Source organism: Flavobacterium sp. P3_A6 (assembly GCF_056403035.1).
This window is the reverse complement of sequence record NZ_JBFUGG010000001.1, coordinates 230,685-461,370: the sequence shown is the minus strand read 5'-3', so window position 1 is coordinate 461,370 and position 230,686 is coordinate 230,685. Positions and strand designations below refer to the sequence as shown.

Annotated in this window: 163 protein-coding genes, 1 tRNA gene and 3 pseudogenes (1 of these 167 running past the window's edge); 98 read left to right on the top strand and 69 right to left on the bottom strand. The window is 33.9% G+C overall.

Going from position 1 to position 230,686, the window contains the following annotated elements; genetic code table 11:
- The 8 genes from AC1DVP_RS01865 to AC1DVP_RS01830 all read left to right on the top strand — a co-directional run.
- A protein-coding gene (locus AC1DVP_RS01865; protein ID WP_477181857.1) for an alpha/beta fold hydrolase crosses the window boundary here: on the top strand, positions 1 to 711 show its 3' portion. Its footprint begins 123 nt before the window's first position; 711 of the gene's 834 nt are visible here — the last part of the coding sequence; its start codon lies beyond the left edge, outside the window; its stop codon occupies positions 709 to 711.
- A 1-nt stretch (position 712) separates the two neighbouring features.
- Positions 713 to 1,153 carry a PaaI family thioesterase gene (locus AC1DVP_RS01860; RefSeq protein WP_477181856.1) on the top strand — a complete coding sequence of 147 codons (441 nt, stop codon included), beginning with the start codon at positions 713 to 715 and terminating at the stop codon, positions 1,151 to 1,153.
- 107 nt (positions 1,154 to 1,260) lie between these two features.
- Positions 1,261 to 2,664, top strand: coding sequence for a dihydrolipoyl dehydrogenase (gene lpdA, locus AC1DVP_RS01855; RefSeq protein ID WP_477181855.1), 1,404 nt, complete (start codon positions 1,261 to 1,263; stop codon positions 2,662 to 2,664).
- Positions 2,665 to 3,292: 628 nt separating this feature from the next.
- Positions 3,293 to 4,111: an SDR family NAD(P)-dependent oxidoreductase gene (locus tag AC1DVP_RS01850; protein WP_477181854.1), complete on the top strand. Its 819-nt coding sequence runs from the start codon at positions 3,293 to 3,295 to the stop codon at positions 4,109 to 4,111.
- A gap of 58 nt (positions 4,112 to 4,169) precedes the next feature.
- Positions 4,170 to 5,066: a helix-turn-helix domain-containing protein gene (locus tag AC1DVP_RS01845; RefSeq protein ID WP_477181853.1), complete on the top strand. Its 897-nt coding sequence runs from the start codon at positions 4,170 to 4,172 to the stop codon at positions 5,064 to 5,066.
- A 1,310-nt stretch (positions 5,067 to 6,376) separates the two neighbouring features.
- On the top strand, positions 6,377 to 9,244 hold the full coding sequence (locus AC1DVP_RS01840; protein WP_477181852.1) for a TIM-barrel domain-containing protein: 2,868 nt from the start codon (positions 6,377 to 6,379) through the stop codon (positions 9,242 to 9,244).
- A 35-nt stretch (positions 9,245 to 9,279) separates the two neighbouring features.
- On the top strand, positions 9,280 to 9,795 hold the full coding sequence (locus tag AC1DVP_RS01835; RefSeq protein WP_477181851.1) for a hypothetical protein: 516 nt from the start codon (positions 9,280 to 9,282) through the stop codon (positions 9,793 to 9,795).
- Positions 9,777 to 9,962 carry a winged helix-turn-helix transcriptional regulator gene (locus AC1DVP_RS01830; protein ID WP_477181850.1) on the top strand — a complete coding sequence of 62 codons (186 nt, stop codon included), beginning with the start codon at positions 9,777 to 9,779 and terminating at the stop codon, positions 9,960 to 9,962. Before AC1DVP_RS01835 ends, AC1DVP_RS01830 begins: the two co-directional genes overlap by 19 nt.
- 57 nt (positions 9,963 to 10,019) lie before the next feature.
- On the opposite strand, the gene AC1DVP_RS01825 is transcribed toward AC1DVP_RS01830, so the two are convergent.
- The 7 genes and pseudogenes from AC1DVP_RS01825 to AC1DVP_RS01795 all read right to left on the bottom strand — a co-directional run.
- A complete protein-coding gene (locus AC1DVP_RS01825) occupies positions 10,020 to 11,843 on the bottom strand; it encodes an alkaline phosphatase (protein WP_477181849.1) in 1,824 nt (607 codons plus the stop codon).
- Between the two features lie 312 nt (positions 11,844 to 12,155).
- Entirely contained in the window at positions 12,156 to 13,898 is a 1,743-nt protein-coding gene (locus tag AC1DVP_RS01820; protein WP_477181848.1) for a RagB/SusD family nutrient uptake outer membrane protein, read from the bottom strand.
- Between the two features lie 15 nt (positions 13,899 to 13,913).
- Positions 13,914 to 16,883: a SusC/RagA family TonB-linked outer membrane protein gene (locus AC1DVP_RS01815; protein ID WP_477181847.1), complete on the bottom strand. Its 2,970-nt coding sequence runs from the start codon at positions 16,881 to 16,883 to the stop codon at positions 13,914 to 13,916.
- A gap of 176 nt (positions 16,884 to 17,059) precedes the next feature.
- The gene (locus AC1DVP_RS01810) at positions 17,060 to 20,752 is read right to left on the bottom strand and encodes a two-component regulator propeller domain-containing protein (protein ID WP_477181846.1); all 3,693 of its coding nucleotides are present in this window, start codon (positions 20,750 to 20,752) and stop codon (positions 17,060 to 17,062) included.
- Positions 20,753 to 20,955: 203 nt separating this feature from the next.
- Positions 20,956 to 22,362, bottom strand: coding sequence for a family 43 glycosylhydrolase (locus tag AC1DVP_RS01805; protein ID WP_477181845.1), 1,407 nt, complete (start codon positions 22,360 to 22,362; stop codon positions 20,956 to 20,958).
- A gap of 689 nt (positions 22,363 to 23,051) precedes the next feature.
- A complete protein-coding gene (locus tag AC1DVP_RS01800; protein WP_477181844.1) occupies positions 23,052 to 25,943 on the bottom strand; it encodes a DUF6055 domain-containing protein in 2,892 nt (963 codons plus the stop codon).
- Positions 25,944 to 26,706: 763 nt separating this feature from the next.
- Positions 26,707 to 26,799: pseudogene (locus AC1DVP_RS01795) on the bottom strand (histone H1); the annotation flags it as partial.
- Between the two features lie 152 nt (positions 26,800 to 26,951).
- Here AC1DVP_RS01795 and AC1DVP_RS01790 point away from each other — a divergent pair.
- Positions 26,952 to 27,527, top strand: coding sequence for a Crp/Fnr family transcriptional regulator (locus tag AC1DVP_RS01790; protein ID WP_477181843.1), 576 nt, complete (start codon positions 26,952 to 26,954; stop codon positions 27,525 to 27,527).
- Positions 27,528 to 27,589: 62 nt separating this feature from the next.
- Positions 27,590 to 28,612, top strand: a complete 1,023-nt coding sequence (locus AC1DVP_RS01785; protein ID WP_477181842.1) for an NAD-dependent epimerase/dehydratase family protein — start codon at positions 27,590 to 27,592, stop codon at positions 28,610 to 28,612.
- A gap of 123 nt (positions 28,613 to 28,735) precedes the next feature.
- On the opposite strand, the gene AC1DVP_RS01780 is transcribed toward AC1DVP_RS01785, so the two are convergent.
- The 7 genes from AC1DVP_RS01780 to AC1DVP_RS01750 all read right to left on the bottom strand — a co-directional run bounded on the left by AC1DVP_RS01780 (position 28,736) and on the right by AC1DVP_RS01750 (position 32,140).
- The gene (locus tag AC1DVP_RS01780; RefSeq protein WP_477181841.1) at positions 28,736 to 28,912 is read right to left on the bottom strand and encodes a histone H1; all 177 of its coding nucleotides are present in this window, start codon (positions 28,910 to 28,912) and stop codon (positions 28,736 to 28,738) included.
- A 344-nt stretch (positions 28,913 to 29,256) separates the two neighbouring features.
- Positions 29,257 to 29,499 carry a SulP family inorganic anion transporter gene (locus tag AC1DVP_RS01775; protein ID WP_477181840.1) on the bottom strand — a complete coding sequence of 81 codons (243 nt, stop codon included), beginning with the start codon at positions 29,497 to 29,499 and terminating at the stop codon, positions 29,257 to 29,259.
- A gap of 144 nt (positions 29,500 to 29,643) precedes the next feature.
- On the bottom strand, positions 29,644 to 30,072 hold the full coding sequence (locus AC1DVP_RS01770; RefSeq protein WP_477181839.1) for an META domain-containing protein: 429 nt from the start codon (positions 30,070 to 30,072) through the stop codon (positions 29,644 to 29,646).
- A 2-nt stretch (positions 30,073 to 30,074) separates the two neighbouring features.
- The gene (locus AC1DVP_RS01765) at positions 30,075 to 30,698 is read right to left on the bottom strand and encodes a Pr6Pr family membrane protein (RefSeq protein ID WP_477181838.1); all 624 of its coding nucleotides are present in this window, start codon (positions 30,696 to 30,698) and stop codon (positions 30,075 to 30,077) included.
- A 143-nt stretch (positions 30,699 to 30,841) separates the two neighbouring features.
- Entirely contained in the window at positions 30,842 to 31,285 is a 444-nt protein-coding gene (locus AC1DVP_RS01760; RefSeq protein ID WP_477181837.1) for an SRPBCC domain-containing protein, read from the bottom strand.
- 7 nt (positions 31,286 to 31,292) lie between these two features.
- Positions 31,293 to 31,772 (bottom strand): DinB family protein, encoded by a 480-nt coding sequence (locus tag AC1DVP_RS01755; protein ID WP_477181836.1) that lies wholly within the window; start codon positions 31,770 to 31,772, stop codon positions 31,293 to 31,295.
- A 56-nt stretch (positions 31,773 to 31,828) separates the two neighbouring features.
- The gene (locus tag AC1DVP_RS01750; protein ID WP_477181835.1) at positions 31,829 to 32,140 is read right to left on the bottom strand and encodes an EthD family reductase; all 312 of its coding nucleotides are present in this window, start codon (positions 32,138 to 32,140) and stop codon (positions 31,829 to 31,831) included.
- A 148-nt stretch (positions 32,141 to 32,288) separates the two neighbouring features.
- Between AC1DVP_RS01750 and AC1DVP_RS01745 the strand changes: the two genes are divergently transcribed.
- Positions 32,289 to 33,287, top strand: a complete 999-nt coding sequence (locus AC1DVP_RS01745; RefSeq protein WP_477181834.1) for a GlxA family transcriptional regulator — start codon at positions 32,289 to 32,291, stop codon at positions 33,285 to 33,287.
- Positions 33,288 to 33,934: 647 nt separating this feature from the next.
- Here the strand turns inward: AC1DVP_RS01745 and AC1DVP_RS01740 are convergent.
- From AC1DVP_RS01740 to AC1DVP_RS01690, 11 genes are all read right to left on the bottom strand, one after another.
- The gene (locus AC1DVP_RS01740; RefSeq protein ID WP_477181833.1) at positions 33,935 to 35,404 is read right to left on the bottom strand and encodes a M28 family peptidase; all 1,470 of its coding nucleotides are present in this window, start codon (positions 35,402 to 35,404) and stop codon (positions 33,935 to 33,937) included.
- A 320-nt stretch (positions 35,405 to 35,724) separates the two neighbouring features.
- Positions 35,725 to 37,650: an alpha/beta hydrolase-fold protein gene (locus tag AC1DVP_RS01735; protein ID WP_477181832.1), complete on the bottom strand. Its 1,926-nt coding sequence runs from the start codon at positions 37,648 to 37,650 to the stop codon at positions 35,725 to 35,727.
- Positions 37,651 to 37,683: 33 nt separating this feature from the next.
- Positions 37,684 to 38,853 carry an alpha/beta hydrolase-fold protein gene (locus AC1DVP_RS01730; RefSeq protein WP_477181831.1) on the bottom strand — a complete coding sequence of 390 codons (1,170 nt, stop codon included), beginning with the start codon at positions 38,851 to 38,853 and terminating at the stop codon, positions 37,684 to 37,686.
- Positions 38,854 to 38,877: 24 nt separating this feature from the next.
- Positions 38,878 to 41,463, bottom strand: a complete 2,586-nt coding sequence (locus AC1DVP_RS01725; protein WP_477181830.1) for a glycoside hydrolase family 9 protein — start codon at positions 41,461 to 41,463, stop codon at positions 38,878 to 38,880.
- A gap of 149 nt (positions 41,464 to 41,612) precedes the next feature.
- On the bottom strand, positions 41,613 to 42,737 hold the full coding sequence (locus AC1DVP_RS01720; protein WP_477181829.1) for an alpha/beta hydrolase-fold protein: 1,125 nt from the start codon (positions 42,735 to 42,737) through the stop codon (positions 41,613 to 41,615).
- A gap of 89 nt (positions 42,738 to 42,826) precedes the next feature.
- Complete coding sequence (locus AC1DVP_RS01715) at positions 42,827 to 44,380, bottom strand: carboxylesterase/lipase family protein (protein ID WP_477181828.1); 1,554 nt, start codon at positions 44,378 to 44,380, stop codon at positions 42,827 to 42,829.
- Positions 44,381 to 44,703: 323 nt separating this feature from the next.
- A complete protein-coding gene (locus AC1DVP_RS01710) occupies positions 44,704 to 46,437 on the bottom strand; it encodes a glycoside hydrolase family 43 protein (RefSeq protein ID WP_477181827.1) in 1,734 nt (577 codons plus the stop codon).
- A 382-nt stretch (positions 46,438 to 46,819) separates the two neighbouring features.
- Positions 46,820 to 47,779, bottom strand: a complete 960-nt coding sequence (locus AC1DVP_RS01705; RefSeq protein ID WP_477181826.1) for a glycoside hydrolase family 43 protein — start codon at positions 47,777 to 47,779, stop codon at positions 46,820 to 46,822.
- A gap of 59 nt (positions 47,780 to 47,838) precedes the next feature.
- Positions 47,839 to 50,451 carry a glycoside hydrolase family 31 protein gene (locus AC1DVP_RS01700; RefSeq protein ID WP_477181825.1) on the bottom strand — a complete coding sequence of 871 codons (2,613 nt, stop codon included), beginning with the start codon at positions 50,449 to 50,451 and terminating at the stop codon, positions 47,839 to 47,841.
- 25 nt (positions 50,452 to 50,476) lie between these two features.
- Positions 50,477 to 52,411, bottom strand: coding sequence for a glycoside hydrolase family 97 protein (locus tag AC1DVP_RS01695; RefSeq protein ID WP_477181824.1), 1,935 nt, complete (start codon positions 52,409 to 52,411; stop codon positions 50,477 to 50,479).
- A 611-nt stretch (positions 52,412 to 53,022) separates the two neighbouring features.
- Positions 53,023 to 55,479, bottom strand: a complete 2,457-nt coding sequence (locus tag AC1DVP_RS01690; RefSeq protein ID WP_477181823.1) for a glycoside hydrolase family 95 protein — start codon at positions 55,477 to 55,479, stop codon at positions 53,023 to 53,025.
- A gap of 557 nt (positions 55,480 to 56,036) precedes the next feature.
- Here AC1DVP_RS01690 and AC1DVP_RS01685 point away from each other — a divergent pair.
- The 3 genes and pseudogenes from AC1DVP_RS01685 to AC1DVP_RS01675 form a co-directional block, all read left to right on the top strand.
- Positions 56,037 to 56,702: an NUDIX hydrolase gene (locus AC1DVP_RS01685; protein ID WP_477181867.1), complete on the top strand. Its 666-nt coding sequence runs from the start codon at positions 56,037 to 56,039 to the stop codon at positions 56,700 to 56,702.
- A 698-nt stretch (positions 56,703 to 57,400) separates the two neighbouring features.
- A complete protein-coding gene (locus tag AC1DVP_RS01680) occupies positions 57,401 to 61,480 on the top strand; it encodes a hybrid sensor histidine kinase/response regulator transcription factor (protein ID WP_477181822.1) in 4,080 nt (1,359 codons plus the stop codon).
- A gap of 227 nt (positions 61,481 to 61,707) precedes the next feature.
- A pseudogene (locus AC1DVP_RS01675) lies at positions 61,708 to 62,049 on the top strand (transposase); the annotation flags it as partial.
- Between the two features lie 345 nt (positions 62,050 to 62,394).
- Here the strand turns inward: AC1DVP_RS01675 and AC1DVP_RS01670 are convergent.
- The 8 genes from AC1DVP_RS01670 to AC1DVP_RS01635 form a co-directional block, all read right to left on the bottom strand.
- Positions 62,395 to 62,955, bottom strand: coding sequence for an IS1595 family transposase (locus AC1DVP_RS01670; RefSeq protein WP_477181821.1), 561 nt, complete (start codon positions 62,953 to 62,955; stop codon positions 62,395 to 62,397).
- Positions 62,956 to 63,410: 455 nt separating this feature from the next.
- Positions 63,411 to 64,649, bottom strand: coding sequence for a cellulase family glycosylhydrolase (locus AC1DVP_RS01665; RefSeq protein ID WP_477181820.1), 1,239 nt, complete (start codon positions 64,647 to 64,649; stop codon positions 63,411 to 63,413).
- A gap of 5 nt (positions 64,650 to 64,654) precedes the next feature.
- Positions 64,655 to 66,328, bottom strand: coding sequence for an endo-1,4-beta-xylanase (locus tag AC1DVP_RS01660; RefSeq protein WP_477181819.1), 1,674 nt, complete (start codon positions 66,326 to 66,328; stop codon positions 64,655 to 64,657).
- Positions 66,329 to 66,371: 43 nt separating this feature from the next.
- Positions 66,372 to 67,403 (bottom strand): DUF5627 domain-containing protein, encoded by a 1,032-nt coding sequence (locus AC1DVP_RS01655; protein ID WP_477181818.1) that lies wholly within the window; start codon positions 67,401 to 67,403, stop codon positions 66,372 to 66,374.
- Positions 67,404 to 67,455: 52 nt separating this feature from the next.
- Positions 67,456 to 69,192 carry a RagB/SusD family nutrient uptake outer membrane protein gene (locus tag AC1DVP_RS01650; RefSeq protein WP_477181817.1) on the bottom strand — a complete coding sequence of 579 codons (1,737 nt, stop codon included), beginning with the start codon at positions 69,190 to 69,192 and terminating at the stop codon, positions 67,456 to 67,458.
- Positions 69,193 to 69,219: 27 nt separating this feature from the next.
- Positions 69,220 to 72,243, bottom strand: a complete 3,024-nt coding sequence (locus tag AC1DVP_RS01645) for a SusC/RagA family TonB-linked outer membrane protein (protein ID WP_477181816.1) — start codon at positions 72,241 to 72,243, stop codon at positions 69,220 to 69,222.
- A gap of 45 nt (positions 72,244 to 72,288) precedes the next feature.
- Positions 72,289 to 74,178: a RagB/SusD family nutrient uptake outer membrane protein gene (locus AC1DVP_RS01640; RefSeq protein ID WP_477181815.1), complete on the bottom strand. Its 1,890-nt coding sequence runs from the start codon at positions 74,176 to 74,178 to the stop codon at positions 72,289 to 72,291.
- 10 nt (positions 74,179 to 74,188) lie between these two features.
- Positions 74,189 to 77,392, bottom strand: coding sequence for a SusC/RagA family TonB-linked outer membrane protein (locus AC1DVP_RS01635; RefSeq protein WP_477181814.1), 3,204 nt, complete (start codon positions 77,390 to 77,392; stop codon positions 74,189 to 74,191).
- A 1,092-nt stretch (positions 77,393 to 78,484) separates the two neighbouring features.
- On the opposite strand from AC1DVP_RS01635, the gene AC1DVP_RS01630 reads away from it, so the two are divergent.
- The 7 genes from AC1DVP_RS01630 to AC1DVP_RS01600 all read left to right on the top strand — a co-directional run bounded on the left by AC1DVP_RS01630 (position 78,485) and on the right by AC1DVP_RS01600 (position 87,658).
- Complete coding sequence (locus tag AC1DVP_RS01630; protein WP_477181866.1) at positions 78,485 to 78,940, top strand: transposase; 456 nt, start codon at positions 78,485 to 78,487, stop codon at positions 78,938 to 78,940.
- Positions 78,941 to 79,033: 93 nt separating this feature from the next.
- Positions 79,034 to 80,392 carry a sigma-54-dependent transcriptional regulator gene (locus tag AC1DVP_RS01625; RefSeq protein ID WP_477181813.1) on the top strand — a complete coding sequence of 453 codons (1,359 nt, stop codon included), beginning with the start codon at positions 79,034 to 79,036 and terminating at the stop codon, positions 80,390 to 80,392.
- Entirely contained in the window at positions 80,389 to 81,531 is a 1,143-nt protein-coding gene (locus AC1DVP_RS01620; protein WP_477181812.1) for an FIST signal transduction protein, read from the top strand. The genes AC1DVP_RS01625 and AC1DVP_RS01620 overlap by 4 nt, the downstream gene beginning before the upstream one ends.
- A 2-nt stretch (positions 81,532 to 81,533) precedes the next feature.
- Positions 81,534 to 84,578, top strand: a complete 3,045-nt coding sequence (locus AC1DVP_RS01615) for a PAS domain S-box protein (protein WP_477181811.1) — start codon at positions 81,534 to 81,536, stop codon at positions 84,576 to 84,578.
- Between the two features lie 144 nt (positions 84,579 to 84,722).
- Complete coding sequence (locus AC1DVP_RS01610) at positions 84,723 to 85,157, top strand: response regulator (protein ID WP_477181810.1); 435 nt, start codon at positions 84,723 to 84,725, stop codon at positions 85,155 to 85,157.
- 945 nt (positions 85,158 to 86,102) lie between these two features.
- A complete protein-coding gene (locus AC1DVP_RS01605; protein ID WP_477181809.1) occupies positions 86,103 to 87,173 on the top strand; it encodes a glycosyltransferase family 4 protein in 1,071 nt (356 codons plus the stop codon).
- 119 nt (positions 87,174 to 87,292) lie between these two features.
- Positions 87,293 to 87,658: a DUF1972 domain-containing protein gene (locus AC1DVP_RS01600; protein ID WP_477181808.1), complete on the top strand. Its 366-nt coding sequence runs from the start codon at positions 87,293 to 87,295 to the stop codon at positions 87,656 to 87,658.
- Positions 87,659 to 88,025: 367 nt separating this feature from the next.
- Here the strand turns inward: AC1DVP_RS01600 and AC1DVP_RS01595 are convergent, their stop codons facing one another.
- The 3 genes from AC1DVP_RS01595 to AC1DVP_RS01585 form a co-directional block, all read right to left on the bottom strand.
- Positions 88,026 to 88,607 (bottom strand): TetR/AcrR family transcriptional regulator, encoded by a 582-nt coding sequence (locus AC1DVP_RS01595; RefSeq protein ID WP_477181807.1) that lies wholly within the window; start codon positions 88,605 to 88,607, stop codon positions 88,026 to 88,028.
- 68 nt (positions 88,608 to 88,675) lie between these two features.
- Entirely contained in the window at positions 88,676 to 89,428 is a 753-nt protein-coding gene (locus AC1DVP_RS01590) for an SDR family oxidoreductase (RefSeq protein WP_477181806.1), read from the bottom strand.
- A 396-nt stretch (positions 89,429 to 89,824) separates the two neighbouring features.
- Entirely contained in the window at positions 89,825 to 90,505 is a 681-nt protein-coding gene (locus AC1DVP_RS01585) for a S24 family peptidase (RefSeq protein ID WP_477181805.1), read from the bottom strand.
- Positions 90,506 to 90,800: 295 nt separating this feature from the next.
- Between AC1DVP_RS01585 and AC1DVP_RS01580 the strand changes: the two genes are divergently transcribed.
- The 24 genes from AC1DVP_RS01580 (at position 90,801) to AC1DVP_RS01465 (ending at position 127,208) form a co-directional block, all read left to right on the top strand.
- A complete protein-coding gene (locus tag AC1DVP_RS01580) occupies positions 90,801 to 90,938 on the top strand; it encodes a hypothetical protein (protein ID WP_477181804.1) in 138 nt (45 codons plus the stop codon).
- The gene (locus AC1DVP_RS01575) at positions 90,931 to 91,215 is read left to right on the top strand and encodes a hypothetical protein (protein ID WP_477181803.1); all 285 of its coding nucleotides are present in this window, start codon (positions 90,931 to 90,933) and stop codon (positions 91,213 to 91,215) included. Before AC1DVP_RS01580 ends, AC1DVP_RS01575 begins: the two co-directional genes overlap by 8 nt.
- 13 nt (positions 91,216 to 91,228) lie before the next feature.
- The gene (locus AC1DVP_RS01570) at positions 91,229 to 91,945 is read left to right on the top strand and encodes a DUF3164 family protein (RefSeq protein ID WP_477181802.1); all 717 of its coding nucleotides are present in this window, start codon (positions 91,229 to 91,231) and stop codon (positions 91,943 to 91,945) included.
- A gap of 387 nt (positions 91,946 to 92,332) precedes the next feature.
- Positions 92,333 to 92,578, top strand: coding sequence for a hypothetical protein (locus tag AC1DVP_RS01565; protein WP_477181801.1), 246 nt, complete (start codon positions 92,333 to 92,335; stop codon positions 92,576 to 92,578).
- Positions 92,579 to 92,872: 294 nt separating this feature from the next.
- Positions 92,873 to 93,160 (top strand): hypothetical protein, encoded by a 288-nt coding sequence (locus AC1DVP_RS01560; RefSeq protein WP_477181800.1) that lies wholly within the window; start codon positions 92,873 to 92,875, stop codon positions 93,158 to 93,160.
- Positions 93,157 to 93,615, top strand: coding sequence for a CHAP domain-containing protein (locus AC1DVP_RS01555; protein WP_477181799.1), 459 nt, complete (start codon positions 93,157 to 93,159; stop codon positions 93,613 to 93,615). Before AC1DVP_RS01560 ends, AC1DVP_RS01555 begins: the two co-directional genes overlap by 4 nt.
- 547 nt (positions 93,616 to 94,162) lie before the next feature.
- A complete protein-coding gene (locus tag AC1DVP_RS01550) occupies positions 94,163 to 94,405 on the top strand; it encodes a hypothetical protein (RefSeq protein ID WP_477181798.1) in 243 nt (80 codons plus the stop codon).
- Between the two features lie 225 nt (positions 94,406 to 94,630).
- Positions 94,631 to 95,122 (top strand): hypothetical protein, encoded by a 492-nt coding sequence (locus AC1DVP_RS01545; RefSeq protein ID WP_477181797.1) that lies wholly within the window; start codon positions 94,631 to 94,633, stop codon positions 95,120 to 95,122.
- Between the two features lie 44 nt (positions 95,123 to 95,166).
- Positions 95,167 to 97,347, top strand: a complete 2,181-nt coding sequence (locus AC1DVP_RS01540; RefSeq protein ID WP_477181796.1) for a hypothetical protein — start codon at positions 95,167 to 95,169, stop codon at positions 97,345 to 97,347.
- Positions 97,348 to 98,262, top strand: a complete 915-nt coding sequence (locus AC1DVP_RS01535; protein WP_477181795.1) for a hypothetical protein — start codon at positions 97,348 to 97,350, stop codon at positions 98,260 to 98,262. It abuts the gene before it with no gap.
- Positions 98,231 to 100,684 carry a hypothetical protein gene (locus AC1DVP_RS01530; RefSeq protein WP_477181794.1) on the top strand — a complete coding sequence of 818 codons (2,454 nt, stop codon included), beginning with the start codon at positions 98,231 to 98,233 and terminating at the stop codon, positions 100,682 to 100,684. Before AC1DVP_RS01535 ends, AC1DVP_RS01530 begins: the two co-directional genes overlap by 32 nt.
- A 3-nt stretch (positions 100,685 to 100,687) precedes the next feature.
- A complete protein-coding gene (locus AC1DVP_RS01525; protein ID WP_477181793.1) occupies positions 100,688 to 101,149 on the top strand; it encodes an SMI1/KNR4 family protein in 462 nt (153 codons plus the stop codon).
- A gap of 571 nt (positions 101,150 to 101,720) precedes the next feature.
- Complete coding sequence (locus AC1DVP_RS01520; protein ID WP_477181792.1) at positions 101,721 to 109,226, top strand: hypothetical protein; 7,506 nt, start codon at positions 101,721 to 101,723, stop codon at positions 109,224 to 109,226.
- A 13-nt stretch (positions 109,227 to 109,239) separates the two neighbouring features.
- Positions 109,240 to 115,068, top strand: a complete 5,829-nt coding sequence (locus tag AC1DVP_RS01515; RefSeq protein WP_477181791.1) for a hypothetical protein — start codon at positions 109,240 to 109,242, stop codon at positions 115,066 to 115,068.
- A 90-nt stretch (positions 115,069 to 115,158) separates the two neighbouring features.
- On the top strand, positions 115,159 to 116,307 hold the full coding sequence (locus AC1DVP_RS01510) for a hypothetical protein (protein WP_477181790.1): 1,149 nt from the start codon (positions 115,159 to 115,161) through the stop codon (positions 116,305 to 116,307).
- A 73-nt stretch (positions 116,308 to 116,380) separates the two neighbouring features.
- On the top strand, positions 116,381 to 116,644 hold the full coding sequence (locus tag AC1DVP_RS01505; RefSeq protein ID WP_477181789.1) for a hypothetical protein: 264 nt from the start codon (positions 116,381 to 116,383) through the stop codon (positions 116,642 to 116,644).
- Between the two features lie 336 nt (positions 116,645 to 116,980).
- The gene (locus AC1DVP_RS01500; RefSeq protein WP_477181788.1) at positions 116,981 to 118,066 is read left to right on the top strand and encodes a DUF5977 domain-containing protein; all 1,086 of its coding nucleotides are present in this window, start codon (positions 116,981 to 116,983) and stop codon (positions 118,064 to 118,066) included.
- A 537-nt stretch (positions 118,067 to 118,603) separates the two neighbouring features.
- The gene (locus AC1DVP_RS01495) at positions 118,604 to 120,529 is read left to right on the top strand and encodes a hypothetical protein (protein ID WP_477181787.1); all 1,926 of its coding nucleotides are present in this window, start codon (positions 118,604 to 118,606) and stop codon (positions 120,527 to 120,529) included.
- 19 nt (positions 120,530 to 120,548) lie between these two features.
- Positions 120,549 to 123,128, top strand: coding sequence for a BspA family leucine-rich repeat surface protein (locus tag AC1DVP_RS01490; protein ID WP_477181786.1), 2,580 nt, complete (start codon positions 120,549 to 120,551; stop codon positions 123,126 to 123,128).
- Positions 123,129 to 123,654: 526 nt separating this feature from the next.
- A complete protein-coding gene (locus AC1DVP_RS01485) occupies positions 123,655 to 125,364 on the top strand; it encodes an NHL repeat-containing protein (protein WP_477181785.1) in 1,710 nt (569 codons plus the stop codon).
- A 126-nt stretch (positions 125,365 to 125,490) separates the two neighbouring features.
- Positions 125,491 to 125,649, top strand: coding sequence for a hypothetical protein (locus tag AC1DVP_RS01480; protein WP_477181784.1), 159 nt, complete (start codon positions 125,491 to 125,493; stop codon positions 125,647 to 125,649).
- Positions 125,650 to 125,672: 23 nt separating this feature from the next.
- A complete protein-coding gene (locus tag AC1DVP_RS01475) occupies positions 125,673 to 125,798 on the top strand; it encodes a hypothetical protein (RefSeq protein ID WP_477181783.1) in 126 nt (41 codons plus the stop codon).
- Positions 125,799 to 126,036: 238 nt separating this feature from the next.
- Positions 126,037 to 126,225 (top strand): hypothetical protein, encoded by a 189-nt coding sequence (locus AC1DVP_RS01470; RefSeq protein WP_477181782.1) that lies wholly within the window; start codon positions 126,037 to 126,039, stop codon positions 126,223 to 126,225.
- A 596-nt stretch (positions 126,226 to 126,821) separates the two neighbouring features.
- Complete coding sequence (locus AC1DVP_RS01465; RefSeq protein ID WP_477181781.1) at positions 126,822 to 127,208, top strand: thymidylate synthase; 387 nt, start codon at positions 126,822 to 126,824, stop codon at positions 127,206 to 127,208.
- 147 nt (positions 127,209 to 127,355) lie between these two features.
- Here AC1DVP_RS01465 and AC1DVP_RS01460 read toward each other — a convergent pair whose 3' ends face one another.
- A complete protein-coding gene (locus tag AC1DVP_RS01460) occupies positions 127,356 to 128,363 on the bottom strand; it encodes a substrate-binding domain-containing protein (protein WP_477181865.1) in 1,008 nt (335 codons plus the stop codon).
- Between the two features lie 271 nt (positions 128,364 to 128,634).
- Between AC1DVP_RS01460 and AC1DVP_RS01455 the strand changes: the two genes are divergently transcribed.
- The 7 genes from AC1DVP_RS01455 to AC1DVP_RS01425 all read left to right on the top strand — a co-directional run bounded on the left by AC1DVP_RS01455 (position 128,635) and on the right by AC1DVP_RS01425 (position 138,088).
- Complete coding sequence (locus AC1DVP_RS01455) at positions 128,635 to 129,642, top strand: PfkB family carbohydrate kinase (RefSeq protein ID WP_477181780.1); 1,008 nt, start codon at positions 128,635 to 128,637, stop codon at positions 129,640 to 129,642.
- Positions 129,643 to 129,666: 24 nt separating this feature from the next.
- Positions 129,667 to 130,332 (top strand): beta/alpha barrel domain-containing protein, encoded by a 666-nt coding sequence (locus AC1DVP_RS01450; protein ID WP_477181779.1) that lies wholly within the window; start codon positions 129,667 to 129,669, stop codon positions 130,330 to 130,332.
- Positions 130,333 to 130,361: 29 nt separating this feature from the next.
- The gene (locus tag AC1DVP_RS01445; RefSeq protein ID WP_477181778.1) at positions 130,362 to 131,186 is read left to right on the top strand and encodes an SDR family oxidoreductase; all 825 of its coding nucleotides are present in this window, start codon (positions 130,362 to 130,364) and stop codon (positions 131,184 to 131,186) included.
- 37 nt (positions 131,187 to 131,223) lie between these two features.
- Complete coding sequence (gene uxuA, locus AC1DVP_RS01440) at positions 131,224 to 132,381, top strand: mannonate dehydratase (protein WP_477181777.1); 1,158 nt, start codon at positions 131,224 to 131,226, stop codon at positions 132,379 to 132,381.
- A 63-nt stretch (positions 132,382 to 132,444) separates the two neighbouring features.
- On the top strand, positions 132,445 to 133,857 hold the full coding sequence (gene uxaC / locus AC1DVP_RS01435; RefSeq protein WP_477181776.1) for a glucuronate isomerase: 1,413 nt from the start codon (positions 132,445 to 132,447) through the stop codon (positions 133,855 to 133,857).
- Between the two features lie 46 nt (positions 133,858 to 133,903).
- Positions 133,904 to 135,277, top strand: a complete 1,374-nt coding sequence (locus AC1DVP_RS01430; protein WP_477181775.1) for an MFS transporter — start codon at positions 133,904 to 133,906, stop codon at positions 135,275 to 135,277.
- 450 nt (positions 135,278 to 135,727) lie between these two features.
- Entirely contained in the window at positions 135,728 to 138,088 is a 2,361-nt protein-coding gene (locus AC1DVP_RS01425) for a GAF domain-containing protein (RefSeq protein WP_477181774.1), read from the top strand.
- Between the two features lie 102 nt (positions 138,089 to 138,190).
- Here the strand turns inward: AC1DVP_RS01425 and AC1DVP_RS01420 are convergent, their stop codons facing one another.
- Positions 138,191 to 139,357, bottom strand: coding sequence for a Pycsar system effector family protein (locus AC1DVP_RS01420; RefSeq protein WP_477181773.1), 1,167 nt, complete (start codon positions 139,355 to 139,357; stop codon positions 138,191 to 138,193).
- A gap of 308 nt (positions 139,358 to 139,665) precedes the next feature.
- On the opposite strand from AC1DVP_RS01420, the gene AC1DVP_RS01415 reads away from it, so the two are divergent.
- Positions 139,666 to 143,400, top strand: coding sequence for a metallophosphoesterase (locus tag AC1DVP_RS01415; protein WP_477181772.1), 3,735 nt, complete (start codon positions 139,666 to 139,668; stop codon positions 143,398 to 143,400).
- On the opposite strand, the gene AC1DVP_RS01410 is transcribed toward AC1DVP_RS01415, so the two are convergent.
- The 3 genes from AC1DVP_RS01410 to AC1DVP_RS01400 all read right to left on the bottom strand — a co-directional run bounded on the left by AC1DVP_RS01410 (position 143,383) and on the right by AC1DVP_RS01400 (position 146,966).
- Positions 143,383 to 144,261 (bottom strand): hypothetical protein, encoded by an 879-nt coding sequence (locus tag AC1DVP_RS01410; protein ID WP_477181771.1) that lies wholly within the window; start codon positions 144,259 to 144,261, stop codon positions 143,383 to 143,385. The two genes, AC1DVP_RS01415 and AC1DVP_RS01410, sit on opposite strands and share 18 nt — an antisense overlap.
- A gap of 174 nt (positions 144,262 to 144,435) precedes the next feature.
- Positions 144,436 to 146,607 carry a M56 family metallopeptidase gene (locus AC1DVP_RS01405; protein ID WP_477181770.1) on the bottom strand — a complete coding sequence of 724 codons (2,172 nt, stop codon included), beginning with the start codon at positions 146,605 to 146,607 and terminating at the stop codon, positions 144,436 to 144,438.
- Positions 146,604 to 146,966 (bottom strand): BlaI/MecI/CopY family transcriptional regulator, encoded by a 363-nt coding sequence (locus tag AC1DVP_RS01400; RefSeq protein WP_348811333.1) that lies wholly within the window; start codon positions 146,964 to 146,966, stop codon positions 146,604 to 146,606. Before AC1DVP_RS01400 ends, AC1DVP_RS01405 begins: the two co-directional genes overlap by 4 nt.
- A gap of 446 nt (positions 146,967 to 147,412) precedes the next feature.
- Here AC1DVP_RS01400 and AC1DVP_RS01395 point away from each other — a divergent pair, with 446 nt between their 5' ends.
- From AC1DVP_RS01395 to AC1DVP_RS01370, 6 genes are all read left to right on the top strand, one after another.
- Entirely contained in the window at positions 147,413 to 148,105 is a 693-nt protein-coding gene (locus AC1DVP_RS01395; protein ID WP_477181769.1) for a hypothetical protein, read from the top strand.
- Between the two features lie 319 nt (positions 148,106 to 148,424).
- Positions 148,425 to 148,676, top strand: a complete 252-nt coding sequence (locus AC1DVP_RS01390; RefSeq protein WP_477181768.1) for an ArsR/SmtB family transcription factor — start codon at positions 148,425 to 148,427, stop codon at positions 148,674 to 148,676.
- Between the two features lie 108 nt (positions 148,677 to 148,784).
- Positions 148,785 to 149,726: a proline dehydrogenase family protein gene (locus AC1DVP_RS01385; protein ID WP_477181767.1), complete on the top strand. Its 942-nt coding sequence runs from the start codon at positions 148,785 to 148,787 to the stop codon at positions 149,724 to 149,726.
- Positions 149,727 to 150,677: 951 nt separating this feature from the next.
- Entirely contained in the window at positions 150,678 to 151,121 is a 444-nt protein-coding gene (locus AC1DVP_RS01380) for an SRPBCC family protein (protein WP_477181766.1), read from the top strand.
- Between the two features lie 151 nt (positions 151,122 to 151,272).
- Positions 151,273 to 152,025 carry an SDR family NAD(P)-dependent oxidoreductase gene (locus AC1DVP_RS01375; protein ID WP_477181765.1) on the top strand — a complete coding sequence of 251 codons (753 nt, stop codon included), beginning with the start codon at positions 151,273 to 151,275 and terminating at the stop codon, positions 152,023 to 152,025.
- Between the two features lie 117 nt (positions 152,026 to 152,142).
- Positions 152,143 to 152,997: a L,D-transpeptidase gene (locus AC1DVP_RS01370; RefSeq protein ID WP_477181764.1), complete on the top strand. Its 855-nt coding sequence runs from the start codon at positions 152,143 to 152,145 to the stop codon at positions 152,995 to 152,997.
- 226 nt (positions 152,998 to 153,223) lie between these two features.
- Here the strand turns inward: AC1DVP_RS01370 and AC1DVP_RS01365 are convergent, their stop codons facing one another.
- From AC1DVP_RS01365 to rocD, 4 genes are all read right to left on the bottom strand, one after another.
- The gene (locus tag AC1DVP_RS01365) at positions 153,224 to 154,528 is read right to left on the bottom strand and encodes a M28 family metallopeptidase (RefSeq protein ID WP_477181763.1); all 1,305 of its coding nucleotides are present in this window, start codon (positions 154,526 to 154,528) and stop codon (positions 153,224 to 153,226) included.
- A gap of 143 nt (positions 154,529 to 154,671) precedes the next feature.
- Positions 154,672 to 154,908 carry a MoaD/ThiS family protein gene (locus AC1DVP_RS01360; RefSeq protein ID WP_477181762.1) on the bottom strand — a complete coding sequence of 79 codons (237 nt, stop codon included), beginning with the start codon at positions 154,906 to 154,908 and terminating at the stop codon, positions 154,672 to 154,674.
- Positions 154,905 to 155,717: a uroporphyrinogen-III C-methyltransferase gene (gene cobA, locus AC1DVP_RS01355; RefSeq protein ID WP_477181761.1), complete on the bottom strand. Its 813-nt coding sequence runs from the start codon at positions 155,715 to 155,717 to the stop codon at positions 154,905 to 154,907. Before cobA ends, AC1DVP_RS01360 begins: the two co-directional genes overlap by 4 nt.
- Before the next feature lie 284 nt (positions 155,718 to 156,001).
- Complete coding sequence (gene rocD / locus AC1DVP_RS01350) at positions 156,002 to 157,252, bottom strand: ornithine--oxo-acid transaminase (protein ID WP_477181760.1); 1,251 nt, start codon at positions 157,250 to 157,252, stop codon at positions 156,002 to 156,004.
- Between the two features lie 235 nt (positions 157,253 to 157,487).
- Here rocD and AC1DVP_RS01345 point away from each other — a divergent pair, with 235 nt between their 5' ends.
- From AC1DVP_RS01345 to AC1DVP_RS01330, 4 genes are all read left to right on the top strand, one after another.
- Positions 157,488 to 157,940 carry an Lrp/AsnC family transcriptional regulator gene (locus AC1DVP_RS01345; RefSeq protein WP_477181759.1) on the top strand — a complete coding sequence of 151 codons (453 nt, stop codon included), beginning with the start codon at positions 157,488 to 157,490 and terminating at the stop codon, positions 157,938 to 157,940.
- 117 nt (positions 157,941 to 158,057) lie between these two features.
- A complete protein-coding gene (locus AC1DVP_RS01340; protein WP_477181758.1) occupies positions 158,058 to 158,831 on the top strand; it encodes a dienelactone hydrolase family protein in 774 nt (257 codons plus the stop codon).
- 124 nt (positions 158,832 to 158,955) lie between these two features.
- Complete coding sequence (locus tag AC1DVP_RS01335; RefSeq protein ID WP_477181757.1) at positions 158,956 to 159,879, top strand: M28 family peptidase; 924 nt, start codon at positions 158,956 to 158,958, stop codon at positions 159,877 to 159,879.
- Positions 159,880 to 160,102: 223 nt separating this feature from the next.
- Complete coding sequence (locus tag AC1DVP_RS01330) at positions 160,103 to 161,212, top strand: PAS domain-containing sensor histidine kinase (RefSeq protein ID WP_477181756.1); 1,110 nt, start codon at positions 160,103 to 160,105, stop codon at positions 161,210 to 161,212.
- Between the two features lie 73 nt (positions 161,213 to 161,285).
- Here the strand turns inward: AC1DVP_RS01330 and AC1DVP_RS01325 are convergent, their stop codons facing one another.
- From AC1DVP_RS01325 to AC1DVP_RS01305, 5 genes are all read right to left on the bottom strand, one after another.
- Positions 161,286 to 161,615 (bottom strand): YegP family protein, encoded by a 330-nt coding sequence (locus AC1DVP_RS01325; RefSeq protein ID WP_477181755.1) that lies wholly within the window; start codon positions 161,613 to 161,615, stop codon positions 161,286 to 161,288.
- A 178-nt stretch (positions 161,616 to 161,793) separates the two neighbouring features.
- Positions 161,794 to 161,867 (bottom strand) — tRNA-His (locus AC1DVP_RS01320).
- A gap of 77 nt (positions 161,868 to 161,944) precedes the next feature.
- The gene (bshB1, locus tag AC1DVP_RS01315) at positions 161,945 to 162,661 is read right to left on the bottom strand and encodes a bacillithiol biosynthesis deacetylase BshB1 (protein WP_477181754.1); all 717 of its coding nucleotides are present in this window, start codon (positions 162,659 to 162,661) and stop codon (positions 161,945 to 161,947) included.
- 127 nt (positions 162,662 to 162,788) lie between these two features.
- Positions 162,789 to 163,850 carry a chorismate-binding protein gene (locus tag AC1DVP_RS01310; RefSeq protein WP_477181753.1) on the bottom strand — a complete coding sequence of 354 codons (1,062 nt, stop codon included), beginning with the start codon at positions 163,848 to 163,850 and terminating at the stop codon, positions 162,789 to 162,791.
- A 1-nt stretch (position 163,851) separates the two neighbouring features.
- Complete coding sequence (locus tag AC1DVP_RS01305) at positions 163,852 to 164,280, bottom strand: hotdog fold thioesterase (protein WP_477181752.1); 429 nt, start codon at positions 164,278 to 164,280, stop codon at positions 163,852 to 163,854.
- Between the two features lie 145 nt (positions 164,281 to 164,425).
- Here AC1DVP_RS01305 and AC1DVP_RS01300 point away from each other — a divergent pair, with 145 nt between their 5' ends.
- The 11 genes from AC1DVP_RS01300 (at position 164,426) to AC1DVP_RS01250 (ending at position 181,747) form a co-directional block, all read left to right on the top strand.
- Positions 164,426 to 165,943 (top strand): hypothetical protein, encoded by a 1,518-nt coding sequence (locus tag AC1DVP_RS01300; protein WP_477181751.1) that lies wholly within the window; start codon positions 164,426 to 164,428, stop codon positions 165,941 to 165,943.
- A gap of 189 nt (positions 165,944 to 166,132) precedes the next feature.
- Positions 166,133 to 167,974 (top strand): endonuclease, encoded by a 1,842-nt coding sequence (locus AC1DVP_RS01295; RefSeq protein WP_477181750.1) that lies wholly within the window; start codon positions 166,133 to 166,135, stop codon positions 167,972 to 167,974.
- A gap of 455 nt (positions 167,975 to 168,429) precedes the next feature.
- Positions 168,430 to 169,506, top strand: coding sequence for a DNA cytosine methyltransferase (locus AC1DVP_RS01290; protein ID WP_477181749.1), 1,077 nt, complete (start codon positions 168,430 to 168,432; stop codon positions 169,504 to 169,506).
- Positions 169,503 to 170,537, top strand: a complete 1,035-nt coding sequence (locus tag AC1DVP_RS01285; protein WP_477181748.1) for a DUF262 domain-containing protein — start codon at positions 169,503 to 169,505, stop codon at positions 170,535 to 170,537. Before AC1DVP_RS01290 ends, AC1DVP_RS01285 begins: the two co-directional genes overlap by 4 nt.
- Entirely contained in the window at positions 170,537 to 171,178 is a 642-nt protein-coding gene (locus AC1DVP_RS01280) for an MAE_28990/MAE_18760 family HEPN-like nuclease (protein WP_477181747.1), read from the top strand. The genes AC1DVP_RS01285 and AC1DVP_RS01280 overlap by 1 nt, the downstream gene beginning before the upstream one ends.
- 128 nt (positions 171,179 to 171,306) lie before the next feature.
- Entirely contained in the window at positions 171,307 to 174,966 is a 3,660-nt protein-coding gene (gene purL / locus AC1DVP_RS01275; RefSeq protein WP_477181746.1) for a phosphoribosylformylglycinamidine synthase, read from the top strand.
- Positions 174,967 to 175,071: 105 nt separating this feature from the next.
- On the top strand, positions 175,072 to 175,956 hold the full coding sequence (locus AC1DVP_RS01270; protein WP_477181745.1) for a hypothetical protein: 885 nt from the start codon (positions 175,072 to 175,074) through the stop codon (positions 175,954 to 175,956).
- Between the two features lie 117 nt (positions 175,957 to 176,073).
- Positions 176,074 to 176,517 (top strand): hypothetical protein, encoded by a 444-nt coding sequence (locus AC1DVP_RS01265; RefSeq protein WP_477181744.1) that lies wholly within the window; start codon positions 176,074 to 176,076, stop codon positions 176,515 to 176,517.
- Positions 176,518 to 176,763: 246 nt separating this feature from the next.
- On the top strand, positions 176,764 to 178,524 hold the full coding sequence (locus tag AC1DVP_RS01260) for a patatin-like phospholipase family protein (RefSeq protein WP_477181743.1): 1,761 nt from the start codon (positions 176,764 to 176,766) through the stop codon (positions 178,522 to 178,524).
- 152 nt (positions 178,525 to 178,676) lie between these two features.
- Positions 178,677 to 180,458, top strand: coding sequence for an AMP-dependent synthetase/ligase (locus tag AC1DVP_RS01255; protein ID WP_477181742.1), 1,782 nt, complete (start codon positions 178,677 to 178,679; stop codon positions 180,456 to 180,458).
- Between the two features lie 239 nt (positions 180,459 to 180,697).
- Positions 180,698 to 181,747: a proline iminopeptidase-family hydrolase gene (locus AC1DVP_RS01250; protein ID WP_477181741.1), complete on the top strand. Its 1,050-nt coding sequence runs from the start codon at positions 180,698 to 180,700 to the stop codon at positions 181,745 to 181,747.
- A 92-nt stretch (positions 181,748 to 181,839) separates the two neighbouring features.
- Here the strand turns inward: AC1DVP_RS01250 and AC1DVP_RS01245 are convergent.
- The 5 genes and pseudogenes from AC1DVP_RS01245 to AC1DVP_RS01225 all read right to left on the bottom strand — a co-directional run bounded on the left by AC1DVP_RS01245 (position 181,840) and on the right by AC1DVP_RS01225 (position 191,215).
- A pseudogene (locus AC1DVP_RS01245) lies at positions 181,840 to 185,708 on the bottom strand (YobI family P-loop NTPase).
- Positions 185,709 to 185,951: 243 nt separating this feature from the next.
- On the bottom strand, positions 185,952 to 186,764 hold the full coding sequence (locus tag AC1DVP_RS01240) for a hypothetical protein (RefSeq protein ID WP_477181740.1): 813 nt from the start codon (positions 186,762 to 186,764) through the stop codon (positions 185,952 to 185,954).
- A 188-nt stretch (positions 186,765 to 186,952) separates the two neighbouring features.
- Complete coding sequence (locus tag AC1DVP_RS01235; protein WP_477181739.1) at positions 186,953 to 188,374, bottom strand: RtcB family protein; 1,422 nt, start codon at positions 188,372 to 188,374, stop codon at positions 186,953 to 186,955.
- Positions 188,375 to 188,437: 63 nt separating this feature from the next.
- The gene (locus AC1DVP_RS01230; RefSeq protein WP_477181738.1) at positions 188,438 to 189,007 is read right to left on the bottom strand and encodes a hypothetical protein; all 570 of its coding nucleotides are present in this window, start codon (positions 189,005 to 189,007) and stop codon (positions 188,438 to 188,440) included.
- Positions 189,008 to 189,697: 690 nt separating this feature from the next.
- Positions 189,698 to 191,215 (bottom strand): TROVE domain-containing protein, encoded by a 1,518-nt coding sequence (locus AC1DVP_RS01225; RefSeq protein WP_477181737.1) that lies wholly within the window; start codon positions 191,213 to 191,215, stop codon positions 189,698 to 189,700.
- Between the two features lie 123 nt (positions 191,216 to 191,338).
- On the opposite strand from AC1DVP_RS01225, the gene AC1DVP_RS01220 reads away from it, so the two are divergent.
- Positions 191,339 to 191,956 (top strand): HD domain-containing protein, encoded by a 618-nt coding sequence (locus AC1DVP_RS01220; protein ID WP_477181736.1) that lies wholly within the window; start codon positions 191,339 to 191,341, stop codon positions 191,954 to 191,956.
- Positions 191,957 to 192,057: 101 nt separating this feature from the next.
- On the top strand, positions 192,058 to 193,095 hold the full coding sequence (locus AC1DVP_RS01215) for a helix-turn-helix transcriptional regulator (protein ID WP_477181735.1): 1,038 nt from the start codon (positions 192,058 to 192,060) through the stop codon (positions 193,093 to 193,095).
- A 109-nt stretch (positions 193,096 to 193,204) separates the two neighbouring features.
- Here AC1DVP_RS01215 and AC1DVP_RS01210 read toward each other — a convergent pair whose 3' ends face one another.
- Positions 193,205 to 193,666 carry a VapA/VapB family virulence-associated protein gene (locus tag AC1DVP_RS01210; protein ID WP_477181734.1) on the bottom strand — a complete coding sequence of 154 codons (462 nt, stop codon included), beginning with the start codon at positions 193,664 to 193,666 and terminating at the stop codon, positions 193,205 to 193,207.
- A 459-nt stretch (positions 193,667 to 194,125) separates the two neighbouring features.
- On the opposite strand from AC1DVP_RS01210, the gene AC1DVP_RS01205 reads away from it, so the two are divergent.
- The 5 genes from AC1DVP_RS01205 (at position 194,126) to AC1DVP_RS01185 (ending at position 200,620) form a co-directional block, all read left to right on the top strand.
- Positions 194,126 to 194,587: a MarR family winged helix-turn-helix transcriptional regulator gene (locus AC1DVP_RS01205; RefSeq protein WP_477181733.1), complete on the top strand. Its 462-nt coding sequence runs from the start codon at positions 194,126 to 194,128 to the stop codon at positions 194,585 to 194,587.
- Entirely contained in the window at positions 194,571 to 196,961 is a 2,391-nt protein-coding gene (locus tag AC1DVP_RS01200) for a 3-hydroxyacyl-CoA dehydrogenase NAD-binding domain-containing protein (protein WP_477181732.1), read from the top strand. The genes AC1DVP_RS01205 and AC1DVP_RS01200 overlap by 17 nt, the downstream gene beginning before the upstream one ends.
- A gap of 69 nt (positions 196,962 to 197,030) precedes the next feature.
- Positions 197,031 to 198,212, top strand: coding sequence for a thiolase family protein (locus tag AC1DVP_RS01195; RefSeq protein ID WP_477181731.1), 1,182 nt, complete (start codon positions 197,031 to 197,033; stop codon positions 198,210 to 198,212).
- Positions 198,213 to 198,389: 177 nt separating this feature from the next.
- Positions 198,390 to 198,755, top strand: a complete 366-nt coding sequence (locus AC1DVP_RS01190) for a four helix bundle protein (protein ID WP_477181730.1) — start codon at positions 198,390 to 198,392, stop codon at positions 198,753 to 198,755.
- A 74-nt stretch (positions 198,756 to 198,829) separates the two neighbouring features.
- Positions 198,830 to 200,620, top strand: coding sequence for an acyl-CoA dehydrogenase family protein (locus tag AC1DVP_RS01185; RefSeq protein WP_477181729.1), 1,791 nt, complete (start codon positions 198,830 to 198,832; stop codon positions 200,618 to 200,620).
- Positions 200,621 to 200,864: 244 nt separating this feature from the next.
- Here AC1DVP_RS01185 and AC1DVP_RS01180 read toward each other — a convergent pair whose 3' ends face one another.
- The 3 genes from AC1DVP_RS01180 to AC1DVP_RS01170 all read right to left on the bottom strand — a co-directional run bounded on the left by AC1DVP_RS01180 (position 200,865) and on the right by AC1DVP_RS01170 (position 202,121).
- Positions 200,865 to 201,062, bottom strand: coding sequence for a hypothetical protein (locus AC1DVP_RS01180; protein ID WP_477181728.1), 198 nt, complete (start codon positions 201,060 to 201,062; stop codon positions 200,865 to 200,867).
- A gap of 75 nt (positions 201,063 to 201,137) precedes the next feature.
- Positions 201,138 to 201,644 carry a DUF4251 domain-containing protein gene (locus AC1DVP_RS01175; RefSeq protein WP_477181727.1) on the bottom strand — a complete coding sequence of 169 codons (507 nt, stop codon included), beginning with the start codon at positions 201,642 to 201,644 and terminating at the stop codon, positions 201,138 to 201,140.
- A gap of 45 nt (positions 201,645 to 201,689) precedes the next feature.
- Entirely contained in the window at positions 201,690 to 202,121 is a 432-nt protein-coding gene (locus tag AC1DVP_RS01170; RefSeq protein WP_477181726.1) for an META domain-containing protein, read from the bottom strand.
- A gap of 122 nt (positions 202,122 to 202,243) precedes the next feature.
- Between AC1DVP_RS01170 and AC1DVP_RS01165 the strand changes: the two genes are divergently transcribed.
- The 4 genes from AC1DVP_RS01165 to AC1DVP_RS01150 all read left to right on the top strand — a co-directional run bounded on the left by AC1DVP_RS01165 (position 202,244) and on the right by AC1DVP_RS01150 (position 205,488).
- Complete coding sequence (locus AC1DVP_RS01165) at positions 202,244 to 202,768, top strand: hypothetical protein (protein WP_477181725.1); 525 nt, start codon at positions 202,244 to 202,246, stop codon at positions 202,766 to 202,768.
- A gap of 71 nt (positions 202,769 to 202,839) precedes the next feature.
- Complete coding sequence (locus AC1DVP_RS01160) at positions 202,840 to 203,367, top strand: superoxide dismutase family protein (RefSeq protein ID WP_477181724.1); 528 nt, start codon at positions 202,840 to 202,842, stop codon at positions 203,365 to 203,367.
- 12 nt (positions 203,368 to 203,379) lie between these two features.
- A complete protein-coding gene (locus AC1DVP_RS01155) occupies positions 203,380 to 203,949 on the top strand; it encodes a YdeI/OmpD-associated family protein (RefSeq protein ID WP_477181723.1) in 570 nt (189 codons plus the stop codon).
- Positions 203,950 to 204,282: 333 nt separating this feature from the next.
- Complete coding sequence (locus AC1DVP_RS01150) at positions 204,283 to 205,488, top strand: LETM1-related biofilm-associated protein (protein ID WP_477181722.1); 1,206 nt, start codon at positions 204,283 to 204,285, stop codon at positions 205,486 to 205,488.
- A 78-nt stretch (positions 205,489 to 205,566) separates the two neighbouring features.
- On the opposite strand, the gene can is transcribed toward AC1DVP_RS01150, so the two are convergent.
- The 3 genes from can to AC1DVP_RS01135 all read right to left on the bottom strand — a co-directional run bounded on the left by can (position 205,567) and on the right by AC1DVP_RS01135 (position 209,145).
- Positions 205,567 to 206,205, bottom strand: a complete 639-nt coding sequence (gene can / locus AC1DVP_RS01145; RefSeq protein WP_477181721.1) for a carbonate dehydratase — start codon at positions 206,203 to 206,205, stop codon at positions 205,567 to 205,569.
- A 75-nt stretch (positions 206,206 to 206,280) separates the two neighbouring features.
- A complete protein-coding gene (locus tag AC1DVP_RS01140; protein WP_477181720.1) occupies positions 206,281 to 207,936 on the bottom strand; it encodes a SulP family inorganic anion transporter in 1,656 nt (551 codons plus the stop codon).
- Between the two features lie 729 nt (positions 207,937 to 208,665).
- Positions 208,666 to 209,145: a Dps family protein gene (locus AC1DVP_RS01135; RefSeq protein ID WP_477181719.1), complete on the bottom strand. Its 480-nt coding sequence runs from the start codon at positions 209,143 to 209,145 to the stop codon at positions 208,666 to 208,668.
- Between the two features lie 158 nt (positions 209,146 to 209,303).
- Here AC1DVP_RS01135 and AC1DVP_RS01130 point away from each other — a divergent pair, with 158 nt between their 5' ends.
- A complete protein-coding gene (locus AC1DVP_RS01130; protein WP_477181718.1) occupies positions 209,304 to 210,245 on the top strand; it encodes a LysR substrate-binding domain-containing protein in 942 nt (313 codons plus the stop codon).
- Positions 210,246 to 210,637: 392 nt separating this feature from the next.
- Here AC1DVP_RS01130 and AC1DVP_RS01125 read toward each other — a convergent pair whose 3' ends face one another.
- Together AC1DVP_RS01125 and mnmC2 are read right to left on the bottom strand one after the other, a co-directional pair.
- Complete coding sequence (locus AC1DVP_RS01125; RefSeq protein ID WP_477181717.1) at positions 210,638 to 210,835, bottom strand: hypothetical protein; 198 nt, start codon at positions 210,833 to 210,835, stop codon at positions 210,638 to 210,640.
- A 150-nt stretch (positions 210,836 to 210,985) separates the two neighbouring features.
- A complete protein-coding gene (mnmC2, locus tag AC1DVP_RS01120; protein WP_477181716.1) occupies positions 210,986 to 211,645 on the bottom strand; it encodes a tRNA (5-methylaminomethyl-2-thiouridine)(34)-methyltransferase MnmC2 in 660 nt (219 codons plus the stop codon).
- 309 nt (positions 211,646 to 211,954) lie between these two features.
- On the opposite strand from mnmC2, the gene AC1DVP_RS01115 reads away from it, so the two are divergent.
- On the top strand, positions 211,955 to 213,022 hold the full coding sequence (locus tag AC1DVP_RS01115; RefSeq protein ID WP_477181715.1) for a branched-chain amino acid aminotransferase: 1,068 nt from the start codon (positions 211,955 to 211,957) through the stop codon (positions 213,020 to 213,022).
- A gap of 99 nt (positions 213,023 to 213,121) precedes the next feature.
- Here the strand turns inward: AC1DVP_RS01115 and AC1DVP_RS01110 are convergent, their stop codons facing one another.
- Positions 213,122 to 213,505, bottom strand: coding sequence for a pyrophosphohydrolase domain-containing protein (locus AC1DVP_RS01110; RefSeq protein ID WP_477181714.1), 384 nt, complete (start codon positions 213,503 to 213,505; stop codon positions 213,122 to 213,124).
- Positions 213,506 to 213,586: 81 nt separating this feature from the next.
- On the opposite strand from AC1DVP_RS01110, the gene AC1DVP_RS01105 reads away from it, so the two are divergent.
- Entirely contained in the window at positions 213,587 to 213,775 is a 189-nt protein-coding gene (locus AC1DVP_RS01105; RefSeq protein ID WP_477181713.1) for a hypothetical protein, read from the top strand.
- A gap of 126 nt (positions 213,776 to 213,901) precedes the next feature.
- On the opposite strand, the gene AC1DVP_RS01100 is transcribed toward AC1DVP_RS01105, so the two are convergent.
- Positions 213,902 to 215,938 (bottom strand): dipeptidyl-peptidase 3 family protein, encoded by a 2,037-nt coding sequence (locus tag AC1DVP_RS01100; RefSeq protein WP_477181712.1) that lies wholly within the window; start codon positions 215,936 to 215,938, stop codon positions 213,902 to 213,904.
- A gap of 301 nt (positions 215,939 to 216,239) precedes the next feature.
- Between AC1DVP_RS01100 and AC1DVP_RS01095 the strand changes: the two genes are divergently transcribed.
- The 4 genes from AC1DVP_RS01095 to AC1DVP_RS01080 all read left to right on the top strand — a co-directional run bounded on the left by AC1DVP_RS01095 (position 216,240) and on the right by AC1DVP_RS01080 (position 219,005).
- A complete protein-coding gene (locus AC1DVP_RS01095; protein ID WP_477181711.1) occupies positions 216,240 to 217,352 on the top strand; it encodes an SRPBCC family protein in 1,113 nt (370 codons plus the stop codon).
- Positions 217,353 to 217,410: 58 nt separating this feature from the next.
- Positions 217,411 to 217,953 carry an RNA polymerase sigma factor gene (locus AC1DVP_RS01090; protein WP_477181710.1) on the top strand — a complete coding sequence of 181 codons (543 nt, stop codon included), beginning with the start codon at positions 217,411 to 217,413 and terminating at the stop codon, positions 217,951 to 217,953.
- Positions 217,954 to 218,073: 120 nt separating this feature from the next.
- Complete coding sequence (locus tag AC1DVP_RS01085) at positions 218,074 to 218,502, top strand: hypothetical protein (RefSeq protein ID WP_477181709.1); 429 nt, start codon at positions 218,074 to 218,076, stop codon at positions 218,500 to 218,502.
- A gap of 44 nt (positions 218,503 to 218,546) precedes the next feature.
- Complete coding sequence (locus AC1DVP_RS01080; RefSeq protein ID WP_477181708.1) at positions 218,547 to 219,005, top strand: sensor of ECF-type sigma factor; 459 nt, start codon at positions 218,547 to 218,549, stop codon at positions 219,003 to 219,005.
- A 56-nt stretch (positions 219,006 to 219,061) separates the two neighbouring features.
- Here AC1DVP_RS01080 and AC1DVP_RS01075 read toward each other — a convergent pair whose 3' ends face one another.
- Entirely contained in the window at positions 219,062 to 220,126 is a 1,065-nt protein-coding gene (locus AC1DVP_RS01075; protein WP_477181707.1) for a WD40/YVTN/BNR-like repeat-containing protein, read from the bottom strand.
- 115 nt (positions 220,127 to 220,241) lie between these two features.
- Between AC1DVP_RS01075 and AC1DVP_RS01070 the strand changes: the two genes are divergently transcribed.
- From AC1DVP_RS01070 to AC1DVP_RS01060, 3 genes are all read left to right on the top strand, one after another.
- The gene (locus AC1DVP_RS01070; protein ID WP_477181706.1) at positions 220,242 to 221,510 is read left to right on the top strand and encodes a hypothetical protein; all 1,269 of its coding nucleotides are present in this window, start codon (positions 220,242 to 220,244) and stop codon (positions 221,508 to 221,510) included.
- Between the two features lie 127 nt (positions 221,511 to 221,637).
- On the top strand, positions 221,638 to 223,608 hold the full coding sequence (locus AC1DVP_RS01065; protein ID WP_477181705.1) for a KUP/HAK/KT family potassium transporter: 1,971 nt from the start codon (positions 221,638 to 221,640) through the stop codon (positions 223,606 to 223,608).
- A gap of 104 nt (positions 223,609 to 223,712) precedes the next feature.
- Positions 223,713 to 224,930 (top strand): RsmB/NOP family class I SAM-dependent RNA methyltransferase, encoded by a 1,218-nt coding sequence (locus AC1DVP_RS01060; RefSeq protein ID WP_477181704.1) that lies wholly within the window; start codon positions 223,713 to 223,715, stop codon positions 224,928 to 224,930.
- Between the two features lie 84 nt (positions 224,931 to 225,014).
- On the opposite strand, the gene rho is transcribed toward AC1DVP_RS01060, so the two are convergent.
- Entirely contained in the window at positions 225,015 to 226,865 is a 1,851-nt protein-coding gene (rho, locus tag AC1DVP_RS01055) for a transcription termination factor Rho (RefSeq protein ID WP_477181703.1), read from the bottom strand.
- A 183-nt stretch (positions 226,866 to 227,048) separates the two neighbouring features.
- Here rho and AC1DVP_RS01050 point away from each other — a divergent pair, with 183 nt between their 5' ends.
- The 3 genes from AC1DVP_RS01050 (at position 227,049) to AC1DVP_RS01040 (ending at position 230,007) form a co-directional block, all read left to right on the top strand.
- Positions 227,049 to 227,462: a DUF4293 domain-containing protein gene (locus AC1DVP_RS01050; RefSeq protein ID WP_477181702.1), complete on the top strand. Its 414-nt coding sequence runs from the start codon at positions 227,049 to 227,051 to the stop codon at positions 227,460 to 227,462.
- Between the two features lie 147 nt (positions 227,463 to 227,609).
- Entirely contained in the window at positions 227,610 to 228,272 is a 663-nt protein-coding gene (locus tag AC1DVP_RS01045; protein ID WP_477181701.1) for a response regulator, read from the top strand.
- Between the two features lie 40 nt (positions 228,273 to 228,312).
- Positions 228,313 to 230,007 carry a tetratricopeptide repeat-containing sensor histidine kinase gene (locus AC1DVP_RS01040; protein ID WP_477181700.1) on the top strand — a complete coding sequence of 565 codons (1,695 nt, stop codon included), beginning with the start codon at positions 228,313 to 228,315 and terminating at the stop codon, positions 230,005 to 230,007.
- A gap of 5 nt (positions 230,008 to 230,012) precedes the next feature.
- On the opposite strand, the gene AC1DVP_RS01035 is transcribed toward AC1DVP_RS01040, so the two are convergent.
- Positions 230,013 to 230,510: a metallophosphoesterase family protein gene (locus tag AC1DVP_RS01035; RefSeq protein WP_477181699.1), complete on the bottom strand. Its 498-nt coding sequence runs from the start codon at positions 230,508 to 230,510 to the stop codon at positions 230,013 to 230,015.
- Positions 230,511 to 230,686: the final 176 nt, after the last annotated feature.

The following is a 230,686-nucleotide window of genomic DNA, read 5'->3' as shown; positions in this document are numbered from 1 at the left end:
ATGGATGATTGTGACCCGAAAATTATGGAAGGCTTCGCTTCCGAACATCCAATCATTTGCTTTGATAATCGAGGCATAGGTTCTACAGGAGGAGTAACTCCAAAAAACGTTGCAGAAATGGCTACAGATGCAATAGCTTTTATAAAAGCACTCGGTTATCAAAAAGTTGACCTTTTCGGGTTTTCATTAGGCGGTTTCATCTCACAGGAAATTTTACTTCGTGAGCCACAACTTGTACGCAAAGTAATTCTTGCTGGTACCGGACCTGCTGGTGGTGCTGGTATCAGCAAAATGACACCCGTAGTTATCAAAGATGTAATCAAAGGGAATTTTACCTTCAGAAATCCAAAATTCTATTTATTCTTTAACAGCAATGCCAATGGACACAAAGCGGCAAAAAGCTATCTTGAAAGGCTAAAAGAAAGAAAAGAAAATAGAGGCGAGAAATTGAAAATGAAACACCTGACACATCAGCTCGAAGCAATAAAAGCTTATGGATTGCAAGCTCCGCAAGACTTATCAGTAATTACACAAGCTGTCTTAGTTGTAAACGGTGACAACGATAAAATGGTTCCTGCCAGTAATTCATACGAATTAAAAAATCGCATAAAAAATTCAGAGATAATTATTTACAAGGATGCAGGTCACGGTTCAATATTCCAAAACCATGAAGATTTTGTAAAAAGAGCATTAGAATTTATAGCAAAATAAGATGGAAAACAAAAGACTTCAACTACTTCAAAGTTTGGTTGGTAAACCCTTTTCAGAAAGCCCGTCCCCATTCGCCAAATGGCTGAATGGGACGGTAGTTTCTGTTGATGAAAATTCAGTTGAATTTCAATTTGAGGTAAGAAAAGAGATGACCAATCCTGTAGGAATGCTTCATGGTGGCGTTATTTCGGGTATGATAGACGATTGCATGGGCGTTACATTTTTTATTTTAGGTTTGGAATACTTTTATCCTACCATAAACCTAAATGTAGAGTTCTTCAGTTCAGCTAAAGAAGGAGAAACAGTAACCGTTCAAACCAAAGTTGTAAAAAAAGGAAAAACAATCATAAACTTAAAGGCAGAAGTGATGAATGAAGAACAAAAAGTAATTGCTTTTGCAACTTCTAATTTAGCAGTCAGCCAAATAAAAATTCCCTTTTAAATGGAAACCTATAAAAAAGGTAAAAAATAATATTGTACTACTATTGCAAGAGTTCTAGTAGTACCTCAACAATTATAAGCATCGGATAAAACTCAAATATATTTGCTATGGAAAATTATGATATAGTAGTAATCGGATCTGGACCAGGCGGATACGTGGCCGCCATACGGTCTGCCCAATTGGGGTATAAAACTGCGATTATAGAAAAATACCCTACTTTAGGAGGAACTTGTACCAATGTAGGTTGTATTCCTACCAAAGCCTTATTAGACAGTTCCGAACACTATGCTCAAGCAACTCATAATTTTAAAGAGCACGGAATTGAAGTTGAAGAAATTAACTTAAACTTTCAACAATTTATCGCACGTAAAAATAATGTAATCTCTCAAAATACGAGAGGATTGAATTATTTAATGGATAAAAATAAAATTACTGTCATCGAAGGCAAAGCTCAATTTTTAAGCAACACCTCTATTAAAGTCATTAAAACGGATAATTCAAACCAAGAAATTCAAGCCAAAAACTTTATAATAGCAACAGGATCCAAACCTGCTTCTCTTCCTGGAATTACAATCGATAAAAAAAGAATAATCACCTCCACCGAAGCTTTAACGTTGAGCGAAAAACCTAAAAGTATGATCATCATTGGCGGTGGAGTCATTGGAGTTGAAATGGCATCAATTTACAATCGAATTGGAACTAAAGTAACCATCATCGAATATGCCAATGAACTAATTACCACCATGGATCGTGAATTGGGAGCAAACCTACGAAAAACACTTATCAAGGAAGGTATTGATATTCAGTTGAATAAAAGCGTCTATAATGTAGAAAACAAAGACAAACAAGCCATCGTATATTATAAAGATGAAAATCAGTCCGAACATAAGCTGGAAGCTGAATATGTATTGATGGCTGTAGGACGCAAACCCTATACGGAAGGGCTGGGGTTAGAAAACACCACTATCCAACTCGATGAAAAAGGAAGAATTATAACCAATGAAAAACTGCAAACCACTGTACCTTCAATTTATGCCATTGGAGATGTAGTAGCAGGTCCAATGCTTGCTCACAAAGCGGAAGAAGAAGGTGTCTTTGTAGCAGAAATCATAAACGGACAGAAACCACATATCAACTATAATAGAATTCCTGGAGTCGTTTATACTTGGCCCGAAGTTGCTTCTGTAGGCTATACCGAAGAAGAATTAAAAGCTAAAGGCATTGAATACAGAAAAGGAAAATTTCCATTCTCTGCAAGTGCCAGAGCTAGAGCTTCTATGGAGAAAGAGGGCTTTGCTAAAGTATTATCAGAACCCAAATATGGTGAAGTGCTTGGCGTTCATATTATTGGGCCCAGAGCCGCAGATTTAATTGCTCAAGCAGTTGTGGCTTTAGAATATGAAGTAACTGATAGAGATATGTTCAACATATCTTACGCACACCCTACCTATTCAGAAGTATTAAAAGAAGCCTATATGATCGCTTCTGGACAACCAGCAATAAATATTTAGAATAAATAAGCAATATGCAATCTAATAAACAGCATAATAGTTTTAATAGACATCATTTTTTAATTCTCTTGCAGAAAGTCAAACTGTTTTGGTTAAAACAGAATTAATCAAATTAGAAAAAACAATTATTCATTTCAATGCGGTAGTTACAAATCAAAATAACAGCAGAATTGTTGCTAAAGCAAGTTCTAATCTGGCGGTTAGTTCTACTAAAATACCTTTTTAAAATTCCGATCAAATTTTTAATAGAAAAACCGTTGGATGAAATTAGTTTTTAATGATAATTTTTCGTCAGTTCGAGTGATTTTCGATAGAAAATTGTATCGAGAACAAGAAAGATTTCATTAAAAACGGTTCTCGATACATTTTTTGTTCCGTTTTACTACACAAAAAACACTCGAACTGACGTTTTTAATAATTTCACCCAACAGGTTAAAAAAAAATATGTGATTACAGCCACAATAGGGCTTAACATAATGTGCAGTTCTTATTTGCATATCCTAAATACCTTTAATAATTGATACGATTTCGTTAAAACGTTTCATTATTACCCACTTTTGTATCATACTATTTATCACCAATTGATGGAAATTTGTCTCAATAATTAAAACAATAAAATAATAGTACAATGAAAAAGACAATTTTTATAACAGGTGCATCCCGAGGATTCGGTAAAATTTGGGCTGAAGCTTTTCTTAAACGTGGCGATAATGTTGTAGCAACAGTAAGAAATACAGAATCATTAAAGGATTTAGCATCAGAATATCAGAAAAATTTATTGGTCTTACAATTAGATGTAACCGATAAAAAGGCATCCTTTGAAGCAATTTCAAAAGCAAAAAGCCATTTTGGAGCAATTGATGTATTGATTAATAATGCAGGATACGGACATTTTGGTGCGATTGAAGAATTGGAAGAGCAGGAAATCCGTGCACAATTTGAAACCAATGTACTTGGACTGATTTGGCTTACGCAGGCAGTTATTCCTATTATGCGCGAACAAAAATCGGGTCATATCATCCAGCTTTCAAGTGTTTTGGGGGTTATTGCATTGCCTACTTTAGGAATTTACAGTGCTTCCAAATTTGCTGTTGAAGGTTTGACTGAATCTTTGGCTGCAGAAGTTGCAGGATTCGGAATCAAAGTCACTCTTGTAGAACCAAATGGTTATGAAACCGATTTTGCTGCATCTTCTGCAGTACAAAGTAAACCTTTGCCACAGTATGATGCCGTAAGAACAGCACTTTTCGCAGGAAACAAAGAAGAAGATAATGGCGTGCCTGAAGCGACTTCAGAAGCTGTTTTAAAACTGGTAGATGCAGAAAACCCTCCATTAAGATTGCTTTTAGGCAAAGCTGGTGTTCAATGGACTAAATATGCTTATGGCGAACGTTTGAAAATCTGGGAAGAATGGCAGGACGTTTCTGAAGCGGCACATGGAAAATAAAGTTTAAATTTGCAGAATCCGATTCTTCGGGTTCTGCTTTTCTTTTAAAATTAAACAGATGAATCATTTCGATAAAATAAGTAGTTACAATCAGGCTATCGGACTTAAAGCTCCCGAACATCCGTTGTTTTATATTTCGCGGGGCAATATGGAATGTTGTAATGTTGGCAAGGATTCTGAATTTACGGCTGATTTTTATATCATTATTTTTAAAAAGGTCGAATCGGGAAGCATGCAATACGGAAAAACAAAATACGATCATAACCGAGGGAAAATGTCATTCATCAAACCAAGGCAGATTACTGGATGTAAAAACATTCGTTTAGAGGAAGACTGTTTCGTAATTCTTATTCACGAGGATTTTTTATCTGGAACAACTATGCATAATGAAATCAAGAAATATGCTTATTTTGAATATGAAGTAAATGAAGCATTGCACCTTTCGCCCAGTGAAGAAGAAACAATTTGGAATCTGGTGTATGCGATGGAAAAAGAATATCATAACAATACTGATGATTTTAGCAAAACCATTATTCTCAGTCATCTTGACACGATGCTTAAATATGCACAGCGCTTTTACAAACGACAGTTTATCAATCGTGAGGAATTATCCGGGGCAACATTTACAAAGTTTAATGATATTCTTTCTTCATATTTTGAAAATAGAAAAAACAATGATTTAGGACTTCCTACTGTTAGTTATTTGGCGGAAAAATTGAATATTTCTCCACGTTACTTGAGTGATATGCTAAAACAGGAAACCGGAAAAACTGCTTTGGAGCTTATTCATCTCTATTTGATTTCAGAAGCAAAAAATTTATTGAAAGAAGGAAAAATGAATATTACTGAAATTTCTGTTTCTCTGGGATTTGAAAATCCTACTTATTTTTCCCGTTTGTTTAAAAAAGAAGTTGGAATCCCACCTAATATATTCAAAGAGCAAAGTTTAAATTAAGTGATTAAACATGAGTTTGATCAATTCTGTTAGAATACTTGATGGAAGCATATAACACTTTTTACTTATTTGATATTAAGTAAAAATCCCTAAGTCGATATAAAAGTTCCTCAACTAAAAGAACTAAAATATATTAATAATAGAATCTACTGAGTGTAATTCAAAACAATTACACCCAGCGGGTTACTAGAATCACAAACTAATTTCCTTTGTTTCTAGCTCCAAGAATATCTAAAATCATCATAAAGAAAGAATTAGAAATCTGGCTACCCATCCAATTACAAATAAAATTTCGGCATTAAAACTGGGGAACTTTAGCCAAAATTTATGCTGTTGAGCAGAAAGGTTCTTGGCCAGAAACAGGAATATCATTCAAGGAAATTTAACAGTAGTACAGTGCTAAATAAACTAACTCTATACTAATGCAATTTATGATATTAAGATGTCCTCCCACTACTTTTTCATAATCTTAAATGATTTTTTCTCGATAGGTGTCTGAACATTTAAAATGTAAATTCCCGATAGGTAAACCGTTAAATCAATATACTTTTCTGTGGCTTTCATTAAAATACTACCGTCATTACTCCTTATGAAGTCAGAGCATCAGAGATTGAACGGTAGTCAGTACTTTGATCTGAATGTCTCGAGACGAATAAAAATTGTTTTTTTTTTTTAGAAATGTCGAACCAAAAATTGACTACGCAATTTGGGTTACTGAAGAAGAATTAACAAATATTGCAATCAGCAATAATAAAATGTAGATTTTTCTAAATCCAGAATAAAGTAATAGTTCCAAAATTTAATACTGCTAATGAAATTTATTGAGTCCTCAATAAGGCCTATTACTTTTGTTCAATGGCCAGATTTATAATATTTGAGCACTATTTTAGATATATATTTAAAAATAACACATTCAAGTACAATATTGAATACATTTCCAGCCATTTTAATTTTTTCTTAATTGATACTTTTACACCGCAGTATTATGTTTATTATTGAAAAGATTATGACAAATAGAGATAATCTATTAATCAATAAAGAATTTAATTTTCAAGCTTATACTATTTTAGTAAAAAAATGAACGCATTTATATTTAGGAATCATGCCTTCTTTTTACTGTTTCCATATATTTTTACATTAAGAAAAATTATTAATCCTGTTTTTTTGTAATCAATATTGATATAAAACAAGCCGAATGATACTCAGAGTTTCGAAATAAATTAATTATGAAATAATCGCAAAAGAAAATTGGTCGCAAATACCAATGAAGATATGCGAATTAGATATGACCAATAAAAAAAATATCACCTATGAAAGGAAATAAAATATGTTTAGGCTTAATCACCGGATTGGTATTCGCATCTTGCGCTACTAAACATTACAAAAAGACGGATAATGGCATAATTGTAAACATAAGCCATCCTAAAGAACACCAATTAAGCAAATTACGGTTACAGGTTTTAGGAAATGATTTGATTCATGTGTCTGCAACACCAGAAAATGAATTTCCAAAAGATTCTAGTTTAATTATTGTGCCTCATATTGACAATGTTTCTTTTAACGTTTCTAAGGAAAAAGATTCTATTAAATTAGTTACCGAAACTTTAAATGTAATGATTTCCCCAAAAGATGGTGGCGTTAAGTTTAAAGATAAAAACGGAAAACTTATTTTGTCCGAAAGTGCCGGTGGTGGTAAAACATTCAGTCCGGTGGAAGTTGAAGGGACTAAAGGGTATGCAGTCCGCCAAATTTTTGAATCACCAAAAGATGAAGCTTTTTATGGCTTAGGGCAGCATCAATCAGACGAGTTTAATTACAAAGATAAAAGTGAAGAATTATTTCAATACAACACTAAAGTTTCTGTACCATTTATTATTTCCAATAAAAACTATGGTCTTTTATGGGATAGTTATTCATTAAGCCGTTTTGGGGACAGCCGTCCTTATGAACAATTAAATGCTGTTTTTAAATTATATGATAAAAATGGTGAAGCTAATAGTTTAACAGGTACTTATAATACACCTGATAATGATAAAATAAATCTGGTTCGAAAAGAAGCATCTATTTTCTTTGAAGATGTCAAAAGTTTTAAAAACTTACCGGAAAATTTTCCTTTAAAAAATGCTAACGTCACTTATGACGGTGATATTGAAGCACCACAAAATGGAGAATACAAATTTACTTTGTATTATTCCGGTTATGTTAAAGTCTATTTGAATAATCAATTAGTAGTTCCAGAGCGTTGGAGAACCGCCTGGAATCCTAACAGCTACAAATTCTCAATGAATTTAGAAGCCGGAAAACGAGTTCCTTTACGAATAGAATGGAAACCAAATGGAGGTACATCTTACTGCGGATTAAGAGTAAGAACCCCTCAACTAACTGAAGAAAAAAGCAATCAGGTTTGGTGGAGCGAAATGAATAAAAAAATAGATTATTATTTTGTTCATGGCAATTCTATGGATCAAATAGTTAAAGGATACCGTACTTTGACCGGAAAAGCTCAAATTATGCCAAAATGGGCAATGGGTTATTGGCAAAGTCGTGAGAGGTATAAAACCGAAGACGAAATTTTGAGCAATCTTAAGGAATTCAGAGAACGTAAAATTCCGATTGATAATATTGTATTGGATTGGAATTACTGGGAAGAAGATTCCTGGGGGAGTCATCAATTTGACCCAAAACGTTTCCCTAATCCAAAAGCGATGGTAGATTCTATCCACGCAATGAATGGCAAAATGATGATTTCGGTATGGCCTAAATTTTATAAAACTACCGAACATTTCAAAGAATTTGACCAAAAAGGATGGATGTACCAACAAGCCATAAAAGATAATGTTCGTGATTGGGTTGGTCCAGGCTATGTAGGTTCTTTCTATGATGCTTATTCAAGCGGTGCGAGAAAACTATTTTGGAAACAAATTTATGAAAATTTATATCCGACAGGAGTTGATGCATGGTGGATGGATGCCAGTGAACCAAATGTACTGGATTGTACAGATATGGATTACCGTAAAGCATTGCAGGGACCAACCGCTTTAGGCCCGGCGACAGAATATTTCAATACCTATGCTTTAATGAATGCTGAAGCCATTTATGATGGACAACGCAGTGTAGAACCAAATAAGCGGGTGTTTTTATTAACCAGATCAGGTTTTGCAGGATTACAACGTTATTCAACAGCAACATGGAGTGGTGATATTGCAACACGCTGGGAAGATTTGAAAGCACAAATTTCGGCAGGTTTAAACTTTGCAATTAGTGGTATTCCATATTGGACTATGGATATTGGCGGATTCTGTGTCGAAGATCGTTATGTAGAGGCTCAAAAGGAATATGATAAAAATGGAATAGAAAATTCAGACAACAAAGAATGGAAAGAATTGAATACACGCTGGCATCAATTTGGTGTATTTGCACCATTATACAGATCGCATGGACAATTTCCTTATCGTGAGCCTTGGAATATAGCCCCGAAAGGGCATCCGGCTTATGAGTCTATTTTGTTTTATGACAATTTGCGTTACAGATTAATGCCATATATCTATACCATGGCAGGGATGACTCATTTTGACGATTATACGATTATGCGTCCATTAATTATGGATTTTTCTAATGATAAAAAAGTTGTCAATAGTAATGATCAGTTTATGTTTGGCCCAAATTTTATGGTCTGCCCCGTTTATAATTATGGTATTCGTAAAAGAGATGTATATTTTCCTGCGGGAATTAATTGGTATGATTTTAATACCGGGGATTATATTAAGGGAGGTCAAACTTTATCAGTAGATGCACCATACGGCCGCATTCCACTATTTATCCCTGAAGGAGCCATTATCCCTGTTGGACCAGAAATACAATATACCGATGAAAAACCGGCTGACCCTATTCTTCTGTATGTATATAAAGGCAAAAACGGAAGTTTTAATTTATATGAGGACGAAGGTGTAAATTATAATTATGAAAAAGGATTCCATTCCAGCATTCCAATCAGTTATAATGAAACAAATAGTGTCTTAACTATTGGCGAGCGTAAAGGAGAATTTAAAGGAATGTTAAAAAACCGAAAGTTTGTTATTATAGTTGTAAGTAAAGAAAACCGTAAAGCTTTTGTATATGATGCTCAGGGGCAAGTTGTCAATTATGATGGGCACCTGCAAACCATTACATTAAAATAACTGCAAAACCATAAAGCAAAATAAAAATAATCGAAATGAAAAATAAATTAATCATTTTATCTATTGCCGTTTCATCATTTATTGTTGATTCTTGTAATAATGGTAATGTATCACCTACAGAAGGGAAAACTGAAATAGTATATAAAGGAAAAGAAATGACGACGGAGTATGATGCAGAAATTGAGAAATTGATTTCTCAAATGACCCTGGAAGAAAAAATAGGAATGCTGCACGGAAACAGTATGTTTAGTACAAGAGGAGTTGAACGTTTAGGTATTCCCGAATTAAAAATGGCCGATGGTCCCCTGGGAGTCCGCGAAGAAATTTCATTATTATTTTATCTGGAAATGGTAGTCATGCTAAATGAGGTGCTCACTCCCCACCTTTCCTTTACCCGCGAGACAATGGAAAGCCAAATGGAATCAATGTGGTGGTGGATTCTCCCTCATGCTCCAAAAGCGCTTGAAATTCTTTTCACAGGAAGAGAACGTGAGTTCCTGACTTATTTTCTCCAAGAATTCTATCAAAGGAATTGGGAGAACTTGAAATAAATGGTTTAGTAAGCAGAACTGTCTGCGACACTAAACCAGTCACAGCAGAACATGCTCTAACCCCTTATAGTGAAACACTTACCGAAGTTGTTTTAGCACTACATAAATGGGGAATAGAACATCGCAAAAATGTGGTTGAAAATAAAATTATAGTTGAGAAGCACTAATTTTAAGAATAGCTTCTTAGTTAAAATCTTTATATAAGACAGCCTCTTTTGGTTAATTCAATTTTGAAAAAGAGCCTCCATAATTTTGGCATAAATTTCAGTGTTCTGATACACTCCCCTAAAATTTTGAGCTCCGGACCCATAAGCAAAAACCGGAACAGGTATAGCTGTATGGTCATTTGTACTAAAACTTCCATGAACATATCCTTTTGTTATACTGCCGTCGATTAATGATAATCCGCCTGTTTCGTGGTCAGCTGTTACAATCAATAGCGTTTCAGGGTTTTTATCTACAAATTCCATAGCTTGCCCTACCAATTTGTCAAAATCAAGCATTTCGCGAACCACATATTCTAAATTATTTTTATGTCCGCCATGATCAATTTGTGCACCTTCAGCCATAATAAAAAATGGATTTTTTGTTTGAGAAAAAACACTTGTTGCTTTAGCTAAAGATTTGGTTAAAAAATCTCCCCTTCCCTCTTTTATAGAAACGACCGCCGAATCATCTAAAACTATAATTTTATTGTTTTTAATGGTATCCAAACTGATGAATTTCTCCGAAAAAGTATACCCTTTTTCAATCAGTAATTTAGTCAAGTCTTTTCCGTCTTTCCTCGCTTTAAATTCATTTAGTCCGCCACCTAACAAAATATCAGATGGATTGCTTAAAAAATCATTGGCTATTGGCTCACCGTAACTTCTTTCAGGCTGATGTGCGTAAAAAGCCGCGGGAGTTGCATCGGTTATATTTCCTGAAGAGATTATGGCCGTTTTAAAATTTTTCTTTGCTAACTGCTGTATAATTAATTCTAAGGGTTTTCCATTTTCATCCACACTAATAAATCTGTTATTGGTTTTGTTTCCTGTTGCCATCGCTGTTGCTCCGGCTGCCGAATCGGTAATATAACTATCCAATGCTTTCGTAATTGAAAATCCTTGCGTAGGAATATTAAAGAGACTTAATTGTCCCTTGTTAGCTGTGTAACCAGCATAAATCTGAGCTAATCCCATTCCGTCACCAATAAGAAGAATCACATTTTTTGGCTTCTTATTAAAGAAAGCTACCACGTTTTTAGGCATATATGCTGTATGGAATTCTGTATTTTGATAAAATGCTGTTTTAATATTATTGATAAATTGTGCCAGTGCCACAACATTATCCGTGCCAATAAAATCAACTTTTAAATTCATCAAAGTCATCCATGTATTGACATTGTCCTGCGTGTCCCAGAATCTAATTTTTTTATGCTGATCATGTACTTTTTTAATTGCTGTTTGCACTTTTTGCAAATCAGCTTGTGTCAAACCACCTTTACCATTCCATATGGCTAGCTTTTTTAAATCCTCACTGATCATTTCAACGCGGGACAATTCTTCCGGCGAATAATTTTCATTAAGTCTTCCGTCAAAATAGATAAATTCCGGATATGCTGGCCAATACTGTGGCAAAGGCCTGTTCCCTGAAATAACAATTTTCACATTTTTGTTTGAGATTATTTCCGGAAATGCTTGTAACTGCTGCACAATTGCTCTTAGGGTAACATCGGCATCAGACTTAATATCTATCATCAAAATTAAAGGCTTATTATCAGGATAGACTTTGCCTCCCAGACTTTTTAATTTATATGAAAGCGTCTCAAGATATAGACTTTTTAGCGTATTGTCCTGCGCAATTTCTTTTGAAGTATGGGCGACAAACAGCTCATTGTTAATTAAAAAAACATCCGCTTCGATGACGCCAGCCTCATTAGAATACGCTCCATAAAAAGGCAGTGAAGATGCATAATCATTATGCGAATGAATATTAGAAGAATTGTATTCCTGTGCTTCTGTAAACAGGAAAAATTGGAGGCAAAAAAGGGTTATTATTTTTTTCATCGAAAATAGAAGTTTATTCATTTGCAAAGCCGTAGGTAACTTTGGATAGAATTTTATTTATTACAGTAGTATATAATTTGTCTTTTATCTCTTTTTACAACTGCAGACTTGAGGTAAGCCTGCAGTGTAAAAACTAACAAACAAAACAAAACAAAACAAAACAAAACAAACATTACCAGTGTCTTTTATCAATTTGACTTCCAACTGGCATTTTTTTAATACATTATTTGGTAAAAAATTTGAAGGCTGATTAGTATTTCTTCAAAGAAAGCTAATAGCCCTCAAATTAAATTAAATATATAATTATCTGAATTAATATCCCTGATTTTGTATTAAATATCCGGGAGTATTAGACGCACCATCAATTGCTACCTGAGGAATTGGAAACAATCTATGATTCACATCAGTATCTAACTTTTCTGTCCATTTATCTTCATAATGTCCAAAACGAATTTGATTGGTTCTTCTTAAACCTTCCCAATAAAATTCAAAACCGTATTCTCTGTACAAAATATCTAAATTGATTGACGGAAGCGCTACAGGAATTGGAGCACGAGCGGTTCTGGAGGTTCTTACTTTATTCATATCGGCCAATGCCCCTGAATTATCTCCTTTTCGTAATTTAGCTTCAGCACGCATCATAAAAATTTCAGCATATCTAAGCAGTACCATGTCTACACTGCTGAAATAATTTCCATCGGGAGAAGTATGGCTAAATTGGTATTTAGACACTCTATATCCAGCAGCATGCATACTGCCTTCCTTAGTGAAATCAACTTTCAGAGTAAGATTCACATAACCTACATTTTTATCAGGTCCATTTCCTTTTATCTGTTTAACAGGATAAATTCTGTAACCGCCGTCACATTTAAAAAAAGCTCCATTAGCATCTTTTCTTGGAGACCAAGGAATACCTCTCAGGATTCCTCTGTCTATTTCAAAGGTCTCAGCTTTTACACAATAATAATGATCCTGATCGTTTAATGGTGAAAATCCTGTAAGATCTTTTAAATTTGCCGGTACTTTTGCATTATTTTTGTAAAATCGGGAATCAGCATCTGCAGGATCTACATTGCCATAGGCACTAACCCATGTTTGATAAAAATCTGATGTTATAGCCGGTCCATCTGTTCCATCTGTCTCAATTGATTCAGGTCTAGCGAACATTGATCCTGGTATTGACCAATATGCCCAACGATTGTGCTCATCTTTTAAAACACCACGCTGATCTATTGCAAAGATTAATTCTTTATTTGAATTGTTAGCATCATCAAATAAATCAAAATACTCAGAAGATAAACTGAATTTACCTGAATTTATAATATTATCTGTATACTTAATGACCTTATCCATATCAGCATCAGTAAATGTTGGTTTACCATAAGGATCACGGTAAACAGCCGCATTTAGATTCAATCTTGCAAGAAGCCCCCAAACTGCAGCCTGAGTCATTCTTCCTGGTCCTTTAGTAGTATTAATAACATCGGCTACAGACAATAACTCACTTTCTATATAAGAAACAGCATCTTGCCCTCTAAGTATTTCTGAAGTACTAGCTGATGATTCTTTTTTAAACACAAGTCCCCAGCTGTCTAATGTCTGCATATTCAAATATGCTCTCAGTGCTTTCATTTCATATAAAGCTCCTTTAGCTTCTGTATTTCCTCCCGCAGCAAGAGGAGTCAATACTTCAATAGCAGATAAAGTTCTGGAGATGTTTTTAGTAAGAGCATTCCAAGTACTTGCAACCAAGTCATTGGTAGAAGTCGTTGTATGTGCGTGTACTGCTAAGTATTTACCTCCATCATACCAGTCTGTTCCTCCTCTGTAAGGCAAAATACCTTCGTCGCTGGCAACTAACTGCAAACCAAAATTGTTTGTATGATACCATGTAGATTTTAATTGTCCATAAGCGGGAGCAATTGCTCCGCTAATTGCTTCTGCCTTTCCTGCGCCGTTTAAAGATTCATCAAGCACTTTTTCTTCTAAGTCAGTACAGCTCCAGTTAAAGAATAAACTGAATGCAAGACCTGCTACTATTATTTTATTTTTCATGTTCTGTATTTTTGATTAAAATGCTGCGTTTAAGCCAAGTGAAATGGTTCTGCTTCTTGGGTAACTGAAGTAGTCAATTCCAAAAGACTGAATTTCGTTTACCGAAGTTCCTGTGTTAATTTCAGGATCATAACCACTGTATTTTGTAATTACAAATAAGTTTTGTCCTGTTACAGAAAAACGTATGTTATCCATTACATTATCCAGTCCAATTAATTTTGGGCTCAAATTATAGCCCAGTGCTGCATTATTTAATCTTAAGAAACTGCCATCTTCTAAATATCTTGTGGAAACTGTATTGGAATTAGTAGTTGCTTCATTTAAATATTGTGAAGCTCTGTCAGTAGTGTTAAAAGAATTTGCTAAACTTCCTCTATTGAATGATGTCATTGCTACGTGGTTGTAAATTTTATTGCCGCCAGTACCATTAAAATTCAATCCTAAATCAAAATTCTTATATTTAAAATTCAAATAAAAAGCATAAATATAATCTGGTAATGCGCTGCCAGCTACAATACGGTCATTGTCCTGAATCTTACCGTCCTTATTTGTATCTGCAAATTGGTTTAAACCATCAGGGCCAATTCCGATAAAGTCAAGCATATAAAAAGAACCAATAGGATGTCCATTTAGCACCCCGTTTATAGTAGCTCCAGATTGTCCGCTTCCTTGAGCTCCTCCTGTAGTTAATATTTTATAAGGTGAGTCTTCTACTTTGTTTTTTGTAAAAGATATATTTCCACCAATGCTATAAGAGAAATCTTTGCTCTTGTCACTGCTGTAATCTAACGCAACTTCGATACCATTGTTTTTGATCTTCATATTCGGAATGTTTGTCCAATAGGTTGATGCAGGCTGAATAGGATCTACAGGTGCTACTTCTAATAAAATATTATCCGAAATTTTGTTAAAATAATCAACAGTACCCGATAATCTATTATTGAATAAACTAAAATCTAAACCTATATTGGTTTGTGTTGAAACCTCCCATTGAAGATTTGGATTTGCTAAACGAGTATATATTGAACCATAAGGATACCCGCCTAAATCTTTAGTCGCAGGATCTAATGGATAAGTATCATATCCACTGTTACTTTCTGTATAACTTGTTTTGGTTTTTTTAGAAGGAATCTCTTGAGAACCGGTCTGCCCCCAGCTCGCTCTTAGCTTAAGATTGTTAACCGTTTCAGAGTCTTTTAAAAAATCTTCTTTCGTTATATTCCAGCCCAATGCTACAGATGGAAAGTATCCATAACTGTTGTTTGAGCCAAATTTAGTAGACCCATCGGCACGGATGGTTGCTGTAAGCAGATATTTATTTTCATAGCCATAATTTAATCTTCCGAAGAAAGACTGAAGCTCATTTTCTGTAGCGGATGATGATTTGGCTGTAAGCTCAGTTGCTGCTCCTATTTGATTTTTTGGTTCTACACCATTATTCGGAAACCCCTTAAAGCTATAATTCTTTTGATTTAATTGGATTTTCTGATATGAATGGCCTGCTAAAACTGTAAAACTATGAACTTTAACATTAAAATTATACGTTAATGTGTTTTCGTACAAAACATTATTATTGGTAGTGACAATATTGTTCAAAGTACTTACGGTAGTGTTAGTTGCCGATGTATATGGCAAAACCTGTATATCTCTTACAGACATAGAATAATCTACACCAAGATTAAATTTATAAGTTAATCCTTTTATGAATTCATAAGATGGTGCAATATTCGCCAAAATACGATTGTTATTCGTTTCATCAGAATAAATTCTCTGACTGATTATAGGATTCAAAATATCATTACTCAAATTAACATTTGGTTCACCATTAACATAAACTGCATCAGTCGGGTTCATAGTCAGCATGTTCCCCACTATAGTTCTGGCATCTGGTCTTGAATTTTCAAGTTTTGAGGCTGTCATGTTAAAAGCAACATTAAACTTATCGTTCAGTGCTTTTTGACTTAAATTTAAACGTCCTGAATAGCGTTTTAAATCACTATTACTCAAAATACCCTGCTGATTATCTATACCAACTGATGCTGCATACGTTGATTTATCCGTTCCACCGCTCATCGATAAATTAACATTTTTAGAAATGCCGGTTCTGGTCAATTCATCCTGCCAGTCTGTATTTGCTCCGCCATCTTTCAAGCTTCCATTTACCGCAATAACTTGTTTTCTAAATTCATCAGCACTAAAGACATCCACTTTACTGGCTATTGTTGAAAGTCCTGTAGTCATAGAAAGGTTTATTTTAGCCTGCCCTTTTGCTCCCTTTTTAGTTGTTATTACCACCACGCCATTTGCAGCTCTCGAACCGTAAATAGCAGAAGCTGATGCATCTTTAAGTACTTCAATACTTTCAATATCCTGTGGATTAATAAAATTTAGGGGATTTGAAGCAACACCATTACTAGAATTGTCAAGGGCAAATCCGTCTACCACATAAAGAGGTGTTGTTCCTGAACGCAAACTTCCAACTCCTCGAATAATAATATCTTGTGAAGCTCCCGGTTCTCCGCTTGAGGCTGTCACATTAACACCGGCAACTTTACCTTGAATCAGCTGTCCAGCATTGGCCACCACCCCTTTGTTAAAATTTTCACTTTTTACAGAAGAGATAGCTCCGGTTACATCAGATCTTTTTTGGGAACCATAACCTACCACTACTACTTCATTTAAAGTACTAACATTTTCAGTTAGCGCAACAGTCAATTTTTGAGTGTCCGAATAAGGAACTTCTTTTGTTTTAAATCCTAAATAAGAAAAAACTAAAACACCCTGGTTTTGCTGTACTTTAATTTTAAAATTACCGTCAAAATCTGTTGTAACAGATCCTTTTGGCTCTCCTTTTACATAAACAGAAACACCTGGCAATGGTGTTTTTTCGGTATCAGAAACTACAGCTCCTGATACTGAGACCTGCGAATAGGAATATGACATACATCCTAAGGCAAGAATTAACAATGCATAAATTTTTTTCATTTAAATACTTTTTTATGTTTCGCCAAAAGTATTTTAAGCGCCTTGCTAAGTGGGGTAATTTTGATTCATAAAAGAGGATTTTAGATTCAAATTAGGATAAAATTAACGGCAAAAAAGGGGTGTTTTGTTCACTAACATTGAACTAACTTTATGTAAACACAGGGCTAACAAAAATTTTAAGAGAATGCTTTGTATTCTTTAGGACTTTTTCCAAAATATTTCTTGAAAGAGCGCCCAAAATACTTTGGATCATTATAACCACACTCAAAACTGATCTCAGAAACATTTAATTTCTTAGTCCTTAATAGTATCTCCGCCTTTTGTAATCTAAAAGAAGTTATTACATCTGAAGGAGATTGATTTAATGTTTCTTTAAATATACGGTAGCATTTTACCCTCGAAATTCCTAAATGCTCTACGAGTGTTTCCACATTAAAAGATGAGTCCTGAAGCTCCTTTTTTATCATTTCCAAAGCTTGTTTAACCAGCTTGTCATTATTAGTTATCAAAGGATCATCCTCAGTTAAAATTTCAAATATTTTTTGCTGCATTTTATTTTCCTGCTGCGTTTCTTTATTTTTATCAATCAGTGAGGCTATCTTTTTTGAAATAAACGAAGCACTGGCAGGCAATTGAATAAGAGTTTCTATTCCAAGCTCCAATAATTGTTCATGCAGTTCATAATTAATATCTTCAGATATATAAATCAGGGGCATTTTCAGACCTGAATTTTTTCTATTGGAATTTAAAAAATGAACCAGCTCTTTTGAGAATGTTGCTTGATAAAATACCAAGGCAGAAAAGCTTATCTGTTTTACGGCGGAGTTTAAATTAGCCACTGTATTCTCAAAAAGCAAGTGATAATTACTACTCTCCAATACCTGATTTGCGGCAGTATAATCCGATTGATCGCTAAAAACTAAAAACAATTCTTTATCCGAAGATAATTGGTCCTGACTGTTAAAATGCTTCCACGAAATTGTTTCTTTCATTTTTAAATTTTCGAAAGCAAATTCTAAAGGAATTTGCAAAGTACTTTTAAATTTCCAATCCGAATTATCAAAAAATTCCCCTTTTAAGTCTTCCAATAATACATGCAGCGCTTTTAAATAAGGACTGTAATGTAAAATATTATGCCAATTATTTTTTAAAATTATGCTATCAGAAACTACAGTGACTTTTAAAAAATTATTTTCATACCCAATTTCGATATTTAAAGTACTGTCTGTTTCAGAATATTTACTGATATCATTGAAAAAATACTGCAATAATAACTTTAATCGCAATACATCTATGGATACAAAATTAGGCGAATTGTCAATTTCACAATTTAAGTTAACCTGATTGCGCTGCAGCTCTTTTTTTAATTTTTGAATGCTATTCTTTAAAATAGGAAACAGATTAATTGCTGATTTTTTTACAGGACCAATATCTTTAACATAACTTAAATAATTCCATCCCGAAATAAGATCGGCCAGTTTACCTGATTGAAAAAGTAAATCCCGCTCTGCTTCGTTATCTTTTTTATGTGAACTTGAGATTTTAATAATCTTAGCAATTGGATCTTGAAATTCTGCCAGCATAAATGCCCTGAATTTTTCTATTTCAAAATTTTCGTTTTTAAGATCGCTATGAAGCCTTAAAAGTTTTTCTTTCTGCTCTAGTATTTTTTTGTTCTTTTCATCCAGTTTTTCATTAATTGCCTGCAAATCTTTTTTCTGACTTTCAATAACTGCAGTTCGGGCCTGTATTTTTGCCACCAGATATTTTTGCTGCGCTGCAGCAGTTTTATTTTTAAGATAAATCAACAGCATACTGCTAATTAGAATAATAACCGATAGTAAAATATAAAACAGAACAGTCTCATAAAATGCTTTACTGATATGGAGAGTAAAAAATACCGGTTTAACAATTCCATTTTCGCCTTGTTTAATCAAAAAATGATAATCTCCTGAAGATAAATTGGCATATTCTATTTTTTTGGCATCTTGCAATAAAATCCAATTTTTATCTCTTCCTTCTAATTTGTAATAGATTACAGCTTTACTTTCTTTAGGAAATACAATAGGCATTATTTCAATTTCTAATTCATTATTAGTGAAACTTTTTTCTATTGCAGGTAAATAATTTTCGTTGCCATCGACAGTTAATTTAATTTTTTCGTCAGAATTATTGGAGTGTATATTGATAGGATTGAAATAATTAAGTCCATTTACCCCACCAAAAAATAAAAGCCCTTTATTATCCTTATAGTAGGCTCCTTCTGAAAATTCCGGTGCCTGCCAACCATGATTTGGATTATAAGAAGTGATTTTAAAAGTTTTTTTATCAATAGATGCAATTCCTTTAGTGGTACTAATCCAAACCTTATCTCCGTTATCGATAAGACCATACACCATATGACTTGGAAGACCATCAGCCTCAGCAATATTTTTAACCAATCCCTTTTTTTTATTAAAAATACTGACACCGCCTAAGGAAGCAATCCAATAATTATCTGTAGTCTTGTCAATCAGGACAGAATAAACACTATTACCTAAAATCCCCTGCTGTTTTGAAATTTGGTTTACACCATTAGTATTTAAATTAAAGATGATAACGCCATTATTTTCAGTGGCTAAAATTAAATTCTGTTTATCTTTTTTAACGCACCTAATGTGGTATTTATTAAGCGTTTTTTGTCCTTTAAAGCTTTCAAATTTTTCAGTTGCCAAATTATATTTAGCCAAACCTCCCCAACAGCCTATCCAAAGCTGTTTATTTTCATCTTCATAAATAGAATACGATCTGTTATTGGGCAGTTCTTTGATGTTTTCCGCCTCATAACAAGTATATTTAGTTCCGGAAATATGTATTATTCCTTTATATGTTCCCACCCAGATTGTTCCGTCACTCGCCGTAAACAAACTCCTGACTCTTTCCCAATCCGGATTTAAAACTGCTTCATTTATCATATACTTTTCGTAACAATGACTTTTTACATTGTAGTGATAGAGCCCATTTGTGTAATAACCAAGCCAGGTCTTTCCATTTGCGTCTTTAGTAATGGCTCTAACAGTTTCCGTTGGTAAATTAGGATGTTTTACAGGATGCGGCACTATTGTATTTATCATTTCTGACCCCGCATAAGCCATACTTAAGCCACCATCTTTTTGCCCTAACCAAATGTTCCCGAAAGCATCTTTGTGGAGCGTTTCTATTTCATTGCTGTTAAACGAATAAGGCAAATATAAATCAGATGTCAAATGTTGAATGCTTTTATTAGCATCATTAGCAATAATATACAGTCCATTTTTTCGGGTAGCATACCAAATGTTTCCTGCTTTATCCCTTAAAACGTCATTGATAATAAGTTCAGGATATTTTTTTAACAAGATGCTTTTCAAACTTTTAATGTCATTTTTTTTTATAGAACTGTAAGGCATCTCAAAAAAGGCTCCTTCTTTAAATTCATAGTAAGCAGCACTTGTTTGCACTACGATATTTCCCTTTTGAGAAAATTGAAAGTTTTTTGGAATGTCTTTAAACTTGAATTTAACAAATTCACCATTTCCAATATATCTGTTTACATCACCTTCTTTAGTTATGAGCCAGATAAAGCCAGTATTATCCCTTGCTAGTTTCGCGATATAATCGCTGGATATTGCTTTGGGGTCATTAAAATTGTGCTTGAAAATTTTAAAATTATAGCCATCATAATAATTTAATCCATCCCATGTAGCAATCCAAAGTCCACCGTTTTTATCATTTTCAATATCAATTACCGAATTATTCGATAGCCCTTGATTTGTTGTAAAATTCTCAAACTTTATTTGTTGTCCAAATGACTGTACTGTAATAAAACATAGTACAAATAACCTTGTAATCATTTATTTGTTTTTAACCAACAAGGATACAATCACAAGTTTATCTGAACATAAATTGTGTGTTAAATTTTGAAATAGGTATCAATTGATCCAAAAAGTCATGAAGAGGAGCATCTGTAAAATGGAAAAAACATATATTATGCAATACAATATTTTTTAAATACATGAAGCATCTTCATTTATAAGTAAGTTATAGCGGGAGTTCGTTATTCTTTTATAATTATACTATTTAGTGATATATAATCATCACTGCTTCCATAGTCCGATTTCCTTTTATCGCTCCATTTACTGTGGACTCCCCTGACAGTAACAGTTAAAATATAATTACCTTTTTTTAATATTGGACTGAGGTACAATAATGATTGGACTTCATACTTACTATAATTATCTATAATCGCCGATGCCATAACTTTTCCATTAATATCAGTAAGAACAACATCTGCGTACCCCCCGACTTGGTTTGCGGTACCATAAAATCCTATTTGTTTTCCTTTAAAAGAAAGAGAGAAGTTATCACCCTTCATTTTGGAAGTTGTCTGTTCAGGCTCTTTTTCTCTGCTTTCCCAAGAACCTTCATATTTAATTGACGTATCTTTATGACCTATAGTTTTCATTTTGAAACCGGAAGAAATTACTTTACCCGTTTTTATATCAATCTGCCAAGATTCTTTATAATCTGGTAAAGAAATTGTCTCACCAGATACTATTAGTGGCTGCCAAACGTAAGTAGCTGCCGATGCCTGATAAGGATATGACCATCTATCACCCATATAAAGAAAGGTAGTCTGGTTAGTTCCAACAACTGGAAGTACAAAGCTACATTGAGAATTCCATGTTAGCGTGCCCTCGGGTGCAAACTTTCCATGTGATATCCAAGGACCTTTAAGTGAAGTTGAAGTATAATAAAAATTATCATTGCGTTCCCAGCTTGTAAGATCTGAAGCAAGCCAAAAATAAACACTGTCTTTTTTAAATATAACAGGTGATTCACTTCCATACCATTTATTATCTACAACCTCTTCAGTAATACTTTTATAATCATCATTCAATTTATACAGAAGTCCGCTGTGTATTATAAGGTATCCCAAACCATCGTTGTCTTGAAAAGTCCCCATATCCCATTTTCGAATAGATTTACCGTTAAAAAGTAATGGACCTTTAAATTCATAGGGGCCAGTAATCTTTTTTGCTGTCGCATATCCTACAAACTGATCTTTATAATTGAGAGTATCAACATGCATTAGCATTATATACTCTCCTGTTTTAGGACATTTTAATACCTTGGAACGTTCACCAACATGACCTGGACCAAGTTTACCTTTCTTTTGAACAGGAAGTGCAAGACTTTCAAATTTCCAGTTGTAAAGATCATCAGATGAATAACAGTTAAATCCCGCAAACTCAGGACTATCATCAAAATGTTTCTCCCCAAACAAATAAAACTTGCTGTTATCTTTAATAATATTAGCCCCATGTGCACTTACTGGGTTACTCTTTTGATCAAACCATGTTATACCACTATAAATAGCTTCATACTTTTTGGTTTGTGCATAGACAAAAGCACTTATTAATAAGGTAAAAGAAAACGCGACGATCTGTCGTAATTGTTTCATGTGAGTTTAAGCAATTTTACAAAATATAAAGAATCTTTTTCAATAGAAGATCTTAATAAATTTTATGTATAACTAAGAACAACTCAAAATTAAACCATTACCTGTTTATAACTATCATGGTCTGTCATGGCAGTAATTTTTATGAATGTAATAATTTAAAATATTGCTTAATATCAATAAAAATTTAAAGACTGGATTTATGGGGTTCTGTCGCACCTAACAATTTAAAACATAAGAAATCTGAGAATAAAATTTTACGACGCTAACTTACAGATAGATTTAAACATAGTTCTCCCATGATTCTCCAGCTCGTGCCAACTCGGTGTTTTCTCATCAATCATCATCTGTGACTCAATAAACGGAGCAAATTTGTATACCCAGCGCTGGATCGTCGCATGATCAACCTGAATACCTCTTATTTTCATTATCTCCTCAACGTCTCGATAACTCAATGTAAATCTTAATTTGAAATATACTGCCTGAAGAATTATATATTTTGGATAACAGTGACCTTTGATGTTCATTTTTAAAGTTTTTCAATCTAAAGATAAAAGCTATATTTTAAATGCAACAGAACCACCATTTACGGAAGAACCGATGCTACAGAGCAATTAATCCTGTCATTAAAAAAGCCCGAACATTTCTATTCGGGCTTGATTAAATAACCTAATGCAAAACCAAAACACTAATTATTGTTTTATAAATGACCTGTTTACAATATTTCTTCCTGTTTGAATTTTTAACAAATAAATGCCTTTAAGCAAATAATTGCAGTTGTATGGGATATCAATTTTGCCTTCGTCATAAATCTTATCAGTAATAACATCTAATTTTCGTCCATTAATGTCGAACAATAAAATGGTTACTTTTTCTTTTTGAGTTTGCATAAAAGAAATGGTTAAGTTTCCTTCTGTTGGATTTGGATAGACCTTTAATTCAAAGTCAAGATTCTCTTCCACTTTAGAAGTAGAGATCTTATTTGTTGCATTTGAAACAAATTCAATGTAATCCAAAATACAAGGATCTGATGAACTAACACGCGTTGCATAAATTTCAATACTGTCACCATTAGCAACAGCTACATTAGAGAAATTCTTCAAATACCAACCAACACTTGTTGCATTGCAATTCCACGACTGATCCAGTTTTATAGTAGCACCCGTTTTAATAACAAGTCTAAAAGTTCCGCTGTAAGCAGTTGATTTATCATACCATGGGACATTTATATTGTAATTGCCTGTAGCTCCGTTAAATGTTGTAGCGCTTCCACGAACACCACTACCGCCACTGTATTTACCATTTCCTCCTGAAAATTGGCTGGATGGAAGACCGCTTATCCCATTTGATAAATTTGAATATCCCGATACAGCAGACAAATTTTCAAGTTCTATACGCGTGGTGGTGCCACCAGTCTGTATCAAGTTGAAATTTGCAGTAATGCTTTGGTTTGCAGTCATACTAACATTTATAGATGTGGTCGTTCCTAAAACAGTCGCTCCTGAAGTCCAATTTACAAACTGATAACCTGTTGTAGGAGCTGCAGTCAAAGTAACATTTGTTCCGCTGGCATAAGTGCCCGAAGATGGTGAAACGGTTCCTGAACCAATTGGTGAAATGATAGTAGAAAGAGTATATGAGCTACTCGTACATGTAGGTGTTGCAGTAAGGGCCATTTGTGTGGCTGTAAAATTTGCGAATGTTGTATTAATGTCAATATTAGAAGAGTCAGTAGCTCCTTTCCCATCACAATCTGCTCTACCATTTCTCCAATACGGAAACTGCAAATAAACACCTGCGGTGGAACAACTGCCAATTTCAGCATCACCACCAACTACAACCGAACCACCAAAATCTCCTGCGAATAACATCGCATTTCCTTTAATATTGGCTGTATTTGTAACTGATCCCCCTTCCATCCAGGCATTTCCTTCAACTATTGCACTACTTGATAAAGTTGCATTGTACACACATGCATTATCTCTGACAATAGTATTACCGCTAATAGTACCTCCATCAACCATTGCATACCCATCTATACGAGCATTCCCCGAAATAGTCCCGCCTCTAACAACTGCATAAGGACCAACATATACTGTTGAAGCTACAGTAGCATTATTGGATACCCATCCGCCACCGTTAGAATGCAAATGTCCATTTGTTTTTAGAAACGACCTAAAATCGGCAGCTGGCTGATATCCTTCAGGAGTTGCATTAGCAATTTTTAATTCATAAGGATATCTTCTTTGTTTCGGATAACCCTCATCCATATTATAGTTTACGTGTACTTTTGGTGCAGAAGACACTACTAGGAAAATATTAGATTCAGTTGAAGTGTCAAGACTAAATGATGCTTCTCCATCTGAATTATACATGGGACTGTAGCGAGATATTGTACCATCAGATTTAGTGGTTACAAAACCATATCGCCACCCCGCTTGGGTCGGATTTACCTCTGCATGCCCTTTGAATTTAATAGTAACTTGCTTTTGAGTGCCCGCACATGTCGGATATAACGGAATTACATTCATTCCATAATCTTGTGGAGCCCAGTCGTTATTTGTATAAAATTGATCCGTTGTACCCGCTACTTTTGTAAGAAGAGTATATTGTCTGCTTGTATAACGAGGCATATTATCTTTTATGCTTTTATATACATTTCTGATTGTCATTCCAAAATTACTGGTTGTATTTATTTGTGAGTTCCATTGAATAGGATAGTCAAATGCAGGTTGACGTTGCGCATAACCCCAGAGATAATCGTCGAGTTGTTCCTGTGTAAAGCCTTTTAATCTCTTAATTGTTTCCAGTGGATGTTCTTCATTTTTGGATTCTGCCCACATTCTTCTTGTGAAATCAAAGCCCTCTTTTTCCTGAACATAATACATGAGATGAAAATTCGTATAATGATGTCGATTTGATGACCACATAAAGTGCCTAGTCTGTATCCATCGAGTTAAAGTGCCATCAATCTCTGACCATTGAGGGTAAGCTTGAGCACGCATAAAATTAGCATGGCCTTCAAAGAAGGGACCTGCCCAATCATAACCCGTAAATGCAGTTCCATTACCAGGGTTTTCCTGAATATGCATCATCATTTGTAGCGTGTGGGCAAACTCATGAGATAATGCCCCGCCATCTCTAGTTGCCTCAGGGTGTACAAACATAGCACCGATGGTATTACTAAATGAACTAGCTTGAGCAAAAGCTTCTAATCGAGGATCTGTTGAATTCCAAGTATTCATCATCATAATAATGATTTTGTACTTTCCTAAATTTGTTGTGGCAGCATTATTAACAAAATGCAAATCGGTTATATACCTCTTAAAAGTATATTCAAGTGTATCCGCAACCGATTTAGGAGTAAACCGTAAAGAAGCATCAGAATAGGTAGATGGATTGGTACCAACTTTATCACCCCAGTAAACTACAAAATTTGTAGATTCATATTTTCTGGTGTTTGATACTTTATTATAAAATTCATTATTTGGGTCGCTCCATTCTGTGGGAGTAAAAAGCGTTTTCTGAGCAATTGCAAAATAGCTGCAAAGAAAAAGGACGACTAGCAAAAAAAGTTTTTTCATAGTATATCTAATTATTTAGTTAAGAACATAAGTTCTTTGTAAATATAAATATCAAATTATAGTTTTTATAAGACAATATTAACCATATTTAATACTATTTTACTTAATTATATTAGTTATCCCTATTTTAAATTATTCCCTTACTAACTACCAATCAATAAGTTAAAAAACTCATATCCTTTAAAAGCAACTAGAGATCAGAAGAGTTTGTTCTAATATTTTAGTAAGATTAAATCTATTATTTTTCATCAAAAAGTATATACTTACCACAAATTCCTTTTTCGTGATATATTAGGAACTGGACAATTAATTTCAATAGAATTTGATGACAAGAAAGATATCTTTAGCGGTTTTCTTATTAATTGGACTGAAGATTGGATTTTAATAAAAAATAATCCTGCTGATTTCATAATTGATGGCTATACAATATTAAAAAACAAAAATGTAAAGTCAATTATTCAAGACAAGGATCATGAATTCACAGAAAGAGTAATTAAGCTTAAAGGTTTAAAAACATGTGCGGAGGAAATAATTCCGCTTAAAGATCTGCCTTCAATTATAAATTTTATAGCAGACAAATATGGGATTTTTCAGATTGCAAAAAGCGGTTTATCTTGGTAAGCTCATAGAACAGAATGAGGAAGAACTGGTAATGGATTTTTTGGGAACCGAAGGTAAATGATTAAGCTTCATAGATAGACCGTGTATAGGACAATAAAAAAAACTTTGGAAAAATCCAAAGGGCTATAAGTTGGAATCTTATTTTTTTTGATTCCTCAACAGAAACTTTTCTAAACTCTTTCAAAAGTTTTTCCAGCTCCAAAATTGATTTACGGGCTCTTGTCCCTGATGCTCTATTTTCTTTGATAGAGTGCTAGCTGTTGATCTTTTGGGTGAAAACAAGCACTGAACCCCAGTTTATAATTCATGACTGTAATTTTCACAAGGCATAGTTTACTCAAAATATATACCTTTATAGCCGTCTAGATTACTAAGAAAGATTGCAATATGATATCAAAACTGCTATATTTTATTTCAGCTAAAGTTAAATTAACAGATAGAGACACTGAGCTTTGCAAAAGATATTTTGAAGCGGTATCATTTCCCAAAAACAGTGTGATTGAAGAGGACGATAAAGTTCCAAAATACTTATATTATATTGTTTCTGGCTATCTGCGCTTATACCATTACAATGAATCGGGTGAGGAAGTGACGACGCATATTAACTGCCCGCCGGGATTTTTCACCTCTTATTCCAACTTTATAAGCCAGCAAAAATCCAATGAGAAAGTTGAATGCATAACAGCCTGTGAATTGTTGAGAATTACAAAAGATGATTTGGACAGCTTAACAAGCGAAAGCCCTGCAATAAAAGATTTTAGCATAATAATCTTTCAGCAGTCCATTGCCTACAATGAGAATCGCTCAAGAGAATTAGCGGTTTTATCCGCTGAGCAGCGGTATCGTAAACTCATGGCACAACAGCCCTCCATACTCAAGTATGTACCCATCGCCCAGATTGCTTCCTTTCTTGGAATGAAACCCGAAAGTTTAAGCCGCATACGAAAAAAAATAATTAACTAACAAATGTTAACTGTAAGCCTATAGCCTTTAAAGATCTTTGTGTTATCAAATAAAAAAAAATAATGATGACACAAAAAAATTTAGCATTGGTATCAGGGGCAAATGGGCATTTAGGGAATAACTTAGTTCGATTTCTTATCAAAAAGGGAATCCCGGTTAGGGCGGCTGTCCGCAATAGTAATAATAAATTGCCTTTTGCCGGCATAGATTGCGAAGTGGTACAAGCAGATATAACTGATAAAGCTTCATTTGTAAAGGCCTTGCAGGGAGTGGAAACTTTTTATGCAGTGGGTGCTGCCTTCAAACTGTGGGCAAAGAATCCGAGAAAAGAGATTTACGATGTTAATATGCAAGGAACACGCAACACCATTGAAGCAGCTGCCGAAGCTGGTGTTAAAAAAATTGTTTATGTAAGTTCTATTGCTGCATTAAATTATTCCCAATTACCTACAAAAGAAAGTTACGGCTATAATCCTGATAGACGTGATATGTACTACAATTCTAAGAATGACGGCGAAAAATTAGCTTTTGAATTAGCAGATCAATTAGGTATAGAGTTGGTAGCTGTTATGCCGGCAGCAATGATTGGCAGCGAAGCATTTCTTCCGTTGAATGTTTCTTATGGCATATTGAAATTAATCTTGAACAAAGAAATTCCCGTCGATACAAAGATCACCTTGAATTGGATAGATGTTAAAGATGTGGCAGAAGGTTGTTATCTGGCAGCGGCAAAAGGACGTAATGGAGAACGATATATTTTGGCTAATGAACAGTGCATGACCATTACAGATACGACCAAATTAGCCAATACGCTGTATCCTGAATTACAACTGAAAGTTCCGCGTTCAGTTCCAAAATCCATTCTCTTTGCTATTGCGGGTATGATGGAATTCAGTGCCAGACTAAATGGAAAAGCTCCAGTATTAACCAGAAAAGATATTGCAATGTTTTCAGGGCTGCAACAAAATTTTGACATTTCAAAAGCGAGAACAGAACTGGGATTTAATCCGAAAAAACCGGAACAGGCAGTAACCGAAGCACTGCGCTATCTTTCTGAAATTAAGCCATTATTGATGAAGCAGTAAAAAAATCAGCTAATCGGAGTCCCATTTTACTGCTAGTAATAATGGACTGAGCCTTATAAGGAAGATGTAGAGAACAATAAAAAAAGCCCTCTGGAAAAATCCAAAGGGCTATAAGTTGAAATCTTATTTTTTTGATTCTTCAACAGAAACTTTTCTAAACTCTTTTAAAAGTTTTTCCAATTCCAAAGTCGATTTACGAGCTCTTAGTCCAGCCGCTTTAACACCTTTCTCAATAAGAGACTCAGATTCTGTTTTGAATGTTTCGAATTCGGCGTTGATTTTTGCAACTAAATCTTTCATAATAATATTTTATTAAATTAGCCCGCAAGTCATATTTCCAATACCTTGAGCGAAGAGTTCGCGGTTAACCAGCAACTATTCGGTTGCTCCTGTCTAATTTGTCGACGGCTTCAATGCAAAGTAAAGTCTCTAAAGTGGCAATTAATCCAATAATAAGCCCGTTTTTCAATTGCTACAGTAGAAAATAGTTTCATAAAATCAGGGGCTAAGCTCTTAAAAAAATATTGGTTGTAATTCCTTACAACAACCAAAAGCGGGACAGGGATAGCCTTCATTTTTTTTTTGCAAAAGGCTGACCGGAGTAAAAGAAAGATAATCAGGGAAATTACTGTAATAAGAATTGCTCACTTTGTTATATGATGATTTAATTGGCTAAAATTTTCAAATGAATGCTGCAAAGAAAACAAATTAAAGAAACCTCTTGTCCAAAAGTCGGGCTGGTCATAACCGAGAGCTAAAGGAATTTGCTTTAAAATAAGCATAATTCCAATTGCTGCCAACATTCCCTTAATAACTGATGACGGAAAATAATTGGTAATAGCCCCGCATAAAGAGACGCCCCTGATGCCTAATCTATCCCCTGACAAAACAGGAATGCAACAAAGAAAACGGAAAGTCCAGCCGGAAAGTCGTGTCTAAACCAAATTATTCGATAATTTTAATGGCACGCTTCATCGGGTTATTAAAATTATTCCATTAAAGACAGAAGTCCAAAATTGTTTGAATGTTCCTTATGGAGTTATTTTCCTAAAACGCATCATAGGAATATCATCGATCATCAAGTTTAATTTTCCCTCCTTATCGATGTTGTACTTGCTTATTTTTTTTATGGTATTTAAAAAGAATTTTTCTCCTTCACCACAATACATCATTGTTGTTGGGCCCGGATCTCCGAATGAGATTTTGTCACCGCTGAATGTATAGTCTGCGGAATAACCATTACAACTGTCATTTCCTTCTACTTTTTTTAAAGTAGGATTAAATGAAATTTGTGGTTTTTTGTCAGGAAACAAGCCGTCGAAAGCAATCAGGGGCTCCGAAAGGTATTCCAACTCCCAGATATTATTAAAGAGACTTTCGCTTGTCATTTGCCTCGTTGAGGAACAAGAAGCAAAAAAAAGTACCAGCATAAATAAGACAATATGTTTTTTTGGTTTCATAATTAAGCGGTTTCGGGATTATTTTTTTTAATTCCAATTAGAGTTAAAACGCTCATTATAAAGACCGTTAAAATCAAGACCAATGTAGCATTTATCAGGGTATTCCCAAAGCCGATTTCAGATATATTCAAAAAAGGATAGGGATAAAAATCAGAAAAATAACCCCTTATAAAAATAAATATAATGTAAATTATCGGGTAACAGAGCCAAATAATTACAGATTGAATTTTGGAATCGTTTCGTTCCGCATAAAAGAACCAATAAAGAAAGGTACACAACGGAATAATTGTATGTAATAATTCATCTACAACGAGTTGAAGTCCCGTTGGCTCCCAAGTGCTTCTCAATACTACCTGATAAACAAGACCAACTATAAGAATAAATGCGGTTAGAGCAGTAAATATCCCACTTTTATAAAATAAGCCAAAACTCTTTTTAGAAAGGTTAAATAATTTGACTGTAAAAAATAATGCCACAAGTATATTTGTCAATATCGTGAAGAAACTAAAAAAACGCAGGATGGTTTCAGGAATGTCAGCCTGTCTATTTTGAATTATCAGCACAAATTGAGCCACAATGGAAAACCATCCAAGAGAAAAAACAATTACTTCATATACTTTTTTCATTTTTTTATTTAAATATATGGCCTCTTTTATATAGTGCAACTTTACTTACTACTAAGATATAAAATTTTAACCCTCTAATACGCTCTTATTTTGATACATTCAAAGATTCTTTTTTGCAAACGCCAGTTAGCAGATACCCTCTTCTATCCAAAAACTTTTGCTCCCTTTCCTGTGGTTATCAAACTAAATAAACTTTCTTGTATAAGTTGTCTCCAAGCGTTTGAACAGTCACCGAAACATTCAACTTCAGGAACTAAACCCAAATGAGTGAAACGGATTTGGGTTTTGTTATTCATTTCAGAGATTTCAAAAATAATTTTTGTTCCTGTCCATTCGCTTTTGGTTTTAGTAAAACTCAGTTTACTGTCAGTAATAAGCCATACTACTTTTTCGTTTGGGACAACCTCAACTACTTTTTGTTTTGAAAAATGAATATCTTCCATACGATAGGCAAACTCATCATTGAGCTTGTCTGTGCTGCCTTCAATTTCCCCTTGCCACCAGCCACGAACATTATTGATGGCATTAAAAACTTCTTTTACCGAATTGTCAACTAAAAGGGTTGTACTATAATTTGATGCTGTCATTTTTTTATTATTTAAGTAATTGCAATTGCCCCAAATGGTATTGTAAATGCGATGTTCTTGTTATGATAATGTTTAATTTATTGCGATGTGGCTCCTTTGCAAAGTCTTCGGCAGAAACAGCGGTATGCTTATCAAACCATTCCTCAGGTTTCAAACGGTCAAATTTTTGTTTTAATACCTCACATTGCTTAGACCAAAAAGTTCTTAATTCACTTGCCGATTGAATTAGAGTTGTTGTTTTGTCAGGCGATTTTAAAAACGGATCATTTAATTCGGGATACAGTTTTTCACCCATATCTAATAGTATCAGCATATCATCGTGCACCGCAATAAGATGTCCCAATAGATAAATCCCTCTGTTTTTGCCTGGTGCAATTTCTTTTTGCAAAGTTTCGTCAGTCAAAGAATTAAGCAATGCATCACAACTTGCTATGGATGCATTCCATCTGTCGAATACCATTTTAATGATTGTCTCTGTTGTTGTCATTTTTTTTGATTTTTAATTGTTAAATTTAATATCGTGGTTTTATGTTTATTCATTTATTAGGTGTTTTTTGTGTCGTACAAATAAATCTGAACATCTTCATTGTTCGCTAAAATTTTTCTGTCAGCGGCACATTTTTGTCCAATTTCTGATCGAAAAGCGTTCATCATTACTTCAAGTGAATCAAAATATAAGTTGGCAATGCGATACGTTTCTGAATGTCCAGTAAGTGAAACAATCGAGTTGTCATTTATTTCATATTTTATTAGACCGGGTAATTGTTTTGCTAATGGAACATGTACCTCAAAATAATGTCGTTCAAAAAATTCTTTGTCCTTTGGTGTTTTGTAAATTACAGTCATTTTTGCCATATTAATTATTGTTTGAGTTTTTTAAATAATTTTTAAAAAAAAATTACACTGTAAAAATATTGTCTAATATTGACATTATTAGGGTGCGAAATAGACATTGCAAAGGGTGTTTTTGGACAAGTGTAATTATTATCTTTGCATAAAAAAAATGAAACATCTTACTATTATAGTTCCTAATGGAGAAAATAATCTTTCAAGCATTACAGGTGCCTATGAAATTTTTAAAAAAGCAAATTCTTTTGGTAAAGAAAACGGCAGAAAAGAATTATTTACTATTCAATTAGCTGGTATTTCTGAAAAAATAGATTTTAACGAGGGATTATTTACTGTAAAACCACACACTAACATATCAGCTATTACTAAAACAGACCTTATAATTATACCCTCATTAAATCATAACTATAAACTTGCACTACAAGGTAATGAATTGTTGTTAGAATGGCTTGAAAAGCAATACAAAAACGGAGCAGAAATCGCTACTATTTGCACCGGGGCATTTATGCTGGCAGCGTCAGGATTGCTAGATGGAAGAGATTGTTCTACACATTGGTCGGTAACTGAAAATTTTAGATTAATGTTTCCGAAAGTAAATTTGCAAATAGACAAATTAATTACCGATGAAAAAGGAATTTATACTAATGGTGGAGCATACTCATTTCTTAATCTGATGATTTATTTAATTGAAAAATATTATGACAGAAATACGGCCATTTATTGTTCAAAAGTGTTCCAGATAGAAATGGACAGGAATACACAGTCTGAATTTGCGATTTTCACAGGACAAAAAAAACACGATGATGAAATGGTGCAACAAGCACAAGCATACATAGAAAAGAATGTAGAAGAAAAAATATCCGTTGAAAAGTTATCCTCAAAGTTTAATATTGGCAGAAGAAATTTTGATAGAAGATTTATAAAAGCTACTGGAAATACTCCAATTGAATATTCCCAAAGGGTTAAAATAGAAACTGCAAAAAAAGCATTTGAAACAAACCGCAAAACAATTAATGAAGTAATGTATGAAGTTGGTTATGCCGATGTAAAAGCATTTCGAGAAGTGTTTAGGAAAATTACCGGAATGTCTCCGTTGGAATATAAAAGAAAATATTATAAGGATGCAGTTTTAAAAAACCTAATACTAGAATAAATCTGGTATTAGGTTTTTACTTTATTTACACTCTGTACATATATTTTAGCTATTCTGGTTGACTCTCAATATCTTTTGGCTTCCAAAATAGGTTTTGTAATGATTTATAGCCAAAGGTTTTCCTAAAAAACTTATAACAGAGTATTTCCATGCAACGAAAGATGAAGGCGTGTACTGTTATATGTTTGCATATCGATTTTCAAAGCAGTTTCAAGTTGCTCTTTATTAGGTAAAATTGATATAACCTAAAATCATCTTTGGATAATGATCCATTAAAAAGTGAACATACTGTTTTCTGCTATCAGTAGTTTTCAATATTGTAACATCGGCACACCAAATTTCATTGGGCTTATAAGTCATTAATGATGCCTATTTTCTTTTTCGCTGTAAATGCCTTAATTTACTATATCCTAAAAGTTTTAGTTGCTTTCAAAAGTTTAATCCATAAATTAAAGAATTTGAACCGAAAATAGATAAAAATAAGGGCTTTACCGACTTTTAATTTTTATTGTGACCTATTTGATAATGAAACCAAATTTGCAGCTGGAGCTATTGTCAATAATATAAAAAGAAAAAATCTTCCTTGTCTGAAAATGCTTTTTTCAAACAAGGAAGACTGTAAAATAAATGTTTTTTTATATCAAAAATTATCGTTCCAGTTTAACCTCAGGCAAAATTTTAGGACGTTCCGTTTCATTTGACAGCATCCAACCGGTACGGTAAATCCATTCTGTCATTTTATGTAATTTTACGTAATCAATATTTTCAGATTCATCCATTGGCGTATGGTATTGACTATGCAGAACACTAGTAAAAAAAACTGCTGGTATTCCTTTTCGAACGTAAGGAATATGATCTGAACGGAAGAAAAAATATTCTGGATGTTCTGGTTTGTCCCACAATTTATCTAATTCAAATTTTGGTCCTTCATCATTTGCTCTTTTTGCAATAGCTACCAAATCTGATGAGTTTTCGTGAGGTGCGCTTGAACCTAAAAGTGCAGCTTGATTGACATCATTTCTTCCTATCATATCACCATTTAAAACTGCAATAATATCTTTTTCGGGAACGGTAGGATGTGATGAGTACCAGCTTGAACCTAATAAACCACGCTCTTCTGAACCATGAAACACAAACAAAGCAGTTCTTTTTCCAGGCTGTTTTTTATATGCTCTTGCTATACCCAGCATCGCAGCACACATACTCGCATTATCATCTGCTCCGTTGTAAATTGAATCCTGACCGTATTTTTGTCTTACTCCATCATGATCCTGATGACCGCTAAATAAAACATATTCATATTTTAATTTTGCATCGGTACCTTCGATTTTTCCAACTACATTAACAGATGGGTATTTGTACGTTTCTGAAATAACTTCAGCCAATAAATGTTCTTTTGTATTTTTTAAAAACTCCAATTGATCATTATGTAACCAAAAAGCCGGCATTCTTGCCGGCACAGGTATTTTATCTCTATTACCTTCAATTCCATAAATGCCTCTTGTCATTTGAGGTTCGACTTGAGACCAGCTTTTTTCACCTAATTCATCTGCTACAATAATAAGTGCTGCAGCTCCTTTTGATGCTAAAAGTTCATAATATTTTTGCTTAAAAAGTCCTGGATAACGCCTGTCAAAGAGAGAAATCTCATCTGAAATCCCTTCTTTAGAGGCTAACATTACTACAGCTTTTCCTTTAACTTCTGCTTTTTCAACTGCATCTTTTGTAGTCTCTATAAATAATAATGGCGCTTCTACTCTACAGTTTGTAGTTTCGGCAATTAAAACTTCACTCCATAATTTATATTCTTTTTGTCCTATTTTGAATTTAGTATTGGAAGTAACCTGGTGTCGGTATAAATCAAAAAACTGAAAAAATGTTCCGTCATCTCCTACTGGTGACATACCTGCTTCTTTCGCTTTATTGGCTAACCACATTGACACTTTTAATTCGTCTAAAGTTCCTGCTTCTCGGCCGTTAAAATGATCACCAGCCATTTGATACAGATCTCTCTTAAGGTCTTTGACTGTAATTGCTGAAACCAAAGGTTTTTTGATTGTTTGCGAAAAAGCAACACTGCTAAAGGCAAAAAAAATTAGGATCAATTTATTTTTCATATATAAATATTAAAAGTTGTAATTAAAAAAAATGCTAGCGGAAAATAAGTATTAAAAGGGTATGATTAGGAAATTCAAATCTATAATTTTTTTACACATTATTCAAAAAAACTTTTATTGCTTATTTAATCACACTATTATTCTTAGCAAAATTAAAAGTTAACATGTAATTATTTAATTAAGCATTTAGTCTGCAAGGAAGATTTCTGTAAAACACAGGCTTATATTTTAATGATTTTATATTATAAAGCTTATTAAAATAAAAAATCCAACTCATCATAGTTGGATTTTTTAAAATTAAGATAAACACACTAATATATCTACTTAAATAATAATTGTGCGTACTTATATAAATCATGTCTCCAAACAGGCCAGCTGTGCCCTCCTGAATATTCACTGTATTTGTATTTAATTCCCATCTGATCGAACCTGCTCATCATTATTTTACAATTTTCAAAAGCAATGTCTTCCTTGCCTCCCATTGAAATCCAAAATTCTTTAATATTTGAATTAATAACTATGGTATTATTTTTCATAAACTCATATTGAGGTTCGGATAAATCTGGATTATTTGCCCACCATCCAGAGCTAAAAACACCTATACTGGAAAACATCTCTGAATTTTTAATGCCAGCATAAAGAGTCTGCATTCCTCCCATAGACAAACCGGCCAAAGCTCTATTTTTAGCATCTGCAGCAACTTTAAAATTACTTTCTACAAATGGTATTGCTCCATTTTTTAATTCATTTTCAAAAGCCTTCAATGCATTTTCATTAAAATCTGCAATTCCGCCAGTATTTCCCATATTGCCGTCCAGCATTGCAATCACCATTGGTTTTGCTTTATTTTCGGCTATTAAATTGTCCAAAATTAAATTAGCTTTGCCTTGTGCAGCCCAACCTCTCTGATCTTCACCTCCTCCGTGCAGCAGATATAACACCGGATATTTTTCGGTGGAATTATCATAGCCTGGCGGTGTGTAAACATACATTTCGCGCCAGGAATTAGTAGCTTTTGAAAAATATTTTTTCACGCTAATGTCACCATGCGGCACATTATTTAAAGCATAAAAATCTCCTTCTTTGTTTGGAATTTCAATACCACTGGCCATACGTCCCATGCCATAGAAAGTTTCACTTGCCGGATCAGCAACGGCTACACCGTCAATAAGCAATGAATAATAATTAAATCCTTTATTTATAACATCGGTAGTAACGTTCCAAGTTCCCTCATCGTCTTTTACCATGTCATACTTTTTACCTAAATCGATTTGAACCTTTGCGGCTTCTGGTGCTTTCACTTTAAAAACAACTCGATTATCTGGCAGTATTTGAGGATATTTAGCATTTCGGATATTAGTTTCTGCTGGATTTCCCAGAATGGTATATTTTGCAAAACCTGTCGGATCTACCGGCTTAAACAAAAACTGTGAGAACATATATAATCCGTTTTTCCATACCTTAAAATCATGAACTCCCGGTTCAATATAATAGATGTGAGGTACATCATTTTTATACAAATAATCGTGAGTGCGCTTACTATTATAGATAAGCCCATCATTATCGCCGCAGGAAATCCAAAGCAGTTTTAATTTCTTTTTTGCTTCTTCAGGATTAGGAACTAGTTCTTGTGGCATCTTAGTATTAGGTGCTGATGAAAATCCGCCTACCCAAGCAAATTTATCTAAATTCCCCAATCCAAAATTTAAAGACTGGCCTCCGCCCATAGACAAACCTGCAATAGCACGATGTTCTTGATCTTTGAGAGTTGTGTATTTTTTCTCGATAAAAGGAATCAGATCATTTAGCAAGTCTTTCTCAAAAACAGCAAAAGCCTGCACTTTATCGGAAGCCATTATATTGCCTGTGGCACTGTCATCTTTCATTGCCCGACCGTTTGGCATGACAACAATCATAGGCTCTACCTTGCCTTCGGAATAAAGATTATCTAATATCACTTGCGGACTGCCTCCATTTAACCATTCTTTTTCGTCACCGCCTATCCCGTGCAGTAAATATAAAACCGGGTATTTTTTATTTTTGCTAAAACCCGGCGGAGTATAAACAGTCATTTTTCTGGTAGCCCCAACAGTTTTAGAACTGTATTCTAAACTCTCGACTTTTCCGTTAGGAATTCCTGTTCGAACTTGGTCAAAGCCTTTCGGGCCTTCTTTTTCAATTTTTTGAGCCAATAAACTGCTGGTCATGATGACTAAAGCAATAATTGACAAGAAATTTTTTTTCATCTTAAATATATTTTTAGTTAATAGAATATTTATTTACCTGAATAATAAACTTGCATATTGATGTAAAGATCTTCTCCAGGTTAACCACTCATGAGCAGTACCTTGAGACTCATAAAACACATGCTTAATTCCCTGTTTATCCAACATTGCTCTAAAAGCACCGACAGAACTAGGAAAAGGATTTGGTTCTTTTGTTCCAAGTCCGAGCCATAAAACTTTAAGCTGTTTATTTATTGCTTTTGCATCATTAAATTTCCCTCCTAAAAATACAGCGGGATCAATTTCATCTGAACTTGGATAATTTGAAGTTCCGCTGAATCCTCCATAATAGGCAAACTTATCAAGATGATTCATTGCAATCCTCATGGTTTGGTTAGCTCCCATAGAAAGTCCAGCAATTGCTCTATGCTCCCGATCTGAAATGGTTCGAAACTTCGTATCAATCATTGGAATAATTTCATTCATCATTACCTCTTCAAAAACAGATTCCGGACGTTCCTTTTTTTCGACAGCCTCCTTACTTTGTGGTTTATAAGCATAACCGTTGTCCATTACAACAATCATTGGAACTGACTGCTTTGAAGCAATCAAATTATCTAAGATTAAATTTGCTTTACCTTGAGAAGACCAGCCCGTTTCGTCCTCAAAACTCCCATGCTGTAAGTAAAGAACGGGAAAACGGGTTTTGGTATTCTCATTATAATTGGCAGGAGTATATACAAAACAGCGTCTAAACGAATTGGTTAATTTTGAGAAATAAATATTTTCGCTAACTAAGCCGTGCGGTACATCTTTCAAAGCATAAAAGTCTTTATCTGAAGCTGGAATTTCTATGCCGCTTCCTGAGCGTCCTGCTCCATAAAAATATAAAGTTCCCGGATCTGGAACTGAAGCTCCGTCAATATTCAACTGATAATAATGAAATCCTTCGTCCTGCGGAGCCGATTCTCCTGTCCAAACGCCATTGTTATCCTTTACCATATCATATTTTACTCCGCCAATATCAAGCTGGACTTTACTGGCATTTACCGCCAGAATACTAGCACGCACTCGGCCTTGAGAATTAACCTGAGGAAACTGCTTTCCAAGCTGGTTTATGGATGAAGGTTTAAAATCTTCAATAATCCCTTTTACTTCCTGCCCCCAAGTTGAGCAACAATAGAAATTAGAAATTAAAAGGACGGCACTCATAAATCGTTTCATATATAGCTTCTAAAGTTTAATAAATTATTTATTTTGTTCACTCACTGCCAATTCGTTTACAGCATTCGTCAGAAAAACATACCAAGCTCCTCCATCAATAATGCACTCATTTTCTCCCCAAAAAAAAGGCCAGTCATCTTTATTTTCCAAGTAGTCAGGCTTAAGGAAAATTAGTCCTGGAACTACTCCGCCTGCAATAGTTGTAAAGTCAGCCCGATTGCCACCGTAAGCAACCTTTTTGGATTTATTTCCTACAGCGTTTACAAAAGACAGATTAGAATACGGATGGCAGCCAAAAATATAGTTAAGCCCTTGGTAAACATATTCTTTATCAATAATATCCGGATAAAATTTATGAATATAATAATTTGTACTAGCCCAATTAATCACTTGAGAAGTGCCTCCCCAGCCTCGTTTAACTAAAGGAACACCGTAAGGATTATCAGCATTATCTTTATCAATTTTTGCTTTATACTTAACTGCATAACCACGTAATTTTTCTTTATAATTATCATCCATAGATGGCAAAGCCAGCAGTGCTGAATTAATATTAAATTCCAGATTCTCATCCAATTGATTCCAGATTTTACTCAGGAAACCAGTTTTATACTGATCTTCTTTTGTGCTTATATACAACTGCAGCATCGCAATCATATCACTCCCTTTAGTCCATCTGGACATCGGACTATCATCAGGTTTTGCATTTTTTTCCGCTTCATTAGCTTCATTGAATAACTTTACGGCAATAGACAAACATTTAGCAGAAAGTGTGTCATTATAGCCTTTTAAAGCCCTGCTTGCTGAAGCTAATGCTCCTGCCGTTCTGTAATCAAGAAATGAACTCCGGTTTGTAAATGCCCATCGATCATCTAGTGTGCCACTAGAAACTCCATCAGACTCATATGGTTTAAGCAACGGATTATAAGGACGATTGTCCGTTTCGGTGGACGCGTCTCCCAAATGGTGGTACTGATGCAGGTTTGGCACAACTATTCCTCTTACAGGATGTCCAATATTTTCAACTTGCGCAACGAGATTCAAAACTCCATGCTCAATCTGCTGCAATAAATCAGGCTTGCCGTCAGGACGGTGAATATCCACATATTGCGTTTTTTGATCAATATATGTTTCATCTCTATTCACTTTGAATGCTTCCCACGATTCAACAAAACTATTGATTACGCTGACATGTGAAAAAGTCTGTATATCAAAATCACCCGCATCAAACCAGCCTCCCACCGCCATACCAGGAATACGTTCAAGAGGTTTGTACTTAGTATCCGTTGTAGAACCTTGTTCATATCCGTCAAAATGTTCATGATTCAGCGGTGCTTGGAGACAATCATCTAAAAATGGTTTTCCATGCCAAACTCGATACGCCTCGTTTACTTCCATGTGATCCATCTGAACAGGAAACCACACATCCATGGTAGGATACCATACTTTTGAATAAATATCATCGGCAATCTGAAAAGTGTTTGTTTTTTGCTTTCCATATTGGATATAATAAATCCCTTTTTCTTTAACTGAGCTAAAATCAACTTGAGCATAATTGTATCTTAGATATTTTCCCCACACCTTAACATCAGCTTTTAGTTTTTCGACAAATTTTCCATTCTCATCAAGCATAAAAATTGATGCGGCAACTAACGGTTTATCGTTTTTATCAAGTTCAATAACTGCATTTTTCTTTTGGTTTGGCATATAACCCACCTGAGAAAATCCTATCACTGGCTCTCTTATCCAATCTGGAATAGCATTGGGTTCGACATACCAGCTTAACACTTTACCCATTTTATTTACAGGAAAAATACTTCTGACAATAAACCATCCGTTCTGCCCCAGATTTCTTCCGTCAAAAAGCATAACATCCTGATCAGACTCAATTTTTATACGATGCTCTGGATTTTCAGGTGCAAGGATTATTTTTTTACCAGATTCTAATGGCAGAGTTACTATATATTCTTTTTTTCCGCGGTCATCAAATGTAGTATGTCCCGCAAACTGTGGAATCTTTTGAGCTGAAGACCTAATTTCGGTATTGCTGGCAGGATATCTTGGAAATGTTCCCGCCCTTCCGTCGACTAAATAATTACTTTCAAAATAAGAGGTTGGTATAAATTCTAAATTAAATCCTGCCTTTCCTTCCAGCTCCTTAGGAACAGGTTTGTCCAAAAAGACTGTGATAACAAAACCTTCCCCTTTAGGAGTAACAATGAGTCTGGAATCAAAATCAAATTCTTCATATCTTAACTTAACTTCGATAGTGTTATTTGGCCTGTCAACTTTTCGGCTTATCATTTTTGGAATTAAATCCCACTGTTCCGGCGTATTGTGGAGTCTGACTGCTCCGCCTGTTACTGTCCTGACACCATGATGGATGAATTCAATACCAGCCGTTTTTTCATCAAAAAACATCCCATTGTATTCATTATTAAAAACCAAAACATTTAGACCTTGAGTTTCAAAATACTCTTTTTCATTTAGCACTAATTTTTGAGCCAAAGCAACATTTGAAATACTGCAGAAACAAAGAAGCACCATTATTTTTTTCAAGAAAGTGCTATTGAATTTTAAATAAAAGGATAAAAACACGCTAAATTTATTCATGGCTTATTTTTAATTGGTTAAGCTATTTAGGCAGTTTCTGAGCTGTTTAATTTTGTCATACTTCCAAATTATTTTATGGTCAAATTCAAATTCAAACAGATACTATTCTACTTATTTTGCTAAATGGATTAGTTACTCGTTTTATTAAATCACTGCTCTTTGAATAATAGTGGTGCCAGTTCTTTCAAACTGCGTCGCCAAGTTTGAAATTCATGTCCGGTGCCTTCTGAAACATACGAAACAGCATTGAAGCCTGCATTTTTAAGTGCAGTAGCTGCATTTTTGACGCCATCGGGATTTTCTTTGCTTCCACAGCTTAAAAAGACAAGTTTTACTTTAGATTTATCTTTAATATCTTCTGGGCTGTAAAGTCCTCCGCTAAGAAGTGCATACTGAGAGAAAACGTCTGTTTTGTTAAGCGTAATCATGCGCGTCTCTATGCCTCCCATCGAAAGACCTGCCATGGCACGGTGAGACTGCTTAGCGATTGTGCGGAAATTAGCATCCACATAAGGAATTAATTCGTCAACCATAACAGTCTGAAAAGGAGTAATATCAAAATTTCTTAATCCGCCAAACTTAATTTCGTTTGTCATTCCATAAGTCATAACAATAATAAAAGGCTTAATTTTTCCTTCGGCTATAAGATTGTCCATAATCAAATTGGCATGGCCTTGATTGCTCCATGCAGTTTCATCTTCACCCCAACCGTGCTGTAAGTATAATACCGGATATCGTTTTGACTGCTCTTTTTCATAACCCGGAGGTGTATAAACAAATGCACGGCGTGATGTATTAGTACTTTTTGAAAAAAAAAGTATTTGCTGTACATCTCCGTGAGGTACTGCTTTTAATGTATAAAAATCTTGGTCGTGGGCAGGTATTTCAATACCGCTCTCCCAACGGACAGAACCATAAAAATTTAATGCTCCGGGATCGTTAAATGTTCCCCCGTCTACATTGACGTGATAATAATGGAAACCCTCATCCATAGGGCCTTGTGTAGTTCCAGTCCAAAAGCCATCTGCCGATTTCGTTAGTTTTGTCCCTCCTTTACCTCCTAATCCAAGACTTACCCTAACACTGTCTGCAGCGGGCGCCTCAATACGAAAGCGGGCATAACCTTGTGAGTTTACTTGTGGAAAATCTTTTCCGGGCTGATTGACTGAAGAAGGCTTAAAATCTTCAATAACTTTTGATGAAGCTGTCTGTGCCATCGCTATTGAACTAATTAAAGTCATTGATAACACCAAAACAATAGAATGCTGTTTCATAATTTTGTGATTTTTTATTGGTTAATAAATAATTATTTGCAATATGTTCTGAGCTTATTCTAATGCTCCAATATGAAATGAAATAGAATTTACTTTGCCCAAGCTTCTCCTTCTGGAGATCGTCGCCAAGAAAAATAGGAATCTAGAACCTCCAAGGATTTTGCACTTGGAACCGGACCTGTGTAAGCAGTGGTATTGAAGTACATTAACTTAGGATTTGAATCGCTAAAGGCTGGCCAATTAGGAATATCTTTTCCATTTGGGTCAGCATATTTCGCAAAGTTTGTCCAATAAGTTCCCATTAAATTTGAAATCTCTAAATCTGACTTGCTTGTTTGCGGATTTGATTTATCTAAATTTTCGAAAACATATGCCACTTCTTGACCATGATAAGAACCAAAACCATAATAAGGTGAATCTTTAGGGTGGTCTGGATGCTGATCAAAATAATAAAAAAACACTTTTGACTTTCCTGTCTTTGCTTGAAGTCTAGCCCAAGACCAAGTTTGCCAGCCAAAAGCCACATCCCTGGATAAATCACGAGCCGTTTTAGGAACTGAAGAATCACTGACAGGATAAGCTTTTAAAAGACTTTCAGCAAATCTACCGTAACGCGTTTCAACACTGCTAATAAATTCCTTTGGGTCTTTGGTTCTGGTAAAACTGGCTCCTTCATCTGAATTGTAACCAATAAGAATGGGAATATCATTATATTTGCCCACTTCATACAATTTGTATTGATCATCAGGAATTACCCATCCATCAATAATAGGCCATCCACGTCCTGCGGGCAATTTATCAGCCTCAATAGATCGCAGTTTTTCAATTGAAGTTACTCCAGCAGTTTTCATGTAATCTAATCCTTCATTTTCGGCAACTTTAAGTGTTTTCATATTTTCACCTGGATAAGTAGTAGCCCTTGAAGGTCCAAATGAACCTCCGCTCTGTGATATAGCCCCATTAAAAAGACCTTTAGCTAAAGGCGAAGCACATAACATGCTTACAGCAATCCCACCGGCTGATTCTCCAAAAATGGTTACTTTATTAGGGTCACCTCCAAATGCAGCAATATTCTCCTTTACCCACTGTAAACCCGAAATCATATCCAGTAATCCATAGTTTCCTGAAGTATTTTTTGAATTTTCAGCGCTTAATTCTGGATGTGCCATAAAACCTAACTGGCCTACACGATAAGCTATGCTTACCAATACAACACCTTTTTGGGCTAAATTTTTACCATTATAAGTTGCTTCAGAAGTTGCTCCTGCTCCAAATCCTCCACCATAAATCCATACTAATACTGGAACTTTTTCTTTTGCAGATTTAGCAGGTGTCCATACATTTAAGTACAGGCAATCTTCACTTTTCCCAGATGGAGGATTACCTCCTTGTATTGGACCAGGAGCAAATTTATTTGCTTGCAACACACCGTCCCATTTTTTTATAGGTTGAGGAGCACGCCATCTGAGATCTCCAATTGGCGGTTTTGCAAATGGAATACCTTTAAAAACTAACAAACCCTCCTCAGCAGTTCCTAATAACTTGCCTTGCTTTACTTGAACTTCTGTAGTAAGAGGTTCAAGGATTTTATTTGCAAAAGCAAAGCTTACTAATATGGCAACAGTAAAAAAAATATTTCTCATAAGTAATTATTTTTAATTAAAATCTACTTCTCTAATTATGTAAAAGCATGCTTAAGGGGTATTTAAACAAATCTAAATCTATGGCTTCGACCATTCTTCGATAACCTAAATTCATTTGGATACAGAAAATCTTTATCATGCATAGCTGATAGAATAGTTTTAGATCCAGACTCTGAAACCATTGCTTTATCAAAATCGATTATAGCATAAAAACTGCTATTATTTCTAATCCAAATATTTACAATATCTCTTGTTTCCTGCCATTATCAGTATTAACAATAATTTTTCAAGTGCTGCTTTTTAGATTAATCCTGTCTGTTTTTTTACTGAGGCTGAGCATCATTAGCAGCTGTTGCATATAATCCTACCAATGCACCCGTAAAACCTCCTGCAGCATTAGTTGAAAGAATATCTCCAGAAACTGGCCCTCCTAAGTTTTCAAAATCAATTCCATTTATCGAATAGCTGAATTCATAGCTGTCCCCTGTCGCTTTTACCTGCAGGCGAACTGGCTTTTTGACCTCAATTTTAGCGCTTGCAATAATTTTAGACTCCCCTTTTTCTGTTCTTTCCAGAAGGATGTAGGTATCGTTACCTTTTTTGGTAAGGCCAAAAACATAATTAAAACGTTCGTTTTGCAGACATGTAATACCTGCCAAATCTTTTTCGGAAGCCGGCTTGTAATCAACGGTTGTGGCAAAAGTGAAACTATTGTGCTGCTGTCTGCAAAAAAGCGTCGAAGTAGGCTTAACTTCTTTTATATTCACTGGAAACGGATTTATCTGCAGCCCCTTTTTAGTCACTGCAATAAAATTTTCGCGCGGTCCTCTTAACCCTATCCATCTGTAATCTAATTTATTGGAAGTGAAATTTTCTTCAAAAGTGAAATTGCCATTTGGAAAAAATCCATCCTTGCCTGTTTTGTTTTCTGCTCCGTTTGGCGTTTTCATTTTTGGCTCCATCGGAACTAATCCGTTTTCAAAAACTGGAAACGTTCCTGACCAGTCTACAGGAAGCATAAACGTTTCTCGTCCTGCATTTACTCTGTCTTTTTCATTAGGGCGTATTCCTAAAAACACTCCGTAGTACTTATTATCCGGCCCTAATACCAAATCGGCATGTCCTGCCCAATCCACTTTATCGGCTCTGTCTCTTGGGAAATGTCTTTGGGTAAGGATTGGATTATTTGATGATGGCTTAAAAGGCCCTTTGGGGCTCTCGCTAACAAAAATAACTTCGCTATGATTGCCGCCAGTACCACCTTCGGCGCACATTAAATAATAATGGCCGTCTTTTTTATACAAATGAGGCGCTTCAATCCAAATAGGTCTTTTAGAAAGATCTACTCCTCCGTCAACTATAATTTTATCAGTGCCCGGAATTACTTTATCAGTGGCAGCGTCATATTCCCAAACTTTAATTACGCGGTGTCCGTTATAAAGCTCTTTCCCCTTATCTGGAGCATCATTGTGAACGATGTACCCTTTACCGTTATCGTCAAAGAAAATACAGGGATCGATTCCTCCAAAATCTAATTTAATTGGGCTTCCCCACCCTTTCATTGGGTCTTTGGTTTTTACTATAATATTTCCAAGACCTCCTGAAAATGCTGTTACGATCATATAAAAAGTATCATTATGCGGATTGTAAGTAATCCCTGGAGCATAAACTCCTGCACTAATACCTGTATCATGCGGATTGAATTCGTTAACATTGTTCAATACCCCGCCTAAATCTGTCCAGTTCACTAAATCCTTAGAATGAAAAATAGGCACTCCGGGAAACATAGCAAATGAAGAGCAAACCATATAGTAATCATCTCCTTTTCTGGCAATAGCCGGATCCGGATAACAGCCCTGTAAAATCGGGTTATAAAACTCACCGGCTTTCAATGGATTTCTTTTATATATCTGATCATCTCCCTGATAAACAACCTTGGAGAACACAGGCGGATTTTTTGCCAGTTTTTCTTTGGGCTTATCTTTATCGCCTATCCCTGTAAAGGAAAACAAGCCCATTATTAATGATGAAAACAAAGCTATCTGTATCTTTTTCATTTCTTCTATTTATTATTGATTTTATTATAATTACTGTTCAAATTTTATCCAATCACTCCATGAGCCTCTGCCATAATCATTTTTGCTATTTTCTAAATTTAGTTTATTGTTGTCCCCCAGTATTTCATGAGCATAATTAATAAGTTTCCAATTGACTAAGTCGGTGGATTTACACTCAGATTCACATGCATTCGGGTACTGCACACATAGTATTATGCATCGCTAACCATAACAACATAAAAATCAATAATATAAAGCTAAACAATTGAATTTTTGGCTGACTTTTTTTGAGAAAAAGTGCCGTTTGCATAATTAAAATTAGACAGGTAAAATGAAAATAATTCTATTTCTCATAGTATAAATTTGGACTAAAATGTATATTTTACTTTATTTTGGCCACGCCTTCAGTAGTTTGCTTTATTTTTTGAATGGTACCATCCTCGTTATAATACATATAATCTACACAGATTGAGCGTCTGTAACTGCCCCCCGTTGGCAAACTCCCATTATGGTAAAAAAAGTATGATTTGCCTTTATAATCCACAATGCCGGGATGTGTAGTAAAACTGTTAGATACATTTTCCTGAATAATACCTTGATATACCCATGGTCCTGTTGGATTTGTGGCTGTACAATATTCAATCATTTCTGGTTTTGTACCTGCACTAGCATATACTAAATAATAAAGTCCTTTTCTTTTATATACCCAAGGTCCTTCGATATAATTTTTGGGCTTAAAAGTGCTGATTGGACCGTCCATTTCAATCATGTTCTTTTTTAATTTTACCCATTTACAGCTTCCATTACCCCAGAACATGTAAGCTTGTCCATCATCATCCACAAATACAGTAGGATCGATATCATCCCAAGCGTGAGGTAAATCTTTAGTCATTTCATTAACTACAAGAGCTTTGCCAATAGCATCCTTAAAAGGTCCGGTTGGTTGGTCTGAAACCGCAACGCCTATAGCAGCACCGCCACCGCTAACCTCATCTTTTTTATGAAATGTAGAAACAAACCAATAAAATTTGCCATTTCTTTCGATACATTGCGCTGCATAGGCATCACCAGTAGCCCATGAAAAGGTACTGGGCGAAAGTGGTGCTCCGTGATCTTTCCAAGCTGCCATATCAGTTGTAGAAAACACATGCCAGTCAGACATTTTATAATTAGTATCTGTTTCGGTGGCAACATCATGTCCTGTATATAAATACAATGTGCCTTTATGCACGATAGGTGCTGGATCGGCAGTAAAGAGATTCTTAATGATAGGGTTTTGTGCTGTAATTTTAATCATTGACAAACAACAAAATGCCAATAGAATCTTAGGGTTAAATTTCATATTAATCGTTTTTATGTTAGTTATTATTATTGGATAATAGTATTAATCTGTCTTTATCTCTATTTTACTTTAAATTCAATTTTTTTTATCACTGTCTTCTTACCATTATATTGTATTGTTTTAGCCACGGTATTTTTCTGTTTTCCAGATACCCATACAATATTCATAGTATAAATAGCTGTTTTATTTCTATAATTACCTATTTGATTTCCTAGAGTTAGGCTTTGATTCTTTTCATTCCAAATTATGGGAATCTCAATATATTTTCCTTTTTCATAATTATAATTATCTCCTTCATCATTATAATAGGTAAAACTGGCATCCTTGCCTGTATAAACCCGAATTTCAAGTTCGTCTTGCTTAGCATGAGTATCCTGAATTATATTTCCCATAGGCACAATTGAACCTTCTTTTACAAAAACTGGTATTTGATTTAAAGGAGCTGGAGTTAAAATTGTTTGCCCGCCTTCAAATCGTTTTCCAGTCCAGAAATCATACCAAGCATTTTGTTTTGGCAAATAAACATTCCACTCAGTCACATCAGGAGCCGTCACTGGAGCTATCAAAAAAGCTTTTCCAAACATATACTCATAGGCTTGACTTACAGCAATATCATCAGCATTAAAATCCATAATTAACGGTCTCATCAATGTCGAATTATTGTTCGATATTTGCCAAGCTTCCGAATAGATATACGGCAATAACCGATACCTAAGATTCATCATAGAACGCATATTATTCTCTACTTTTTCACCATACTTCCAAGGTTCGGTTTCCGTTTGATATCCGTGTATTCGGAATATTGGATTGAAAGCTCCCCATTGAAACCAGCGAGTGAGTATTTCATGATACTTTTCATCGGTATACTGTCCTTGACCAGGGCGAAAAAAACCTCCTATGTCGGTAGTCCAATAAGGCATGCCGGTAAGATTATAATTCAAACCTGCAACTATTTGACGTTTATAGGTATCCCAATCCCAGCCTATATCACCCGACCAATTGATTGTAGCGTAACGTTGCTGACCCAAAAAAGCAGAACGGGTAAGAATGGCCACTCTTTTTTCTGGATTAGTATTTCTTTGTCCTTCATAAACGGCTTTGCTAACGAACAAAGGATAGGTCAATCGATAAAAATCACCTAAACCAAAATAAGTTTGTTTGCCTCTTAGTGCATCATTTTCAGGTTCAGTTGCATCCATCCACCAAGAATCTACTCCAAGAGTAAATAAATTTCTGTTGAGTGCATTCCAATGCGTTTTTTGGGTTTCCGGGTTATAAATATCTATCCAAGGACTATTAGCAATGAACAATTTTTTTGATAAATATTCTTTTGCGACTTCCGATTCTTTATTCAGATTTTCCCAAACAGAAATGGAAAAATGAGCATTCAAATCATGAATTTCCTTTATAAATTTTTCAGGTTCAGGATAATGTGTTTCATCAAATTTAGGTACTCCCCAGCCATATTTCCCCCAATATTGCCAATCTTGCACAATTACGTCCACCGGTAAATTGCGTTTTCTAAATTCTTTAATTGTAGAAACCAAATGTTCACCAGATGTATATCGTTCGCGGCATTGCCAAAACCCAAATGCCCATTTAGGCAACATGGGTACATTACCGGTTAAGTTTCGGTAATTAGCTATAATTTCGTCTGTATCTTTTCCTTCAAAAACTACATAATCAATGGATTTGGCATTAGGCGAATTAAAAACCGTTTCATTATCAGAAAGTTTTAAACTAAGAGACGGAATATTACTCGATTTACAAACTACTTTTACAGTATGTTCTCCTGCAGTTAAATGAACTAATTTACTCACTGCCGGCGGCAGCCATAAATTAGATTGGTTGATCACGTCTATACCATCAATAAGTACTAAATGACGGCTATCCATATCTCCGAGATCAAGCATCAAAGAATATTCACCCTCTTTAGCAGTCGAAAAATTTCCGGAATATATAGATTGCTGTTGTGAAACTCGCTGAGTGCCTGAAGTCGTTGTAACTTCAGCTTCACGTTTTTCATTTTCTTTAACATTGTTTTTAACCAAAAAAATGTCTTGATTACTTGGATTAAAATAGGTCAGACCATATTGATGCCATAATAATCCATAACCTTTATTAGAAACCAAAAATGGAATCGCAATCTGTGTATTGACTTGAATTAACTTTCGAGTTGCATTCTTTAGATTATAAAACCCATCCTGAAATTGTCCTAATCCAAACAAGTATTCATCTTCTGGAGATTCAAAACCTTGTTGGGCTGCAAAACAAGATTCCCCCATAACAGTACTAGGTTTCATTAACCTCGTATTTGCCTTTTCACTAAGAAATACTTTTCCTGATTTATCGAAATACTTAAGAACTCCTGTTTCTTTATCAAATGTAACCGTCATCGCTTTTGTTATAAGCTGCAAACTTGTTGGGCTTTCTTTCAATGCAAAACTGGGTGCATTAGGTTTGTTTATTAAGACAAACTCTTGCGCTTCTTTCATATCTCCGATTTGATATTGTACCCGTATTGATTTATCGGTAAGAGGAATTATGTTTAGCACTCCTTCTGATAAATCTATAGATAATTTATCTTTCGTTAAAACATAACTTTTATATTGCTGTGCCCTAATGGATACAGACAGCAATCCTAAAAATAAAATGCATATGAATCTTTGCATATAAATTGTTTTTAAAAATTATGAGCTATTTATATATTGGAATTAAAGAAATGACAAAACCTCCTCTGCGAAGCAGTTTTACCTCAATAGTGCTGTTTTTATTTACTGCCATTACTTGTGAAGAAAAATCCTTGTCATGTTTTCCATCTGCAATGATAACTGCGCGATAACTAACCCCTTCTTTCAAAAAATCCAGCTTTATTTTTTTTGTTTTTTCTTCGCGTTCAGAGGCATTAATACCTCCTATATACCAAGAATCTCCTTTTTGGCGAGCCATAGTAACTTCCTGCCCGGGATAACCATCAATAAGTTTTGTATTGTCCCAAGCTGTTGGTACTTCTTTCAAAAAAGTTTTGGCCTCATCCGGCAGTTCATAATAACCTTCTGGTCTGTCTGCCAAATGCTGCAAAGGAGATTCAAAAATTACAGAAAGAGCCAGCTCATGTCCATAAGAAGTATGATGCGGGAACTGAGAATTCGTAAAAGTAACAGGTGTATAATCCATCGCTCCAACTACATTTCTTGTAAAAGGTAAAACAGTATTATGCTCTGGAGCTGTGGACGAAAATTCTGGTCCATTATTATACCATTCGGCTCCACGTACTGCTTCATAAGTCATTAAATTAGGATACGTTCTTGACCAGCCTCTAGGGACAATACACCCGTGAAAATATACCATCATTTCAAACTGGGCTGCATCTTCCAGAATATCAAGATAATATTTAATCATATCTTGTTTTTCGCTTTCAAAAAAATCAACTTTGACTCCAGCGACACCTAATTTTTTAAGCTTTGTAAATTCTTCTACTCTATTTTTATGAGTAAGCATTCTGTCTTTTGGAGTAGAAGGCACCCAAGTATGATCTCCGCCTGAGTTATACCACATCAATGGTTTTATTCCTTTTGAGTGAATGTATTTTAGAGCATCTTCAAGATTTCCGCCATTACCCATTCCGTCCCATTCCCAGTCCAAAAGTGTATAAGGCCAGTTCATATTTACTGCTAAATCAGCAAACTCGCATACAGTTTTATAATCTTTAGTTCCGTGGTTACTCGACCAGTAATTCCAGGATACTTTTCCAGGTTTTATCCAGTCAGTGCTTTTGAAACCAGTAGGAGCTGACACATCTTCAACCAATGTACTCTCCACAATATCCGACAAACTGCCGATGCTAATTACCCTCCAAGGCGATTGCCATGGAAGTGAAATGCTTGGTTTTGATTCTCCAGTCCCTCTGCCGTCTTTAGGGTCTGGAAATGTAAGCTTATAAGTATTTATATCATGGGCGTTACTGAGTTTTGTACCACAATAACTGCGGTCTAAATCAGCTTCGTGGAGGAGATACCAGCATGATTTGTCGGCTGAATTGAATAGTGCTGGATAACACCATTCCTGCTGTTGTATTTTATCATCGCTGGAAACTGCATATAAGCCCTCATTAGCAGGATTCCATTTTTCTAACCATCGTTTGCTTTCTTTTGGTATCTGATAAGCGGTGAGTTCTTCTTTTATACTAAACGAGCCTTGTTTTTCAGGAAATTCATATCGAAAAGTCAATCCATCATTATAGGCTCTTATAATAAGATTCAATTTGGCTTTACTTGGATTTTCAAAAGAGACAATTACTTCATTGGCTGTATTTTCACGTAAAGACTTCTTGCCGAATGGAAGTTCATAATGCTCCTTTATCATTTTTGGTTTAGACGCTTTTAAAAAAAGAAGTTCTTTTGAAAAATCCTGATCACTTCTTGAAAGCCCTAAATTTACCTTTGGAAGAATTTCAGCTGACTTATTATCTGCTTGATAAGATACTTTCAAATACCATTCACTATTATTACCGCTGCTGGCATACAATGCTGTCTCAATTTTTTGATTTGGAGATTTTAATGTTATTTTTTGTGACCAAGTAAGACAAGGAAAAAATATAACAACAAGCACTAAAATATTTTTTAACTTCATGATTTTATCTAATTCATTTTAATTACTCTTCATTATCCCGAGCATCTTTGAAACATATGGCTTTCAAAACAATCTGCATCCTTCAGCTGTAAAATGAAAATTATCTTCTGCATCAGAACATCCGCTTGAAGAAATCACAGAAGAATTTGAGCTTGTTAACAGAAGAATGTCTATAATTTTAATTATATGGCACCTTTAAATACTATTATCTTCAAAAAATTAAACTTTCAGAAATTTAAACGACTCTTTATTTTATATTCCAAAAAATAATAATTCAAATATATTTGTTAAAACCAGATAAGAATTACTAATTTGTTACATATGCTTTACACTACGTAACATAAAAATTAAATATCCATAATTACCAATATTAATTGTCTTTTCCTGAAAATTATACCGTTTAAAAAGAGCTTATCTCAATAAATACTGCTAAAAACACAAAATAAAAAACCGTATTAATCATTATTTTTATTTCGAAAAAAATACTTAGAATACTATTCTTTATATGTAGATAATAACCCAAGTTCAGCTAAAAAAACTCAACTCTTTTTTCAATAGAAATCTACAGCAATAAAAAAGAAACAAATATTTACACTCCTTTTAAAACCGTTTTATTTACTTACCAGCGAAATAATATTCCCCTTATTAGTGGATATATCAACAAGAATAGTTGGTTTTATATCCAATGGTTTTATTTTTGATTCTGCAGATATTATTGCGTCTGGCGTTTCATTAACAAAATAAAACGGATTCGAATTTTCTCCATTTGCCACTGCCAATTCAGCTCCTGACTTTAGTTTCATAGCATTTGGCAGACGCAATCTTAAATTTCCGCCAAGTGCTGATTTTACAATTAATTTTGTCAGTTTAGATTTTTTCCATTCCATTTCAACAATTTCAAAACCGCCTCGGGTACGTATTCCTTCAACACTGCCATCTGGCCAGACATCAGGTAATGCGGGAAGCAAATGAATTGCTCCATCTGAACTTTGAACCAGCATTTCAGTAATTCCTGAAGTGCATCCAAAATTTCCATCAATCTGAAATGGAGGATGCGCATCAAAAAGATTATTATACGTTCCGCCGCCGCCAGCATTTACCCCCAAAGGAGTCAATTGATTTTTTATAAGAGAGTAAGCATGATTTCCATCCTGCAGTTTTGCCCACCAGTTTATTTTCCAGCCCATACTCCATCCTGTTGATACGTCTCCACGCTGCAGCAAAGTGTTTTTTGCTGCTGCAAATAATTCAGGTGTTCTATAGGCAGAAATTTGATTAGAAGGAAATAATCCATACAAATGGGAAACATGGCGATGATTGTCTTTAGGATCATCAATATCGTCTAACCATTCCTGAAGCTGATTGTGTTTCCCAACATGCATCGGCGCCAGCCGGCTGCGCAGCTGCTGCAGCGTATCTATTAAAGCAGTGTCTTCTTTTAAAGTTTGTGCAGCCCGAATTGTGGCACTAAAAACATCATAAACAATTTGATTATCCATTGTTGTTCCAGCATCAAGTGATGAGCCGTTATGAGCTTTTGGTGCATTTTCGGGAGAATTTCCAGGATTTACTACCAGCCATTTATATTTTGGATGTTCGACCAGAAAATCGGCATAAAATAAAGCAGCACCTTTTATTGCCGGGTAAACAGCTGCCAAAAATGCTTTGTCGCCAGTGTAAAGATAATGTTCCCACAAATGCTGGCTGGCCCATCCGCCTCCAGCAGTCCATAGCCCCCAAAAAGCACCGTCAACAGCACCTGTAGCGCGCCAAATATCGGTATTATGATGTGCCATCCATCCTCTTGCTCCATACATCGTTTTAGCAGTTTCCTGTCCCGTTACTGCTAAATCTTTTACCATTTCTAAAAAAGGAGCATGCAGCTCTGAAAGGTTTGTTTTTTCAGCAGGCCAATAATTCATTTCAGCATTTATATTAATGGTATACTTACTATCCCAAGCAGGATTGATGCTTCCATTCCAAATGCCCTGCAGATTAGCCGGCTGTCCTCCGGGCTGTGATGATGATATAAGCAAATAGCGCCCATACTGATAATATAATGCCACAAACTGCGGATCATTTGTATTTCTAAAATTTTTCAGACGTTCATCTGTTGGCAGATCTGCAACGGGAGTTGTTCCCAAATCAAGTTTTATACGATTAAAATATTTTTGATAAGCCACAATATGAGCCTTTTTTAATGACTCATAAGATTTACCAAAAGCTTTATTCATATAATTGGCAGCACGCTGTCCTTCATTGCCGCTTACATCATGATAATTATTAAAATTAGTTGCTATTGATATAAAGACAGTAACAGCATCAGCATCTTTTACAGTAAGCATACCATCAGATTCTGATAATTTTCCACTGTCTAATTTAATACGGGTTATACCTTTAAATTTAATTAATCCTTTTACCCCTTCATGGTCACTCGCAGTACCCGTAATTTCGAGATCTTTTGAATTGTTAACTGCAAAATTCTTAATCTTATGAGGCGAAGTATAATTAGCCGTGAATGAAATACTTCCTTTTTTGTTGGCAGTAATTCTCATCACTATAATCCTGTCTGCAAATGACACAAAAGCCTCTCGGGTATATTTCACACCATCAGCTTCATAGCTGGTTTTCGTAACTGCATTTTCTATATCAAGTTCCCGTCTGTAATTAGAATACTTTTCATGTCCATTAAAATATAAATTGAGATTTCCAACTGGCTGAAATATCTGTCCTTGTGACTTCTTTGAAATAAATGCTTTATTTCCTAATTCTTCAGCTTCTTTATAATTTCCATCAAAAATCATTTTTTGAATTTCCGGCAAAGCTGCTAAAGCGTTTGGATTGTCATTCCTATTAGGACCGCCACTCCATACCGTATTCTCATTCAATTGAAGAATTTCATGTTCAACATTCCCATATACCATAGCTCCAAGAAAGCCATTACCTATTGGCAGAGCATTTTCCCATGTTTCTCCTGAAGGCTGATTGTACCATAATTTAAGATTTTTGTCCCCCTGCGGGTACGCTGAAAATCCTAAAAATAAAAATGTTAAAAAGAAAGTTTTCATCGCAAATAATTAATCTGATTCTAAAATATATGCATCATCTCTGAATATACTGACATCGTTTGGTTTTGGGTAATAACTCCTGATTTGTTCAAATCAAATTTATTGATACAGAAAATCAATATTTTTATTACTGTTTTGATACTATTCAGCTATAACAGCCTTAAAAAAAGTTATAAATGATTATCAAATTCTGGTGTTTTTCATAAAATTTACATTTAAAAAAAATAACATTTTTATAAATGAATTAATAAAATTATATACTTAAAAATAAATAATCTTTAAAAAAAACATCAACACAAACGATTGTGTAAAAATATATCATTTTTTTCAATGCAGAATAAATTAAGTATCGTGTCTACAATTATTACATTTTCAGCAAAAAAAAAGGACTAATTCCAACATTAATATAGTCACAGTGACAATATATAGTATGTTTTTAATATTTTTGCTTGAAAAAATTATACTACCCTAGATTTTATCTTACAAAAAAACAGTTCTTAGTTGTGGCAGAAAACAAAAAAAACAAAAAAATTGACAAAAATGAGACTACGTGGGTAATGAGAGACATTACCATTGACTGTGCAGTATTTGGCTATGACAACGGAAGCCTTAAAATTCTTCTTGTGCAACATGGCGAAGGAGTATCTATAGGTCAGTGGGGGCTTCCCGGCGGATGGATTACCGAGAAAGAACATATAAAAGAAGCCGCACACAGACTACTCAAAAAAGTTACAGGGCTTGACCAAATTTATCTCAAGCAGCTAAAAGCTTTCGGCGCACCAGACCGTTATCCAGCTGCTCGGGTTATTACAATAGGCTACTATGCCGTAATCAAACGTACAGACTACAACATCACAGCAGGCGGCAACATCTCTGACGCACAATGGTATAACATCAACGAAATACCCGAACTAGTCTTCGATCACAGTAAAATATTGAAGTATGCTCTTAAAAAGCTTCGGAAAGAAGTTAAAAAAGCGCCTATAGGTTTTTCATTGCTTCCAAAAAAATTCACTTTGCTTGAACTTATGCATTTATATGAAGAAATTTTAGGATACGAAATGGACAAACCTAACTTTAGACGTAAATTCCTGAATATGAAACTGCTTAAGATTCTTCCCGAAAAACGGCAAAATACAAAATACAGAGCTGCCCAGCTGTATGAATTTGATCCTGAGATTTACGAAAAACTGACTAAAAAAGGGTTCAGTTTCGAATTCTAACAACAAACCAATATTCTTATTTATGCAGTCTATTAACACCACCTTTTGATAATACCAAAATAAGATCTTATCAGCATCGTAGTTTTAAACAGAAATTACATATAAAAAATATTTAAAAAAAGAATTACACAATTTTCAATAAAAAACAAAGTTATCACACAAATTAAATGTGTTTTTTACATTTATCAATAAAAATTAAATATTATTTATGTTTTTTGTATTTTTTCTGATTAAAATGAAATTATAACACTAAAATTTAGAATCAAATACAAGAAAAAACAACCACTTATTTAAGAAAAATTTGCTGATATAAAATATATCTCTTAAAATTGTAGTCAATTAGACTATATATAAAAAACACTCCAAATATTATTCTCATTAAAGTAATTTATCACGCTCTATAATACTAGAATATATAAAAGTCCATTACGTTTTTCTTTAAGAGGATAGTAAACAATTCCGGATAGGTCTAACTTTTTTATCAAGATGACCGCCTATTGAGAGAATTCAAAATGGAATATTTTTTAAATTTAATTCATGCGGGAATTGCATCAGGTTCTTTATTTTTTACAAACTCTTTAGTACGTTTAAAGATTTCTATATAAATCATTTTATAACTTGTCTTCAATAAAACAGTTTTTTGAGAAGACTCCCGTTTTTATTTTTTTAGATCAATTTTTTCTAACTCATTATATTTCATGAAAACCTTTAAAATACTAATAATTATATCGCTGCTGATTTCCTGTCAAGCAAAGTCTCAATCAGGAATACTATATACTTCAGATTCGCAGTTATCAAGCAGTTTGATAAATTCTATGTACCAAGACAGTAAAGGATACATCTGGATTGCGACCGAAGATGGCTTAAATCGTTATGATGGAGCAAAGTTTGTTATCTACAAACGCAGAAAAAACAATGCCGGAACTGTTCTTAATAACTACATAAAATCAATTTTTGAAGACAAAAACAAAAATTTATTTTTTGGTTTTATCGATGGCCTTCAAATCTATAATCATGCAACGGATTCTTTTAGTGAGATTCTGATGACTGATAATGCTAATACGAAATTCAATCCTCATGTAAGCTGCATGATACAGCGAAAAAATGGTGATATTTTAGTAGGATCTTCAGGTTATGGCATTTTTAAAATTGATTTTAAAAAACAGACCCCAGTTGCAAATCATCTGAATATCCAGATTCCCACCACAATGATTCATGATCTTTATGAAGACAAAAATCAAAATTTATGGATTTTAACACAAGACAGAGGACTTTGGAGGATAGACAGCCATAATAACATAAAACAATTTTTTGTTTCAAAGGATCATTTGACCAATATTACCAGTATTTGCGAAGATAAAAAAGGAAACTTATTTTTAGGTACGCTTAACAACGGTCTTTTTATTTACAACAGATCTGAGCAGAAATTCGAGTCATTTACAAACTCAAAATCACTTCCTATTAAAAAATTATTTTTGATTAAAAACAATCAAATACTGATGGGAACTGACGGAATGGGATTGTATAATTATGATCCTGAAAAAAAGAAGCTTTCAGTCGCTAACTTTAATGTTGCCAATTTTGATTTTACAATGTCCAAAGTTCATTCCATCCTTAAAGACCGGGCAGGAAATCTATGGATGGGACTATATCAAAAAGGAGTATTGCAGCTTCCTCCCAAAGAAAACAATTTTAACTACATAGGATACCAGTCCGTTAACAATAACATCATTGGTTCAAGCTGTGTCATGTCCGTATTCCGAGACAGAAAAGGCGTTTTATGGGTAGGAACTGACGGAGGTGGCCTTTATGGCATTTCAGATAAAAATAAAAAAAAATATCATTACACTTTTGAAAAAAATGGTTTCAGCCGACTTGCAATTATGTGCATTTTTGAAGATTCAAATGATGATTTATGGATTGGCACTTACCTGCATGGATTGGCAAAACTTAACCGCAGCACTAACAACTTCGAATTCATAGATAATATTTTCAGTAAAGAAAATAAACCAGTAGAAAATATTTATAACCTAGCTGAAGATCAGAATAAACAATTATGGATAGGCACTCTGGGTTCTGGGCTATATTGCATGGATCTTACTACCCATAAAGTGGTTAACTATAATTCAAACTCAAAAGACAGTAATAATACTTTAGGAAATTGGTGTGTGAACTGTCTTTTACCTGCCCAAAATAATAAGCTTTATATTGGGACTTATGACGGACTATACTGTATGGACCTGAAAACTAAGACTTATATTAAAAAAGGCTCGCTAAACCATACATTTCCTAAAAGAATAATATACGACTTACATGAAGATAAAATCGGAAATTTATGGATTGGTTCATCTGACGGGCTTATTTATCAGCCAAAAAAAGGGAAACCCGTTATTTATACAACTGATAATAATTTGCCCAGTAATATAATTTCTGCGATACAGGCAGACAAAAGCGGTAATTTATGGATCAGCACTAACAGTGGCATATCGCGGTTCAATCCACAAAGCAAGAAATTTTTTAATTTCAATTTTAATGACGGCCTTCAGGGAAATGAATTCAGTAAAAATGCTTCATTTCAAGACAATAAAGGCCAGATTATATTTGGAGGGATGAAAGGCGTAACGTATTTTGATCCTGAAATGATAAAATATAATGAAAAAAGCACTAATGTTTATATAACTGGCTTTTATATTCAGAACAAATCGGTAAAAAAAGGGATGAAATCTGACCAGTTTGAGATAGTAAACAGTGCTCTTATTGATGCCAAAACAGTCGATTTGGGACATGAGGACAATTCTTTCAGTATTGAGTTCTCTACTATGGATTTTAACAATCAGCGGCATATAACTTACTTCTACTCTTTGGAAAATAACAAATGGAATAAACTGCAGCAGGGCATAAACAACGTCACATTTAACGATCTTGAACCTGGAACTTATAATTTTCAGGTAAAAGCAGAAGTCTATGGCAAATATTCAAATATTCGCCAATTGGCAATAACTGTACATCCCGCATGGTATTTTTCAATATGGGCCAAATTGTTTTATTGGGCACTCTTTTTTGGTGCGGCATATATTACTATACAGCAGATTAATCAAAGAAAATTAACTAAAATAAAATTACAGGAACATTTACAAAACAAGCAGGTAAATGAAGCTAAACTTCAGTTTTTGACAAACATTTCACATGATATAAAATCTCCAATTTCATTAGTTATCAATCCTTTGCTCAAATTAATGAGTACGGATCAAGATACCGCAAGGCAGAAATCGTACATGGTAATGCATCGCAATTCTGAAAAAATCCTTCAGCTGGTCAATCAGGTAATGGATGTTCGTAAAATTGATCAGGGACAAATATCCCTGAACCTTGAGCGGACAGAAATAATAAACTCCTTAAAAGAAAGCTGCCTGCTGTTCGAAGAGCAGATTCAGACAAAAAATATTAAATTAAAATTCCATTACAAAAAACCTGAACTCTATGCGCAGATAGATCCAAAATATTTTGACAGGATAATTCAGAATGTGCTTTCCAATGCGGTTAAATTTGTGCATAATGAAGGAAATATTGAAATTTTTATTGAGGAAGATTCAAAATTATATCAAGACAATAAAGAGATTTCCTGTTTTACTATAACTATTGCTGACAACGGAATAGGAATAAATGAGAGCGAACTGGCAAAAATATTTGATCGCTTTTACCAATCCAGCAACAGTAGATTAACCCATACTGAAGGTACCGGCATTGGTCTGCATCTCACAAGATCAATTATTGAACTTCACAATGGAAACATAACGGCTGAAAATAATATTGAAGCTCCGGGATGCCGTTTTATTATACAGCTGCCCATGGGAACTGAGTACATGAAAGAAGAAAAAGAGGAAGAGAATGATACTCATGAACAGAATAACGATTTAGTCCTATCCACTTTGCAGATTCCTTCATTAGACTATATTGATCAGCCATTTAGCAACAGTACAGCAGGCAGAAAAAGAATTTTAGTTGTCGATGACAATGACGAAATCAGAGAATATTTATTTAAAGAATTATCAGCACACTACAAAGTCATTACCAGTATCAATGGTAAAGAGGCTTTAGAAATAGTTTTAAAAGACTCCTTGGATCTAATTATAAGCGACGTTAAAATGCCTGTAATGGATGGTGTTACATTTTGCCGCAAAGTAAAGAGAAACATCAATATTAATCATATTCCTGTGATTCTGTTAACAGCAAAATCCCACGATCATGATCAATTAGAAGGACTCAACATTGGTGCAGATGCTTATATTACCAAGCCATTTAATATGGAAATATTAAAAAAGACGATACTAAATCTTATTCGGACAAGAGAATTATTAAAAAACAATTACAGCGGCAATCAGGCACAGGAGGATAAAATCAAAAAAATCACAATGGAATCTGCTGACGAAAAGCTAATTCAGAAAATAATGAATTTTGTCAATAACAATCTGAGTAATCCAGATTTGAATGTAGAAATGATCGCCGTGGAAATTGGAATAAGCAGAGTGCATCTTCATAGAAAACTAAAAGAATTAACCAACCAGTCATCAAGAGATCTTATACGCAACATTAGGCTGAAACAGGCTGGTGAATTATTAGCGTCCAAACAGATAAACATTTCGGAAGTCGCTTACTTAGTAGGGTTTTCAAACATTTCAAAGTTCTCAACAAGTTTCAAGCAGTTCTATGGGATGGCGCCAAAAGCATACATGGAAGAAAGGCTCAAAAAAAAAGAGCATACTAATAAAGTTTCATAATATTTAAAATAGTGATCAATAACCCGTTGGGTATAATTATTTAAGATAAAAAAATGAAGTAAATGAAGATGTTAGATACTAGTCAACACACTGAAAACAAACATACTGAAGTCGGAAAACAAACCAATATCCATGTAGATATAGTTAAAAATTATTTTAAGGTTTTAGAAATTATAAGTTCTTTGAATTTTTGAATCAAATTACAAATCAGACGTTCGACGAAAAGAAAAATGTCTGATTGTGTGCTTCTTGGAATCAGAGGCTATTTGTCAGAATCTATTCAGTTGGACTTATTTCAAACAGTAAACATTCAACTTGAAACGCCAAAAAGAATTAATCAGAAAGATTATAAACCACAATCGTATATTTTCAGGAAATCAAGAAAAAGAATTGAAACATTATTTTCACAACTATGCGGCCAATTCTTAATCAGAAGAAATTATGCTAAATCTTTCATGGGATTTAAAACTAGAATTTTGGCAAAAATAACAGCATTGACTTTGATTCAATATATCAATAATTTTGAATTTGACAGACCTATAAACAATATCAAAAACCAATACATTTAATTATACTCTTAATAAAAGAATTAACAATTAAAATTCCCTTAAAAGAGGTGCCTCAAGGCATTGCTGAAGCAAGCATCGTCCCGCTTTCCATTGCACACGAACGATAGCGAACTGACGAAGTAATCTATGTTGTTCTCGTCTTTTGGGACGAGACGATTCAAAAGAATTTCTACTTCTAACAATGTTCATTGAACTCCGATAAAAGTATAGTGAAGTAATCTGCTAAAAGGAAACATTTTGCTTTTTTCCATAATTTAAAGAAAGGCAATGTGGTCAAAATGGTTTGTGATTCTTTTATTTAAAAAAAAACAGATAATTTTACTTACATTCGAATCAAATAGCGATTTATCGGCTTTGCAGAATAATCATCAATAACATTTGCATGGCCTCTTTTATCTTCCCTTCATCTGTCAATACAACATCGCAAACAGCTTCTGTTTTCTTACTGTCAAAATTTCTACCTTTCGTTTCTTTTCCTCCAATTGCAAATTCATCAGCTTGTAGATTTCCTTTCATCGGATACTTTTTAGAAGCTTTCATCGCAAGTTTTACTTTTTGAATAAATAACCAAGCAGTCTTTTGAGTTATTTCATAGCGTTTTGCAATATGGATTGAGGATATCGATTTGTTTGTACATGCCATTTCAAAGACAATGCAAAATGCTTTTTGAATTCCAAATTTGACTCTATGAAAAAGAGTTCCTGCAGTTGAGCTCTCATTATATCTGCATTTAGTACATTCTCTTTTATTATGCTTCTCAAAATGAACATACTTTGTATTATTACAACGCTTACATTTATAACCGTCTTTCCACTTCTCATTTGCAATAAATTCCCGACAGCTTTCGTCGTCAGGAAATATTTTTATAAACTCTAAAACCTCTTCGCCATTAAATATAATTTCCATATTCTTAAAATTTTACTGTAAACAAAAAAGTGTTTTTTATGTATATAATTCGATAAATTATTTGATGTGAATCAATTAAGTCTGAGCATTATTTGCAGTGGTCGAATCAGTTTTGCCTGTCTGGTTCTCAACACCGGCAAGCATTTTTAATTTTGGTTTTAGGGGGGACAAAACCATTTTCTAATATTTGGAACTCACCGCTCCAGTCTGCAGGCATTTGAAAAGTTTCTCGGTCTGCCAAAACACATCATAATAATTTCTCCCGGGACTTTCATCCAAATCAGCATGGTCTGCTGATCAATCGATAGAAACAATAACAAAAAATTTAAATAGAATATCCCTTAAGCCCCTCTTATCCAGCAAATATTCTTCCGCTTTAATAATTAGAGCCTAATAGGATATCCAAACCACACTAACTAATTGTTAATCAAAACCAATACACAAAACAAACGTCTTTATTTTACAGAATTACATATAACTGATTTTTTTGCATATTCTTTAAACCATTTATGAACAGGAAAAGCACAAGCCTCAGGATCGCTATTATATGCAATTCCACCATTTAAAGATCCATTATCAATAAGATTTTCAGGAGACAGCAAGTTCCAGATAACATTTCCAGACTCATCTGCTAAAACTTTAAAATTAGCTCCAAACCCTTTTTGTCCTGCTGTTCCGGTTACTCCGCCTTTTCCCCATACATTATATCCTTCTGGAGCCCAATCAATTTCTGTAACAGCAATTGGAGCGAAATCAGCAACCGGTTTAATGTTTTCATTCCAATTTGCTCTAAAGACCATAGGGTCATTATTGTCTCTGCCCCAATATCCTGGATAGATATGTACAGCATATCCAATATTTGTCCCTTCAATCCGGTTTACAGCATATCCTTTATACTGCGATTGATATCCAGAACCAGGAATCCAAATAATATTATTTGCTCCATTTGACCGAATCTTATTAACCATTGGCTGAAAAAACAGTTTCAAAGCATCAAAATGAGATTGAGTATTACTGCCATAATCGCCGTTGGTGCTTTTGATGTTAACTGGCTCATTAGCCAATTCGAACATAACATTTTCAGCATTTTTTAAGCCTCCATGATTTGACAAATAATCCCAGATCTTAAATAAATAATTATAATAATCACCACCAACATCAATTTTCTGAGGACAAACACCAGGAGGACGAAGAATTACATACATCCCTCTTGACTTAGCATGCTCAATAAGCGGAATAATAACTTGATCAACAGCTGTTTTAAATCTTTCAAAATTAAATTGAGAAATATCATCTTCCCCTTTTGTAGCGGCACCTGGGTTATTAGACCAATATGGGTCAATATGCAGTCTAATATAATTTAAATACCAATCTTCATTCTTACTATTTGAAAGCTTGTCAATTACACCGTTATTGTACTTTAAACAGCCAGTTACATCATAGTTATCCCATCTGCACTGACCAGCCGCGCATCCATTAAACCAAGGACTTGGAGTAATGGCTACCCCATGCAATAAAACTTTATTGCCACAAGGATCTTTCAAAAACTTACCTTCTACCTTTAGCTGCGGCGTTTTTTGAGGCCACGATATCGCAGCCTCAATTGGAGATGTTTCTTTTACAGGAACATCATCCTTTTCACAACTTAAAAATACAAACAAAATTATTCCTGTAAATAATAAATTGACTTTCATAATTATTACTTAATTCCCTTAAGTCCCTCAGCAAAGCTTACATAAGAAGACTTACGATTATAATTAAGATCCCACAAACCTTGATGCTGACCTGGTAACCACGAAGAATCAGATTTACTATCCGTTAATCCCCATACAGTAATTCCGTATCTCTGATTTACCGGAATGTTTTTCACATACATATCCACAACATATTTATACATATCGGCTTGTTTTTTAAGATCTGATTCTGTTGGATTAAGACCTGCAGCTACATCTAGTTCTGAAACCTTTATAAGTTTACCTGTAGCAGCCAGTAATTGAAACATTGTATTAATTTTATCTTTATCAGAATTTATGCCAATATGCATCTGAGTGCCAATTCCATCAACTTTTTGCCCTTTACTTTCAATATAACTTACATACTGGATAAGGCCTTTACATTTATCCATACTATATTCAAGGTTGTAGTCATTAACAAATAATTTATCTGTTGGATTACCACTTTTTCTAGCAAGTCTAAACGCCTCAACTGCATAATCTTTCCCCAGATAATCTTGCCAGTAGAATTCATCGCCAGCCATATTTACTTTACCTACGCCAGTTTTTAATTCATACGGTTTTCCATCATCCATTGGCTCATTGACAACATCCCATGCATTAACATAGGGAGCACAGTTTTTAACCATCCCTGTTATCCATTTATCCAGTGCATCACCAATGATAGCTTTCTTCTGCTCTGGTGTTTTCTCTTTTGTTTGAACACTTCCAGTTGCGCTATACTTTTCTATTTTGAGATTATCATAGTAAAAACTGGTGGCAGTTTTTCCAAGATTAAAGGCAATTGTATTACAGTCTGCCATATTTGAAGTAACTGTAATCTCTTTAATATAAGTCGTCCATGCGGTAGTATAAGAAAGATTGCCAAAGAAATCCCAGTGCTTATAACCTCCAGGATTTAATTGTGCCTGTGTAGGAGAAGTTGCCGCAGCATCAGCACGAATATCCATAGTAAGTCTGTATTTGTCCCCCACTTGTACAGCTGGAGAAAACTTTATGTAAAACTGTGCATCCCATTCATTAGCACGCACACTGGCATTTGTTAATTTAAGTGCTCTACCTGTTCCATTTGCACCCTGACCTGCAGCTGTAAACGATGCTGTTACATTAGAATTGAACTGATAATTGGATGCATCAGCAGTCTCAAAATCATTTGCAGTTATCAGATTCCAACCTGGACCTGTTGATGATAGAACATCTGGAGCAATGAGTTTTTTAAGATAAGTTGCATTTTGATTCGCATGCCAGCAGAGTGTGTGTCCAAAAACAGAAACATTAGCTTCTTTAGCTGTTTTTAGCAGTTTATTGACATTGTCAAGAGCAAGACTCCCATCTGCTTGTACAATTGCGCCATGTTTCATTTCATAACCCAAAGTAATCTCATCAAAATTCTTGTTAACTAATCTATACATCAAGCTTTTACTTGTATAATCATTCAATGAAATACCAGCACCTAATTTAAAATTAGGATTAGCTGTTCTGTCTACATAGCTTTTTAAATCAGAATAGACATTAATTTCTTCCTGTTTGGCAATGCTGGCGGGTTTTTCATAATCGTACTTTAAAGCATTATCGTTTGTACAGGATGCAGCCATCGCCAAAACTGAAGACAATAGCAGTATTTTGTATAATTTATTCATCTTCTTTAAATTTTTAATTTTTAATTTTTAATAAAATTTTCAATTATTTTTTAACTGGACTATAAACAGCTGCAGTTACACCTCTATCACGCAATACTAATGTATCTTTTGTAGTTACATTAAAATCTTGGAAATTTACTTTATAATCAAGATAAAGAGCATCTCGGTCTTTACTTCCCCAACTATTTTTTTCTCCTTTTTTCACAAACTTACCTGTACCGCTTGCTGTAAATGATGCACTGCTTCCGGAGACTGTACATTTATTTTCGTTATCAAATGTAAGTGTCAGATTAAAATTGATATTAACCCCATTAGCATCTTTGACAGTAACTGGAAAATCAATCGTATTTAATGATCGGGTATTAATTTTGGAAACTTGATCAGTTTCTACATAGGCAGTATGTCTGACAACTGTTTTATTAAGAGCCGTATTTCCATTATTTCCAACAATGACATCTTTTCCTCTTCTTAAATAATTGCCGTCCCAAGGATTTACATACTTTACAGCATATAAAACATAATCTTTGGGCGCACTGCTCCAGTCTGTGCTTAATAGTTTTAATGGATTAGGCACTAGAGCCTTTCCAGAAAGGATAGTATCAGCATTAACTACTTTTTTCATTTCAATAGGAATAACATATGTCTTTTTTACTGATAGAGGATCCGCAAAAAAAGCATCAGACAATTGTACCTCAACACCTCCTGTAATCTGACCTTTTGGAATAACAATCTGATTGCTTGAAAGTGTATAATAGCTGCTTGGCATAGCAACAATTTCATTTTCGCCAGCATTAAATAAGAAACCCACAGGCAACGAATTTGCAACAGCAATATCAATGGTTACATCTTTATCATTACTATAAACACCGCCTAAAGTTCCCATTATTTTGCACTTGTGCTGATTGTCTAAAGTCGTATCAAATATGTCTTCTCCCAATGTTATTGTTCGGACAGGGTATTGATAAGCAAAATAAACCGACTGATGATCATAATTATCAAACTCTGCATCTTGATTAGTACATGAAGTCAGAGAGACAACCACAGCTGTTAGCATTAAAAATATTTTGTTTTTCATTTTTCTTTAATTATATTAAATTTCCTTATACACTAAGTAGAGCCTTATTGTTCTACCATCCCTTGTTTTGCAGTAAAGCATTAAACTTAAGAGCTTCTGAATATGGAATTGGCCCAAATTTCATATAGTCTTTATAAAGTCTGCTTTCAACAGTAATTTTTTGATGGATACCGCCTTGGATCTTATCCCCATCTGCTGAAACATTTAAATTTGAATTCCATCTGCGCAAATCCCAAAATCTAAATCCTTCAAAACATAGTTCCAAACGGCGCTCGTTTCTAATTAAGTTGCGCATTTCCGTTTTGTCTGCTTTAATAGATTCCAAGTAAGGATCAGGCTGCACAATTCCAGCTCTTTTTCTTAAAGCTTTAACAACATCATAAGCCGAGAATCCTATAGAACCTGTTGCTGTTGGTCCCCATGCTTCATTTGCAGCTTCCGCATAAATAAGATACAATTCAGTATATCTCATACGCGGTTTATAATGTCTCTGATTATTGATTGAAGTTGGATTTAAATTCACATCCTGGCGCAGTAATTTTCTCATATAATAACCAGTACGGGTTGAAGTACCAACCTTGTTTAATGCATCATTTGTAGTACCGTCACTAGCTGTAGTAATTACAGAATTACTTACTCCCGCAGTTGACTGGTTTACTAAAATGAATTTTTTCAAACGAGGATCACGGTTGTCATAAGGCTTTGTCGCATCGTAATTACTGCCAGCAGCAGAAATAGGATAACCGTTTGCCATTGGGAAAGCATCAACTAAATTCTGTGTTGGATTGATACGTCCTTTTCCAAAAAGAGTTGGAGGAAAATTATCGCTTTCTAAATTATTACTATCACCAATATCACCTCTCCAAAGAATCTCTGGAGGATTAACTCCAGCTCCCATAGCTTTTAACTCATCAACATCACTGAACCAGTTCAATCCATTAGAAGCTATCCCAGAAACTCCGCCATTCAGGTTCAACAATGCGCCGGCATATTTAGCCGCGTCATCCCAAGTTGTTGTATTTCCTGCGCTAAAAGCTGGACTAGCAGCCAATAAAGCAGCTTGCGCTCTTACAACTTGCGCAATCCTAGAAGACATTCTTTGTCTCGCATATTGTCCAAAAACGCGATTGTAATCACTTAAATTATCGTAACCTGGAGGCAGTGTTGCAGCATCTTCAAAATCTAACGGCAGTAATTCAGTAGCTTTTTTTACATCACTGTACAATTGTTTCATACAATCTTCAAAAGAAGAACGTGCAACATTAAAGTTTGAACTTGCCGTTTCCGGCGCCAAAAGTACTGGCACTCCTAATAGCTGATCATTAGTCGCTGTACCTGCATGAGCCTGAAGCAAATAATACATATATAAAGCTCTCAGTCCATACGCCTCACCCATCAAACGGTCTCTAAACAAAAGACTTACTTTTTCATCTTTTGCCCATTTTACTTTACCCGCTTCAGAAAGAAAAATATTCAAATACTGAATAGCTGCTCTTGAATTTGTCCATTGATCCAATGGGTTAAAGTTTGAAGTCCATTGACCTGTTGCTATCTTAAGATAGCCACTTGATATATCATTTGTTACAGCATCATCTGTTGCTGCATCATTAAATGACCAGCTGTTCCCGGGCAGTCTTGTATAAGCATTAAGAAGAATTCCTTGTGCATATTCAGCTTCAGCATACATATCTTCAAGCCCTCTATTGTTTTCTATTGCTGGATCAATCAAATCATCGCAGCTGCAAAAAACAAACAGAACGGATATAAAAATTAATACTTTTATTTTCATAATAATTAAATTAAGTGTTTTTAAAATTTAAAATAATGCTTTAACACCAAGATTATAATATCTAGTTTGTGGTGCACTTCCGATATTTAATTCCATAACATCTCTGTTTTGAGATAGCGTTAACAGGTTAGATCCAAGTGCATAAACACTAAGCCCATTAAAAAAAGTTTTTTGAAGTACCTTTTTTGGAAAGTCATATGTAAGCTGTATTTTGGAAAGATTTACTCTGTTAGTACTATACATCCAAAAATCTGAGGAACGGAAATTATTATCGCTGTTCAATGAAGATAATCTTGGATAAATTGCCGTTTCTTTAGTCTCTTCTGTCCAGCTGTCACGCACATTAACTGAATACTTGTCTTCACCGTCCATCTGAAAATAAGAGCTATTTTTCATTGCATAAGCACCTGTTTGTCCTGTAAAAATCGTAAAAAATGTGAAATTATTCCATTTAGAAGTAAAATTAATACCAAATGTAAATGGAGCTCCATTCCAGCCTGCTTTACCTAAATAAACTTCGTCTTTATTGTCGACAATGCCATCACCATTCTGATCTATATATTTAATATCTCCTGGTTTAACTTGTCCAAAAGTTTGAGAAGGTGAATTAGTAATATCAAGCGCATCCATAAAAAAGCCGTCACTTCTAAGGCCCCAAAGCGCATCTAAAGGTCTTCCTTGTCTATTTTGATAACTGTCATCGTATAATTCGGCTCTCTTAGTTGCTTGAGTATCTAGATAAGTACCTGTTAATCCAAGTGCTAAATCAACATTTCCAACTTTTTTATTGAATCTTACATCAAAATCAAACCCAATACGTTTATCATCATTATAATTAATATATGGCAGGAATGAAGTGTTAGGGAAATTCGTAACAAAATAATTTGGATACAAACTTGAAGCCTGAATAACATTTCCATTAACTTCACTAACAAAAAAGTTAGTATTTAAGGTTATAAAGTTCTTAAAGAATGCTCCTTCTAATCCAGCACTCAGCTCATTTCTCTTTGCAAAACCTAAATCTAAATTTTCACCTCTTCTGGCATCAGTACTTCTGTTAAGAGCACCGTCTCTCCAGCTGAACCACTGTCCGTCTGTCTGGCTATATATACTTTCATATAAGTAATAATTTGAAACATCTAAATCTGTATTTAAAATACCTCCTGAAACACTCAATTTTAAATTATTAACAGCTGTCAAATCTTTCATAAAATCTTCTTCAGATAATTTCCAGCCTAAAGACATGGTAGGAGAAAATCCTTCACGGTTACCTTCTGCAAATTTGGCAGAATGTACAAATGCACCATTAAATTCTGCATAGTATTTCTGATCAAAATTGTATGATAAATTCAAACCTAAATTAGCATTGCTTGTTTTATGGTAAATACCAGAAAGACTCTGTTGATATCCTGAACCAATAAGCATTGCAGATAAATTATGCTTTTCATTTATTTTTTTCACATAATTAAACTGCCCGGAAAAAGCAACCGTTTGAGAAAGAGAACTCCCGCTGATGTTCTCAATACCTGTTTTTGAATCTTTTCCATACTTTGTCAAGGAAGTAATCTGATCCATGCCTGCATAGTTATTCCAAGATGCTTCGTATGTCGCATAAGTGTTATTATAGGACTGGTTGTACGAATTAGAATAATCAACTGCAAAATCAGTATGAAAAGTCAGCCCATTGATCACATCGCCTAACTCAACATTAATCCCTGTATTAAACTGAAACTGACGGCTTGTAAAGGTATTATGGCCTCCAGCATAAATACTTGCAAAAGGGTTAGTAGGATTAAGCTGTGTACCGCCTAATAAATATTGCCCATCAACTATATAATTACTGTTTTTTACAAGAGCCATTGATGCATCATCGCTTGGTTCAATCATACTGATCGGTACTAATGGGCTAAATAGATAAGGTCGCAGAGTAGCAGCACTATTCCAGTAGTTTGTATTTACCCCTCTGGAATTGCTATATATCGCATTTGCCCCAATTGTTGCTGAAATTCGGTCATTAATTTGAAGATCTACATTCCCTCTTACATTAAATCTATTGTTGTTATTATTTGCTGCTTCTCCAAAACTTTGCAAAGGATCCTGCTGAGATGAAAAATTAACAACCGTATAGTATCGTGCCGATTTATTACCTCCTGTTATCTCAACATTTGCATCATAATTAAAATAAAACTCCTTAACGTATTTTGGTGCATAATAATTAACATCAGCATATCTATATGGATTTTTGCCTGCTGCATAATTATAAATAGTTCCATCTGAATATGTTGGATCTAAACCATCATTAACTCGGGCTTGATTATAATAATGCATATATTCTGCAGAACCTAAATATTTTGGAAGGCTCTTAGGTACAAATACTCCATTATCAAATCTTGTTGTAATCTGCTGTTTCTGTACTTTACCTTTTTTCGTTGTAACACAAATTACCCCTTTTGCTGCACGGCTTCCATAAAGTGCGGCCGCAGAAACTCCTTTTAGAAAAGTGATTTGTTCAATCTCAGTAGATAATACTGTATTGACATCACGGGGAGCTCCATCTACTAATACTAAATAGCCACCCATTCCCCAGATACTGCCATTAAATCCTCCGATTAAAGCATTTACTCCATCTAAACTAGAAGTTGTATAGTTTTTTTGTGAAATTTCAGGCAGATTTACAAAAGAAACACCTCCCATTAAATCCTTACTTTCTTCTTTCTTGAAAGCAACCTGAACTAAATTTGAATTTTCTTTGTTTAAATTTATGTCACTTATGGCAGCTGTCGCTTTTAGTACAAGTGTAGTATAACCAGCAGCGCTAAACTCGATATCTGTATCAGCTGTTACGGTTATAGAGTAGCTTCCGCTCTTATCGGTAGCTACTTTAACATTATCTTTTTTACTGACAACAGCTGCATTCTCAATTGGTTTTCCTCCTGCTCCGATAACAATTCCAGCTAAATTTAATTTTTGGTCAATTTGAGCGAAAATCTTGGCAGGTAAGAAAGCAAATAGCACAAAACATAACACTATTTTAAGTTGTATATATCTCATTATTCTATAATTTTATTTTTAAATTTTTTAAAATAATCATTTTAATTACCATCCAGGATTTTGTGAAAATTCTAAATACATATTTACATCTGCATTTTTTAACGGAAGCCAATAATGCTTTTCGCTAAAATTTCTCACCAAAATCACTTCCTCACGAATATTAATAACTCTATTTTCGCTTGGTTTTGTTGCATCAAATGGTGTAGCACGATCAAATTCAATAGATTTTTTAATTGTATATGGACTCTGAATCAATAATAACCAGCGGCGCAGATCATTAAAACGGTGTCCTTCAAAACTTAGCTCCACAGCACGTTCACGTCTAAGCTCGTTCATAAATAAATCTAATGAACCTAAGTAATCTGTTGCTACGTGTCCAACGCCAGCTCTGTCACGAATTACATTTATAGCATCTACAGCAGTTCCTGTATATTTTGGATCTTTTCCTGTAGCAGAGCCATAACCTTGAGCTGCCGCTTCAGCATACATAATGTAGATATCAGACAAACGCATCCAAGGAAGATGAATATTTAAGTTATTACCATATCCAAATCCATCATCAAACTTATTTGCACTTCTAGGAATAAACTTATATAGTAAATAACCAGTTCTGCTTCCTGTACTTATATTTCGGTAACTGCCGTTAGTATATAGGTTTGCATAACGATTACTTTCTTCAGCAGCTGGAATAGAACCTGTAACGCATTTTACACCATCATATACAATGTCATTGTAAAAACGGGGATCACGGCCTTTCCAAGGATACCTTGGATCATATCCTGAATCTGCATCTGCTTTAGTTATATCTTTAATAGGTTTTCCATTCGCCATTCCATAATTATCAACATAATTAGCTGTAGGCAGGAATTTTACATCCCCGTCACATATTTGAGGCGCTGGCTGATACTGCTTAGAAGTACCCCAGTTAGATCCGTTTGCTCCCCAGTAAGGACCTCTGAAAATAGCTTCAGTACCTCCTGGCATTTTCCAGTTACTTCCGGTTGTATAAAAATTATCACTATATTTTGCAAACGGCATTAATTTATATTGTGAAGTGCCGCTTTCAGTAATATTTAATAATTCTGCAAAAGCTGCAGCCGCTTTTTTACAATATTCTGCATTATAAGAAGCATTTCCAGTAGATACCTTATTCATTAACGGACTTCCTGCCCATAAATAATTTTTACCTAAATATCCTAGAGCCATTATTTTATTGATCCTAAGTTCATTCTTTCCTAATGTTCTTTTTCCAATAACTGTATTATCCCAATTGGTAGGAAGTAAGTCAGCAGCTGCCCTGAAATCGCTAGCCGCTTTATCAGCACATGCTTGATAGCTAAGTCTTGGCAGTTTAAGCGGCTGATCACTAGGAAGTACTTCATCAATATAAGGAAGACCTCCAAAATACTGCATGAACTCAAAATGAAACCATCCTCTAAAAAACAATAGCTGTCCTTTGATTAAATCCTTTTCTTCTTGAGTATACTCAGTCATTTTATCGATATTAGCAAGACCAATATTTGCCTTACGAATACCTGCCCAGCCTAATGTCCACAAATCTTTATGCATACGGTCATTATCCGTGCTGACATTATTTCTGTTCATCCAGCCAGCCTGCCATCCGTCATACTCTCTTTGCCAGCCCCAAAAATCTCCCTTATCTATCTTACATATAAAGTGAAAATCACGGGCCGTAGATTGAATTTCATCTTCTCCCCAATTCCATGAATTTGTCCAATATCCATTAGTGAAATCTGGAACACTTTGGTACAATTCCTCAGTGAATCCTTGAAAATTTTCAAAATTTTTGAAAGCCTCTTCAGGAGATATATCTGAATCAGGAGATTTTTCAAGATAATCATTACAGGATCCTGAAAGTAAAAGCAAGCCTATAAGTAAGCTGTACTTTGATATTATTTTAATATAATTCGTCATAGTTGTAATTTTAGAATATAATGTTAGCTCCCAAATTGAACCTTTTTACAGTAGGGTAAGCACCTTGTGATGCCCAGCCTGTTCCTGCATAATTTGCTTCTCTATCATCGGGCATATTAGACCATAAAAACAAATTATTTCCATTTAAATAAAATCGGATGCTTTGAAGCCCAGACGTTTTTATCCAATTTGTTTTTCCGTCGAAAGTGTAAGCAATCTCAGCATTTTTCAAACGAAGGTAGGATCCGTCATACATATACCTGCTTCCGTTGTTATATTCACTAGCTGTAGCAAGCCAACGAGGCATTGGCTGATCTGCATTCGTGTTATCTTGTGACCAGTAGGATCCTTGATCATACACAACATGATTTTGGCCTGATAAACTTGTAAGAACAACTTGTCTGGTAACATTATTTACGCCATAAAACTGCACAAACGCACTGAAACCTTTCCAATTAATACCAATAGTATTATTATAAGTATTTTGTGGCGTTCCTGTATAGCCAAAAGGGATATTATCTTTAGAATCGATGACGCCGTCACCATTATAATCTAGGATATTATAATTACCTGGAAGTTTTGCCGCATCATTTGTACTATGAACTGTACTGGCATATAACTCATCCCAAGTATTGTAGTAACCTTGGCTTACATACGAATGAGCCTGACCAATAGAATATCCTTCGCTTTTTTGATAATTTGGCAGTAATTCAGGATTATCTGCGCTTATAATTTTATTTTTTGCATGAGTGAAATTAGTTGTCCACCATAAATTCAAACCATTTCCAAAAGTATGATTGAACTTTAATTCTAATTCATATCCTTTATTTTGAACTTGACCTAAATTTGCAACCGGTGCCACAGCACCATAATAAGAAGGGATTGCCCTGCTGCCACCAGCTAATAAAATATCAGTTCGGTCTTCTTTATAATAATCAAAAGTACCAGTGACAAATCCTTTAAAGAAAGAAAAATCAGCACCTATATCGCTTTTCTTTGCTTTCTCCCAGTGTACATCTTCATTACCTACAGTTGCTTGCTTATACCAAGTATAAGGACTTGCCTCTGCTCCTTCGCCAGTTGTTCCTAAAACCGAAGTACCGCCATATGCCCATTGAGATTGATAAAGAAATCTGCCATTAATATTATCATCACCAATCTCGCCATAAGTAGCTCTAATCTTTAATAAATCAAGGAACGATTCAGTACTCTTCATAAAATTTTCTTTGGAAATAATCCAGCTTAAACCTCCGGAAGAGAAAAATGCAAAACGATTTGCCTTGCCAAACTTTTCAGATCCATTGTAGGCTCCATTATATTCAATAAAATATTTATCGGCATAATTATATGTAGTACGGAATACCCAGTCCTCTCTATAATGAGGAATCTCGCTTCCCATTGCCTGCTGATCTCTGCTAAAAAGTCCCAAAGCGGTTACATGATGATCATCAGCAATATTTGTTTGATAATTTAACTGTAATTGATAAAAACGTTTACGGTAAGTATTCCAATCCCGCACGGACCCTCCGGTAGTGCTCCACTTTACGCCTTCCTGAAAATCAAACCTGTTATTAGAATCATAAGATTTTTTGAAAAGGACCACGCCGGTAACTGGATCTATATACTTTTCCTGCGCATCATTAAATAAATCACTTATACCTCTGTCTCCTTCTACAAAAGAGTTATCTAAGGCAAGCATTCCTTTAAAACTTAGCCCTTTTACCCATTTGTCAAAATTTTGTTCGAGTGTAAAATCCGTGTTAATCCTTGTTGTAGTCACATATTGAATACCGCTTCTCGCAAGATTCGCTACAGAATTTGATGCTTTTCCTTGATTTGGCGCATAATACCCCCATGAACCATCCGCATAATAAGGCAGGAAAACATCTGGAGCTGTTGAATATGCTGCATCCCACATAGTATATTCACCTCCAGAAGCACCCCAAGGGCTTTTCTTCACGCCACGGGAACCAGCAAGACCTACTTTAAACACTGTACTAGAGGTAACTTGAAAATCTAAATTGCTTCTAACATTCAGACGGTTAAAGCCATATCCAGGATCATACCCTCTATTATTATTATACTTTTTAAACATATCGCCTTCACTTAAAAAATCAGCTGCTGCGAAATATTTCACAGATTTAGTACCGCCGCTTACATTTAAACTTGCATTATAAGACATTGCATAGTCATTAAATAAAGCATTCTGCCAGTCTACATTAGGATAGCGTTCAGATTCTTCTACACTTGCTGGATATCTATACTTATTAATAATAGCCTGAGGAACGTAATCAGCCCAGCTTGATGGACTTAATGCCAGCTCGTTTTCGATGACACTGTTTTTAACCATTAACCCGTCATAAGAATCTAGCTTAGCAGGTAATTTAGATAGGGTTTTCATGGTCGTATTAAAAGTAGTCCTTATCAATGCCTTACCAGACTGTCCTCTTTTAGTAGTAATAAGTATTACTCCATTTGCACCTCTAACTCCATAAACAGCAGTCGCTGATGCATCTTTTAATACCGAAACAGATTCTACAGAAGTAATCTCAATACTATTTATTGGCCGCTCTACACCGTCAACCATAATAAGAGGCTGTGCATTATTCCATGTACTTGCACCACGTATAAATAGCTGAGGATCTTCCTCACCAGGCATACCTGAACTGGCCGATGTTATCAAACCTGGTACATTACCAGTCAATGCGGCACCAATACTTTGAACACCGCCGGCACGTTCCAGGACTTTTCCAGAGACCTGAGTAATTGCAGCTACTAAACTTGCTTTTTTCTGCTTTCCGTACCCTACTACAATAACCTCATCTAAGGATGTTTTCTCAGGTGTCAGTACCACATTGATCTCTGTGTTATTGTTAACTGGTCTTTCAACAGTTTTAAATCCAACAAAGCTGTATACCAAAACTGCATCAGACGGCACATTAATTGTATATCTTCCGTCGAAATCAGTGGAAACACTTGAATTTGTTGCGCCTTTTACCGAAACTGTAGTTCCTGGCACGCCTCTGCCGTCTTCTGACGATGTTACCTTTCCAGTAACTGTAATTTGCTGCTTAATGTTACTGTTTACAACATATCTTGAACCAGAGAAACCATTCTCTGCAGCCGATAATTGGGTGATAAACAAAAACTGAAACAAAACTCCTAAAGGCAGATACATAGCTCCGTTTAGAATTTTAGATAATTTTATTTTCATGTTATTTAAATATTTTGAACTTGATCTATACTTTATACTGTTATCAATACTGCTGATAAACAGATACAGACTTGATTAAATTTAATTTTATATTTTTCCAGCCGGAGTTGATAATACTTTTACTTTAATTCAGGCTGCTATTTATAATACCATATTCAAACCCTCACTGTTTAAGTAAAACCATTTGAATTCGCGGGTGATAAATTGTCTTGACAAAGTTGCCTAAAGCCATACTCCATTTGTTAAGTAAAAGATTCTTGAATGTTTTTTGTGCCTCATTGCTTTTATATTCCTCATAAGATTTAAGGATTAAGGGCCGTCTAAAAAAAACAGCTCTTAAAAAAGCTTTCCGAAAAAGTAAAATTTTGGTCATAATGGTTAATAAAATCTTGGTTAATTGTTTTGGTTATTTTTAATTTTTAATTCTTCAATACAATTTTTTCACTGTAGCACTTATTTAAAATTTAAACATTAGATTCTGTTTTTCATTTTAAAAAGATATTATTCTAATAAAATCAGCCTTTAGAAAGAATAAGAATATTCTTCAATACTTTTAGACTTATTATTTAACAATAAAATTATAGTATCAAAAAATAAAGCCTTAATTATTATCATATCAATAAAAAAATTACAGGATTCAAAAGTATTTGTTAAAAACAGATATCAGCTATCTCTACGTTACAGATACTTTACACTACGTTACATAAAGAATAAAAAATGTTCTGAGCAGATAGAAACAATGCCTTTTTTATAAAAAAGAGGGTTTAATGACAGTTTAAGGGCTATCAGATTTATGAAGATAATTTCAGTTCAGTTAAAAAAAATTATCTCAAAGCAACTTCTTTTTAACATAAGAACCTGCAGCAAATTTTAAAGAAGATGAAAATTCAAGCCTTTACCAAATGGTAATAAAATTTAATGTGTTATTTAAAATATTACCACAAAATCAAACAAAATATTGTTTCTTAATTGAAATGAATCTGCCAAGAAATAGCACTAAATGCAGTAGGCAGTTTTAGTTCTGTAAACTTATATTTTCAAAATGAATCACGTTTTGGCTTGTTTACTCGAAATGGAAAATAAGTTACAGCAATTAGGGTTAAAACAATTTGCGCTTTCCAACAAGTATTTAAATTAACTTGGCTTTCTGTTTTTTTTTCGCCCATAACTGGCGATCATTTTCAATTAATATTACCACATTGCAACATTGATAATTTTCAATTTTTTCTAAATAATTTCTCAAAAGAAAACTCAAAAAAACTCAAAATAATGGTATTGGATAATGGCCGATTCCATAAGGCTAAAAAATTAAGCCTTCCAGAAAATATTGTTTTGGTTTTTCTGCCAACATATAGCCCAGAACTAAATCCCGCCGAAAAATATGAGCAAAATACAAACGAGAGTTTTCTAATAAATTTTATAATTCATTTGGAAGACGTAGAAGATTTCATTACTAGTGCAGTTAAAAAAGAGGTAATGAATATCCGTGGTTGTGCCTATGTATTTTTAGATCGAATTGGATCTATAAAACAAACACACTTGGCATAAGTCACTGAAAGAGTAGTATTTCTGATAAAAAAAAAAAGAAAACCTTTACTTTTTTTTATATCTTTATTAGACAAAAGTAAACGAAGAAATGCTATGAGGCTAATAAAAATATTTCTAATTGAAGATGATGTTTTTTTTGGTGAAACCATAAAATACCATTTAACGTTAAATCCAGATTTTGAAGTCCATCTTTATTCTTCGGGAAAAGAGTGTTTAAGCCATTTATATCTCAAACCTGACATCCTTTGTTTAGACTTTAATCTACCTGATATTAAGGGGGATTTACTTTTAAAAAAGATAAAAGAAACCAATAATTCGATTCCTACAATCATCATCAGTGGACAGGAGGATATTGAAGTAGCTGTCGAATTCTTAAAATCGGGTGTCAAAGATTATATTGTAAAAAATAACCACACCAAAGACCTACTGTGGAACTCCATTATTAAAATAAGAGAAAATTTAAGTTTAGTTCATGAAGTAGAAGAACTTAAGGAAAAATTAGAACAGAAGTTTAGTTTTGAAAAAACAATTATTGGCCAAAGTGATGCTATTAAGAGTGTTTTCAATAAAATAAACAAATCGATCAATACTAATATAAATGTTTCCATAACTGGAGAAACTGGAACTGGCAAAGAGGTCGTTGCCAAAGCGATCCATTATAATTCCGATTTAAAAAACAAACCCTTCATAGCGGTAAATATGGCCGCGATTCCAAAAGAGCTAATGGAAAGTGAGTTCTTTGGACATGAAAAAGGAGCTTTTACGGGTGCTGATAATAAAAGCATCGGTAAATTTGAACAGGCAGACGGCGGAACTATTTTCTTAGACGAAATAGCCGAATTGGATTTAAATCTTCAAAGTAAATTACTTCGTGTTTTACAAGAAAGAGAAGTTATACGTTTAGGCGGTTCGACAAAAATAAAATTCAACGCTAGGCTGATCATTGCTACTCACAAAGATTTAGCTCAAGAGGTTAAAAATGGAAAATTTAGAGAAGATTTATATTATAGAATTATTGGATTACCTATTGAGCTGCCTCCTTTAAGAGAAAGAGGAAATGACATTTTATTACTGACAAAACATTTCATTGATCTCTTTGTAAAAGATAATAAAATGAAACCTATTATCTTATCAAAAGAAGCTAAAGATAAATTATTGAAATATCCTTTCCCTGGAAACATTCGAGAATTGAAGTCGGCTATAGATTTGGCATGCGTGATGTGTGAAGCAAATGAAATCTCTGCCGATGATTTTTCATTTAACAGCATTCATGACACCAATTTTTTTCTTTCGGAAGAGAAAACACTAAAAGAATATAACACTGAAATTATTTTACATTACCTCAATAAGAATAATAACGATGTATTAAAAACGGCCAAAAAACTTAACATTGGTAAATCAACCATTTACAATTTAATTCAGTCATTGGAAAGTAAAAAAATAAAATTATGAAAGTAACTACAGCTTTATACAAAGAGAATTCTCTTATTGAAGGAGAGAATAAAGAGGTTTTAAATTTTGATCAAGCACAATTAGTGCTTGGATTTGGATCACGAGATTTAATATCGAGTCCGATCTCATTTGAATTTATAAAAAATAAATTTCCAAATTCAGAAATACTTTTATGTTCCTCCTCTGGAGAAATTTATGACCAGCAGGTTATTGATAATACGATTTCAATAGTAGCTATGTCCTTTTCGAAAACTGCATTAAAAACATCGGAAGTTGATATTGATGACTACTCCTCCAGTTTTGAAGCAGGAATCTCATTAATTAATACATTCCCACAGGACGATTTAAAATTAGTATTTGTCCTTTCTGATGGTGGGAAAGTAAATGGCAGCGAACTGGTAAAAGGGATGAATCACGTCAAAAAAGAGTCCGTATTAATTACTGGAGGGTTGGCTGGCGATGGAGCCAAATTTGAAAAAACTTATGTCGGGTTAAATAAAATTCCCGAAACAGGGAAGATTATTGCAGTAGGCTTTTATGGAAAACAATTAGAAGTATCGCATGGTTCCATTGGCGGTTGGGAAAGTTTTGGATTAGAAAGAATTGTTACCAAAGCAACCGAAAATGTATTATTTGAAATCGATGGCAAAAATGCACTTGATTTATACAAAACATACTTGGGTAAATATGCGGATGAACTCCCGGGGTCAGCGTTATTATTTCCTTTATCCATAAAATTAGACGAAAGCGAAGATCCAATAGTACGAACAATTTTATCAATAGACGAGAAAAATCAATCCATGACTTTTGCAGGTGATATACCAACAGGAAGCAAAGTGCGCTTTATGAAAGCTAATTTTGATCGATTGATTGACGCCGCGAGCGATGCCGCTACTACCTGTTTAAAAATGAATAATACCAATCCAAAATTAGCCATTTTAATTAGTTGCGTGGGAAGAAAACTCATTCTAGGCAATAGAACTGAAGAAGAAATAGAAGCCGTTTCAGAAATATTTGGAGAACAGACAATGCTCACCGGTTTCTACTCTTATGGCGAAATTTCTCCTCTAAACCCCATGGCAAATTGCGAATTGCACAATCAAACGATGACTATTACTTGTTTAAACGAAAGAGATTAAATATGGATTATCACAAACATTTGCAAAAACAAATTAAAAGACATCTACCGCTTGAATTGGCTGATGCCCCTTCAATACAATTATTTATCCAGTCTATAAACGATTCCTACATAGCTTTTGAAAGAGATAAAGAATTGATGGATCATTCTTTTCAGGAAAGTGAGAAAGAATATCATGAAATCAATCTAAATTTAAAAAAGGAATATGCTTTAAAACAAGAATCCATTTCTAATTTATATGATAGTCTGGAAACTTTAGATGAAAATTATGCAGAGATAAACCCAGATGACGATGTTGATGATTTACTGTTTATTTCTAAGTATTTGAATAAGCAGATTGAAACTAAAAAAGCCATCGAAGATAGTCTGTCCAGAACAGTAGAATTACTAAAAACATTATTTGAAAATCTTCAATCCGGAATTTTGGTAGAAGATGAAAATCAAAACATTTTATTTTCAAATCAACTTTTTTGGGATCAAAAGAAAAAAGCTGTGACTCCCGAAGAAACAGAGGGAATCAATTTTTCGACACTATTTGAAGAAAATAAATTCTTATACAAAAAACCAGAAGCCTTTGTTTTAAGAGTTAAGGAACTTTTAAAAAATAAAAAAATCGTTACTAGAGAGTTAATAGAAACCATTGACAATCGATACTTAGAACGCGATTTTATTCCAATTTTTATAGACAAAGCACACAAAGGCCAATTATGGAAATATACAGATGTTACTGATCGAATACTAAGTCAGAAACTTCTTGAACAAAGCGAAGAACGAAGCCGACAGATTATGAATGCTTCCCTAAATGCTATAATTACAGTAGATGACATAGGTAAAATTACATTTTGGAACCAACAGGCTGAGACTATTTTTGGATGGAAAAAAGAAGAAATATTGGGAAAAGTATTTACAAAGTACATAGTCCCTCGCTATAATAAAGAAAATTATGACAATGGTATTAAGCAATATCTCACCAATGGTGAAGATCATTTTTTAAACAAACAAATAGAACTGGATGCGATTAATAAAAAAGGAATTATATTCCCCACTGAAGTCTCTATTATTCCAATTACTCAGAATGGAGAAACTTTTTTTTGCTCCTTTATTCAAGATATTTCAGAAAGAAAAAAAGCTGAATCTAACTTAAAATTTCAAGAAGAAAAGTATCGAAACATTATCGCTAATATGAATTTAGGTTTAATAGAAGTAGATAACAATGAGATTATACAATTCGTCAATCAGAGTTTTGCAGCCATGTCTGGATATGAAGTGAGTGAACTTTTGGGTAAAAAACCAACAGACGTTTTTATTTTTGGAGAAAATAAAGAAAAAATATCCTCGAAAATTATTTTACGCGAACAAGGCATATCTGATTTATATCAAGTTCCTATTAAAAACAAAAGAGGAGAACTAAAATGGTGGACAATTAGCGGCGGACCCAATTATGATGACAATGGAAACCTTATTGGTTCAGTGGGAATCCACTTGGATGTAACGGAACAAAAGCAATTAGAAATTGATCTTGAATCTGAAAAAATAAAAGCTCAGGAAGCATCCAAAGCCAAAGAAACGTTTCTAGCAAATATGAGTCATGAAATACGCACACCTCTTAATGCTATTATTGGTTTTTTACGGGAATTAGAAAAGCAGGAACTTACAGAACTTCAGAAAAAATATATCGAAAACAGCTCTATTGCATCCAAGCATTTGCTTTCCATAATCAATAACATATTAGATATTTCTAAAATTGAAGCTGGCGAAATGGTACTTGAAAAAGAAGATTTCATTTTAAAAAATTCAATCAAAAATGTAATTCAGATTCTCAAACCAAAAGCTCTAGAGAAAGGGCTAAAACTCAATTTTAAAATATCTGATCAAGTAAATACGGTATTGAAAGGAGATACCTTACGATTGGAACAAATACTTTACAACCTGATCGGAAATGCTTTGAAATTTACTTCAAAAGGCAAAATATCTGTTGGATGTGACGTCATTAAAGATAATAACACCTTTCAGGAATTATGCCTATCCATCTCCGACACAGGAATAGGCATGGACGATAGTTTTATCAAAAATATTTTTAGAAAATTTTCGCAAGAAGACAAAACCATTACTAGAAAATTTGGAGGAACGGGTTTAGGTATGGCCATAACCTATGAACTTATCCAATTGATGGATGCCAAAATAGCTATTGAAAGCAAAAAAAATGAAGGAACTACTATTCGCATTTATATCAACTTTATAAAAGGAAATCCTGAAAACATCTCAAATTTAAAACAGCAGGAGAAAAAGGCAGACCTTAACGGGCTTTCCATTTTATTAGTTGAAGACAATGAAATGAATCGAATGGTAGCACAAAATACACTTCAATATTATGATTGCACCGTCACTGAAGCTGAGAATGGAATGGAAGCAATTACCATATTAAAAAAACAAAATTTTGATATTATCTTAATGGATCTTCAAATGCCTGAAATGGATGGCTATGAAACTACCAAAATCATTAGAAGCGATTTTAAACTAACGACTCCTATTATTGCACTTACTGCAAATGCTTTTAAAGCAGAAATTGAAAAATGCAAAAATGCAGGAATGAATGATTATGTTACAAAACCTTTTGATGAAACCATTCTTTTAAATACCATTGCAAAATATACTGTACATAAACAAATTGTAAATCTTAATGAAAATGAATCTTTGAACAATGAAAAACTGTATAATCTTAACTCTTTAAATAATTTAAGCAGAGGGAATTCGGAATTTGTAATGAAAATGGTTCGTCTATTTATAAAGCAAACAATAAGCGAAATCGAAAATATCACAAACGCATTAACGGTTGATGATTTTCCCGAAGTAAGTAGATTGATTCATAAAATAAGACCAAGCGTAGAAAGTTTAGGTATTACATCCATCTTGGAAGAGATCAAATTACTTGAAAAAATAGCTAAAGAAACTACTGACAAAGAACAAATTACCTCCCTTTTTTCAATTATAAAACCTACATTACTGCAAGTTATTACCCTCCTTCGGGAAAATGAACTAAACAAATAACCCTTATTTTTTTATCATTATTGGAATTATTTTCCGGAATTTGGAAAAAAAAACATAACTCAAAAACCCTAACCCTTTTGTTTTAATGGCGTTAGGGTTTTTGGCTTGATATTGGCATAGCTGTTATCAAAACAATACTATGTCATGGAAAATTCAAGCCAATTCAAATTCTTTATCGTAGATGACGATATATTTTGTGCCAATATGTACGAGCAATACTTATTGAACTTAAACTATACTGATATTACTTATTACAATAATGGAAATGATTGCTTAAACAATCTTGATCAAAACCCAGATATTATTTTCTTAGATCATAATATGGAAGATATTACTGGTTTTGAAGTATTGAAAAAAATAAAAAGGCAAAATCCTAATATCTATGTTGTCATGATTTCTGGTCAGGAAAACATCAAAACAGTCGTTGATGCTTTAAGATATGGTGCTTTTGATTATATCATAAAAGATAGTATTGTTAGTGAAAGAATGAATTTGATTATCACTAAAATCATTAAGGTAAAAGAAGAGCTTAAAAAATCGAATCCTACTATCATAAAGCGATTTTTGTTCATTTTCTAGAATTCTTTTCAAATATCACCACCAATTAAAACTTTTATAAAAATAGTGTTGCTATGTCTAATTTTTACATCTCATAAAACAAAAAAACTTATTAGTTAACAAGAAACCTGCAATTGATCAATCTGCTTTTGAATACGATTCAGCCTATTAATATAAATTAGGGAAACTAATGGTTTGGGGATCAATGAGCCATCATCCTATTATTTCTGAACAATATTTGAAATTCGCTTCTGTTGCATCTAAATTAAAAAACAGTTTAACCTGATTAGTGAAAAAATTCTTTTGTGAATGGTCTCCCAGCTTAAATAAAACTATTGAAAAGACCAATCATATTTGGTGTATGAATAAAGGTGTTCCAAGTGTTTTAAAATGAAAATTTTTCTGTTTTCCATCAGTAGCTTCAGAAGATTTTTATATCGATGCTATTCCAAAAAAGGAAAACTTCCATATTATAAGCGTTGGTCGTTTTGTGACCTTAAAAGGATTTGATTTAGCACTACACTCCTTATCTGCATTTATTAATTCACTTACGATATCTGAAAAAAAATTATAATTCAAAACAACATTCAAGCCTATGTGGAAATTATTGAATGGATTGACTGATCTGAATTAATGAAATTATATTAAAAATCGGCTGTTTTTCTATTCCTATCCCATAAAGGAGCTGGAATGGTTGCCATCGAAGCATTGTTTTTGGATTACCAATAATTTGTCTAGACAACGAAGAGCCTGGACAATACATTGACAGTAACTGCGGATTTGCAATTCCTAAATCAGGTTATCTGGAAACCGTCATCGTTTTAAAAAAAGTAATTCAAAAATTATATTCGAATCAAGATCTATTACATCAAATGAGTGTAGCAATGTCCGAAAAAAACACAAAGAACGATTTACTTGGAATAATCGAGGGGAACATTTAAAAACCATTTATAATCAATTATAGTCATGAGAATCATAGCCATCCATTTATTGAACGATTATAGCGGAAGCCCAAAAGTATTAATGCAATTACTAAAAGGCTGGTCAAAAAAAAGTATAGAAACGCATCTGTATACTTGTAGCGGGAAAGAAGAATTTTTATCTAATGCTGATCAAGTAAAAAACCATTTCTACTGGTATCGTTTAGCAAAAAATCCTTATTTAACGCTTTTGTTTTTAATAACGAGCCAATTTTTACTGGCTGTACAATTACTAATAAAATTACAAAAAAAAGACATTGTCTATATTAACACTGTTCTCCCTTTTGGTGCTGCAATTGCAGGTAAAATAAGAGGCTGCAAAGTTATGTATCACATTCATGAAACTACAATGAAATCAAAAAAATTAAAACTATTCCTTTTTAGAATTGTAAAAATAACAGCTTCAGAAGTAGTTTATGTTTCAAATTTTTCAGTAAATCAAGAACCTTTTAATGTGAAAAAAAATATAATCCATAATGTCCTCGAAAGTAGCTTTATAAAACAGTCCCGTTTGAATTTTAATCCTGAAAAACAATCCAAAATAGTGTTAATGATTTGTTCATTAAAAGCCCACAAAGGCGTAAATGAATTTCTAAAATTAGCGCAAATAAATTCAAGATTTACTTTTAAATTAGTTGTAAATGCCTCCCAAAATGAAATTAACGCTTATTTTGAAAAAGAAAGTATCCCGAGTAATTTAATCATATATCCTACTCAAAAAGACACCCATCCCTTTTATAAGGAAGCGACTGTGGTTTTTAATCTGTCCGATACGAATTTATGGGCAGAAACTTTTGGACTAACCATTCTTGAAGCAATGACGTATGGATTACCTAAGATTGTTCCGCCGATAGGAGGTGTTATCGAACTCGTTGAAGAAGGTAAAAATGGTTACCTAATAGACAGTAAGAATATAGCTCTCATTTCAAAAAGACTAAATGTGCAGTTGCTAAATTCTACTTTATATTCTCAAGTCAATGAAAATGCATTAGCTTACAGCAAGTATTTTTGTGAAGACTATTTTGAAAATGAGTCAATCCGAATTCTTTCCAATTAATTCATCTTATTCCAAAATATGGAAATTGTATAAGCATGCCAATTAGACAAACTCCTAATTTTATTGGGTTTACAGAAAACAGCATGATTATTGAACTATAGATATCAAATAAAACTAAAATGAAAAAAGATAAGATAGCCATCATTGGCACAGTAGGATTACCAGCAAAATACCGTTGTTTTGAAACCCTCGCAGATCACTTAGTGACCCAATTATCTAATAAATATGATTTCACGGTTTATTGCTCTCAAAAAAAATATAAAGAAGCTAAGTTGAAATTCATACCATTAGAAGCAAATGGGATACAAAGCATTCCTTACGATACGATTTCAATTCTTCCTGCCGTATTTACTTCGGATACATTGCTCATTTTGGGGGTGGCATGGGCTTGGATATTGCCTTTTGTCCGACTATTTTCCAACAAAAAAATCATTATATCTATTGATGGCGTCGAATGGTATACTTTTCAACCTCCAAAAAATTAATCCAACTTAAATACGTTTTCAGGAAAACAGCAGAACACTTTAAAAAATAAAATGAAGGCCGTTCCCAATCGAAGATATACTTGGAAAATGATTGCAAAACAATATGACTTATTGGTAACTGCCATTTTTATTTTTTGATTTTTATTGATGGTGAAAAAACTCCAAGAACGGAAAAAGACTTTTAAAAAAACTGAACAGAAATAATTCCAAAAAACAAATCCTAAATGTTAAGATCCGCCGAAGGCTTTACCACCCTTCGGCTTCTTTTTGAATTTTCTTGGTCAAACTATTAAAGCAAAAATTTAAACAGTAGCTCGTTCCAAAAATAAAGTCACCTGATTATCTGTATTTTATACCAATTTTTAGACTACAGTAAGGACAACAAAACCTTCAGCACATCATCAAAGACCTGTTTTGGAGTTCCGGCAGAACGGGCCAAAACTCTTATCCCCGAATAATTATTAAATATAAAACGGGCTAATAATCTTGGATCTGATGATCGTGAAATTTGATTTAATTCCTGCCCTCTTTTTATCGCGAGAAAAAAAACTTCTTCCATCTTTTGTCTGTTGTCATTAACTACTTTTCCTATTTCAGTATCATGCAGTGCCAATTCAACAGTGCTATTGACCATAAAACAGCCTTTTGTAATTTTATCTTCAAAGCTTTCAATGATTGCCTGCGCAAAAATTTCCTTAATGGTCTCTTTGATGTTTTCAGATTTCTGCAAAACACTGCTTACATCGTCATATGATTTTTTTTGATAACGCTGTAAAGCTTTAATAAATAAGGAATGCTTATCCCCAAATGTATCATAAAGACTGGATCTGCTCAGACCTAAATAAGTTACTAAATCCTGAGCAGATGTTCCGTTGTATCCTTTACTCCAAAAAATCTCTATTGCTTTATCCAAAGCATCTTCTTCGTTAAAAACTTTTAATCTTGCCATAAACATAATTATTAGAGATTTACAAAGATACCAAACCGGAACGCTCATTCCTAAATTAAAGCAAAAAATTAAACGACTGCATTTACAGTAAGTCCGCCATCAACAACAATTTCGGTTCCTGTAATAAAAGAAGAATCATCCGAAGCCAAAAAACTCACTGCTTTGGCAATTTCTGAAGGCTGACCAAAACGTTTTAAAAGAATTTTATCACCCAAAACTGAACCGAAACCTTCAACTTCTTCTTTGCTCAATCCCAATTTTCCATAAAGCGGTGTTGCAACCGGGCCAGGAGAAACAGCATTTACTCTAATATTTCTAGGTGCAAGTTCGGCGGCAAATACTCTGTTGAAAGATAAAACAGCCCCTTTGCTGGCAGCATAAACACTAGAATTTAGCATACCGACATTGGCATTAATCGAAGTATTAAAAATTATTGACGCACCATCATTTAAAATCGGAAGTAATTTTTGCACGGTAAAATATACTCCTTTTACATTCACATTCATAATGCTGTCATAATGTTCCTCGGATGCAGATTCTACTGGAGCGAATGAAGCTGTTCCTGCATTCAGAAAAAGAATATCCAACTTACCAAATTTAGATTTTACTTCACTTACCAGATTATCGATTGATTTCAAGTCAGCCTGATCGGCAGCAATTCCTGTTACGTTCAATTCATTTTCAGCTTTTAGCAGTGCTTCTTTATTTCTGCCTGTGATAATTACTTTGGCTCCCTGAGCAACTAATTCTGCTGCTGCAGCATATCCAATTCCACTGTTTCCTCCTGTTACTAGAGCTGTTTTGTTAACTAATTTTTTCATGATTATAATTTTTTAAATGTTTTATGGGGCAAAGTTACAATAACGGAACGATCGTTCCGTTATTTATACTGTTAAATTTATGTTAATTACACATTCTTAAAAATCAATAGGTTTCAAACTGATCTAATTTTTTTTCATTACAAACTCAATTCGTATTATAAAGAATCTAAAGTAGAATCTTTTCAAGAGCAGTAATCGATTGAATTAATTCAGCTGCATTGTGAGTCTTTTGAAATATTAATCAAACAATTTTGTATTTATGGGGCATAAAAAAAGCTAAATCGAAAGATTTAGCTTTTTATTTAAAGTTGTGCATTTCTATTTGGAATCCAGCTTATTTTACATCAAGCCACTGATACGCTGATATAAACTAAAGTCACTTCAACTAAAATACACCTACATCATAGTATTAATACGAATGCTTGCCTTTATAAGCGCCAATGCAGATATTTTTGAAACATGTATATCTTTAGGCTGATGGTGGGAATTCTGACTTACTAATTTTACAAAGTCCTGTCCCAGTTCTGATTTCTGAACATATTTTACTGTGATATATTCCTCCCAATCATTTAACTTAACACTCAAAAGATACATTTCTCCAAAAAAGATATTCTCAAATTCGGTTTCTTTATACAGAATTATATCTCCGGACTTTAACAATGGATACATACTATCTCCTGTTACAGAAATTGCTCCGTCACATTTTGGCAGATTCGGAATTTTTATAGTATCCAGCACTCTTTGAGGTTTACCGCTGCTAAACAGCTCTCGTAATCCCGCTACAGCTTCCAAATCATACAATGGTATCTCCTGATTCATATGAACTGAGTCAATCGTTTTTCTGTCGTTATTCATTACTATAATATTAGTATTTTCTTTAATCATTGATCCATTGCCGGTTAACAGCCACTCTGAGTTTATCTCCGGATATTGATGTAATATTTTACACGCCTTGTCCGTCCCCATATTACTGCTGTTATCTAAAAACTTATTAGAAAATCCCATGTCATTACAGAACTTATATTTCGTTATCCCTTTATAATCAAGGTATTCTCTCATTCTTTCTGTTGAGCCCATAAAAAGATGTATTTTTTTACGTTAAATATTTGTTTTCATGTATTATTTTACATTATATTTGCAAAGTAAAGAAAAATAACTATCAAAAACAAATACAATTAACAGCATGCTAAAATATTTACCCGAAAGAAAATCAAATCAAATAACTGACTAACAACACAAAGCAAACTTTTTAAGAGTAAAAAACCAAACACAATCAAAAAACACAACGCAGGAATAAAACTACGAGTTAGCCGTAGTGAATCAAAATAGAAGTTTTAACATCAAATTCGCCAATAACTTTAATCATTATAAAATGCAAACAATTGAAATCAAAGAAAAAATCCAGAAGTTAGAAAACTGGCTGATTGAAAACCCAAATAGTCTGGAAAGAAATTTATTCGAAGCTGACATCAAAAAATTAAGAACCATTTTAGAAAAAAATCATGAGTAAAAAACAAATCGAAGAACGCATCGCTTTATTATATCTGGCACTTCAATACTGCTCAGAACGTACAAAGACTTTTACTGCCGGAGAAAGAATCTGCATTAATCAGGAACGTTTTCAATGGATGCATATTCTGGATGATGAAACGGCTTCTCCCCGTCCAGTTCCTAAAAGTATCGAGAACAAATTAAAAGAGGTTTCGAAACTTGCAGTACAGCATAATTTCAAACCTTATTATGATGATCCATTTAAAAACGAAACAGAAATTTTATTACAAAACTAAAAAACCATTAATTATGAACAATTCATTATCAAACACAATCGGCCAATCGATGGACTTATCTCAATTCTCTGCACAACAATTAAAAGAAGCTTTAAACAGAATCGAGAACAAAAAAAATGAAGAAAGAGATGCTTACAAAAAACTGGTAGCCGAAACGATTCCGAAAGCTCTTTCCAGATTACACAAAACTTCTGAAATGATGAGAAATGTAAAAACAGAAACATTTCAGCTGTTTGAAACTATTCTGGATTTAAAAAATCAGGTTTATGGTTTTAAAGAAAAACAAATGTCGCATACTTTCTCTAACGATAAGGAAGAAATCACTATTGGGTACCGCATCAACGAAGGCTGGGATGATACAGTTACAATTGGTATTGAGAAAGTGCAGAATTTCATTTCATCACTTTCTACAAGTAAAGAAACCGCATCACTGGTAAAAATTGTTTTTAACCTTTTAAAAAAAGATGCCAAGGGTAATTTAAAAGGTTCCAGAGTTTTGGAACTTCAAAAATTGACTAAAGAATTCAATAATGAAGAATTTACCGATGGAGTTGAAATTATAGCTTCCTCCTTTAAACCTGTGCGTTCAAGCTGGTTTATAGAGGCAAGCACAATTGATGAAAATGGCATTAGAACCAGTATTCCGCTGTCTATGTCATCAGTAGATTTTTTACACGGATACGCTTTTAATTTCTTTAACCAGCAAAACGAACACATCAATGCAGCCTAACAACGATATTAACACATCAGTACTTTTAGCCATTTTACTCATTGCAACCAACTTAAAGCCAATATTACTATTCCGAGAATGGTTTTGTTTTAGAGTTAAAACAATCTTTAAACAATACTGCAATGAGCGTAAAAATAAAATCAATACAGATTCATAAAGCTATGAAATAAAGAAACTTACAATTTAATAATAGTCTCAGTGACAGGATTTACAAAATAATTATCAAATAAAAAAGCATCATTCAGCAAATCAATATGAAAAAAGCGCTGCACTTCAAATCATTCTTTTTACTTCCTGAAAATACCGCATGCTGTACAAAATAAATACTTCTTCATTTTCATTTTAAACTCTTCTTCATTTTCCTTTCACTCATAATACTCTATCACTATGCCTATAACTGCAAACAGAAGCCTCGGAATTCAAAAAAACAAATTACTACGCTACAAACTGATCAAAGAATTGTATCAAAAACACAAAACCGAAGATATTCCTACTACGATAGTGTGGCGCAAATATATCTGCCCTGTTTATCCAATATCACGAACAACTCTGTATGAAATTCTCTGCACACCCATCACTTCAGAATTAAAAAGAATTGAAGAACTTCTGAGTGACCCAAAAAAGTCTTCTTAATCACTGTAAAATCAAACGAACTTTTCAGCCTTCAAAACAACATCCTGAATGATTTAGGATGAGGCTTTACTATGCCATAAACTGTTTTGCATTCGTTATCTGTACAACACTGTAAAGCCTTAGAATACAAATGTCCGCACTCCTTGCATTCGTTTTTTTAAGGCTTTTTTTCGTCTAATATTTGCAGTGTCAAAAGAGAATAACAGCTTAAATAAAAACGAGAAATAAAACTTAAAATACCATCATTTGCCCTACAATAATATAAACATATCGAATTCTTATAACAAACATTAAATGGAACAATTTCTTTACCCGACTCTCACCGCATTTTTTGCCTCTTTTATTACTTGGCTGTTCTCTATGAGAAAATCATTAGCACAAGACAGAGCAGCCGAACTCGATAATGCGGTTAATGCAGTAAAATATTATCGTGATTTACTTGATGATATTACTGCCAGATTAACAGCTGCAACAGAAACAATAAAAAACATGGAAATACAGCACAGAGAATTAATGGTAGTCAACCAGCAGCTAGTTGATGAGTTACAAAAATTCAAACAATTAAACGGAAAACAACAATGACACTAGCTCAAAAAACATTAGAAATTGCCATCGCACAAATTGGCGTAGAAGAAATTCCAAGATATACCAATTCAGGTCCTGAAGTAGAAATTTATTTAAAAAGTGTAGGGCTCGGAAAAGGATATTCATGGTGCATGGCCTTTATTTACTGGTGCACTCAGAATGCTTCCAGACAAACAGCTATTAAAAACCCCTTAAAGAAAACTGGAGGAGTATTAGATCAGTACAATTCAAGACCGCTTTTAGCACAAACCATTCCAAAAACAGGCGACATTTTTATTCTGGATCTGGGAAAAGGGCTGGGACACACTGGTATTGTTGAAAAAATTACCGGCGATATTATTCACACTATTGAAGGAAATACTAACGACAGCGGAAGCCGTGAGGGCTACAAGGTCTGCAGAAGAAAAAGAGAAATTAAAACCATAAAAGGTTTTCTCAGATTACAGCCCTAATGGAATCAATAATAAAGAAAAGTGGTTTATATAAAGATTAAAAAACAAAGACTTTATGCTTTTTGAAAATCCGAATACTTAAAAACATCCAGCTTAAAATCTCAGAGAGATGATTTATTGCGGCCGCAAACAGGAGTGACAATTATATTGTAAACCTCATCCTTGGTCCTTACTGCACTTCCCGGCACCTAAATATGAAATCCTTTTATATGGAGGTTTAACAATAGTGTTTCCTATCACTAATTCCACTCCTGTAATCATCTGACAAAAAAATAAGGAAATGCCAGCCTGAAATTACCGCTAATCCAATATGGAAGAACACTATGGATTTTTTCCATTAAAAATGCGGTAAAACTATTATGGTTTATTGTTCCTGAAGGTATTGTAACAACAGTTGCCTCAGGAACAAAAACCAACATAAAGCACCTTAACAGCAGATACAGCATTTCTTTTAGACAAATTACACTTATCAAATCCAATTTTGTCTGCAGCTCCCTAAAACAGACATGCTCCTATCCCCAAAACTATAAATTCTACTCTATCGTATATGCCAATATCAACAAACAGAGGCTTGGGCACGCAGAGAAATAAATTGCTGCGTTACAAACTCATCAAAGAACTTTATTACAAACACAAGACAGAAGACATGCCGACTACGGTAGTCTGGCGAAAATACATATGTCCTGTTTATCCTATTTCGCGTACTACTCTTTACGAAATTTTGTGTACTCCTGTAACAGCTGAACTTAAAAAAGTTGAAGAAGCCATCAGCAGGCAGGCAAAAATTTAATTAAAAAGCCTTCCCTATTTAATGGCACAACCACTAATTATAACCTCCAAAAAAGAGCTGGTGCCTACTTGCTTTACAACGCTGTACAGTTTTAGAACACATGAGTCCAAACACCGTGCATCTGTTTTTTTAACGCCGGTTTTCGGCTAATATTTGCCATAACAAAAGGTTAAAACTCCTAAAATTCCAAACCTCAATTATAATTTTTTAAATCCAAATACACAGATGAATAAAAATCTAAACCGAATTGTTTTTTTGTTTTTTTCAGTCTTAGTTCTGGTTTCGTGCAGCAGCCCGAAACCGGTTCTAAGCGAAGAAAAAACAAAGACCATTACCATTACAGAAACACTGCATGATACTGTTTTTAAAATCGAGAAAGACAGCAGCTCCTACAAAGCATTGTTAGAATGCCAAAACGGAAAAGTTATACTTAAAAATATTACTCAGGCCGAACCAGGGCGTACATTAAAAAGCCCAAAGGTTCGACTTGATAACAATAAACTAATTATTGATTGTGAACTCAAAAAACAGGAACTCTACGCTTTCTGGAAATCCAAGCAGGTAAAAGAAGTGGAATTTAAAACCATCCACATTACGAAATACACTAACGTGCTGACCTTTTGGCAAAAAGTACAAATCTGGCTGGGCAGGATTTTTCTAATCGTACTGGTCTATTATATAATCAAACTGGTATCTAAATTCTACAGGCCCTTTTAAAAATAAGAACTCATTTTTTAAAATAATTTCATAAAACTATTTATATGTCTACACAGTCTCATTTTTTTATAGAGTCAGGAGGATTTCCTGTGCAGAATGGAGAACAAGCATTTGGACCAGTTTCCCCTGATGAATTCAGGCTGACTTCATCATTTACTTTGGGTATCGATGTTACCAAAAAAGCCTTTTCTATCTGTAAAGGAGTTGTTTTAATACAGCCGCAAACAGGAAGTACAACCAAAGTCAATCTTATACTTAGGCCGTACAAGCAGCCTTTTCTTGGATTGAATGTAAAATATTTCATCTACAGAGGTCTACGAAGAAGTGACTTTTTTACAACTGATACTGTCCCTAAAATCATTCCAAAAAACGGTTCCGTAACCTCTGATTTTATCAATAAGATAAATGACGATTTTGATGCATTTCAAAACGAGCATAAAGATGCAGCAGGGAATCCGATAGAGCCAAAACCTGTTTTTATAGCTAAATATATTGGTTATGATCCTACAGCTACAGATAGCACACAATTATCCAGTTTCTTTTTTAAAGAATCTGAATTTGTAGAAGCAGGTGCTGTCTTCGACGAAAAAGACGATTTCGAACTGCCGTTAATTGATATCGGCAAATCTCTGGGATATTTTGCCTCTGGCGAATGCGGTATTGACGTAGTACTGAATTACGGCGATTACAAACACAATTTTAACAACAGCGAATTTATTTTCGATCTAGCGTATGCCCGTCAAGCGGAAGCTAAAATTATTCTTAACGGCAGTGATATCGAGCAAAAATTACAACGCGAACAAAGTACGCAATTCATTGATATTGCCGCTTTTTATGGCTTATATACCTCAGATGGCAAAGTAACTGTAGATGCTGCTGGCACTAAAACCGATAAAAAAGGTGTAGAAATATACAATGAGGTCATCAACAATTTTGCGACAAAAAACAATTGGTATATCTACATACAAGGAGACCGTACCCGCAGTTATGATTTTTACGGTGACTATAAAATAATCAAGGGAACAGGAACTGCTAATATCAAAACAGGTTTACTGGCAGATCCAGACACGCACGCTGTCACAATGACCGAAGGGCAATATGGAACTAATGACTGGCCAGTTATGATTAATACCCAAGAACAAGCCACCCATCCTGCAAATAACAGCTTATACCTGCAGCTGGTAACCGACAATAATAACAATACCGCTTTATACGGACAGATAGCCAATATTGGCAACGCCCAGAAAGACAATTTCTTTAATGCTGACGGTTTACGATTGCCTGCCGATGCCGATGGTAACTACAGCCGGCTTACCTCGACAGTACAGCTTACAACTCCCGCAGCAACAGATGGCAAAAACATAGCAAATCTTAACATATTACTCTATCAAGGCGTAGTCTATGAATACAAAGCGGGAACTGCACTTGACACAAATGGAGACACGGTTATCATAAATGGGCAGCCCAACTTTTTTGATGATGTATTTAGTTTAATAGACGCTGAACCCCTGCTAAAACTGAATGACAACAGCGATTTCTCCAAAATGACTGCTGAAAAACTCAATCTCATAAATCAGTATTACGACAAGAAACAGCAGGGAATCACAGCAGTACAGACCCTCACCGTAAACGATGTGATTGAAACAGGAATCGAGGCTACACCAACGGTAGCCCGCGTGACCTACCTTACCGAAGCCGGCGATGTCATGAACAATGCTGTCTCAGCAACCGGAAGCACCACACCCGATACTAAAACCAGTGCCTCTGCCAGCGGTGCGGTGACTAAAAGCAAAACTTACGAATTGCCAGATCCCTACTATTACAATTTAAAACTGTTTACAGACAGTACACAAACCATTACAGGATTAGAGCTCAAAACACTTGACGGCAGTACGCCTAACAAAATCATTTTAGGTTTGACCAAAGCTGAAAACGATAGTATAAAGGCAAAAATTATAGATGGTTTAAAAAACCCGCGCCTGTTTCTGATTGACTTGTTTGAAGACGGCAACGAACTGATCTCACCCGAAAACATAAAATACCAAAAATACAAAGTGGGAATCGTGGCTGAAAACACAAATGGAGAAAAAGAACTTTTTAAACCAGAAACCGATGTTTTTGTGTATTCGCTCGACAGGAAATATCATTTTAGCAAAGGGTATAGTGAGTACATGCCAGATTTAAATTTTAATACAACTTTTTTTAACATTAATACAGTTTTATAGATGACAACTATTGCAATTTTAAGAGATGGTACTCCAGTTAGAATACATCTATTTGACGACCCAATTTTTGATGTTGATGGTTTTTTGGTTGGATTTACATTTCCAGGAACAACTCCAGTAATTTATAGATATCGTCAACATTCAGAATTTAAAGCAGAAGATAGGAAAAAAAACAATTTATCCGGTTATTACAATGAAGCTATATTTTCAAAATACGTTCAAAACACCGAGTCAGTTCCTACTATAAACCTACTTGTCAAATATAATTTCAAAAATATTTTAGCAACTGAAGGCGAAGAAATAACGGTAAGTACGGTTGACTTACAAGCTCCCTTCGATTATTTCTATAATTACAAAAACTATACTTTTAATTTACAGAGTACATCAGATAAAAAAGGGGTTAAGAATTATTTAAAACCAATCTTTGAAGATTTAAAACTTGTTGATAGTAAAATTAATACTGATGGAATTAATGGAGTGATTACACTTAATAATCAATCAGATACTCCAGGAGGGAAATTTTATAAAAAGAATTTTGGAGATTTTGTAAACACTTGGACAATAAGTGATATACATAAAAGCAATATTAAAAAGGTAATGTCTTTGATTATTTTTACAATCAGGAAAATTAATAAGGATATCATTCCTATAATTGCGACTAATACACATTTTTTTGATAAAGAAATGAAAGTAGCAGACGGAATTATTGATTATAACGATACTACTAATGGTTTTACCGATCTTGAAAAACTGCTCTTTGAGATAAAAAAGAACTGGGGCTATTATTATGATCCACGAGATGCTACAGTTTTTCCACTTAGAGAAAATTTTGATGCTGTATTTTCTTCTCTTTCTACCTATTATGATTATTATCTTTATTATAATGGTTTGGTTAATTTTTATAATAGACATTGAAAAAAACCTTGCGTTTCGTGCTGGAGATAAAAAAATGCAATTTTTATTGGAGATATTACCTCCCTCAGCATTAGGAATTTTGCCTTATACTTATATTATAAATGCTATAAAGAGCTTATTAATAAAAAAACTAGACCAAGATGATCAACGCTTTTTAGTAAGATTGGTATTGTCAATAACAGCAGCTCACGCTAATGATTTTTTAGATTTTTTACTTGAAAAAGAAAATGGAGAGCAAACTAATTTCGAAACAATATATGAGTCTCTAACTGATGCAAGACTTGAAAGATACACTTTTGTGAATTGGTTTGTTGATGAACAAACGAATAAAAAATATTTTGCTTTTGCACTATTTGAACTTTGGAAAGTATCTAAATATAATTTAAATTATATACGTCCAGGGGTTGTAGTCCCTGATCCTTTTCCCAATTTTAAAGGCGTTGATCCTGGAAACTATTTCTATATTCATCCAAATGAATTCAATAAAAAGAATTTTTTAGATTTCAATTCTTCTTATAATGTTTCAAATCATAAAATAAGTCTTTTGTCTTTTCAATCCTCTATTGAAGATAAAAAGATTAAAATTGATAAGTTAATTAGAGATGAACATGAAGTTGATATTAGAAATACTCATGACGATAAACCGGTTTTCTTCGGGGCTTTTCATTTATACCAGCAAGTGTCATTTTCAGGTTTTGAAGCTAATCTTGACTTAAGTATTCCAAAAAGTGCAACGGTTCCAGCTTTTCTGTTCCATTTTATTGAAGAATTTGACCGTCTAGCAGATTTTGACGCTGGCGTTTCTTTAGCAATTGATTTAACTGCAAATGTGTTACTAGCATATTTTTCTGGAGGTGCCAGTGTTTTACGGGATTTAGAATATTTAAAATATACTACCCAAATTGGCAAGGCATTAACAGGAGGAATTGAAGCCACTCAAGCTATTGAAATATGGAGAGGATTAGAGGTTGGTGGTGAGGTTTTTACACTTACAGCAGGTTCTTTAGAACAAATTAATACTTATTTAATAACTACCGAAAATAATGAAGCCAAAAAGAAAATATTTGAAGGATATCGAAAAGTATTAATACCTCTAATCTTTTTAGGTGCAGGAATATCAGCAGCTGCAAGGGCACATGCAGTTCGAGAAGCACAAAAGGTTTTGGATTTAATTGACATATTACCATCGGGTGTAGCTCATGGTCTTAGTCAGGATGCAATAAATTTATTAACTACATTAAAAGGAGATAAAACCGTAACGTTAACATTATTTGGCAATAGACTGAATACTTTAGATCTAGGTGGAGCAACCAATACAATTATTTCAAAATTTAACACTTATTTTACTGATGCACAAAAACTAGCTTTCTGGAAGGATTTTCAACAGATTGATGATCCAGAGTTTTGGAAATTATTAAACAGCGGAAAAAACGCGAGTAATGTCCTCGATGGCAGTTACATGCTCAATTGGCAGAAATTAACTGAAAGAGGTTTAGTAGAAGCAAAGTTTACCGATTATATTTGTGTACAAAAGAGAACTGATGCTTTAATCAGATATTATGATGTTGAAGAATTAAAAGTAATACTTGAAACATTGGAATATAATAAAAGATTGAAGTTTTTAGATGATTTTGGTTCTATAAGTCAGTTAAATAATGTAAGATTTAATAAACTTGTTCAGCAACCTAATAAAATGGAATTATTATTAGAGTTACAAACAAGCATTAAAAGAGGGCATTTAGATTTTTTAGATACTAATGATGTTTTAAAAATAATTGATTCAGATTTATCAGAAATAACTATTGATTTTTTAAGAATTAAAAATAAATATATTTTAAAGCAGTTAATTAATAGTTTCAGAACCGAAATTATTAATATTAATATAGATATTAATAGGTTAAGATCTCTATTTGAAGGTAATGCAGATGAATTTGCATTTTTTCAAGGGTTAAGTAGCAGAGCTAAAAAGAAATTTATAGGTCGAAATAAGTTATTAATTAAAATTAAGCCTTATCAAAACAATATTCCTGGTAATGAGATTTTTGAGAATTATATTTCTGGTAATAAAGAAATGGTTGAATCAATTTTTGGAACTAATTTACCAAATGGATTTATTGAGCCGTCAAGTTATAGTAAATTTGATGATTTTATTTCAAGAAAAGCTTTCGATATTGATGATGTAGAAAGATTTGGTGATACCGAAGTTAAATTTATATTTAACTTCTTAGAAAATCATTGGAATAAAGGTAATAAATTTACTATTGAAATGGAAAGTACTCTTTACACTTGTAGTAGTTGTCAAGGCTATTTATTATATTTAAAAAAATTAGCAAAAGATAATGATAAAATTTTAGAAATAACTTTTATAGCTAATCAAGACGCAAAAAATTATTCAACATTAGTAGAAACTTTATATCCATAAAAAATGAATATTCAATATTTAATACAGTTAAGAGATAATCCAATTTATTATGGGAAAACCAGAAATTTTTCAATTCGTGGAATTTCCGAAGAGCAAATTGCTCAGTTAGAGCAATTATACAACAATGGTAATACATTCCCAAAAGTTTTAAAAGAATTGCTATCATTAGCAGGAGAATATTGTCATGTTTTTGACTACAATATACATGATACACAACAAGAAGTGCAAGAATGGGTTCGCGAAGATTTGCAAGAAACCAATAGAGTTATTGATAGACCATTTTATGCTTTTGATTTATATAATGATTTTATGTTTATTTATTTAGATGAAGGTGATAACCCAGCCATTTATGAGGCTCATCCATTTAGAACAGGTAATGATTGGATAAGAAAAACAACTAATACAATTAAGAGTTTGTCAGAAAAAAGGATATTAAGAATTAAAGAAGGTTTAAATCCTTTTTGAAATTCAAATGAAATAAGTTGCCTTATTAAAGAAATTAACTTCAGTAAAATTCTTAGTTGGTAAGAACTTCATATTCGTGAACGCAAAACAATACACCCTAAAAAAAAACAGCTCAAAGACCAAATTCTTTGAGCTGTTTTTAAAACTACATTTTCAGTAAAAAAACTGACACAAACGATCATAAAAGAACTGTCATTCTAAAGACAGAAAATCACGATCTGACAAACCCAAAAAATTACATTCTACACTCAAATGGAAACTTAAAACCATAAGTTTTCCTAACCTTTTATTGGCTTTTTTCAACTGCCAAAACTTATACGTTATCCACTTACTTTACAACCCTGTAAAGTCATAGAACATCCCTGTTAAACCACTATGCACAAATTTTTAAAACCATAATTTTAGGCTAATCTTTGCTCTATCAAAAGGAAAAAACGCTATTAGAATCCCCTTTTTGAAACTATTATATAAGCCCGAATAATTGATTAATTATTTGATTACGCAGATTGGTTATAACTGCCCAAATAATCATTTAAAATACGAACAGAAATTAAAGTCAAAAAAATAGAATATGCCAACTAATCCAATTCCAGCGGTTCCAATTCCTACAGCAAGATATTACCCGCGCTTATCTGAGGTAATTACTGTAGATGATTTACCAGAGTTTTTGTCATTTGTTCAAGATGGATTAAACTCCGTTTTTGACAACATTCATTATAAAAACCTGCAATACTCTAAAGGGTATCGCGGTGACTCAGCCTTTTACAGCCTTGATATTGTAACGAGCAAAAAACTGGCTGTTCCTTTGCCTTTTGACTTGGCTCTGGTGCTTAATCCAGACATTACCGGCGGGGATTCGAGTATATCATCGTTTCCTATCACACTGGAATATCAATGGGAGATTTTAGCGTTTTTAAAAACGTTCAGCTCCGCCAGTTTTTCGTTTTCTCCCGAAGATTTCTATTCGGTAGGACTGCAGGTTTTCCGTATCAGCGAAGAGCAGGTAATCGCTCACATACTTAATATTTTTGTAGAAGCTGCTGATGCCATTACAAAATACGAACAGCTTTTAACTGATATTAATGATTTGTATGCGATTACTCAAACACCAGACTATCAGGAGTTAGAATTCCCTGTTGGAGTAGAACAGTCAATCGGAAGTGTTGTTACGCTGATCCAAAACAATCCTAAAATCACAAAATCGATTCCGTTACTTTTGTTTGCAGTTTATATTTTGAAGTCTGATTTAGGCCAAACCAAACAACGCCTGCAGGAATTTTATAATATCATCGTTCCCGATGGCATTGAAGCTCATATCAGAAGAATCATTACACCAAAAGCCAAAGCTACCCTAGCCTTGAGTGCTGGTATTGAGTTTCCTCAAAATATTTTAAAACCCGTTACTAAAACTGGTGGCGTTTTTGACACCAACCCAGATGCCAAATCGATATTTGTTTTTGCTGAAGCACAATTGTATGCTGATACAGAAGCCGGAATTGGATACCAGTTGGAAATGGGAGGTTCTTTAATGCCTTCCCCTTATGCCATGATTGGCAGCACTGGATTAATTCTTCAGTTAGATAATTTAAAACTGGATTTAAGCAAAAAAACAAATATTGCTGAAGCCGATGCCGATGGCAGACCTAATGATTTTGTCGGAGCGTATGCCCGTGCCGTATCGGTAACCTTACCTTCAAAATGGTTTCATGATGATACCGAAACCGTAGGAAGTACTGCCACTACTTTAAAACTTGGTGCTTCGGATCTATTGGTGGGAACAGGCGGATTGTCCGGAAATATTTATCTGGAAACGGTTCCTGTGACTACGGGCGGTACTTTTAATTATTTCAATGATAAGTTCGATTTCATCTATCCAGTCACTATGTTCGAAAAGAACGAAGAAAGCGGTGTTGTCGAAGAAAAAGAAATTGCTGATTATGCTGATTTAATAACCTTTTTACAGAAATTAAACACAGCTAAACTGCCGTATGCCTTTAAATATCCATTAGCACTAAAGACTAAAGAAAATTTAATAGCTGCAACAATAAGCGCTAATACAATTTATACTTTTAATACTGCCCAAGAATATCAAATCTTTTTATCACAGCTTATTGAAAATACTCTTTGGAAAACTATCGGTTCAGCCGAAAACGGTTTCAAAGTTGGTTTCAATAAATTTGATATTTCCTTTAAACAAAACAAAGTTGTTGGTTCTAATATAAAAGGATTATTAGAGATTCCAAAATTCAAAAACAAAGCCAAAACAGGACCTTTACAAATAGGTGTTGATGGGCATCTGTATGAAGATGGTGATTTCAACCTTACCGCTTCATTTGCAAAAGGAAGTGAGATTGAAGCCAACTTGCTTGACGTGGTAGATTTTAAATTTAACAGCATTGAATTAGGTAAACAAGACGATGATTTCTATATAGGGACATCCTGCGAAATTTCGTTTACCAACGAAACAATGAAAAATTTACTAAAAGACCAAAAAATCATCCTTGATAAACTTCGTATTTATAGTGATGGAAGTATAGAATTGGAAGGTGGTGATATCCCCTTGCCTATTGCTGTTACTTTAGATCTTGGGGTGGTTAAGATGGGGGTGTCTAATATTCATTTTGGTTCTACTCAAATCACCAAAGACGGAAAATTACGCAAATACAATTACTGGGGATTTGATGGTGCCATCAGTATAAACCCGCTGGGGTTAGATGCTCGTGGAGAAGGAGTTAAATATTATTATACAGTCGATGATAATAATGAAGCTGATACTCCTGAAGCTGATCGCCGTCCTCATGATTCGTTTTTACATATTCAAACTATCGAAATAGATTTGATTATTCCAGCCCCGCCAAAACCCAAAATCACAGCTGGAGGAACAACTGGAGACACGACAAAAAAAGCAACCGAGCAAACATTGGCTATTATTCACGGTATGCTATCGTTACCAAAACCAGGCACATCAAAAGAATTTACTGGAGAGGTTTCATTAAAACTGCCAAAAGCAAAAATATCCGGCGGTGTTGGAATGCGTTTTATGCCAAAATACCCTGCCTTTATAGTCGACGCTCATATTGAATTGCCTACCCCTATTCCGCTTGGTTTTATATCAATTTCTGCTTTTAGAGGACTGTTAGGATTTAGATATGTGGCAACCAAAAAAGCTGTAGGATTAACCACAGACGACTCTTGGTACGAATTTTACAAACATCCAAAACCCGGTATTAATATAAAAAAATTCAGTGGACCGCCAGATTCATTAGAATATAACTCTCCTTTTTCGATTGGTGCGGGAGCGACATTCGGGACTACTGCAGATGGTGGGCATGTATTGTCACTGCGAGCCATGATGCTGTTATCATTGCCAACCTTATTTTACATTGAAGCTGGATTAAACGTTATTGCCGGACGATTAGGCCTTATCGAAGATGATCCAAGTAATCCTCCATTCTTTGCCATGGTCGCTTTTGGAGACGATTCATTAGAATTAGCTGCCGGAGCAGATTTTAGCATTCCTAAAGATAGTGGACAAATATTCCAGCTTCATGCTTTATTAGAATCAGGGTTTTTCTTTAAAAATCAAAAACCATGGTATGTAAATTTAGGATCAAGAAAGGATCCTATTACGGCGAGAGTATTAACGTTATTTACAGCCAAATCATTTATTATGCTTTCTGCACAAGGAATCGAAGCCGGTGCCAGATTAGATTTTAAACTGGAAAAAAGTTTCGGCCCAGCAAAAGTGCGTTTATGGGCTTATATCGAATTAGGAGGTAAAATCTCTTTCAAACGCCCTCAAATGGGTGGTTATATGAGTGCTGGCGGAGGCATTCAAATTAAGATTTGGATTGTAAATGTCGAAATTGTTTTAGATACCATATTCTCGGTTGAGTCCTTTAAACCCTTTTTGATTTATGCTAAATTAGATTTAAGCGTACGTGTAAAAATTGGCTTTGTCAAAGTACGAAAAAATTTCACAATAGAGCTGCAATGGGATATCAACAGAGTTATAGATTATACTCCATACAGCCCGCTACCTCAAGGAACATTTGGAGACGGGGAAGATGACAGAACATCAGAATCGGTAAAAGGAGTGCACATGCTTACGAATCAGGCATTCCCGCTTAATTATTTTAATGCTCTCCCTGAAGATGCAACCGCAATTACGAAAGTAATTCCGCTGGACACTTTTATCGATATTAAAATGGCTAAAGGGGTATTACCAGATCCGGATTTAGCTCAAAAAATTGGAGGGTATACAGGCGAAGCAAAAAATTATACCGATATGATGCCTCCAGTAAGTACTGCAGGCGGCAGAAAACTCCGTCAGGTAAAACACCAGTACTCTATTAAATCAATTGACATAAAATCATGGAATGGCAGTTCTTGGGAAGCATACCATCCTTTTGAAGCAGTCGTAAAAGATATAGAAAGAACCGATGAACTGAAAAAATTACCATGGGCACAATGGCAAAAAACAATTGATCAATATGACAGCATTCGTGTATTAGCAACTAATCCGTTTTCATTTTTAAGCGGTGGAGAACCTGGCTGGCATATTCCGGAACAATACGGAATTACGCCATCTAAATTATTCTGCACATCAGTAAAAACAGAATCGGAACATACCGATTTTCTTAATAAAGATATTGGAAAACGTTTCTATGTGCCAACTCAATATGAGGCGGATAAAATTAATGGACTGTTTTTCAAACTCATAGGTGACGCTCCAGAAATTGTCGACAATAAACTTGTGGGCGGCGATTTCATGAGTATTACCGGAGAGAGCAATCCATTTGGATACAATAGGTCATTATCATTCAAAAACTATAATGAGTTAGAAATTATATTCCCTGAATCGGCTGTTGAACCAATTTTAAACCTTACTACTCATGCAAAAGAAGTAAAAATAAGAGCCTACAGTGCCGTTACAGAAAAAAATAAAAAGGCTGTAACTTATGAAAAAATCTTGTTGAAAAAAACAGCTGATTCTGATTCCACAGCTTTAGAGGAGTTAACGTATACTAAAACAGAACTGCTAAATCCTATAACCTTATTTGATCCGGAAAGCGATCCGGCTTTAAAAACTAAAATAGATAAAATTGTAATTACTCCCGTAGCGGCAAATGCAGAACGCATCAAACAAATCAAGAACGAAATAGCGGCACTATTTGACAATACATATACTGCTGAAAATGGAGAATTCTCTATGTCAGTTCCAAGTAATGTATCACAATACAATCTGTTATTAGCCGAATTGGCACTATTAAAAACTGCTGCTGGTAATGATACTCCTGCTGGAACACCAAATGCTCTTAGTTTCACACGTTTTTATGGTTACAGCGGAAAAACTGTTTATGAATTTAATAAAATCTTCAAATATGATGATTCGTATCTTATTTCATTCCATCCGCAGCCAAACACTACGGCTATCGTGCAAATTGACGCTAAAGGAAACCTGTTAAGAGAGCGTTTATTAGACGGTAAAGTGACTTCGATACAAACAGTAAACGGCAATTTACTGCTTACTCAAGCAATGGATGCTAAACAATGCAAAGGAATTGGAGAAGCAGTTATTAACTATGATTTTATAGTAGGCTGTCAGAGTCCTGCTGCCTCAACGGCAATTATTGAACTTGATTCAGAGCTAAATCAAATCTTTGGTTTACAATACCCAAATACATATTCTTTAAGCTTTAACAAGTTATTGCCATTGGCATACAATGAACTGCTCTGGATCAATACATTAACTAACGGAACTCAAATCAATTGGGTTAACGGTAGTAATCGTTCAATCATTCGCAGTGTCAAAATCAATGAAACGGCAATTAAAGTGCTTAAGCATAATGAGACTGAATTCAGCCTGATTACAAAAGATAAAAAAATCATCAGTTTTAGTATCAGTACAGAAACTAAAACAATAACTTTTGGAGATACTAAAGTCGTTTCTGATGCATCAATAGCAGAAATTACGGATGCAGTAATTGCAAATGGTAAAATCTTGATTACAACTAAAATGGCAGATGGCAAGTTCGGATTGGCTCAAATTAACGTTGCTAACGTTAACGTTGTCAAGCATGGTACTATTTTTGATTCGGCTGTTTATTTATCAAATAACACTTTAAACGACAATTCTATTGTTGCTTATAATGACCATTATTTGTTTGTATTCAATGCTTCATTAGTGCTTACACGATTAATCGAAAGAGGAAGTGCAACAGATAAAGGTTCTATTATTCATGTTCAAAATGAGCCATCGGGAAATGAAATTCTAATGCTTTCATCCAAGAAAGATGAAAAAGGTGTTTACTTCTCATTATTTAATGATCAATTTGATAACTGTTCACTACATCCCGTAACAGCTGTCACAGTAATTCCATCTAGTTCAACGTTAACTGGTTCATCTGCTAGTATCACAGAACTTAGTATACCTGCTCCATTAGAGTATAAAAAAACAGTTAAGTATTCAAATTTAATCACTGTTAATGATGTTATCTGCTCTAATGGCGGAAACCCTGACAATAATGAAGAATTAGATTACACTACTTATGTGCAAAGTATAAAATGGTTAAGCAAAGAAAGTTACATCCACAATTTTAACATACCTGGTATAGCAGCTGTAGAAAAAGACAAAGCTGCAATGATTGCAGCTGTTCAAAACACAGTGCAGCCTATTTGGAGACCAAATACAGCTTACTGTTTAGATTTTACTTTACTGGACACTGTGGATGACACAAAAGAAACACAATTTAAATATTATTATGGATTCAAAACATTGGGACCAGTTGGTCACTACCCTATTCCTGAACCATCAGAAAAACTTAAAGAGTTGCTCAATCTTCCACAAAATGAACTAGGAGATTTATCAAAATCACCATTGGCCTCTCTAAGACAGTATATAGATTACAACCGTTCTTATCCTAATGCAGATGGAAGTTTATTACAATCTAAACCCGCATTTTATGGAAATGAACAATGTAAAGTATCGCTGTTTTTTACAAATCCATACGTATATCACATGCTTAAGGATTGGAATCAGTATGGAAGCAGACCAGAAATCAAAGGGGTTCTAAACCTTATTATTAAAGATCCTCTAAATGATGAACTTATTCCGTATCCGCTGCCTGCAACTACCACTAAGTATCCTAAGGCAGAAGAAAGCGATATACCATGGGTGGCTGATAATGATCCTCGAGTTCCTCTTGGTGTGCAATTGATAAACAATTTTATCGAAGCAATAATAGATGATTCGTCTATAATAAAATGTAATTATACAAAACCAGAGCTTATAAAACCAAAATCATATGGTTATACAGTAACATTGACAGATTTAAAACCTTCAAAATTATATACAGTTTTAGTAAATAATTATTTTGATGATAACCAAAATAAAATTGAAGAGAAAAGTGAAAATGTATTAGTGCATCAGTTCGGGTTTCAAACCTCTCGTTACAGAAATTTTGCGGAGCAAGTACAAAGTTTTATAATAGATGAAACTGAGCAGCGCAAAGCTTTGTTTGATGTTGAACTTAATTTAACTGAGGAGCAGATTAATGCCTTATACCATTTAGTTTCAGCTTCAACAAATGAAAATGTATTAAGCGATTCTATTAGGGCACAATACCAGCATCCATTTGATCATGCAATTGAGGGTGTCTTAAAATTATCTCCGCTTAATCCGGCACAGACAACTGAAATCAATCGTATTGTTGATACAGCTACTGGTGATGTCGTTGCTCTTTTAATTCGTAACCCAGAACCGTTTAATATTCCAAAAATGCCTTTGGATGAAATTAAAGATACCATTATCGTGGGAGTTCCTGATATCGAAACAGTAAACGGAATAGATGTCGTGACATTTACTAAAAACCCAGATTACAAAGTCCTGCATTCTAAAGATTATTCTCAAGTTCTAATTATGCCTGAAAATAAAAAAATTACTGCTGCTAATTTAAACATCAGATTTGAATACAGAATATGGAATAATAACGGAACAATTGATGCTAATTCTACTTCATTAACAGTTCGTGTTGGTCAACCGGTAATACTACCTATTGAAAATATAAATCTTTAAAAAACAATAAATAATGAGTTCTATAAATCTACAAGAAAGCCAATTCTCTGGTTGCGAAACATACATCGCTATCGCCGTCGATGAATCAGGTTCGATTAGCGAAAACGAAGCACAGCAGATACGGGAAGGGCTGACTTCATTTATCAATTCTCAAGTTCAGAGTAATATAACGCTTTCTTTAATAGGAATGTCCAATGGTGATACTGATACAAGAACGGATCATATTATTCAAAAAAGAATTTCAAACAATCAGCAGGAATTTTTAGATTGGATCAATGCATACGGTTCCAGAACAGTCAGCCCGCAATCGGATTTTTGGGCATCAGGCTTAGAAGCCGTCAATAATCTTACGGTAATTCCGGATATTACTGTAATTGTTACCGATGGTTTACAAGTAAATAACACCTCTGTACTTAAAGATTTATACAGCAGCCTAAATCTAAAATCACATGTTTTTGTGTATGGTGTAACGAGTACTGAAAGTAATGTTACTGAATTGGTAACACCGCTGACTTTTTACTTAGAAAAAAATCCTGTCTTAAAAAGCTGCGGTCTCTCTATTCTAAATACAGATTACATAAGAGTTCCCGACTTTAGTACATTAGGATCAGAGCTAAACCAGCTGAACAGTGATCTGTCTGCTGCTCAAATAGGCTGCGTTGCGAATGTTCGTATTATTGAAAATAAATTGGTTTATCCAATTTTCAATAAGGGAAAAGCAGTTCATCAGGATGCTGGATCTTTAGTACTTAGAAATAAAAGCCGCATAGCACTGACTTTAACTGCCGGAACAAGAATTCATAATGCCAGCAGCATGAATGGCTTGGTTTTTAAACTTAAAGAAACCGTTACCATACCTGCATCATCTCAGCTGGAAGTTCTGATTAGAGTTGATGGAACACCATTGTTTCTTGGAAATTATATAGCTCCTGTTGTTTTAAGAAACGTTAGTAATCCTAGTGGAACAGCTATCAGTTTTAATGTTATAAAAGAATTACATGTTGTTGGGATTACATCTGATAAAACAGCATTGCAATCGTCTAGTTTGCAAATTACGGCTGCAGGTTCAAAAGGAATCGATAGTACAAAAGGAATTCATCTCCGCTGGTTATTAGCTGGCGAATTAGGAGAGAAACATCTCCCTAAAGGAGACTCGTTTACGGGCGAAAAATTTAATTTTAATAAACCTGACGATTTTGTAAAAGTATATAGAGCCCCCTACACTAAAGTCACTAAAGTCAGCCATAATTTAGATTTAAATCAAAGTCCAGATTTAGTGGACAATAACAATGCATTATGGATTTACAAAACCGGTAACTCTGAAAGGTCAATTTATGTTTATTTTAAAAACAGATCAAAGTATTTATCCGTCAAAATTGATATTAATCCTTTAACAAATCCTTCTGATTTTATTGAGGCTTACGGAAACAATCTGATTGAAATTGAAAACAAAAACGAATTATTTTTTGCCGCAGAATTAAACTTTGGTCAGATAAACAATTCAAGTGTTGTTCGGTTAGAAACTTTATCTGTGGCTGAAAATACCCTTTTGGCAGCAAAAAGAGTTACCAACCGCAAAACATATTCTGCAGCTCAGCTAAATACTGTTCGTGTAGTTGCAGAAAATGGCAGAAGCATCCGATTCAAAGCGAGTAATTGTCTATTAAACGGAATCCATTTTGAATTTTATTCAGATTTTATTCAGCATGCAGACAGCACTGGAATTTGGGATCTGAAAGGAAAATATGCCCTAAATCTTGATGATAACAAAGTATTTGAACAATTGGAGCCAAAACTAAATGCTGTTCATGGAAAATGGCTGAAATTCAATGATGGTGAGTATGTAAATATTAACAATTATAAAAATAAATGGAAACGAGATACAAATGATAATGATAGGAATATAAAAGAAGTAGTTAAAAAATATCTTGAATTAAGCAATGATCCATTAAATCCTAAAGCTAACGAAACAATAAATTTTGGAGATAGTGTACCTGGTGAAGATGGACAAATATTTGAAAACACATCTGAAATATCAAATCTGGATCTATTAAACATAGCTGCAAATGACTATCATATTGCCCGTATGCTGGGGTTAGGCTGTATTGATATTGATGATGCGGTTCTATCGGGAGAATTTGTTTATCTAACAGAATATATAAATCAAGGCGATTTAAATGATGGTGAAGGAATAAAAGAAATTCAGCATCTTTCTATGAGTATTCCAACTTCTATAGAAACAGAACGTCTGCCTCTGCCTGTACAGTTAAGTAAAATTGTACCAGGATTAAATATTGGTTCTGAAGAAAATGAACCGGCAAAAATCACAGATGCAAACGGATACAGCTTTGACGGAAAGAAAAGATACGTGAGTTTGTTTATGGACGAAATCATGGATTACAGTGCAAATACTGCTTTCTTTGATTCATCAATAGAATACGACGGAAGTACTTTTACTTTCCCAATTTATCTGGGGGTTGATTATAAAATTGAAGAATTACATCCAAACTGGGTAAAACCAGAACTGGCTTTCGATTCAGAATATAAAAATGTCAACAAAGATTTAATCGAATCTTACTATGAGCCAGCTCCGATAATTATTCCCGAATCAGGAAAATCATTCTTAAATGTTCGTCAGGAACAAGTAGGAGAATATAACTACATCTATCAAGGGTACGGTATCAATATTTTTTCAAGGGCATCAACAGGCCGACAAAAAAGTATTAAATCAAAAATTCAGCCTGCTAATACTCTAATGCCGCCTAGTAGTATTAATACACATTTGATTACCAAAGAAAATCCTTTGATGTTTACATCACAAACGGAACAAGGACGTTATAATGCCATTACTAATACTGATAAAACATTTATAAGAATTCTTTTTGAATACTACTCTGCGCAGGAGTTATTAAGTTACAGCATTCCAGATGGCATGACTCAAGAAGATGCTCTAATGCCTCATACTATCTATCCAGATAATGAGGAAATATTTGCCGATTATTTTAAACTCTATTACAGGAATAGTCTTCCGCAGATAGAATATGCCAAAATTATTGGTATTGAAAATGATCAGACAAACGGCCTGATGTCGGTTGTTAAAATCGGAAGCTATACCATTCTTAGTACTGGTGAAATAATTAATCCAACAATAGCATTAGATAATAAAGACCGATTTGTTGGAGGAATTTTAACTATTGGAGATCAAAATTATATTATTCATGAGGTTGATATTGTAAATAATCAGGTTGAAGTTAAAGTAATCAATAAAGAAGTGGTTGAGAGTATCATTTCTGATGGAAATGCTACTGTTAATTCTGAACAAATTAAAGACATCAAAATACCTGAAAACCGTTTATGTACTTTGGTAGAAAACATGTTAACCACAACCAATTGGAATCCGTCGGGGGCTCTCAATTTTCAAGTAGAATATCCTACTGCTCTAAAAACGGTCCATAGAGAAACTATTAAACAAATAGACAGTCAAGGAATTGAAAAATTACAAATAGAAAAAACAAGAGGAATCTGGGAAAATGCAACAATCGAAAGATTCTTGGAAAATAGTTTCGAAATGGATGCTACGGGGAAATATGTATTAAATTCCGAAGGCAATCCAACTAAATTACCGGAAGGACAAAAGAAACACCTTGGATTATACAAAATAATTTTTCCAAACTATAACTTACCGCAGCATCCGCAGTATAAAGGGCAGAACATCGAAAATTCTATAGAATGGTTTAATGGTATTATTCGATTATTTACAAAAAGTTCCGTCAAAGCAGGAAGTACAATTCCGGTAAAAACCAGAAAAGAATTTAAAGTTGTTCGAACAGAAAACATTGGAGAGACAGGAAATTTAGTTTTATATGTAAATGATCCCAACTTCAAATTAGGTGATTACATCAATCAAACCATGGATGATGATTATGACGAAATTATAATAGGAAATCAAAAAGTAAACTATTATCCAAGTTATAAAGTATATCTTTTTGCCAATCCTGCATACGGAATTACTTCAGAAAATATTCTGCCAAAAGAAGGAGAAAGTACTCATTATTCCATTTTTGGAATTAGCACTCACTCCGATATGATAGGTTATTCGAATATGCCATTGGGTTATGATTCGAAAATTAGCGTACCAAATCCGATGTATTCTATGAAAATTGAAGAGCCAGTAAAACCTAAAGAAGTGAAAGGAAGTTTATATGCTACACGCCCAGATTTCTATAACCGCTCTACCTATACTTTTACTACTCTATACGATAACAAAGATAATCGTAAACCCTATGGTATATTGCATTATAGGGCCAGTGATGAGGCCTTACTAAGTGTTTTATATAAGAGAGAGACAATCAATATCATTCGTGAAGAGCTAAAAAAACTTGGAGGAAATAATGAGACTTATTTTGGAAGCAGATGGGGAAATCTATTAGATTTTGATGGCTTATTAGCTGCCAATAAAATTTTAAATCCTAGTGATGAACTTGATCTTGATCACCAGCCAAATCCCTCAGTACCAAGAATTCCAATTTACTATGAAGAATATCCTACAGAAGGGGATTCGTTATTGAAATTTCGTTTTCCTGTTCCGGACAATACAGAACTTATTGCAGCAATTAATGAATTTATCGATTGGCATAACTTGTCTCATGCAGAGCATCCAGACCTGCAAGCACCAAAAATTATTTCATTAGCATCGCTAAATGACGTCATTATAGATGTAAAACATGGTGTTCAAAAGAATTTATTAGCAATCCATTTTATTGAGCAGGCAATTCATACTGCATTTGTACCTCTTACAGAAGTGCCTGTTATTTATGATTATATTAATGACAATGATTACATGCCAATCAATAAAAAACAAACAATTAAAGATAAAAGCGGTCACATTTTAAAACCAACTGATCCTGATTTTGATATTGCGCCAATGATGAAAATCACCAATGAAGCAGTAAACAAAACCCAGTTTACCGATTTTAATCTTGATGGAAATTCTCAGAATATTTATTTCTATGGTGTACGTGAAATGGATATCAAGATGAATTTTAGTGAATTCAGTCCCTTTTTAGGACCTGTAAAATTGGTCCCTTCAAATCCGCCTCAGACACCTGAAATTAAGCGAATCATGCCAGTTTTAGAAAATAAGGTTTTAGGAATCAAACCTGCTGTTCAAATCGAATTAAACGCGTATCAGCCAGAGTACAATATTCGAAAAATAAACATCTATCGAGCTGCAACAATGCTTGATGCACAGTCGATAAGAACCATGAAAGCTGTCAAGGAAATTCTAATAAGTGAAGACACTTTATCTGCTGATTTTGATAAGGTCTGGACAGTTTACGATGAGTTTGAAGATCTGGAACATGTTCCTTTTGGAGATGGGATTTTTTACAGGATTACCGTATCGAGAGAAATTGAATATGCTGAACCCGGTTCTGATGACTCAATAATCAATATTGATTACACGCCTTCTCAACCATCCAAAATTACTGCTACAGTAATTGCTGATAATATTTCGCCTGAATCACCAGTATTGGAAGCTACAGGGGTTCCAACAGAACCTAATGGATCAATACTGAAACCAGTTATTTTCAATTGGGAAAAAACAGTTCATAATGGTACATATATTCTTTACAAAATGAATAATCAAGGAAACTGGGAAAAAATTCATGAGATAGTTTCTAACGAAAGTATCGTAGTGTTGCCTCTTGATGATGTTCCGGCATATACTGATGAATTAGTGATTAAGACAGCTGATAATGAAAGAATTTACCATCACTTCAAAGTCCTTTCAGTGAACTCTTCAGGAATGTTTAGCAGTGAGGAAAAAATCCTAACCCTTTAAATCTAAATACATATCAATGGAATCATTCATTGGTATGCAAAACAATCTGACAAATAAACACTTATAGCAAGAAAATAAAATTAAAATAACATGGCAACAAACAGAACTGACATTGGCACTAAATTCCAAAACGGAGATATTCCATCGCAAAGCGACTTCGTAGAAATTTTTGATAGTTTCGTTCATAAAGACGAAGATAAGGCTGATTTTCAAATGGTCGAAACAGGAACAGATAACCAGCATTATGTAACACCTGCACTTTTGCGCACTGGCCTGCAAAATTTGGGAATTATCACAGGAAATTGCTACATGCCTTATAAAGAACATATTGATGGCTTTTCAGGCACAATATTACCATTAATAAAATTTCCAATTGAACATAGTGTTAAGCTATTTAAAAATGGTCAATTAATGCTTGAAGGAGAAGATTATACCATAAATTATGATACAGCAGTAATTACATTTTCTTCGGAAGTAATCAATAGAAATATAGAAATTGATTATTGGTATAAAAATTTAGGACCAGTTCCTGGCGGTACTGATATCACTCTTGAACCTACTTTGCAAGGCCTGCAGGATGTTGTTGACACAGATCCTTTTATAGATACGGTTCAGTTAGCTATGAAAGCTGATGGTTCTTTTTCTGTTATACCCGGCAATGGAGAATGGGTTTCAGGACAGCTTTTGATAGGTACAAATCTTGAACCTGTCCCAAATGATGAGTTTGCTATTATTGGTTTAGTTAAGTCATCTGAAAATAAAGATTTAAAATTAGGTTTTCAATCAGATAGAGCAGAATTTAAAGATACTTTAAATAATAGAGGCTTAGAGTATGCTGGTGATTATGAATCTAATTTTGTGGCAAGAAGTTTAGTGACTAAACAATATATTGATTCTATAGTAAATCCGTATTTAAACAAAGGGACTATCCTTATTGGAGATGTGAATGTTCATTCTGCAAATTATTCTTATTCTACAACAGGTGATATAAATACCGCGATATTAACTACGACTACTCCTGGTGGCGAAATTATTACTGTAACAATAGATAATCCTTATCCAGATTTGAATTATGAGGTTATGATAAACGTAGAAAGTTTAGGGAATATGGAAAATGATAATGATATGCTTCCTGTTATATGGAAAAAAATATCAGCCAGTTCTTTCTTTCTATATCTTGAAGAAACTGGAAATGTAACTCAAAACATAAAACTTCATATAAAAACCAGAGCATTATAACTCCAAATAGTGTAAGTCAAATATTTAACACACCATCTGACAAAAAATAAATTTAAAACGTAAAAAATAAAAAATGGAAACAGTCGAAATTAAAAAAGAAGAAACAAAAAAGATCAGCCCAGAACAATTAAAAAAATTACAGGATTTTAATGCTTTCATGGATAAAGCCAGAATGTCATTAGGAGAACTGTCTATTCAATACGAATTTAAAAAAACAGATGTTCTTAGCCAGATTGCAGTTCAGCAACAAAAAGTTACTGAATTGGAAAAAGAAATCAAAGAAGAGTTTGGAGATGTAAGGGTTCATATTGAAACAGGAGAAATTGTAAAGCAATAAGAGCAATAACCGTATCAAAAACATTTTTACAATTGCCGCCAGGAACCACAAATTTATCAGCCGATCAGGTGTGGTTCCTTTTAAACCTTACAGATTCTCAAACTAAACACAAACATTTACAGTCCAGCCATGAGGACGGCTTATAGATTTAGGTTGATAATGAGTTGAAGCTGTTTTTGTGATATCTAGTTTTTTGGCAAAAAACAATTTAGAATGCCAGTCAAAAATAAAATAAAAACACTGATGGCATTTTACCCCATGCCGCTGGCTATAATCATTTAAAAAGAGATATTAAGTCAGGCAGAACAAATCATAATCACTTATTAAAATAAAAGTATGGAAGGAAATACAGAATATAAACCTTTTGCTTTACTAGAGCAATATAATCCAGATGAAGAAGCAACAGAATACTATAATACCACAAGAACATTAACTGTAGCAAAAAATGATTGTTCAGCAGAAACTGTTGGAAGTTCAGTTACGCTTACCGCTGATGCAAATCATTTTGTCTCTTCTATAAGTATTGCTGATGCCAATATGCAGACCGATTCATGGCTGAATGCCAATGGACAGGCATACGCCAATAATTTAGGGACATGTGAACTTGATTCTACACCTCCATCTACTCCATCACTATCTTATTCTTTGGTTACCCCCACTACACTAACATTATCTTGGACCTCGTCTACAAATAACTTGGGTGTCACAGGTTATGATATATATAGGGATGGAGTTCTATTGGATTCTACCGCATCAAATATTCTTGATTATTCTGTTATTGGGCTCTCAGGAAATACAACCTATGGTTTTTACGTAAAAGCAAAAGATGCTGCAGGAAATTCAAGTAATAGCAATACTGTTAGTGTTACTACATTATCAAGTCTTTTATCGTTAACAACTGCTACATCAGTAATTTTTGAAAAACAGGCTTCATCATGGGGAGATTGTAAATCTGCTACTTCTGCTGATTTTCAATATACTTCTAACAATGTTTTGGGAGCAGGCACAAATGGTGCTACTTTTTATCTTAATAGATATAGAGGTATTATAGATACATCTTCGGTGACAGTTAGACCTCAATCTGCTAAAATAAAATTTAAATTCAGTGCAAATACTGTTGGTTCGTCATTAACTTTTAACCTATTTGCATCAAATACTAAAATTCCGGTAAGTCAAACACTTCAACTTACTGATTGGGATGACTGGAATGAAGCTTCGTTTATAGGTAATGTTACTGTTCCAAGCAATTCAACTTCTTATAATGAAATACTGCTAACTTCAGCGCAGCTGGATCTGCTAGATTCTGAGCAAGCCTATAATTTTTTCCTTATATCGAATGGTGACAGAGATGATTTAGAACCTACAACAAATAGTAGACCCACATTATCTACAGCAGAAGTATATCTAGAATGTCAATTTTAATTGAAATATCAAATAGATTGCAATTTTCAGCCGAAATAAAAACACTAAAAATATAAAAAATGAAAAAAGAGGAAACTCAAAAAATCAGTGCGGAGCAATTAAAGAAATTACAGGATTTCAATACTTTTCTAAACAAAGCATTTCTGAGGTAGAAAAAGAAATCAAAGGAGAGTATGGAGATATTAGATTTAATATTGAATCAGGAGAAATTGTAAAACAATAGATTTCTATAAATAGTATCAACAGCTTTAAGGAATCACAAATTTATCAATCAATTCTGAGTTGATTCCTTAAAGCTGTTATTGGAAATTATTATCCATCTAAAACTAAAAAACTTAGCCTTCTCTATTCTCCATTTTAGTTTTAACATTTCTCATTTCAAAATAGAACATCATTTTTTACTAGTCTATTTATTATGCTGTTCTACAAGCTTAACACAAAACAATAAAGTATTTGGCTGTTTTAGATTAAAAAATATTCTCCGTTCCAAATTAAAAATTAAGACAACCAATCATAAACCAATTAAAAATATAAAAAATGAGTACAGATCATAATAGAATAAAAGTAGCCGATTTAGAGATAAATGAGCCAAACAAAACCTTGATTACCAATGAAAATGGGGAATTGGAGTTTAGTGATATTACAGGGGGGGGACAAGATTTACAGAATGTATTAACTGCAGGGAGTTCTGCAGAAGTTGATGGAGGATTGTCATTTGTAAATATTCTATCAGGAGTAGAAAATGATAGAATTGCAGAGTTTTTCACGAGTGATGGAGTTTATACTAGTTCTCTACAAGTAGTGAAATCTGGAGCAACTTTAGCTACAAATTTTGACACAGGGAATATTAATGCATCTTTTACAACAGTAAATGGTGAGGCTATGATGACTCAATCAAGAAGCACGTACAGTCAAGCCCTTAATTTCTCTCCTAGTTCTACAGGAAATATAAGCATTTCTCTACCAACCAAAACCGAAGGCTCTTATACTTTAGCTACTTTAGATGATATTAATCAAGATAACTTTGTCAGACGTATGTTTGTAGATACTGGAGATTTGCCAGATTCTTTTACTAAACAAGATGTTATTGATTATATATTAACATTTGATGAAGAAGACAGAACTGTAGAGGAAACAGATAGTAAATTAAATATATTAATAACAGATAGGGGCAATATTATCAAAATTTATGAACTGCAAAATCAAGGCAAAGGTATTATAACATCTATTTATAGTAATAACTTATTACTTATTACTGGAGGTCTTGATGACGTATTAAATATAGGTAATGAAACTTTTAATAAAGCTACTTTTAAATCAAGCTTTTATCCTAGTAGCCAATTAGAAGTAGATTATCATAGAATATATGCAACTGATTCTGATCCTAATATAGCTACAGGTTTAGACAGTTCAGGAGTAGGTTCCTATGATCATAACTCAGGAGAAGTTACAACTTTAAACCCACAAGGAATTCATTTTAATGATAAAAATTTATTAAGATCAAATCCTGTTAGTACAGGATTTGGTTCTACTATAAATTTACCTATAACTACAGGATATGGTGATAATAAAACATTAGCTACTTTAGATGATATCCCTAGTTATACAACACCAACAGTAGATCAAGTATTAACAGCCGGCAATACTACAAGTTTAGGTTATACACAAGGTACTTTTGGGGCAGGTCTTTATTTTAAAACTGATGGCGATTTCAGATATTACAATAAAGACTCATCTTTTAACAGTGTAGATGTGCATTCGAACCCTTCTATAGGGTTTGTAGTTGATAGCGGTGACACATCTTACGGAGATAGTCTTTTAGAAGTTGCAAGAGGAGAAGTTAACTTTTATACCGCAGGTACAGTTAACATTACAACAACAGGATATGGTACAGCGAGTATTAATACAGGTTTGCTTACAGAAAGGAGATATTTTCAATTCCCGAATAAAAATGGCACTTTGGCCACATTAGATGATATTATTGATACAGGAACGGCTACGACAATAACAGGAAGTATTACAGAAAGTCAAGTAACTAATCTAGTCACTGATTTAGCTGGAAAGCAATCGACACTTATCAGTGGTACAAATCTTAAAACTATAAATGGAACTTCACTTCTAGGATCTGGGGATATAGCAATAAGTGGCGGGAGTAGTGTGTATCAAATAATAATTACTACAGCTACTAGCATAACAACTGCAACGGCTGATTCAGCGGGGGTGACGCAAAATGGTAAAAATGTTTTAATTGATAACGGATCAAATGTGATAAACATTACCTGCAATGGGGGTGTTACGACTTCATATGGAAAGGTAGGAACGGGAGCAATTACATTCGTTCAAGGTTTTGGAAGAGTTTTGGTTCCAGTAAATGGTACGTTGGTATTTAATGGGATAGCTGGAAGCACAGCAACACTTTGGAGCTATGGTACAACAGATTATCTAGCAATAAATAATTATTAAGAATATTAATAACACATATATGAAAAACCCTGTCCAATTCTACGAAATGGGAGCACTTAAACAAAAGCCTTTTGTTTCAACATGGAATACAAATCTATTAGTTGCTGGAACTACTTCATCTAATCAAATAAAGTTACCTTTAGTTTCCACAGGATCATATAATTTTGTAGTGGACTGGGGAGATGGAACAACAAAGAGCAATATTACATCTTATAATGTAGGAACCACACATACCTATGCAATAGCTGGAACTTACACAATAACAATAAAGGGCTTAATAAAAGGATGGCAGTTTAATAATGCAGGAGATAGATCAAAGATAACATCTATAACTAAATGGGGAAGCCTAAAACTGGGAAATACAGGAGCCTGGTTCTATGGATGTACTAATTTAAATCTATCAACTGTTACTGACTTACCAGATTTTACAGGAATCACAAGTATCGCCGATATGTTCAACGGTTGTACTTCATTAACCAATGTAAATAGGATAACTGAATGGGATTTAAGTTCTATTACTAGCATGAATGGCACATTTAAAGGATGTACATCATATAATCAAAATATAAGTGCTTTAAATGTAAGTTCAATTACAGACTTTACAGGAACATTCCAACAAGCTAGTGCATTTAATCAACCTATTGGAACATGGAATATGGCTAACGCCACTACTCTTAATTCTATGTTTTATCAAGCTTCTGCATTTAACCAGGATTTAGGAGCGTGGAATGTATCAAATGTTAGTGACTTTTCTACCTTGTTTAAACAAGCTAGTGCATTCAAGAATGCTTCTAGTATTAATATTAACAATTGGATTATTAAGACTTCCGGACCAGTCAACATGTACGGAATGTTCCAAAACATAGCATTTAACATGAACATAACTTCTTGGAATGTTAGTGCTGTCACTAACATGTCATATATGTTTGGTGGACTAGGTGAAACATTCAATCAAAACATAAGTGGTTGGAATGTAGCTAATGTTGTAGACATGAGCAACATGTTTTCAAACAATACTGCATTCAATCAAAACATAAGTGGTTGGAATGTAGTTAACGTTCAGAACTTCTCCTACATGTTTAGTGGAGCATCCGCTTTTGCACAAAATTTAGGAGCTTGGATAACATCTAGTGCTACGAATATGTCCGGTATGTTCTCCGGAATAAGTTACAATCAAAATATAACTGGTTGGGATGTATCTCATGTAACTAACTTCTACTCCATGTTTGGCTCTAATGTTACATTTAATCAACCAATAGGCTCTTGGAATACTGGTTCTGCTACAAATATGCTCTACATGTTCTCTGGAGCTTCTGCTTTTAATCAAAACATAGGAAGTTGGAATACAGGTAATGTAACCAGTATGGAGTATATGTTTGGCGGAGCTTCTGCTTTTAATCAAAACTTAGGAGCTTGGAATGTAGCTAAAGTAGTAAACTTTAGATATATGTTCCAACAAGCCTATGCATTTAATAATGGAGGAAGCTCTACCATTAATAATTGGGTGTTAAATACCACATCACCAATCACAATGGAAGGTATGTTCCAACAAACATCTGGATTCAATCAGCCTATAGGATCATGGAATACCATTGCTGTTACAGATATGTCAAACTTATTTAACACAGCACAATCATTTAATCAACCTATTGGAAATTGGAACACATCTAATGTTACTACATTCCTATCTACATTTTCTAATGCTGCCTCTTTTAATCAAAACATAGGAGCATGGAATGTAACAAAGTCAACAACATTTGCAAGTATGTTCTTTGCTGCAAGGGCATTCAACAATGGAGGAAGTGCGGATGTAGCTAATTGGATAATAAACACTACTGCACCAGTGTCATTCAATGGTATATTTCAAAGTGCAATTGCGTTTAACCAACCCGTTGGTTCCTGGAATACTTCTAGTGTTACTTCTCTTAAAAATGCGTTTTCTACTGCTACTGTTTTTAATCAGAATATTAATGGATGGAACACTTCTAATGTAACTGATATGCAAGGAACCTTTGCAAATGCCCCTGCATTTAATCAGCCACTTAGTTCATGGAACACTGCAAATGTAACTACATTTTTTGCTATGTTTACAAGTGCATCAACATTTAATCAAAACATAGGAGCATGGAATGTGAGTAAAGTAACTACTTTTGCGAGTATGTTCTCTGGAGCTGCTGGGTTTAACAACGGTGGAGTTGATGCAATCAAGAACTGGACATTAAATACTACAGGAACAGTTGTTTTGACAAGCATGTTCCAAGGAGCTACATCTTTTAATCAGCCTATTGGATCATGGAATACTATTAAAGTTACAAATCTAACTTCTACATTTAATGGAGCAACTTCCTTTGATCAAAACATAGGAGCATGGAATGTGAGTGCTGTGACTACGTTCACTAGTTTTATGCTAGGCAAAACACAATCTACATTCTCAACAGCTAACCTCGATGCAATCTACAACGGTTGGTCATCTAGACCAGTGTTAGCAAGTAAGGCAATAACATTTGGAACAGCTAAATACACATCAGCAAGCACATCAGGAAGAGCAATACTAACAAGTTCTCCTAATCTATGGACAATCACAGATGGAGGGCTTTAATAAATATCGCTCTATGGAAACAAAATTTGGATTCGGACAGATTGCACAAACAACGCCAAAATGGGTATTTAGAATAATTCCTATTAACTAAAATTGTTATAGGGTATGTTGTAGCAACAAACCTATTATTACCAGAAGCGAAGTACTAAGTAACATTGTTTTTAACGCTTGTTGTTGATCCTTTTGCGTTTGTATTATCAAAAATGTTTGGAATTTCAATTGAAGAAAAAACAAGAAAGTTCTCAGAAAGTGAGAAATTAAATGCATCCTAACAATTAAACTTCTTAAGTTATTTAACCCAAATTCTCAGATTAGGAGAACATACACTTTTAGAACAATATAAGATCAATTATGTTCTAATATGCACTTTAGAACTTAAAAAAAAGTCTTGATTGTATCCAGTTTAAGTATGTTTTTCTAATGAGGGAATTTGGGTTTACTATTTTGAGGGTCAAATCAACAGTTGTGAGGCATCAACTTTGAAAATAAAAAAGTTAGGCATACAACTATAAAATAATCAATAAAAATGAGTACAAATCACAACAGAATAAAAGTAGCTGATTTAGAAATAAATCAGCCAAACAAAATCTTGACCACCAATGCCCTTGGAGAATTGGAATTTAGTAATATTAACGATATCAAAACCGACAGTTATAACGCACTTGATTACAGCATTGCAGGAAAAGCATTGGATGCCAGACAGGGTAAAATTTTAAAAGATTTAATAGATAATATCAATGCACTACTTGCTTCTGACAATGTAAATCTTGACACAGTACAAGAACTTGTCGATGCGATTGAAACAGTGCAGATTTCGCTGAGTACTATCTTGGTGAATGATCTTTCAACAGGCGGAACTACGAAAGCCTTGACCGCTGAAATGGGGAAAACTTTAAAGGGGCTGGTTGATGCTTTGACTAATGTTGTTAGCGGAAAACAGAATACATTGGCTTTCTCAACAGATATAGAAGCTGACAAAACATCGACAACAAAAGTATTAGCAATTAAAACTTTGTATGATTGGGCTGTAGCAAAATTTGTTCAGATTACGAATATCAAAACGGTCAATGGTAATAGCTTAATTGGAACGGGAAATATTACTACTCCTGATATGGATACGACCACAGCACAAAATGTATCAGGAGTTAAAACATTTTTAGCGGGAATGTTTGGATTGAGAAATACAGCAAACACATTTACTTCATTTTTTGCAAGTGCTGTAACAGCTTCAAGAACTTGGATGTGGCCTGATAAATCGGGTACTGTTGCAATGACTTCTGATATTGTAGCTCAACTAAGTGGAACGGTTAATAGATTAGTAAAATTTGGAACTTCGACAACTGGTACAAATAGTAGAATTATAGATGATGGCACTTATTTAGGGATTGGAACAGTAAATCCCTCAACAAAAGATATTGCACTAGGAGCACAAGCCAATCGAGTTTTTGGCATTGAGCAGAGTGATAGTAATAATTTAGGAAAAGACCTGACTATTGAAGCAGGGAGAACTATTAATTATGCTTTAAATACAGGTTTTGTCAGTTTGAACACAGGACAATTGACTTTTTTTGGAATTACTGTAACCCCCTCACTAGATGTTTATGTATCCAGATTTCAAGGCGGGATATTTAAGCGGAGTTCGGGGAGTACAAATTTTGTAGATTTATCACAAACTTCAAGAGATTGGCAAGATATTGCTGCTGCGCCAAACGGCAATGTATATGCTGTTGTTGGCTCAGGAGACATTTACATGCAAACAGCAGGCACAGGAAATTTTGTAGCATTAAATCAAACTTCAAGAGCATGGTTCGGCATTGCGGCAGCGCCGAATGGCGATATATATGCTACGGTAAACGGGGGAGATATTTATAAGCGTACAGCAGGTACAGGAAATTTTATAGCATTAAGTCAAATTTCAAGAGCATGGCAACATATTACTGTAGCTCCTAACGGAAATGTGTATGCTACGGTAAACGGGGGAGATATTTACATGCAGACAGCAGGTACAGGAAATTTTGTTGGGTTAAGTCAAACATTACGAACATGGTATGGTATCGCGGCGGCGCCAAACGGTAATGTGTATGCTGTTGAAGCAGCGGCTACTATTTATATGCAAACAGCAGGCACAGGAAATTTTGTTAATCAGAATTTTTCTAATAACTGGAGATGCATTGCGGCAGCACCGAATGGTGATATGTATGCATCTGGTAATTTTTTAGACATTTATTATCAATAGAATTATGGACTTGGTATTAATAATTTAGATGGAGGGAATTTAATAAATATCGCAGGCACAGGAAAAGGCACCGGTAAGAGTCGTTATCAAATTTGGACTGGACAAAAAACCACTTCAGGAACTAATATGCAGGTTTTAACAAAAAGATTTGAAATTGATGAAACTGGCAGTTTAGTTTTATTTACGGATAAGATTTTTGCAGATAACGCAGCTGCAATCGCTGGAGGTTTAGCCATAAAAACAATTTACTGGACATCCACTGGTGAAATGAGAATTGTAGTTTAAAAAAAAATATAAATGTTACTAAAATGATACAATCAAAAACACCTATCATTTACGGATCAAGAAATGAAAAAACTGGCATAATAAAAATTGAAGTTAGAAAAACCGAATCATCCAGAATAGATGGTGAGGAATTTTTAGTTATAGATTAGGCAATAGAAAATACCTATGACGCCTATTTTTCTAAAAAAGTCTTTTGGTCAAATGAGTAAATAAATCAGGTAAATGTCTATTTGGAAGAAAATAATGATTTCTCAAGATTAACACGTATAGAAATTGAAAGAAAGAAATTGACATTAGCGTTAATGCTCGATACTCAAACAAATTTGTTACCGAGTGGGAAAACAATTTACGGTTTAACACCAGGTGACTGGAAATTTTCAGAATAACATGGGATTTATATTATTCATCATTGTTTTAGTTCTTATTTTCTTCTTGACAATTGTCAATTATTGGTACGTAGAAAATAAAAAAGGGTATTTCAAAAGCACCGCTAAAAACTTGGATATTTTTGCGAATCGTGAGTTTAGAGCTTTTTGGAACGCTGTTTTAATTGAGTCGGACGGCTATAAATTTTGAAATTAAGGAGAAACGCTTTCCAGCGCGTTGGGGAAAAATCAACGCTTAGAAAAGCTAAAGCCTAAGGGCAAATGGTTGGTTCGTCAACTGGATAGAATAGACGAAAATCATTGCTTAGAATCAATCAATGATGAAATAGTTTAAAGCGTAGTTCCCTGGAGGCGGGAAGTAAAAAAAAGTCCTCCAAATTCAAAAGGTCTCAAACTTTAAAATTAAATACGCACAAAGCATAATCGGAGGACAAAGTCTTCTGGTTGTTTTGTACGTGTTTTTTTGGTTTGAGACCTTTTGCAAATAATAGAATAATCAATCAAAAATCGAAATGAATAAGTATCACCAAATCTTAAACAAAATTATCACTAAAGGAAAGTGTCAACAAAATAAAGAGGGCTCAATCACTTATCTTATTAATCAAACGCTGGAATTAAAGCCAATTGACCTGTTGGAGTTATTTGAGGGACATGCCGTGGCACGAAAAAAGCTTAAGGATGAATTGAGGCGAACGCTCTACAGAGGCGTAACGTGAAATTGGCGTAACGTGGTGGGATTATTGCGGACCAATTTTAGTAAATAGCTATCCTACGTACTTTGAGCAGTTGCCTCAGCTTATTAAGCGTATAAACAAAGAAAAGCGCACATCAAAGAATTATGTGCTATTCTTAGGTTCTAACAACACTGTGAGTAACCAACAGCCGTGTCTGAGCTTGATACAGTTTCAAATTGAGAAAGGTAAGCTCGTTGTAAGTGCATATCAGCGCAGTTCTGACGCTAATCTAGGCTTACCCGCTGATATTTATCATTTGTATCTGATAAGCAAGAAAATCAACGTGCCGTTGAAGTCTATCACGTTGTTTCTTAGCAACGTTTATGTTTATGAGAATAATATCGATGGTATTAAGGAGCTGTTAAGCGGTAGTGAGGTGAGGTTTAGTTTAAATGGGGGTAATTGGGGGTTAAATGGTATTAAAAAAGCCAGCTCATGATGTGCTGGCTTTTGTTATATTTGTCTGGAAAAATGTACATTTCAATTTAAATTTGTGTACATTTTAATTTTTCGATTATACATATCTAAAGTTGATTACAATTTTAGAATTGATAGAACAACTTGGTTTTTAGTTTCCAAGCTGTGTTTATTTATTTAAGCTCATGCTGTAATTTTCCTTTACAATTATATCAAGCGGCATAAAGTGGGTAGCGTCTAAATTTTCATGCAGAATATTTTTTTTGTACAGATAATTTATTCCCATATATCCTTGTTCTTCCGGTTTTTGATTAATTAAAAAATCAATTATTCCCGAATTTAAATACGCTATATTTTCTTTTAAGAGATCATAACCTATTATTCTTATTCCTTTAATGTTATGCTCATCTAAAAATTGTGCTACAATATATGCTCTGGAGTTGGGAACGAATATACTGCTGCCGTTTTTAATCATATCCAAAGTAAGCTGGCCTGCATCCGGGTTAATAGTAATTTCTGAAAAACTAAAATTAGTCAGTTCCGGATGGTCTTCGAAAAAAGCATAAAAGCCCTTAATGCGCTGTAAATAAGTCGATGTGCTGTCTATTTCTTTTGCTATTTTAACAATAAGGACATTGCGTTCATTTTTTACTGCAAAACTAATTAGCCGTCCTGCCAAATAACCGCTTTTAAAAGCATCCTGGCCTATATAAAAATGAGGAATTTCATTTTTAATATCCGAGTCAATCATCACTACCGGCGTGTTTTTCTTTTTATAATTTTCCAAGAATACAAGAGACTCTTCATGAAAAATAGGAGAGAAAAGCAATCCGTCACATTCAAAATCAAGTACCTTAGAAAACATTTTCTGAAATGAAACACTGTCAAAATCATAGAGAAAGTAATGCAGCTCAATACCAAATTTCCCAAATTCTTCACCTGCTTTCTTTACTCCGTTTAGCTGGCTTTCCCAGTATTCCAGCTTCTCAAACTTTGGCAAAAAAACAGCTATTCTAGATTTTTTATTAGAAGCCAGATTACTTGCAAAAATATTTCGTTTAAAACCATGCTTTACAATAATGGCATTTACCTTATCGATATTTTCTTGCGATACCTGTCCCCTCTTATGAATAATTCTATCCACAGTTCCAGGAGAAACATTTGCTAATTCTGCTATTTTTTTAATTGTTATAATATTCGTAAGGTTTGAGTTAATAATATATAGAAAGTGGTAAAATTAATTTTTTTTATTTCAAAAACCGCTTTTTTTATTTAAGATTTTATATATATTTGCAATACCCGTGTACGCACACGTAAATCATAACACCTGTCTAAAGAAATCATTGTATTTGGAGAAATATTTCTGAGTATAAGTAATCTTAATAGGTTAAGAATAATTAAACTTAAAATTTTGTAAAAACGTGTGCGCACACGAAAATAATAAAACTATGTCAAAAGAAATTATTGTATTCGGAGAAATACTCCTTCGCCTTTCTCCTCCAAATCATTTAAAAATTTTTAAGACTAAAACATTTGAAGTACATTATGGCGGTGCTGAAGCAAATGTTGGAGCATCATTGGCCTTAATGGGGCATACAGTTAATTTAGTGACTGCATTGCCTCAAAATGAACTCGGAGCATCAGCTGAAAGTGAGATGCTCTCATTCGGAATGAAAACCAATATCATCAGACAAGGAGACCGCTTAGGAGTTTATTATTTTGAACATGGGGCTTCTGAAAGACCCGGAAGAGTGCTTTATGACCGAAGCAGTTCTTCATTTTCCCAATTAAAAAAGGGAATGATCGATTGGAAAACAATTTTTAAAGAAGCTAAATGGTTTCACTGGTCTGGTATTACTCCCGCCCTTTCTCAGGATTTGGCTGACGTTTGTGAAGAAGCTTTAATCACCGCTTCAGAAATGGGATTGACAATTTCTGCCGATTTAAACTACAGGCCAACCTTATGGAATTATGGCAAAAAAGCAAATGAAGTGATGCCGAATCTGGTAAAATACTGCGATGTCCTGCTGGGCGGCATTGATGATTCTGAAAACTGCTTAGCCATTAAAACTGTTTCGGATGAATCTTTTGAAACGGTTTACAAAAAATGGCAGGAACAATACCCAAATTTAAAAACCATTGTCTCCACACTGCGCTACGATGCTAATGCCTCATCCAATACTATTGGCGCCGTTTTATGGAATAATTCAAAATTATATAGATCTACGGAATATAAAATCTCTCATATTATTGACCGCATTGGCGCTGGTGATGCTTTCATGGCAGGGCTTATCTACGGACTTATCACCTGGTCGGAAGATTCAGAAAAAACAGCAGAATTTGCCATAGCTGCCTCCTGCTTAAAACATTCAATAGCAGGTGATATAAACTTGACTAAGGTGAATGATATTATGGCTTTGGTGAATGGTTCAAACGGAGGAAGAGTCATTCGATAATTTTAAATAGTAAGAAAATTAAAAATGGAAAATAAGATCGAAAGTGTTATCAGCACAATTATAAAACAAGGTATGCTCCCTTTGTATTTTAACCAAGATGAGAACGTAACAATAGAAGTATTAAGAGCTGTTTACAAAGCTGGAATCAAAGCGGTAGAATACACAAGCCGCGGAGAAACTGCTTTGAGCAACTTCACAAAAATGGTGGAAGTTCGTAATGCTGAAATGCCTGATTTATTGTTAGGTATTGGAACCATCAAAAACAAAAAACAAGCGGAAGAATATTTTGCTGTCGGCGCTGATTTTTTCATCAGTCCAGGTTTTGTTCCTGAAGTGGCAGAATACCTTGACAGCAAAGAAATTTTATACAGCCCTGGCTGTATGACTCCTACTGAAATTATTGCTGCTGAAAATGCGGGAGTAAAATTCATCAAGCTTTTTCCCGGCAATATGTTAGGGCCAGATTTCTTAAGCGGCATCAAAGACATTTTCCCAAACCTTGTTTTCATGCCTACAGGCGGCGTTGATACAACAGCCGAAAGCATCGGAGGTTGGTTCAAAGCGGGAGTTTCCGCAGTGGGAATGGGAAGCAAATTGATCAGCAAACAATTGATGGCTGACAAGGATTATGCAAAAATCGAAGCTGACACCAAAGAAGTTTTGAGTTTAGTTGAATTTGTAAAAAAATAATTAAAAATAATTAAAATAGAAATTAACAAATGAAAACAGTAGTAATAACAGGAGCAGGAGGAGTTTTGTGCGGCACGTTGGCAAAAGCTCTGGCTAAACAAGGTCACCAAATAGCAGTTTTGGACTTAAAAAAAGAAGCTGCAGACAGAGTTGCCGAGGAAATTAACGCAGCGGGCGGAAAAGCAATTGGGGTCGCAGCAAACGTGCTGGAAAGAGAATCATTGGAAGCAGCCAAAAAAGAAGTCAACGAAAAATTGGGGAGTTGCGATATTTTGGTGAACGGAGCAGGCGGCAATCATCCGTTGGGAACCACAACAAATCCATTTCTGCTGGAAGAGGATTTACTCAATACGACCGAAGGCTTCAAAACTTTTTTTGATTTAGATGCCGAAGGAATAAAATTTGTTTTCAACTTAAATTTTATCGGAACTTTATTGCCAACCCAAGTTTTTTCAAAAGATATGATAGGCAAAAAAGGCTGTAGTATTTTGAATATATCATCGATGAATGCCTTTACGCCTTTGACAAAAATACCGGCATACAGCGGGGCAAAAGCAGCAGTGTCCAACTTTACACAGTGGCTGGCAGTTCATTTTTCGAAAGTAGGAATTCGTGTCAACGCTTTGGCGCCGGGATTCTTCCTGACAGACCAAAATAGAGCTTTATTGACTACAGGAGATGGCGAATTGACACCGAGAGGTAACACTATCATTGGCCAGACTCCTATGGGGCGATTTGGAGAGCCTGAAGATTTGATTAGCACTACGATTTACTTATGTGATGACGCATCCTCTTTCGTGACCGGAGTTGTTATTCCTATCGACGGTGGATTTAGCGCATTTAGCGGTGTTTAAAAAATAGTACTTAAAAATTAATTATATAAAAAAAATTATGGAACAAACTTGGAGATGGTACGGACCAAATGATCCTGTACAATTAGCTGATGCAAGACAAGCCGGAGCAACCGGAATTGTAACTGCCTTACACCACATTAAGAATGGACAGGTGTGGGAAGTGGATGAGATCATGAAAAGAAAAAATGAAGTTGAAGCTGCAGGATTGACTTTTTCGGTTGTAGAAAGTATACCGGTGCATGAAGACATCAAAAAACAATCGGGTGATTATTTAAAATACATAGAAAACTACAAGCAAAGCATCAGAAATCTGGCAGCCTGTGGTGTTCACATTGTCTGCTATAATTTCATGCCTGTTTTAGATTGGTCGAGAACCGATTTATCTTATGAAATGCCTGATGGATCTAAGGCTTTGCGTTTTGACATCAATGAATTTGCCGCTTTTGAATTATTCATCCTAAAGCGTCCAGGAGCCGAAAATACCTATACAGAAGCACAGAAGACGAAAGCCAAAGCTACTTTTGAAAAATTGACTGATGCCGATAAAATAAAACTGCAGCAAAACATCATTGCAGGTTTGCCCGGTGCAGAAGAGTCTTATACTGTAGAAGATTTCCTGAAAGTACTCCAAGGATATGATGGCATCGATGCTAATAAGCTAAAAGAGAATTTATATTATTTTTTACGTGAAATTGTACCTGTAGCCGAGAGTGTTGGCGTAAAAATGGCAATTCACCCTGACGACCCTCCTTATCCAATTTTAGGATTGCCAAGAGTTGTAAGCACTGAAGCTGATTTAGTGCAATTGTTAAATGCAATTGATTCTCCTTCAAATGGATTTTGCATGTGTACAGGTTCGTATGGAGTAATTGCCCAAAATGATTTATCAGGAATGATTGATCGAAATGGCGAGAAAATGAATTTTATCCATTTGAGAAGCACACAACGCGATGAGGAAGGTAATTTCTACGAGGCTAATCATCTGGAAGGAAATGTGGATATGTACGAAGTGGTAAAATCTATTGTAAAAATGGAAAATAAAACCAATAGAATCATTCCCATGCGCCCAGATCATGGACATCAAATGCTGGATGATTTGAAGAAAAAAACAAATCCCGGATATTCTGGAATTGGCCGCTTGAGAGGTTTAGCCGAATTACGCGGATTGGAAATGGGAATTAAAAGAAGTTTATAAATAATAGTATTCCACCTTATAATTTTTATAAAAATTAAAGGTGGAATTTTTCAAAAGTGCCCTATGCAAAAAAGCTTTATAACCGACGATTTTTTATTACACAATAGTACAGCAAAGAAACTATATCATGAGTTTGCAAAAACACAGCCCATTTACGACTACCATTCACATCTTTCTCCAAAAGACATTGCCGAAGACCGCCAGTTCGAAAATATCACACAGTTATGGATAAATGGCGATCACTATAAATGGAGGGCGATGCGTGCCAACGGCATTCCCGAAAAGTACATCACTGGTGATGCTTCTGATTTTGATAAATTCATAAAATATGCCGAAACACTGCCATTTACATTGCGTAATCCTTTGTATCATTGGACTCATTTAGAATTGCAGCGTTATTTTGGCATCACAGAATTATTAAACACGGAATCAGCAACGCAAATCTATAATTCCTGCAACGAATTACTAAAAAAACCAGAATATAGTGTTCGGAACCTTCTTCGCAAAATGAATGTCAAAATGGTAGGAACTACTGATGATCCCACAGATGATTTATGTTACCACAAAGAACTTAAAAAGGAAGGTTTTGAAATTGCAGTTTTACCCACTTTCCGTCCAGACAAAGCTATCGAAATTGAAAAAGGCAAAACATTTGTGGATTGGATTAAAAAATTAGAAACAGTTGTTGGTTACTCCATAGAAGAATTTTCAAGTTTAATTAAAGCCTTAGAAGAGCGTCATCAATACTTTCACGAAGCCGGCTGCCGAATATCAGATCACGGACACGATAATTACTTTGGATCTGAATATACAGATGCTGCAGTGAATCAAATATTCAAAAAAGGCATAAAACTGGAATCGCTGACGAATAGCGAAATAGTGTTATACAAATCAGCTGTTTTGCACAAAGTTGCTGTCATGAATGCGGAAAAATCTTGGGTACAGCAATTTCATGTAGGAGCAATTCGCAATAATAACAGCAAAATGATGCAGTTATTAGGTCCAGACCAAGGATTCGATTCTATTGATGATCAAATTATGGCTCCTTACATGAGCCGCTTTTTTGACAGATTAAATTCTGAAAATGCATTAGCCAAAACTATCGTTTACAACCTGAACCCAAGTGACAATGAAATGATTGCTGCAATGGCAGCTAATTTTAACGATGGATCTGTTCCATGTAAAATGCAGTATGGAGCCGCATGGTGGTTTTTAGACCAAAAAGACGGAATGAAAAAACAACTGGATGTTCTTTCCAATTTTGGATTACTGAGCCGTTTCGTCGGAATGCTTACTGATTCCAGAAGCTTTCTTTCCTTCCCTCGTCATGAATACTTTCGCCGAATTCTATGCAATGTATTGGGAGAAGAAATGGAAAAGGCAGAATTACCTAACGACATTGATTTGATTGGCAGCCTAGTCTGCAAAATATGCAGTGAAAATGCAGTAAGTTATTTTGGCTTTGACCAGAAGTAGAAGTGGCTTTATTTGAAATTCTATTATTAATAATAACCAAAAAATAATGCGTAATAAAACCGAAATCATTGGAAAATACCGATGGACAATTTGTGGATTGCTTTTCTTTGCAACCACCGTCAACTATTTGGACAGGCAGGTGCTTAGTTTATTGGCGCCAAGCCTTTCCGAAGAATTTAATTGGAGTAATAGTGATTATGCTAATATTACGGCAATTTTTCAATTTGTTTACGCCATTTCTATGCTGTTTGCAGGAAGGCTGATAGATAAAGTCGGAACCAAAACAGGCTATCTCCTAGCCATTGCAATTTGGTCTGTCGGAGCCATAATGCATGCTTATGCAATTCCTCTCGGAACAACATTTAATACCATTTTTGCGTGGGCGGGCATTGCGGCTGTTCCAGTTTCCATTTTGGGTTTTATGATTTCAAGATCATTTTTGGCTTTTGGAGAATCAGGAAATTTTCCGGCTGCCATAAAAGCTATTGCCGAATATTTTCCTAAAAAAGAACGCTCGCTGGCTACTGGTATCTTCAATTCGGGTTCTAATGTAGGTGCAATTTTAGCACCACTGACCGTACCGTGGATTGCAGTTAATTGGGGTTGGGGAAGTGCTTTTATAATTATTGGCGCAATTGGTTTTATCTGGATGTTTTTTTGGTATATCTTATATGAAAAACCAGAAAAACAAAAAAGATTATCTCAAGCCGAATTAGCATACATTCTTGATGGAGAAATCATTGAAGAAACTGTTGAAACTGAAGTTTCAAAAGAAAAAATCTCTTGGATAAAACTTTTAAAACACAAACAAACCTGGGCATTTGTCATTGGTAAATTTCTAACGGATGGTATTTGGTGGTTTTTCTTGTTCTGGCTGCCAAAATACCTGGAAGCTCAATTTGGGCTTGTTAAAACTGATATTGCTTTTCCGCTCTCCGTGCTATATACAATGACAATGTTTGGAAGCATTTACGGTGGTTATTTTCCAATGTATTTTATTAACAAAGGCTATAACGCCTATGAAGGCAGAATGAAAGCCATGTTTATTATCGCCCTGTTCCCTTTGGTGGTATTGCTTGCACAGCCTTTGGGCTATATAAGTTACTGGATTCCGGTAGCTTTAATTGGCGTTGGCGCATCAGCACATCAGGCATGGTCTGCTAATATATTCACTACCGTTTCAGATATGTTTCCCAAAAAAGCAGTTGGATCAATCATTGGCATTGGAGGAATGGCAGGTGGAATTGGAGGTGTCCTGGTTTCAAAATTGGGAGGTATCCTTTTTGACTATTATGAAGCTTTAAGCCATATACAAACCGGTTATACCATAATGTTCGTACTTTGTGCTTTGGCTTATTTAGTTGCGTGGATTATTATGAAAATTCTTGTCCCTAAGTATGCAGAAATCAAAGATTTATAATTAATTCTGTCAGAAAAAATTTAAAAAGTACTCGTCAATCGGGCACTTTTTGATTTTAGTCGTAAATCAAATATCATTTAAAAATATAAAATAGTTTTTTTGTTTATCCTAATCCTCTCCAAAGGAGTAAGGATTTTGGCTATAGGAAAAAATCAATCCGATTATACAAAACCGACATATAATAAGAATCAGTATTTTTTCATAGCAATGATTTTAACTGTTTTATAAAAATACAACTTAGCCGAAACTTATAATTTACAGAATAAAATTAATAAGCATCAAAATTTTCAGTTAATGCAAGGCAAAAAAATTCTGCATCTGCCAAAAAAATTCATTAATTTTAAACTCCAATTATTCAATCAGCAAGCCCACTGGCAAAATACAAATAATTAGGTAACAAGATTAACCAACTATTTCATTTTTAAAGCAGCTGCAAACTTCAATCTTTTCATGAGTATCCCTACATTTACAAAAAGCCCATTCAAAACTCTGATTTCATTTCATAAATTGATTGAAAATTTAGAGAACATCGCTTCCGCCGATGTGGATTATCGATCGAATTATGCCAAAGCTTTACTGAAAGAAGTAGCTCCGTACCCAGAATTCAGGGATGGAATTGATGATTTAAACTTTATAAAAAAACACGAAACTTTAATCCACAATTTACTTGCCGACCTCTTCCCTACTGCATTAACACACAACGAAATTAAAGCAATTAGCATTCCGTTTCAAAATATCACTTTTAATTATTCCGAGAGATTTAAAAAAATTCTGCAAGATGCAGGAATGACATTTGATATGGAGATACGTGATTTTGAGGAGGATCAGTTTTACATCTTCAATTGCATATTAATTTTAAACGCTTATTATCATCAGCATTTTGATTTTAATAAGCCTTTATTCTATGATATCCCAAATGCGGCAGGCATTATAAACCATTACCGTATTTTGTATAATGCCGATTTTATAGAAGTTATCCCAACCCAACATGTGTCCCCACTTTCTCAAAATGACTTTGATCTTTTGATGGACAATTATGATAATATTACGCTGTGGAAAGAAAAATTCCCTGCAGAGAGCTGGATTCTAAAAGGTTTCGGAATAATTACTCTAATCGATGTTACAAGAGAAAATGCCATATCCAACCTAAAAAGCAATCTTTTAAAAACAGAATCATCACAAACCAAATCAACATTGAGTTTTGAATCTATTTTTAGGTCTATTTTTAAAATTTCGGATTTAAGAATTGGACTGATAATCTACAATGAAGAGCAGGAAAATTTTACGAACCCGTCAAAAGAAGAGAAAGAAATTAAAAGTTTCATCTTAAACGGCTTTGAGGAAATAGACTGCAAAAATAACATTTACAGCTGTTCGCTTGAAACTATTTTGGAGAAAAAAAAATCAATGATAATCTCTAATGTTGAACAATTTTCAAAAATTCCCGGAAATGAAAGTCTTGGACAGCATTTGCTGCAGCAAAATATAAAGAGCTGTATTTTTGCACCTGTAATAAAAAATGAAACTATACTGGGAATTATAGAATTAGTTTCTTCAAAACCTAAGGAACTCAATACTGTCAATGCAACAAATTTAGATTTGGTTTTACCTTATCTGATCGATACAATGGAACGCTATAAAATAGATATGCAGCATCAGATTGAAGCCATTATACAAAGAGAATATACTGCCATTCATTCGAGCGTGTATTGGAAATTCAAACGGGAAGCACTCAAATATTACCAAACAAACAGTCCCAATAAAGATTATATTTTTAAAGAAATTATATTTAAGGAAGTTTATCCGCTATATGGCCAAATTGATATTAAAGGCTCATCCGAACATCGGAATCAAACGGTAAAAGAGGATTTAAGAAACCAATTGACCACGCTTATACAGCTTTTTGAAAACCAAAAAACCAATAAAAGCCTCGTTTTATTGGAACAGCGGATATTCGAATTGCAGTCTTTTTATGAAGAACTTGATGCTCCGCTAAAAGCTGATACGGAACAACAAATTCAGAATTATATTGAAACTGAAATTCATCCAATTCTGAGAAATACTAAAATGAATGCTGAAAGCGAAACAGTAAGGCAAAACTATTTTGAAAGCCTGGACGAAAAAACAGGAATGTTCTATCATTACCGCAAGAAATTTGACACCACAATGTCTACCATCAATAAAAAACTGGCAGTAATTTTGGATAAAAAACAAATCGAAGCCCAACAAATCTATCCTCATTATTACGAACGTTTTAAAACCGATGGAGTCGAACACAACCTCTACATTGGGGCATCAATTACACCAACAAAACCTTTTGACAACCTTTATCTGCAAAATTTAAGATTGTGGCAGCTGCAGACTTTGTGTGAAATGGAAATAGAACACCATCAGCTCAAAGCTACTTTGCCGTATGAATTGGACGTAACATCGCTGATTTTAGTTTTCAGCTCTCCTATTTCAATACGTTTCAGAATGGATGAAAAACGATTTGATGTTGACGGCACCTACAATGCCCGTTACGAAGTGGTCAAAAAACGCATCGATAAAGCCAATATAAAAGGAAGCAAAGAGCGAATCACCCAAAAAGAAAAAATCACGATTGTCTATTCGCATAATTCCGAACAAAACGAATACCTAAAATACATCAAATACCTGCAGCACAAAAAAATACTGGAACCAGCCATTGAACAATTTGAAGTCGAAGAACTTCAAGGAGTATCAGGGTTAAGGGCAATCCGAGTAAAAGTAATAAATATCAAAAACCAAACACAGGACAATAATAACGATTTAATAAACGAACGGAATTAAAATAAAGAGAGAGCTGTAATATTGGAGATTTAGACATAAAAAAAGCCTTTGATTTCAATTGAAGCCAAAGGCAATAACTGTAAAAATCTATAGATTAAATGCTTATATTGTTTTGAAAGCGATTACAAAAGCAATTACAGAGAGTACGATTCCTATCATGAAAATATTATAGGCAATTCGCAATAATCGGTATTTTTTTTCCAAAACGACTCCTAAGTAATACAAATCCTTAATCATAGAATTATAAAGGTATTCCCTGTCTTTCATCATTTCGTTCATAGCCCATTTATAATCCTCCAAAGGCATTTTGTAAAAATTTCCAAAGAAAAGAAGATTTACTTTCTTCTCTTCAATATCTTTTTTGGTAAAAACGCCTTTTGTAACTTTTGGCCGTGTCGAAAGAATAGCAAAAACAATAGTTATCACACTTGACATCAGCATAATAAAAGTAGGAACAACCAAATGAACATTTTTTGGGCTGTCTAATTTTGGAATCAATGTAGAAAGCGCTATCGAAATAATAATAGCATTTACGGAGAGTAAAATATTAGCTTTGCTGTCAGCAATACCGCTCAAACGGGTATGGTTGCCCAAAGTAACCCGAAACAATGTGTCAATGCCCCGCTCTGGTTTTTCTTCCTTCCCTTTTGTTTTATCTCCTTTTGGCAAGTTCTGATTCATCTTTTTTATTTTTTTTTGAAGCCGTTTTATATTTTTTTCTTTCAAAGGCTGCCAATGTTCAATTGCATATGGAGTATAAAACCGATGAATTTTTGACAAAAAGAATTCATTCTCCTTCATCCATTCCATTTCTGTGAACGATTTCCCTTCAACATTCTCCCACTCTTTTCTCAAGCCTTCACAATTATAAACATAATCATTGTCCAGAATATGATAATAATCAGCATCCTTTATTATTTGTTCCAAAAGCGTTTTAGGCACAAAATCCTTAGCTGTTATCTTGATTAAACCCGAAACTTTAGCGATGTACTCTTCGGATTTCTCTTTTCCCCGCAAAAATTGAGATGCAATTTCGACACTGGAATCTTCGTGGTTTGTACAGCCTTTTGTATAGCCTGTATCGTGAAACCACGCCGCTATCAACAAAACTTCTTTATCCGAAGGGGAAACTTTTTCCTCATCGCATAAGCTGTTCACGGAGTTAACAACACCCACCGTATGGTTTAAATTATGGTACGTATATAAACCCGAAAGTTTACTTTCCATTAAATTTGTTACAAAATCCTGAACCTGATTTACAAGAGCCATACATTAGTTTTTATGAGACTAAATTATGAAAATGTTTTCTGTAATTCTAAAACAATAGAATAAATAACTCTCCGTATCTTTCCGGCATAATTATTTTACAAAATATTTATTTAAATAATAAGACAGACTTATTAATCTGTTTGCTTTGGCTATATTTACTTAATGCCGTTGAAAAATTATAAAAAAATGAAATTCCGGTAAATTTCCAAAACAATAAAATCGTTAATTCACTACTATTAAACACTTTAAATCAAAGGCATGATAGTTGTATTTATTTCAAATTAACTCATTTAAAAACATAAAAAATTATGGGATTGTTTTCAAAAAATTGTTTCATAAAAAGGAATGCTTTCAATTTTGCCGTCATTGTTGTAATACTGACGATGCTGTCTTGTGCCACACATCGTGCTCAATATGGTAAAAATACCGAAAATGATATCGCTCAAAACACATCGGATACCTCACAAATTGCCCATACCTTTTTCTTAGTTGGCGATGCCGGAAATGCTGACGAGCAAAAAGCACAGGAAACATTGGCATTACTCCAAAAAAGGTTAGAAAATTCAAATAAAAAAAGTACCTTATTATTTCTTGGCGACAATATTTATCCCAAAGGATTTCCAAGCAATGGCAATTCAAACGAAGTTGCATCAGCCGAAAATAAACTCGCTAATCAGCTGCAATTATCTAAAAACTTCAAAGGAAAAACTATTTTCATTCCCGGAAATCACGACTGGTACAACGGAATTGCCGGATTGGAACGTCAGGCAAAATTTATAACCAATTATCTAAATGACAAAAAAGCTTTTTTACCCCAAAAAAACTGTGGCATTGAAGACTTAAAAATTGACAAAAACTGTACTTTGATCACTATCGACAGCCAATGGTTTCTAGAAGATTGGGACAAATACCCAACTATAAATGACGATTGCACAATCAAGACCCGTGAAGATTTTTTTGATGAACTGGCAAGCCTCCTGAATAAAAATCAGGACAAAACAGTAATCATTGCGCTTCACCATCCATTAATGAGCAGTGGTTCCCACGGCGGGAAATATTCATTGGATAAAGAACTTTTTCCATTGGAACAAAAAATTCCATTGCCTGGTATTGGTTCTGTGGTTAATCTGATTCGGAAAACATCGGGCATCAATCCCCAGGACATACAAAATAAGGTTTATCTCAATTTCACAAAACGGGTGAAAACACTTTTGCAGAATCAAAAAAATGTAATAGTAGTTTCGGGCCATGATCATAATTTGCAATACCTGAGCAAAAACAATATCAGACAAATCATTAGCGGTGCGGGTTCAAAATCGGAATCAGCGAAGGCTATAAATCCAACTGATTTTTCATACGGAGGAAATGGCTATACAGCATTAACACTTTATAAGAATGGCAAAACCAAAGTAGCCTTTTATGGCAATGAAAACCATCAGGAAAAATTGCTTTTGGAACAAACCATTATCAAGGTTCGGGATACTACTGTTCCAAAAAATTTGTCGAAAAAATTTGCAGAGACAACAAGAACATCCATTTATTCTAATAAAATGACCCAAAAAAGTATTTTCCACAAATTTCTTTTTGGACAGCATTACCGAAACTATTACAGCTTGCCAATTGACGCAAAAACGGCCACTTTGGACACATTATTTGGCGGTGTCAAACCCACAAGAGAAGGTGGCGGACACCAATCAAAATCATTGCGCCTCGTTGATGCAAACGGAAAAGAATATGTGATGCGCGCCTTGAAAAAAAGCACTTCGCGTTTTCTGCAGTCTGTCGTTTTCAAAGATCAGTTTGTTTTAAATCAGTTTGATGATACGTATGCTGAAGGCTTTTTGTTTGATTTTTACACCACCTCCCACCCTTACACTCCGCTGGCCGTTGGGAACCTAGCCGACAAAATTGGGGTGGCACATACCAATCCAGCTTTGTATTATATCCCAAAAGAACCTATTTTGGAAAGTTTCAATTATAATTTTGGAGATGAATTGTATTTGGTGGAAGAACAGTTGACCGGCAATCAAAAAGATGCAAAAAGTTTTGGAAAACCATTAGACATTATAAGTACCGATGATGTTATGAAAAACATGCATAAGGATGAAAAATACATCATCGACGAACCTGCTTACATCAAAGCCAGATTATTTGATATGCTCATTGGCGATTGGGACAGACACAGTGATCAATGGCGCTGGGGCGAATACAAAGAGAACGGAAAAATAGTGTACAAACCCATTCCAAGAGACAGGGATCAAGCCTTTACCAAATATGACGGGGCATTGCTTTCTCTTTTAATGAATATGCCTGCTTTACGTCATCAGCAAAGCTTCAAGGAAGACATTAAAAATGTAAAATGGCTCAACCGTGAACCATACCCACAAGACATTGCTTTTCTAAAAACTGCTGATGAAAAAGAATGGATAGCACAGGCCAAATACATTCAGGAACATCTTTCGGATGCAGATATTGACGGTGCTTTTATTAATCTGCCCAAAGAAGTTCAGGACGGAACGATTGAAGACATTAAACGTAAATTAAAAATACGAAAAACCAAACTTCAGGACTATGCCAAGGAATATTACAGAGTTCTGCAAAAAACGGTTCTGATTGTGGGAACAGACAAAAAAGACAAATTTTCCATAACCCATACTTCACCAAACCATACCGAAATAACGGTTTACAGGCTTAAAAATAATGGTGATGAATTGCTTTACACTAAAAATTTCACCGCCGATAAAACCAAAAATATTTGGATTTATGGTTTAGATGATGATGATGTATTTGAAGTAAAAGGAGACTTTAAATCAGCAATAAAAATTCGATTGATAGGCGGCCAAAATAAAGATACGTATACTGTAGAAAATGGCCAAAAAATTAAAATCTATGATTTTAAATCCAAACCGAACAATTATACTTTAGACTCTAAAACAAAAACCTTTCTGACAGATGAATATGAGTCTAATTTTTACAATTATGAAAAAGTGAAATACAATTCTTTTTCAGGGTTTCCGTTTGGAGGCTACAATCCGGATGATGGCGTAAAATTAGGCTTCGTTGCCACTTATATTATCAATAAATTCAATCAGTATCCATACACCCAAAGGCATGTGCTGAAAGCGAATTACTTATTTGCCACGAGTGGTTATGAATTCACGTATAACGGTTATTTTCCAAAAACAATCGGTAAATGGGATTTTGATTTAGAGTCCAAATTCACAAGCCCCAACTTCACCATCAATTATTTTGGATATGGGAATGAAACCGTAAACAATGATGATAGTAACGGAATGGATTACAACAGGGTTCGCCTGAGAACCCTAAATGCAGCTCCTTCCATTAAAAAAATAGGCCGTTATGGAAGTGAAGTCAATTTTGCAGCAACTTTCGAAAAAATAAGAGTCGAAGAAACCACTGATCGGTACATCAATATTCCGGGGACTGTAAACCCAAGTGTTTTTGACAATCAGCAGTATGCGGGGGTAATGGCCAAATACAGTTTTGAAAACTATGATCTTCCTTCGCTTCCTACTATGGGATTTGGATTTTCGGTAGCGGGCAGCTGGAAAATGAATGTACAGGAAACGAAAGCTAATTTTCCGGCATTGGATGCAAAAATTAATTTCAACCATAAAATTGATCCGCAAGGGCAGCTTGTTTTGGCAACAATTCTTAAAACTAAAATATTGTTCAATAATAATTTTGAGTTTTACCAAGGTGCAACATTGGGCGGTGACTATGATTTGAGAGGTTTCAGAAATGAACGATTCTTAGGAAATGCCTCTTTCTATCAAAGTACCGATTTGCGTTTCAATATTGGAAAAATCAAAAAGAGTATTATACCCATGTCGTATGGAATTTTAGCAGGTTATGATTACGGAAGGGTTTGGCTCGATGAAGAAGATTCTAAAAAATGGCATCAGTCCATTGGCGGTGGAGTATGGATTAATGGTCTCAATGTAATTACTGGACGAATTACCTATTTCAAAGGTACCGATGACCGAGCTAGAATTGCTTTTGGTTTAGGGTATGGATTTTAATTTTGTAAGACTCACTTCATACACATTACCGCCTATTTTATTGGTCTTTTCATCTGCAATAATGAGGGTTTCATTGTTCTTAAAACAAACCGCTTCTTTTTGGGAAAAATGGTTTAATTTCAGTTGCGACTGTTTTCCTTTTAAAAAATTATCGCCCTTAAAATTCTCCAGCAATACAATTTTATCGTGGGTTAAAAGAACCACTTTGGAAGCATCCGGACTAATCGCAGCACTAGTAATGGCACAATGGTTATAATTATCGCAGGTTTTTAATCTCCCCATTAAAACCGCTTGATGAAAACCTGCTTTATTTGGAACCTTATAGACCAAAGCTGTGCCGTCAAATCCTTTGCTACGGTTTTTGGTAAAGAGGTAAAAATTATTTTTATACTCAAAAAAGCCTTCCACATCAAAAAGCAGTTTTGTTTTTTTGGGCGGAAATGCTGTCTGTTCTGGATACGAAAACGAAATTTTATATTCAGGAACAGCTTTCTCTTTATGCAATGAATTTTTATCTATTTTATAGATGCATAAATCTTTTCGAATATTATCATTGTTGCCAAAATCCCCTATGTATAAATTTCCCGCTTTGTCTTTTGTGATATCTTCCCAATCTGTGTTTGAAGTATTTTCGATGGTTACTGTTTCTTCAATAACACCATCTTGGGAATCCAATCCATATATTTTATTGGCATTGCCCCTGTCTTCCAAAGTCCAAAACAAATTATCCTTTTCGGAATAAACAATACCGGAAACTTCTTTTAGCTTTTTAGGCAAGCTATAAAGTTTTGTTAGCGTCTCAGTATTATTTTGACAAGCTAATAAAATAAAAACGGCTGTAATCGAAATACAATTTTTCATAGATTTCTTGAATAGATACAAAAATAACTTATAATCTCTTACCATTTTTATATCAGTGATAATTTTAAAAAACAAAACCCATTCCTTTCGGTTTGGGCTTCATTCAATTTAGTCTTACAATTTGATTAATTTTTTTAACTTAATGTGCATTATAAAAATTAGTTATTTGCCCTCTTAATTAGTGCCAACAACTGCTTTCAATTCCATATATTTTTCAAGAGTTTTAAAGTTATGTCCCTTATCTTTCATCGATTTAATAAAGGCAGGCGAAACTCCCATTGATTTTGCTCCAATAACATTATCCACATTCAAGTCATTAAAACCTAAAGCTTTGTATTCATTTATTAAATCTGGAGTTATATTCTGTGATTTCAAAGCAAACAAGTCATCAGGCTTAATATTTTTATAACCTATCTTTTCAAATTCACCTATATATTTTGGAGTAATATTTAAAGATTTCAAAGCCATAAGATCATCAGGTTTGAGGTTGGTATAACCTACCTTTTCAAATTCATCGATATATGCTGGAGTAATATTTAAAGATTTAAAAGACATAAGATCATCAGGTTTGAGATTGCTATAACCTACCTTTTCAAACTCATGGATATATGCTGGGGTAATATTTAAAGATTTAAAAGCCATAAGGTCATCGTTAGAAAGATTATTATATCCCATTTTTTTAAACGAATCAATAAATGCCGCATCGATATTCAAAGATTTGAATGCAATGATATTGTCCCCTGTTTCATCATCATGATTTACATTAGTCGAATTATGAAAATCGGTAATAAATTTGCCGTTAATACCTTGAGATTTTAAGGCAATAATATTATCGGCTGTAATATTCTTGTAGCCAGCCTGGCGTATTTCGTCTATAAAAGCTTTATTGATGCCCATTGATTTAAAAGGAATCAAATCATCCAAATCAAAATTAGGAATACCAGCCTGTTTCATCGAATTAATATACTCCTCATTGGCATTCAAAGAAACCAATGGAATCAACTGATCTTTGTCAATATTCTTGTAACCGTTTTTCTTCAGCATTTTTACATAGGAAATTTTCACATTTACCATAAAGAAAGCCATGAGATCACTTTCATCTGCAACGGTAACTCCTTCTTGAGCCATTGATGCGCTGAAATTTTTGTTCGCAATAAATTTATAGGTTCCCATTCCGTTGTTCCCCTCAAATTTTCCTTCAAAATTCATGGTTCCCGCTTCGCGTGTTAAGGTAAACTTGCCTTGCTTATCTTTTGTCAATCCATTCAATTCACTCAGCTGAAAAGTAGTCGACGAATTATTTTCTTCACCGTTTCTAAATTGAATATTTACAGTATTCCCTTTGATAACAGCAAACCAGCTGCCTTCCGTTTCCATTCCATTTTGAATGTTTGACTGCTCTTTTGGCTCGTCATTTAAATTTAAAGTTTGTCCTTGCGCTGCCGGTTGATTAAAAAGGCAGACAAACAAAATCAATAAAGGCAACAGGAAAAAATATTTCCATGTTGTGTGGACGCTTGATTTTTTTGAATTCATCATAATGATTCGCTTTTTGATTAATGATTGATTATAATTAGTTGTAAGACTCAACGGAAAATGGGGCGCCGCTACTTTGAGCAGGCTAAACTGATAACTCTCTTTTTCGACAGTGTCCTGTTGCAGCATTTCGTTATCTGTCAAAAATTCAAGATTGCTCTCCAATGCTTTTCGCCATTGCCATGCAAAAGGGTTAAACCACTGAAAAATAAGAACAACCTCCGAAAGTAAAAGGTCAATAGTATGTTTTTGCTCAATATGAATTTTTTCATGCTGCAAAATCTGAGTATACGTTTCCCACTCGTATTTTTCTGGGTTGATAAAAATATTATTGGCAAATGAACAAGGAGCTTTGTCACCGGTTATTTCGATAATCCGGAATTTCCCGTCCTGAATCGCCGATAACGAATACGCTCTATAGAACAGTACGCAAGCCTGCATTAAAAAATTAAGCGCAAATATCAATACGCCAAACCAATACAAATAAACCAGCCATTGCAACAACATATCGACATCAAATGTCTGTTTTGTCTGCTCTACTAAAACTTCCTGTACTGGCGGTGATTTTAGCTCAATAGCCTGACTTTTGTCAACAGCCGCTTTTACCAAAGGAATGTGCTTTTCCGCCGCCTCTTTCCTTAATGATAGTTGCTGAGGTACCGGAAGCAATGGTAAAATGAAAGCCAAAATCATACAGCCAAGCAAGACAAACCTGTTCAAATGAAAGAAAGTTTCTTTCTGCAAAAGCAGTTTATAAAATGCAAGACAAGCAGAAAGAATAAGCGCTGTGTACAAAATATAAGGTATCATACTTTATCTTTTTTAATGATGTTTACAATTTCATCCAGTTCCTTTTCAGTAAGCTTTTGCTCTTTGGCAAAAAAAGCAAGCATTCTAGGATACGAATTATCAAAATACTGACTAACGATATCCTTCAGTGCAAACTGCTGATACTCTTCCCTGCTGATAACCGGAAAAAAACAATGCATATTCCCGGTAGTTTCATGATTCAAGAACCCTTTTTCCTCAAGTATCTTCACAATTGTTGCCACACTGTTGTAATGCGGTTTTGGGTCTGGCAGCAATGGAATTATATCCCTAATAAAGGCTTTGTTCAAATCCCAAAAGACCTGCATAATCTGTTCTTCTCGTTTAGCTAATTTTATCATAGTCAGAAATATTTCAACAAATATAACTATTAATTAATTAGTAGCAAAACTAATTAATTAATATTTAAACTAATTTTTTAGTGGAGATACTAATTCTTTAATAATACAGCCAAATAATTAAGATTAAAATTAGGCTGCCTAAACAGGCTATCCACTGCAAGTCCGCAGTCATCGCCCAAAAAAACATAAACCCAAAACGAGCTTCCGCTGGTCGCTGTTTTGGGTTTTGTTTTTTAAGGGCACTTCCTTTGCGGGCTTTCCGTTGCTATCCTTGGCAGAAAATTGGAACAACTATCAGCTTTAGTATTTCTATTTTGATATTCAAGGAAATCAAAATTTTTGAAAGAAAAAAAACTTTAATGCCTTTCAAAAATTACTATATTTGGAAGAATATACTTAAAATAATGACCATATATACGAGTTAGCTATAATTTTATATAAACATTGTGGGAAACGAAATCAAATGTACTTTTTGTGAAAATACAGCGGACTCTAGGGATCATATTCCTTCAAAGAGCTTGCTTGAAAAACCATATCCAAATAATTTATTGACAATCCCAGCGTGCAAAAAATGTAATCAATCATTTTCTTTAGACGAAGAATATTTTATTAACGTTTTGACTGAAATTTCTAATAATCCAAATTTGATTGCAAGGAAATTAGAAGGAGGAAATGTTTATAAAGCAAGAAAACGTTCTCCGAAACTAAAATTTAAAATGGAGGAATCATATTTCCAAGATGAAACTGGTAAAATCTATTTTAGAACAGAACAAGACAGAATAAAAAAAGTTATTGAAAAAAATGCACTTGGATTATACTATCATAAATATAAGAAAAAAGCTCTTCTTAAATCTTTTAACTGTAATGGATTTTATCCATTTGAAAACGAAGAAACAAGACCTGCTGAAATTTTTATGCTGACATATTCTGAAAAATTCAAAATAAAAAAATGGATTCATATTCAACCTAATGTATTCTCATATATTGTTGTCAGAGATTGGACAAGAAATAATAAGCTAACAATGATTTTTCATATTCATAATACAGTTTGGTGTGTTATAGAAATTCCTTATCCTACTTCAAAAAGAATAAATTCTAATATAAAAACAAATCAAAAACAATTAACACTATTTCAATAAAAAAACTGGCGCTCGTTTATCAACATTCTCTGGTGTTCGTCTGCAACGAGTACCTACTTAAATTAGAAGGAGAATTACAGCGTTTGCAACGAGGTTAACTAAAACAGGAGTCTTATTATGGCAATCAAATATATGAGCCACGTCACAAACGCTTTACTTATTCCATAAAGGCAAATAGGTACTCGTTGCAGACGAATACCAGAGGAAATTTAAAAAAATATATGACTACATATCGTTATATCTCGATATGTAGTCATATATTTGCAATATGGATATTATAGAAATAAATAAGGTATTATCTAACCAAGTACGGATTGATATGCTAAATTGGCTTAAAAAACCGGAAGAGAACTTTCCAAAACAGGTAAATGTTCCAAATTTTGATGATGGTGTCTGTGTCTGTCATATACAGAATAAAACAGGACTATCACAATCTACCGTATCACATTACTTGACGATGCTGCAAAAAGTCAATTTACTAATTGCCACCAGACACGGGAAATGGACTTATTATAAAAGAAACGAAAATGAAATTTTAAAATACATACAGACATTGTCTAATGAGCTTTAATTTTTTCACTCCAAACATTGCAGCATGATATTCGATATCCTTTTCAATAGACATAATTTTCTGCCGCTAAACTTAATTTAAAAACACTAAAAAAATTATTTAATAACCATGGAACAAGATTTACTAAGATTAGGAGCCAGCGCTTTAAGAAAAGCGGCTATAAATGAACAAGCGAAAGAGTATATTCTTTCAAATAAAGTTCTATTCAAAACGATAAAAAAAGCTGCTGATCGATATATAGGCGGTGAAACACTAGAGGAAACAATTAGCAAAGTCAAAGAGCAAAACAAGGAAGGATTTAAAAGTTCTATAGAGTTCATGGGCGAAAACACCCTCACTGAAAAAGAAGCTTTAGAAGCTACAAATGAATTCATCAGAATAGCGCGAGAAATTAAAACCCAAAAGCTGAATTCAACTTTTTCTCTTGATCTCTCTCATATTGGATTGTCAATATCAAAAGATTTATGCCTCAATAATTTAGATTCAATATGTCAGGAAGCCGAAAAAGATAACATAGAGGTAACCATTAGCGCAGAAAACGTCGAAATAACAGATGCTATTCTTGACATATACAAAACGGCATCAAAAAAATATAAAAATACTTCGATAACGCTACAAGCCTACTTGCATAGATCCAAAGACGATTTTGAAGAATTAATTAAGGAAAATGGAAGAATAAGAATAGTAAAAGGCGCATTTGAAACTCCTCCTCATCTTTCCATCCCAAGAAGCCCACTCCTTAACGAAAGATACCTATATTATGTAGATCAATTATTATCAAGAAATCACAGTTGCGCTATTGCTACTCATCATGATCTAATACAAAAAGAAGCTGTTGCGTTAATTCAAAATTATAAAACCAGCAAAAATTTATACGAATTTGAAAGTTTATATGGAATTCAAAATGAACAATTAAGGAATCTAAAAGAGCAAGGCCATCCAGCAAAATTATACTTTGTATATGGCAAAGAATGGTATCTATACTTATGCAATAGAATCGCAGAGTATCCATTGAATATATTTCAGGCATTGAATGATATAGTCAGTTAACAATTTTGTTTTCAAAAAGAAACTTATAGTATAAGATCTTCCCATTTTATAAATTATCTGCAACGTTTATCAATCTAAATTTTACGAGATAAAACTATCTTTTCCTCACTTGCGCTCGTTCAATATCAATGTTCTCTGGTGCTAGTCTGCAACTAGCACCTACCTAAATTAGAAGATAAATCGTAGCGTTTGCAGCGCGTTTAGCTAAAACAAAAATCTTTATGGCAGCCAAATTATTATGAACCACGTTGCAAACGCTTTATTTAGTTCATAAAGTAAGAACTTGTTGCAAATGAGCTTCAGTTGAAAACAATTTTCAGCTAGTAAAAACTGTCTCGTCCTGAAAAAATTTTACATATTTATACTTGATTCAAAATATAGATTTACAACTATATTTACATTCCAATCAAAAAAATCAAAATTCATTTTTTTTCGACAAACTGACGTTACCAGGAAGCATTACAAGATTGCAAAAACACACAAATTTTTAATAATCAATAGTTTAAATTCGTAATTTTAGTTTCCGCAATTTTAATTTTAAAACCATGGAAACTAAAATGATGTGGGCAAATTAAGGATTCATAGAAAATAACAATAATAATTATTCAGAATTGATCAGTCTGATATTTGGCGAAAATAAATTTGTTATTAATTTCTTTAAAAAGTCAAAATTAAAAGACTTTATGAATGAGGAAATTGTAAATCCAGAAATGGGTAACAAAATTATTTTTTCTTTGTCTGTAAAAAATAAAGAAGAGATCGATCAATGGTTTGAAAACGTTAAAAAATAGATGAAAAATAGTTTCTGAGCCACAAAACTGCAAACTAGCTTATACATTTGTTTTTTCAGACCCAGACGACAATAAATTTAATATTCTATATGGGGCTACATATGTATAATTACGATACAGGACAATTAGTTTTTATAAAATAATTTCTAAAAAAAAGAGAATGGAAACCACAAATTTTACAACAACCATAGTAGTTGACAATTCCCCAAAAGAAGTATTTGATGCCATCAACAATGTATGTGGCTGGTGGCAAGGAGAAATAGAAGGCTGCTCCGAGAAATTGAACGATGAATTCGCTTACACAATGAAAGAGATACATTACTCCAAACAAAAACTGGTAGAATTGACTCCAAACGAAAAAATAGTCTGGCTGGTGACTGACAGCAATTTAAGTTCGTTTAAAGACAAAAGCGAATGGACTGGCACAAAGATCATCTTTGAAATAACTGAAATGAACAATAAAACACAAATCCGTTTTACCCACATTGGTTTGACTCCAACATTTGAATGTTACGGCGACTGTTCATGGGCTTGGGGACAGCTTATTCAGGAAAGCCTATTCAGTCTAATTACAACAGGAAAAGGCAAAAATGTTTTTGAATAGAAAACGACACATCTGCCTGAAGAAATCAAACTTCATTATTGTTTATTTGTTAAATTGAACTATTCGTTTACGCACTTTTATTACCTTAGCCAATCAATTAAATATATTAAAAAATACCTAAAACTTTTCACAGAAAATACGAAATAAAAAAATGACAAAAATTGCTTTAATAACAGGTGCAACTTCAGGGATAGGAAAAGCTACGGCAGTTAAATTTGCTGAGAATGGGTATAATTTAATTTTGTGCGGACGCCGAGCCGAAAAACTCGAAGAATTGAAAAATGTATTATCCAAAACTGTAAAAACTTACAGTTTAATATTTGATGTCCGCAATAGAAAAGAGGTTGAGCTTCAAATTAATTCATTACCTACTGAATGGAAAAACATTGACATCTTAGTAAATAATGCCGGTAATGCTCATGGGCTCTCCTCAATCAATAATGGAGACATTGACGATTGGGATGCTATGATTGACGGAAACGTAAAAGGATTATTATATGTTTCAAGAGCCATAATTCCACAAATGGTCGAAAGAAAAAAAGGGCATATCATAAATTTAAGTTCAGTTGCCGGAAAACAAACCTATGCTAATGGAGCCGTTTATTGTGCTTCAAAAAAAGCAGTTGAGGCAATAAGCGAAGGAATGAGACTGGACTTAACCGAACATGGCATTAAAATAACCAATATCGCACCGGGTGCTGTTGCAACAGAATTTTCAGAAGTCAGGTTTAAAGGAGATAAAGAAAAAGCTCAAAAAATATATGAAGGTTACGACCCATTATTAGCGGAAGATATCGCTGATTTCATTTCTTATGCCGTCAGCGCTCCCGACAGAGTAACAATTGCTGATGTTACAATATATTCCAAATTTCAATCTGCGCCGACTACAATTTATAAAAAATAAAAAGTGCTGTTATAATATTTACAAGCGATAACTGAGTGTAAAAGTCATAATTTTTTCTAATAATTATGTAACAGTTTATCTCCGAATTTTAATCATTTTCACATAAAAGAAATATTTATGAAAAAATTAATTATACTGTTCGGAATCATTGCGCTTATATTAGTGTCATGCAAAAATGGAGATGAAAATAATGCTGATAAAAAAACAGTTGTTAGAAAAAAAATACCCGTTCGAAAAGAACCGAAAAATGTTTCCTATATTTTAGAAAGCGCTAAAGAATGGCTGAAAAAAAATAAAAACGAAAACAATCTTGAAATTGTTCTAGCAGTAAACAGAACGGATAAGGGAAATTTTGTCAAAATGGATTCTGTTATTATTCCAACGGATCTCAACGGAGACATCGTATTTTATTTGTCTTTTCCATTGCAGGTTGATTTTTTGCAGAATGTTGATAAAATCATTTTATTCTCTTACCCTACTCAAACTTTTGCTGCATACGAAAATGGGATTTTAATTCGCACAGGTCCAACGAGTATGGGCAAAGCAAAGGATCCAACTCCTACCGGATTATTTTTTACTAATTGGAAAGCCGAAGAAACAACCAGCACATTTAATGATGAGTGGGAATTAAAATGGAATTTTAACGTTGAGAACAAAAAAGGCATTGGATTTCATCAATACGAACTGCCTGGCTATCCAGCATCGCATTCCTGCATGAGATTGCAGGAAAAAGATGCGAAATTTTTATACGAATGGGCAGACCAATGGGTTTTGGCCGACGAAGAAAATATAAAGTTCAAAGGAACGCCCGTAATTGTTTTTGGGAGCTACAATTTTAATGCGCCCAGACCTTGGTTACAGCTTATTAAAAACCCGAAAGCTTTAGCTATTCCCGAAAGTGAAATTAAAGAAATCATTATGCCTTATTTAGGCACTATCTTAAAAGAGCAGGAAAAAAGAAAAAAAACTTAATTCATATTGATTTACAATTCAGAACATACAATGACGAAAACTCAGTACAACTTTAACCGCAAAGCTCGCAAGGAATTTCGCAATGTCCGCAAAGCTTTGCAAACTCTTTGCGTTTATAAGTAAAGCATATTTTCTTTGCACACTCTGTGGTTAAGCTCAAGTAAATGAACAAAAAAAGGCAACCTCACTAATACTTGGCTGCCTTTTTGTTTAATTGAATTCTCTACTATCTTAACTGTGCTGTATCCACTCTTGACGGTGTATCTTTCCCGCTGATAATAGACGAAGAGCTCAAAGCAATTGCCTTAATAATTTCGGTCATGTTATCAATATCTAATGTTCCAAATTCATCATCGGCTGTATGATAATTTGGTTCGCTATCCATTTTTGAAGTCGAGATCGTATGTGCTGGAACTCCCAATTTAGCCAAAGTAGCATTATCCGAACGATAAAACAATTCCTGTTCTGGGTATGGATCTGGATAAAACTTAAAATTAGTTTTCTCTAAATTTTTCTGCAGTAATTTTCCAAAATCAGATTTTTCAAATCCAGTTATATATGCTGAATTTTTTCCCCACTTGGATTCTGTACCAATCATTTCTAAATTGAACATGGCAATTACTTTATCAGCAGAAAGCTGTTTGGAGAAATATTTGGCTCCAAAACCTCCTAATTCTTCGGCAACAAAAGTGGTAAAAATAATAGTGCGTTCGTTGTTGTTTTGTTTTTTAAAATAATTAGCCAGCATAATTACTGCAGTACTTCCTGCAGCATCATCATTGGCACCGTTATAAATAGAATCAGTTGCGGGATGCGGCATTCCTTCTTGCGGAGAACCTACACCCAGATGATCGTAGTGTCCCGAAAAGATAACATATTCATCTGGTTTGCTTTTACCGGGCAATACTCCAACTACATTATTCAGTGCTTTTTTGGAAATGGCATTGGTTAATTCAATAGAAAAAGAAGCTGCTTCCGAGACGTCAAAAACAAATAAAACGGTATTAGTTCCAGGGTTAGAAGTGATTCTGTCAATATGCTGAATATTAGGCAGCACATTATTAAATGAAGCATCAACTAATACCAAATAATTTTTTGAACTCTTGTAATACTCATTGAATTTTTTTCCAAGATTATCTCCTTTACTGATTTTGACAACAGTAATATCACTTTTCTCAGTCAAAGAAACTTGGGGCTGATAAGAGAAAGTAACTATCTGATTATTATTGATTTCTTTACCGTCAATAATTATCTTGGAAGAAACAGCCTTAGAAACTGTCATAGAAAACTCCTGTCTAAAATTGGCTGCTCCCATAAACGGCTGCAGTCCCGCTTTTTTGAATTCCGACTCTATAAAGGCAGATGCTTTATCAATTCCAGGAGTAAAAGTTCGTCTCCCCTGCATGTCATCTGCTGAAAGCACTTTTTCAATTCGTGACACTTCAGCAGTGCCAATGATTTTATCAATTGATTGTCCGTGAACACTAAAACACAAACTTAAAACAAATAAACTTACAATACTTTTTTTCATATTTTACTTTTATAAATAACTGTTTAGCTTAACCAAAAGTATGTCATTTATTTGTAAAATAATACTGTAAATATGATTTTTTCAATAAAAATACTGCAGAAAAAATCAAATCATTTAAGAATGCTTTAAAAGTGTTAATGAATTTATGCCCCAATAAAAGGAGGCAGCAATGCCACTATATCGTTGCTTTTTAAGATTTGATTTGAGAATTTATCAATAATTTTTTGATTAACTGCTACGCTAAAAGGAAACTGATTGAGTTCATATTTTCTTTCTAGCTCAGCCAATAATTGACTTAATTTCAAATCTGAGAAATAGATTTTTTCACCGCGGCGTCTTGTAAGGGCTACAAGGGCGCCAAAATATTTTATCTTAATCATATCACTTCATCTAGATTTTGCAAAATAAATTCCTCCTCCCAAAAAGAATCAAAAACCAATTCTTCTTCCATATACGAAGTCAGTTTTGAAGCATTTTTAACTACTTCCCCGATTATGATAATAGCGGGAGAAGCAATTTGATTCTCCTCTACTAATGCTGTAATCGTGCTGATAGTTCCAATAGCTTTCTTTTGAGTTGTTTTTGTTCCATTTTGTATAATGGCGATAGGCAAATCATCGGTTCTGTTGTTTTGATACAAAGCTATGATTTCATCGAGCTTATTCATTCCCATCAAAATAACAACAGTAGCCGAAGATTGTGAAGCCAAAGCAACGTCTTTGGACAGTTTATGCTCCGAAGTAGTTCCTGTTATTACCCAAAAACTCTCGGCTACCTTTCTTTGCGTCAAGCTAATTCCGTTGGAAGCAGGCACTCCCATTGCTGAGGAGATTCCGGGAACTATTGCAGTTTCTATTCCAAATTGATGCGCAAAATCTATTTCTTCACTTCCTCTTCCAAAAACAAAAGGGTCTCCCCCTTTTAAACGAACCACATGACCGTACTTTTTGGCCATTACCACAATAAGATCGTTAATCTGATCTTGGGTGTAGGCATGGCATCCAAAACGTTTTCCAACAAATATAATTTCAGCTTGCGGAGCATGCTGCAATAACTCTTCATTAACCAATGCATCATACAAAACAACATCTGCACTTTCTAATGCTTTAACTGCTTTCAAAGTAATCAATTCTACATCACCAGGTCCTGCTCCTACTATTGTCAATTTTGGTTTATTTGCTGCTATCATGATTCTAAAGTATAAGGGTTCATTTTTTGACTAACTAAGTATAAATACTTATACAAATATAAGTATTTATTTTAATAACAATCTGTAAAATCCAAAATAATGAAAAAATTAACTCATTTGAAAGAAAATAATTATAAGCAATTAAAAATCAATCATTTCCATCACCAAACACAATAGATCACAAAACAAAAGAGTCATAAAGCATAAAAACTTTAAGACTCTTTTACATTAAAATGTACATTTTCAAACCTAAGATTCTTGGGGAATTTAAATCCTAAACAAACTTATTTAAAATCATTTAAAGCTTTCTCTATAATCACAAGGCATTCCTGAATTTGAGCTTCGGTGATTACTAATGGTGGCGCAAAACGTATTTTGTTGCCATGAGTGGGTTTTGCCAATAATCCGTAATCCCTGAAACGAAGGCAGATATCCCAAGCCAAATCCGAGTCTTCACCACAGTTAATTACAATAGCATTAAGCAGTCCTTTTCCTCGAACTAATTCAATTAATGGATTACGCTGCGCAATTTCATTAAGTCCTTTTCTTAAAATCAAACCTAATTTTTGTGCGTTTTCAGATAAATTCTCTTCTCGAACCACTTCAAGAGCGGCAACAGCAACCGCCGCCGCAATGGGATTTCCTCCAAAAGTAGATCCATGCTGTCCTGGCTTGATGACGTTCATAATCTCATTATTGGCCAAAACTGCCGATACTGGATAAACGCCGCCTGAAATAGCTTTCCCTAAAATCAAAATATCTGGCTGCACATTTTCATGATGCACCGCTAATAATTTACCCGTTCTTGCAATTCCTGTCTGAACCTCATCGGCAATAAACAATACATTATGCGCTTCGCAAAGTGCTTTGGCTTTCGCCAAATATCCTTCGCTGGGAACATAAACTCCAGCTTCACCCTGAATAGGCTCTACCAAAAATCCAGCGATATTCGCTGATAATTTCAAGACATTTTCTAAAGCCTCAATATCATCATAAGGTATTTTTATAAATCCTTCGGTAAAAGGACCAAAGCTTTTTCTAGCGCTTTCGTCATTCGAAAAAGAAATAATTGTAGTTGTTCTTCCATGAAAATTTCCCTCGCATACAATAACCTGAGCTTGATTTTCAGGAATCCCTTTTACTTCATATGACCATTTTCTGCACAACTTCAAAGCTGTCTCAACCGCTTCGGCTCCTGTATTCATTGGCAGCACTTTATCAAAACCAAAATACTTGGTTATATATTCTTCATAAACACCTAATTGGTCATTATAAAATGCACGTGAAGTTAATGTCAGTTTTTGAGCTTGTTCTACCATCGCCCCAACAATTTTTGGATGACAATGACCTTGATTTACCGCTGAATAAGCAGATAAGAAATCAAAATATTTTTTTCCGTCAACATCCCATACAAAAACACCTGCTCCTTTTTCTAAAACTACCGGCAGCGGATGGTAATTATGAGCGCCGTATTTATTCTCTTTTTCAATTAAACCTTCCGATTTTAAAGAAAGTGATTCTGCTGTATGTTTCATTGTCTAAATTTTTATTAAAATATCCATACAAAAGTAACAAATGTTTTTTATTAATCAAATAAAAAGCTAAATTTGACTTTTATAAGTATAGTTTTTAAAAAAATACAATTTATTTATAACAAAAATAAGTCATGTTGTTATTTTAACACTTCCGAAGACACTCAGCAAGAAAAAACAAATAAAAAACAATTACTTTTATGCCAAAAAGTGATTTTAACTTTAAAAAAAGCAGAATATGGACATTTTAGATGAATTTGACATCAACATCATAAAAGAGCTGGAAAAAGACGGAAGGATGGCTTTTTCTGCAATAGCTAATAATCTCAAGATTTCAAATACAATGGTGCATCAGCGCATCAACCGATTAATAGAACAAGGAATCATATCAGGAATCAAGCCTGTTTTGAACGAAAAAAAGATAGGCTATGACTGGGGAACATTTACCGGAATTACTTTAAAAAAAGACCAAGACTCAGCCAAAGTTATTGAAGCCTTAAAACTGATTCCCGAAATAACCGAATGTTATTACATTACAGGTTCTTTTACTCTTTACATAAAAATGATAGCCAAAGACCATGAACACATGAGAAAGCTGCTTTATGAAAAAATCGACTCTATTCCCGGTATTTCCAAAACGGAATCACTAATAGAATTAGGCTGTGCTTTCAAACGGAATATCAGTTTATAAACGCTTAAACAAAAACACGATAGCTCCGTTTTTATTCTCACAATAACCTTGAAAGAAGTATTTTTCAAGGTTTTTTTTATATCAATTATTTATTAGATATTTGCAAAAAACGGAGCAATGAAAAACTTAAATTTTATAGTTATAGCAATGATTTTGATTGCAGGCCAAGCATTTGGGCAATTAAAAACAGTACAATACAAAGATGGAAATCAGATTTTGAATGGTTTCAAAATTAATCCTTCAAAGAAAAGCACACAAAAACCCGGCATCTTGATTTTACCTGCTTGGAAAGGAATTGATAAGCTATCAAAAGACACCGCAGAAAGTCTTTCAAAATTGGGATATTATGCGTTTATAGCTGATATTTATGGCGAAGGAAATTACCCTAAAGACAATGCCGAAGCAGGAAAAATTGCAGGATTTTACAAAAAGGATTTTGAAGCCTATCAAAAACGAATTTCTCTTGCCTTAAAGCAGCTTATTGACGCTGGAGCAAATCCTGATAATATTGTAGTGATTGGTTATTGTTTCGGAGGAACTGGAGCGCTTGAAGCAGCCCGAGGCCATCTGAATGTAAAAGGAATTGTTTCTTTTCATGGCGGTTTAGGCAAAGATGCCGCAAGACCTACTAAACCTATTACTGCAAAGGTCTTAGTTTGTCATGGCGCAGATGATCCATACGAATCAAAAGAAGAAATTACCGCTTTCCAGCAAGAAATGCGTGACGCAAAAGCCGACTGGCAAATGATTTATTATGCCAATGCCGTTCATTCTTTCACCAATCCGGAGTCAGGCACTGATAATTCAAAAGGCGCCGCATATAACGAAAAAGCAGCCAAAAGATCTTTCGAACATTTTAAACTGTTCCTAGATGAGGTATTAAAAAAATAATAAGTTAAATATAAAACACCCTAGATCTTAAATGAAGAAAGCCTTAACTCTATTTGTATTTATAACAGCGCTGCATTGTTTCGCACAAAAAAAAGCGGTTAGCAATGATGACCTAACAAAGTTTATGAATACCATAACTGCCGAAAAATTAAAAACAAAACTTTACATTGTTGCTTCCGATGAAATGGAAGGCCGTGATACTGGATCCAAAGGACAAAAAAAAGCTGGAAAATACCTTATCGACCAATATAAAAAAAGTAAAATATCGTATCCCAAAGGAGCCCGCAGTTATTACCAATCTATTCCTGCCGCCTACTTAAATGCTAAAAGCGATGAAGACCTGCCCGATTCAGAGAACATTTGGGCTTACATTGAAGGTTCTGAAAAACCAAACGAAGTATTAGTTATTTCGGCACATTACGACCATGTAGGCATGAAAAATGGAGATATATATAATGGTGCCGATGATGATGGCTCTGGCACAGTTGCGGTTCTTCAAATAGCAGAAGCTTTTCAAAAAGCAAAAAAAGAAGGGCATGGACCAAAACGCTCTATATTATTCCTGCATGTAACTGGTGAAGAGCACGGCTTGCACGGATCACGTTTTTACTCTGAACATCCATTATTCCCAATCGCAAACACAGTAGCCGATATTAATATTGATATGATAGGCCGCCGTGATTTTGACCATCCCAATACCAACAATTATGTATATGTTATTGGAGCCGACAGATTATCTAGCGATTTACACAACATTACCGTTGCGCAAAATGATAAATACACTCATTTAGACTTGGATTTTAAATTCAATGACCCGAAAGATCCTAATCACTTTTATGAGCGTTCTGACCACTATAACTTTGCCAAATTTGGCATTCCTGCTGTATTTCTTTTTAATGGTGTACACGCCGATTATCACGAAAAAACAGACGAGGTTGATAAAATTGAATTTGATGCCTTGGCAAAAAGAGCTCAACTGGCATTTGCAATTGCATGGGATTTAGCCAACAGGCCTGAAAGAATTATAGTTGATAAACTAACAAAATAATGTTTAGCAAAATAGAGCTTTGAAGAAATTTGAAGCTCTATTTCTTTACGGCATATTTTCTAAAAAAATTCATCGAATCAAAACATATATCAATATATTTGGCAATTATAAAGCACCGCTTACTATCTGTTTAGTAAACCAATAACAAACCAAAACGAAAGAAAATTGTTTCCATACATTGATACTAAAAGAATTAAACACAAACAATCGCAATACAAAATTAATGACAGGACATCATAATTCAATTTCAAATTCAGACAGCAGATACTTATTCGAAAAATTTTTCGAACTATCTGCTGATTTACTCTGTATAGCTGGATTCGATGGTTTTTTCAAGAGAATTAATCCTGCTGTTTCACAATTATTAGGCTATACAAATGAGGAATTGCTATCAAAACCCATTAACGATTTTATTCATATTGACGATCAGGAATACACATCAAAAGTAAGAAATGAATTATACAAAAATAACCCTCTTTTAAATTTCGAAAACAGATATGTTACAAAAAGCGGTGAAATTGTTTGGCTCTCTTGGACATCCATGCCGGCAACTGATGAAAAATTAGTTTATGCAATCGCAAAAAATATTACGCACAACAAAAAATTGGAAGAGGAACGAAATTTATTGCTTTCAAAATTTACAAAAACCAATAATGATCTTAAAAAATTAAGCTATACCAGTTCCCACGATTTGCGGTCTCCAGTAAACAATCTGCTTTCTATTTTCAGCCTATTGGATCTTACCAAAATTGAAGATTCCGAAACCCTGCAGTTTCTTGAGATGCTGCAGTCGGCCACAGAAACTTTAAAAGAAACTTTAAATAATTATGTAGATGTTTTAATCCTGGAGGATAAATCAATTGCACAAATCGAAGAAATAGATCTTAGCGCAACTCTTAATACCGTTATTATTTCTATAAATTCCTTAATCCGAAAGTCCAAAGCTATTATCAATATTGACTTTTCACAACTTGAAAAAGTTAATTTCAATAAATCTTATTTGGAGAGTATTTTTCTAAATTTATTAACCAATTCAATCAAATATGCCATCCCTGGCTCTTTACCCGATATTTCCATCTATTCCAGAAAAACTGACGGGGTTGATCAATTAATTTTTTCTGACAATGGTATTGGTTTTGACATGACGCTTGTAAAAGATAAAATATTTGGTTTGCACCAAAAGTTTAACAACCATATAGACAGTAAAGGAATCGGATTGTATTTAGTTAACGATCACATCACAAGCTTAGGAGGAAAAATTGACGTTGAAAGCGAAATTAATGAAGGAACAACATTTATTATTTCATTCAAAAAAGAATCAATCATTCTATAATTGAAACAAAAGAAAATACATTCAACAAAAAAGCCTCAAGTTAACTCAAGGCTTTACTGTATCAAAATATCTTTTACAGATCTTCTTTTACATCTGCATCTGGAGCATTTTTTTTGACAGATTCAATTCCATTATCTCTAGCTGCAACTGATTCATACATTTCACTGCTGCCAATAATCTGACCATTGGTCGCTTTTAAATTGAAATAAACCTTTCCGTTTTTCGACTCCAATTTATCAAATCTTCCATCAACTTGAGAATTCTTTCTCACAGATTCGATGCCATTATCACAGCCCGCTTTTGTTGTATAACCCTCACTTGCTAAAATAACTTGTCCGTTTCCTGCTTTTAAGACAAATTGAAATTCATCATTTTTTCTTTTACTGATCAAAAATGTTCCCATAGTTTTTTAAGTATTGTTAATTTATAAATAGTTGAAAATTTAGTGTTTTTCATATTGACTTCTAAAATACAAAACTTAAACCTGAATTCAAAAAATACTACAGCCAAAATAGCAATTTTCGCCAGAAAGTTTATTCCACAAAAAAAGCCTCGAATTTCTTCGAGGCTTTTGCCTTTTGGGTGGATGACCGGGTTCGAACCGGCGACCCTCGGCACCACAAACCGATGCTCTAACCAGCTGAGCTACAACCACCATTTGCGCTTAGCGGTTGCAAATATAGAACAAATGTTTACTTCTACAAACAAAAAATCAAAAAAAATTCAACTTTTTTACTTCAAATCTCCTAAGCTATTGACTGCCAAATACCTTTCAACAGTAAAACCTTCGGCATGTTCTACGCCAGTTAGCCGCCCTAAGTCTCTTGAACGGTAATTCAGGCTTTCCAAGAAGTTTTTACTTGAGATAGGAGACTCCGGTTCTTTCGAATTTGGATCGTAAAACTGAGAACGGTAAGCCAAAATAGATTCAATCTTCTTATCCGTAAATCCAGTAATGTCCACTACAAAATCGGGAACTATGTTTTTCCATTGGATATAATGATACACCAGCTTTGGTCTCCATGGCCTTTGTATTTCGCCATCAAGAACTGTTTCTATCTTCAATAACCCTGATAAAAAACAAGCATCCGAAACCAATTTACTTCCTTTGCCGTGGTCAATGTGCCTGTCGTCAATAGCATTGCATAATACAATTTCAGGCTGATACTTTCGGATCATTTTTATGATTTTCAATTGGTGCTTTTCGTCATTAACAAAAAAACCGTCCCGCATATTTAAATTCTCCCGAACAGAAACTCCTAATATCTTTGCTGCATCGGCAGCCTCCTGATCCCGAATTTCAGCCGAACCGCGAGTTCCCAACTCTCCTCTAGTCAAATCTACAATTCCAACTGTTTTACCCAAAGAAACCTCTTTTAATATCGTCCCAGAACATCCTAATTCTACATCATCAGGATGTGCTCCAAAAGCTAGTATATCTAATTTCATTTATGTGATAGTTTTTATTTTATTAATTTCAACAGCAATAGTAATGGCAATTTCAATGACAATAAAAAAATAGAGAAATTAGAATTTCAATAATTTTAGATATACCCATTGATATTGTTTCAGCTTTCTATTTAAAAACCCTTTTCATCGTCATCGACTTATTGACGCTTTCCATCCATTCATTTTCTGGGATACTGTCTTTAGTAATTCCACACCCCATATACAAATGTGCCTGCGAATCACAAATTTGCATGCAGCGCAAATTGACAAACAAATCTGAACTAACTGAATCGACAGCAAAACTCGTATTCAATTCACCCAAAAATCCAGTATAAAAAGTTCGGTCGTAATTTTCATTTTCCAAAATAAAAGCCTTCGAAACTTCTTTTGGTAATCCGCAAACAGCAGGCGTTGGATGCAATAAACGGACAACTTGCTTTAAACTGAAACCAGCATTTAAAACACCCCAAATATCGGTTTTCAAGTGCCAAACACTCCCCGCTTTAAGACTATAGGGTTCCGTAACCGAAACCTCCAGCGCCACCTCTTGAAGCTGATCTACAATATAATCTGTAACATACTGCTGTTCTTCCTTTTCTTTCTTTTCCCAAACAATTTTCTCCGAGCCATAATCTTTTTGTGTTCCTGCCAAAGCCATTGTCTCAAATACATTGACATTAGCTTTTACCAATTGCTCTGGTGTAGCTCCCATCCAAGTTCCAACTTTTGGATGATAAAAACAATACACAAAAGTATTGGGATACAATTGCACCAATTTTTCGAAAGTCTTAAGCAAATCAAAATTCTCCAGTTCGATTATTTCTTTACGGGAAAGAACTACCTTTTTGAATTCTTTGTTTTTTATGGCTTGGATTCCCTTAGCAACTGTGCTTTCAAAATTATTTTTATCCGATACATTCGAAAATTCCTGTTTATTTTCATGAACCTCAACTTCCTCTTTTTTCCAGACAACACCTAATATTTCCGATTGATTTTCGGGAATTAAATGAGTTCTCTTTCCATCAAAAGAAGCAAATACAAAACCTTTCTCCGTAAAATCAGCAACATCAAATAACTCATCATTGTGCTGAAACATCCCGATTATTATTTCTGAATTGGGCTTGCAATACAAAACAAAAGGCAGATTCTGCTTTTGCTGCTGTATCGCTTTTTCAAAAAAACTGCTCATCTTATTTATTCTCTTTTGTCAAAACCATATTCGTTAATTTGCAAAGCGAAATCAAATTCCCAGCTTCATCAGTAATTTTAATTTCCCAAAGATGAATACTTTTTCCTTTATGAATAATTCGGGCTGTTCCAAAAACAACGCCTTCGCTAATGCTTTTTAAGTGATTGGCCGAAATCTCGATACCCCTCACTTCTTGCGTTTTACTGTCAATAAAAAAATGTGAAGCTGCACTCCCGACGCTCTCTGCCAGTGCCACCGAAGCGCCTCCATGCAACAATCCCATTGGCTGATGAACGGATGAATTCACAGGCATTTTTGCTACTAAAAAATCAGATCCAGCATCAACATACTCAATATTCAGGGTTTCCATCAAAGTGTTTTTGGAAAAGGCATTACAAAATTCGAGTATTTTATCTTTATCTACAGTCATATCTTTATTTTAAAGATTGTAAAAATACGCTAATTTGATAATTCAAAAAAGAAATATAATGATATGCACCAGAAAACCAAAATCTAATGCCCGCAGCAAAGCTAAATTCTAATTTATTCCTATTTTTACAAAAAAATAAAACCAAATGCCTCGCATCACCTTATTACTTTTAACTGGAATACTATTTTCTTTTTGTTCCTGCCGCAGTGATTTTGATACTGTAGCCAGTACAGGTGATTTAGCCTTTTCTAAGGATACTGTATATCTGGATACGGTTTTTACGAATTTGAGCTCAAGCACATATTCCTTAAAAGTTTACAACCATTCCAAAAATGACATCAGTATTCCTCTTATTAAATTCAATAAAGGACTTAATTCAAAATACCGAATGTCTATAGATGGTGCTCAGGGAAATCAGGGGAAGATGTTCGAAAACGTTACGCTATTGGCCAAAGACAGTTTATACATTTTTATAGAAACAACCGTAAAAAGCGATAATACAACCCCTGCTGAATTTCTTTACACCGACCAAATTGAATTTGACAGCGGTGCCAATCTTCAAAAAGTAGAATTAGTCACTTTGGTACAAGATGCTATTTTGCTCTACCCCAACCGCAATGCCGATGGAACCACAGAAACACTCCCAATTGGCAATGAAAAAATAAGCGGTTTTTATTTGGACAAAAGCGATCCTATTCATGGCAATGAACTTCATTTTACCAATAAAAAAGCATACGTAATTTATGGATACGCAGCGGTCCCCGAAGGTGAAACCGTAACTTTTGATGCTGGAAGTCGAGTATATTTCCATGCCAATTCAGGTCTTATTATATCCAAAAATTCATCAATACACGTCGACGGTACAAAATCTGCCACAGATAAACTGGAAAACGAAGTAATATTCAGTAGTGACCGCCAACAACCCGACTTTGCCTATATTCCAGGCCAATGGGGAACTGTATGGCTTCAAGAAGGAACCGCTAATAATAAAATTCAAAACTTAACCGTCAAAAACGCTACCGTTGGATTATTGATCGAAAGCAATAAAGGAACAGCTCTTCCTATAAAAAATACACAAATTTACAATTGTACCCATTATGGGATTCAAGCCAAAAATGCTTTGATTGAGGGAGAAAACATCGTTATTAATTACACGGGACAAGCCAGTTTGGCCTGTACGTATGGAGGAAATTACAAGTTCACACACTGCACATTCAACAACAATTGGTCAAGTCCGGAACAGCTGGCGGTGTACATCAGCAATTATAGTGCTGGCGCTACACCGGAAATAAAAAACTTAACTCAAGCCACATTCAGCAACTGCATTATTTACGGTTCCTATTCGAACGAAATGCTTTTGAATAAAAAACCTGAAGCACTTTTTAATTATCAATTCAACAATTGCCTGATTAAATCCAATAAAAACAAAGAAGCTGATTATCTGTTCGAAACTGATCCCGTACATTATAATGCCATTATCCTGAACAAAGACCCAAAATTCTTTAACCCCAACATCAATAATTTCAACATAGACAATACTTCATCCGCTTTCGCAAAAGGAAATTCGACCTATTTAATTCCGCTTGATATTCTGGGAATCAGCAGAACACTTCCGCCCGATTTAGGAGCTTATCAAAACATGCCTTTTCCTAAAACAAATTAGTTTAAAATCGCCCGTTGGCAATAAATTAGTAATAGTCCTATTTTAATATATCAGAAAAAACATAATTTTTTTACATTCTCTTAATCTTTTTTAATGCAAAAAATTATATTTTTGTTTAAACACAAAATTAAAACATTGTAAATCAATATTTTAATTCCAAAAACTTTAAACAATCTAATTTTTTAAATTATGAAAAAAAATTACTCATTATTATTTCTATTGTCCTTTACAATTGGAATAGCTCAAATTCCAAGTGGCTATTACAGCACAGCTACTGGTTCGGGATATACCTTAAAAACCCAGCTTTACAATATCATCAAAGGACATACCGATAACGGTTATGCGGGTTTATACACAACCTATCAAACATCCGATATTGATAATTTTTACGAAAACGACGGAACTGTTTTAGACATGTATTCTGAAAAACCATCTGGAACAGACCCTTATAATTATTCTCCTGGAACAACCCAAAGATGTGGAAACTATGCAGCCGAAGGAGATTGCTACAACAGGGAACACATTATACCGCAATCCGTATTCAATCAAGCATCACCAATGGTTGCAGACGCTCATTTTATCACACCGACTGACGGGAAAGTAAACGGACAACGATCAAACTATCCGCATGGAACAGTTTCAACCGCAACATGGACTTCTTTAAATGGCGGCAAACTAGGTTCTAGCGGCGTTTCAGGCTATACAGGAACTGTTTTCGAACCAATAAATGAATTCAAAGGAGACATTGCAAGAATGTATTTTTATTTTGCAACGCGTTATGAAAATACGGTTTCTACTTACTCCTATGCTATGTTTGATGGTTCAAGCAACAAAGTGTTCACAACTGCATTCCTAAATATGTTATTGGCTTGGAATGCGCAAGATCCAGTAAGCGCAAGAGAAATAGCAAGAAATAACGCTATTTATGCTCGACAAAACAATAGAAATCCTTTTATTGACCACCCTGAATATATACAAGCCATTTGGGGAGGAACAACTTCAGATACACAAGCACCAACAGCACCAACAAACTTAGCTGCAGCAACTACTACTACAACATCAGTTACCTTGAATTGGTCTGCATCAACTGATAATGTTGGGGTAACAGGTTATAATGTTTACATGAATAACTCTTTAAAAACGACTGTCACCACATTAACCGCGACCATTTCTGGACTGACAGCCTCAACAACTTATTCTTTTTATATAAATGCAAAAGATGCAGCAGGAAATACATCCGCATCGAGCAATACCGTATCGGCCACAACAAACAGCAGTGGATCTGCAGCAACAGAACTTCTTTTCTCAGAATATATTGAAGGTTCATCTAATAATAAAGCTTTGGAAATTGCAAACATGACAGGAGCTACTGTTAATCTGTCAGCATACACAATCAAAAAACAAACCAATGGTGCAGGTGCTTGGAGTACTGGTTTGAGTTTATCCGGAACATTGAATAGCGGCAGTAAATTTACCATTGTTAATAGTTCAATTGCTTCAACTTGTTATTCAATAAGCACAGCCAATATTTCAACAACTGCTACCGAATTAACCTTCAATGGAAATGATGCGGTAGGTTTGTTTAAAAATGGAGTTCTTATTGACATTATTGGAACTTTTAATGGCGGAACTGCAAACTTCGCTGCCGACGTAACATTAAGAAGAAAATCTACAATCACTGCTCCGAGCACAACATTCAATCTGTCTGCCCAATGGGATTCTTTTACCACAGATACCTGTAGCAATCTTGGAAGTAAAATAAGTAACAAAGTAACAAAAGAAGAAATAATTTCGGAACCCGACGGCATTGCATTATTTCCAAATCCTTCGAATGGTGAATTCACCATTTCTTATAACAATTCCAATAAAACATATGCTATCAAAATATTTTCTATCTTAGGTCAAACTGTTTATAGTAAAGAAAATATAAAACAATCTACAGTACAAATAAGCAATCTGCCAAAAGGAATTTATTTCGTCAAAATAACCGATGATTTAAAAACTACTAATAAAAAGATAATAATCAACTAATTAAAACTTTAATACCTTAAAAAAAAGCGACATAATTGTCGCTTTTTTTTTATTCTTACTTTAAACTAATCAACAATTGAATGTAACAAAAATTACAATATTAATTTTCTTCTCTTAACCAACCAAAGTGAATCTATTTTTCTACTACAAATTTAGAGCGAAAAGACACATAAATATCAATAATTCACAAATTACAAATAGATTAACCAACGTATAATCAAAATATTAGATATGTAATTATTAAATTAGAATGAGAACTAACCTATATTGAGATTTTCACTTTCAAAAAAATACATTCCGTTAGAATTTATAGAAAATATAAGAACATTACCATGCGATTTAGGAACTTACCAAGATAAACCACCTCCTAAATAATTTAAATTAGCAAATTATTTAAAGTGTTTATTCTTAAAAAAAAATTAACTTGCGTCCAATAAATTTATTAAAGATTAATTTTGAAAACACGGGAAGATAACTTAAAAACAGTAGGTATTATTGACTTATTCTGCGGAATAGGTGGGCTTTCTCACGGTTTTGTTAAAGAAAAATTCAACATTTTAGCTGGTATAGACATTGATGAAACTTGTAAATATGCTTTTGAAAAAAACAATAAATCAAAATTTATATCAAAAAGTATTTCAAATATAACCTCTGACGAAATTGAAGCAATTTATGGCAACTCTCAGATACGTGTTTTAGTAGGATGTGCTCCATGCCAACCTTTTTCATCTTATACTTTTAAAGACAAAGAAAAAGAAAATAATAAATGGAAACTTTTATATGAGTTTGGGAGATTAATCAGAGAAACAAAACCTGAAATTGTTTCGATGGAAAACGTTGCACAATTATTAAACTTTAAGAAAGCCCCAGTTTTTGACGATTTTATTAATGATTTAAAAGACCAAGGATATTTTGTATCATTTGAAGTTGTTAATTGTCCTGACTATGGAATTCCTCAAAACAGAAAAAGACTTGTTCTTTTAGCTTCAAAATTAGGAGAAATCAATTTAATCCCTAAAACACATTCTCCTAAAAACTACAAAACAGTTAAAGATACTATAGGTCAACTTCCTGAAATAAACGATGGAGAAAGTTTTCCAAATGATAAATTGCATTTTGCCAGAAAGCTAACAGATTTAAATAAAAAAAGAATTAAAGCGACCCCGTATGGAGGTGGTTGGAAAGATTGGTCTGACGATTTACTTTTAGTATGTCATCAAAAGCAATCTGGCAAATCATATTCTAGTGTTTATGGCAGAATGAAATGGGAGGAACCTTCTCCAACAATAACAACACATTGCATAGGTTATGGTAATGGAAGATTTGGACATCCTGTCCAAGACAGAGCTATCTCTTTAAGAGAAGCTTCATTACTACAAACATTCCCAATGAACTACGAGTTTTTTGACAAAAACAAAGATTTCTCAACTGTTATGATTGCACGACAATTAGGAAATGCAGTACCTGTTGCACTTGGACAAGTTATTGCTAAAAGTATAAAAGAACATTTAAAATTATATTATATTAAATGAAAACAAGCGAAGAAAAAGAAGCTGCTGAATTACAAATAATAGAAGAGAGAGTGCCTGTTAATTATGACACAAGAGAATATCCTGTTGAAGTATTAATCGACAAATATCAAAAAGAAGAATTTGTTATACCTCCATATCAACGAAATTTTGTTTGGGAAAAGGACATTGAAAAAATGTCGAAGTTTATAGAGTCTCTTTTATTAGACCTACCAATTCCTTATTTATTTTTTGCAGATGATTTAGATACTGGAAAATTAGAAATTGTTGATGGTTCACAGCGCATAAGAACAATCAACAAATTTAAACTAAATGGATTTACATTATCTGGACTTGAAGTGCTAGACCAATTAAATGGCTACAAATATGAAGATTTATTGGAGAGCAGACAAAGACGCTTACTAAGAAAAACACTGCGCTCGATTGAATTAACAGAAAAAGCATCAGCAAACGTTAGAAGAGATTTGTTCGGACGTATAAATACCAAGCCTTACGATTTAACTCCAATGGAAATTAGAAAAGGTGTATATGAAGGAGATTTCTATGATTTTTTAAATGAATGCTCTCAAAACCAAGTGTTTAATGATTTATGTCCAATTTCAGAGGATAGAAAAAAAAGAGGAGAAGCACAAGAATTAGTATTAAGATTTTTTGCTTATACTGATAATTATCAAAGTTTTGTTCATCGAGTTGATGATTTTTTGGATGATTATATTTCTAATAAACATACGAATGGTTTCGACAAAGATCAAATGAAAGATCAATTTGATAAAATGCTTACATTCATTAAAGATTATTTCCCTTATGGATTTAAAAAGGCATCATCTCATAACACTACTCCTAGAGTAAGATTTGAAGCAATTTCAGTTGGTGTTGCATTAGCACTAAAAGACAACCCAAACTTAATTCCTAAAAATATTGAAGAATGGCTAGACTCTCATGAATTTAAAAATCATACAACATCAGATGCTGCTAACAGTAAAGTAAAAGTAGTTGGTAGAATAGAATTTGTTAAAAATAAATTATTAGCATAATGCAATCCGTAAAAACTACTTTTCAAGAAAGAGCAAATGAGATTGAAATTTATTATTTGTTTATTAGCGACTTTACAAATTCAAATTCAAATGATGATTTAAATAAAATATTAAAATCTAATTTAATTTTAATGTTATATAATCTAGTAGAATCAAGTATGTCTAACGCAATTGAAGAAATACATTCTAATATTCACAATAATTTAATATCTTTTGATTTATTAAAATTAGAATTAAAAGAGGTTCTTATCTCATACTTAAAAAAAAATTCAAATGCCAAAACTTTTGTAAGTAGAGTTGCAAACTTAGCTAACGACATTGTAAAAACTAGTTTTGACAAACAAAAAATTTTTAGTGGCAATGTTGATAGCAGAAAAATTAATGAAATAAGTAAGCAATACGGTTTTGACGCAACTACAACTCATGCCAACACTAAAAATGGGCATTGTTTATTAGCTATTAAAAATAAAAGAAATGATTTAGCACATGGAACTTCTTCATTTACTGAAATCGGAAAAGAATATAGTATTGAAGATTTAGAAAAAATGAAAAAAGAAACTATAAATTATTTAAAAGAAATTCTTGATAATATTGATCAATATTTAGTAAATCAAGAATATAAGCAAGTGCTTAGTCTATAAATATTTTTTTATTTTTAAAATTTAAAAAAAAATCGCATATAACTTTCTAAAAGAGTTCATTTTCACATTTGCTCTTACTATATATTTAACCTAAATTTGCACCGTTAAATACAACAAACTACACAACAATGATCCATTTCTTTGAAAACCAAAGCAAAACTGTTTTTGCAGTGCAAACGCAAAACGAAATTTCGGCTCAAGACATTTCAAAACTCAACTGGCTTTTTGCAGATGCAAATAAAATAGAAAAATCCGTTTTGTCGGATTTTTTTGTTGGACCACGCGCCGCTATGATTACCCCTTGGAGTACCAATGCGGTAGAAATTACCCAGAATATGGGGATTTCCGGAATCATCCGTATCGAAGAATTCCAAAAAGCAACGGCCGATTTCAATGATTTCGATCCAATGCTTTCGCAAAAATATACTGAATTGAATCAAGATATTTTCACGATTCACATTCAGCCCGAAGCTATTTTAGAAATTGATGATATTGCTGCCTATAACAAATCTGAAGGATTATCATTGAGTTCCGAAGAAGTAGAATATTTAGATAATTTGGCAATCAAATTAGGCAGAAAACTAACGGATTCTGAGATTTTCGCCTTCTCTCAAGCCAACTCAGAGCACTGCCGCCACAAAATTTTCAACGGAACTTTTGTTATTGACGGAGTAGAAAAAGAAACTTCTCTTTTTAAATTAATCAAAAAAACATCACAGGAAAATCCTAACGATATTGTTTCGGCTTACAAAGACAATGTAGCTTTTGTAAAAGGACCAAGAGTACAGCAATTTGCGCCAAAAACTGCTGACAAACCAGATTTTTACGAAGTAAAAGAATTTGATTCTGTTATTTCCTTAAAAGCAGAAACACATAATTTCCCAACCACTGTAGAACCTTTCAATGGAGCTGCAACAGGTTCTGGAGGAGAAATTCGTGACCGTTTGGCTGGAGGACAAGGTTCGTTGCCAATGGCAGGAACGGCTGTTTACATGACTTCTTATTCCCGCTTGGAACAAGACAGACCATGGGAAGATGCCGTAACCGAAAGAAAATGGCTATATCAAACTCCAATGGATATTTTAATCAAAGCTTCGAATGGAGCATCCGATTTTGGAAATAAATTTGGACAGCCGCTTATTACCGGTTCGGTTTTAACTTTTGAACACGAAGAAAAAGACCGTAAAATTGGTTATGACAAAGTTATCATGCAGGCGGGAGGAATTGGTTATGGAAAATTAGACCAAGCCATCAAACACAAACCGCAAGAAGGAGACAAAATAGTTATTCTTGGCGGAGAAAATTACAGAATTGGAATGGGTGGAGCTGCGGTTTCATCTGCAGACACTGGAGCTTTTGGTTCTGGAATCGAATTAAATGCTATACAGCGTTCCAACCCAGAAATGCAAAAACGTGCTGCCAATGCCATTCGCGGTTTGGTAGAAAGCGACAATAATCCTATCGTTTCTATTCACGATCACGGAGCAGGCGGACACTTAAACTGTCTTTCGGAATTGGTAGAAGAAACTGGAGGTTTGATTGATTTGGATAAATTGCCTGTGGGCGATCCTACACTTTCAGCAAAAGAAATTATTGGTAACGAATCTCAGGAAAGAATGGGATTGGTTATTGGCCAAAAAGATATTGATACACTGCAAAGAATTGCCGACAGAGAGCGTTCACCAATGTATCAAGTAGGTGACGTAACTGGTGACCACCGTTTTACTTTCGAATCAAAAACTACTGGCTTAAAACCAATGGATTATGCTTTGGAAGATTTCTTTGGAAGTTCTCCAAAAACGGTAATGACCGATAAAACTATTGATTACAACTATCCTGAATTAGAATACAGCGTAAAAAACATATCCACTTACCTAGAACAAGTTTTACAGCTTGAAGCAGTTGCCTCTAAAGACTGGCTGACTAACAAAGTGGATCGTTGCGTTGGCGGAAAAGTAGCCAAACAACAATGTGCAGGACCATTGCAGCTGCCTTTGAACAATGTAGGCGTAATGGCATTGGATTATCAAGGAAAAGAAGGAATTGCAACCTCAATTGGCCACTCTCCTATTGCCTCATTGATTGATCCAGTTGCAGGAACCAGAACAGCAATTGCCGAATCATTATCAAATATCGTTTGGGCACCAATAAAAGACGGATTGAAAGGTATTTCTCTTTCTGCCAACTGGATGTGGGCTTGTAAAAACGAAGGTGAAGATGCCCGTTTGTACGCAGCTGTAGAAAGCTGTTCGGAATTTGCAATTGAATTGGGAATCAACATTCCGACAGGAAAAGATTCACTTTCAATGAAACAAAAATATCCAAACGACGAAGTAATTGCACCGGGAACGGTAATTATTTCGGCTGGCGGAAACTGTATCGATGTTCGAAAAGTAGTGGAGCCTGTTTTACAAAAAGACGGAGGTTCAATTTATTATATCAATTTGTCTCAAGACGACTTCAAACTTGGAGGTTCTTCATTGGCACAAACATTGAATGCCATTGGAAACGAAGCGCCAACCATTAAAGACGCCGCTTTTTTCAAAAATGCATTCAACACTCTTCAAGAATTAATTATAGACAATCAAATCTTAGCTGGACACGATATCGGAAGCGGTGGTTTGATTACTACTTTATTGGAAATGTGTTTTGCTGATGTGAATCTGGGAGCTAAAATTGACTTCTCTGTTTTTGAAGAAAAAGATATCATCAAATATCTTTTCGCAGAAAACATTTCGGTAGTTTTTCAAGCCAATTCAGATGAAGCTGTTGAAGCTAAATTAAATGCAAATGGAGTTGCTTTCTATAAATTAGGAACTGCAACTACAGAAGCGGCTTTAGACTTTGGACCATGTAAACTTGATATTGCGAAATACAGAGACATTTGGTTTAAAACCTCTTTCTTATTAGACCAAAAACAAGCCAAAAACGGAACTGCACAAGCCCGTTTCGATAATTATAAAAATCAAGTATTAAACTATACTTTCCCAACTCATTTTACAGGAAAAAAACCTTCAATCGACGCTTCAAAACCAAGACCGAAAGCGGCAATCATCCGCGAAAAAGGAAGTAACTCTGAGCGTGAAATGGCAAATGCAATGTTCTTAGCAGGTTTTGACGTGAAGGATGTTCACATGACCGATTTGATTACGGGACGTGAAAATCTGGAAGACATTCAATTCATTGGAGCTGTTGGAGGATTCTCGAATTCAGATGTTTTGGGTTCTGCCAAAGGATGGGCTGGAGCTTTCAAGTACAATGAAAAAGCCAATACTGCATTGAAAAACTTCTTCAAAAGAGAAGATACTTTGTCTGTTGGAATCTGTAACGGCTGTCAATTGTTTATGGAATTGGAAGTAATCAATCCAGAACACGAAATTCATGGAAAAATGCTTCATAACGACAGTCACAAACACGAAAGTATTTTCACTTCTGTAAAAATTCAGGAAAACAAATCGGTGATGCTATCGACTTTGGCAGGAAGTACATTAGGAGTTTGGGTATCGCACGGTGAAGGAAAATTCAATCTTCCATACTCAGAAGACCAATACAATATCGTTGGAAAGTACGGTTACGAAGGATATCCTGCAAACCCTAATGGATCTGCCTTTAACACCGCAATGATGTGTGACAAAACAGGCCGCCACTTGGTAATGATGCCACATATTGAGCGTTCAACTTTCCAATGGAACTGGGCAAATTATCCAAAAGACAGAAATGATGAAGTTACACCTTGGCACGAAGCTTTTGTGAATGCTAAAAAATGGATTGATAATCGCAATAAATAAAACTCATAACACTGTTAATTTTAAACCCGTCTCTTTATAATTTTAGAGACGGGTTTTTCATGAAAGATTTTAGACCCAAATCAAAAATAATTTAAAAAGCCCCCAATGAATTTTTTTAAAAAATCTCTTTTATTTTTAAGCATTCTGTTCTTTATCAATCCTGCATTGGCACAATCTACTGATGTCTCATCGACTGCTAATCCTTTACTCGAATTAGGCATAAACACCCAGCTATTGAGATTAAAAGGAAACGTAAAAGAAATGCAGGAACACAAATTTGCAACAGATATTCAAGGACATACAACAAACGATTCTGCATCAGTGAGTAATGTATATAAATTTGATCTGAATGGACAAACTAAAGAAATAGAAGAAACGCTAAGAAATCAGCAGTCAAAAAAGAGCTTCTTTAGTTACACTAACAAAGGCTTTGTCTCCCATATTGATATTGAAACAACCCTTTTTTCAAACGAAAAAGACACTACCGATGCCAACATTGAAAATACAGCTGAGAAAGATCCTATTTTCTCTACGGTAGATTATAAGTACGTTCAAAAGAAAAATATTTTATTTAAAGGAGAAGATTATATAGAGGGTATGCCCAAAAAAACAACTGCCCGAAAAGAATATTTTTACCATTTCAATGACAACAATCAAATTTTTCAAATAGATTATCAAGCATCAGACTTAGTAATCAAATACAATTACGATGCTAACGGACTAATAAAAGAATCTTTGACTTTGAAGTCAGGAATGCCTTTTTCAAAAAACATTTATAAATATGACCGTAACAGCAGGCTAACTAACTTGACGACGATTAATTCAGATAATGTCACGAAATACCCCAATGAAGAAACAGTTATCTCCTATAAACTTGATTCTAATGGAAATGCAATTGAGAAAAAAGTAAAAAACTATCTTTATTCGCCGGAAGGAAATAAGAAATTTAATGAAGGCTATTTATATCTTTATAATTACACCTATTTATAATTTTTTATCTAAAACCCAGTTTGTATCTTAGCCTGGAATTCAAGAATAAAAACTTAACCAACGGTTAAAAGCAACGCCCTTTGCTCTTTAATCTTTTTTACAATTTAACCTACATCCATGAAAAATTTCACATTACTGCTTACTGCACTTGTACTAAGTGCTGCTCAATCTTTTGCTCAAATTAAAATCACAAAAATCAAGAGTAAAGACAAAAACCATTATATAGCTACGGTTATTGGTTACCCGATTGCAGGCATATATACGTATGTAAATCAAATCATGCCCACAACAATTCTTAACGAAGACGGAACTGGAATTATTCAGAACGAAGATTTAACCAAAGAAAATATTATTTGGGGAATTGAATGTTCCGAATCGGGAATTCCAATTTTCAAAGAAGGATTTAATAGTGCAACTTATTCCTTTTGGTATAAAAAAGACACATCGGCAGCTTCTAAATCTGCAAATGAAGATGAATGGACATTACAGCAATTTTCCATTCATTATGACAAAAAGAAAATGTTCATTTCCGGAGAGCGTGTAAAAGAATATATAGAATAGTATTCGTATGCTGTATTGTCTATTATTCTGAAAAACGGAGAGATTCATTCTAAAATAAAATTTGGATTAATAAAATCTACTAAAAAATACTAAAAAAGCGTTCATCTAAAAATGAACGCTTTTTTTAGTATTGATAATAATACATTAATATACAATGACTTAAAAACAAAATTCGTTTTTTAATGAAGTATTATTACTACATTTACAATCCGCTTTATTTTAAATCACTCTTAAAACTTAATAAGTATGAAAAATAAAACTTTTAGAATCGGAATATGTATGGCTGGTGCAGTCTCTGCTGGTGCCTATACTGCAGGCGTAATGGATTATTTAATGGAAGCTTTACGCGAATGGGAAGAAAAAAAAGGACAGCTAAATGTGCCCACCCACAAGGTAGTGATACCAATAATGGGAGGAGCTTCGGCTGGCGGAATGACATCTTTATTAACCGCCAGTACGATAAACAATGAAATCAAACCAGTTCCTTTACCTAATAAAACAAATCTTCTGGACGAACATCCCGAGAATAAACTCTATCATAGCTGGGTAGACTTGGTAGATAAAGATATGTTTCTAAAAATGCTGGATACATCAGACATTTCATCCGGTAATGTGGTATCGCTGCTCAACTCCAATTTTATAGATGATATTGCTGCAAAGATGATACAATCCGACATAAAAAACTGGAAAACAACACCTCTCTTTTTTGAAATGCCAGTAAAAATATTTACCACACTCTCTAACCTAAACGGATTTAATTACAACACCAATTTTAACGGAGGGATTCGAAAAGAAAGATACAATATGGCGGTTCATAATGACTATGCCTGTTTTGAGCTTCATGACGAAAACACTCAAACTCCTCAAACACCGGGCTGGATGCCTTTGAATTTCAAAACCGGAGCTTTTATACAAACGGCACGAGATGCTGCAATGGCTACAGGCGCATTTCCCGCAGGCCTAAAATCCAGAATTCTGGAAAGGGAGTCTTCCTATGTAAATGCTATTCCATGGCTCAAAGATATTTTCCAAAATACTCCTATTAATCAAAATAAGGTAAAAACACTCAATGTTGATGGAGGAATGATTAATAATGAGCCTTTCGAGAAAGTTAGATATCTGCTTGACGAAATTACAATAGAACAAAGAAGCACCCAATATAATGCTCTGAATAAGGATGAAAGACAAGAGTTTCTTAATGAGGTTAACTCTCTTCACAAAAACTTTGAAAATACGATCTTAATGATTGATCCATTCCCAAGTCAAGATAAAATAGAAGAATTTAATTATAGCCAAAATATAACAAATATTATCTCCGAAACCTTTTCGGCAATGACAGCTCAGATGCGTGCAAAACCAATAAATTACCGCAGTGTAATGCAACAGGATGATGCCAGTCAATTTATAATTTCTCCTTCCCGAAAAAGAGAGGATACTGATGGCGCATACAAAGATTTTTTTGGAGAAAAAGCAATTGCTTGCGGAACAATGGGCGGATTTGGCGGGTTTTTGAATAAAGAATTTAGAATTCATGACTACTTTTTAGGAAAATACAATTGTGAAGTATTTTTGAGAAAGTATTTTACAATTCCGGAAGATGCATTACTGGCAAACCCAATATTTGCAGAAGGTTACAACGGTATTGACAAAAGTAAATATGCTGTTGTAGGTGCCGATGGAAAAAAAAGCTACCCGATTATACCCATTTTTAAGCCCGAAGCAGCACCAGATATTTTCCCCATACCTACTTTTTCCTGTGGTGATAATTGGCCAAAAGTATCAGAAGATTTCATCAACGGATACGAAAAACCAATAAAAAACAGAGCCGAAAAAATCATATTAAATATTGTAAAGCTAAGTTCGACAACTCTTTTCTTTTTAAAAGTCGGTTCTTTTGTAATACTGAATAAAATAATAGGAAAAAAAGTGATTAACTCAATTAAAGACTCTCTTCATAAATCGAATTTAATAAGCAATTATTCTCCAAATCGAGAAGAAACGTATTAAAGACTACGAGAAAACAGCTTCTTTTATTAATTTTAAGAAAACGATTTCGTTGATTACCAATATTGTAATTATATTGACTGCAATTAATCATTGGAAAATAAAAATTATTATTAATTTTTATTTAATTTGCGATACAATTTAATAATCTCATAATGATAACGATTACCCGTCTCTTTGATTTCCCATACTATCAGCTTGAAAATTACAATAAACCAGATGCTTTAGTAACAAAGCAAGATGGTGTTTGGGTGAAAACATCGACTCAAGAATATATCGACAAGGCCAATGCTGTTTCCAGAGCATTGCTAAGAATGGGCATTCAAAAAAATGATAAGGTCGCAATCATTTCCAGCAATAATAGAACGGAGTGGCATATCATGGATACTGGTGTTTTACAGACTGGTGCACAAAACGTTCCGATATACCCAACTATCACTGAGGAAGATTATGAGTATATTCTAAATCATTCGGAAGCAATGTACGTATTCGTTTCGGATATTGAAGTATTCCATAAAGTAAACAGCATAAAAGCCAATGTTCCTTCTCTGAAAGAGATTTATTCTTTTAATGAAATTGAAGGATGCAAAAACTGGGATGAGGTATTGCTGTTAGGCCAAGACACCAGCAACCAAGATGCTGTTGAAAATCGAAAAAACAATGTAAATCCAGAAGATTTAGCCACAATCATTTATACCTCGGGAACAACAGGAAGACCAAAAGGAGTTATGTTATCTCATAAAAATATTGTCTCGAATGTTTTGGACAGTGCCGACAGAATCCCTTTCGATCCTGGAGTAAGCCGTGCATTGAGCTTCTTGCCTATTTGCCATATTTATGAACGAATGGTAACTTATATTTATCAATTTTATGGATGTTCCATTTATTTTGGCGAATCCATCGAAAAAATATCCGATAATATCAAAGAAGTAAGACCATCGGTAATGACTGGCGTACCAAGACTTATTGAGAAAGTTTACGAAAAAATTATTGCCAAAGGCACTGAGCTTACCGGAATCAAAAAGAAACTTTTCTTTTGGGCAGTTGAAATAGGCTTAAAATACGAACCTTATGGCGTCAACGGATTTTGGTATGAACTGCAGTTAAAATTAGCCAGAAAATTAATTTTCAGTAAATGGAAAGCTGGTTTAGGCGGAAAATTAGATTTAATTGTAAACGGAAGTGCAGCATTACAGCCAAGATTAGCCAGAATTTTTGCAGCAGCAGAAATATACATTATGGAAGGCTACGGATTATCTGAAACTTCACCTGTAATATCTGTAAATGATTTTAGAAACAGAGGCTTTAAAATAGGAACTGCCGGAAAAATTATTAATAATGTAGAAGTAAAAATTGCCGAAGACGGCGAAATTCTCTGCAAGGGTCCCAATGTGATGATGGGATATTACAAAGATCCTGAAAAAACTGCCGAAGCCATAATTGATGGTTACTTTCATACGGGAGATATCGGAAATATTGATAAAGACGGATTTTTATCAATAACCGACAGAAAGAAAGAAATGTTCAAAACCTCTGGCGGAAAATATATCGCTCCGCAGCTTATCGAAAACACCATGAAACAGTCTCGTTTTATCGAACAGATTATGGTTATTGGCGATGGCGAAAAAATGCCTGGCGCATTCATACAGCCAAGCTTTGAATTCGTTAAAGAATGGGCTAAATTACACGGAATCGATCCTGGAAATACCAATCAGGAAATCATTGCTAATCCAAAAGTAGTTGCCCGTATTCAAGAGGAAATTGATCATTTAAATACCAAATTTGGTAATTGGGAACAAATCAAGCGTTTCGAATTAACACCAGATGTTTGGTCTATTAACGGCGGTCACCTTACTCCTACTTTAAAACTAAAACGTAAAATCATCAAAGAAATCTATAAAGATCTTTATGCTAAAATATACAGTCATTCTTTATAACCCTCTTTATAATTAAAATCTTAAAGTCCTGACACCCAAAGTCAGGACTTTTTTTGTATTTAAAAACTTCTTATCTTCACTGTTAATTTGAAAATAACATTTACGGTTTCATGCAATGAATGTAACTGAATCAGTCTCTCGCAAAGGCGCTAAGTTTAAAGACTTTCCCTTGGCGACTTGGCGACTTTGCGAGAAAAAAATAACACTGCGAGATTCTTAGCCGTTAAAAACAATATCTTATGAAATTCAAAATCAATCTTATCCTTTTCATCAGCCTATTTTTGATTGTGGGCTGTAAAGAAAAAACTGAAGATCCCATCAAGGCTAATTATCTGGATTTCTCCAAAAGAGACGATCAGTTTACGGGCGGTATCAAAATGATCCCCATTACTACTCCCAAAGGCACATTCAAAGTTTGGACAAAAACCGTGGGAAACAATCCAACCATCAAAGTGCTGCTGCTTCACGGAGGCCCCGGTCTTACGCATGAGCTGTATGAGTCATTTGACGGCTATTTCCCGAACGAAAGCATTGAATACATCTACTATGATCAATTGGGTTCCTATTACAGCGATCAGCCGAATGACAACAGCCTGTGGACAAACGAACGTTTTGTCGAAGAAGTAGAACAAGTTCGAAAAGCTTTGGGCTGTGACAATACCAATTTTTATCTTTTGGGGCAATCCTGGGGCGGCATCCTAGCCATGGAATACGCATTAAAATACCAAAAGAACCTCAAAGGACTGATTATTTCCAATATGATGGCCAGCGCGAAAGCTTACAACAAATATGCCGATGAAGTTCTCGGACCACAACTTCCAAAAGCCGTTTTTGACCAAATAAAAACATTTGAAAAAAACAAAGATTACACCAACCCAAAATACACCGAACTGCTTTTTAAATACTATTACACCGAACACATTTTGAGAATGCCTATTGACAAATGGCCGGAATCCATAAACAGGGCTTTCAAGCACATCAACCCAAATGTGTATGTGTATATGCAGGGTCCGAGTGAATTTGGAATTACAGGAGAGGCCACTTTAAAAGATTGGGATGTCACTGCCCGACTTAAAACGATTACCGTTCCCACTCTGGTTATTGGTGCCAAACACGATACTATGGATCCCAAACACATGGAATGGATGTCTAAAGAAGTACAAAACGGACGCTTTTTATTTTGCCCCAACGGAAGCCATCTTTCGCAATATGATGACCAGAAAAACTATTTCAAAGGGGTGATTCAGTTTTTGAGGGATGTCGATAGCGGGGATTTTAAGAAAGGGTAAATAGATATAAAATGCACACTCCAATAAACAAAAAATCACGACTATCTAGTCGTGATTTTTTTTGTTGTTTTTTTACATTATTTCTGCACTAGTTAGCTTCTTCTTATTTTTGTAATTTTATTATCTTTAGACGAATAACTGATTATATATTTAGCTTGTTTAAGATTCTCCATAAATGCAATATTAATCAAACTGTAATCGATAGGTGGTTTTTTTGAACCTACATCAATAATATTTGTATAAGGTGGATTTAATATTCTCAATATTTCTTCAATAGAGCTAACATCTTTAGAAAACAAATCAAAATAAATATTACATAATTTTATTTTTGTATCTATAGATTTAATGTTTTTTAATAAATTTATTAAATATGAATATGAAAATGTGATTAACCTATTGTCTTTTAATATATCACCTACTAAATTTCCAAGATTATTTTTTTCATTGATTTGATCTTCTGATAATTTAATAATTAATTCAACTTTATCCTCTATTGTCAAATCAGAACTTAATAATGATTCATATTCTTTTTCTTCTAATTCATAATCTATCTCTTCTTGATCTCTTTGTTCTATATATTCATCAAAATTCAATTTAATGAGTAGAATTTGTTTATCAAAAGTACACATTCTAAGCAATTCAAAATTTTGTTTATTAAGAGAAATAATTCCTTTTTCTATCAAAAATTTCAACTTTTCTTCTTGAATTTTTTCAATTTTTATATCATCATAACTATCTTCAATTGTATATATTAAAAATGAATATGAAATATTAGAAATTTCATTTGTAGAAATTAAATCTGTTATAAAGCCATCCATCATTTCTTTTGAAACATTAATATCCTTAACATTACTTTTTGACAACTCTAAATAATTTTTTTCAATGTTTAAATATGAGATTAAAAACTCATCAAAAGTATGTTTTTCATAGTATCTAAAAACATTTAACCAAGTTGATTTTATTTTATTTAATGAAAACACATTAATCCAACTTTCTGGATTTTTAATATCTTCTATATTTTCAAACACAACAGATTGATCTTTGATAATCTCATAAAGATCTTCTTCATCATCTAATTTTGGATTATTTATTAGACTAATTAAATATTTCTCACTTTCAGATGTATTAGTTTCAAGTTTTAAAAACACATTTTTAATGTAATTGACTATTTCTGTATCTACATATTTTATTAAATCAACACATTCTGAATCTTGAATTGTTGTATAATTTGCAGTCCTTAAATTGCTAACAAAATCATTTTTTGATAAAGTATTTTCAACGATAACTTGTTCAATCATTTCTTTGTTTAATTGATACAAATTATTTTTATAAATAAAGTCAAACAATGGTTTATTAATTTGAGCATCTAATGGAATTTGAAATTTAACATCTAACTTCAATATGGCTACTTCAACATTTTTATTTTCAAAATTTATCAGATTTAAGAAATCTCCTTTTTGCGAAATATAATTTGAAAGTTTTCGATTTTCATTTTGATTTATTAATACTTCAAAATCAACATTTAAAAGCAAATTTTTAAGAACAAAGTCTTTATTATCAATTGTTAAATTACTTCCTTCGATATAACCCCAAAAATTTGAATATTTTGAACATGTTGCTTTTACAAATTTTTCAATATGCTTTCCTGTTTTCACGTAACATTCTATGAAATCTAATGTTCTTTGATTTTCATCATTAAATTGAGTAAATATTTCTATATATTTTCCAATTTCCTTTTCCAATAAATGATCAAATAACTCAATATTTAAAATTTCATTTTTATGAAAATCATTTTCAAGATGTTTAATCAAATTTTCAATTTTATCAAGTTTGAAATCAACTGGGAGTGCATTATTATTTCTAATGCTAAGAATGAAATTTTTATCATTTCTAGTAATATCACCTTCTTTAAAAATTGAAATATAATCAAAGTAATCCTCAGCAATTAAACCATTGGTTATGAAGTAAATTAAAACATCTGATTTTTTAATTTCAACATTAACTTGTTGGTCAGAGTTTTTATTTTTAGTCAAAATTTGCTGAAGAGTGTATTGTTTTATTTGGTTTATTTCCTCATTTGATCTACTAATCAAATCTTTTAATTTTTTAATTTCTTTATTTTCTTTTTCAAATATCAATTCAACTCTTTGATTGTAATTATAATTTGAATCAACTTTTTTTTCAATTTTTTCAAAACTAAAATTCATTTCAGTTACTACATCCTTTAATCTATGGGCATAGGTTTCAACTGCTAATTTTGTGCACGAAATTTTTTCTATTTTTCTTATTCCATCAAAAACATCATCATCAATTAAGTTCTCAATTTGATTTAAAAAATATGTCTTTTGATTAATATTAACCTTTGTTGTTTCATCAGGTAGTTCTTTTAAAATTTCAACAATATAAAGTCTGCGTAGATCCTTTATATTATTTATTTTTGTTTTGTCATCTACTAAATCTTTTAATCTCGTTATTTCAATATTATTTTTACTGATATTTTGTTCTTCAATTTTAGTCGCTTTTTGTTTAATTACTTTTAAATCTTTGTTAAATACATCATAAATCATTCCTTCATTTTTATGAAGTATTGCAAAATCTTTTGGAAACAAATTTTTGTAAATGATAAATGACAATAATTTGTTTGGAATTAATTGAATTTCAGTCTCTTTGGTTAGCTTATCATAATAAACTTTATATTCATTTATTATATTTTTTAATAATCGCATATCGTCTATATAAAGCGAAATATCATAAAGCAGATTTTTATCTATTTTTTCATCTTTTAATTTTTCCACCAAAAAATCAAAGGAATTGGAGGAATTTACAATAGGTATTACTGGCAAAATAAAATCAAAAAATTTTGTTCGATCACCATTCTTAAACATTTCATCTTTTAAAGCATAAATAAAAACAATGTGTCGATTAACTTGTTTTGAAATGTTTAACAATAAGTTTATTTCTCGAAGTTTAGTAAATATTTCGGGTTCTTGAAATCGATCTAAATCTTCGATAATAACGACATTATATTTAGTTCTTTCAAAAAAATAAATTATTTCATCTAGATTTTTATTTAATATGGAATTATCAGCAACTTCTCTATTTAATTCAACTTCACCTTTTAAATTTATTTTATTAAATTTAAAATCACTGACAGTTTTAACAAAACCTCTAATAATGTAAAATGCTCCTAATAGTAAAGAAAAAATTGATAGAATCTCAAAAATTTTAAAATTGAATTCACAATTTTCACTTTCAAAAAAATAAAACTTAATGCAATTAAGTTTAGTAATTAAAGTATTATGAAACAAAAAGATATAGCCCAAAACTGTGGTTAAACAAAATATTGTATTAATATAAATAGAATGATTTTTTAGGTTTTTTATTTTTTGAAATCTTGAATTCGGTATTGTGTTACTTTTTTCAACATAAAGCATCTGTTGTAGAATACTCAATTCAATTTTTTTATTTAAATCATCAGATTTTTTAGTTTCTGTCTTTTCAGAAGTTTGATTTTTAACTATTTCTTCAGTATCGGATTTTAAAACTGAAGCAGGGTTTTCTGTTTTATCGAATAAATCATCAAAAGTTGCTAATGAAATATCAAGTATTCAAACTCAGTATGTTTTTCTTTAAAAGTTTTTAAAATACTACTTTTCCCTGAGCCATAAGAACCTGTTAAAGCAATATTTTTTACATTTTTGTTTCTTAAAGCCCAAAATAATGAATTTATATAAATATCATCTTTTACAATTACTGGAGTTAAGTCTTCAAATGAATTAGGATTTTCATTAAAAGGATATCCTAATTTGCAAATTAGATTATTTTTTATTCTTTTTAAATGATTTGATAATCGGATAAAAATTATGTCAAAATAAATCTTCACATATTGAATTGATTTTTTTTTAGGTTGAACAATTTCTTCTTTAGGATTCAATTCTTTAACTTTTTCTTTATTTTTCATATTATAACTTTTTCCTAATTTATCTTATTTGTCAATTATCAAACCGTCAAAAAAATCTATTCAATCCCATATTTATCTTCTTTAATCTAATTTCACGGTTTCTAATAAAAAAAAATCAAATTTCTCTTCTCTTAACCTCTAGTAACTAACTTATCCATAGTTTCCTTCAAATATAATTACAATAAATTTCATACAATTACGGAAATCCATAAACAGTCAATAAATCCGTTTATTACTTGCAGATTAAACCAAAAAATCAGAATCCAATCGCTGTTTAAATCTATCAATGGGTTTCAAATCTACATTAGTATCTCCATTGAAAATATCAAAAGGATCGTCCAGACCGCTAATCAATAAATACAAATAGCAAAACAAAAACGTAATGGCAGAGGTCACCAAATAATCGGCAGAGGGGCTTTTAAATTTGGTAATCAGCAAAAGCGACATCACTATAAAAAGGATACTTTGGAGTAAGGTATATGCTGGCTTTATAAAATTATTTCTAGAAATCGAATAGGCACGCGTGAGCTGTTTCCGCATTGCATTGGTGTTTTCCTGTATGCCTTTTATGGCTTCCTTATCTACGCCTCTTTCGGCAAAATAATAGGCGATTTCATTGGACTTTCTAATTAACGGAAAAATAACCGTAGAATCTTTACCACTGGAATAAATCCATGCAATAATGCCATCAGTAATGGCGAGCATTTCCTGACGCAAAAAAGTACTGTTTAATTCTTCCCTGCATAAATCGGTGGTTCCTGTTCTTGGTGCTCGAAAAGCTAAGTAAATCCAGTCTTTGATTGCTTCAAGATTTGAAGCCACTTCGCCCGGGATTTTTTCACTTTCTTTAAAATCGGTCATGGTTGCTGCCAATAATAACCCGAATACAAAAAATGCTCCTGTAAAAATTATCGTAATATCGGACAGTTCTATCAAATCGTGAAAATCCTGTCCATAAAGAGAAAGATTTTTGAAAATAAAATTTTTTATTCCTAATATGGCTAGTGCAGCAATAAATGACTTTAGGATTATAGTCCTGTTCAATATAAAATTCATTTGTATTTGTTTTTTTTGGGCAAAGTAAGAAAAATAAACACACCTCTCACCTATTTTTCTTATCAAAAATCCAACTGTTTTCCCAACTTAAACTACTACCACTTACTGTTGCTTGGAGAGGATTTGAATCTCAATTTTTTGGATAAAAACTAAAACCTAACCCGTTTTAAAAACGGGTTAGGTTTTAGTTAGTCTTCTCTACTCCCATCATCAGCCATTCGAACCATTTTTGGAGTAAATTTTGCCACTACATCAACCAATTCATGTTGTGCTTCCATAACCTGATTGATATCTTTGTAAGCCATTGGCGCTTCGTCTAATCCTGCTCCAATAAGCGTTACGCCGTGATCTTTCAGAATGGTCTGCATTTCATTTTGAGTAATGGTTTTGATCGCTTGAGTTCTGCTCATTTGCCTTCCTGCCCCATGTGAAGCCGAGTTAATGGCGTTCTCCTCTCCTTTTCCTCTTACCAAAAATCCTGGTGCCGTCATACTCCCCGGAATGATTCCCATCACACCTTTGCCTGCCGGAGTTGCTCCTTTTCTATGCACAATCACTTCTTCGCCGTTCCAGATTTCTTTCCAAGCAAAATTGTGGTGGTTTTCGACTTTCGCCAAAACCGCAGCACCTAAAGCTTTCTGCATTTTAGTATGAATAATTTCATGACAAGCCGAAGCATAATCTCCCGCAAGGTTCATCGCGATCCAATATTCCTGTCCCAATTGCGAATTCATATCCAAATAAGCTAGATTCTTGGCAGCTTCAGGAAGTTTACAAACCTCTTTGGCAATTTTGGTATAATGTCCTGCGATGGTTGCTCCCATTCCGCGTGAACCGGAATGCGTTAACAAAGCCACATATTTTCCTTTTGGAATGTTCAAAATGGCATCGTCTTTAGTAAATTCCATAATTCCGAACTCGACAAAGTGATTTCCTCCGCCAGAAGACCCCAATTGTGACCAAGCTTTATCTTTTAATTGCTGAACAAAAGGGTTCATATTAAAAGCATCATTCTCCAAAACCGCATGATCTGATTTGTACTGACCGTGAAATCCGTGACCCGCACCAAATTTAGAATGAGCTATTAATTCTCTTTTGAATTTGGCTTCATTTTCGAAATAAAAATCCTCAGGAATATCATAAACGGACAATGCCATTCTGCAGCCAATATCGACACCAACTCCATATGGAATAACAGCATTTTTGGTTGCTAAAACACCGCCAATCGGCAGTCCGTAACCTTGATGCGCATCGGGCATTAAGGCTCCCGCAACCGTAACAGGAAGTTTCATCGCAACTTCCATCTGTTTTTTCGCTCCTTCTTCGATATGCTCTAATCCATAAGCGGAATATTGATTCGGATTTTGGTTTAAAGCAATAAAATCTTCCGGTTTTTCATTTGCTTTTTCAATTAAAGCAATAGCTAATGGACTAAAAATTTCATCTTCAATATAGTTTTCCGGCGTTTCTAATACGTTTTTGAAATGAGTTATCATTTCATCACGCTTGAAACCGTATCTTCTGCTGTTGATTTTCAACGCTGCTCCGATTCCTTTTCCTTCTGGAAATCCTAATTCTATTAATTCAAATCCGTTAATTTGTGTATTCATTTTTATTTTCTTTTAAAAAGAGCAAAGATTCATAGTGACAAAGTTCTTTTACTGCTGTGCAAGTTATCTTAATATAAATCGACCGCCATTTTCTTGTTGTAGTAATAAAATTTCATTAATTCTCTTAATTTCGGCTATTATTGGTTTTATTTCATATTCCACATTGAACATCTTAAAAATATGTTTATCATAAAAATATGCTCTAAAAAATATTCTTGCATCATCTACGTAAGTTATTGGTCCTACGTATTTCTGCATGACTATTCCGTTAATAAATTCTTTTAAAAAATCATCTAGATTTTCATCAAAGTGCTCAATAAGATTTCTCATTTTTCTATCTCTCAAAAGATTCGAATCATTAATATTATAAACTTCGCGTAACTTTTCCGCTCTATTTTTATAATTACCAGTATTCTTTGAAGGCCAAAAAAATCGAGAAATTGCTCCTACATTAAGAATGATATTTTGAAGCAAATCTAAAATCACATCATCATTTTGACAATCGTGATATTCTTTTTTCCAAAAATCGTTTAATGATTCAACATCATTCAAAATTGAACGTGTTTTGGTTAATAAAGCTTTACTATAAAAAGCTTCATTAAAAGGATGGATTTCAAATTCTGAATTTTTCATATCTATCAATTTATTTTTTAAAGATTCAAATATTACTGCGCACTAGTTTTTTATTTTTTTCTGCAATCTTTTTTAAAATTAATAATTTTTAAAAGAGGTAATGTTTAGGAATGGTTTGTTTTTCATTTGGTCGAAGTATCCATTTCCTGACGACACTCTTTTTTAAGAGCAATAGTTTATAAGTGATAATTTAGGACTCGAACCTAATTAAATCAACCAACGAAGTAACACTTATATACGGCATCTTATAAATTTGAAAAAGTGATAATGGAGAAGAGTCTTTGAACCCTAACGAAGTAACTCTCCTACACGCCATTTTTCAGTTTTAAAAAGAAGTAAAAAGCAATAAGAGAAACGGGGCATGTCTGTGCCAGAGTCGAACTGGATAGCCTTGCTGATTTTACAACTTCGCTATTCCTCCCCAAATTTGAGACGAAGTAACTCTTATTTACGACATTCTTTTTTATTTTTAAAATAAGGCAATAGTCAAAAAGTGACATTTCCTGCTCTAACCACTGAGCTACATTTTCATGATTACACAAAAATGGAGAGAATCGAACTCCCGTCCTGGGCGTTAAAAAGGCGAAGTAACACTTATTTACGGCACTTATTTTTTGTTTTCAATGAACTTATCTTTTTTACAAAGATTCAAATACTGCTGCGCAATTATTCTGCGCAGCAGATTTAAATTTACAATTCTATTCGGTTAATGTAGTTCAAAGCACTGCTTTTATCTTCTAAAGCATGCAATATATCAAACACTTTATCTGACCAGCCGGCAATTAAATAAACATCATTTTTCTCGATATTTATTGGCGCTTGACCATAACCAGCCAAATCAAACAAATACAATTTAGCATTTGGAGCGATCTTTTTATAGTTCTCCCAAGATTTGCTAAAAGTGTGATTGGTTTGGTTACTATTCCACATTTGAACATCTGTGAACAACATTACTTTATCAGTAATTTGTTTCCGCTTAATCAAATCTTCCAAAACCAAATAACCATTGGTAGAGTAACCTACTTCACCTTCACGCTTGTAGTATTCGTTTACATTTGACAATACATTTCGTTTTGACATATTGATTATTTTCCATGTATCACCAAACATACCACTCACCACATTCTGACAGCGGTTTTGCATTAACATACCCAGCATCAAACCAATATCATAAAGCATTACTTTACTTTTTGGAGAGATATTTTTCTGCATAGAACCAGAAACATCACAGGCAATCACAACCGAAGTATGTATATCAAAACCTTTTATATTTCGGGCACTTATCATTACAGCATTTTCCAAAGCGTCTAAAACCATAGAAGTGTATTTCAACTTCAATTCTTTCATTTCACGGTAAGCTGCTAAAAAACGGAAAGGCAATTGTTTTGAATTCAAAACTGCTTTTTCATTCGAAAGATACTCACATACTTTCATTACATGAAAACCTGAAACATCTGCTTCCAATATATTTCGCAGATTACGCATCAAAGCCATATAACCTATTTTGTTACTGTCTATCAATTCTTCCCATTTTTGGGTGAATGCTTTTTGTTTTTCGGCTTCACTCGAATATTTGAACTGACCCAATTTTGACAATTCAGTTTCCCAAGTATAAGGTGTCTGCAAAGTATCGTTTACGATTTTGTTAAACAATTCCTGCTGTAAATCGTCTTTTGCTTTTGGGTGTACCAAAAACAAAGCATCTTTTAATTTAACAGCACCGTCACGATTGTATTTTGCAAACTGATATTCATCAAATTTATTGAAAGAAACTGCCAAACCTTTTTGTATTTGTTTAGACAAACGATTCAATTTTTTAACGCCGTTTCGGTCATTCGCCATTTGGTAGTAAGCCAAAAGTTCAGTTATCTCATCGGCACGCTGAATTACGTTTGCAATCATTTTACTGATCAACGAATCGCCTGAATAAATCTTAGCCAATTCAACAATTAAAACTAGCGGAACCGAACGCATATGCATTTCGTTACGGGCATAAACGGCAAGTTTAGCTACAAATACCGGATTGCTTTTTTTGATCAAAATTTTGATTCGCTCCAAACGGGTATCCTCTTTTTCATAAAATGAAGCACTTAATCCTGTAGTTACAACAGCTACGTACAATTCATATTCTGCTGTTAATGGAAAAGCTTTTGCATTTTCGTGATTAACTATAGAAGTTTTTTCTTTTGATAAAAAATTGAATTTCATAATTTCTGGTTTTTAAAATTAGACAATTGGTTATTGTTTTATTTCTTGAGCAAAGATTTCAGAACTACTGCGCAATTATTTTGCGTAGTAAAAAAAGAATTTTAAATTTGATTAAAAAACAACATGAATTTGAAGAAAATTTATATTGATTTGCTTCTGAATATAGGTTTTAATGAGAACGAAATTCAGCAGAACTGGGGTGATTTAGAAAAGGCATATTCCAAAAAATCAAGACATTATCATAATCTGACGCATTTAGAAAAGATGATCGAAAGTTTTGAAAACTATCATCATCAGGTTCAAAATCCTGATGAAATTTTATTTTCCATTTTTTACCATGATTTTGTTTATTCCAGTTCCAAAAAGGATAATGAATTGAAAAGTGCTGAATTTGCCTTGTCGATTTTGCCTGAAAATGCAAAGCTTGATAAACAGCTTATTTTTGATGCTATTTGCGCGACACAGCTCCATGCCCGCCATTCTGTTGAAGATATCAATTGGCTGATTGATTTTGATTTAAAAATTCTGGCGAAAGACTGGGACAATTATAAAATCTATTTTGAACAGATTAGAAAAGAATACCGCATTTATCCTGATTTTCTATACAACCCAGGTCGTGCCAAAGCTTTGAAACATTTTTTAGAAAATGAATTTATTTTTCAAACTGATGAATTCAGAAGTTTATATGAAGAGAAAGCCAGAACTAATATTGAAAAGGAGATTTCCTTATTAACTACCTAACTGCGTGAGGGATGGAAACGGCATCCTTTTGTGGCGGGGTTCGCCACAAAAGATATAGTGTACAGCCCGGCCCTTGGGACACGCCAAAAAAAAACTAAACTATGTCACAAAACAAAAACGCTTTAATCCGCTATAAAACCATTGACAAATGCCTGCAGAATCAGTACCGCCAATGGACTCTCGAAGACTTGATTGAAGCTTGTTCTGACGCTTTGTTTGAATATGAAGGGCGGGAAAACTCAGTGAGCAAACGTACGATTCAAATGGATATTCAGCTGATGCGGTCGGAGAAGTTGGGATATAATGCGCCTATTGTGGTTTATGACAAGAAGTTTTACAAATACGAAGACGAAGATTTTACGATAACCGATATTCCGCTGACGGAAACCGATATGAATGTTTTGACAGAAACCGTTTCGATGCTGAAACAGTTTAAGGATTTCTCCTTGTTTAATGATGTTTTGGATATTTTACAGCGGCTGGAGGATAAAATCTATGCCGAAAAGTCGCATACGCAGCCCGTGATTCATTTGGATAAAAATGAAAATTTGAAAGGGTTGCATTTCTTGGAAGAAATCTATCAGGCGATTGTAAAAAAGATTGTTTTGGCGATTACTTACAAGTCATTCAAATCCCGAGAGGAAACGGTATTCAATTTTCATCCTTGTATTCTGAAGGAGTTCAATAACCGCTGGTTTTTGGTCGGACGAAGAAAAGAAAGCCAGCCAATCACTAATCTTGCACTCGACCGAATCATTTCGATTGACTACAACTTGAATTTACCTTATTTGGAACAAAACTTCAATCCCGAAACTTATTATAAAAACGTAGTTGGCGTTACCGTAAATACGGGCTTGCAGCCTAGACGGATCGAACTTTGGATTGATGCTAAGAATGCACCTTATGTCATAACCAAACCTTTGCACAATTCACAAAGAATTATTAAGCAAAATGAAGATGGCAGTATTATTGTACATCTTTTTATCATTCATAATTATGAATTGGAACGAATTTTATTGGGATTTGGAGACAGCCTGGAAGTACTTCGTCCTGAAAATTTACGAGAACGCATGAGAGCAATTCTTCAAAAAGGATTGATGCGTTATGAAAAAGATAGCGAAAATTTAAAGAATGAGTAAATCTTCTTGTTCAGATTGTCTCATTAAACCATTCCTAATTTAGAAACAAAAAAAAGCACCTTGTGCAAAGGCGCTTTTAAATTTATTTCAAAAATACTTTTGGCTTCAATTAGGACCAAGAACCAGATCCTCCACCAACTCCTGTAACTGTGGAAACAGAACCTGATTGAAAAGTACCTAAAACGTTAGAATGATTATCAAAAAATATAAGACTTAAATAAACTGGCGTACTTGTAAATTGAAAACTTACCGTACTACTATACAAACGATTGATATCATCCGTATAAACATCTCCAAAAAGAGCTCCTCCGCCTGGAGTAGAAATACCGCCTGCTTTGCCATTAAATGATTTTCCATTATCAATATTTACTTGAAATTGTAAATAAAAAATCATGCTTACGGAACTGCCCTTTGCAGGATATGATGCAGTCGTACTCAAAATTTGGTTTTTGGCGGCATGAATTAATTCATTATCCAATTTGCCATTCATAGCAACATGAAAATCATGAGCAATAATTTCTTTACTTACCTCCTGAACTACATTGTTAGTTCCATTTTGACTGTTTGACATAATTAAATATTTTTTTTATTTCACCTACTCTATTCTTGGTTTTTCGGTTACCACCATTTTTGCTATAACAATATTATTCCAATTTTCAATATCCTTTACACGTGTTTCTACCTATTTGATTGTCAACAAATAATGAATCTATTGTAAATTAAACATAAACAAACTCTAATTTTCATTACATAAATTATCTCTCTCCTTTTTTAGTAAAGCATATGAAAACCTATAAAATGCTGTTTGTCCTTATTATCAAGTTTAATTGAAATTTCAGCCTAATTTATTCGTTTCAAAAAAAGCATCATTTTTGTTAAAATAAGAATATACTGCGCATGCATAATATTTCCTGAACTCCTTATTTCAAAGGAGTTTTTTATCTATATTTATAAAAAATTAAAAAAAGTTTGATTTTATTATGCATGCATAGTATTTTTTTTATTACTTTTGAAATCGATATAGTAACTTATGAAAAACAAAACACTTGATTATATCCTAAGAGCAACCTGGCAAGCCGTTTCCAGAATGTACAATGAAGAAGCCAATAAATATGACGCCACAATGGCAACTGGATTTGCTTTATTAAGTATTGACAGAGAGGAAGGAACTCCGTCAACAGCATTAGGGCCAAGAATGGGAATGGAAGCTACAAGCCTGACCAGAACCTTAAAATCGATGGAGGAAAAAGGATTGATTATCCGAAAGAAAAATCCAGAAGACGGAAGAGGCGTTTTGATTTATCTGACCGATTTTGGAAAAGAAAAAAGAGAACTTTCCAAGAATACTGTTTTAAGGTTTAATGAGTCCGTAAGGAAACACATCTCTGAGGAAAAGATAAACAATTTTATAGAAGTGGCTGAAATTATCAACGAACTAATTCAGAATAAAAATATATTTAATCAACAGGAAAATAATGAAACGAACCATTAAAAAAGTTGCAGTAATTGGATCCGGAATTATGGGTTCTGGAATTGCTTGTCATTTTGCCAACATTGGAGTCGAAGTCTTGCTTTTGGATATTGTTCCAAAAGAATTGACTGATGCAGAAGCCAAAAAAGGACTTACGCTTGAAAGTAAAATTGTTCGCAACCGTGTGGTAAACGAGCATTTGGCCAACTCATTAAAATCGAAGCCCTCTCCTATTTACAGCCAAAAATTCGCCAGCCGAATCACAACTGGAAACACTACGGATGATATGGCCAAGATTGCCAATGTGGATTGGATTATCGAAGTGGTTGTGGAGCGTTTGGATATCAAAAAAATGGTTTTTGAACAAATAGAACAATTCAGAAAACCGGGAACTTTAGTAACATCCAATACTTCCGGTATTCCAATTCATTTCATGAGCGAAGGACGCAGCGAAGATTTCCAAAAACATTTCTGCGGTACTCACTTTTTTAACCCAGCGCGTTACTTAAAATTATTCGAAATTATTCCTGGTCCGCAGACTTCTGCTGAAGTTTTGGATTTCCTAACAACATACGGAGAGAAATTCTTGGGTAAAACTTCGGTTGTTGCCAAAGATACTCCGGCATTTATCGGAAACCGTATCGGTATTTACGGAATCCAGAGTTTATTCCACCTGATAAAAGAGTTGGGATTAACAATTGAAGAAGTGGATAAATTGACGGGGCCGGTTATTGGCCGTCCAAAATCAGCTACCTTCAGAACTGTGGATGTAGTTGGATTAGATACTTTAGTGCATGTTGCCAACGGAATCTACGAAAACTGCCCAACAGACGAACAGCACGAATTATTCAAACTTCCGGATTTTGTAAACAAAATGATGGAAAACAAATGGTACGGAAGTAAAACCGGACAAGGTTTCTACAAAAAAGTTGACAAAGACATTCTTTCTTTAGACTTAGACACTCTTGAATACCGTCCTGCCAAAAAAGCTTCTTTTGCTACTTTAGAATTAACAAAAACGATAGATAAACCAATCAATAGATTTAAGGTTTTGGTTAAAGGAAAAGACAAAGCAGGTGAATTCTACCGCAAAAGTTTTGCAGGAATGTTTGCTTATGTTTCCAACCGTATTCCTGAAATCTCTGATGAGTTATACAAAATAGATGATGCTATGAAAGCTGGTTTTGGATGGGAAAATGGTCCGTTCGAAATTTGGGATGCCATTGGTGTAGAAAAAGGAATCGAAATCATGAAAGCCGAAGGTCAAGAGCCTGCAGCTTGGGTTACTGAAATGTTAGCCTCTGGAAGCACTAGTTTTTACACTGTAAAAGAAGGAGCTACTTATTTCTACAATATTCCAACGAAATCTCAGACTAAAGTTCCTGGTCAGGATTCATTTATTATTCTGAACAACATTCGCGAAAGCAAAAAAGTATGGAGCAATAGTGGTGCTATCATACAAGATTTAGGAGACGGAATCTTGAATTTAGAGTTCCAATCCAAAATGAATACTATTGGTGGTGATGTCCTTCAAGCGATTAATAAAGCAATAGATTTATCCGAAAAAGAATACCAAGGTTTGGTCATTGGAAACCAAGCGGCGAATTTCTCTGTTGGTGCCAATATCGGAATGATTTTCATGATGGCGGTTGAGCAGGAATACGATGAGCTGAATATGGCCATCAAAATGTTCCAAGACACGATGATGCGCGTTCGTTATTCCGGAATTCCGGTTGTGGTTGCTCCCCACGGAATGACTTTTGGCGGTGGATGCGAAATGAGTTTACATGCCGATAAAGTGGTTGCCGCTGCAGAAACCTATATGGGATTAGTTGAATTTGGTGTTGGAGTTATTCCAGGAGGTGGAGGATCTAAGGAAATGGCATTAAGAGCGTCTGATTTATTCCGTAAAAATGATGTGGAACTAAATGTGCTGCAGGAATATTTCCTGACAATCGCTATGGCAAAAGTATCAACTTCCGGTTACGAAGCTTTTGACACTGGGCTTTTACAGCACGGTAAAGATATTATCGTCGTTAACAAAGACCGTCAGATCGCCGAAGCTAAAAAACATGCCTTATTAATGGCCGAAGCGGGTTACACACAACCTATCCGCAGAACTGATGTAAAAGTTTTAGGTAAACAAGCTTTAGGAATGTTTTTGGTAGGAACCAATCAAATGGTTGCAGGTAAATACATCTCGGAACATGATTTAAAAATTGCAAACAAACTGGCTTATGTTATGGCCGGTGGGGATTTATCTGAACACACTTTGGTATCTGAGCAATATTTATTGGACATCGAACGCGAAGCTTTCTTGTCACTTTGTACCGAAAGAAAAACATTGGAACGTATTCAATTCATGTTAACTAAAGGGAAACCATTAAGAAACTAGAGGCAAGAAGCAAGAAAAGTCTTTACTCTTGACTCTTTCTTCTTTCATCTAAAAAAGAAAAAAAAAAAAATGAAAACAGCATATATAGTTAAAGCTTATCGTACTGCGGTAGGTAAAGCGCCAAAAGGAGTTTTTAGATTTAAAAGACCTGATGAGTTGGCGGCAGAAACCATTCAATACATGATGAATGAGTTGCCTGATTTTGACAAAACACGTATTGACGACGTTATGGTAGGAAATGCCATGCCGGAAGCAGAACAAGGTTTGAACGTGGGCCGATTGATCTCTTTGATGGGATTAAAAATAGAAGATGTTCCTGGTGTTACCGTAAACCGCTATTGTGCCTCTGGACTAGAAACTATCGGGATGGCAACAGCTAAAATCCAATCCGGAATGGCTGATTGCATTATCGCTGGCGGAGCCGAAAGCATGAGTTATATTCCGATGGGAGGTTACAAACCTACTCCGGATTATGCTGTCGCAAAAGCGGGACATGAGGATTACTACTGGGGAATGGGATTAACTGCAGAAGCGGTGGCCAAACAATTCAGCATTTCGCGTGCAGATCAAGATGAATTTGCTTTTCAATCGCATAATAAAGCTTTGAAAGCACAAGCTGAAGGTAAATTTGACAAACAAATCGTGCCTATTACGATAGAACAGACTTTTATCAATGAAAATGGTAAAAAAGAAACCAAATCATATATAGTAAACAAAGACGAAGGTCCAAGAGCTGGAACTTCAGTTGAAGCATTGGCAGGTCTTAGACCCGTTTTCGCAGCAGACGGCAGCGTAACAGCTGGTAACTCTTCTCAAATGAGTGATGGTGCCGCTTTTGTTCTGGTTATGAGCGAAGAAATGGTAAAAGAATTAAACCTTGAACCTATCGCCCGACTGGTAAACTTCGCCTCAGCAGGTGTTGAACCAAGAATCATGGGAATTGGTCCCGTAAAAGCTATTCCGAAAGCTTTGAAACAAGCAGGATTGACGCTAAATGATATTGATTTAATTGAATTGAATGAAGCTTTTGCTTCACAGGCATTGGCAGTTACCCGTGAATTGAACTTGAATCCTGATATCATCAATGTGAATGGCGGGGCAATATCATTAGGACATCCTCTAGGCTGTACTGGCGCCAAATTATCTGTTCAATTGTTTGACGAAATGAAACGCAGAGGTAACAAGTACGGAATTGTAAGTATGTGTGTGGGAACTGGTCAGGGAAGTGCGGGGATTTATGAGTTAATGTAAGAGGAGATAATAGATGAGAGACAAAGAGATAATAGATTTTATAAAAAAAGACAACAAGATGAGAGACGGAGAGATAATAGATTTTTGTCATTCAAATTCTTCAAAGCCTATCCGTTTATCATAAACTTTCCATCTATTATCTATCCATCTATTATCTATCATCTTTTAAAAAAACATATGAGTGAATTCAAAAGACACAATTTCAAAAAACTAAAAATTTGGCAAATGGCCATGGAGATTGCTAAACTAATTTTAGACGCAACGGATACATTTCCAGTTGCTGAAAAATTTGGCTTAAAAAGTCAAATGGATCGATCCACTGTTTCTATGCCATCAAATATCGCAGAAGGATCGAGTCGAACGGACAAATCTTTTAGTCATTTCCTAGATATATCATTAGGTTCCTCTTTTGAACTTCAAACACAACTTTTACTTGCAAATCATAGAAAATATATAACAGGTGAATACACCAATTTTATTGAAATAAAAATTGAAGAATTTCAAAAGGCAACGATGTCTTTTCAAAACACACTAAACAAATAATTTACAAATTAATTCATAAATAATTGGCGTCTATTATCTATTCGTCTATTATCTATCATCTAAAAATAAAAATCATGAGCGACAAAACAAGAGGTGGTCAATTCATCGTAAAAGAAACAAAATGTGAAGATATTTTCACACCGGAAGATTTCAACGAAGAGCAGTTAATGATGCGCGACTCGGTAAAAGAGTTTGTGGACAAAGAAATCTGGCCTAACAAAAGCCGTTTCGAAAATAAGGACTATGCCTTTACCGAAGAATCCATGCGAAAAGCCGGAGATCTTGGTTTCTTAAGCGTAGCCGTGCCTGAAGCTTATGGCGGAATGGGAATGGGATTTGTCAATACCGTTTTGGTTTGCGATTATATTTCAGGAGCAACTGGATCTTTTTCTACAGCTTTTGGAGCGCATACTGGAATTGGAACCATGCCAATTACTTTATACGGAACAGAAGAGCAAAAACAAAAATATGTTCCAAAACTAGCTACAGGAGAATGGTTTGGAGCGTATTGCTTAACTGAGCCAGGTGCTGGATCGGATGCAAATTCTGGAAAAACCAAAGCAGTTTTGTCTGAAGACGGTACACATTATAAAATCACCGGACAAAAAATGTGGATTTCGAATGCCGGATTCTGTTCTGTATTTATCGTATTTGCAAGAATTGGAGATGATAAAAACATCACCGGATTCATTTTGGAAAACACGAAAGATAACGGAATTTCTTTTGGAGAAGAAGAGCATAAATTAGGTATTCGTGCCTCTTCAACTCGTCAGGTATTCTTCAATGAAACTAAAGTTCCTGTTGAAAACATGTTGTCAGAAAGAGGAAATGGTTTCAAAATTGCCATGAATGCCTTAAACGTTGGACGTATCAAATTGGCCGCCGCCTGTTTGGATGCACAACGCAGAGTAATCACTGGGGCGGTTCACTATTCTAATGAAAGAATTCAGTTCAATACTGCTATTTCTCAATTTGGTGCTATTCGCTCTAAACTAGCCGAAATGGCAACTTCCTGCTACGCTGGAGAAAGCGCTTCTTACCGTGCTGCCAAAGACATTGAAGACAGAATCACTGCTCGTGAGGCTGAAGGTGCATCACACCAAGAATCGGAATTGAAAGGCGTTGAAGAATATGCTATCGAGTGTTCTATCTTGAAAGTAGCTGTTTCGGAAGATGTTCAAAATTGTGCCGATGAAGGAATTCAAATTTTTGGAGGAATGGGATTCTCAGAAGACACACCTATGGAAAGTGCTTGGAGAGATGCTCGTATTGCCCGTATCTACGAAGGAACAAACGAAATTAACAGAATGCTTTCGGTTGGAATGCTAATCAAAAAAGCCATGAAAGGGCATGTTGATTTACTTGGGCCTGCTTCTAAAGTACAAGAAGAATTAATGGGAATTCCATCATTTGAAACTCCTGATTATTCGGAATTGTTTGCTGAAGAAAAAGAAATGATTGGCAAATTGAAAAAAGCATTCCTAATGGTTGCTGGCGGAGCTGTTCAAAAATATGGTCCTGACTTAGACGCACACCAACAATTATTAATGGCAGCCTCAGATATCTTGATTGAAATCTATATGGCTGAAAGTACCATTTTGAGAACCGAAAAATTAGCCAAAACAAATGGTGCCGACAAAATAAAAGAACAAATCGCAATGGCACAATTGTACTTGTACCAAGCAGTTGACATTGTAACACAAAAAGGAAAAGAAAGCATTATTTCTTTTGCCGAAGGCGATGAACAACGCATGATGTTAATGGGATTACGCCGTTACACTAAATACACCAACATGCCAAATGTCGTTGGTTTGAGGGAAACAATCACCTCAAAATTAGTTGCTGAGAATGCTTACTGTTTCTAAATATTTACAACCTTTTTAGTTTTTATTTGTTTAAAAAACCGCTAACGTCCCTGAATGACAAAGCGGTTTTTTTATACGATAATGCTATTACGCATTTCAAATTACTCCAATCAAATCAATATTATCATTCTGAGGAACGAGGAATCTCCACTCTAGCTATTCCATCCTCTATTGATTTAAAATCGAAATTGATTTGAGAAAAATTAAATCACTTAAGCTGTTAACCAGAACTCATTTTTTTGAATTACTCATTTATTGTAGTATTCTCAATATTGATTGTCGAGTTTCTCGTGAAGATCTTTCCTTTGTCAGGATTTTTTTTGAACAATTCAAAGACCGTTTTGGGTGAACAGGATTTATCAATATCCGAATCATTTTGGGCATTAACTTGGTTTTGGCTTCCAAATAAAAAGATGAAAAAAGGAATTAAAAATTTTATCATAACAGATATTTATTTTTCAGCCAATCCCACAAATCAGTTTTACTTGAAACAAAAGACAATAAAAAATCTAAAAAATTATTTTTTTTTCAATTTCTCAATGTCTCCACTATAGTTAATCGGAGCCCGATTATTAGAATTTATGGTTAAAGAAGCTCCGCCATCAAAAAAGACTGTTAAAAAAACAGAATAAGAATCAGATGAGTCTCGAACATCGGCTTTTATTATATATTTTTTTTTGCCTTTTTCAACTGAATAGTTTTTTATAGGTCCCTTAAAATGCAAACCGCCTCCACTGCCATAAGCCACTCCACTGTAAGCTCTCCCAAAAAAAGGCATTTCGCTGTGAATAGAATCATTTTTCAATCTAAAATAGTTTGGATTTGTAGTCAGATCAATACTTCTCCCACTTTGCGGATAAGCTCTGTCTCCCACAAATTCAAATTCTTTGGAATCAATAAGAGCTTCTACTTCTTTTTGTTTTGCTAATTTTTGCTCTTCTTTTATTTGCTGTTTTGTTTTTTCCTGTCCAAAGCTTATCAGCATTGAAAGAGAAAGAAAAAAAGATAATACCAATGTTTTCATAATTCTTTGATTTTTATAATTCTATAAACGAGTAATTTTAAAAATTTACTTCAGGCGAGTAAACCGCATCATCACAATATTACCTAACAAAAAGTTTAAGGTTTTACCATTATCAGTTATCGTGTACGATTCAATTCTATTTAAGTTTTCCATATAAAACGAATCTCCATTTCCTTCACAAGCCATCATAGTCATGCCTATTTTGGCATCTTTAAAATTAATTTTAGCGCCATCTATAAGCAAAGCGCCAAAATACTGATTACAGCTATTGTTACCTGTAATTTTGTTTTCTGCCAAATTAAAGGCAATTGTTGGCTTTTTGTTAGGAAACAAACCATCGAAAGCGATTTTGGGTCCAGTCATATAGTTCAATTCCCAAGTTCCTTCGATTGAAGCTTCTTTCCCTGCTGTTTTTGATGTACCGCATGAAACAAAACTCATGCAAATAAAAACCACCAATATATTTATTACCCTCATGATCAATAATTTAAAAATCATATAATGTAAAAATAAGAAAAATTAATAAGAAAAAGACATTCCGATTTCAAATTTGCTTTTTAAAAAAGGTATAGTTATTTTCGTAAAAAAGAAAAAATAGTATGACATTATTAGGAATAGGTTCCCGAATTGAACACTCAGAATATGGAAAAGGAGTAATAACCAATGTCTCATCCAAAGAATATTGGGTAACGTTTATAGAAAATGGACTGGAAACCATCCCTTTGAACGATGAGTTCAAAGTTATAGAAGCTACAGTTGACGAAGTAGATACAGTAAGTTTTTCGGAAGTGGAACAAAGCTTAAGAGACCTTTTGAAAAAGTGGTCGGATGTTTCCGAAATTGTGCCTATTGGAGATAAATGGAAAGGCGGCAAACTGATCTTGGAACCCGGACAAGCTGGATTGGCTTCCAAGGAAATTCCAATTGACACTTTTTTCCATAAAATCATAATGGTTCGTGACCGCTTGCGCGTTATGGAACAAAAAATAAACAGCAGTAAAATAGAAGAAATAGAAAAGATTGAATTACAGCAATACATTACCCGTATTTATGGAAGTTTAACTTCATTCAATATATTATTTAAATCGCCAACGAACCATTTTGTAGGCGAAAAATCAAAATAGATTTAACCCTGCATTAATTTTAATACGCTTTTTTATACGTAATTTTATCATTAACTTCAATTTTTAAAATCATGAAAAAAATAATCTTCTCAATCGCAGTCATTATTATTGCAATAATTGGCTGTAAAACCAAAAGCAGCTCAGCTGACTCAAAAAGCCTAAATCTGGTATTTGAATCCAAAAGCAACAGCAAAGTAAGCGGAACAGCTACATTTACAGAAAAAAATGGCCAAGTAACTTTTATCGCAAAAATTACTGGACTGCAGCCTGGAATTCACGCTATTCATATTCACGAAAAATCAGATTGCTCCGTAGCAGATGGGAGTTCGGCAGGAGGGCATTGGAATCCTACTTTTAAAAAACATGGAAAATGGGGAGACGCAGAACATCATAAAGGTGATATAGGTAATTTCACTGCAGATGTAAAAGGAAATGGCACCATCACTTTTACAACAGACGAATGGTCTATTGGCGGTGATGACCCAACAAAAGATATTTTAGGAAAAGGGCTTATTGTTCACCAAGGAGCCGATGACTATGTAAGCCAGCCTGCAGGAAATGCTGGAGCAAGAGTTGCTTGTTCGGCAATTATTAAATAAAAAAAATCTCACTTGAAAGAAAAAGAACAGCATTATTTTAAAAACGCATCAGCATGGCGGAAATGGTTACACGATAATCATGATTTGTCAGCTGGTGTGTATTTAATTTTCTATAAAGTAAGTAGTCCTTTCGAAAGCATGCGTTGGGAAGAAGCTGTTCAAGTAGCAATTTGCTATGGCTGGATTGATTCTACCGTCAAAAAGATTGATGAACACAGCAGAAGACAACTCTTTACTCCCAGAAAAAACAAAAGCGTTTGGAGTAAACTCAATAAAACTTATATCGAAAAACTCATTGCTGACAATTTGATGCATCAAAGCGGATTGTCTAAAATTGAGATTGCCAAGCAGAATGGCTCTTGGACATCCTCAGATGCAGCCGAAGATTTAATAATTCCAGAGGATTTAAAATTAGCTTTTGAACAAAACAAAATGGCATACGAAAACTACCAAAAGTTCAGTCCTTCTTATCGAAAAAACTATCTCCATTGGCTCAATCAGGCTAAAAAAGAAGAAACCAGAAACAATAGAATTACAGCAATAATTGAGCTTTGTACTCAAAATAAGAAATCGAGAAATTAATTTATTCTAGCGTTCACCCAAAAAAAGCAATATCTCTGCCTTTAGCCCTGATCGTCGAATTGCTCTCGCAATTCCCTTTTACTTTTTCCTATAAAAAGTAAAAGATAAAACTAGAGCAGGAACTATATAACCAAAAACGCCTGATTTTTATGCTTCTAAGAAAATATTTGATTAAAATTTTAAATCAAAAATGGCTTTGAAAAATTGAATTCACATTGTATACTAGCTCAAATGTACAATTTCACAAAAAATGCCAGATAAACAATTTTATAACCATTGAAATTAGGCATTGATTCATAAAAAAACATAGTTTTGCATAATCAAAATAAAGCAATGATTAACCCTTCGGCATCTGGTTGGATAGATAAATTTTTTATAAAACTAAAGTTATCAGAACACAATGTCTCTGAAACTGAGGCCAGTTTTTATCAAAAATTAAGAAATACCGGTTTTATCTACGGCCATATCATTTCAATTGACACACCTTTTGAGACACAGACTAAAGACTGGTTCAAGGAAGAAATTTCAAAACTAGCTTTACTGAATGCTTTATATGGTATTTTTTCATTAACATCTTCAGGAAAAGAACCTACGGATTTCATTGAGCAGGCCAATCTTTTTTATAAGGAAATGCATCCAGAAGGATTTAGCTTATTCAAAAAAATTGTCCCAAAAAATTCGCCTTCATTAACTTTAGAAAAAATAATTGATGAACGTGTACAGACGAATGACAATATAATAAACAAAAATTTTTCGCATTTAGTTACCAATGCATTATTATTTATAGATGTTTTGGCTTTCCGCCAATATTTGATACAGGGACAAATTCCAGAGAAATACCTAAAAAAAATTGAAGAAACGATTGTAAACATTGTTATTCTGGCTCTGAAAATAAAAAATAACAAATCACAATATGATGATTTATTAATTAAATTATTTGAAGCCTCAATTCGATACAGTAAATTTTCTAAAAAGGGGAATATCACCTTAGAAACGCTGGAATTGGCTTATTTTACTGCCGAACTGGAAAAAAAATACTTAATTGATATCGCTGGGATGGCCTTATGGAGCGATGGTGTTATCGAAAATAACGAGTCCTACTTTTTACACACGTTGGCAAATTCATTATTTATTGAAGATAATGATTTTGTAGCACAAAGCATCAGCAATACAGACAGTTTTATAAGCAAGCACAAAAAAGAGATTCCTTATTTTAATTATTCGAATCCTGTAAAGCATTTTTATGATCAAACTACTACGAGCGTCATTACCCTGATTTCACGCAATAAATCGAGATTGATTAAAGAAATAATTCAAAGTAAAGAATTAATGTTGCTTTTGGCTCATTCGACTCATAGGGATTTGGATGAAAAAGAAAAGAAAAAAGTAAAAAAACAATTATTGGATATTTGCAAAACAATACCTTCGCTAACCATATTTTTACTTCCGGGAGGGAGCTTATTATTGCCTCTCCTTATTAAGTTTATTCCAAAACTTTTACCTTCGGCATTTAATGAAAATTTAGAGAATGATGATTAATAGCACAAAAGGCTGCCTAAACAGACAGCCTTTTGACATTTTATAAAGCCTATTCAATTCTTACTGAACAGCCTAATCCTATTTGAAATTAAGCTGATACACCTCGTCCAAATCTTGATCTGAACTGAAGTTAACTCCCAAATCTGTAACAAATCCAGAATTCAATCCATAAACCCATCCGTGAATAGAAACATCTTGTCCGTTTTTCCAAGCAGACTGCAGAATAGATGTTTTGGCCAAATCAAATACTTGTTCTTTAACATTGATTTCAACAAAAGCATTAAAACGTTCATTTTCATCTTCTATAGCATTTAAATATTTGTCATGCAGACGATAAACATCTTTAATATGGCGAATCCAGTTATCAATAATCCCTATTGAAGCATTACCCATAGCGGCTTTTACACCCCCGCATCCATAATGGCCGCAAACAATAACATGCTTCACTTTTAAAACATTTACTGCGTAATCCAGCACGCTCAACATATTCATATCCGAGTGAATAACCATATTAGCAATGTTTCTGTGAACAAAAACTTCTCCTGGCTTAGCTCCGATTATTTCATTTGCAGGCACGCGGCTGTCAGAACATCCAATCCACAACAATGGCGGTTTTTGCCCCATGGCCAAATCTTTAAAATATTCTGGATCTAAATTCAATTGTTCTTCAACCCACTTTTTATTATTGTCTAATATTTTTTTATAAAAATCGCTCATTTTAGTTTTTTTTTAAAGTTTTATTTGGCTTAAATTATATAAATTGTCTATTCTATATTATTATAAAATTACAAATTAATGTAAAAAATCTTCGTTTACAACCTTTTTTTCGACCATTTCTCTTTTTACAAAATCATAATGATGCTCGATCGATACATGATTTTGAGATTCATTGCTATTCTCTAAATCATACTCCTTTTTAAATCCAATTAATTTCACATTAATATTATCATCTATTGCTCTTATTGTCTTAAATTCATGAATCAAATCCAAAATATCGTGAGCAATGTAAACAGTATCCTTAGCATCAATAACCACTGTGCTATTCTTCGGTATTTTGGCCAAAGTCATTTTGATAGCCGCTTTATTCAAGAAAGATACTTCTTGAGCTAAATCGATATGAATAATATCACCGTCAACATATTCATTCTTTCTAAAACTGTATGCTCTTTTAAGATTCCCTCTCAATATAAAGATAATACAGATTACGATTCCTAAAACTACGCCTTTTAACAAATCTGTAAATACAACTCCTAAAAAAGTAGCGATAAAAGGCAAAAATTGGTATTTTCCATAACTCCAAAAATGTTTGAATGTTGCTGGTTTTGCTAATTTATATCCAACTAAAATTAAAACCGCAGCAAGAGTAGCCAGAGGAATTTTATTCAGTATAAAAGGAATGGACAGCGCACAGACCAATAATAAAACGCCATGAATTATGGCAGATAATTTTGATTTGGCACCTGCTTCATTATTTGCAGATGTACGAACCACAACTGATGTCAATGGCAATCCGCCTATCAATGAACATATAATATTTCCAATCCCCTGTGCTCTTAATTCTACATTTGTATTAGTATATCGCTTGTGCACATCCATTCTGTCTGCTGCTTCAATACACAAAAGAGTTTCTATAGAAGCAACTACCGCAATAGTTACACCCACTACCCAAACTTGTGGATTCAAAAATCCAGCAAAATTTGGCGTCACAATAATTGCTTTAAATTCATCAAATGAAGTTGGTACTGGCAACGAAACTAAATGTTCTTTTTCAATAGCCAATGAACTTCCAGATGAGATAAAAAATTCGTTCAACACTATTCCAACAATTACGGCAACCAATGCGCCAGGGACTAATTTCAGCTTCTTTAAAGCTGGAACTTTATCCCATGCAATCAAAATGGCTATTGAAACTAATGTTATCAATATAGCTCCCAATTGCAGGTGATTTAAAACATTAAAAAGAGCAGAAAAAGTATTATCACCAGTTGTTTGAACAAAGGATTGATCTCCCTCAAAATCGGCATCATAACCAAAAGCATGCGGTAATTGTTTCATAATAATTATGACTCCGATACCGGCTAACATTCCCTCAATAACATTGGTTGGAAAATAATTTGAAATACTTCCTGCTTTTAGCAAACCTAAAGTCAATTGAATGATTCCTGCAATAAAAACAGCGGTTAAAAAGACATCAAACCCTCCCAAAGTGGTTATCGCAGTAAGTATTATAGCAGTTAAACCCGCTGCCGGTCCTGAAACGCTTATTTGGGACTGACTCAAATAACCAACAACAATACCGCCAATTATTCCTGTAATAATTCCAGAAAACAGTGGAGCGCCAGAGGCCATTGCAATTCCCAAACAGAGTGGTAAGGCTACCAAAAAAACTACTAAACCAGAAGCAAAATCTGATTTAAAATGAGCAAAAAGATTTGTATTCTTTGACATAATATAAAGTTATTATAAGATTGATAATTTAGGTTTTCACTACAATATAAATATTGCAATGGAAGACACTTGTTCCGTAAAAAGAAAGTGTCCAAAAAATGAGGCATCATTTTTATTTGCAGTAATACAGCAGTAATAAAAGTCAATTAATCAGATCTGTAAATCTAGAATGGCATGCACAAATAACATTTGCACGCAAATTTTAGTTCCAATTAAAAAACTGAAAAACAATCACATAACTCTAACCTGCTACTTATTATTTGCAATACAATAGCAATCGACTATACAATGATGATAAAAATGGGAAAATTACAACCTGTTTGGAGGAGGAATAAATATAGAGGCATAGTTTAAATCATGCTTCGATAAATTTTCAAAAATGATAAGACCTGACCCTTTTTTTAAGATTAAAAAAGGAATTTCCAAAAAAGTATTGAATGTATAATACTTTATATCATGTTTTAATTCTTCAAAAGAAGAGTTGCTAGAATTTCCGCAAAGACTAGTATTCTCCTTGTCATTTTCCAGACACGCCACAATTGTGGGCGCCACCAGAAAAAAAACAAAAAACAATAATACTATGCTTGCAAAAATTTTCATGTGGGCAAAAATAACGGATAGAACTTGAACAAAAAAATTAGTTTTACAAAATTAATCTAATTTTAACACAAATAAAACAGCCTATATATTATAAAAAACATAGACTGTTCCTATTTTATCTTTTTAAAATCACAAACTCTCTTCTAACCAAGCCTTCATCATCCAGACAGTTTTTTCCTGCACTACTATAAAATCGCTCATCATTGAGTTTGTGCCTTCATCATTAATATCCGAAGCTTTACTTAGAATTTCTCTTTCTATTTTTAATAATAGAGAAAGCGAAGTTACAATCAGCTGAATGCCAGATTCGTCATTAGAAATGTTTTTTCCAACTGGCAATTGATTGAATTTCATATAATCTTCAAAAGTATGCAATGGTCTTCCTCCAAGAGTTAAAACTCTTTCGGCTATCAAATCAATTTTCAATTGTGAGTCGTTATATAGCTCTTCAAATTTCAAATGCAAATCAAAAAAGCGTTTGCCTCTAATATTCCAATGCAATCCTCTCAGACTTTGATAATAAATTTGATAATTAGCCAGCAGCACATTCAATTCTACAATTATAATTTCTGATTCTTCTATTGGTAAACCTATAGTATTTAGTTTCATGCTCTTTGTTTATTTAAATTCTGTTTTTATTTTGATACATCCCTAAAATTACGGCACATATCGCTTCTTTTATTTCCATCAAAATTATCTATTAAAACAAAAAAATAGCTATAAATTAAATTGATTGTTTTTATATTTGCATAAAAATATACTATTTTATGACTATCACACAACTTAAATATGTATTGGCTGTAGCCGAACACAAAAACTTTACGTTAGCCGCCGAAAAATGTTTTGTTACACAACCGACATTGAGTATGCAGATTCAAAAAATTGAGGAAGAGTTGAATATTCAAATTTTCGACCGAACCAAAAAACCAATTCAGCTAACAGACATTGGGCAAAAAATTGTATCTCAAGCCAAAAACATTGTCAATGAAGCAGATAGAATACAAGATATCGTAGAACAGCAAAAAGGATTTATAGGAGGTGAATTCAGACTTGGAATTATCCCGACCATTATGCCTACTTTATTGCCTATGTTCTTGAATAATTTCATCAAAAAATATCCAAAAGTAAAATTAATTATTGAGGAGCTGAATACTGAAGAAATTATTACAAAATTAAAAAATGGAAATCTCGATGCAGCCATTGCCGCAACACCGCTGGAGGATGAAAAAATAAAAGAGATCGTTCTTTACTTTGAACCATTTGTTGCTTACATACCTGAAAATAATGCAGTATTTCAAAAAGAAGAAATTGAAATAGACGATCTCAATATCAATGAAATTTTACTGCTGCAGGACGGGCATTGTTTTAGAGACGGGATTTTGAACTTATGCAAAAACAGAAACGAAACAGGACTTAAGCCTTTCCAAATAGAAAGCGGCAGTTTTGAAACATTAATAAAACTGGCTGATGAAGGATTGGGAACAACATTACTTCCATACCTGCACACATTGGATCTGAAAGAATCTGACAAATCAAAGCTGAGACATTTTAAAGAACCAAAACCAGCCCGTGAGGTAAGTTTAATTTACCCTAAAAGTGAATTAAAAATACAAATTATTGATGCCTTAAGAAGCACAATTGCAGGAGTTGTAAAAGGAGCAATTGTTTTTCAAAATGTCCAAATTGTGAGTCCGCTCTTAAAAAAATAATACAAAAGCAAAAAAGGAACCAAATTGGTTCCTTTTTTATTACTCTCTACCTTAAAATGCATTAAAACGTATAAGGCAATAAGTGCTTTATTGCTTTTTTCAACTATTTTTAAAATGTATAGGATTAAAGCTCACTCTTTCGAGAACCTTTTGCATAATTATAATTAATTACAGATATAACAAAAAGGCATAAATAAATTGAATTAGTAAACAGTTGCAAAATTATCGAAAAAATTCTTTAACTCAAATAAAAACAATCCATAAAAAACAAAATAAACCGACGAATAGCGTATTTTATAATTTTATTGTAAGTTATTTACTCTTTTCACTAAGAATTGTCCAATAAAAAATAAATCCATAAAAAAAGAATCATTTTATTGATTCATCTTATATTATGAATTTACAATTAGCAAACATTGCTTTAATTCTGGTTTCTCAATAATGAAATCAAACAGCCACTCTCTTAATTGATCCAATTCAAAAGGCAACAGTGTTCTAATAGCTTTTTCTAATTCTTTGCAGAAAAGTACTGGGTCAAAACTCACTCTTTCTAACACTGACTTTGTATAATCAAACATTATTTTAGACATAATAAATTAAGATTTTTGGGGTTATATCTTGATTTTAACGTGATGTAAAAATACATTTTTTTTCAAATACGATTATCTTTTTTAACACATAAATATGCAAAATATATCGATTTCGTCCCAAATTCCAATAATCATAAGGCTTTTAAAAAATCATTTTCTGGCTCTGAACATTTCTCTTTTCCCTGGAGGACCTGCAAGTTTTTCGACAGTAAACCCAGCCTCCATCATATTTCTTTTAATAACGCCCCTTGCTGCATAAGTGACTAATACAGAGTTGTTTTTAAGCGACTTAAACATTCTTTCAAATACCGAAACGCTCCATAATTCAGGCTGAACACGATATCCGAAAGCATCAAAATAAATTAAATCAAACTTTTCAATATCATCAATATCTTCAAAAAACTGTTTTCTTTTGGTCAAAGAAAAATTTTCAGACAAATCATTTTTTTCTTCCCAATTTAAGGCATGCATTTTATCAAAAACCGTTTTATGATCTAATGCATCGAGTTCCTTTGGATAATTCATAGATAGCAGTTCCTCTTCAGAAATTGGGTATGCCTCCACTCCAACATAATCTATTGTCTGCCCTAACTCTTCAGCTTCCAAATATGTTATAAAAGCATTCAAGCCTGTTCCAAAACCAATTTCCAAAATAGAGACTTTTTGATTAGGAAATAAAGCCAGCCCATTTTTAATAAATACATGTTTAGCTTCTTGTATCGCTCCATGCTTAGAATGGTAACATTCATCCCATTCTTTTATATGAATCGTTGTAGAACCATCGGATGTGTGGATAATTTCTCTTTCCAAAGTATTGTTTTTGAGTTATTATAGCATTTCATCGCACTATATTGCTTTCAAAATTAAATAAAAGAATTTCTTATCGTTATCTAAAAACCATATTTTTTATATATTCCACAGAATTTAACACCTTTTTTTAAATAAAATTATACAATAAATAAATCACAGTTAAAGACCATAATTAATGATTTTTTGATAACTATTTATCTGATTTTTATTTAATTTTGCAATCAACAATAAAAGGACGCAGAAAATTTTCTCTACTGTAGCCCATTTATTAACTAAACGATCTTTTTTTTAATATATTAAGCAATAATTATGAGTACCACTCAAACTAACAAAATTGAAACAATAAAAGCTGCTACTACAAAAATAAATGATGTTGACTTTGATCATTTAAGCTTTGGAGCTGTATTTACAGATCATTTATTAGAATGCGATTACATCAATGGAGAATGGCAACAACCTGTCATTAAGCCTTATGCACCGCTTTTACTTGATCCGTCGGCAAAAGTGTTTCATTATGGCCAAGCCATTTTTGAAGGTATGAAAGCTTACAAAGATGACAACAATGACATTTGGCTTTTTAGACCAGATGAAAATTACAAACGCTTTAATGCTTCAGCAGTGCGTATGGCTATGCCGGAAATTCCTGAATTTGTTTTCATTGAAGGATTAAAACAATTATTAAAATTAGACGAAGCTTGGGTAAAAAATGGAAATGGAAGTACTATGTACATTAGACCTTTCATGATTGCTACTGGAGCTGGAGTTGTTGCAAATCCATCTGAAGATTATAAATTCATGATATTATTATCTCCTGCAAAAGCATATTATTCTGGAGAAGTAAAAGTATTGATCGCAGAACATTACAGCAGAGCTGCAAACGGAGGTATTGGTGCTGCAAAAGCTGCCGGTAACTATGCTTCGCAATTCTACCCAACTACATTGGCCAACAAAGAAGGATTCCAACAAGTAATTTGGACTGATGATGCCACACACACCAAACTTGAGGAAGCAGGTACAATGAATGTGTTTTTTAGAATAAATGATACTTTATTGACTGCACCTGTTAGTGAAAGAATCCTAGATGGTATCACAAGAAAAAGTCTTATCGATATGGCCAAAAAAGAAGGAATCACAGTAGAGATTCGTCCTGTATTGGTTTCTGAATTGGTAGAAGCCTCTCAGAATGGAACTTTAAAAGAAATTTTTGGAGCTGGTACCGCGGCTGTTGTAAACCCAATTGCGGGTTATTCCTATAAAGAGATTTATTATGAATTACCAAAAATCGAAAACTCTTTTGCTTCTTTATTGAAAGAGAAATTAACAAATCTTCAAAACAAGCTAACAGAAGATACATTTGGTTGGACTGTTAAAATATAGTTTACAATTTAAACTTCACAAAAAATCCCAATTGTTATAGACAATTGGGATTTTTTTTATCCACATTTTGATATCAACTGCACGAAAAGAAAAAATCAGCTACAAAAGAATTTTAGAAAAATCTGGTTTGAAATAGTTTGGTCCCTTCATTACTTTCCCGTCTTCTCTATAAATTGGATTTCCGTCTTCACCTAATTTGCTCATATTAGAACGCTGAATTTCATCAAAAACTTCCTCAATTTTATGCTGTAGTCCATGTTCAATAATAGTCCCGCAAAGAATATACATCATATCGCCCAGAGCATCGGCAATTTCTACCAGGTCATTATTCTTGACAGCTTCAAGATATTCTTCATTCTCTTCTTTCATTAAGTTATAGCGGAGTTCTTTTTTACTGTCACCCAAGTCTGCGATTGGAGTTTCGCTATGTCCTATTCTGAATGCTGTATGAAATTCCTTAACAGCGCTGATTTGTTTTTGCATCCTTTATAATTATTGATTTGAAACGGAAAATTAACAACTATTTCTAAACTATTACCTAAATTTACAGAAAATTTTTCAAACATGTTCAGTCAAGGTCAATTAATATTTGCGCTCTGTTTTTTTATCGCTTTTGTCATAACAATGATATTTGCTTATCGAAAAGATGCCAACTTACATAAAGTTTTTTACAAAGGAAATTATAAAATCTTAATTGGTTTCTTGATATTTATTGGACTTTTATTCGTCATCAAAATTTATTTTAAACATTAATTTCGAAAAGATGCTAAAATTCTGAGATACTAAGTTTCTATGTTTTTTAAAATAAAGCCTTATGCTTCGCAAAAAAAAACGCCCAACATCACTGTGGGCGTTTCTGGTTTTATAAAATCAATCTTTTTAATTTTCTAAAGGCAGAAAACTATATTTTTTAGAATATTGCAGCATTTGTTCTTCAAATGTTTTAGGCTGTTCTACAGCTATTGAGATGATTTCTCCTTTAGCATTTAACTTTGGAACCAAAACAGGATTCACAAAACCGCTATATGGAGCGTCAGGAAACTGTTTATTGCGTTCTAAAATTTCGGCATGCAGTTTTTGATCCACTTTTACGCCATAGTTTTCTACCAATGCTTTTCCGGCTTCAAAAACACCTTCAGATTTAATTCGCTGCACTTCTTTCAATAATTGCCCAAATAAATCATGCAGTTTATCATAATCGGTAATATTAAAATAAGTTTTACCGTTGCGCGTAATCTTTTCGATAACATTATCATTTTTACCTTTTTCAAAAACCCAAGCACTTACCCATTGACGGTTTCTCATGTGAGCTTCCTCTATATTTGCACCTAATTCTAAACGCACTAATTGTGTTATTAATCCATTTCGAATATAACTATCATAACACTGCATCCCTAATTCTTTCCAATTGTCAACCAATCCAATTTCTTGAATTTTTGGGCTGTATAAATAGTATAAGCCTACTAAGTCTGCCCTTCCTTCTTCTAGTGTCGAAGCATAATTTTTCAATGTTTCTTTTGGAGTCCCAACACCTGGATTTATTTGTCCTGATGCATGACCAACAACTTCATGCAACGAAGTGTGCAGTTTGCTTCCTAGTTCACCATACTTTTCCGCCAATCTGATTTCCTCAGCATCATTAGCAAATTCCTGTAATCTGCCTTTTCCTCCTGCTTTAGAGTAAGCATCAATAATATTCCCAAGAGAAACTGATTTAGAACCATGCTCGGCACGAATCCAATCTGCATTTGGTAAATTCACCCCGATTGGCGTGCTTGGTGATGAATCTCCAGATTCACCAGCAACAACTACCGTTTTATAAGAGACACCCACAACCTTTTTCTTTTTATGCTCTGGTGCCAATGGAGAATTATCCTCAAACCATTGTGCATTATTAGAAACTACTTCCATTTTTTTGGACATATCAAAATCCTTAATCTGAACAATTCCCTCATAAGAGCCTCTGTATCCTAACGGATCATTATACACTTCTATAAAACTGTTGATATAATCAATATTTCCTTCGGTAGCCTGCAACCAAGCAATATTATAATCATCCCATGTTTTAAGATCTCCCGTTTTATAATATTTAATCAAAAGACCAATTGCATCGGCTTGTTTTTTATTTTCAGCAACTTTTTGAGCTTTTCCCAGCCAAAAAACAATTTTATCAATTGCTGCTCCATACATACCCCCGCTTTTCCAAACTTTTTCTTCCAATTGGCCATTTGCATTGCGGACCAATTTAGAATTCAAACCAAAAGAATATGGCTTTTTAGGATCCGGGCTCTTTTTATTGGCATAAAATGCTTCAACTTCTTTTTGGCTGATTCCCTTATCATAAAAATTAATTGCAGAACCTTCAAGTAATCCTTTTGCAGCATCGAGATTTACTTTTTTAGAATCAACATCATTAAATAAAATGGCAACAATATCAGGAGATAATGCAGTTTTAGTATCTGCTAACAAAGTATTGAAATAAGTCATCGAAAAATCGGGCTTAATTTTATCATTTGAATAATGATGATGGATACCATTAGAGAACCAAACTCTTTTTAAGTAAATTTCAAAATTTTTCCAATCGGTATTCTTTTTATCTCCTTTGTAATTTTGATATATATTTTCTAATGCTTTTCTGATTTTTAAATTATATTTATAATGCTGATCCCACATTATATCACGCCCGGAATTTCCTGCTTGCGTAAGATAATAAACTAACTCCTTCTCTTTCAAGCTAAGATTTTCCCAACCTGGAATTTGATACCGCAAAACTTTAATATCCGAGAACTGTTCTACAAAAAAATCAAAAGGAGCATTTTCATCCAGCTTTGCTGTTGCTTTTTTATCATTTTGCGCATTACTGACAGCTGAAACCGCAAAAGTCATGAAAAGAACTATAATTTTAACTAATTTCATTTTTATTTTTTTTAGATGTTAAACAAATAAATACATAACAAATATACATATTCTTTAAACAAACAATAAAAACAAAGCTCATAATAATTATTAATTTACACATTTCTCAACTTTCAATAACATAATTCTGAAATGCAGTCACAATATTGCAAACTCATTTGAAGTTTTAAATTATTGTAACAGCATTTTTCCATACACTAAACAACAATTCCACTGAATCATTTTAACATTTTATGAATTGATGTTGTAGTATAATTAATTTAATTTCTAACTTTACAGCAGTAAAAACATTGAATCCATTATGAGAATTATTAAATATCTTTTTCTTTTATTTCTATTAAGCCTTGTTGCGCTTACAATATATATTGCAACACAAAAAGGGAATTTTACAGTAGAAAGCAGTAAAGTAATTAATTCTCCAAAGGCTGCCGTTTTTAACTATGTCAATGATTATAAAAACTGGCCAAAATTTAGCTCTTGGATTTCCGAAGACGCATCTGCAAAACCCTCATTTTCTCCTTCAACTATAGGCCGGGGAAGTTCACTTACTTGGGAAGGAAACAAAGATATTGGCACTATTCAGACTTTATATACTAAGGGGAATGACAGCATTGTGCAGAAAATGGAATTTAACGAAACTTCCTCGAATGTATATTGGAGTTTCAAAGACACTGTAGGCGGAACAAAAGTAATCTGGAAATCAGTTGGTAAAATGGATTTTATGCTAAAAGTAAGTACCTTTTTTAACGTAGGTACAAAAAACACTTTATCTAAAATCTATGATAAGTCCTTAGCAAATCTTGATAAAACACTTGATTTTGAAAACTCTGCTTTTAGCGTAAAAATAAATGGCATCGTAAAAAAACTGGAAACCTATTATTTAAGACAATCATTCACAAGTAAAATATCTAATATTACTAAAAATGCAAATGCTGTTTTTCCAAAAATTATTACTTTTTGCAAACAAAATAATATTAGCCAAAATGGAAAGCCTTTTATTATTTACCATACTTACGATACTATCAACGATTTGACCAGAGTTTCTTTTTGCATCCCTATAAAAGAACAAATTTTTACTAGTGAAGGAAGCGAAATATTATCGGGAAAATTGGTTGCTTTTGAAGCATTAAAAACAAGTTTAACTGGAAATTACACTTATAAAAATAAAGCACTCGCCGAAACGGCAGCGTATGCAACGGCTAAAAACATCCTGACTGGCAGTACATTTTCGCATTTAGAAATTTTTACCAAAGGCAAAAATGAAAATCTAAGCCCTTCAAAATGGCTAACAGAAATATATTTCCCAATAACACCAAAAGTTATAGCGCCGCCTAAGGTATATCAAAAAGCAGTAAAAGACAGCCTAGCTCCTCAGCATAACACAAAAAAACAGGATAACGAATTTGATTTTTAATTAAATTCAGATTAAACCTTTTCTGTTTATTCGCATCAAAGTTTAAAAATAAAACAAATTGCAGGACGAAAAGGAATTTATTTTTAGTCTATTGAATCCTCAAACGCAAAATCAGGCGTTTCAAAGACTCATGCAAGATTATCAAAAACCGTTATATAATCATGTCCGAAATATTGTTTTAAGTCATGATGATGCCGATGATGTTCTGCAAAACACTTTTGTAAAAGTATTTCAAAATTTAAAAAGCTTTAAAGGTGAAAGCAAATTATTTACTTGGATGTATCGCATTGCAACCAATGAAGCTTTGACTTTTTTAAATCAAAAAGCTAAAAAAAGCGGCATATCATCTGTCGAATTAAAAAATAAAGCGATTGATAACCTGAAAGCTGATATTTATTTTGACGGGAATGAAATTCAAATCAAATTACAAAAAGCAATTGCCCAATTACCCGAAAAACAGCAATTAGTTTTTAAAATGAAATATTTTGAAGATTTAAAATACGAAGAAATGTCTGAAATATTAGGAACATCGGTAGGTGCATTAAAAGCATCTTATCATCATGCAATAAAAAAAATAGAAGCTTTTGTAACAACTAATTAAACCTTTGTTAAAAAAACAAGTCCAATACACATTATGAAATGACAAGAAAAATATTTGATAGCATCAAAAAAACGAAAAACTGTTATTAAATTCTCTATTTCATTTAAAAAAAATTACCACATGACACCATTTAAATTAGATAACGAACCAAAAATAGAATCAGGTTTTAAAACTCCTGACAACTACTTTGAAAATTTCCAAGCAACATTAATTGAAAAATTAACTAATGAACCAATTGCTAAGGAAACAAAAGTTATATCTATTTTTAGAAAAAGAAAAACAGTTCTTTTGGCTGTTGCTGCGGTTTTTACAATTGCATTAATGATTCCAATATTATATCAATCATACTCAAAAAGCAAAGATCTTGACTCAACAACTATCGAAAACTATTTAACTGAAGAAGGACATATAAATCAAGACGAAATAATAAGCGAAATTGAACCTGAAAGCAATATTATTATTCTGGACACAAAAGAAATAGAAACTCAAACATTAGAAGACATGCTGGCTTCAAACCCTAACATTGAAAATCTTGTAATTGAAAATTAAACTCAAAATTCTGTACAAATAAATATACTCAAAACATAAAAATCATGGACTTAAAAAAAATATTCCCTATACTTTTTCTGTTTTTATCTTTTAATTTTTATGCCCAAAGCGAAAATTTTAAAGATAAAAAAGAACAAATCAGAGCAATGAAAGTTGCATTTTTCACTACTGAACTTGATCTAACTCCAAGCGAAGCTGAAAAATTCTGGCCTCTCTACAATACTTTTGATGACAAACAATTTGAATTAAGACATCAAAAAATGAAAAATTATTTTAAAAGAATGCAAGGTGACAATCTCGCTAAATTATCCGAGAAAGATGCTAGTGCACTTTTAGATCAAATTCAAGATAATGAAGAAGATTTATACAACTTACGAAAAAAATTCATGATAAATCTAAAAGATGTACTTCCTTCTATTAAAATTTTAAAATTAAAAAAAGCAGAAGAAGATTTCAACAGAAAACTTTTGCAACAATATAAAGACAAAGGTCCTAACAAATAATTTGGTTATTAATTCAGAAACTCCCGTTTTATAATAGATTTATAAAACGGGAGTTTTTATTTAAAACGAATACGAATCATTTTGTTCCGTCCAGCGGCAATAGCAGTAGTTTTATTGATAAACCTGATCGTATATAAACTCGGATCCTGACTAAATTGCACCCAATTAACACCGCCATCTGAAGAATAATGCAATCCAGATGCTCCAACAGCAATGATCCCCATACCTTTACTTTTAGGAACATACTGAACACAAGAAGCATATCCAAATCCTTTATTATTGGCTATAAGTTTCCATATTTTCCCTCCGTTATCTGTTACTGCTTTATTATCAAAATTCTGATTTGGGATTTCATAATTTCCTCCCGCAGCAAAACCATTTTTTTCATCATAAAAATCAGCTGTAAATATTCCAGTCATTTGTTTCCCCTGAACAATCGGAGTTTCATCACTGTTCCAGGAATTTCCTTTATCTGGGGAATAAAAAACTCTGGCTTTTTTCCCTCCCGAAACAATCCAAGTGCCTTTACCTTTAATAACAATATTTGTATTACTAGCTGCAAAATGAGCTTCCCCCTCAAAAACTTCTGGAAGTTTGCTTTCTGAAATTTTATTCCAAGTAAAGCCACCGTCAATTGTTTTTAATACGCAAAGGTGATTAGTCAAAGGATCTCCTATTGCAATTCCTTCCTTATTATTCCAAAACTGCATACTATCATAAAAAACCTTTTCATTTCGTTCCTGATAGACTAATTTAATACTTTTCCCGTTTTTACTTACTTGATATAACAAAGCAGGATTAGCCACGCTAAGCAAGTATATATGATTATCTGTTTTGGCAATACTTCTAAATTCTATTTTTAGTGTATCCTCAACTACAGTGTTTTCAAATTTTTCATTGATTTTTAAATCATAAAACCCAAACCTGTTTTTATCACCTGCATACCAAACTTTACCGTTATCCACTACAATTGCCCTTATACTGATTTTATCTTGGAAAAGAGTATCTATTTGAACTGCATGAAAATCTGTTGCATCAATTTTATTTTTATTTAAATCCTGAGCTGAAACAAAATGCAATACACTAATAAACAAGAAACTAACAAATATTTTAAACCTCATAACTTACTGTTTTTAATAAAATATATAAATTTATTTAAAATCCATTGCCAAGGAAACATATTTCTGGCACAATTGTTGTTTACATAATTACACAAATCAATTAATTTAAAAAGCCATGAAAACCAAAATACAATTAGCCGCAATTATTGCTACTTTTTTTGCCTTTCAAATGAACGCACAAAATAGAACTACAATAAACGCCATGAACTCAGATATTAGCGATAATCTTGATTTAACAGCCGTATCTTCTATTTTTGGAGAATCTCAAAACTTAAATGACTTTGAGAGACGCTTAAATGATCCTAAACTTCAAATTTCAAATTTAGACTTAAATAACGATAATCAAGTAGACTATTTAAGAGTAATAGAATCTGTAGAAAACAATACTCACATAATTATAATCCAATCAATACTTGGCCGTGATTTATATCAAGATGTCGCTACAATAGAAGTTGAAAGAGACCGAAGCAATAAAATTTCAATTCAAATTGTAGGAAACTCATTTATTTATGGGCAAAACTATATTTACGAGCCTCAATATTGCATAACTCCACAAATTTATGCATCATTTTGGACAAGTTATTACCGTCCATATTATTCATCTTGGACATGGAATTTTTATCCAAATTTCTATGTTGCATGGAACCCATATTCCGTTTTCAGATACAGACAAAATGTTTATGGTTGTGTAAATTATCGCAACACTTATAATTATGTAAATTACAGAAGATGCTACCGTGCACCGGCAATTTATACATCATATAGCTGTAACAGTTATGAAAGAAGACATCCTGAGTATGCTTTTTCAAACAGAAACAGTAACTATTCAAACCATTATGAATTAAATCAAAGAAGATACAGCAGTGGTAACAGAAATGAAGTTTCTTATTCAAGAAATAATCCTGGTTACAATAACTCTCAAAGAGAATATTCTCAAAACAGAGCAAGCTATTCAAGAGGTACAAATAAACCAATGATTGAATATCAAAAGGATTACTCACAAAACAGAACTAATTCTCCAGGAGCAGTAGGCGTTCAAAGAACTGAATATCAAAGAGATTATAGCCAAAACAGAGAGAATACTTCTAGAGAAAATTATACTCAAAAAGATTATTCTCAAAATATGACCGGTTCATCAAGAGAAAACAATGTTCAAAGAGTACAGCCTCAAAGAGATTATTCTCAAAACAGAAACAGTACTCCAAGAGAAAACAATTATCAAAATATGAATAACTCTCCAAGAGAAAACAATACGCAAAGAGAACAGCCTCAAAGAGACTATTCCCAAAACAGAAACAGTACTCCAAGAGAAAACGGCACCCAAAGATCTGAATCACAAAGAAGTAACGAATATACTTCCAGAGGTGGTGGCAGAAGAATCTAAAATAAATATAAAAACTGCAAAAGAGGCTTAATATTAACATATTAGGCCTCTTTTATTATTTTAATAAATAAGTCCTTTTTTTCTATTGAAAAATAGTAAATTTGACCAGTTTTTATAAAAATATTAGATGAGCGCAACGCACAAAGACCTCCATAGTAAATTAACTCTGGGAGGTTTATTAATTTCTTTAGGAATTATTTATGGAGATATTGGTACTTCTCCATTATATGTAATGAAAGCCATACTTGGCGAATATATTATTAATACCGATGTCGTTTTAGGAGGTGTATCCTGTGTATTTTGGACATTAACACTGCAAACAACAATTAAGTACGTACTTATCACATTAAGTGCTGATAATCATGGAGAAGGAGGAATATTTGCCTTATATGCCCTGGTTAAAAAAACAAAAATTAAATGGCTCATTGTCCCAGCAATCATAGGAGGAAGTGCCTTGCTTGCAGATGGAATCATTACCCCGCCCATCTCGGTTTCTTCGGCTGTAGAGGGTATGAGGAGTTATTTTCCGCAGATCAATACCGTCCCGATAGTTATTGGAATTTTAGTCGTATTATTTACTATTCAGCAATTTGGAACCAAATTAGTTGGAAAGTTTTTCGCTCCAATGATGCTAATTTGGTTTGGAATGCTTGCAATATTAGGCATCAGCCAAATCTCATTGCACCCAGAAGTTTTTAAAGCTATAAATCCATACTATGCATACCATTTATTATCAATTCACCCAGAAGGCTTTTTTGTATTAGGGTTTGTTTTCCTATGTACCACTGGAGCCGAAGCATTATATTCTGATATGGGGCATTGTGGGAGAAAAAACATTAGAATAAGCTGGCTTTTTGTAAAATCAGCATTGGTTTTAAATTATTTTGGGCAAGCAGCTTATCTAATACACCATGAAGGCGTTACCCTGCAGGCATTAGGCGGTGATTTTGCCAATCCTTTTTATTTAATAATGCCATTATGGTTCAAGCCTTTCGGAATTGTAATCGCAACTGTTGCCACTGTAATTGCCTCTCAAGCCCTTATTTCTGGTTCCTTTACTTTAATCAATGAAGCAATGCGATTGAGTTTTTGGCCAAAAGTTAAAATCAAATATCCTACGGAATTGAAAGGTCAATTATACATTCCTTCAATAAACTGGCTGCTTCTTATTGGCTGTATTGGAATTGTACTCCATTTTGAAGAATCCAGCAATATGGAACATGCTTATGGCTTAGCTATTATTTTATGCATGATAATGACTACCGTTTTATTGAACTACTATTTAATAATGAAACGAGTAAAATGGTACTTTTTTGTTCCATTAATCACAATTTACCTTAGTATTGAATTGAGTTTCCTTGCTGCAAATATTACCAAATTTGCAGAGGGCGGTTACGTAACTCTTTTTATAGCCATGATGCTTATTGGCGTAATGACGATTTGGTACAGAGCCAAACAAATTAATAAAAGCTATACTAAATTTGTAAAAATTGATGAATATAAAAAAGTACTAAGCGAACTAAGTGCCGATTTATCAATTCCAAAATACGCTACCCATTTGGTTTACATGACTAATGCCAACCGCAGTGATGAAATAGAAGAGAAAGTAATGTTTTCTATTCTGCAAAAAAGACCTAAAAGAGCTGATATATATTGGTTTGTTCACGTAAATATTTTATCTGAACCATATAAAACAGAATACAAAGTAAGAGAAATCCTTAAAGACGATTTATATAGAGTAGATTTTAACCTAGGATTTAGAGAGCCCACCAAAATAAACCTAATGTTTAGAGAAGTTATCAAAGACATGGTTAAAAATGGTGAAGTAGACATTACCAGCAGATATGAATCCCTAAACAAAAACAATATTATTGGAGATTTTAAATTCGTATTATCTGAGAAATTCTTATCTAACGACAGTGATTTATTATGGCATGAAAAACTGATAATGAACTCCTATTTCTTTATTAAAAAATTAAGTTTATCAGAAGAAAGTGCTTTTGGTCTGGACAGCAGTTCAGTAAAAATAGAAAAATTCCCAATGGTGCTTCATCCGCCAGAGAAAATCGAACTAACTAGAATTTTCGTTAAAAACTAAAAACATTCTAAAAACACTGTCTCAAAACAGTGTTTTTTTTTGAATACAATATAAAATATAGTTTTTGACCAATAAATAGTACCTTTGCATTTCAATTATTTAAAATGAGATTACACAGAAATTTAGTTTACACCACTATCGATGCCCTTAATGCTATTTTTAACGAAGGGGAATATGCCGATAAAGTAGTAGCAAGATCCTTAAAAAAAGACAAGCGCTGGGGAAGTTCCGACAGAAAATTTGTTGCTGAAACCATCTACGAAATAGTACGCTGGAAAAGATTATATGCAGAAATTGCTGAGGTAAAAGAGCCTTATGACAGAGATAATCTTTGGAGAATGTTTTCTGTTTGGGCAGTATTAAGAGGTTATCCAATTCCAGATTGGAGACAATTAGAAGGAACCCCGGAAAGAAAGATAAAAGGACGTTTTGACGAACTGTCCAAAGTAAGAGCCCTTAAAGAATCTATTCCAGACTGGATGGATGAATTAGGCGTAAAAGAATTAGGCGAAAAAGTTTGGGCAACAGAAATTGCCGCTCAAAACCAGCCAGCTAAAGTAATTTTGAGAGTAAACACCCTTAAAACTACTAAAGAAAAATTAAGAGCCATTCTGATGGATCTTAATATCGAAACCCAATTCTTAAAAGATCAGCCTGATGCATTAGTCCTAAAAGAAAGAGCTAATGTTTTCTTGACAGACGCTTTCAAACAGGGATTTTTTGAAGTTCAAGATGCCAATTCGCAATTAGTAGCACATTTCCTAGACGTAAAACCAGGCATGCGAGTAGTAGATACTTGTGCAGGCGCAGGAGGAAAAACATTGCATATCGCTTCTCTGATGGAAAACAAAGGCCAATTAATTGCAATGGATTTATACGAAAGCAAATTAAAACAGCTAAAGCTTAGAGCCAAAAGAGACGGTGCTTTCAATATTGAATACCGTATCATTGATTCTACTAAAGTAATCAAGAAACTTCACGAAAGAGCTGATAGAGTATTAATTGATGCTCCCTGCAGCGGATTAGGCGTTCTTAAAAGAAATCCTGACTCTAAATGGAAATTAAAACCCGAATTCATCGATAACATCCGAAAAGTACAATCGGAAGTTCTTGAAAGTTATTCAAAAATTGTAAAACCAGGCGGAAAATTAGTATACGCCACCTGCTCTATTCTGCCTTCTGAAAATCAAGAACAGGTTCAAAAATTCCTAGCAACTGACATTGGAAAACAATTCAATTTCATAAAAGACCAAAAAATATTGGCTTCAGAATCTGGTTTTGACGGTTTTTATATGGCTTTATTGGAACGCAAAGAAAATTAGAACAAGATTGCAGATTGCATAAAAAAGTCCTCGAAAATTCGAGGACTTTTTTATGCAGTTTTATCTTTTTTCTATTCTCTTTAATTAATCATTCATCGAAATTAAAAACTCATCGTTAGTTCTCGTTTGCTTGAAACGGTCATTTATTAAAGTCATAGCTTCAACAGGATTCATATCTGAAAGCATTTTTCGCATAATCCACATTCTCTGCAATGTTTTTGGATCTAATAACAAATCATCACGTCTTGTACTTGAAGATGTTAAATCAATAGCTGGAAATATACGTTTATTAGCAATTTTTCTATCCAATTGCAGCTCCATATTACCTGTTCCTTTGAATTCTTCAAAAATAACCTCATCCATTTTAGAACCAGTTTCCGTCAAAGCTGTTGCAATAATACTCAACGATCCGCCATTTTCAACATTACGTGCTGCACCAAAAAAACGTTTTGGCTTTTGCAGAGCATTGGCATCAACACCACCACTCAACACTTTACCAGAAGCTGGCTGTACTGTATTATAAGCTCTTGCCAAACGGGTAATAGAATCCAATAGTATAACAACATCATGCCCGCATTCTACCAAACGTTTTGCTTTTTCAAGAACAATATTAGCGATTTTCACGTGTTCTTGCGGTTCTCTGTCAAAAGTGGAAGCAATGACTTCTCCACGAACACTTCTTTGCATGTCAGTAACCTCCTCTGGACGTTCATCAATTAACAAAACGATTAAATAAATCTCAGGGTGATTTGCAGCAATTGCATTGGCAATTTCTTTTAACAGCATTGTTTTACCTGTTTTAGGCTGTGCTACAATCATGCCGCGCTGTCCTTTTCCTATTGGAGAAAACAAATCAATAATTCTGGTTGAAATAGTGCTTTGTTTTTCGGCCAATTTAAATTTTTCGGAAGGAAAAACCGGAGTCAAATGTTCAAAAGATACTCTGTCACGAACCACTTGCGGGTCATGACCATTAATTTTTAAAACACGAACAAGAGGAAAAAATTTCTCGCCTTCCTTTGGAGGGCGGACTACGCCTTTTACGGTATCTCCAGTTTTCAAACCAAACAAGCGAACTTGCGAAGTTGATAAATAAATATCGTCTGGTGAAGCTAAATAATTATAATCCGAAGAACGTAAAAAACCATAACCGTCTGGCATCATTTCCAGAACGCCTTCACTTTCTATAATTCCGTCAAATTCAAAATCAGCATCTTTGAAATTGCTTTTTTTGTTTTTAAAATTAGGATTTTGGTTAGGGTTTGGGTTCTGGCTAGGGTTTTGATTTCCGTTTTGATTGGAATTCTGATTTTGATTTCCATTTGGATTGGAATTGCCGTTCTGATTTGGGTTTATCTTATTATTTGGATTTTGCCCTTTTTTATTTATTTGATTCGGATTTACTTTTTTTTCCGAAACAGTATTTTCTGTTTTTTCAGCTACAGCCTCTGGATTAGAATCTGATACTGTTTCTTCTACTGTAACCGTTTCTTTTAAAGCTTCTTTTTCTCTTTGCAAAGCCATCTTCTTCTCATATGCCGACTTACTGAACTTTACAACTTTAACTTCTTTTTCATTATTATCCGAAACTGCCGTATCTGCACTAGCAATAGCTGCCTCTTTTGCAATAACTTTCCCTTTTTTCTCTGGTGCAGCAACTATTTCAGGATTTTCCTTTTCTTCTTCACTTTCAAATAAAACTGGAGCATCATTTTTTTCTGCTGCCACTTTCTTTTCAGCAACAATACGGACTCTTTTTGGCTTCTGTTCATCTGCTGTTTTCTCTTGGGAAGATTCGGCAACAGCCTGATGTTCTAAGATAAGACTAATTAAAGTATCTTTTTTTACACCGTTGAATTTTATGGTTTTAGCCGTTTTAGCTATTTCTTGAAGCTCAGCAAGCTTCAATTCTTTTAATACAGAAATATCAAACATGAATGTTCTATTTGTTTAATTAATTTGGAAAATAATGCAAAAGATTTTTTAGGGTAGTATCTTGTTTTAATAAACCGCAGTATGAAGTGCTTACGGTAATGTTATGCAATAATACAAATAAATTTTATCATACAATAGTATTTATTAAAAAGAAAATATATTTTTGTATAACAATACAAGGACATGATACAACGAATTCAAACCGTATACTTAATAATCACCTTTTTGCTGATTGGTGTTTTGCCATTCATTTTTCCGCTTTGGAAATTGAACGATGGCAAAGATTATTTTTTTATGCAAAATCAAATTTACGCCATATTACTTGGCTTAAGCACAGCAATAACTATTTACAGCATTATATCATTTAAAAAAAGACAAACTCAATTTGTTGCCAACAGATTGAATATCGTATTAAATTTGATTTTATTAGGATTGTTTGTTTATCATTCGCTAAATTTATCTGGAGAAGCAGTTTCTGTTTCTGAGAAAGGTATTGGGATGTTTCTGCCTGTCTTGGCTATCGTTTTTTTAGTTTTAGCTAATAAAGCCATCAAGAAGGATGAAGATCTTGTAAAATCTGTGGATCGGTTGAGATAAACCTATAAAATTTAATTTATTAATGTGCGAAGAAATCCCGAATGTAACAGTTCGGGTTTTTTTATAAAAAAAACTGATTAAATTATAGCAATAAAGCATGATTGAAAATGTTTTTTTTTTATAAATTTGAATACATCTATAATACCTATGGCAAAGAATATTAGAATTCATCTTGCAGATGATCATCAAATAATTATTCACGGAATTCAGACCCTACTCAATACAGTCGCAAATTTTGAGGTTGTTGGATTTTCACTGAACGGAACTACGGTTTTTGAAGATGTTACCAACAATCATGCGGATGTTCTTGTCCTTGACATCAGCATGCCTGAAAAAGACGGAATTGAAGTCGTTAAAGAATTTAAACTAAAAGGATTTCCGTGCAAAGTGATAATTCTTTCCAGCTATGATGATTTAAAATTAATAAAAGAAATCATGGATATGGGAGTGACTGGCTACCTTACTAAACAATGTGCCGGTGACAGTATTATTGAAGCTGTACAGGCTGTTGCCAACGGTGAAGAATATTTTTGTGAAACTATCAGAGAAAAAATATTTAGCCATGCTACCAAAAACAATCCAAAACTCAGTACTTACAAGCCAAATGTAAATCCATTATTAACTGAACGAGAAATTGAAATAGTCATTTTGATTGCTCTTGAATATAGCGGTAAAGAAATAAGCGAACAGCTTTTTATCAGTACAAACACTGTAGAAACCCACCGCAAGAATATCATGAAAAAACTAAAAGCCAAAAACACTATTGGTATAGTAAAATATGCAATGAACAATCATTTGGTTATATCTTAATCCAGCCATTTAAGACTTTTATTTATCGATACTGTAAAATATGTTTCAAGTTAGGTTCCGGCTAATAATTCCATTTTTATTTCTAATCAATTTTAGTCTAACCTCACTTGCTCAAAACAAAATACTTTCCAATACAGAAATAACCTCTTTATTAAAAGACGCCAAACTCAATAGAATAAATGGCAATTACGAAGAATCATTATTAAAGTCAAGAGTAGCACTAGAACAATCAATCAAAATAAAAAACAATGATTTAATTGCCAACTCTTATCTGATAATAGCCTCCAACTTTGATGAACTGACAGAACCCTTCAAAGCTTTGCATTATTATAATTTAGGGCTACACTATGTTAACAAAACCAATAATTACACCCTAAAGAATCAGTTTTACAACAATCTAGGAAACATTTATTGTTTTGATAAAAAACAATATGATAAAGGGATTTATTACTATCAAAAATCACTGCAGCAAAGCCAGAAAATTTTAGGTAAAAAACAAATTTTCTTTACAAAACTAAATATTACCTGGGCCTATTTTGATATTGGAAAATTTAAGGAAGGGCTTCCCTATTTAAAATACATTAATAAATACCAATCTATTTTTGGCAGCGAATCCACCATCGTTGCTTTAAATATGCTCAATGGCATGTATTACAATTTTATAAACGAAAATGAAAAAGCAAATTCATATTTCCAAAAAGCAATAGAATTAGGCACAAAAGGAAATGAAAAATCAGATCTGTCTTTCTCACATTTAGAATATTCTAAATTTTTAAATAAGATTCATCAGCCTCAAAAAGCTTATGAAAACCTTTGTTTATTTAATAAAATCACTGAAGAGCTACATATCGAAGAAAAATTAAATAAAGCCAATATTGTAGGCATTAATCTCGAAATCGACCACTATAAAAGAGAAATTGACAAGATTGAAGCCTCTTACAAAAACAAACAGGATATATTAATTGAAGAGCAGTCCAAAAATAAAAAAATCGTAATTATTGTTCTTTTTATTTTAATCTGCACCATTATATCGTTCTATTATTTTTTTCAAAACACCCATTTAAAACAAAAAAACAAGCTTATAGATATTCAGAGCAAAATCCAGGAAAGGATCATCAATGCTTCAATTGACGGTCAGGAATTGGAACGAAAAAAGATTTCGACATTTTTACACGACAATATCAGTGCGTTACTTTCGTCAGCAGGTCTGCATCTGAATGTTTTTACTTCACAGCAAAAATCACAAGCCGAAGAAATTAACAAAACCAAAGGAATTCTTGAAGAAGCCCACAAACAAATCCGAAACTTATCCCACGAATTAATGCCTGCTCTATTAGTACGGTTTGGGCTTTTATATGCATTGGAAGATTTATGTGAAAAAACATCCAATTCAAGAATTAAGATAGTCTTTAATTCATTGATTAAAATTAAAAAAAGATATAATGAGGATTTCGAAATGAAATTATATTTTATCATCGCCGAATTAATCAACAATATCATAAAACACAGTAATGCCACTTACGCCTCGATTAATGCGGAAGAAGCAATCTCTTCCTTAATCATTCATATCACAGATGACGGAACCGGCTTTAAAACCAATCAGTTTGAAACTCACGAAGGATTTGGAATTAACCAAATCCGGGCACGGATAAACAACATGAAAGGTGAATTTATAATTAATTCGGCACCCAATAAAGGAACCGCAATTTATCTAAAAGTTCCACTTATCAGTTAAGAAAATCATACTTTCTTGCCTATTTCTACAATTTCTAGATCTCTAATAGCATCACCGTCAATCACAAAACGAAGCATCGTTCTCACCTGATGAAATCCGCTCTTTCCTGCAGCTCCGGGATTCATGTGCAACAGATTATTCTTCTTGTCAAAAATCACTTTTAAAATATGCGAATGCCCGCAGATGAACAATTTTGGGGGATTAGATGCCATTTCGGCCTTCAGCGCCGGATTATATTTACCCGGATAGCCGCCAATATGAGTTATCCAAACATCGACCCCTTCGCAAAAAAAACGGTTGTGCAGCGGAAATTCCAAACGCGCCTGAGCATCATCAATATTACCGTAAACACAGCGCAAAGGCTTCAGCTTTTTTATAGTATCTGTAACGGTCAAATCCCCAATATCACCCGCATGCCAAACCTCATCGGCCTGAGCTACATATTTTAAAATAACATCGTCAATATGGCTGTGCGTATCAGAAAGGAGGAGAATTTTTTTCAAATCAGTTGTTTTTTTAGGAGCTAATTCCTGCTGTCCGCTTATATCTTTTTATTTTTTAAAGAAAAAATAAAAAGGCAGGCCTAAGGCATCTCGACAAAAATAGGCATTCTAGTTTTAAATAAAAAACAGCCAAACAAGATACATTCTTTGTAAATTTGCAACAAAAAAAGTTTTCT

Bases quoted from the DNA above. Each gene is read 5' to 3' on its own strand.
- AC1DVP_RS01860 (WP_477181856.1), top strand. From the start codon at position 713: ATGGAAAACAAAAGACTTCAACTACTTCAAAGTTTGGTTGGTAAACCC.
- lpdA (WP_477181855.1), top strand. From the start codon at position 1,261: ATGGAAAATTATGATATAGTAGTAATCGGATCTGGACCAGGCGGATAC.
- AC1DVP_RS01850 (WP_477181854.1), top strand. From the start codon at position 3,293: ATGAAAAAGACAATTTTTATAACAGGTGCATCCCGAGGATTCGGTAAA.
- AC1DVP_RS01845 (WP_477181853.1), top strand. From the start codon at position 4,170: ATGAATCATTTCGATAAAATAAGTAGTTACAATCAGGCTATCGGACTT.
- AC1DVP_RS01840 (WP_477181852.1), top strand. From the start codon at position 6,377: ATGAAAGGAAATAAAATATGTTTAGGCTTAATCACCGGATTGGTATTC.
- AC1DVP_RS01835 (WP_477181851.1), top strand. From the start codon at position 9,280: ATGAAAAATAAATTAATCATTTTATCTATTGCCGTTTCATCATTTATT.
- AC1DVP_RS01825 (WP_477181849.1), bottom strand. From the start codon at position 11,843: ATGAAAAAAATAATAACCCTTTTTTGCCTCCAATTTTTCCTGTTTACA.
- AC1DVP_RS01820 (WP_477181848.1), bottom strand. From the start codon at position 13,898: ATGAAAAATAAAATAATAGTAGCAGGTCTTGCATTCAGTTTATTCTTT.
- AC1DVP_RS01815 (WP_477181847.1), bottom strand. From the start codon at position 16,883: ATGAAAAAAATTTATGCATTGTTAATTCTTGCCTTAGGATGTATGTCA.
- AC1DVP_RS01810 (WP_477181846.1), bottom strand. From the start codon at position 20,752: ATGATTACAAGGTTATTTGTACTATGTTTTATTACAGTACAGTCATTT.
- AC1DVP_RS01805 (WP_477181845.1), bottom strand. From the start codon at position 22,362: ATGAAACAATTACGACAGATCGTCGCGTTTTCTTTTACCTTATTAATA.
- AC1DVP_RS01800 (WP_477181844.1), bottom strand. From the start codon at position 25,943: ATGAAAAAACTTTTTTTGCTAGTCGTCCTTTTTCTTTGCAGCTATTTT.
- AC1DVP_RS01790 (WP_477181843.1), top strand. From the start codon at position 26,952: ATGATATCAAAACTGCTATATTTTATTTCAGCTAAAGTTAAATTAACA.
- AC1DVP_RS01785 (WP_477181842.1), top strand. From the start codon at position 27,590: ATGATGACACAAAAAAATTTAGCATTGGTATCAGGGGCAAATGGGCAT.
- AC1DVP_RS01780 (WP_477181841.1), bottom strand. From the start codon at position 28,912: ATGAAAGATTTAGTTGCAAAAATCAACGCCGAATTCGAAACATTCAAA.
- AC1DVP_RS01770 (WP_477181839.1), bottom strand. From the start codon at position 30,072: ATGAAACCAAAAAAACATATTGTCTTATTTATGCTGGTACTTTTTTTT.
- AC1DVP_RS01765 (WP_477181838.1), bottom strand. From the start codon at position 30,698: ATGAAAAAAGTATATGAAGTAATTGTTTTTTCTCTTGGATGGTTTTCC.
- AC1DVP_RS01760 (WP_477181837.1), bottom strand. From the start codon at position 31,285: ATGACAGCATCAAATTATAGTACAACCCTTTTAGTTGACAATTCGGTA.
- AC1DVP_RS01755 (WP_477181836.1), bottom strand. From the start codon at position 31,772: ATGACAACAACAGAGACAATCATTAAAATGGTATTCGACAGATGGAAT.
- AC1DVP_RS01750 (WP_477181835.1), bottom strand. From the start codon at position 32,140: ATGGCAAAAATGACTGTAATTTACAAAACACCAAAGGACAAAGAATTT.
- AC1DVP_RS01745 (WP_477181834.1), top strand. From the start codon at position 32,289: ATGAAACATCTTACTATTATAGTTCCTAATGGAGAAAATAATCTTTCA.
- AC1DVP_RS01740 (WP_477181833.1), bottom strand. From the start codon at position 35,404: ATGAAAAATAAATTGATCCTAATTTTTTTTGCCTTTAGCAGTGTTGCT.
- AC1DVP_RS01735 (WP_477181832.1), bottom strand. From the start codon at position 37,650: ATGAAAAAAAATTTCTTGTCAATTATTGCTTTAGTCATCATGACCAGC.
- AC1DVP_RS01730 (WP_477181831.1), bottom strand. From the start codon at position 38,853: ATGAAACGATTTATGAGTGCCGTCCTTTTAATTTCTAATTTCTATTGT.
- AC1DVP_RS01725 (WP_477181830.1), bottom strand. From the start codon at position 41,463: ATGAATAAATTTAGCGTGTTTTTATCCTTTTATTTAAAATTCAATAGC.
- AC1DVP_RS01720 (WP_477181829.1), bottom strand. From the start codon at position 42,737: ATGAAACAGCATTCTATTGTTTTGGTGTTATCAATGACTTTAATTAGT.
- AC1DVP_RS01715 (WP_477181828.1), bottom strand. From the start codon at position 44,380: ATGAGAAATATTTTTTTTACTGTTGCCATATTAGTAAGCTTTGCTTTT.
- AC1DVP_RS01710 (WP_477181827.1), bottom strand. From the start codon at position 46,437: ATGAAAAAGATACAGATAGCTTTGTTTTCATCATTAATAATGGGCTTG.
- AC1DVP_RS01705 (WP_477181826.1), bottom strand. From the start codon at position 47,779: ATGAAATTTAACCCTAAGATTCTATTGGCATTTTGTTGTTTGTCAATG.
- AC1DVP_RS01700 (WP_477181825.1), bottom strand. From the start codon at position 50,451: ATGCAAAGATTCATATGCATTTTATTTTTAGGATTGCTGTCTGTATCC.
- AC1DVP_RS01695 (WP_477181824.1), bottom strand. From the start codon at position 52,411: ATGAAGTTAAAAAATATTTTAGTGCTTGTTGTTATATTTTTTCCTTGT.
- AC1DVP_RS01690 (WP_477181823.1), bottom strand. From the start codon at position 55,479: ATGAAAACTTTCTTTTTAACATTTTTATTTTTAGGATTTTCAGCGTAC.
- AC1DVP_RS01685 (WP_477181867.1), top strand. From the start codon at position 56,037: ATGAGAGACATTACCATTGACTGTGCAGTATTTGGCTATGACAACGGA.
- AC1DVP_RS01680 (WP_477181822.1), top strand. From the start codon at position 57,401: ATGAAAACCTTTAAAATACTAATAATTATATCGCTGCTGATTTCCTGT.
- AC1DVP_RS01670 (WP_477181821.1), bottom strand. From the start codon at position 62,955: ATGGAAATTATATTTAATGGCGAAGAGGTTTTAGAGTTTATAAAAATA.
- AC1DVP_RS01665 (WP_477181820.1), bottom strand. From the start codon at position 64,649: ATGAAAGTCAATTTATTATTTACAGGAATAATTTTGTTTGTATTTTTA.
- AC1DVP_RS01660 (WP_477181819.1), bottom strand. From the start codon at position 66,328: ATGAATAAATTATACAAAATACTGCTATTGTCTTCAGTTTTGGCGATG.
- AC1DVP_RS01655 (WP_477181818.1), bottom strand. From the start codon at position 67,403: ATGAAAAACAAAATATTTTTAATGCTAACAGCTGTGGTTGTCTCTCTG.
- AC1DVP_RS01650 (WP_477181817.1), bottom strand. From the start codon at position 69,192: ATGAAAATAAAAGTATTAATTTTTATATCCGTTCTGTTTGTTTTTTGC.
- AC1DVP_RS01645 (WP_477181816.1), bottom strand. From the start codon at position 72,243: ATGAGATATATACAACTTAAAATAGTGTTATGTTTTGTGCTATTTGCT.
- AC1DVP_RS01640 (WP_477181815.1), bottom strand. From the start codon at position 74,178: ATGACGAATTATATTAAAATAATATCAAAGTACAGCTTACTTATAGGC.
- AC1DVP_RS01635 (WP_477181814.1), bottom strand. From the start codon at position 77,392: ATGAAAATAAAATTATCTAAAATTCTAAACGGAGCTATGTATCTGCCT.
- AC1DVP_RS01625 (WP_477181813.1), top strand. From the start codon at position 79,034: ATGAGGCTAATAAAAATATTTCTAATTGAAGATGATGTTTTTTTTGGT.
- AC1DVP_RS01620 (WP_477181812.1), top strand. From the start codon at position 80,389: ATGAAAGTAACTACAGCTTTATACAAAGAGAATTCTCTTATTGAAGGA.
- AC1DVP_RS01615 (WP_477181811.1), top strand. From the start codon at position 81,534: ATGGATTATCACAAACATTTGCAAAAACAAATTAAAAGACATCTACCG.
- AC1DVP_RS01610 (WP_477181810.1), top strand. From the start codon at position 84,723: ATGGAAAATTCAAGCCAATTCAAATTCTTTATCGTAGATGACGATATA.
- AC1DVP_RS01605 (WP_477181809.1), top strand. From the start codon at position 86,103: ATGAGAATCATAGCCATCCATTTATTGAACGATTATAGCGGAAGCCCA.
- AC1DVP_RS01600 (WP_477181808.1), top strand. From the start codon at position 87,293: ATGAAAAAAGATAAGATAGCCATCATTGGCACAGTAGGATTACCAGCA.
- AC1DVP_RS01595 (WP_477181807.1), bottom strand. From the start codon at position 88,607: ATGGCAAGATTAAAAGTTTTTAACGAAGAAGATGCTTTGGATAAAGCA.
- AC1DVP_RS01590 (WP_477181806.1), bottom strand. From the start codon at position 89,428: ATGAAAAAATTAGTTAACAAAACAGCTCTAGTAACAGGAGGAAACAGT.
- AC1DVP_RS01585 (WP_477181805.1), bottom strand. From the start codon at position 90,505: ATGGGCTCAACAGAAAGAATGAGAGAATACCTTGATTATAAAGGGATA.
- AC1DVP_RS01580 (WP_477181804.1), top strand. From the start codon at position 90,801: ATGCAAACAATTGAAATCAAAGAAAAAATCCAGAAGTTAGAAAACTGG.
- AC1DVP_RS01575 (WP_477181803.1), top strand. From the start codon at position 90,931: ATGAGTAAAAAACAAATCGAAGAACGCATCGCTTTATTATATCTGGCA.
- AC1DVP_RS01570 (WP_477181802.1), top strand. From the start codon at position 91,229: ATGAACAATTCATTATCAAACACAATCGGCCAATCGATGGACTTATCT.
- AC1DVP_RS01565 (WP_477181801.1), top strand. From the start codon at position 92,333: ATGCCTATAACTGCAAACAGAAGCCTCGGAATTCAAAAAAACAAATTA.
- AC1DVP_RS01560 (WP_477181800.1), top strand. From the start codon at position 92,873: ATGGAACAATTTCTTTACCCGACTCTCACCGCATTTTTTGCCTCTTTT.
- AC1DVP_RS01555 (WP_477181799.1), top strand. From the start codon at position 93,157: ATGACACTAGCTCAAAAAACATTAGAAATTGCCATCGCACAAATTGGC.
- AC1DVP_RS01550 (WP_477181798.1), top strand. From the start codon at position 94,163: ATGCCAATATCAACAAACAGAGGCTTGGGCACGCAGAGAAATAAATTG.
- AC1DVP_RS01545 (WP_477181797.1), top strand. From the start codon at position 94,631: ATGAATAAAAATCTAAACCGAATTGTTTTTTTGTTTTTTTCAGTCTTA.
- AC1DVP_RS01540 (WP_477181796.1), top strand. From the start codon at position 95,167: ATGTCTACACAGTCTCATTTTTTTATAGAGTCAGGAGGATTTCCTGTG.
- AC1DVP_RS01535 (WP_477181795.1), top strand. From the start codon at position 97,348: ATGACAACTATTGCAATTTTAAGAGATGGTACTCCAGTTAGAATACAT.
- AC1DVP_RS01530 (WP_477181794.1), top strand. From the start codon at position 98,231: ATGGTTTGGTTAATTTTTATAATAGACATTGAAAAAAACCTTGCGTTT.
- AC1DVP_RS01525 (WP_477181793.1), top strand. From the start codon at position 100,688: ATGAATATTCAATATTTAATACAGTTAAGAGATAATCCAATTTATTAT.
- AC1DVP_RS01520 (WP_477181792.1), top strand. From the start codon at position 101,721: ATGCCAACTAATCCAATTCCAGCGGTTCCAATTCCTACAGCAAGATAT.
- AC1DVP_RS01515 (WP_477181791.1), top strand. From the start codon at position 109,240: ATGAGTTCTATAAATCTACAAGAAAGCCAATTCTCTGGTTGCGAAACA.
- AC1DVP_RS01510 (WP_477181790.1), top strand. From the start codon at position 115,159: ATGGCAACAAACAGAACTGACATTGGCACTAAATTCCAAAACGGAGAT.
- AC1DVP_RS01505 (WP_477181789.1), top strand. From the start codon at position 116,381: ATGGAAACAGTCGAAATTAAAAAAGAAGAAACAAAAAAGATCAGCCCA.
- AC1DVP_RS01500 (WP_477181788.1), top strand. From the start codon at position 116,981: ATGGAAGGAAATACAGAATATAAACCTTTTGCTTTACTAGAGCAATAT.
- AC1DVP_RS01495 (WP_477181787.1), top strand. From the start codon at position 118,604: ATGAGTACAGATCATAATAGAATAAAAGTAGCCGATTTAGAGATAAAT.
- AC1DVP_RS01490 (WP_477181786.1), top strand. From the start codon at position 120,549: ATGAAAAACCCTGTCCAATTCTACGAAATGGGAGCACTTAAACAAAAG.
- AC1DVP_RS01485 (WP_477181785.1), top strand. From the start codon at position 123,655: ATGAGTACAAATCACAACAGAATAAAAGTAGCTGATTTAGAAATAAAT.
- AC1DVP_RS01480 (WP_477181784.1), top strand. From the start codon at position 125,491: ATGCAGGTTTTAACAAAAAGATTTGAAATTGATGAAACTGGCAGTTTA.
- AC1DVP_RS01475 (WP_477181783.1), top strand. From the start codon at position 125,673: ATGATACAATCAAAAACACCTATCATTTACGGATCAAGAAATGAAAAA.
- AC1DVP_RS01470 (WP_477181782.1), top strand. From the start codon at position 126,037: ATGGGATTTATATTATTCATCATTGTTTTAGTTCTTATTTTCTTCTTG.
- AC1DVP_RS01455 (WP_477181780.1), top strand. From the start codon at position 128,635: ATGTCAAAAGAAATTATTGTATTCGGAGAAATACTCCTTCGCCTTTCT.
- AC1DVP_RS01450 (WP_477181779.1), top strand. From the start codon at position 129,667: ATGGAAAATAAGATCGAAAGTGTTATCAGCACAATTATAAAACAAGGT.
- AC1DVP_RS01445 (WP_477181778.1), top strand. From the start codon at position 130,362: ATGAAAACAGTAGTAATAACAGGAGCAGGAGGAGTTTTGTGCGGCACG.
- uxuA (WP_477181777.1), top strand. From the start codon at position 131,224: ATGGAACAAACTTGGAGATGGTACGGACCAAATGATCCTGTACAATTA.
- uxaC (WP_477181776.1), top strand. From the start codon at position 132,445: ATGCAAAAAAGCTTTATAACCGACGATTTTTTATTACACAATAGTACA.
- AC1DVP_RS01430 (WP_477181775.1), top strand. From the start codon at position 133,904: ATGCGTAATAAAACCGAAATCATTGGAAAATACCGATGGACAATTTGT.
- AC1DVP_RS01425 (WP_477181774.1), top strand. From the start codon at position 135,728: ATGAGTATCCCTACATTTACAAAAAGCCCATTCAAAACTCTGATTTCA.
- AC1DVP_RS01420 (WP_477181773.1), bottom strand. From the start codon at position 139,357: ATGGCTCTTGTAAATCAGGTTCAGGATTTTGTAACAAATTTAATGGAA.
- AC1DVP_RS01415 (WP_477181772.1), top strand. From the start codon at position 139,666: ATGGGATTGTTTTCAAAAAATTGTTTCATAAAAAGGAATGCTTTCAAT.
- AC1DVP_RS01410 (WP_477181771.1), bottom strand. From the start codon at position 144,261: ATGAAAAATTGTATTTCGATTACAGCCGTTTTTATTTTATTAGCTTGT.
- AC1DVP_RS01405 (WP_477181770.1), bottom strand. From the start codon at position 146,607: ATGATACCTTATATTTTGTACACAGCGCTTATTCTTTCTGCTTGTCTT.
- AC1DVP_RS01400 (WP_348811333.1), bottom strand. From the start codon at position 146,966: ATGATAAAATTAGCTAAACGAGAAGAACAGATTATGCAGGTCTTTTGG.
- AC1DVP_RS01390 (WP_477181768.1), top strand. From the start codon at position 148,425: ATGCTAAATTGGCTTAAAAAACCGGAAGAGAACTTTCCAAAACAGGTA.
- AC1DVP_RS01385 (WP_477181767.1), top strand. From the start codon at position 148,785: ATGGAACAAGATTTACTAAGATTAGGAGCCAGCGCTTTAAGAAAAGCG.
- AC1DVP_RS01380 (WP_477181766.1), top strand. From the start codon at position 150,678: ATGGAAACCACAAATTTTACAACAACCATAGTAGTTGACAATTCCCCA.
- AC1DVP_RS01375 (WP_477181765.1), top strand. From the start codon at position 151,273: ATGACAAAAATTGCTTTAATAACAGGTGCAACTTCAGGGATAGGAAAA.
- AC1DVP_RS01370 (WP_477181764.1), top strand. From the start codon at position 152,143: ATGAAAAAATTAATTATACTGTTCGGAATCATTGCGCTTATATTAGTG.
- AC1DVP_RS01365 (WP_477181763.1), bottom strand. From the start codon at position 154,528: ATGAAAAAAAGTATTGTAAGTTTATTTGTTTTAAGTTTGTGTTTTAGT.
- AC1DVP_RS01360 (WP_477181762.1), bottom strand. From the start codon at position 154,908: ATGATTAAGATAAAATATTTTGGCGCCCTTGTAGCCCTTACAAGACGC.
- cobA (WP_477181761.1), bottom strand. From the start codon at position 155,717: ATGATAGCAGCAAATAAACCAAAATTGACAATAGTAGGAGCAGGACCT.
- rocD (WP_477181760.1), bottom strand. From the start codon at position 157,252: ATGAAACATACAGCAGAATCACTTTCTTTAAAATCGGAAGGTTTAATT.
- AC1DVP_RS01345 (WP_477181759.1), top strand. From the start codon at position 157,488: ATGGACATTTTAGATGAATTTGACATCAACATCATAAAAGAGCTGGAA.
- AC1DVP_RS01340 (WP_477181758.1), top strand. From the start codon at position 158,058: ATGAAAAACTTAAATTTTATAGTTATAGCAATGATTTTGATTGCAGGC.
- AC1DVP_RS01335 (WP_477181757.1), top strand. From the start codon at position 158,956: ATGAATACCATAACTGCCGAAAAATTAAAAACAAAACTTTACATTGTT.
- AC1DVP_RS01330 (WP_477181756.1), top strand. From the start codon at position 160,103: ATGACAGGACATCATAATTCAATTTCAAATTCAGACAGCAGATACTTA.
- AC1DVP_RS01325 (WP_477181755.1), bottom strand. From the start codon at position 161,615: ATGGGAACATTTTTGATCAGTAAAAGAAAAAATGATGAATTTCAATTT.
- bshB1 (WP_477181754.1), bottom strand. From the start codon at position 162,661: ATGAAATTAGATATACTAGCTTTTGGAGCACATCCTGATGATGTAGAA.
- AC1DVP_RS01310 (WP_477181753.1), bottom strand. From the start codon at position 163,850: ATGAGCAGTTTTTTTGAAAAAGCGATACAGCAGCAAAAGCAGAATCTG.
- AC1DVP_RS01305 (WP_477181752.1), bottom strand. From the start codon at position 164,280: ATGACTGTAGATAAAGATAAAATACTCGAATTTTGTAATGCCTTTTCC.
- AC1DVP_RS01300 (WP_477181751.1), top strand. From the start codon at position 164,426: ATGCCTCGCATCACCTTATTACTTTTAACTGGAATACTATTTTCTTTT.
- AC1DVP_RS01295 (WP_477181750.1), top strand. From the start codon at position 166,133: ATGAAAAAAAATTACTCATTATTATTTCTATTGTCCTTTACAATTGGA.
- AC1DVP_RS01285 (WP_477181748.1), top strand. From the start codon at position 169,503: ATGAAAACAAGCGAAGAAAAAGAAGCTGCTGAATTACAAATAATAGAA.
- AC1DVP_RS01280 (WP_477181747.1), top strand. From the start codon at position 170,537: ATGCAATCCGTAAAAACTACTTTTCAAGAAAGAGCAAATGAGATTGAA.
- purL (WP_477181746.1), top strand. From the start codon at position 171,307: ATGATCCATTTCTTTGAAAACCAAAGCAAAACTGTTTTTGCAGTGCAA.
- AC1DVP_RS01270 (WP_477181745.1), top strand. From the start codon at position 175,072: ATGAATTTTTTTAAAAAATCTCTTTTATTTTTAAGCATTCTGTTCTTT.
- AC1DVP_RS01265 (WP_477181744.1), top strand. From the start codon at position 176,074: ATGAAAAATTTCACATTACTGCTTACTGCACTTGTACTAAGTGCTGCT.
- AC1DVP_RS01260 (WP_477181743.1), top strand. From the start codon at position 176,764: ATGAAAAATAAAACTTTTAGAATCGGAATATGTATGGCTGGTGCAGTC.
- AC1DVP_RS01255 (WP_477181742.1), top strand. From the start codon at position 178,677: ATGATAACGATTACCCGTCTCTTTGATTTCCCATACTATCAGCTTGAA.
- AC1DVP_RS01250 (WP_477181741.1), top strand. From the start codon at position 180,698: ATGAAATTCAAAATCAATCTTATCCTTTTCATCAGCCTATTTTTGATT.
- AC1DVP_RS01240 (WP_477181740.1), bottom strand. From the start codon at position 186,764: ATGAATTTTATATTGAACAGGACTATAATCCTAAAGTCATTTATTGCT.
- AC1DVP_RS01235 (WP_477181739.1), bottom strand. From the start codon at position 188,374: ATGAATACACAAATTAACGGATTTGAATTAATAGAATTAGGATTTCCA.
- AC1DVP_RS01230 (WP_477181738.1), bottom strand. From the start codon at position 189,007: ATGAAAAATTCAGAATTTGAAATCCATCCTTTTAATGAAGCTTTTTAT.
- AC1DVP_RS01225 (WP_477181737.1), bottom strand. From the start codon at position 191,215: ATGAAATTCAATTTTTTATCAAAAGAAAAAACTTCTATAGTTAATCAC.
- AC1DVP_RS01220 (WP_477181736.1), top strand. From the start codon at position 191,339: ATGAATTTGAAGAAAATTTATATTGATTTGCTTCTGAATATAGGTTTT.
- AC1DVP_RS01215 (WP_477181735.1), top strand. From the start codon at position 192,058: ATGTCACAAAACAAAAACGCTTTAATCCGCTATAAAACCATTGACAAA.
- AC1DVP_RS01210 (WP_477181734.1), bottom strand. From the start codon at position 193,666: ATGTCAAACAGTCAAAATGGAACTAACAATGTAGTTCAGGAGGTAAGT.
- AC1DVP_RS01205 (WP_477181733.1), top strand. From the start codon at position 194,126: ATGAAAAACAAAACACTTGATTATATCCTAAGAGCAACCTGGCAAGCC.
- AC1DVP_RS01200 (WP_477181732.1), top strand. From the start codon at position 194,571: ATGAAACGAACCATTAAAAAAGTTGCAGTAATTGGATCCGGAATTATG.
- AC1DVP_RS01195 (WP_477181731.1), top strand. From the start codon at position 197,031: ATGAAAACAGCATATATAGTTAAAGCTTATCGTACTGCGGTAGGTAAA.
- AC1DVP_RS01190 (WP_477181730.1), top strand. From the start codon at position 198,390: ATGAGTGAATTCAAAAGACACAATTTCAAAAAACTAAAAATTTGGCAA.
- AC1DVP_RS01185 (WP_477181729.1), top strand. From the start codon at position 198,830: ATGAGCGACAAAACAAGAGGTGGTCAATTCATCGTAAAAGAAACAAAA.
- AC1DVP_RS01180 (WP_477181728.1), bottom strand. From the start codon at position 201,062: ATGATAAAATTTTTAATTCCTTTTTTCATCTTTTTATTTGGAAGCCAA.
- AC1DVP_RS01175 (WP_477181727.1), bottom strand. From the start codon at position 201,644: ATGAAAACATTGGTATTATCTTTTTTTCTTTCTCTTTCAATGCTGATA.
- AC1DVP_RS01170 (WP_477181726.1), bottom strand. From the start codon at position 202,121: ATGAGGGTAATAAATATATTGGTGGTTTTTATTTGCATGAGTTTTGTT.
- AC1DVP_RS01165 (WP_477181725.1), top strand. From the start codon at position 202,244: ATGACATTATTAGGAATAGGTTCCCGAATTGAACACTCAGAATATGGA.
- AC1DVP_RS01160 (WP_477181724.1), top strand. From the start codon at position 202,840: ATGAAAAAAATAATCTTCTCAATCGCAGTCATTATTATTGCAATAATT.
- AC1DVP_RS01150 (WP_477181722.1), top strand. From the start codon at position 204,283: ATGATTAACCCTTCGGCATCTGGTTGGATAGATAAATTTTTTATAAAA.
- can (WP_477181721.1), bottom strand. From the start codon at position 206,205: ATGAGCGATTTTTATAAAAAAATATTAGACAATAATAAAAAGTGGGTT.
- AC1DVP_RS01140 (WP_477181720.1), bottom strand. From the start codon at position 207,936: ATGTCAAAGAATACAAATCTTTTTGCTCATTTTAAATCAGATTTTGCT.
- AC1DVP_RS01135 (WP_477181719.1), bottom strand. From the start codon at position 209,145: ATGAAACTAAATACTATAGGTTTACCAATAGAAGAATCAGAAATTATA.
- AC1DVP_RS01130 (WP_477181718.1), top strand. From the start codon at position 209,304: ATGACTATCACACAACTTAAATATGTATTGGCTGTAGCCGAACACAAA.
- AC1DVP_RS01125 (WP_477181717.1), bottom strand. From the start codon at position 210,835: ATGTCTAAAATAATGTTTGATTATACAAAGTCAGTGTTAGAAAGAGTG.
- AC1DVP_RS01115 (WP_477181715.1), top strand. From the start codon at position 211,955: ATGAGTACCACTCAAACTAACAAAATTGAAACAATAAAAGCTGCTACT.
- AC1DVP_RS01110 (WP_477181714.1), bottom strand. From the start codon at position 213,505: ATGCAAAAACAAATCAGCGCTGTTAAGGAATTTCATACAGCATTCAGA.
- AC1DVP_RS01105 (WP_477181713.1), top strand. From the start codon at position 213,587: ATGTTCAGTCAAGGTCAATTAATATTTGCGCTCTGTTTTTTTATCGCT.
- AC1DVP_RS01100 (WP_477181712.1), bottom strand. From the start codon at position 215,938: ATGAAATTAGTTAAAATTATAGTTCTTTTCATGACTTTTGCGGTTTCA.
- AC1DVP_RS01095 (WP_477181711.1), top strand. From the start codon at position 216,240: ATGAGAATTATTAAATATCTTTTTCTTTTATTTCTATTAAGCCTTGTT.
- AC1DVP_RS01085 (WP_477181709.1), top strand. From the start codon at position 218,074: ATGACACCATTTAAATTAGATAACGAACCAAAAATAGAATCAGGTTTT.
- AC1DVP_RS01080 (WP_477181708.1), top strand. From the start codon at position 218,547: ATGGACTTAAAAAAAATATTCCCTATACTTTTTCTGTTTTTATCTTTT.
- AC1DVP_RS01075 (WP_477181707.1), bottom strand. From the start codon at position 220,126: ATGAGGTTTAAAATATTTGTTAGTTTCTTGTTTATTAGTGTATTGCAT.
- AC1DVP_RS01070 (WP_477181706.1), top strand. From the start codon at position 220,242: ATGAAAACCAAAATACAATTAGCCGCAATTATTGCTACTTTTTTTGCC.
- AC1DVP_RS01065 (WP_477181705.1), top strand. From the start codon at position 221,638: ATGAGCGCAACGCACAAAGACCTCCATAGTAAATTAACTCTGGGAGGT.
- AC1DVP_RS01060 (WP_477181704.1), top strand. From the start codon at position 223,713: ATGAGATTACACAGAAATTTAGTTTACACCACTATCGATGCCCTTAAT.
- rho (WP_477181703.1), bottom strand. From the start codon at position 226,865: ATGTTTGATATTTCTGTATTAAAAGAATTGAAGCTTGCTGAGCTTCAA.
- AC1DVP_RS01050 (WP_477181702.1), top strand. From the start codon at position 227,049: ATGATACAACGAATTCAAACCGTATACTTAATAATCACCTTTTTGCTG.
- AC1DVP_RS01045 (WP_477181701.1), top strand. From the start codon at position 227,610: ATGGCAAAGAATATTAGAATTCATCTTGCAGATGATCATCAAATAATT.
- AC1DVP_RS01040 (WP_477181700.1), top strand. From the start codon at position 228,313: ATGTTTCAAGTTAGGTTCCGGCTAATAATTCCATTTTTATTTCTAATC.